We start from the raw sequence: 224,606 nt of genomic DNA, 5'->3' as shown, positions 1-224,606 counted from the left end.
CGCGGCGTCGACGTCGTCGGGCGAGCTGGCCCGCGTGTACGGCGTCGACGACCTCGACGGCTCGCGGCCCGACGCGTGGCGCTACATCGTCGAGGTGCAGGACGCGGGCAGGCCGGCGGACGTCACGGGGTACCGGTGAGCCGCCTCAGAGCAGGGGCACGAACGAGACGGGCATGATCCGGTCCCCGCTCCCGTCGCGGCGCACGCGCACGAGGTCGCCGTGGCGCCCGTGCCCGACGGGGCAGACGAGCACGCCGTCGTCGGCGAGCTGCTCGAGCAGCGCGGCCGGCACCTCGCCCTCGGCCATCGCGGCCACCGAGATCGCGTCGAAGGGCGCGCGGTCGGGGGCGCCGAGCCGCCCGTCGCCGTGGCGGACCTCGACGTGGTGGCCGGTCGCGGCGAGCACGTCGCGGGCGGACGCGGCCAGCGAGGGGTGGTACTCGACGGTGACGACCTCGCGGGCGAGGCACGAGAGCACCGCGGCCGCGTAGCCGCTGCCCGCGCCGACCTCGAGCACCCGCTCGCTGCCGGTGAGCTCCAGCAGCGCCGCCATCGCGGCCACCATCGCCGGAGCGGAGATCGTCTGACCGCACGCGATCGGCAGCGGGCCCGGGCCGTAGGCCTCGTCGGCGCGGTGGGCGGGGACGAACCGGTGGCGCGGCACCCGGCCCATGGCCGCGAGTACCCGCTCGTCGACGATCCCCTGCTCGCGCAGGTGCGCGACCATCGCGCGGCGGCGGCGGGCGTGGTCGGCCACCGCTAGGCACCGTCCGGACGGAGGCGCTCCAGGTCGGCGGCGAGCTCGTCGGCGGGCACCGGCAGGAGCGTCGGCGGCAGGACGACCGGGCTCCCGAGCCGCCCGGCCTGGGCGCGCCCCACCCGCGCCCGCCCCGGGGTGGTCCGGGCGAGCACCGCCTCGGGGTCGCGGACCCCGATCACGAGCATCCCGCCGCCGCGGGCGGGCAGGACGTCGATCGTCCCGATCTCGGACCAGGGCAGGAAGCCGGCGGCGACGATCGAGCCGCCGTCGTCGACGCCCTCGCGGGTCGCGATCAGCAGCGGCGCGCCGCGCACGAGGCGCAGTGCGGCCCGCACCGCGCCGACCCCGAAGAACAGGACGAGCACGACGCCGAGCACGACACCGGCGGTGCCGCCGGTGAGCAGCAGCCACACGCCGGCCGCGAGGCCGATCACCCCGGTGACCAGGGTGACCACGGGCGCGGTGCGGGGCGCGCGGACCTCGAGACGGTCGGGCTCGCGGGTGACGGCGGGATGCTCGGTGCTCACGGGCACCACCTCTTGTGCTCGGCGCGCAGGTCGCGGTCGGCGACGGCCCGGACGCCGAGCCCGTGCGCGCGGGCGACGACCCGGGCCGTCGTGTCCGCGTCGGCGACCCCGGCGGGCAGCCACACCGCCCCGCCGCCGACCGCGGCGACCTCGTCCACCACCGCGTCCCAGGCACCGGGTGCGCGGAACACGACGACGAGGTCGGGTGTCGGGACGTCGGCGAGCAGCGGGGCGCAGAGCCGCCCGAGCGTCTCCACGACGTGCGGGTTCACGAGATCGACGCTCCACCCCGTCCGGTCGAGCAGGTAGGCGGCGAGGCGGAAGCTGGGCCGGTTGAACCGGTCGGAGACGCCGAGCACCGCGACCCGCCGCACGCCGGTCAGCAGCGCGCCCACGGCGGCGTCGTCCACGAGCCCCGTCTCCACCGGTCCATCTTCGCGCATCTCCCGGGAACCCCCTCCGGGACCATGGGCCCGGAGCTCACCTCGGGGAGAACTTGCGTCCCGCCGGGGCCGCGCACAGAGTCGTCCGGTGGCCACGGTCGATCTGCCCCCACCGCGCACCCGCCCGCTCGCGCCGGAGGAGGCCCTGGAACAGGCGCTCGCCGCCCGGGTCGACGGCGAGGTCCGGTTCGACGCCGGCTCGCGGGCGGCCTACGCGGTCGACGCCTCGAACTACCGCCAGGTCCCGATCGGCGTCGTCGTCCCGCGCTCGATCGATGCCGGCGTCGCGGCGCTCGCGGTCTGTCGCGAGCACGACGTCCCCGTCCTGTCCCGCGGTGGCGGCACGAGCCTCGCCGGGCAGTGCTGCAACGCCGCGGTGGTGATCGACTGGTCGAAGTACTGCACCCGGATCGTCTCGGTCGACGAGGACGCCCGCACCTGCGTCGTCGAGCCCGGCATCAAGCTCGACGACCTCAACGCCGCGCTGCCCGGACGCCTGATCTACGGCCCGAAGCCCGCGACGCACGTCAGCTGCACGCTCGGCGGGATGATCGGCAACAACTCCTGCGGCTCGACCGCACAGGTGTTCGGCAAGGTCGCCGACAACGTCCGGCGCCTCGAGGTGCTCACCTACGACGGGCTGCGGTGCTGGGTCGGGCCCACCACGGAGCAGGAGTACGCGGCGATCCAGGCCGAGGGCGGCCGGCGCGCGGAGATCTACCGCGGGCTGCGCGCCATCGCCGCCGACCACGCGTCGCTCGTCGCCGAGCGCTTCCCCGACATCCCCCGGCGCGTCTCGGGCTACAACCTCGACGACCTGGTGCCGGGATCCGAGTTCCACCTCGCCCGGGCGCTGGTCGGCACGGAGTCGACGCTGGTCACGGTGCTGCACGCCGAGCTCGACCTCGTCGTCGAGGCCCCGGAGACCGCGCTCGTCGTGCTCGGCTTCCCCGACGTGGTCGCCGCCGCGCGCTGCGTCGACGCGATCCTGCCCCACGCCCCGCACTTCCTGGAGTGCATCGACCGCAACATCGTCGAGTTCGAGCGGGTCCGCGGCTTCCACCAGGAGGCGATGGCCGCGATGCCCGAGGGCCACAGCTGGCTGATGGTCCAGATGCGCGACGACGACGCCGGGCGCGCGGTGGCCCGCGCCGAGGCGCTGGCCGCCGACCTCGCCGCGCACGGGCCGTCGATCCTCACCGTCACCGACCGCGCCCAGCAGGCGGAGCTGTTCGCGATCCGCGAGTCGGCGCTGCCGGTGTCCGCCCGCGACCCGCGCACCGGAGTCGACAACTACGAGGGCTGGGAGGACGCGGCGCTCCCGACCGACCGGCTCGGCGACTACCTCGCCGAGTGGGTCGCGCTGCTCGACGAGTACGGCTTCACCGCGAGCACCGCGATCTACGGGCACTTCGGGCACGGCTGCATCCACACGCGCATCCCGTTCGACCTGCGCACGCCGGCCGGGGTCGCGGACTACCGCACGTTCATGGAGCGCTCGGCCGACCTGTGCGTGAAGTACGGCGGGTCGTTGTCCGGCGAGCACGGCGACGGGCAGTCGCGCGGCGAGCTGCTCGAGCGGATGTACGGCCCGGAGCTGGTCGCGGCGTTCGAGTCGGTCAAGGCGCTGTTCGACCCGCGCAACCGGATGAACCCCGGCAAGGTCGTGCACCCCTACCGCCTCGACGAGCACCTGCACGTCGGCGCCGACTACGACCCCGCCGACCCGGCGTCGGCCTTCGCCTACCCGTCGGACGACGGGCGCTTCACGCGCGCGATCGAGCGGTGCATCGGCGTGGGGCGGTGCCGGCGCACCGATGGAGACGTCATGTGTCCCTCGTACCGGGTCACCGGCGAGGAGCAGCACTCCACGCGCGGCCGGGCGCGGCTGCTCTGGGAGATGCTGCGCGGGCACGCCGACTCGCCGATCACCGACGGCTGGCGCTCCACCGAGGTCCGCGACGCCCTCGACCTCTGCCTCGCGTGCAAGGGCTGCCTGTCCGACTGCCCGGTCAACGTCGACATGGCCACCTACAAGGCCGAGTTCCTGCACCACCACTACGCCCGCCGGCCCTGGCGCCGGCCGCGCTCGCACCTGTCGATGGGCTGGCTGCCCGCGCTCGCCCGGGTCGCGGCACCGCTCGCGCCGCTGGTCAACCGGGTGACGTCGGCGCGGGTCGCCGGCCTGCTCAAACGCGCCGGCGGCATCGACGAGCGCCGGTCGCTCCCGGCGTTCGCCACCCCGCGGTTCTCGCACTGGTACCGCGCGCGGGGTCCGCGCGGGTCGGGCGAGCGCGGCGAGGTGCTGCTCTGGCCCGACACGTTCACCGAGTTCCTGCACCCGTGGGCCGGCGCCGACGCGGTGCGCGTGCTGGAGGCGGCGGGGTTCCGGGTCCGCCTCCCCGAGAAGGAGCTCTGTTGCGGGCTGACCTGGGTGACGACGGGCCAGCTCGGCGTCGCCGCGCGCGTGCTGGGGCGCACGCTCGACGCGCTCGCGCCGGCGGTCGGGGCCGGGATGCCGATCGTCGGGCTCGAGCCCAGCTGCACCGCGGTGTTCACCGACGACGCGCCGAACCTGCTGCCCGGGCCGCGCGCCGACGCGGTCGCCGCGGCCACGACGACGCTCGGGCGCCTGCTCGCCGAGCGCGCGCCGGACTGGACGCCGCCGGGCATCACGGGTCGCGAGGTGATCGTCCAGCAGCACTGTCACCAGCACGCGACCGGCGGCTACGGCGCGGAGACCGCGGTGCTGCGCCGCGGGGGCGCCGCGGTGGAGGTGCTCGACTCCGGGTGCTGCGGGCTGGCGGGCAACTTCGGGTTCGAGCAGGGGCACTACGAGGTGTCGGTGGCCTGTGGCGAGCAGGTGCTGCTCCCCCGGGTGCGGGAGGCCTCCCCGGACACGGCCGTCGTCGCCGACGGGTTCTCGTGCCGCACGCAGATCGACCAGCTCACCGAGCGTCGCGGCGACCACCTCGCGACCCTCCTGGCCTCCGGCCTCCCGCCCGAGCCCCTCCCCTGGCCCTCGTGAGCGAAATTCCCGGCTATAGCCGGGAATTTCGCTCACATACTCCAGACGGCCGAGCGGATCCGGGCGAGGGAGTCGGTGAGGACGGGGCGGGACATCGCGAGGTTGAGGCGCATGCCGCCGCGGCCCGCCTCGCCGCACGCGGCGCCGTCGGTCATCACCACGCCCGCCTCGCGGGTGAAGAACGCCGACGGGGGCTCGTCCAGACCGAGACCGCGCGCGTCCAGCCAGGCCAGGTAGGTCCCGTCCGGCACCGTCACGTCGATCCCGGGCAGGTCGGCGCCGGCCAGCAGCGCCCGGTTGCCCTCGAGGTAGGCGAGCACATCGTCGAGCCAGCCGCGCGCGTCCCGGTACGCCGCGGTCGACGCCAGCACCCCGGGGGTCGCCGTGCCGTGCTCGGCGAGGTAGCCGTTCGCCGTCCAGTGCTGTGCGTCGGCGGCGTTCGACAGCAGCACCTGCCCGGCCTTGAGCCCCGGCAGGTTCCAGGCCTTCGACGCCGACGTCGCCGTCACCGTGTGCTCCGGGGCCGCCGCGGACGTGGTGACGTACGGGCGGTGGCGCGCGTCGCCGAAGGTCAGCGGGGCGTGGATCTCGTCGCTGAACACCCGCGCGCCGTGGCGCTCGACGACCTCGGCGACGGCGGCCAGCTCGGCGGCGTCGAACACCCGCCCGGTCGGGTTGTGCGGGGTGGTCAGCACGAGCAGCCCCGCGCCGTCGGCGAACCCGCGGTCGATCGCGTCGAGGTCCAGGACGAAGCGCCCGCCGGAACGCGCCATCGGCACCTGCACCAGCTCGCGGTCGATCATCCCGGGCACGGTCAGGAACGGCATGTAGGCCGGGGTCGGCAGCAGGATCGGGCTCCCGGGGCGGGTGAAGTGCCGCACCGTGGCCGTGAACGCGGTCAGCACGTCGGGCACCGGGCGCACCCACGCCGGGTCGGGCGCCCACCCGAACCGGTCGCCCCAGTACGCCGAGCACGCCGCCGCCATGTCGGCGACCCACCCGTCGGGCAGGTAGCCGAACCGCGACCCGTCGGCCGACGCGCGCACGGCGTCGGCCACGGCCTCGGCGACCGGGTAGTCCATCTCGGCCACGAACGCGCCGATCAGCCCGCGGCCGTGCGACTCCCCCGGCGTCGACCACTTCCAGGACCCGCCCGCGCGCATGTGCTCGGCGGTGAGGGCGTCGAAGCGGTGCGCAGTCACGCCCGGCAAGCTAGCGGGTGTCCTCGCCGATCTTGTGCACGCGCAGCAGGTTGGTCTTGCCGATGGTCCCGGGCGGCGAGCCGGACACGATGACCACGAGCTCGCCCGTGGCGAAGCGCCCGATCTCGAGCAGGCACGCGTCGACCTGGCGGATCATCGCGTCGGTGGTGTCGGCCCAGTCCACGAGGAACGTCTCGACGCCCCAGCTCAGCGAGAGCTGGCTGCGGACCTCGGGGATCGGGGTGAACGCCAGCACGGGCAGTCGGGTGTGCAGCCGCGCCAGGCGCCGGACCGTGTCGCCGGTGCGCGTGAACGCCACCAGCGCGCGGGCGTTGAGGCGCTCGCCGATGTCGCGCGCGGCCGTGGTGACGACGCCCCGCTGGGTGCGCGGCACGTGCTGGATCGGGGGCACCGACGCCGGCCCCACCTCGACCGCGGAGACGATGCGCGCCATCGTCGACACCGTCTCGATGGGGTACGCGCCGACGCTGGTCTCGCCCGAGAGCATCACGGCGTCCGCGCCGTCGAGCACGGCGTTGGCGACGTCCGAGGCCTCGGCGCGGGTCGGCCGGAAGTTGTGGATCATCGATTCGAGCATCTGCGTCGCGACGACCACCGGCTTGGCGTTCTCGCGCGCGATCTGCACCGCCCGCTTCTGCACCAGCGGCACGTCCTCGAGCGCCAGCTCCACCCCCAGGTCGCCGCGCGCCACCATGATCGCGTCGAACGCCAGCACGATCGCCTCGAGCGCGTCGACCGCCTCGGGCTTCTCCAGCTTCGCGATCACCGGCAGGCGCGCGCCCACCTCGTCCATGATCTTGTGAACGAGCTCGGCGTCGGCGGGCGAGCGCACGAACGACAGGGCGATCATGTCGACGCGCAGGCCGAGCGCGAAGCGCAGGTCCGCCTCGTCCTTGTCGCTCATCGCGGGCACGGACACCGCGGTGTTGGGCAGCGAGATGCCCTTGTGGTCGGAGACCCGGCCGCCCTCGATGACGCGCGCGACGATGTCACGGCCCTCGACGGCGGTGACCTCCAGGGCGACGTTGCCGTCGTCGACCAGCAGGGACTCGCCGGGCCGGCAGTCGTCGGCGAGACCGGAGTAGGTGGTGGACACGCGGTCGTGCGTGCCCTCGACGTCCTCGGTGGTGATGCGCACGGTCTCGCCCGTGGCCCACATCTGCGGGCCGTCCGCGAACGCCCCCAGGCGGATCTTCGGGCCCTGCAGGTCGGCGAGGATGCCGACCGCGCGTCCCTCGGAGTCGGCCGCCTCGCGCACGAGGCGGTAGACCCGCTCGTGCTCGGCGTGGGTGCCGTGGCTGAAGTTGAGCCGGGCGACGTCCATCCCGGCGCGGACGAGGTCGCGCACGGCCTCCGGTGAGGACGTCGCCGGCCCCAGCGTGCACACGATCTTGGCTCGTCGGCTCACGCCGCCATGGTAGTCGGTTCTGCACCGATCCAGCAGCCGCAGCGCGACCGCGACCCGCCGTCGGTGCACCCGGACTACGGTGAGCTGATGACCATGCCGTCGCCGCCGCCGGGTCCCGCACGGGATCCCGGCCCGGACGACGGCCCGACCGACGGCACGGCCGACGACCCGGCATTGGGCCCGGCCCCCGGTCCCGGCCCGCCGAAGGACATCGGCGACCTCCCGGGCGCGAGGACCGTCGACCGCGGCCCCGAGGCCGTCGTCCGGCCCGCGCGGCGGTGGGAGGTCCCGGTCGCGCTCGAGATCGCCAGCGGTCTCGCGTGGCGGGTGCTGCTGCTCGCCGCGGCGGGCTACGCGATCCTCTACGTGATGGGGCTGCTCTCGGCGGTCCTCATCCCGGTCGTGCTCGCGGTCATCGCCGCCTCGCTGCTCGCGCCCGAGGCCCACGCCCTGTCACGGCGCTGGCGCCACGTGCCGCACGCGCTGGCCACCGCCCTGGTCCTCCTCGCCGGCATCGCGATCGTCTCCGCCGTCTTCTACGGCGTGGTGCTCGCGTTCATCTCGGGCCTGCCGGACCTGACCACGCAGCTCACCGCCAGCCTCACCGGCATCCAGGACTGGCTGCGCACCGGGCCGCTCGGGCTGAACAACGAGCAGTTCACCGCCATCGGCAACCAGGCCATCGCCTACCTGCAGTCCAGCCAGGCCACGCTCGCGACCAGCGCGCTCGGCGCCGTCGGCACCGTCGGCACGCTCTTCACCGAGCTGCTGCTGACGCTGTTCACGCTGATCTTCCTCGTCTACGACGGCGGCCTGGTCTGGCGCTTCGTGCTCTCCGGGGTCCCGAAGGCGGCGCGCAACCGGGCCGACATCGCCGGGCGGCGGGCGTTCGCCTCGCTGGTCGGCTACACGCGGGCGACGGTCCTGGTCGCCGCGGCGGACGCGGTCACCGCGGGCGTCGGGCTGTGGCTCATCGGGGTGCCGCTGGCCGTCCCGCTGGCCGCGCTGATCTTCTTCGGCGCCTTCGTGCCCACGCTCGGCGCCGTGGTCACCGGCGTCGTCGCGGTGCTCGTCGCCCTGGTCAGCGGCGGGCTCACCGACGCCCTGCTCGTGGTCCTGCTCCTCATCGCCGTGCAGAACATCGAGGGCTACATCCTCCAGCCCCTGCTGCTCGGCCGGTCGATCAAGCTGCACCCGCTGGCCGTCGTGCTGCCGATCGCTTGCGGCCTGGTCATCTTCGGCATCCCGGGGGCGCTGCTCGCCGTCCCGCTGGTGACGGTGCTCGACGCCGGCATCCGCTCGCTCGTGCGCCCGTCGGACGGCGAGGGGCTCGACCCGGCGACGGTCAACCCGCTCGACCCCCGCTCCGGGCGTCCGGAGTGGTTCGACGCCGACCCGTCCCGCACGACCGTGCGGGGGCTGCTCCGGCGCCGGCGGCGGGTCAGCTCGCCGAGGTGACCCGGTAGACGTCGTAGACGCCCTCGACGTTGCGGACCGCCTTGAGCACGTGCCCGAGGTGCTTCGGGTCGCCCATCTCGAAGGAGAACCGGCTGACCGCCACGCGGTCGCGGGACGTGGTGACCGACGCCGACAGGATGTTGACCTTCTCGTCGGCGAGCACCTTGGTGATGTCGGAGAGCAGGCGGTGGCGGTCGAGCGCCTCGGCCTGGATCGCGACGAGGAACAGCGCGCTCGACGACGACGCCCAGTGGACGTTGACCAGGCGCTCCGGCTCGCTGCGCAGCTCGTCGGCGTTCGTGCAGTCGGTGCGGTGCACGCTGACCCCGCCGCCGCGCGTGATGAAGCCGAGGATGCCGTCGCCCGGCACCGGGGTGCAGCAGCGGGCGAGCTTGATCCACACGTCGGTGGAGTCGCCGCCGTCGCCGTCCATGTCGTCGATGACGACGCCGACGTCGCCCGTGCCCCGGCGCCGCTGCACGGTGGAGGGCGTCGCGCGGTCGGCGAGGTCCTCCTCGTTCTGCTCGACGCCGCCGAGCAGGGCGACGAGGCGCTGCACGACGTGGCGGGCGGACACGTGGTGCTCGCCGACCGCGGCGTAGAGCGCGGACACGTCCTGGTAGCGCAGCTCGTGGGCCAGCGCGGTCATCGAGTCGGCGGAGACGAGGCGCTGCAGCGGCAGGCCGGTGCGCCGCGCCTCGCGGGTGATCGCCTCCTTGCCGGCCTCGATCGCCTCCTCGCGGCGCTCCTTGGCGAACCACTGCTTGATCTTCTGCTTGGCCCGCGGCGAGGCGACGAACGACAGCCAGTCGCGCGAGGGCCCCGCGCCCTCGGCCTTCGAGGTGAAGATCTCGACGACCTCGCCGTTCTCGAGCTCGCGCTCGAGCGCCACGAGGCGGCCGTTGACGCGGCTGCCGATGCACTTGTTGCCGACCTCGGTGTGCACGGCGTAGGCGAGGTCGACCGGCGTCGACCCGCTGGGCAGCGTGATGACGTCGCCCTTCGGCGTGAACACGAAGATCTCGCGGGTGGCGAGGTCGTAGCGCAGCGACTCGAGGAACTCGCCGGGGTCCGCGGCCTCGCGCTGCCAGTCGAGCAGCTGGCGCATCCACGCCATCTCGTCGAGCTCGAGGGTGCCGTCGCCGGCGGAGCCGTTCTTGTGGGCGCCCTTCGTCTCCTTGTACCGCCAGTGCGCCGCGATGCCGTACTCGGCGGTGCGGTGCATCTCGTGGGTGCGGATCTGCACCTCGAGCGGCTGCCCGTCCGGCCCGATGACCGTGGTGTGCAGCGACTGGTACACCCCGAAGCGCGGCTGGGCGATGTAGTCCTTGAACCGGCCCGGCATCGGCTGCCACAGCGCGTGGACCATGCCCATCGCGGCGTAGCAGTCGCGGACGTCCTCGACGAGCACCCGGACGCCCACCAGGTCGTGGATGTCGTCGAAGTCCTTCCCCTTGACGATCATCTTCTGGTAGATCGAGTAGTAGTGCTTCGGGCGGCCGAGCACCTCGGCCTTCACCCGCGCCTCGGTGAGCTGGCCGGACACCTCGTCGATCACCGTGCGCAGGTAGGTGTCGCGGCTCGGCGCGCGGTCGGCGACGAGGCGGACGATCTCGTCGTAGCGCTTGGGGTGCAGGATCGCGAACGCGAGGTCCTCGAGCTCCCACTTGACCGTCGACATCCCGAGGCGGTGGGCCAGCGGCGCGAGCACCTCGAGCGTCTCGCGGGCCTTCTTGGCCTGCTTCTCGGGCTTGAGGAAGCGCATCGTGCGCATGTTGTGCAGCCGGTCGGCCAGCTTGATGACGAGCACGCGCGGGTCGCGCGCCATCGCCACGACCATCTTGCGGATCGTCTCGGCCTCGGCGGCCGCCCCGAGCTGGACCTTGTCGAGCTTGGTGACGCCGTCGACGAGGTGGGCGACCTCGGCGCCGAAGTCGGCCGAGAGCTTGTCCAGCGAGTAGGCCGTGTCCTCGACGGTGTCGTGCAGCAGGGCCGCGACCAGCGTCGTCGTGTCCATCCCGAGCTCGCCGAGGATGGTGGCCACGGCCAGCGGGTGGGTGATGTAGGGGTCGCCGCTCTTGCGCATCTGACCGTCGTGGAAGCGCTCGGCGGTGTCGTACGCCCGCTGCAGCGTGCCCATGTCCGCCGACGGGTGGAGCTCGCGGTGGACGGCGGCCAGCGGCTCGAGCACCGGCTTGACCGCGCCGGAGCGCTGCGCGGTGATGCGCCGGGCGATCCGGGCCCGCACCCGGCGGGTCGCCGAGGGCGGCCGGGTGGCGCTGACGGGCGGCGTCGGCGAGAGGCCGGCGGCGTCGAGGACCGCGTCCTCGTGCGGCGTGGCCGGGGCCGTGCCCTGGTCAGGGGCGATCGGCGTGCCCGCGGCGTCGACGTCCTGGCACACGCGTCGTCCCCTTCCCACCGGGCGGGCGACCGGCCCCCGTCGTCACGGGGTGTCCGTCCTGGGGGCCGTCGTGCCCGGAATCCATCCAGGATACGTCCGAGGTGGCGGTGTGTCCGGACGGTCACGCGCCGATCGGGTCATCGGTCGTCCACGATCGGTACGCGTGGATGATCGCCGCTCGGCGCGCCCGGCGGGGCGACGCCGTTGCGACGGACGGTCCGTCGGCGTGCGCTCAGCGGGCGAGCAGGGTGTGCACCCGGTGCCCGTCGAGACGTTCGCGGCCGCCCAGGGCCGGCAGCTCGAGCACCATCGACACCGCCGCCACCGTGGCCCCCGCGCCCTCGACCAGCGCGGCGGCCGCGGCCGCGGTGCCCCCGGTGGCCAGGACGTCGTCGACGAGCAGCGCCCGCGCGCCGGGGCGCAGCACGTCGGCGGGCAGTTCGAGCGTCGCCGACCCGTACTCGAGGTCGTACGACTCACTCGCCGCCACGATCGGCAGCTTGCCCTTCTTGCGGACCGCGACCACCCCGAGGCCCAGCGAGTGCGCCACCGCCGCGCCGAGCAGGAAGCCCCGCGCCTCGATGCCGACCACGATCTCGGGCGCCGGCCCGCCGGGCGCCGCGAGCAGGCGCGTCGTGGCCGCCAGGCCCGGACCGTCGGCGAGCAGCGCGCTGAGGTCCCAGAACCGGATCCCGGGGCTCGGGAAGTCGGGGACGTCGCGCAGCAGCCCGGCGACCACGTCGAGGTCCGCGGTCGCGTCCCGCGAGGTCGTCACTTGCGCCGCTTGCCCGAGGGCCGGCCCGCCTTGCCCGCCGGGCGGGCGCCCGGCCGCGGCGCGGTGGACGCGGTCTCCCGACCCGGGCGACCGGCTCCGGCCGCCGCCACCTCGCGGGTGTCGAGGACGTCGGTCGACGGCCCGGCGGTGTCGCCGGACTCGCCGGTGGGGCCCGTCCCGCTCGCGGCCGCCGCCCGGCGGGCCGCCTTCGCCCGCCGCGCCCGGACCTTCTCGGCCTGGGCGATCCAGCGCTTGTCGCGCATGGCGAGGTCCACGACGATCGGCGTCGCGAGCAGCACCGACGAGGCGGCGCCGACGATGGTGCCGACCAGCTGGACGAGCGCCAGGTCGCCGAGCACGCCGACGCCGAGCAGCACCACGCCCACCACGAAGAGCCCGATCAGCGGCAGCGCCGCGATCAGCGAGGTGTTCAGCGAGCGCATCAGGGTCTGGTTGACCGCGAGGTTCGCCGCCTCGGCGTAGGTCCGGCGCGTGAGCCCGAGCAGGCCGCGGGTGTTCTCGCGGACCTTGTCGAACACGACCACCGTGTCGTAGAGCGAGAACCCGAGGATCGTCAGCAGACCGATCACGGTGGCCGGCGAGACCTCGAAACCGACCAGCGAGTACACGCCGGCGGTGATGATGATGTCGTTGGCCAGCGCGATCAGCGCCGCGAGGGCCATGCGTCTCTCGAAGTAGAACGAGAGGTACACGGTGACGAGCACGAGGAAGACCGCGAGGGCGATGAGCGCCTGCTGCGTGATCTCGCCGCCCCAGCTCGCGCTGACGGCGCTGTCGGAGATCGCGGCGGGGTCCGGGGTGCCGCTGGTGCCCAGCGGCTGGAACCGGTCGAACAGCGCCTGGCGCAGCGTGATGACCTGCCCGATGTCCAGGCTCTCGGAGCGGATGATGATCGTCGCCGTGGCACCCTGGCCCGCGCTCTGCACCGACGTCGCCGGGAAGCCCAGCGCCTCGGCGTAGACCTGCTCGACCTGGGCGGTCTGCGCCACGCCACTGGCGCCGTCGGCCGGCATCTGGACGCTCGTGCCGCCCTCGAAGTCGATGCCGAAGTTGAAGCCCCGGATGACCATCGAGAGGATGCAGACCACCAGCGCGGCGCCGAAGACCGCGTACCAGGTCTTCCCGCGCCCGACGATGTCCAGCCCGCCGTTGCCGCGGTAGAGCATGTCGAGGCGGCTGGGCTTCTTGCCCGGGCGCGGGCGCGCCTCCCCCGACTCCGCGGCCTCGTCCTCGTCCGCGGCGACGTCGTCGAGCTCGTCGTCACGCTCGTCGTCACGCTCGTCGTCACGCTCGTCGTCACGGCCCTCGAGCCGGTCGTCGGCCATCTCGCCGGTCAGTTGCTCGACGCGGCGGCGACCGCCGGGCTGCCCGGTGGAGCGGGTCATCGGTCACCTCCGCGTCCCGCGCGGGTGCGCGACGCGCCGGATCCGTTGCGGGCGCCGGGCCGGGTGGTGCCCTCGCGGGCCCCGTCACGTGCTGCGGGACGGGACGTCCCGCGCGCGCCGGGCCGCGGGCCGGAGCCCCCGGACCGGGGTGCGTTGTGCACCACCTGGCCGAGCCCGGACCACGCGGGGCTGGCGAACAGCTTCGAGTTCGAGGCGAGCGCGAGCAGCGGATGCGTCACAAGGAAGACCACGATGAGGTCGAGGACGGTGGACATGCCCAGGGTGAAGGCGAAGCCCTTGACCTGGCCGACGGCGAGCACGTAGAGCACCACGGCCGCGAGGAAGCTCACGGCGTCGCCGGAGAGGATCGTGCGTCTGGCGCGGACCCACCCGCGGGGGACCGCCGAGCGGAAGCTCCGCCCGTCGCGCACCTCGTCCTTGATCCTCTCGAAGAAGATCACGAACGAGTCGGCGGTGATGCCGATGGCCACGATGAACCCGGCGACGCCGGCGAGGTCGAGCGTGAAGCCGATGGTGCGCCCGAGCAGCACGAGCACCGCGTAGACGACGGCCCCGGACAGGACCAGCGACAGGATCGTCAGCACGCCGAGCGCGCGGTAGTAGAACAGCGAGTAGAGGAACACCAGGGCCAGCCCGACGAGCCCCGCGATCAGCCCGGCCTGCAGGGACGCGTAGCCCAGCGTCGCCGACACGGTCTGCGCCTCGGAGGTGTCGAACGACAGCGGCAGCGAGCCGTAGCGCAGGACGTTCGCGAAGTCGGTGGCCGAGCCCTGGTTGAACTGCCCCGAGATCATCGCGTTGCCGTCGAGCAGCGGCTGCTGGATGCGCAGCGCCGAGACGACCTGGGTGTCGAGCACGACCGCGTTCGAGTTGTTGACGTTCGCGCTCGTGTAGTCGGCCCACGTCGTGGCGGGCTGGCCGCCCTTGAAGGCGAGGTTGATGACCCAGCCGACGCCCTGCGGGTTCGGGTTCGGCGTCGCGCTCGCGACGTCGGTGCCCGAGAGGATGGCCGGCCCGAGCAGGTACTTCTCGGTGCCCTCGCGGTTGCAGGCGATCAGCGGCTTGGTCGGGTCGTCGTAGCCGCGCAGGGGGTCCTCGACCGCGCAGTCCAGCGCCAGGGCCGCCTGCTCCTGGACCGCCGGGTCCTCGCTCTGCCGTGTCGCCTTGGCCTCGGCGATGGCCTGGGCCTGGCGCGGGTCCTGCGACGTGTCACCCCCGGCACCGCCACCGGGCGGCGGGGGCACCGGCGGCGCGGGCTGGGCCGGGGCGGCGATCGGCGCGCTCTGGCCGGCCGGGGCCTGACCGGGGGTCCCGGCGCCCGTCGCCCCGCCCTGGTCCGGCGGCGCGCCCGGCTGGCCGGGCTGCCCCGGCTGGCCGGGTTGCGGGCCGGCCGGGATCGGGCCGCCGAGCACCGGGCGGAAGTACAACCGCGCCGTCTGCCCGAGCGAGCGCGCCTGGTCGCCCTCCTGGCCGGGCACCGTGATGACCAGGTTGCTGCCGTCCTGGACCACCTCGGCGCCGCTCACCCCGAGCCCGTTGACGCGCTGCTCGATGATCGTGCGCGCGAGGTTGAGCTGGTCGGGCGTCGGCGCCGCGCCGGTCTCGGTGCGGGCCGTCAGCGTCACCCGCGTGCCGCCCTGCAGGTCGATGCCGAGCTTCGGCGTCGGCGACCCGTCCCCCGTGAAGAACACCAGCCCGTAGAGCGCGGCCACGATCACCAGGAAGGCGGCGAGGTAGCGCCCGGGCCGGAAGCGGACGGTCGGAGGGGCCACGCTGTGTTGCTCCAGTTGCGTCGGGTGGGGTCAGCCGGGGAGGGGCTCGTCGCGAGGGTAGGCGGCGGGCCCGGCGCTCCCCGCGCCGCCCCGCCCGGTCCTCCGCGGCGGGAGGGTCAGGAGGAGCGCGGCGAGGACACGTTGTCCGTCGTGTCCGTCTTGCTGGTCGAGGCGCTGTCCGCGGCGTCCTTCGTGTCCGTCGTCGGCGTGGCGTCGGCGGATCCGACGACCGGCGTCGTCTCGGTCGGCACCGACGACTCGGGGAGCGCGTCCTCCTCGACGACGTCGTCGGCGACGGCCTCCTCGGCCACCAGCTTCTCGCGCACCGCGGCGCGCAGCCAGGTGGTGACGACGTCGGGCGCGATCTCGAGGTCGATGGTGCGCTCGTCGTCGACGTCGACCACGGTGCCGCTGATGCCCGAGGTCATGACGACCACGTCGCCGACGGCGATGCTGTTCTGCAGGTCCTTCTGCTTGTTCTCCTGCTTCTTGCGCTGACGGCTGGACATGAACACCAGACCGATCATGAACAGGATGAGCAGGGGGAAGATCAGGTCCATCGTTCTCCGTTCACCGGGCGGGCGCGTCGGTCTCCGCACCCCGCGCTGTCCGATTCGAGTCTGCCAGCTCAGGTGAAGAGGATCCCCTGGCCCCGGTCCTCGTCAGGCCGGTCGGCGGGGGGCTCCTGCCCCAGATGGCGCCACGCCAGGGGTGTGGCGACGCGTCCGCGTGGCGTACGGGCCAGCATCCCGGCCCTGACCAGGTACGGCTCGCACACCTCCTCGACCGTGCCGGGCTCCTCGCCGACGGCCACCGCCAGCGTGGAGACCCCCACCGGCCCGCCGCCGAACGAGCGCACGAGGGCGGCGAGCACGGCCCGGTCGAGACGGTCGAGGCCGAGCTCGTCGACGTCGTAGACCGCCAGCGCGGCCCGGGCGACCTCCAGGGTGACCGCGCCGTCGGCCCGCACCTCCGCGTAGTCGCGCACGCGGCGCAGCAGGCGGTTGGCGATGCGCGGCGTGCCCCGCGAGCGCCCGGCGATCTCGCGGCCGCCGTCGGGGCGCAGGTCCACGTCGAGGATCCGGGCGCTGCGGGCCACGACGTGCTCGAGGTCGGAGGGCTCGTAGAACTCCATGTGGCCGGTGAAGCCGAAGCGGTCGCGCAGCGGGCCGGTGAGCGAGCCCGCCCGCGTCGTGGCCCCCACCAGCGTGAACGGCGCGACGTCGAGCGGGATCGAGGTCGCCCCGGGGCCCTTGCCGACCACGACGTCGACCCGGAAGTCCTCCATCGCGAGGTAGAGCATCTCCTCGGCGGGCCGGGCCATGCGGTGGATCTCGTCGATGAACAGCACGTCGCCCTCGAGGAGGTTCGACAGCATCGCCGCGAGGTCGCCCGCCCGCTCCAGCGCGGGGCCGGAGGTGATGCGCACGGCGCTGCCGAGCTCGGTGCCGATGATCATCGCGAGGCTCGTCTTGCCCAGGCCGGGCGGGCCCGAGAGCAGCACGTGGTCGGGCGGGCGGCCGCGGCGCAGCGCGCCCTGGAGCACGAGGTCGAGCTGCTCGCGCACGCGGGGCTGGCCGATGAACTCGGACAGGCGCGCGGGGCGCAGCCGGTTCTCGAGGTCGGACTCACCGTCCTCGGGCGTGGCGTCGAGGGCGCGCTGGAGGCTCTCCTCGAGGCCGTGGTCGGGTTCCATCAGCGCGACGGCCCGAGCCGCGTCAGCGCCGCCCGCAGGACGCCGGAGGAGTCGGACGGCCCGCCCGCGCCCAGCACGTCGTCGACGGCCTTCTCGGCGGGCTTGGCCGCGAAGCCGAGGCCGACGAGCGCCTCGACGACCTGGTCGCGCAGCGTGCCGGCGGCCACCGGGGAGGCGGGCGCGTCCTCGTCGGTGCTGCCGGCGGGGCTCGGCGGGGCGACCTTGTCGCGCAGCTCGATGATCAGCCGCTCGGCGCCCTTGCGCCCGATGCCCGGCACGCTCGTCAGCGTCGTGATGTTGCCGTCGGCGAGCGCGTGGCTCAGCGCCGCCGGGTCGAGCACGGCGAGGGCGGCCAGCGCGAGCCGCGGCCCCACCCCCGACACGGTCTGCAGCAGCAGGAACAGCTCGCGCTCGGCGGCGCCGGCGAACCCGAAGAGGGTCAGCGAGTCCTCGCGCACCACCAACGCGGTGTCGAGCCGCGCGGGCTGGCCGCGGCGCAGGCGCGCGAGCGTCGACGGCGTGGCCTGCACGGCCAGCCCGACCCCGCCGACCTCGACCACCGCGTGGTCCAGCCCGACCGCGAGGACCTCCCCGCGCACCGACGAGATCACGGCACGATCCTCCTCACCGCGGCGAACATGCGTTCGAAGGCTACCGGCCGCCCCCGACGGCCCCGTGGACCGGCGCGCCCGCTCATCCGGTCAGGAAGTCCGCGAGCACCGGGGCGAGCACCGCCGGGGTGACGATGTGGACCTGGCCGGGCAGCGTGCGGTGCACGGCGCCGGGGACCGAGGCCGCCAGCGCCGCCACCGCCCGGCGCACCCACGCCGGGCTGCGCTCCCCGTCGAGCGCCAGCAGCGGCACGTCCAGCGCCGCCAGGCGGTCGGTCGGCACGGGATCGCCCACCACCAGCGCGACGTCGTGCGGCAGCGACGGCGCCAGCGCGACCGTGCCCGCCCAGAAGGGGGTCCTGCGCAGGCGCTCGACCGGCGCGGGCGCGGCCGCCGGGAACCCGCCGAGGAACGCGGCCGCGGCGTCGTCGGGGTCGTCGGCGCGCAGGGCGGCCAGGGTGGCGGCGCCGAGGTCGCGGCGGGGGGCGGCGTCGTCGCCGTCGACGGGCCACGGAGGCTCGTGGGCGACGACCCGGGTCGCCGGCAGCCCCCGGAGCACGGCCTCGAGCACGAGCACCGCGCCGGCGGAGTGCGCGTAGTGGCCGGGTGCGCCGCCGGTCGCCGCGACCACGGCCTCCAGGTCGGCGATCTCGGCGGCCACCATCGCCGCGCCGTCCGCTCCGAGCGGGTCCCGGGCGGGGTCGGGCACGCCCCCGCTGTCGCCGCGGCCCCGGCGGTCCCAGAGGTGCACGGTGAAGCGGTCGGCGAGGGCCTCGGCGAGCAGGCGGACGCTCGCCCGGCCCTGGAGCGCGCCGGTGGTGAGCACGAGCGGCGGGCCCTCGCCCACCGTCTCGACCGCGATCGCCGTGCCGTCGGACGAGGTGACGGTCGTCGTGGTGCTCAGCGGCCGGCCTTCGGTGTCGCGGTCGTCGGGGCAGCGGCCTTCTGCGCCGCCTTGAGACGCGCCCGGTGCCGCTTCGTGGCCTCGGCGGCGCGGGCCTCCGCCTCGGCCATGCGCGCCATCATCGGGGCGCGCCAGCAGTGGCAGACCGCGAGCGCGAGGGCGTCGGCGGCGTCGGCGGGACGCGGTGCGGTGTCGAGCGCGAGGACCCGCGTCACCATGGCCGTGACCTGGTCCTTGTCCGCGCGCCCGGACCCCGTGACGGCGGCCTTGACCTCGCTGGGCGTGTGGAACGCGACCGGCAGGCCGGCGCGCCCGGCGACGAGGGCGACGACCCCGCCGACCTGCGCCGTGCCCATCACCGTGCGCACGTTGTGCTGGGCGAACACCCGCTCGACGGCCACCACGTCCGGCCGGTGCTCGGCGATCCAGGCCTCGACGGCGTCGGCGACCGCGCCGAGCCGGGCGGCCACCGCGGCCTCGGGCGGGGTGCGGACGACGTCGACGGCGACCGCGCGCACGGCACGCCCGCCGCCGCCCTCGACCACGCCGAGGCCGCAGCGCGTCAGCCCGGGGTCGACGCCCAGCACCCGCATGGCCGGGACGCTACGCGGCGGCGGGTGCCCGGCCGGCGTTCGTCCCCGGCTCCGGTGTGTCGCCGGTGATCAGGGGCGCGTGGTCCACCCGCCGACGTCCGGAGACGGCGATGGGGTGCCCGTGATCTCCGGGCGAGGCATGCTGGGCCGCCACAGCACGCCCGTCGCCGCTCCGCAGGAGGAGGACCACCGTGAGCAGCCCGACCGAGGAGCCCCGCCCGCCGTTCCCGCCGTTCGACGAGGAGTCGGCGCGGGCGAAGGTGCTCGCCGCGGAGAACGTGTGGAACACGCGTGACCCGGAGAAGGTCGCGCTCGCCTACACGCTGGACACGGTGTGGCGGAACCGCGACGAGTGGGTCACCGGCCGCGACCAGGTCGTCGAGTTCCTGACCCGCAAGTGGGAGCGCGAGCGCGACTACGTGCTGCGCAAGTCGCTCTGGACGTGTGGCGGGCACCGGATCGCCGTGCGCTTCCAGTACGAGTGCCGCGACGCCGCCGGGCAGTGGTGGCGCAGCTACGGCAACGAGAACTGGGAGTTCGCCGACAACGGGCTCATGGCGCGCCGCGAGGCGAGCATCAACGACGTGCGCATCGCCGAGGAGGAGCGCCGGCTAGAGGGCCCGCGCGCCGACGGGGACACGAGCGAGATCCCGATTTGAGGGTCACGCGCATCGCCCTGTACGCCGTCGAACTGCCCTACGCGGGCGGGGTCCACCACCTCTCCGGGGGCCGGACCTACACGGCGTTCGACGCCGCGATCGTGCGCCTGACCTGCGACGACGGCACCGAGGGCTGGGGCGAGAGCACGCCGTTCGGGGCGACCTACGTCGCCGCGCACCCGGCGGGGACACGCGCGGGCATCGCGCTGCTCGCCCCCGCCCTGCTCGGCCTCGACCCCCGGCGCACCGAGCGCGTCGGCGACGTCATGGACCGCACCCTGACCGGTCACCTCGACGCGCGGACCGCGCTCGACGTGGCGTGCTGGGACGCGTTCGGGCGGTCGGTAGGGCTGCCGGTGTGCGACCTGCTCGGCGGCTCCACCGACGTCCCCATGGCGCCGACGTCGTCGATCGGGGCGGGCGACCCGGATGCGATGCGGGCGAGCGTCGCCGACCACCGGGCCCGCGGCTACCGCGCGCACTCGATCAAGATCGGCGCGCTCGACGCCGAGGGCGGCCCGGCCCTCGACGCCGAGCGGATCACCGCGAGCCTCGCCGACCGCCGCCCCGGCGAGACCTTCCTCGTGGACGCCAACGGCGGGCTGCTCACCGAGCACGCCCTGCGCATGATCACGCTCCTGCCGCCCGGGCTCGACTTCGCGCTCGAGGCCCCGTGCGCGTCCTGGCGCGAGACCGCCTCGCTGCGGCGGCGGTGCCCGTACCCGATCGTCGTCGACGAGCTGGGCCAGCTCGACGCGGACATCGCCCACGTCGCGGCGGGCGACGTCGCCGACGGGATCAACCTGAAGATCTCGAAGGCCGGCGGGCTCACCCCGGGGCGACGGCACCGCGACCTCGCCCGGGCCGCCGGGCTGACGGTCAGCGTGCAGGACACCGTCGGCTCCTCGCTGTCCTACGCGGCGATCCTGCACCTCGGCGCCACGGTGCCCCCGCGGATGCTGCGCGGGGTGCTCAACAGCGAGGACATGGTGACGCGCAAGGTCGCTGCCCTCGACACGGTCGTCACTGCGGACGGCGTGCTGCCCGGGCGCTCGCCGGGGCTCGGCGCGACGGTGGACGAGGACGCGCTCGGCGAGCCCACGATGGTCTGGGGCGACTAGGGACGAGGGCCGGGGTCGTCGTGCCGGAACGTGACGCTGACGCGCGGGCCGGCGCCGGGCCACTTGGGCACCGTGTGCTGCCACTCGTGCTGACAGCGCCCGCCCATGACCAGCAGGTCGCCCCCCGCGACCGTCAGCCGCGTCGACGGGCGCCTCCCCGATGGTCGAGCTCCGGGTCCGCCTCCGTCTCCCCCGCCCAGGGGCCGCAGCCCGAAGCGCCGCGGCGCGCCCAGCGACACGATCGCGACGATCGGCGCCTCGTGGGTGAAGCGCACGCGGTCGCCGTGCCAGGCCACCGAGTCGTCGCCGTGGCGGTAGTAGTTGCACGCCACGCGGTCGAACCGCACGCCGTAGCGCTCGGTGAGCACGGCGGCGACCGCGGGCGCGGGGTCCGGGGCCTCCTCGACCCGCCACCCGCAGGTCAGCCGCGGCTCCATGACCTCCTGGTCGTACATGCGGCGCCGCCGCTGGTCCCACGGCGCCTCCGCGACGATCGCGTCGAACCACGCGTCCGCGCCCGTGATCCACGCGGGGGCCAGGTCGACCCACGAGCGCTCGTCGAGGACGATGCGGCGCGGGACGACGGCCGGATCCACCCCGGGGTCCTCGGCGCTCTCGCCCCCACCGAAGAGCGAGGGCGTCCAGGCTGTCGTCATCGGGATCGAGTAGAACACATGTTCGAACGGAGTGCGAGCGTGCAGAGCAAGCACATCGTCGTCCACGGGCGCGTGCAGGGCGTCTTCTTCCGGGCGAGCGCCGAGGAGGCCGCCGAGCGCCTCGGCGTCGGCGGCTGGGTGCGCAACCGCGACGACGGGACCGTCGAGATGCTGGTCGAGGGCGCGGACGACGCCGTCGAGCAGATGGTCGCGTGGGCCCGCGAGGGCTCGTCGCAGGCGCAGGTCAGCAGCATCGACGTCACCGACACCGAGCCGCAGGGCCACCGCTCCTTCGACCAGACGTGACCACCACCGCCGAGCAGGTCCGGCGCTTCCGCCTGCGCCGCCAGTGGGTCGCGGACCGCGACGGCACGGAGCCCGTCGCCGTGGCCCGCCGCCTGCTCGGCGTCCAGGCCCAGGTGCCGTCGGCCGCGGCGCAGGCGGTCGCCGTCCGGACCCCGGCGGGCACGGCCGACGACGGCACCGTCGACGCCGCGCTGGGCGCCGGCACGCTGGTGCGCACGTGGGCGGCGCGCGGCACGCTCCACCTGCTCGCCGCCGACCAGGCGCCGTCGCTGCTCGCGCTGCTGGCCGCCGCCCGCTCGTGGGACAAGGGCTCGTGGCAGCGGGAGTTCGCCACCGCCGAGCAGATGACCGCCCTCGAGACCGCGGTCGTCGACGTCCTCGCCGACGGCGCCGTCCTCACCCGCGAGGAGCTCACCGCCGCGCTCGTCGCGCACAGCGGCGACGAGGGCCTCGCCGAGGCCCTCCGCTCGGGATGGGGCACCGTGCTCAAGCCGCTGGCCTGGCAGGGCCTGATCTGCCACGGGCCGCCGGCCGGCACGCGCGTGACCTTCACCCGCCCCGGCTGGCCGGGCCTGCCCGACGCCGACGAGGCCGCACGCACGATCGTCCCCGCGTTCCTCGCCGCCCACGGACCCGCGACGCCCACCGCCTTCGACGCCTGGCTCCTGCGCGGCACCACCCCGAAGTCGCGGCTGCGGCGCTGGTTCGCCGACCTGGTCGCCGACGGGACGCTGAGCGAGGTCACGGTCGAGGGCGAGGCGCGGTACGCCCGCACCGAGGACCTCGACGAGCTGGCGACGGCCGCGCCGGTCGGGGTCCGCCTCCTCGGCCCCTTCGACCCCTACGTGCTCGGCGCCGGCACCGCGGACCCCGACCTCGTGCCCGCGGCGCACCGCCGCGACGTCAGCCGCGCCGCCGGGTGGATCGCGCCGGTGGTGGTCGACGAGGGGCGGGTGGTGGGCACGTGGAGCGCCGAGGACGACCGCCTCGTCGTGAGCCCGTTCGACGGCGCCGTGGACCCTCACGAGCTCGGCGGCGAACGCGACGTCTGGTCCCGCGTCCTGGGGCGCCCGCTCACGCTCCCGGGCTGACCCGCGCGCGCTCGTCGTGGACGAGCAGCCGCACCACGACGCCCGCGTGGTCGGTGCCGGGGATGACGCGGGTGGTCAGGTCCACCGGCGCGATCGGCCCGGACACGAGCACGTGGTCGATCGCCGCGAACGGCGGCAGCGTCGCGTCGGTCGGCCAGGTGCCCTCCAGGCCCGCGCCGACCGCGGCGGCCGCGTCGCTCCACGCGCTGGAGAGGAGCTCCCGCAGGGGACGGTGGTCCAGCGTCGCGTTGAGGTCGCCGAGCACGAGGCGCGGCGGGCCGTCGAGCGGCGCGGGCCGCGGCAGGTTCGTGATCTCCCGCGCCCAGCCGGCGGCGTCGTCGCGGGAGACCGGCGCGGCGGGGTGGGCGACGACGACGTCGACGGGCCCGCTGGGCGCCAGCACCCTGGCCGTGACCTGCGAGAACACCCCCTCGCGCAGGACGAGGCCCGACGGGGCGAGCGGGTGGCGCGCGAGCAGGGCGGTGCCGCCGGCACCGTCACGGGCCCGGGAGACCAGGAACGGCAGCTCGCCGCGCAGCCCCGACGCGGCGAGCGCCACCTCGGCCTCCGGGGTGATCTCCTGCAGACCCAGGACGTCCACCTGCTGCTCGCGGACCAGGCCCACCACCGCCTCGGGGCGCGCCAGCCCGAACTTCATGTTGACCGTGGCGACCGTGACCGGCGCGCTGTCCGGGCCGGGCGTGACGGTCGGGTCGCCGTCGTCGGTGGCCCGCGGCACGACCACGGCCAGGAGCGCGATGGCCGCCACCAGGGCCACGACGCCGGCGGCCGGGCGGCGCGCCAGGAAGCCGACCGCCGCGACGACGACGGCCAGCACGGCGACGACCGGGGTCAGCGCCAGCAGCCCGAAGGCGAGCGGCGGGCCGACCGGCGCCCACCACCAGAACGGCACCCAGGAGGCGACGACCACCGCGGCGGCCGTCAGCAGGACGCCGACGACGCGGGAGGACCGGGAGCTCACGCGACGCATCGGGGGGCGAGGCGCTCGAGCCGCAGCAGCTCGACGCCCGCGCTGTCGACGAGCCGCCCGGTCTCCTCGTAGCCCGCGCGCCGGTAGAGCCGCAGGTTCTCCTCGCTGCGGGCGCCGGTGACGAGCCAGCTGACGTCGCCCGCCGCGAGCTCGGCGTGCGCGCGCTCCATCAGCGCCCGGCCCACGCCGTGGCCCTGGGCGTCGGGGGCGACCGAGTAGCGCGCGAGCTCGACGCAGCCCGAGCCGGTGCCGATCCCCTCCCCGCGCAGGCGCACCGACCCGACCAGCCGCTGCCCCGCCCACGCGCCGAAACCGCGCACGTCGGGGCGCCCGAGATCGGCCGCGAGCCCCGCGACCGTCTCGCGCAGCGGCGGGATCTCGGTGGTGCCGTAGCGACGCGCCTCGGCGAGGTAGGCCGCGTACTGCACGGTGAGGGCCTCGCCCGCGTCCGCCGCCCCGAGCTCGGCGACGACGCAGGGGGCGAGGTCCACCACCTCAGCCGACCTCGGCCATGACCTCGTCGGAGGCGTCGAAGTTCGAGTAGACGTTCTGCACGTCGTCGGAGTCCTCGAGCGCGTCGATGATCCGCAGCACCTTGCGGGCGCCGTCGGCGTCGACCTCGACGTTCATCGACGGCACGAACGACACCTCGGAGGAGTCGTAGTCGACGTCGGCCTCCTGCAGCGCGGTGCGGACCGCGACGAGGTCCGAGGGATCGGTGAGCACCTCGAAGTTCTCGCCGTAGTCGTTGACCTCCTCGGCGCCGGCCTCGAGCACGGCGAGCAGCAGGTCGTCCTCGGCGAGCTCGCCGCCGGCCTGCTCCTTGGGGACGATGATGACGCCCTTGCGGGTGAACAGGTAGGCCACCGAGCCCGGGTCGGCCATCGCGCCGCCGTTGCGGTTCATGGCGGTGCGGACCTCGCCCGCGGCGCGGTTCTTGTTGTCGGTGAGGCACTCGACGAGCACGGCGACACCGCCCGGGGCGTAGCCCTCGTAGGTGATGGCCTGGTAGTCGGCCCCGCCCGCCTCGGCGCCCGACCCGCGCTTGACCGCGCGGTCGATGTTGTCGTTGGGGACCGAGGTCTTCTTCGCCTTCTGGATGGCGTCGTAGAGCGTCGGGTTGGCCGCCGGGTCGCCGCCGCCGGTCCGTGCCGCGACCTCGATGTTCTTGATCAGCTTCGCGAACATCTTGCCGCGCTTGGCGTCGATCGCGGCCTTCTTGTGCTTCGTGGTCGCCCACTTGGAGTGGCCGCTCATCGTCTCCCCTTACGTCTCGCGCGTGCCTCGCGGGACATCCCGCGGCGCCGCTCCCGGAGGGTCCGGCCGGCACAGACGGCGGCTGGCGCCGCGCACACTTCCGGCGATCCAGTCTACCGAGGTCCTCACGGCGGCGGAGGGACGGTACGGTGCCGACACGCCTGAGTCCCGATACGATACTCAGCACCCCGGCGAACAGGAGCCCGATGGACGTCACGACGCGCGAGCGCACCCACACCTGGTCCGACCCCCGGACGCTCGCCGCCGCGGCGAGCGGGCGCGACGGGCTGGCGTTCCTGCAGGCCATGGCCGACGGGACGCTCCCGCCACCGCCGATCATGACGCTCGTGGGTGCCGGGGTGGAGTCGGTCGAGCCCGGCCGGGTCGTCTTCACCGTCGAGCCCGCCGAGTACCACTACAACCCCATCGGCTCGGTCCACGGCGGCATCTACGCGACGCTGCTCGACTCGGCGGCCGGCTGCGCCGTGCACAGCACCCTGCCCGCCGGCGTCGGCTACACGAGCCTCGACCTCTCGGTGAAGTTCCTGCGCCGCCTCACCGCCGACTCGGGCACCGCCCGCGCCACCGGCCACGTCGTGCACTCCGGGCGCAGCACCGCGCTCGCGCGCGCCGAGCTCGTCGACGGCCGCGGCCGCCTGGTCGCCGAGGCCACGTCGAGCTGTTTGATCCTCCGCGACTAGGCCGACCCCCCGCGCGACGCCACCGGGCGTGTGGTGGGCTCGACCCGGGTCGGGCCGTCGAGGACGAGGGGTTCGTGCATGGTCGGCAGACGGGTCGCGGCGGCCACCGCACTCCTCGCACTCCTCGCACTCCTCGCGCTGGTCGCCGCGTGCGGCGCGCCCGACCCCGCCCCGCCCGCGGGCCCGCCCGACCCGGCCCGCACGGCGTCGGCCGGCCCGATCGGCGAGCAGGAGCCCGCTCCCGCCGGCGCGGCCACCCAGGCGCTGGTCGCGACCCCCGTGGCGGTCCCGCCCGGGCTCGGCGCCGAGCCGTTCGACACCGCGCGCCGGGCGCTCGTGCCCGCGGGCTGGTCGCTGTCGGTCTGGGCCCGCGTGGACGGCGCCCGCATGGCGGCGTTCGCGCCCGACGGCGCCCTGCTCGTCTCGCGCCCCGGCGCGGGCGAGGTGGTGCGCCTCGTCGCCGGTGCCGGCGGCCCCACGACGACGTCGCTGGTCAGCGGCCTGACACAGCCGCACGGGCTGTGGTTCTCCGGCTCGACGCTCTACGTCGCCGAGAGCGACGCCGTGCGCTCCTACCCCTACGCGGAGGGGCGGCTGGGCTCGCCCACCACGGTGGTCGACGACCTGCCCGACGCGCGCAGCCCCGACCTGCGCGGGGCGTACGCCCACGCGCTCAAGAGCGTCGCCGTCGGCCCGGACGGCGCGGTCTACATCTCGGTCGGCTCGACCGCCAACGTGTCCCCGCAGGACCGGGAGTCGACCCCGCAGCGTGCCGCGATCCTGCGCGTCCCGCCGGGCGGCGGGCCCGCCGAGCCCTACGCGCGCGGCGTCCGCAACGGCACCGGCCTCGCGATCGCCCCGGACGGCGCGGTGTGGACCGCGGTGAACAACCGCGACGACATCCCCTTCCCCTACGACCGGCCCTACGGCGAGAACGACGGCTCCGCCCGCGGGCAGGTCGTCCCCGACTACGTCGACGACCACCCGCCCGAGGAGCTCGCCCGCCTCTACCCCGGGCGCGACGTGGGCTGGCCGTACTGCAACCCCGACCCCGACGTGCAGCCCGGCGTCCCCGGCAGCGCCCTCGACCCGTCCGACGTCCCGTTCGTCGCCGACGCCGAGACCAACCCCGACGGCCGCGCCCTGGACTGCGCGTCGCTGACCCCGGTCGAGCAGACGATGGGCGCCCACTCCGCCCCACTGGGCCTCGCCTTCGGCGCGCTGCCGGCGCCGTACGGGCCGGGCGCGCTGGTCGGGGTGCACGGGTCGTGGAACCGGCAGACACCCCGCGCGCCCGAGGTGTCGTTCTACCCCTGGCGCAACGGGGGGCTCGACGGCCAGCGCACCCTCGTCGGCGGCTTCCAGGCCCCGGACGGCTCGCGCTGGGGCCGCCCGGTGGCCGCGGTGCCCGGCCCCGACGGCGCGGTCTACGTCACCGACGACGGGGCGAACGCGGTGTACCGCCTGGCGCCGCCCGGGCGCTGAGCCCGTCGTCGGTCGTGCCCAACCGTTTGGTCGGCGAGCGCGACGGGCACGACACCACCATGAGTGACCAGATCACCGTGACCCGCACCGTCGACGCCAAGCCCGACCAGCTGTTCGCACTGCTGGCCTCGCCCGGGCGGCACCACGAGTTCGACGGCGCGGGCATGCTGCAGGGCGTCGACGGCAGCGCGACGGTCAGCGGCGTCGGCGACCAGTTCGTCATGAACATGCGCAACGACGCGCTGGGCGACTACCAGATGCTCAACACCGTCACGTCCTTCGAGCAGGACCGCGAGATCGCCTGGGCGCCCCAGCTGCACCCGCTCGACGGCTACACCGACAAGCTCGGCGACGTCACCGCCAAGGGCCACGTCTGGACCTGGAAGCTCGAGCCCTCGGGCCACGGCACCGCGGTCACGCAGGTCTACGACTGGAGCGGCGTGCAGGACGACCAGTTCAAGGGCTTCTTCCCGATGATCACCGAGGACCAGATGACCCGGACGATCGACAAGGTCGCCGACGCCGCGCAGTAGGTCAGTCCGGAGGCGCGGCGCGCCGGGTCCCCGGACCCGGCGTGCTGCGCATCCCGTCGTCGGCGCCGAGGCGGTGGCCGGCGGCGCACTCCGCCACCAGCGCCACGGGCTCCCCGCAGCCCTCGTGGCGCACCACCACGGGCGGCCCGTCGGCGCGGTGGCGGTCGCCGTAGGCCATGAGCGCGAGCAGCACGGGCCGGAGATCCTGACCGGCCTCGGTGAGCCGGTACTCGCGGCGGGTGCGCCGCCCGGGCTCGCGGTACTCGGCGGTCTCCACCAGCCCCGCCTCGGCCAGCACCGCGAGCCGCCGGGTGAGCACGGTCCGCGCGATCCCGAGGTGCGCGACGAGGTCGTCGAACCGGCGCACGCCGTGGAGCAGGTCCCGCACCACGAGCACCGTCCACGGCTCGCCGAGCACGGCCATCGTGCGCGCGATCGAGCAGGCGCCGCTGTCGATGTCGCGCCAGCGCAGGGACGTGGTCATGTCGACACCTTCCTAGAGGGTCCGGCTCCCCTGTCGGCGTGCTCCCCTGAGTGCTCCGTGTCCCGCACGAGCTCGATGCCGCGCGCCAACGTCGCGAGCCGCTCCTGCAGGTCGGCGCCCGCCGGGTAGAGCCGCACGGTCGTGACGCCGGCGTCGCGCCACACCGCCAGCCGCTCGCGCACGCCGTCGTCGGTGCCGATCAGCGTGGTCGCGGCGACCATCGCGCGGGGCACCGCGGCCGCGGCGTCGTCGCGGCGTCCGGCGAGCCACAGCGCCCGGACCTCGGCGGCGACGTCGGCGAAGCCCTGGCGGGCGTAGGCGTCGTGGTAGAAGTTCCGGGTCGCCGACCCCATGCCACCGAGGCTGAACGCGAGGCCCGCGCGCCGCTCGTCGAGCATCGTCGCGAGCTCGTCCTCGTCCCGCGCGAAGGCGATCTCGGCTCCCTGGCACAGGTCGAGGTCGGCGAGCGTGCGCCCGGCGGCCGCGGCGCCCTCGGCGAGCGGGTCGAGCGACGTCGCGGCGCCCTCGGGGACGAAGCTCGTGCCGAGCCAGCCGTCGGCGACCTCGCCGGTCAGGCGCAGCATCTTCGGCGACAGGGTGGCGAGGTAGATCGGGACCGGCCGCTCGGCGGTGACCGACACCCGCATCGGGCGCGCCTCCCCGCCGGGCAGCGGCAGGGTGACGTGCCGGCCGTCGTGGGTGACCTTCTCCCCCGCCATCACGCGGCGGACGACCGCGACAGTCTCGCGCATCCGGCCCAGCGGGTGGGCGAACGGCACCCCGTGCAGCCCCTCGAGCACCTGCGGCCCGGAGCTGCCGAGCCCGAGCAGGAAGCGGCCCTGCGACATCATCTGCAGGGTCAGGGCGGTCTGCGCGACGAGGGCGGGCGAGCGCGTGCCCACCTGCACGACCCCGGAGCCGAGCAGCATCCGCTCGGTGCGCGCGGCGAGGTAGCCCAGCGGCGACGGCGCGTCGGAGCCCCACGCCTCGGCGACCCAGCAGGCGTCGAGCCCGAGCCGTTCGGCCTCGACGACGAAGTCGACGGTCTCGGCCCACGACGCCCCGGAGGCCTCGATCGTGGTGGCGGTGCGCATCAGGCCTCGGCGCGTTCCTTGATCCCGGCGAGGGTGCGCTCGATGCTCGCCCGCCACTCGCGCAGGCGGCCGGCGACGATCCGCTCCTCCTTGTCGGGCATGCGCTCGATGACCGCGGTCAGGTTGGACGGACCGGGCCCCATCTGCGCCCACTGGCGCAGCTCGGTGCCGCCCTCGACCGGGGTGAGCGTGAAGCGCCAGACCGCGGTCGGGTTCTCGGTGTCCATCACCGCCCAGGCGAAGCGGCGCGCCTCGTCGCACTCGACGACGGTCGAGACGGTCTCCCACTCGCCGGCCTGCGGGTGGGCGTTGCGGCCGCGGAAGCGGTGCCCGACCGCCGGCGCGTCGCCCTCCCCCGGCCCGTCGGGTGCGGGGAGCCAGTGCGCCTCCTGCAGCTCCTCGGAGGTGTCGGCGACGACGCCGATGTCCCGCACGAACGGCCACACCCGGGCGAGCGGCGCCGCGATGTGGACTTCGGCCTCGACGGTCGGGCGGTCCGCGTAGCGCATCGGCCGAGCCTAGCGCCGCTGAGTACGTGCCCGATATCCAGCGTTTCCCCGTGAGCGCTTTCCGGGGCTATGGCCCCCGAAAGCGCTCACGGAGGGAGGCCAGGGCCTCCACGGTCTCGGTGGTACGGGCGGGGTCGGCGGTGGTCTGCACCATGAGCGCGAGGCGCCGCAGGCCCGTCGCCGCGGCGGTCCGCTCCATGTGCTCGGCGACGTCCTCGACCGTGCCGACGGGGTGCAGCCCGCACAGCAGGTCGGTGTAGGCGACGGGATCGCGCAGGGTCCGCGGGGCGCCGTCGGCGCGCACGTGGCCCGCGAGCCCCGGGCCGAGCCAGGTCGGCAGGGCCTCGCGCACCGCCCGCCGCGCCTGCGCCCGGGTGTCCGCGACGTGCGCGATCCCCACGCCGACGTGCTCGCCGGCGCGCCCCGCCCGCGCGTCCCAGCGGCGCACCATGGCGCCCCGCTCGGCGTCGTCGGCGTGCATCCCGAGCAGCAGGGGCAGGTCGCGGTCGGCGGCGAGGTCGACGGTGGCCCCCGAGGTCGCCGCCACCCGCACCGGCGGCCCCCCGGGCGTCGCCGGGCGCGGCACGACCGCCACCTCGGGGAACGCCAGCACGGGCCCCGCACCCGCGACCGTCGGCGCCCGCCACGCCCCGAGCAGCGCGTCCAGCTCCTCGGCCAGGCCCCGCTCGAAGCGCGCCGTCCCCCCGCCCTGCACCACGAGCTCGCGCCACGGACCGCCCCGCCCGACGCCGAGCGTGAAGCGGCCCGGCGCCAACTGGTCGAGCATCGCGGCCTGCTCGGCGAGCGCCACCGGGTGCGCGACCGGCAGGACGCTCACCGCCGTCCCCACGCCGATCCGGGGCGTCGCCGCGAGCAGGTGCCCCGCGAGCGTCGTCGCCGAGGGGCAGACGCCGTAGGAGACGAAGTGGTGCTCGGCGAGCCAGACGTCGTCGAGGCCCAGGCGGTCGGCGAGCACGGCGAGCCGAACGGTCTCCGCGAGCGCCTCGCCGTGGCCGCGGCCGGGCCACTGGGGGGAGATCAGGAAGAGCCCGAGACGGACGGTGCCTGCACATGCATCGCCACGCATGACTTAGAGTAACCACTCGTTCGGCGCAGCGTCACGAGAGGGGTCGCGGGTGAAGGTCGCGTTCGTCGGCAAGGGCGGGAGCGGGAAGACCACCTGCGCCTCGCTGTTCGCGCTCCGGGCGGCCGCCGCCGGCGCCCCGGTGCTGGCGCTGGACGCCGACATCAACCAGAACCTCGCCGTGGCCCTGGGCGCGTCCGAGGAGGACGCGGCCGGCCTCCCGACCCTGCCCGGGCACCTGGGCCTGATCAAGGAGTGGCTGCGCGGCGACAACCCGCGCATCCCGTCGGCCGACCAGATGATCAAGACGACGCCGCCCGGGCGCGGCTCGCGGCTGCTGCGCGTCGTCGAGGACAACCCGGTCTACGACGCCGCCGTCCGCGAGGTCGTGCCCTGTGTGCGGCTCGGCCTGGCCGGGGCGTTCGACGAGGCCGACCTGGGCGTCGCCTGCTTCCACGCCAAGACCGGCGCCGTGGAGCTGCTGCTGGGCCACCTGGTCGACGGCCCGGGCGAGTACGTCGTCGTCGACATGACCGCCGGCGCCGACGCCTTCGCCTCCGGCCTGTTCACCCGCTTCGACCTGACGTTCCTGGTCTGCGAGCCGACCCTGCGCTCGGTCGGCGTGTACCGCCAGTACGCCGGCTACGCCCGCGACTTCGGCGTGCGCCTGGCCGTCGTCGGCAACAAGGTGGCCGACGACGCCGACGCCGCGTTCCTGCGCGACGAGGTCGGCGACGACCTCCTCGGCCTGCTGGGCCGGTCCGCCCACGTCCGCGCCGGCGACCGCGGCGCCCCGCGCGACGTCGCGGGCCTCGAGGAGGCGAACGCCACGGTGCTCGACGATCTGCGCGCCGCGGTCGACGCCGTGCCCAAGGACTGGGAGCGCTACCAGGCCGACGCCGTCGCCATGCACCTGCGCAACGCGCGGGCCTGGGCCGGCTCCGCGCTCGCCGAGCAGATCGACCCGGACTTCGTCCCGGCTCCCGTCCCGCTGTGAACCCGTCACGACCTGGAGGTCAGACCATGTCCCTGGACGTCTCCCCCGAGCTGCTCGACAGCGCCGCGCGCGGCGAGGTGACCGACGCCGCGTTCGTCGACTGCGTGCGCACCTCGCTGCCCTACGCGTGGACGGTCATCTCCTCGACCGTCGCCGACCTCGAGCTCTCCGACGGCGAGCTCGCCGACCACGAGGTCCCGCCGCCGAGCGAGGCCGAGCGCGGCCAGCTGCTCCGCGCGCTCGCCTCCGACGCGATCCGCGGCGGCCTCGAACGGCACTTCGGCGTCACGCTCGCCTTCCAGAACTGCCACCGCGTCGCGGCGTTCCGCCCGGAGGCGGTGGACGGCGCGACCTACCGCGAGTTCACCTCGCCGCGCGGGCAGCTGCTCAACCAGTCGCCGGAGCTGCGGGACTGCTGATGCCGACGTGCGGGATCTCCCGAGCGACAGCTCGGGAGATCACGCAGGGGCGACGTCACGCACCTGGCGCAGGAACAGGTCGTGCAGGCGGGCGTCGCCGGTCTGCTCGGGGTGGAACGCGGTGGCGATCACCGGCCCCTGGCGGACGGCGACGACCTTGCCCGACGCCGGCCCGGGCACCGAGCCCGGGACGCGGGCCAGCACCTCGACGCCGCGTCCCGTCGACTCGACCCACGGCGCGCGGATGAACACCGCCCGCACCGGGCCGCCCGCGACGCCGGTGACCGCGAGGTCGGTCTCGAACGACTGCACCTGGCGGCCGAACGCGTTGCGGCGCACCGTGATGTCGAGCGCGCCGAGCTGGTGCTGGTCGGGCCGGGCGTCGACGGCCTCGCGCGCCAGCAGGATCATCCCGGCGCACGAGCCGAACGCCGGCATCCCGGCCCGCAGGCGCTCGCGCAGCGGCTCCAGCAGCTCGAACGCCTCGAGGAGCTTCGAGAGCGTCGTCGACTCCCCGCCCGGGAGCACCAGCCCGGCGACCTCGGCGAGCTCCGCGGGACGGCGCACCGGCCGTGCGTCCGCCCCGCACGCCCGCAGGGCGTCGAGGTGCTCGGGGACGTTGCCCTGCAGGGCCAGGACGCCGACGGGTGCGCTCACGGCTCCAGTCTAGGAACGGTTCAGCGCGGCATGACGAGTCGCAGCACACGCTGGGTGGCCGACGTGGCCGCGTGGCTCCAGGCGCTGATCGGCGCGGTCACCACGGACTTCGCGCCCCGGCTCCACGCGTCGATGGGGGCCTCGGCGATCGAGGTCGCGGCCCGCGTCCAGGCCGTGATCGGGGACAGCGCCACCGCGGTGACGCCCTCGTTCCAGGCCTTCACCGGCGTCTCGACGTAGATCCGCACGGCCCGGGCCCAGACCTCGATCGGTGTCAGGGGTCGGTTGCTCATGGCCCCGACGCTACGGACCGAGCAGCCCCGGCCGGGCCCGGCGGACCCCCGGGTCGCGACCGGCGCACGGCCCTGCGTCATCCGGCGGCCACCAGCCGGGTGACCGCCCCGGCCCCGTGGCCCGCGGCGAGCAGCGGCTCCCGCACGTCGTGCTCGAGGTCGGGCCGGTGGCCGGCGAGCAGGTCGGCGGGCCCGTCGACGGCGACGCCGCCGAGCGCCGCCGGGAGCAGGACCGACCGCCCGCGGCCCAGGCTCTCGGCGTGGTCGCCGACCCGCAGGCACACCGGCGCGCCGACGTTGGTCAGCACGGTGGCCGAGGTGACCCCGATCGTCGCGCGGCGGGCGATGCGCCAGCGGTCGAGCGCGAAGTACGGGCCGGCGGTGAGCACCACCCGCGAGACGCCGTCGTCGACGTCCACGGCGAGCCCCGGGCGGAACTCGGGGCGGGGCTCGGGGTCCCACTGCGCGAGCAGCGCCTCGATGTTCGCCCGCTGCTGCGCGGGCGGCACCGGCGAGCCGTCCTCCATGTGCCACGGCATCGCGTGCTGCACGACGTCGGAGGTCTGCTCGATCTCGTGCACGAGCGTGTCGGGACCGAAGGAGTGCAGCGTCCCGCCCGGCACGTAGATCGTCTCGCCGGCGCGCACCGGGAGCCGGCGCAGGACCGCGTCGTGGTCGCCGTCGAGCAGCGCCGCGCGCAGCTCGTCGACGTCGACGCCGGGCCGGGTGCCGCACAGGGCGGTGGCCCCGGGGGCGGCCTCGAGGACGTGCCACGCCTCGGTCTTGCCCGTCGGGGTGCCCTCGAGCCGCTGCGCGGTGGCGTCGTCGGCGTGCAGGTGCACCGGCAGGGTGCGGTGCGCGTCGATGGTCTTGGTCAGGAACGGGAACACGTCGTCACGCCGGCCGGGCCCCAGCACCTCGTCGGGCCACGTCCGCACCACGTCGCGCAGCGACCGCCCCGTCAGGGGCCCGGCGACGACCACCGAGGCCATCCCGTCGACGTCGCTGGCCTCCCACGCCTCGGCCACGCGCCCCGGCGGCAGGTCGTCGCGCCCGAGGCGCTCGACGATCGCCCGGCCCCCGAACACGTGCGACGCGACGGGTGTGGTCAGGTGCAGCGGGAGCCAGCCGGTCACGGGATCGGTGTCCCGCCGGTTGACATCAGGTGCTCGTGGCCGGGGTGCTCCTGGTGGTGGCCGCGCACGGCGACTCCTCCCGCTCGGGGACTGCCGTCACCGGCAGGGGTCACCGATCGGGGCGCCGCGCATGCGGCGGGGTGGCGTCAGCCCGTGCCGGGGTCGCCGAAGCGGGCGCGGTACTCGTCGACGTGCTGCGAGGCGCACATCCGCTCCTCGTGCTGGCCCTGGGCCTGCGCCATGCACTCGTCGAGCGTGAGGCCCTCGCCGAAGGTGCCGATGCCGAGCAGGCCGGGCACGACGATCCACGCGCCGACGACGAACCCGACCAGGGCGAGCACGAAGCCGCCGAGCGACATCGCCCCGCTGCGCCGGGGGTCGTGGAAGGCGCGCCGCGAGCCGATGAACCCGACGACCAGGCCGAGCAGCCCCAGCCCGACGCCGGGCCAGCCCAGCCAGCACGTGCCGACCGCGAGCAGGCCCAGGGCCAGCGCGGCGGTCCCGAGGCCGCCGTCGCGCTCACGGTCGTCGCGGCGGCCCTGCTGGGCGGGGGGCTGCGGGGCGGACGTCATGGCGCGATCGTGCCAGGCGCTCACTCGGCGGCGTTCGGGTACCGCTCGTTGAACTCGGCGAGGTGCTGCGACTTGCACATGTGCATCTCGCGGGCCGACGTGGACTGCGCCATGCACTGGTCGAGGGTCAGCCCGTCGCCGAACCCGCCGGAGCCGAACAGCGTCGGCCACACGATGATCGCGCCGGCGATCAGCCCGACGAGCCCGGTGACGAGACCGCCGAGCGAGGCGGCGCCGTCGGTCGCGAGGTCGTGGAACGCGCGGCGCGCGCCCAGGTAGCCCGCGACGACGGCGGGCAGGCCGAGGACCACGCCCGCCCAGCCCGTCCAGCACGTCGCGGCGGCGAGCAGGCCCAGCACCAGGGCCGGGGTGCCCATGCCGTTGCGCGTGGCCGGCTCCTCGACCGGCTCCTGCTCGGCGGGCCGGCGGCGGGCCGCCTGGGGCGGGGCCTGGGCCGGCGGAGGGGCCTGGTGTGCGTGGGGGGTCTCGGGCCCGACGGCGCGCATCGTCTCGGTCCGCGCCTCGGGATCGACCGGGGAGCCGTGCGACGTGGTCATCGCCCGCATCGTGCCACGCACGCGGGCGGGGCTCACCAGCCGCGCGTCGCGAGCCGCTCGTGCTCGGGCATGTCGGACGTCGTGCGCCCGACCATCGCCTCGCCCAGGCCCGCCGACACCTTGGCGATGACGTCGGGGTCGTCGTGGAACGTGGTCGCCCGCACGATCGCCTCGGCGCGCCGGGCCGGGTCGCCGGACTTGAAGATGCCCGAGCCGACGAAGACGCCCTCGGCGCCCAGCTGCATCATCATCGCCGCGTCGGCCGGGGTGGCGATGCCGCCGGCGGTGAACAGGACGACGGGCAGGCGCCCGGCCTCGGCCACCTCCTGGACGAGCGTCACCGGCGCCCGCAGCTCCTTGGCCGCGGCGTAGAGCTCCTGGGGGTCCATCCGCGTCAGCGCGCGGATCTCCGAGCGGATCGCCCGCATGTGCCGCGTCGCCTCGACGACGTTGCCGGTGCCGGCCTCGCCCTTCGAGCGGATCATCGCCGCGCCCTCGGCCAGGCGCCGCAAGGCCTCGCCGAGGTTGGTCGCACCGCAGACGAACGGCACGGTGAACGCCCACTTGTCGATGTGGTGGGCCTCGTCGGCCGGGGTGAGCACCTCGGACTCGTCGACGTAGTCGACGCCCAGGGACTGGAGCACCTGGGCCTCGACGAAGTGCCCGATCCGCGCCTTGGCCATCACGGGGATGGAGACGGCCTCGACGATGCCGGAGATCATGTCGGGGTCGGACATGCGGGCCACGCCGCCGTCGGCGCGGATGTCGGCCGGGACGCGCTCGAGCGCCATGACGGCGACGGCGCCGGCGTCCTCGGCGATCTTCGCCTGCTCCGGCGTGACGACGTCCATGATCACGCCGCCCTTGAGCATGTCGGCGAGGCCGCGCTTGACCCCTCCGGTGCCGGTGGCGGGGGCGGTGTCGGGCCTGGTCACGGTGGTCCTCCGGTGGTGCACTTCTCGACGGCTGTGTCGGTCGCGACGTCCTGCCCGATCGTACGTCCGTCAGGCGGGCGTGAGGCGTGACGCGGTGCACCCTTCAGCGCAGTGCCTCCATCATCGCCAGGAGCTCGGCCCAGACCCGGTCCAGGGCGTCGGGCTCGTCGGTGACCGCGAGCCACAGCGCGGCCTCGTTCATCGCCCCGCCCAGCAGGTGGGCCAGCGGCTCGACCGGGCGCGGCGCGAGCACGCCGCGGGCCACGAGCGTCTCGAGGGCCTCGACGAGGTGGCGCCCCGAGGTGGCCTCGTCCACCGCGCGCCACTCGGACCACCCCAGCACGGCCGGCCCGTCGACGAGCGCGATCCGGGCCACCGCCGGGTCGGTGCTCGCCACCAGGAAGGCCCGGCTCCCGGCCGTGAACTGCGCCCACGGGTCGTCCCCCTGCTCCCGCGCGGCCGCGACCACCGCCGCGGCGACCCCGTCCGCGACGTCGGCGAGCACCGCGCGGAACAGGTCGGTCTTGCCGTCGAACTGGTGGTAGAGCGCGCCCTTGGTGACGCCCGCCGCGGCGACGATCTCGGCGAGGCCGACGTCGCCGTAGCCCCGCGTGGCGAACAGCGCCCGCGCCTGCTCGACGAGGGCCCGGCGCGTGCGCTCCCGCTGCTCGACCCGGACCCCGGCCACGGCACTGCCTCCCACCACGTGCTCCCACCACTTGACGTACCGATGGTACGTCAGCATCCTTCACGTACCAACGGTACGCGAAAGGACCCGCCACCATGGAACCGACCGGCTTCTACCCCGTCCTCGCCGTCGCCGACGTCGCCGCCTGCCGGGCCTTCTGGGTCGAGCACTTCGGGTTCGCGGTGGTCTTCGAGGTCGACTGGTACGCCAGCCTGCGGCGTGGGGCGCACGAGCTCGCGTTCGTCGCGGCCGACCACCCGACGGTGCCCGCCGGTTTCCGCACCGCGGCGCGCGGCCTGCTGCTCAACGTCGAGGTGCCCGACGTCGACGCGGAGTACGAGCGCCTCGTCGTGCGCGGGGGCCTGCGGCCCGAGCTCGAGCTGCGCTCCGAGGAGTTCGGCCAGCGCCACTTCATCGTCGCCGACCCCGCCGGCGTGCTCGTCGACGTCATCACCGAGATCCCCGTGGGGAGCGAGTACGCGGACGCCGTGGTGGGTCGGTGGTGACCTAGTGGATCGCCAGCGGGACCGGGCCCGGCTCGAGCGTGCGCGGGTCGGCGAGCAGGTCCGGGAGCTGGTGGGGGTGGACCACGTCGAGCGTCACCGCCAGCTCGGCGGGGGTCCACCAGCGGTGGCCCGTGACGGTGCGCGACTCGTGCTCGGTGAACGTGCTGGAGTCGACCTGGCCGTTCGGCACGTGCACGGCGTGGAAGAGCTCGCGGCCGGCGTAGGTCGTACCGTCGGCCTCGAACACCACCTCGCGGACCCACAGCGGCCCGCGCACCTGCTCGGCGCGCACCACCAGACCCGCCTCCTCCCCCACCGTGCGCACGACGGCGGCCACGGGGTCCTCCCCCGCGGCGACGCCGCCACCGGGCGCGAACCAGAACGACTCGGCGGGCCGCGCCGGGTCGACGCCCTCGAACAGCAGGACCCGCCCGTCGCCGTCGATGACCACCGTCCGCACCGCGTCCTGCGCGGCGCGGACCGCGGGCTCGAGCGGCAGGCCGTCGGGGCCCGGCTCGGCGATCTCGAAGTAGCGCGGCACCGGCGCCGTGCCGGCGAGGCGCAGCCAGCGCACCATCCGGCGCCCGCGCAGGGCGCGCGTGTCGCGGACGGCGTCGTTGTGGATGCGGCGCGCCACCGACACCCGGGCGTGCGCGTCGGCGAGCTCGGCGGCGAGGTCGGCCGGGAGCGCGGCGGTGTCGAGGGACGCGAGGGCGCGGGTCAGGTCGTTCTCGGCCGCCTCGCGCTCGGCGTCGAGACCGCCCTCGCCCGCCGCGCGGGTCGCCGTGGCCGCGCGGGCGGCGGCGCGCAGGGCGCGTCGGTCGGCGTCGGCGAGCGCGACGGGGCCGGCCGTCGCCGCGATGGCGCGCACGACCGCGGCCCGCCGGTCGAGCACCGCCGCCAGGCCCGCCGCGGCGGCGTCGGTGCGCACGTGCAGGCGGTCCAGGCGCCGGGCCCGGGCGACCAGCACCGCCCCGGTGACGATCACCAGCAGGAGCACCGCGGTGGCGACGATGACCACCAGCACGCCGGTGGGGCCGAGGAGGGTCACGACGACGACGGTAGGTCGTGCTCCCGGCGGCGCTGCTCGCGGGATCCCGTCGTCACCGGGGCCGAGAGCCGCCCGGTCGCGCCGACCCGGCGGGGATCGGCCGCCACGGCGACCTCGTACACCCGCAGGACGGCGGCGGCCACCACCGACCAGTCGAACGCGGCCACGCGCCGGCGCCCGGCGGCCCGCAGCGCGTCCCGGCGGGCGGGGTCGTCGAGGAGCGCCGCGACCGCCGCGCTCCAGGCGGCCGCGTCGCCGCTCGGCACGGCCACGCCGGCCGGCGGCTCGCCGAGCACGCGGCGGAACGCGTCGATGTCGCTCGCGACCACGGGCGCCCCGGCGGCCATGCCCTCGGCGAGCACGACGCCGAAGCTCTCGCCGCCGCTGTTCGGGGTGGCGAGCAGGTCGACCGAGGCGAGCATCGAGGCCTTGGTGGGCTCGTCGACGGCGCCGAGCAGCTCGATCCGCCCCGCGAGCTCCGGGCCCGCCTGCTCGCGCAGCTCGTCCTCGTCGCCCCGGCCGACCACGACCAGGCGCAGGTCGGGGCGCTGGGCGGCGAGCGGGCGCAGGGCCTCGAGCAGCAGCGGCATGCCCTTGCGCGGCTCGGTGTAGCGCCCGACGAACCCGACCGTCGCGCCGTCACCGTGGTGCGCGTGCCCCGGCAGCGGGTCGGCGCCCGCGAACGCGCCGACGTCCACGCCGTTCGGGATCTCCACGGCGTCCCCGCCGAGGTGCTCGACGTAGACCTGGCGCGCCAGCGGCGACACCGCGATCCGCGCCGTGACCCGCTCGAGCAGCGGACGCAGCACGGGCTCGAAGAACGTCATCGTGCGCGAGCGCGGCGTCGAGGTGTGGAACGTCGCCACCACGGGGCCCTCGGCCACGACGAGGGCGAGGAACGACAGGCTCGGCGCGGTCGGCTCGTGGACGTGCAGGACGTCGAAGTCGCCGTCCCGCAGCCAGCGCCGCACCCGCGCGAGCGACACCGGCCCGAACGTCAGGCGCGCGACCGAGCCGTTGTACGGGATGCCCAGCGAGCGCCCGGCGCGCGTGACCCCGGCGGGCACGGGGGTGTCCTCGCCCGCCGGCGCGAGCACGTCGACGTGGTGCCCCAGTCCGGTCAGGGCGTGCGCGAGGTCGAGGACGTGGGCCTGGACCCCACCGGCCACGTCCAGCGAGTACGGACACACGATCCCGATGCGCATGGCGGACGCCAGCCTATCGGCGCCGCGTCACGACCCCGTGACGACCTCGGCGCGGGGCACGGCGCGCCGGCGCGCCGTGCCCCGCGGGGCCGGTTACGCCACCATCTCCTCGAGCTCCTTGCCCTTGGTCTCCTGCACGTAGCGACTGACGAACAGGAAGGACAGGAGGGCGAAGAGTGCGTAGAGGCCGTACGCCAGCGTCAGGCCGATGTCGGCGAGGGCCTGGAAGCTGACGGTGATGAGGAAGTTCGCGATCCACTGCGCGGCCGCGGCGACCGACAGGGCGGCGGCACGCAGCCAGTTCGGGAACATCTCGCCGAGCAGCACCCAGACGACCGGGCCCCACGAGACCGCGAAGGCGACCACGTAGAGGTTCGCCGCGATGAGCGCGATCGGACCCCACGGGCCGGGCAGGTTCGGCGTCTCCTCGCCGTCGACCACCGTGATGACGGCCTGCGAGAACGCGATCGCCATGATCGTCAGCGTGACCACCATGCCGGCCGACCCGCCGAGCAGCATCGGCTTGCGGCCCACCTTGTCGACGATGAGGATCGCCACGACGGTGGCCAGCACGTTGACCAGCGAGTTGATGACCGACGCGAGGAACGAGTCGCTCTCGGAGAACCCGACGGCCTGCCACAGCGTCGTCGAGTAGTAGAAGATCACGTTGATGCCGACGAACTGCTGGAAGACCGACAGCAGGATCCCGACCCAGACGATCGGGCGCAGGCCGGCCGCGCTCCCGCGCAGGTCGCGCAGGCTCGGCTTGTCCTCGCGGCGCAGGGTGTCGGCGATCTCGCCGACCTTATGCTGCACCGCGTCGACCGACGTGCCCAGGACCTGCGCCAGGACCCGCCCGGCCTCCTCCATCCGTCCCTTGGCCACGAGGTAGCGGGGCGACTCGGGGATCCGCAGGGCGAGGACCGCGTAGATGATCGACGGGATGAGGCCGACGAGGAACATCCAGCGCCAGGCCTCGAGACCCAGCCAGAACGTGTTCGCCGCGCCGCCGGCGACGCCCGCGAGCAGGGCGTCGGAGAGCAGGGCGACGAAGATGCCGAGCACGATGGCCATCTGCTGCAGCGACGCCAGCCGGCCACGGATGTGCGCGGGCGCGATCTCCGCGATGTAGGCGGGGGCGATCACCGAGGCGATGCCGATGCCGACGCCGGCGAGGAAGCGCCAGATGATCAGGTCCCAGACCGCGAACGCGAGACCGGATCCGATCGAGCTGACGGCGAAGAGCGCGGCCGCGATGAGCATGACGCGCACGCGGCCGTACCGGTCCGCGAACGGCCCCGCGAACCAGGCGCCCACCGCCGACCCCAGCAGGGCCACGGCCACCGCGAAGCCGGACAGCAGCGGGCTGTCCTGGAGCCCGAACTGATCGTTCAGCGCATCGACGGCGCCGTTGATGACGCTGGAGTCGAAGCCGAACAGGAAGCCGCCCACGGCGGCCACGATCGAGATGAGGATCGCCTTCGCGGTCGTCTTCTGCCTCGAGCCGGGTGTGCCCGGCGCTGGATCGGTCATTGGTCACTCCCCGGAACGGCACTGTCGTCACTGGTCCGGGCGAGGTCGGCGGCCCCGACCATGCCCGATTCCCACCCCAACTCCGCGAGCCGCACCTCGGCGACCGGCCGGTGACCGCGTCCCGTGAGATTCGCTCGGAAGGTCTCCTCGACCCGGCCCCGCAGGACCTCGCCGGCCGCGGACACGCCGCCACCGATGACGAACAGGGTCGGGTCGAGCACGGCCGCCAGCTGGGCGAGACCGAGGCCGATCCAGCGGCCGATCTCGTCGAAGCAGTGCAGCGCGCCCACGTCGCCCTGCTGGGCGGCCGCGGTCACCATCTCCCCGGTGATCGCCTCCGGATCGCCGCCGGCGGCCGCGAGCAGGCCCGCCGCGAACGCCGGCGAGTGCCGCGCGATCTCGCGGGCCTCCCCCACCAGCGCGCGCCCGGAGCCGTACTGCTCCCAGCAGCCCTGCAGCCCGCAGCCGCACCGGCGCCCGTACGGGACCATCGTGATGTGGCCGATCTCGGCGGCCACGCCGAACCCGCCGCGCAGCAGGCGCCCGTTGGTGACGATGCCGCCGCCGACGCCCGTGCCGATCGTGATCGCGACGAGGTCGTCGTGGTCGCGGCCCGCCCCGAACCGGGACTCCGCCCAGGCCACGGCGTTGGCGTCGTTCTCGACCACGACCGGGAGGTCGAGCGCCACCGACAGCTCGCCGCGCAGGTCCTCGTCGCGCCACGCGAGGTTGGGCGCGAACATCACCTTGGCGCGGGCCGCGTCGACGAACCCCGCCGCGCCGATGCCCACCCCGGCGATCTCGTGGCCGGTGCGCAGCTCGCGCACGCCGTCGGCGATGGCCTCCAGGACCATGTGCGTGTCGGTCGCCGGTGTCTCGCGGCGGGTGGAGGCGATGAGCTTGCCGGTCTCGTCGACGACCCCCGCGGCGATCTTGGTGCCGCCGACGTCCACGCCGACGGTCAGCCCGCTCACGACTTCCTCACCAGCTCGCCGCGGGCCAGCGCGGACAGGTCGATCGTGCCCATGTCGGTGACGACCAGGTCGGCGCCCTCGGCGGCCAGCGCGTCGACGTCGTCGGCCCGGGACACCCCGAGCGCGCCGAAGCCGCCGGCCTTCGCGGCCTGGATGCCGTTGACCGCGTCCTCGGCGACGAACGCGTCCCCCGGGTCGACGCCGAGCTCGGAGGCGGCCGTCAGGAAGATCTCCGGGTTGGGCTTGCCCTGGGCGAAGTCGCGGCCGGAGACGTCGACGTCGAAGTAGCCGTGCAGGTTGCCCTCGGCGCCGAAGCGGGACAGGTCGACGCGCTCGAGGAAGAGCTTGGCGTTCTTCGACGAGGACGCCGCGGCGATCGGGATGCCGGACTGCTTGACGTTCACGACGAACTGGACGGCGTCGTCGTAGGCCGAGAAGCGGCCCTCCGAGATCAACCGGATGATCATCTCCTGCTTGTACTCGCCGTACTCCTGCACGCGGCGCTCGATGTCGGGGACGCCGAAGTACTCGAGGGCCGCGGTCGCCCCGGCCGTGCGCGGCTTGCCCGACATCCGCTCGTGGTAGAGCGCGGGCGTGAACCTCTCGGGCGTGTAGCTCGTCTGCGCGACGATGTCCGACCAGGGGCCCTCCATGAGCTCGCGGAGCGACTCGCGCCAGGCCTCCTCGTGCGGGGAGTCGACGAGGACGCCGTCCACGTCGAAGATCGCTCCGCCGAATCCGGACCGTTCCGTGCCGCTCATGCGCCGTTCCCTTCGTGGTCGTGGCCGCCGGTGGCGGTGGTCGCCGAGGTCGCCGAGGTCGCCGTGCTCGCCGGGGTCGCCGTGGTCGCGGCACCGACCGACGCCGTCGCGCGCGGGTGGATCCGGCCGTCGCCGTCGAGATCGACGGTCCACTCCTGGCCGGCCCCGAGCTCGCGGACCTCGTCGCCGAGCCCGATCCGCACGGGGTGGCTGAAGCCCTCCGACTGCACGGCGACGGTGAGCGCGCCGCCGGCGACCGAGACGCGCAGCGTCGTGCCCTGGAACACCAGCGAGAGGGCGAGCCCGTCGAGGCGCAGGGTGACCCGGGGCGAGAAGGTCAGCACGCCGTCGCGGGCGCCGGCGCCGAGGTAGGCCCGCTGGAGCAGGTCGAGGGTCCCCGACATGACCCCCATGTGGATGCCCTCCTTGGTGGTGCCGCCCTGCACGTCGCCGATGTCGGACTCGACGGCGACGAGGAAGCGCTCCCAGGAGCTCTCGGGATCGATGCCGGCCAGCACCGCGGCGTGCGCGACGAGCGAGAGCGTCGAGCCGTGCGAGGTGCGCCGGTCGTAGTACGCGATGGTGCGGCGGGCGAGGTCGTCGTCGTCGGCGATCGCGTCGTACCCGAGCCGGGAGAAGATCTCGCGCAGCTCGTCGTCGCCGAACAGGAAGAACAGCATCACCGCGTCGGCCTGCTTGGCCAGCTTGTAGCGGTCGGGGTCGTCACCCTCGGCCTTGAGGATGCGGTCCATCCGCTGGATGTTGCGGTGCCGGGCCCGGTAGCCCTCCCAGTCGAGCTCGCCGAGCGCCTCGTAGCCCTCGAACTGCGTGATCACCGGGTGACCGTCGTCGTCGTGGTGGGTCGGCACCGTCATCGAGGTGCACATCTCCGACCAGCGGGTGATCTCGTCGTCGGTGATGCCCAGCCGGCTGCGCAGCGCGCGGCGCCGGCTCTTGGGCAGCAGCGCGAGCACCTTTGGGGCGGTCGCGCAGATCCACGCGACCATGACGTTGGTGTAGGCGTTGTTGCGCAGCCCGCCGTCCTCGGACCCCGGGTAGCGCTCGTGGAACTCGTCGGGCCCCATCACGCCGTGGATCTCGTAGCGGCCGGTGTTGGGGTTGCGGTGCGCGATCGACGCCCAGAACCGGGCGATCTCGAGCATGAGCTCGGCGCCGTAGTCGCGCAGGAACTCCAGGTCGTCGGTGGCCTGGTAGTACTGCCAGACGTTGTAGAAGATCGCGGCGTTGACGTGGCGCTGGTTGTGCGAGTGGTCGGGGTCCCACTGGCCGGACAGCGGGTTGAGGTGGACGACCTGCGTCTCCTCGGTGCCGTCGCTGCCCGACTGCCACGGGAACATCGCCCCGCGGTAGCCCGCCTCGGCCGCCGCCGCGCGGGCCTCGGCGAGGCGGCGGTAGCGGTACATCAGCAGCCCGCGGGTGATCTCCGGGAGCCGGTAGTTGAGGAACGGGTACACGTAGAGCTCGTCCCAGAACACGTGCCCGCGGTAGGCCTCGCCGTTGAGCCCGCGGGCGGGGACGCCGGCGTCGTGGCGCGCCGTGTGCCGCGAGCAGACCTGCAGCACGTGGGCCATGTGGAAGCGCAGCAGCAGCTGGACGCGCGGGACGCCCGGCACCTCGAGGTCGCAGACGTCCCAGTACTCGTCCCAGGCGTCGACGTGCTCGGCGAGGCAGCCCGCGAAGTCCGGGTAGCGCTCGACGTGGCGCCCGGCGGCGGTCAGCGTCTCGGTGATCGCGTTGTCGTGGCTGGTGAAGAACGAGACGATCTTCTCGACGCGCACGGTCTCGCCCTCGGTGAGGTCGAGGTCGAGCACCTGCTGCACGTAGTCGTTCATCTGGTGGAGCGTGCGGACCGGCTCCACCTTCTCCCAGCCGCGCCCGCGGCCGCGGTAGACCCGGGTGCGGGCGGCCTCGGAGACGTAGAGGTTCGACTGCCGCGTCCGGACCTTCAGCGCGATGATCTCCGGCCCGAAGGTGCGCGGCGTGACGGGGTCGAGGTGGCGACCCTCGAGGTCGCGGTAGCGGGCGACCATCGTGTTGTCGACGCGGCCGTCGATCGCCGAGACGACGCCGATGCGGCCCGACCAGTTCTCGGCGGTGACCGTCCACTCCATGGCGGCCTGGTGGCTGTGCGCCATCGAGACGAAGCGGCGGCTGCGCAGCGTGGTCTCGCGCCCGGCGCGGTCGCGGAAGCGGAACTCGCGGGTGACCATCGCCGTGCGGATGTCGTAGGAGTGGCGGTAGTCCAGCACCTCGACGTTGTCGAGGCGGATGGCCTCCTCGCCCTCGATGCGCAGCTTGAGGACCAGCCAGTTCGGCAGGTTGACGAGATCCTCGTTGAGCACCGGGCGCCCGCCCAGGATCGTCGTCTCGCGGTTGTAGGCGCCGTGGGCATAGGTGCCCGCGTAGTGCTTCGGCGCGTCGGTGTCCTCCCACTCGGCGGCGCCGCGGGTGCAGAAGTAGCCGTTGCCGGTGCTGGTCAGGGCCTCGCGCAGGCCCTCGTCGTCGGGCTCGAGACCGGTCCAGGTCAGGGTGAAGTCGTCGGCCACGGCGCCGCCGGGCAGGACGTCACCCGTGTCGGTCGCGGGCTGCTGGTCGGTCGTGCTCGTCACGGACGTCTCCGTACTCGTAGGACGGGCGGCGGGAGGGTCGGGCTCACCTGGCTCACGGGCTCACCGGGCCAGGCCGTCGAGGAAGCGGCCGACCTCGTCGACCGTGGCCAGCACGGCCGTCGCGGCGGTCTCCCGGTCGGCGGCGTCGGCCGGGTCGATCACGAGGATGCCCAGACCGGGCGTCCCGTGGTCACCGCGCCCGGCGAGCGCGCGGAAGGCGTCCTCGTCGGTGATGTCGTCGCCGAGGTAGATCGGCACGATGTCGGGGTGGTCGAGGTCGAGGACCCCGATGAGGTGCTCGACGGCCTTGCCCTTGTTCCAGTCGATCTTCGGCTGGATCTCGTGGACGAACTTGCCCGGCGTGACACGCAGCTCGCCGGGGTGCTCGGCGAGCACCTCCTCGACGAGGGCGGCCACGCGCGGGCGCTCCCCGGGGGCGACGTGGCGGTCGTGCACGGCCACCGAGGCGTGCTTGGGCTCGACCTGGGCGCCCTCGATCCCCGCGGCCGCCGCCCGGACCCGCTCGGTGACCTCGGCGACGAGCCCCTCCCAGCCGCGGGAGGCCTCGTGCTCGATGACGCCGCGCTGCGGGTCGTGGATGTCGAAGCCGTGGCTGCCGGCGACCACGAGGTCGGTGACCCCGCTGAGCTGCTCGACCACGGCGCGGTCGCGCCCCGAGACGATGCAGACCGGGCAGCGGGCGGCCAGCGAGCGCAGGATCCCCCGCATCTCGTCGGTCATGATCGCGTCCTCGGGGCGCGGCACGATCGGCGTGAGGACGCCGTCGTAGTCGAGGAACACGGCGGGACGCCGGCCGTCGAGGCGCTGCGCCACCTCGGGGGCGTCGAGCGCGTGCGGCAGCTCGGCCGCCGTCGTGGTCGCGGAGTCGTCGGCGGACACGGTCACCAGGGGCCTCCGCATCTCGGCGCGCCGTTGTCGTGTGATGCGAACCACAGGCTAGGGCGGGCCCGGGGACGTCGTCAATTGATGAACACAGCGGCCGTGATCTTCGTCCTTCGTGGCGCGGCGCGCCAGCCGGGTGACCGGGCGGGGCAGCGATCGGGCGGGGCAGCGATCAGGCGGCGCAGCGGTCGAGGGCGAGCGCGAGGGCCCCCAGGACGGGGGCGTGCTCGGCCAGTTCGGCGACGACGACCTCCGCGGTCCGCGTGGTGCCGGGGAGCGCGGCGGCCGCGAGGGCGGCGTGCAGGGGCGCGAGGAGCAGGTCGCCGGCCTGGGCGAGCTCGCCGCCGACGACGATGCGACGCGGGGTGAGCACCGTGCACAGCCCGGCGAGCGCGACCCCGACGTGGTGCCCGGTGTCGGCGAGGATGCGCGACGCCGGCGCGTAGCCGTCGCGGGCGCGGGCGACCACCTCGGCGACCGTGGGCGGCGCGCCGAGCAGCGGGGCGAGCATCGCCGTCACCGTGCGGGTCGACACCACCGTCTCGAGGCAGCCCCGGTGCCCGCAGCGGCACACCGCGGCGAACCGGTCGCCCGGGTCGACCACCACGTGCCCGATCTCGCCGGCGGTCCCGTCGGGCCCGCGGTAGAGCCGGCCGCCGAGGACGAGCCCGGCCCCCACGCCGTCGGAGAGCTTGAGGAAGATGCCGTCGTCGACGCCGCTCAGCGCGCCCCAGCGCTGCTCGGCCAGGGTGCCGAGGGTGGCGTCGTTGTCGACCGAGCTCGGCACCCCGAGGTGCTCCGACACCCGCCCGGCCAGCGGTACGCCCACCCAGCCGGGCAGCACGCCGGAGGCGCCGACCGCCCCGGTCGCGAGGTCGAGCGGCGCCGGGAGCCCGACCACGGCCCCGCGCAGGGCGGCCCGGTCGATGCCGGCGCGGCCGAGGGCGTCGTCGAGCAGGGCGGCGGCGGCGTCGAGGCCGTCGGCGACGCCGTGGCCGTCGGCGAGGTCGGCGCGCAACTCCGTGCGCTGCGGCGGCGCCGGGTGCCCGGCCGCCGCCGTGGGTTCGGCGAGGTCGGCGAGGGCGACCCGCACGTGGCGGTGGCCGAAGTCGATGCCGGCGACGATCCCGGCACCGCGGACGAGACGGACGGCGCGGACACGGCGTCCCCCGCGCACCTCGTCGCCCGCGGTCAGCACGCCCGCGGCACCGAGGTCGCGCACGATGTTCGACACCGTGGCGGGCGCGAGACCGGTGACCAGGGCGATCTCGGCCTGGGTCGGCGCACCGCCGCTGCGCACGGCGTCGAGGACCCGCCGCCGGTTCGCGTCGCGCAGGCCGGCCGGCGAACCGGGGCGCGACACCGTGTTCATGCGATGAACGATAGCGCGTCCCTGTGTGCTCCACGTCACGTCTACCCCGAACGGACGCACCACTCACGCGACGACGGCCTGGCCTTGACGCAACTGCTCGGTTGCCATATTTTCGCAACCGTCCAGTTGCTACTCGTCGAGGAGGCGCCGTGGGATTCCCCGACCGCATCGAACGCACGGTGGAGCTCGCCCACCGCCCCGAGGTCGTCTGGCGCGCCCTGACCACCGCCGAGGGTCTGCGGTCCTGGTTGGGCGACCGGGCCGCGATCGACCTGCGGCCCGGCGGGCGCGCCGAGGTCGTCTGGACCGGCGGGGAGGCATCCGGGGACACATCCGGGGACACATCCAGGGACGCATCCGGGGACACATCCGGGGACGCATCCGGGGACACCACCGCCGAGATCCGCGTCGAGCGCGTCGAGGAGGCCCGCGTCCTCGGCTTCACCTGGCGCGTCGACGGCGTCGCGCGCGAGGACCCGCGGCGCACGTACGTCGACTTCACCCTCGAGCCGACGCCGACGGGGACCCGGCTCCACCTCGTCGAGTCCGGCTTCGCCCAGCTCTCCGACGACGACCACCGTGCCGGCTACGCGTCGCACAGCGACGGCTGGACCCACGAGCTCGGCGAGCTCGTCGCGTACCTCGATGCCGCCTGACCCGGCCCCCGGGCCCGACCCCGAGGCGGTCGCCGAGCAGGTGTTCGTCGCGCTCGCGGACCCGACGCGGCGGGCCGTCCTCGCCGCGCTCGCCGCGGACGGGCCCGCCACCGCCACCGACCTCGCGGCGCGCCTGCCGATCTCCCGGCAGGCGATCGCCAAGCACCTGACCCTGCTCGCCGACGCGGGCCTGGTCACCGCCGAACCGGGCGAGCGGCGCCGCGTGCGCTTCCGGCTGCGGTCCGCGCCGATGCGCGTGGCCCAGCAGTTCCTCGCCGCCCTCGCCCGCGACTGGGACGACCGCCTCGACGCGCTCGTCGCCCACCTCGACAGCACCGACACACCGGAGAACGACCCAGGAGGTCACCATGACCGTTGACGCCGTGATCGACACCGAGGGCACGGCCCTGCCGCCCGTCGTGGACCGCGCCACGTGGCAGGAGGCGCGCGACGCGCTGCTCGCCCGGGAGAAGGCGCACACCCGCGCGGGCGACGCGATCGCCGCGGCCCGCCGGCGCCTGCCGATGGTGGAGGTGGACGCCGCCCGGCCGCTAACCGGCGCGGACGGGCCGACGACGCTGCTGGCCGCGTTCGAGGGCCGCGCCCGCCTCGTCGCCTACTGCCACATGTGGCACGCCGGGCACTCGGCCGCCGAGCAGTGCCCGGGGTGCACCTACTTCAACAGCCAGGTGCGCGAGCTCGCCTACCTGCACGCCCGCGGGGTCACGTACGCGACGATCGCCCAGGGGCCCTACGCGGACAGCGTGCGCTACCGCGACTTCCTCGGCCTGGAGGCGCCCTGGTACGCGATCGACGCGGCCGGGCAGGAGGCGCTGGAGCTGGACGGCGGGTTCGCGCTGCTGGCCTTCCTGCGCGTGGGGGACCGTGTGTACGAGACGTACCGGACCCGCGGGCGCGGCGTGGAGGTCATGGCCCCCACCACCGGCCTGCTCGACATGACGGTCTACGGGCGCGGCGAGCCGTGGGAGGACTCCCCCGCCGGCTGGCCGCAGCCGGTCGTCGTCGACGGCAGCGACTTCTGTCTCGACGGGCGTCCGGCCGCGCAGTGGTCGCGGATCGCGGCCGGGCGCACCCCCGCGCCCTGAGCACTCACGGCAGGTCGCGCCACACGCGCTGGAGCATGTGCCAGTCCTCGGGGTGTTCGGCGATGTCGCCGGCGAAGGCGTCGGCGACGCGCTGGGTGGCGACGGAGACGGCGGCGCGGTCGGGGACACCGACCGGCGGGTGGATGCGGAAGTGCCAGCCCTCCTCCCCCGTCATCGGGTCCTCGGTGAACCACAGGCCCACCGGCAGGAGCGCGGCGCCGGTGCTCGCGGCGAGCGAGGCCGGGCCGGGCGGCAGGGAGGCCGGCCCGCCGAAGAAGGTCACGGGGACGCCGGAGGCGGAGAGGTCGCGGTCGGCGACCAGGCACACGACCTTCCCGGCGCGCAGCGACCGCACGAGCCCGCGCACCGGGGCCTCGCCGCCGGTCATCGGCAGGATCTCGAAGCCCAGCGACTCGCGGTACGCGACGAAGCGCTCGTACAGCGACTCGGGCTTGAGCCGCTCGACGACCGTGGTGAACGGGCCGGAGTGCGCGACCAGCCAGAGCCCCGCCATGTCCCAGTTGCCCGAGTGGGGCAGCGCGACGACCACCCCGCGCCCGGCGGCGAGGGCCTCGTCGAGGTGCTCCTGACCCTCGACCACCGGCCGGCGCGCGAGGGCCGCGTGGTCCATCGCGGGCAGGCGGAAGGCCTCGCGCCAATAGCGGGCGTAGGAGCGCAGGCCGGCGGCGGTGAGGGCGTCGAGACCGTCGGCGTCGAGGTCGGGGCGCACGCGCCCGAGGTTGGCGCGCAGCCGCTGCGTGCCCCGCCCGCCCCGGCGGGCGGCGAGGTCGGCGGCCGCCCGGAACGCCCACCGCGCCGCCGGCTCGGGCACCGCGCGGACCAGCCGCCAGCCCGCCGCGTAGCCGAGGTCGCTGGCCCGCTCGCCGAGCGAGAGCGCGGCCGGGGCGTCCGCCGTGGTCGTCACGCGACTGTGCCGTTGTCGGGGGTGGCCGGCCGCCCCGGTGCGGGGCCGTCGGTCGGGTGCGTGTGCCCGGTCGCCGCGCCGTACTGGTCGCGGGCGCTGCGCCACACGGCCACCACGCGCTGCCCGATCGTGATCACCGATCCCACCGCCAGCAGCCAGAGCGCGACGTCGAGGGCGTAGGGCACGCCGAGCCCGACCAGCCCGACTCCGGCGAGCCCGAGGATGAGGCGCTCGGCGCGCTCCACGAGCCCGCCGTCGGCGCGCAGCCCGGCGGCCTCGGCGCGCGCCTTGATGTAGGAGATCAGCTGGCCGGTGATCAGGCAGGCGAGCGCGAGCCCCGCGAGCAGCGGGCGGTCGACGCCGAACGCCCACCACGTGATGCCGGCGAACACCGCGCCGTCGACGAGCCGGTCGCCGACCGAGTCGAGCACGCCGCCGAACGGGCTCGCCACACCCCGCGCCCGGGCCATCGCCCCGTCGAGCACGTCGAGCATCGCGAACGCGCACACCACCAGCGACGCCGCGAACAGGTGCCCGGTGGGGATGAGCCACAGCGCCGACGCGGTCGAGGCGACCGTGCCGACCACCGTCACGACGTCCGGGTGCACCCCGCGGCGGACCAGCCACGCCGCGGTCGGCTCGACGCCGCCCTTCATCGCGGCGCGCGCCCACTGATTGATCATCGGGGCTCGGTCCGACGGGTCGGGCTCCGCTGCGCTCCGTCTCCGGCCCAGGCCGCCGCCAGCCGGCTCCGCGTCTCCGCCAGCAGCTGCGGGATCACCTTGGTCTGCCCGACCACGGTGATGAAGTTGGCGTCGCCGCCCCAGCGCGGCACGACGTGCTGGTGCAGGTGGTCGGCGAGCGAGCCGCCGGCGACGTGGCCGAGGTTGATGCCGACGTTGAACCCGTGCGGCGCGGCGACCGCGCGCAGCGCCCGCACCGCCTGCTGGGTGACGCCGACCAGCTCGGCGGACTCCTCCGGGTCGAGCTCGTCGAGCCCGGCGACGTGGCGGTAGGGCACGACCATGAGGTGGCCCGGGTTGTACGGGTGCAGGTTGAGCACCGCGTACACGCGCTCGCCGCGGTGCAGGACCAGGCCGTCCTCGTCGGTGAGCGTCGGGATGCGGCACAGCGGGCAGCCGCCGCCCTCGACCTGCCCGGTGCCGGTCTCCCCCGCGATGTAGGCCATGCGGTGGGGCGCCCACAGGCGCCGGAAGCCGTCGGGGGTCCCGGCTCCCCACAGCTCGTCGAGGTCGGTGCTCTCCCCGGTCACATCACCGGTCATCAGCGTGCGAACTTCTCCGCGTCGGGTGAGGCGTTCTCGCGGCGGCGCACCCAGTCGACGACCGCCGCCACGGCGTCGTCGACGGGCACCGCGTTGCGCTGCGAGCCGTCGCGGAACCGGAACGACACCGCGCCGGCGTCGACGTCCTTGCCTCCGGCGAGCAGCAGGAACGGCACCTTCTGCAGGGTGTGCGTCCGGATCTTCTTCTGCATCCGGTCGTCGGAGGCGTCGACCTCGACGCGCAGGCCCTCGGCCCGCAGCCGGTCGAGGACCTCGGTGACGTAGGACGTCTGGTCGCCCGAGACGGGGATGCCGACGACCTGCACCGGCGCGAGCCAGGCCGGGAAGGCGCCCGCGTAGTGCTCGGTGAGCACGCCGAAGAAGCGCTCGATCGACCCGAACAGCGCGCGGTGGATCATCACCGGCCGCTGCCGCGAGCCGTCGGGCGCCGTGTACTCGAGCTCGAAGCGGTCGGGGAGCATGAGGTCGACCTGGATCGTCGACATCTGCCAGGTGCGCCCGATCGCGTCCTTGGCCTGCACCGAGATCTTCGGGGCGTAGAACGCGGCGCCGCCGGGGTCGAGCACGAGGTCGAGCCCCGCGCCCTCGGCGACCTCGCGCAGCACGTCGGTCGCCTCGTCCCACGCCTCGTCCGAGCCGATCGACTTCTCGGGGTTGCGGGTGGAGAGCTCGAGGTAGAAGTCGTCGAGCCCGTAGTCGCGCAGCAGGTCGAGCACGAACGCCAGCAGCGAGCGGATCTCGTCGCGCATCTGCTCGCGCGTGCAGTAGATGTGCGCGTCGTCCTGGGTGAAGCCGCGGGCGCGGGTCAGTCCGTGCACCACGCCGGACTTCTCGTAGCGGTACACCGTCCCGAACTCGAACAACCGCAGCGGCAGCTCGCGGTAGGACCGTCCGCGCGCCCGGTAGATCAGGTTGTGCATCGGGCAGTTCATCGGCTTGAGGTAGTAGTCGATGCCCTGCCGCTTGAGCTCGCCGTCGTCGCCGTACTCGGCGTCGAGGTGCATCGCGGGGAACATGCCCTCGCGGTACCAGTCGAGGTGGCCCGAGACTTCGAACAGCTCGCCCTTGGTGGCGTGCGGGGTGTTGACGAACTCGTAGCCGGCCTCGGCGTGGCGCCGGCGGCTGTAGTCCTCGAGCTCCTTGCGGACGATCCCGCCCTTGGGGTGGAAGACCGGCAGGCCCGAGCCGATCTCGTCGGGGAAGCTGAACAGGTCGAGCTCGGCGCCCAGGCGGCGGTGGTCGCGGCGCTCGGCCTCGGCGATCCGCTCCAGGTAGGCGTCCTGGGCCTCCGGCGACTCCCACGCCGTCCCGTAGATCCGCTGCAGCTGCGCGTTGCGCTGGTCGCCGCGCCAGTAGGCGGCGGCGCTGCGCGTGATCTTGAACGCCGGGATGAAGCCCGTGGTCGGGATGTGCGGGCCGCGGCAGAGGTCGCCCCAGACGCGCTCGCCGGTGTGGGCGTGCACGTTGTCGTAGGCGGTGAGGTTCCCCTCCCCCACCTCCATGACCTCGCTGGTGTCGACCGACCCCTTGAGGTCGACCAGCTCCAGCTTGAACGGCTCGCCGGCCAGCTCCTCGCGCGCGTCCTCGAGCGAGGCGTACTCGCGGCGCACGAACCGCTGCTTCGCCTTGATGATCTTGCGCATCGCCTTCTCGAGGGCCTCGAGGTCCTCGGGCGTGAAGGGACGGTCGACGGCGAAGTCGTAGTAGAAGCCGTCGGTGACCGGGGGGCCGATGCCGAGCTTCGCCTCGGGGAAGAGCTGCTGGACCGCCTGCGCGAGCACGTGCGCCGCCGAGTGGCGGATGACCGCGCGGCCGTCCTCGGTGTCGGCGGGCACGGGCGTGACGTCGACGGCCTCCGCCGGGCTCCAGGCGAGGTCCCTGAGCGCCCCGTCGGGGTCGCGGACCACCACCACCGTCTGCGGCCCGCTGGTCGGCAGGCCCGCCTCGCGGACCGCCTGCCCCGCGGTGGTGCCCGCCGTCACCCGCACGCTGTCGGCGACGAGGGGCTGGGGCGGGGCGAGCGAGGACACGACGGACCCTCCTCCGATTCCGAACGGTTGTCCCCCCGAGCCTATCGATCGCCCGGGCCGCGGACCGTGGGGTGGCCCCGTCCGACCACCGTCTCCAGGAACGCCGCGACGGCCCGGACCGCGGCCAGGGTGCGGGGGGTCGGCACGAGGTCGAAGCCGTGCTGGGCGTGGGCCAGCTCGGCGTGCACCACCGGGGCGCGCGACACCGCCCGCAGCCGCGCCACGAAGGCGCGGCTCTGGGCCGGGACGACGATCGCGTCGCCGGTGCCGTGCAGCACCATGAACGGCGGCGCCCCCGCGTGCACGCGCGCCGACGGGGACGCGGCCACGTACGGGTGGGCGTCCTCGTCGAGGACCGTGGGCATCATCGTCTCGGCGAGCAGCTCGTCGAGGGTGCCGCTGCCGTCGTCGCTGGTCAGGTCGTAGATGCCGTAGAGGCACACGGCCGCGGCGACCGAGGTGTCCGCGTCGGCGAACCCGGGTTGCCAGGCGCCGGGGGTCAGCGCGGCGAGGGCGGCGAGGTGGGCGCCGGACGACCCGCCGGTGATCGCGATGCGGTCGGGGTCGCCGCCGTGCTCGGCGATGTGGGCGCGGGTCCAGGCCAGGGCCCGCTTGATGTCGACGATCTGCGCGGGCCAGCGCTCCGCGGGCCCGAGGCGGTAGTCGACGCTGACGCACACCCAGCCCCGCCCGACCATGTGCGCCATCAGGGGGTTGGCGTCGGCGGCCTTGCTGCCCGACGACCACGCGCCCCCGTGGATCTGCACGAGCACCGGGGCGCGGGCGTCGGGCGCGAGCAGCGGGTCGCGCCAGATGTCGAGCAGGTTCGCGACCGGGTCGGGGCCGTAGGCGACGTCGCGGGCCGTGGCGTAGCGGCTGCGGCCGAGGATCGAGCGCAACAACGTGCCGCGCGCCGGGAGCTCGACGGGCCCGAGCTCGGCGGAGAGGGCCTCGGCGAGGTTCTCGGCGTCGGCGCGCGCGCCCTGGTCCAGCGCGAGCAGCACGCCGACCGCGCTGCCCGCCACGGCGAGACCGACCCGGCCCGCCGGGTTGCCCGCCGCCCCCCGCCGCAGCGCCACCCCGGCGCCCGCGCCGACGAGCAGCGCCGTCGCCCGCGGGGTCTCGGTGGCCGTCGAGGACAGCAGGCTCCCCACCACCGCGGCCGGCCAGCGGCGCGTCAGCGGCCGCAGCCCCGACGCGGCGACGAGCGCCGCCACGCCCCCGACCAGCAGCGACGTCCGCGCGCCGGGGGCGCGGAGCTCGTCGGCGAGCCGCATCCGGAGGTCGGCGAGCAGAGCACGCACACGGCGGTCCGCCACTCGTCGCAACGGACCACGCACCGGACCATCGTGGACCGTGGCCCCGAGCACCGCCCGCGCGAGTCACGTGCGCCACGTCGCGGCCGCTGCCGTGCGCGGATTCCTGACGTCTCCCCGCGATCCTGCGACACTGGGCTCGTGAGCGACGGTGTGTGCGCGGTGACGGACGCATCGCGACGGCATCCGTGGGCCGACGTCCCCGCGACGGCGGGCGACCGGCTGCGCCCCGTGGTGCTCGGGACCGGCGACGAGATCATCGCGACGGTGCGGGCGGAGATCGCCGAGTACGCGCTGTCGATGGACGGCGAGTTCGGGCGAAGAATCCGCCTCGGCGTCTCCGTGGCGCTCGACCAGTTCCTCGACCTGCTCGGCACCGACGACGCGCTGCCGGACACCACCGTCTACTTCGAGCTCGGCCGCGTGGAGCACCGCCACGGCCGCACGATGGACGCCCTGCAGAGCGCCTACCGGATCGGCTCGCGCGTGCTGTGGCGCCGCATCGCCGCCGCCAGCGAGGGCAGCGACGGCAGCGACGGCAGCGACGGCAGCGGCCGCAACGGGACGGGCGGCGCCCACGCCCCGGACGACCTGGGGCTCGGCGCGGACGACATCTTCCGGCTCGCGGAGGCCCTGTTCGCCTACATCGAGCAGCTCGCCGCCGCCTCGGTCTCGGGCTACGCCTACGAGCAGTCCCTGGCGGCCGGGTCACGCCAGGCGCGGCAGCACGCGCTGGTCGAGCGGCTGTGCCGCACGCCGGCCCCGGAGCCGTCGGAGCTGGAGTCCCTCGCCCGGGAGGCGGGGTGGACGCCGCCGAAGACCCTCGGCGCGCTGGTGCTGGCCGAGGAGTCGCTGGCCGTCGCGTGCCGGCGCCTCCCGGCCGAGATCGCCGCGTCCGCGGTGGACGGGGTGGGCGTCGTGTTCGTCCCCGACCCGGACGGGCCGGGCCGCGTCGACGCCCTCGCCGACGCCCTGCGCGGGACGCCGGCGGTGCTCGGGCCGACGGTCACGCCCGACCAGGTGCCCCGCACCGTCACGCGCGCCCGCGCCGCCTGGGCGCTGCAGCAGGACGGCAGCCTGCCCGGCGAGGGGCTCGTGCGCAGCGAGGACCACCTGCTCGTGCTGCTCCTGCACGCCGACGTCACCCTCACCGCCGACCTCGTGGCCCAGCGCCTCGAGCCGCTGCGGCGCATGACCTCGGCGGCACGCGACCGGGCCGTCACCACGCTGACCGCGTGGCTCGACGCGCACGGCGACGTGGGCGAGGCGGCCACGCGCCTGCACGTGCACCCGCAGACGGTGCGCTACCGGCTCGCCCGGCTCAAGGAGGCGTTCGCGGGCGTCCTCGACGACCCCGTCGGGCGCCTCGAGGTCGCCCTGGCGCTGCGCGCCGGCGGCCCGGGCCTCGCCGAGGGCTGACCGCTCCCCCGTCGGACCCGGCCGCCGGGTCGGGCGACGATCAGGCCGCGGCGGGGGCGGCCGTGCGGTCGAGGGACTCGGCGCGCCGGCGGCCGAAGGGCAGGGCCCGCAGGCGCCGCTTGGCGAGGCCCCGGTGACCACCGGGGAAGGACAGGCGCGCGATCTTCGCGAGCACGCCGCCGTACTGCTTCCACATCGGCCCCGAGTGGTAGGGCAGGCCGTAGCGGCGGCAGAGGTCGCGGATCTCGGGCGCGATCGTGCGGTAGCGCCGCGAGGGCATGTCCGGGAAGAGGTGGTGCTCGATCTGGTGCGAGAGGTTCCCGGTCATGACGTGCAGCAGGACCGAGCCGTCGATGTTGGCGGAGCCGAGCATCTGGCGGACGTACCACTCGGCCTGCGACTCGTTCTCCAGCCGCTCCTCGTCGAAGGTCTCCACCTCGACGGGGAAGTGCCCGCAGAAGATCACCGCGTGCGACCAGACGTTGCGGATGATGTTGGCCAGCACGCTGCCGACGAGGGCGGGGACGAACGAGGGGCCGGACAGCGCCGGGAACACCACGAAGTCCTTGAGCGCCTGCTTGCCGGCCTTACGGCCCATCTTCTTGAGCTCGGGGAGCTTGTCCTTCCAGGTCTTCTCGCCGCGCTGGATCTCGTCCAGCTCGAGGTCGAAGGCCGCGATGCCCCACTCGAAGATCATGGCCAGACCGGCGTTCGTGAAGGTCTGGAACAGGTAGATCGGGTGCCACTCCTGCTCCGGGTCGACCCGGAGCACGTTGTAGCCGATGTCGCGGTCCTTGCCGTGCACGTTGGTGTACGTGTGGTGCAGGTAGTTGTGGGTCTGCTGCCAGCTCTTGGCCGTGGAGACGTGGTCCCACTCCCACGTCGTGGAGTTGATCTCCGGGTCGCGCATCCAGTCCCACTGGCCGTGCAGGACGTTGTGGCCGATCTCCATGTTCTCGAGGATCTTGGCAAGGGCGAGCGACGCGGTGCCCGCGAGGAACGCCGGCGGGAAGAGTGCGCCGAGCAGCAGGATGCGTCCCGCCGCCTCGAAGCCGCGCTGCGAGCGGATGACCCGGCGGATGTAGCGCGCGTCGTCGTCGCCCAGCGAGGACATCACGCGGTCGCGGATGGCCTCCAGCTCGGCGCCGAGGCGCTCGATGTCGTCGGTCGTGAGGTGCTCGGTGGACGGCGTGATGTGCGCCGTGCTGGCACCGGGCCGGCCCGGGCCGGTCGGGGTCTTGGCGTCGTTGATCCGGGTGACGTGCTCGGGGATGGTCTCGAGTGCGGTCACGGGTCCTCCTGCGGGATCCGGGGGGAGCGGGGCGGCGACATCGGTGCGTCGCCCGCGCGGGCCCGCTGGTCGATCACACTTCCGACGGTAAGGACCGCCTGCCCCGCGCTCTACGCGCACAGCGAGGACTCCGGCCGAAAACCTGTTGCACAACCCAAAATCCGGGCGAACGCTCAGCATCTGCCCAGCAGGGCGACCAGTTCCTGCGCCGACATCGGGTGCCGGGGGGCGTTGCGGCTGACCGGGTCGGCCATGGCCGTCCGGGCCAGCGGCTCGTGCAGGTCGGGGCCCGCGTGCAGGTCGGCGACGGAGACCCGGGTCCCGGTGGCGTCGAGCACCCCGGCGAGCGCGTCGGGCAGCGCGGACGCCGCGGGGAGCCCGGCCGCCTCGGCCGCGCGCCCCCATCCGGCCGGGTCGGCCTCGAGCGACCAGCCCACGACCTCGGGCAGGACGGCAGCCAGCGCCAGGCCGTGGACGGCGCCGGTGTGCAGGCTGAGCGCGTGCGCCAGCCCGTGCACGAGGCCCAGGCCGCTGCGGGTGAGCGCCTGGCCGGCGAGGTGGGCCGCGACGAGCATCTCGGCGCGCGCCCGGCGGCCCGTCTCGTCGGGTCGAGCTCCGCTCCGCTGCGTCTCCCCCGCGTCGGCGACCGCGACGGGCAGCCAGGTCCAGGCGCGCCGCACGGCCTCGGCGGCGAACGCCTCGCTCATCGGGTCGCGGCCCCGCGAGGCGAGCGACTCGAGGCCGTGCACGAGCGCGTCGACCCCGGTCGCGGCGGTGGCGGGCGCGGGCAGCCCGTAGGTGAGCTCGGGGTCGAGCACGGCGACCCGGGGCACCACGCCGGCGTCGCCGCAGTAGACCTTCTGCCGGGTCGCCGCGTCCTCGAGGACGCCGAATCCGTTGGTCTCCGCGCCGGTGCCCGCGGTGGTCGGGACCGCCACCACCGGCAGGCCCGCCGCGGGCATCGCGCCGCTGCCGTCGGCCCGGGCGCCCGGGCTCGGCGCCAGCAGGGCGATCCCCTTCGCCGCGTCGAGGCTCGACCCGCCACCGAGGGCCAGGACGAGGTCGAGGCCCAGGTCCCGCGCGTGGTCGGCGCCCCGCTCGACGACCTCGACCGAGGGGTTGCCGCGCACGGCGTCGTACACCTCGACCGCGACCCCGGCCGCGGCGAGGGGGCCGGTCACCGCGTCGACGACCCCGGCGGCCCGGAGCCCGGCGTCGGTGACCACCAGCACCCGCCGGGCCCCCTGGGCGGCCAGGTGGTCGGGGATTCGGGCCACCGCGCCGGGCCCGAAGTCGACGACCGGCCCGGAGCCGGACAGGAACGCGGTGCCGGCGGCGACGCCGGCGCACGGGGAGGTGGTCAGGGGGCCGGTCACGCGGCTCCTCCTCGACGATCGGGGGATCTCACGACAGCACGGCGCCCAGGCCGGGCGCGTCGGGCACGACCAGCATGCCGTCGGCGTCCGGGCGCAGCGGCTCGGCGAGCACGAAGTCGCGGCGCTCGGGGGTCCAGCCGCCGGCCGGGTCGTCGGGGAACTCCAGGTACGGCCCGGCGCCGACCCCGGCCGCGACGTGCAGGTTCGCCAGCAGGCCGAGCCCGTTGGTCCACGTGTGCGGGGTGAAGCGGCGGTGCCGGGCCCGGGCGGCCTCGGCGAGCTGGCGGGCGCGCGTCATGCCGAGCGCGAGCACGACGTCGGCCTGGTAGACGTCGAGCGCGTCGGCCTCGAGCAGCGCGAGCGTCTGCGGCAGCGAGTCGAGCATCTCGCCCGCCGCGATCCGCAGGCCCGGGTTGTCGGCGCGCAGCATCCGGTGGCCGTCGGCGTCGGCGTAGGGCAGCGGTTCCTCGACCCACGCGACGTCGTGCTCGGCGAGGCGGCGCACCACGCGGCGGACCTCGGCGAGCTCGAGGGGCTCGGTGACGTCGCCGGCCATCCGCCAGGCCTGGTTGAGGTCGACCATGATGTCGAGCCGGTCGCCGACGGCCTCGCGGACCGCGGCGACGGCGGCGACGCCCTGCCGCAGCCGGCGGGGATGCGCCCGGATCTTGACCGCGCGGACGCCCTGCTCGACGAGCCGGTGCGCGTCCTCGGCCCGGCGGCCGGGCGCCTGCTCGGAGCACCACGACGCGTAGACCGGCAGGCGGTCGGTGACCCCGCCGAACAGCGTGGCCACCGGCAGCCCGGCGACCTGGCCGACGATGTCCCAGATCGCGGCCTCGAGCGGCCAGAAGCGCCCGGCGTGGAAGCCGACCGACTCGATGCGCCGGACCTGGACCTCGGTGGCGAGCGGGTCGGTGCCGAGGAACAGCTCGCGGTGGTCGTCGAAGCCCGCCATCGTGTCGCCCGAGCCGACGCCGACGACACCCTCGTCGGTCTCGACGCGGACGATCGTGGCGGCGAAGCGCGTGCGGGGCTCGGGGTCCCAGGCGGCGTGGCAGGGCGGGTCGAGCACGGTCTCGCGGTGCTCGAGGCGGATGTCGGTGATCTTCACGGTGCGTCTCTCCCGGGGCGGTCGCCGCCAGTACAGGCGCCGCCGCGAACCCTCGGCAACAATCCGTGCGGTGAGCGCAAATGACCTGGCCGGGACCCTGCTGCTCGGCGCCCACACCGCCGCCGTGTGGTTCTGCACGGGCCTGGTCTGGATCATCCAGCTGCTGGTCTACCCGGGCTTCGCGGCCATGGAGCGCTCCGGCTGGGTCGCGTTGCACCAGCGCCACACCCGCCTGATGGGCCAGATCATCGGTGGACCGTGGCTGGTGCAGGGCCTGACCTGCGCGGTCCTGCTGGTCTGGCGGCCGCCCGGGGTCCCCCTCGTCGCCGCCCTCGCCGCCGGGGTCTGCGGCGCCGCGACGGTGGCCGTCACCCTGGCGATCTCAATGCCCTGCCACGAGCGGCTGGCGCGGGGCTACGACCCCGACGTCCTCGCCCGGCTCACCCGCACCAACTGGTGGCGCACCGCCGCGTGGACGCTCGGCGGGGTGGTCGCGCTCGTCATGCTGGTGCTGGCGTGACCGGCCCGACGATGTCCGCGGGCCTGCGCCGCGACACGGAGCTGCTCGACGCGCTGGCCTCGCCCGAGGCCCTCGCCGGCGGGCTCGGGGTGGTGCGCCTGGCCGAGCTGACCAGGCGCGGGCCCAGCCAGGTGTCGCGGGCCCTGGCCGCGCTCGAGGCCGAGGGGCTCGTCGAGCGCGACACCGCGAGCCGGCGCTACGGGCTGGGCTGGCGGCTCTACGCCCTCGCGGCCCGCACCACCGAGGCCCGCTTGGTGCACGTCGCCGGGCCCGCGCTGGTGTCGCTGGCCGCGCGGACCGGAGAGAACGCGTCGCTGTGCCGGCTGCACGGCACCCGGGTCGCGACGGTGCTGACCGCCGAGGCCGGCGGCGGACCGGCGCGGCCCCGCTTCGACGTCGACGACATCCCGGTGGCCACGACCTCCACCGGGCGGGTCCTGCTCAGCGAGCGCGACGCGGCCGCCGCCCGCGCCGTCGGGGCCGAGCCGGCGGTGCTCGAGCGGGTGCGCGCGGCGGGGTACGCGGTGGTCGACGGGGAGTTCGACCCCGGTCTGGCGGGCGCCGCCGCCCCGGTGCGCGGGTTCCACGGCGGCGTCGTCGCGGCGCTCACCGTGTCCGGGCCCGCCGAGCGCCTGCGCCCGTCCCTCGCCGCGCACGCCGCCGCGACCGCCGCCGCCGCGACCGATCTCTCCGCGCGCCTGGCCGCCCGCCCCCCGTGAGCACCCTCCGGGCCGACAGCCCCGGAGCGTGCTCACGTCCGGGGCAGGAACCAGACGGCAACGCCGAGCAGGGCGATCGCCCCGCCGAGCACGCAGACCCCGAGCCAGCCGCCGACCGGGTAGATCAGCGCCGTCGCCGCCGAGGCCAGCGTGCCGCCGGCGAACGCCGAGACCATGAACGCCGTCGTCACGCGGCTGCGCGCCTCCGGGGCGAGCGCGTAGATCACGCTCTGGTGGCTGATCTGCAGCGCCTGCTGGCAGAGGTCCAGCACGACCACCCCGGCGATCAGCGCGACCAGCGACACCCCGCCGAGCCCGAGCAGCCCCCAGCTGGCGGCCAGCACGATCAGTCCGAGGGTGACGACGAGCCGCTGGTGCCCCCGGTCCGCGAGCTTCCCGGCCAGCACCGCCATCGCCGCGCCGGCGAGGCCCGCGAGCCCGAACAGGCCCACGACGGCGGGCCCGTAGCCGTACGGCGGCGCCGACAGCAGGAAGTCGATCGAGGTCCACAGGATCGTGAAGCAGCCCATGCCGACCGCGCCGAGCGCCATGCGCCGGCGCAGCTCGGGCTGGTCGCGCACGAGCTCGAGCACGGTGCGCAGCAGGCGCGGGTAGGTCGCGGACTCGGTGGGCGGCACCACCGGCAGCCCGAGGCGCACGACCGCCGCGAGCAGCACCATGACGCCCGCCGCCGCCCCGAACACCCAGCGCCACCCGCCGGCCTCCGCCACGAACCCGGCGACGGTGCGGGCGCCCAGGATGCCGATGAGCAGCCCGCTCATGACGGTGCCGACGACCTGGCCGCGCTCGTGGTCGCCGGCCAGCGACGCCGCGAGCGGCACGGCGATCTGCGCCACCGCCGACGTCACGCCGACCAGCGCGATCGCGGCGGCGAGCAGCCCGAACGCGGGCGCGGCGGCGGCGAGCGCGAGCACCACGGCACACGCCGCGAGCAGCACGGTCACCAGGCGCCGGCGCTCCAGCAGGTCACCGAGCGGGACGAGCAGCGCCAGCGCGGCGGCGTACCCGACCTGCGAGGCGGTGACGAGCAGCCCGGCCGTGCCGTCGCCGACCCCGAACGCCTCGCCGATCGTGTGCAGCAGCGGCTGCGCGTAGTAGATGTTGGCGACGGCGGCGCCGCACAGCACCGCCAGGAGCAGCGTGCGGGCCCGGCCGATGGTCGGGGGCGACGTCGCGGTCGCCGTCCCGGTCGCTGGTCCGGTCCCGGCTCCGATCTCCGCGCTCACCGCATGGCCGTGCCCGCCCGGCACCCCGACGACGCGCGGACGAGACGGATCCCACGCCGGCCTCACGCCCGGGCGCGCCGCCGGTGGGGCAGGCCCGCCCGCGCGGGATCCGGGTCGCCGAGGCCGTCGGTGACCGTCATGGTCGCCGGGCCGGCGCGCAGCGTCCCGGACGACAGGGCCGCGCAGCGGACGCCGGCGCGCCCGCGCAGCGCCGCGTGGGCGCCGGGGGCCAGGACCACGTCCATCCAGGCGCACGGCGCCGCCGGACGCCCGCCGCCGAGCCGCACGGGCCCGCCGCCGGCCTCGATCGCGAACTCGCGCCCGCGCAGCGCCTCGACCTCCAGGCCGCGCGTGACGATCGTGCGCCGCGCCGCGACCGGGTCGAACGGCGGCACCCCGAGCTCCGTGGCCACCGCCTCGAGCGCCTCGATCGCGAGCAGCGTCACCGCCGCGTCCCGGTGCGCCGCCCGCCCCGCGTACCGGTCGCCCTCCACCCGTGGCCGGCGCGGATCGTGATCACGTCGGGGGTCGTCGTCGGCACCGGCCGCGGCCCGTCCCCGGGACGTCCCTCGTACGCGTGCGCGGGCGAGACGACGAAGCCCACGATCTCGATGGCGGTCACCGCGCCCCAGGGTAGGACTGGGGGCGTGCGGCTCGGTGTCTCGGGAGCGGTGGTCGACGGTGCCTGGTGCCCGGGCGACGTCGAGGTCGCCGACGGCCGGGTGGCCGCGGTCGGGCTCCCGGCGGCGCGCGGCGGGACGATCGCGGTCCCCGGCCTGGTCGACCTGCTCTGCCACGGGTACGCCGGGGTCGACCTCGCGAGCGCGGCGGTCGAGGACGTGGCGACGGTGCGCGCGGCCGCCGCCCGCGACGGCACGACCGCCCTGTGCCCCGCCCTGCTCACCGACGACCCGGCGCGGACGGCGGCGGCCCTCGCGCGGCTCGACGCCGCCCGGGCGAGCGCGACCCCCGGCGCCCGCCTCCTCGGGGCCCACCTCGAGGGCCCGTTCCTCGCCGCCGCCCGGCTCGGCACCCACCCGCCCGAGCACCGCCGCGACCCCGACCCCGACCTGCTCGCCCGCCTGCTGGACGCCGGGCGCGTCGACGTCGTCACCCTGGCCCCCGAGCTCCCGGGCGCCGGGGCGCTCGTCGACCTGCTCCGCGCGCGCGGCGTCCTCGTCGCCGCCGGGCACAGCGACGCCGACGCCGCCGCCGCGCACGCGGCGGTCGACCGCGGCGTGCGGGCCGTGACGCACCTCTACAACGCCATGAGCGGGCTCGGGCACCGCGCGCCCGGCCTCGCGGCGGTCGCGCTCACGCGCCCCGAGGTCACCCCGACCCTCATCGCCGACGGCCACCACGTCGCCCCCGAGATGCTGCGCCTGGCCGCGGCCGCCGCGCCCGGGCGCTGGGCGCTGGTCACCGACGCGACCGCGGCGACGGGGATGCCCGACGGCCCGTTCCGGCTCGCCGGGCTCCCGGTCACGCTGGCGGACGGGGCGGTGCGCAACGCCGCGGGCGGGCTCGCCGGTGCCGCGGCACCCCTGGTCCGCGGGGTCCGCACGGCCGTCGCGGCCGGGGTCGGGCTCGTCGAGGCGGTCGGCGCCGCGACGACCGTGCCCGCGCGCCTCCTCGGGCGCCGCCACGTGGGGCGCCTCGCGCCGGGTGTCGCCGCGGATCTCGTCCTCCTGGACGACGCACTCAGCGTCACACGGGTGCTCGTCGAAGGCCGCGGGATGGACCAGCGAGACACCACGGAGTGAGACCGCGGTGTCACTCGGAACACCCGATTTCTCACGATGGTGTAACGAAATCCCGCCTGTGTACGGTATGTCCGACACGAGGGCCCACCGATCGGGTGATGACCGTTCGGGGACCGACCGACGACGCAGGTGAGGTGACGTGGCGAGCAGCCAGGCTGTGCGGACGGGGCGAGCGGACGGATCAGCGCCCCACGTCGCCGTCCCCATCGGCACCCGCCACCGCCCGGCCCGGCGCTCGAGCGACCCCGACGCGCCGACGATCCAGCTCCGGACGGCGATCGCGGCGCCCGCCCCCGCCCCGGCCCCCGCCCCGGCCACGCGCACGCCGATCAAGGCCCCCGCGAAGAAGCCGGTCGAGGAGCGCGCCGCGCGCACGAAGACCACGACCGTCGCGGTCCTGGTGCCGGCGCACGACGAGGAGGAGGGCATCGCGGCGACCGTCGAGGGTCTCCTCGCCCAGGACGTCCCCGAGTGGCTGCGGATCGCCGAGGTCGTCGTCGTCGCCAACAACTGCACCGACCGCACCGCCGAGATCGCGCGGCGCTACCCGGTGACCGTGCTGGAGATGCCGCACAACCCGGACAAGAAGGCCGGCGCGCTCAACCACGGCTGGCGCGAGACCGCCCGCGACGCCGACCTCGTCCTGACCATGGACGCCGACACCGTCCTGCTGCCCGACACCGTCGCGGAGATGGCGGGCGAGCTGCGCGCCAACGCCGTGCTCGGCGCCGTCTGCGCGCGCTACTGGGCGTCGCCGGGGAAGGGCCTGGTCTGGCGGCTGCAGCGCCTCGAGTACACGCGCTACGACGACCTGCGCGACCTGAGGCGCTGGCGGGTCTCGGTCGCGAGCGGCGCCGCGGCGATGTACCGGAACGCGGCGCTCGAGGCCGTCGCCGCCGCCCGCGAGGCCGGCGAGCCGTGGGACGGCTCCTCGCTGATCGAGGACTACGCGCTCACCCTCGAGCTCAAGGCCCGCGGCTACCGCGTCGCCGCCGCCCGCAAGGCGCACGTCTACACCACCCCGCCCGGGTCGTTCCGCGAGCTGTGGGTGCAGCGTCTGCGCTGGGGCCGCGGCGGGATGGACGAGTGCCTCAAGCGCGGCTGGTCGACCGCGACGCGGCAGGACTGCCTGTCCTACGTGCTGTTCGGCTTCAGCGTGTTCTTCCGCGTGCTGTTCCTGACCATGCTCACGCTGATGATCGTCTACGCGGTGCCGTTCCGGTACGCGCTGATCGGGCTCATCCCGCTGGGGGTGATGTGGCTGGAGCGGGTGACGTCGATGTGGCGCCTGCCGGGGCGGAGCGCCACCGACGTCGCGCTCGTCGCGGTCCTCGTCGTCGAGGACTTCTACGGGTTCTTCCTGGAGCTGTGCGCGGTGGTGGCGGCCTGGCGCTGCCTCAACGCGCGGCGCCAGGCCTGGTAGCGGAATCGATCAGGGATCGATCGGATCGGAAGGGGACGGAGCGCGGGGATGTACGGCGAGCACTCGATGTACCTCACGAGCGGGGTCGGCGGTGGCACCACCGGCCTCGCCCTGGCCGCGGCCACCGGGATCAACGCCATGGCGGCCGTGCTCATGGCGGTGACCGTGCTGTTCACGACGATGTTGCTCGTCCGGATCGTGCGCCGCGGCGCCCGCCTCCGCCGCTGAGCGCGTGTCCTTCGACGACCGGCGCCGCAACGTCCGATCGCTCCTGTTCTTCCTCGTCGCGCTGCTCGCGACGGTGGTGATCTCGTTCGGCGCCGACTTCGCCGGCGCGGCCGACCGCGGCGAGCTCGCGAGCGGCCCGCGCTACACCCCGACGGCCGCGGACCGGGCGCTCCCGCCGGCCCCGGACGACAGGGCCGGCCCCCGCGTCGCCCTGACCTTCGACGACGGCCCGTCGCCGCAGCTCACCCCGTACATCCTCGACGTGCTGGCCGCCAAGCGCGTGCGCGCGACGTTCTTCCTGCAGGGCGACCACTCGCAGGCCCACCCCGAGCTGGTGCGCCGCGTGCAGGCCGAGGGCCACGTCGTGGCCAACCACGCGTGGCAGCACCCGTGGTTCCCGGACCTGGGCGCCGAGGACGCCGAGCAGGAGATCCGGCGGACCAACGAGCTGCTGACCAGCATCACCGGGCAGCGCCCGACCCTGTTCCGCTACCCGTTCGGCCAGTCCTCCCCCGAGGGCGACGCCGCGCTGGCCCGGCTGGGGCTCACCGGCGGCGTCCACTGGAAGTGGACAACGAACCGCAAGGGCGACTTCCAGTGCGGCGGGGCCGACGCGGTGACCGACTACGTGGTGACCGAGGCCACCGACCAGGCGATGATCCTGCTCCACGACGCGGGCGACGTGGTCGGCTGCCCGCCCTCGCAGCTCGAGTACCTGCCGCGCGCGATCGACCAGCTCCGCGCCCGCGGCTTCACCTTCGGCGTCGTCGCGCCCTCGCCGGTCCGCTCGGCGGTCAACCAGGGCTCGCCCGCCGTGGTGGTCCCGTGATCCGGGCCCTGGTCCTCGTGCTCGCCATCGGCCTGCTCGCCGCCGGCTGCGCCACGGCCCCCGCCGACGAGCCGGACCCCGGCACCGGAGCACCGCCCCTGCCGACCGCCTTCGCCCAGCGCCTCCTCGACGACGCCGTGCCCGACCCGCTCGGCGCCGACGTGCCGGCCGCGCTCTCCGGTGCGCGCGCCTGGACGAGCTCCATCCAGGCGCCCAACCGCCAGACCGACCGCGACGTCGGTGCGGCGGGCGTCGCGCACGGGTTCCTCGCGCTGGCCGCCGCGACGCCCGATCCCGCGGCGCGCGAGCGCTGGCTCGGCGGGGCGCGCGCCGCCGGGGACTTCCTGCTCGGCGCCTCGCGCGGCGGGCGCGTGCCCGACTACGTCAACCCGGGCGGGCCCGCCGACCGCGCCTACACGTCGTTCGACGACGGCGCGGCGGGCATCGCCGAGGTGCTGTGGCGCGTCGGCGAGGCCACCGGCGAGGAGCGCTTCCGCGCGGGCGCCCGGGCGTCGCTGCAGTGGGTGCTCGACCGCGCCGAGGGCGTCGACGGCCTGCCCTGCCCCGAGCGGTGCCGCTGGTCGTGGGCCGACGTCGAGGGCGGTGGCGCGCCGTCATACCGCCACGGGATGGGCGAGGGGCAGTCCGGCATCGTCTACGCGCTCTCGGTGATGGGCGAGCGCCTGCGCGACCCGGAGCTCACCGCCCACGCGGCCGGCGGCGCGGCGTACCTGTCGAGCCGCCTCGACGACGACGGCGGCCTGCCCGAGCGCGACGACGAGCCGCGGCGCAACACCGGCTTCCTGTCGGGCACCGCGGGCGCCGCCTTCGTCTTCCTGCGGATGTACCAGGCGACCGGCGACGAGCGCTGGCGCCGCGACGCGGAGTCCGCGCTGGGTTTCCTCGACCGCACCGCGCAGCCCGCCGGGCGAGGGGTGACCTGGCCGATACTGCTCGGCGCCGGGCCGCAGGCCCTCGTCCCCGACAACCCCCGCCGCGCCACCGGCATGGAGGAGGGCGCGGCGGGGATCGGCTGGGTGTCGCTGCAGGCCCACGCGATCCTCGGCGACGCCCGCCACCTCGAGCGCGCCCGCGCCGCCGGGCGCTGGCTCGTCGACGTCTCGCTGACCGAGCCGGTCGGGCGCGCGTGGGCGGAGTACGAGGGCAGCCCGATCGTGCACACGGCCACCAACAGCGGCGCGGCGGGCACGGGCTGGTTCCTCGACTCGCTCGGGCGCGTCACGGGCGAGGACGAGTTCGCCGGCGCGGCCCGCGCGGCCCGCAACTGGCTGCTCGCCGTCGCGACGCCCGAGCACCGGTGGGGCGCGACCCGCGAGGCCGGGCGGTGGACGCTCGGCGGGGAGCCGTCCTGGCACTGGGGCTCGGCGGGGGTGATCGGCTTCCTGACCCGGATGGCCGGCGGCCCCGTCGACAGCCCCGGCATGCAGGAGGTGCTGGTGCCCCTCGAGGGCCCCGGCGCCGTCGTTTCCGGGAATTAGTTCCCGATCGTCCGCCGCCCGCACCGTCACGGCGGGCGTTGACTCGATGTCACCCGGTCCCGTGTGACCGGACACGGGAGCGAGTCGGGGGATCGGGAGGTGCCGTGACGATCGTCGACCTGCTGGTGCTCGCGGTGGTCGTGATCGCCGCGCTGCGCGGGTGGCGCCGGGGTGGCACCGGGCTCGTGCTGAAGGCCGCGGGCGCCGTGGCCGGCGTGCTGCTGGCCGGGGCGCTCGCCCGCTGGCTGGTGCCGATGCTCGTCACCACGGACGACGGCATCTCCCGGTACGCCCTGGTGCTCGGTGCTGCGCTGGTCGGCGCGCTGATCGGCTGGGGGCTGGGCCGGCGGCTCGGCGACGGCCTCGCCCGGCGCACCGGCGGCGGGTGGCGCCGTCCCGCCCTGCCCGACCGCGTCCTCGGCGTCGCCGCGCACAGCGCGCTGACCCTCATGGTGCTCGTGCTGCTCACCGGCGTCGTGACCGCGTTCGGCCCGGCGGGCCTCGGCGACGCCGCGCGGGACAGCGCCGTGCTGGGCGCCGCCGCCGAGCGGCTGCCGAACCCGCTGGTGCTGCTGCCGGTCGAGGCGCCCACCCTGGCCGACGGGGGCGCGCGATGACGACCCCCGCGACCCTCCCCCGCCTCGTCGGCGGCGGTGCGTTCGTGCTGCTGCTCCTGACCTGGTGGGGCTCCGGCTCCTTCCTCCTGGCGCTGCTGGTCCTCGTCCTCGTCGGCGCCACCGCGCTCGGTGCCTGGCTGTTCGTGTCCTGGAGCGGACGGGCGGCGCGCGGGCAGGCCGGCGGGTCCGCGGTCGCGGACGCGCTGCCCACCGCCGACCTCGGCCCGACCTCGGCCGGCGACCGCGTGCGCCGGACCCTGCGCGGCATGCTCGGGCGGCCGTGGGTGCACGGTGACGGGCTGGTCCGCGCCGCCGCGCGGCGGCTCGCCTCCGAGGAGGCGCTCGTGTGGACCCCGCGCGGGCAGCGCGTCACGGCGCCGCACCTGTGGGTGGAGCTGCACCCCGACGACCTCGCCGACGTCGCCGCCCGCTGGCCCCTCGAGGTGCTCGCCGACGAGCTGCTCAGCGGCTACCTCGAGCACGCCCGCGCCGGCGAGGCGCGCCGGCTGGCCGAGCGCACGTTCCTGCACCTGCTCGCGGGCCCCGACGTCCCCGTCGGCCGCGTGATCGTCACTGCCGCGTTCTCGCGACCCGCGGCGACGCCCGCGGCGACCACGTCCGCGACCGACCCGACCCCCACGTCGCTGTCGGCGCCTCCCGTCCCGGCGGGTCCCCCCTCCCCGCCGGGACCGCCCGGCCCGGCCGTGCCGGGGGCAGCCGGCCGGCCGGGCCCGGCGCTGCCCGCGGCGCGGGTGGCGTCACCACCTCGGCCGGCCCCGGCGCGGGGGCCGGCGGGGGTTTCCCGGGACTCCGTCGGGGGGTTCCGGGGAGACGGAGCGCAGCGGAGCTCGACCATCGGCCGGGGAGATTGTGGTGATCCGCGTGGTCCGCGTGGTCCGCGTGGTCGGGGCGGCCTGGCGACGACGGTCGCCCACGGTCGTCAGGACGCCACGATGACCGCACCCACCGCACCTGCCCGTGCCGGGACGCAGGTCGTCGAGCGCCCGACCCTGGTCGAGCGTGTCGTGGCGACGGCGCGGGGCGCCGGACGACCCGGAGTATCGTGGCGGCGACCGGCGGATCCCCGCCGCAGCGGGGGCGAGTGAGGCTCACCCGCTCTCCGGCCGACCGGGAGGTGGCGTGACGCGACCCGCCGCACGCCCGGTCCGGTCCGGTCCCCCGCAGGCGCCGTCCCCGCGCCTGCCCGTCGGCGGGCTCGCGGTGCTCGACGTGCGCACCGAGCACACGCAGTCGGTGCCGTGGGGCGAGCGGATCACGATCGGGCGCGGCGACGCCACCGGCCGCGGCGTCCAGGGCGGCCCGCGCCACGTCCCGGTCCCCGACGACCGGGTCTCGCGCCTGGCCGCCGAGATCGAGGTCCGCGACGACGCCTACCTGATCATCAACCGGCAGCGCCACGGCGCGCTGCTGACGCTGTTCGTGCCCGGCGTGCCGGGCAAGGACCGGATCCGCGCCGGCAACGGCCTGCTCGTCCGCGACGACCGGTCCTCGCTGGGCCTGTGGTTCCCCGACGGCCAGGAGCTGACCCTGGCCCTGCTGCGCTTCGCCCCCACCGCCGGCGCGGGGCCGACCACCAGCGGCGGGTTCGCGGGCGGGCGCACCATCGACACCTCGCTGCCGACCGCCGAGACGTGGTGGTCGGTGCTCGTGGCCGCCTGCGGGCCCACGATCATCGCGGCGGCGCTCGCCGGCCCGGGCAGCGTGCCGCGCGACGTGCACGGCGACGCCGAGCAGATCGCCGACTGGCACCGCGCCGAGGGCCGCCCCGCACCGAGCCCGAAGACCCAGAGCGAGGCCTTCCGGCACGCCCAGCGCTGGCTGCGCGGCCTGCGGCTCAACGACAAGACCCGGGGCTGGCGGATCGCGGTGGTCGAGCAGGTCATCCACCTGCGGCTGGTCACCCTCGACGACGTGCGTCTGCTCTTCCCGAGCCAGGTGCCGCGGATCGGCGGCCGGTGAGACCCGCCCGCCGCCCCGTCTCACCACGATGACTACCCGTCGGTGAGGTCCTGCTCCGGCAGCGGTCCCAGGGTCGCGAAGGCGTCGAGGTAGGGCTCCACGTCGCCGCGGACGGTCCACGAGCGCAGCTGGGCCGCGGAGCGGCGGGTCATCAGCGCGCGGGCGAGGTCGAAGTCGGAGGCGCGCAGCTCCACCGCCGCGTCCCCGGGCGCCCCCGCCGAGCACCACGACCACTGCTCGCCGACCAGCGCGATCGGCGGGAGCCCGGCGTCGAGCCGCGGCGCGAACCGCCCGACGAAGCGGTCGCGCAGCGCCGCCATCGCCGGGGTGTCGCGACCGCCCGGGACCTCCAGCGCGCCGCGCAGGTCCTGCTCGTGGATCGTGACGTCCCCGAGCGGGCGGGTCCCGTGCTCGGCCATCCAGGCGCGCAGCGGCTCGGCGACGACCTCCCACTCCGCCACGAGGGCGCCCACGTCACGCCCGCGGCGGGCGTCGACCTGCCGCGCGGTCCACTCCTCGTTGTGGTCGTCGGGCTCGTCGCCGGCGAGGACGTCGGCCCCGAGGCCGACCATGTGCGAGAGCAGATCCCGCACCGTCCAGTCCGGACAGGCGGGCACCCGCGTCCCGGCGCGCTCCGCCGTCAGCCCGTCGACCAGCGCGATCACCCGCTGTTGCGCCCGACTCCACTCCGCGATCTCGTCCACGGAACGACTTTCCCATCGTGTCCGGACGTTCGCTCACTGTACGAACAACCGACCGAACGCCCCGGTGGGCGCGTCACACGACCGCTTGTCAGTCTCGTGACCGCCGGTAATGCGTTGTGTGTCACTGAGTTGTGTCACAGTGGACGAATGTCACGCGAGGGGGACGCGACGAGTTCGGAGGGTGGCCCGGCCACTCCAGCCGTCATACGCCAAGCACCCGGTTACCTGGCCCGACGCCTGCACCAGGCCTACATCGCCGCCTGGGCACGGCGCGTCGACCCGGTGCTCACGGGGCCGCAGTACGCCGTCCTGGTGACGGTGGACGCCCATCCGCGGCTCGACCAGGGCTCGCTGGCGCACACGGTCGCGCTCGATCGCTCCACGATGGCCGACGTCTGCCGCCGCCTCGAGGACCGCGGGCTCATCGAACGCACCCAGGCCCCGGCCGACGGACGTCGCAAGCTCATCGGGCTCACCGAGGAGGGGCGCGCCGCGCTCCAGCGCCTGCAGGACCGGGTCCTCGCCCTCGAGAGCGAGCTGATGGCCGACCACGCGTCCGGCGTCGGCGAGCTCCTCGAGCGTCTCGACGCGCTGTCCCGCCGCTGGGAGACCGTCGCGACGGGGACGGCGACCTGACGCTCGCGGGTCAGCGCCGCTGGGTGCGCATGAGCGCCAGCGCGACGCCCACCACGAGGGTGGCGGCCAGCGCGAGGGTGAAGATCGTCCACGGCAGCAGCGACCCGCTCGCGAGGGCGAACGCCCCGAAGTAGAGGGTCACCAGCGCGTAGACCACGACCTGCACCCGGCACAGGAAGCGGTTGCGGTCGGTGTCGCGCGGCGGCCACGTGAAGCCCGGCATGGCGGCACCGTAGCCGGTGCCGCCACGTCGTCCGGGGCTCGGGCCACCGCTCACACCGCGGCGGGCTCGCCGGCCTCCCGCCGCGGCGGCGGCGCCTCGACGCCGGCGTCCTCGTCGGGCGCGGCCGTCACGGGCACGTGGCGGAAGGCGACGGTGGCGACCACCGCGAGACCGGTGAAGATCACCGCGCCGACCGTGGCGGCCACACCGAGCCCGGTCGTGAACGCCGCCTCGACGGCGCTCGCGACCGCGGGCGTCGGCCCGGCCGCGGCCACCTCGGTGAGCCCCGTGCGGGCCGCGTCGGCGAGCGCGGCGGGCGTACCGGGCGGGAGCACGAGGACGTCCCGGTAGACGGCCGTCGCGAGGCTCCCGAGCGTCGCCACACCGAGCGCGATGCCCAGCTCGCCACTGGTCTCCGACAGCGCGCCGGCCGAGCCCGCCTTCTCCTCGGGCACGGAGCCGACGAGCAGGTCGGTGCCGAGGGCGGTGGGCAGCGCGATGCCGACCGAGGCGAGCAGGAAGCCCGCGAGCAGCACCACGGTGCCGCCGCCCGCGCCCGCACCGAGCAGGCCCACGACCGCGAGCCCCACCCCGCCGATCACCAGCCCGGCCGCCGTCACCCGGGCCGGCCGGATCGAGCGCGCGAGCCGCGGGGCGAGCAGCGAGGCCACCACCATGGCGGCCTGCAGCGGCGCGAGCACCAGGCCCACGGTCAGCACCGACAGGCCGGCCACGAGTTGGAGCCACAGCGTGAGCAGCAGGAACGTGCCGGCCATGACGACCCCGCCGCCGAGGTTGATGCCCAGCGCGCCGGCCGGCGCGCGGTGGCGGAACAGCCGCAGGTCGAGCAGGGGGTCGTCGAGGCGGAGCTGGCGGCGGACGAACACCGCACCGAGCCCGGTCCCGACCGCGAGCGCCACGAGGGCGCCGGGCTCCGGACCGTCGGCGGCCAGCGACTTGAGCCCGTGCACCACCGGCAGGACCGCCCCCAGCGACAGCGCGACGCTCGCGAGGTCGAGGCGGCCGGCGGCGGCGTCGCGCGACTCGGGCAGCAGGATCGGGCCGAGCACCAGCAGCAGCACCATCACGGGTACACCCATGAGGAAGGCCGCGCCCCACCAGAACGCCTCGAGCAGCACGCCACCGATCAGCGGGCCCACGGTCATGCCGCCCATGAAGCAGCTCATCCAGATCGCGATGGCGGTGCCCCGGGCGCGGGGGTCGGGGAACATCGTGCGGATCAGGCCAAGCGTCGAGGGCATCAGCGTCGCCCCCGCGATCCCGAGCAGCGCGCGGGTCGCGATCAGCATCGCCGGCCCGGTCGAGAACGCCGCGGCCACCGACGCGACCCCGAACGCCGCCGCTCCGATGAGCAGGAGCCGGCGGCGCCCGATGCGGTCGCCCAGCGTGCCCATCGTGACGAGGAAGCCCGCGATCATGAAGCCGTAGACGTCCATCGCCCACAGCTGCGCGGTCGGCCCGAGACCCAGCTCCGCGGACAGGGCCGGGAGCGCCAGGTAGAGCACGCTCATGTCGAGCGAGAGCAGCAGTGTCGGAAGCGCCAGGACGGCGAGCCCGGTCCATGCGCGGCGTCCCGTGGTCGCGGTGGTCATGGGACGACGCTAACAGCTTGCAGTTCTTTGGAACAACTGTCTAGTTGTTTTCTCGTACTGTTGCTGGTCGGTAGGGTCGGCGCCCGTGCCGCCCGCTCCCGCCGTCGACCACCTCGTCGTCGCCGCCGAGGACCTCACCCACGGCGTCCCCGCCCTCGAGGAGCAGCTCGGGGTCCGGCTCGCCGGTGGCGGTCGGCACGCGGCCTTCGGCACGCACAACGCCCTGCTGGCAATCGGCGGCGCCACCTATCTCGAGCTGATCGCGATCGACCCCGACGCCCCCGCGCCGGGCCGCCCGCGGTGGTTCGGCCTCGACACCGCGGCCGTCCGGTCCCGCCTCACCGAGGGACCGCAGCTGCTGCACTGGGTCGCCCGCCCCGCGGTGCTGCCGCCGGGTCCCGACGACCACGGCGAGCGCCTCCACCTCTCCCGCGACGCGCTGTCGTGGACGGTGACCGTGCCTGCCGACGGATCGCTGCCCGGCGACGGCAGCGGGCTCGTCCCGTCGCTGATCGCCTGGGACGCGCCCGACGGCGCCCACCCCACCGACGCGCTCGAGGACGCCGGCGTCCGCCTGGAGCGCCTCCTCGTGTCGTCGCCCGGTGCGCCGGACCTGCGTCGACGCCTCGCCGCGCTCGGACTCTCGGGATGCGTCACCGTCGCGGACGGTCCCCCGGACCTGCGGGCGGAGCTCCGGACGCCCTCCGGGCCCGTCGTCATCGGCGGACCCTGAGGCTCAACGCTCGGGGCGGAGCAGCTCGCTGGTCGTGACCTCGGGACCGTGTCCGTCGGTGCGGGCGCCGTCCAGCCGGGCGCCGTCGGTGCGGGCGCCGTCGGTCGGTGCGCGCCGCGTCCGGCGTCGGCCGACCTCCCCCACGAGCCACCGCGCGACGTCGACCAGCTTGAGGTTCGTGCTCTGGGACGACTCGACGAGCATCTGGAACGCCTCGGTCTCGTCCACGCCGAAACGCTCCATGAGCACGCCCTTGGCCTGGCCGATGATGTCGCGGCTGTCGACGGCCCGGCCGAGGTGGACGGCTTGCTCGCTGCCGTGGAGCAGCATGGCCGCCTGCACCCCGAAGAGCCCCGCGGTGAGGCGCGCCTCGAGGTCGAAGACGTGGGGCTCGGCGGCGTAGAGGTTGAGCGACGCCCGCATCGGGCCGGCCGTGGCGAGCTGGGCCGACAGCATCGACCGGTAGCCCGCCGCCACGGCGGTCGGCGCGAACCGCGGCCATCGCTCCCGGTCGACCCCGCCCAGGTCCTGGGCGATGACGACGCCGTCCTCGGTCGGGCTCTCGATCGCGGTGATGCTCGGCCCCTCGTGCAGCTCGCCCTGGAGCCGGTCGAGCTCGGAGATCCCCCGACTGGTCGGGTTGCGGGTGTCGACGATCCCGTCCTCGCTGACCGAGATGCCCCCCGCCGTCGCGCCCGGGATCGTCTCGACCGCGGCGGCGACGATGTCCGACAGCGTCTGTTGGAGATCCCGGATGCTCCGTCGCTCGAGCAGGGTCTGGGCTGCCTTGCGCAGAGCGACGACGAGCTGCTCGGCCTGGCCCGGGTGCACGCGGTTCCCCCACCTTCACGGTCGCTACGAGACTCGGGGCAGCACAGGGAGTCGTGCTGCAGGTCCCCCGGGCGCGCCACCGACGCCCCCACCCCGGACATGGGTGCGAGCGATCACGCACGACGAAGGGACCTGGCGAGCGCACGACGACGCGCCGGCGCCCCGATCCACGAAGCGGCCGTCTGTTCGACCGCGGCCGGGAAATTCTAATCAGACCCGGACGCGCCGGTGCCGCGGGACACGAGGACGTGCGCGCCTGAAGCATCGCCCGGTCAGAGGGGGACGCGGGGTCGTCCGCCGCGTCGTGGTCGTCGTTCGGTGTCGATGAAGCCGGGTGGGGTGAACCAGGGCCGCCCGTCGATCATCTGGATGGTCCAGTGCCCGTGGTGGATCAGCTGGTGGTGGTAGCGGCAGAGCAGGCACATGGTGTGCACCGCGGTGACGCCGCAGTCGAGCCAGCTCTGCACGTGGTGGGCCTGGCAGCGCCGGGGTGTGCGGTCGCAGCCGGGGAACGCGCAGCCCCCGTCCCTGGTGTTGAGGGCGCGGCGGATGGCGTCGGGGGCGGTGCGCTGAGCGCGGCCCACGTCGAGGGGCTCGGAGCGGCCGCCCAGGATCATGGGGACGATGTCGGCGTCGCAGGCCCAGCGGCGCACCGTGGCCGCGTCCACGGTGTGGCCGGAGTCCAGGGTGCCGTAGCCGTCCCGCCCGGCCAGCGCCGCGCACAGCCAGCGGTGATCGATGGTGACCGTCAACAGAGCGCGGCCGGGCCGCTCGGTCCACCCGCGCGTGGTGGTGGGGCTGTCGGGACGGCGGGGCTCGGGGATCAGCGCCAACGGCGTCTGACCGGCGGCCTCGTCCGCCTCAGTGGCGTCGCCGGGCTCGTGGTTCGCGGTGGCATCGGCCGGCTGGTCCGCGCCGACGGCCTCGTCGTCGGCCTCGTCGTCGGCCGTCTCGGTCGGCTCCTCGCCCGCCCCGTCCTCTGCGGTGACGGGGCCGTCCTCCTCCCGGCGGGCGGCGGTAGCGAGCCCGCAGGGACCGCGGGCGTCCTGCAGGAGGTCCTTGAACGCATCGGCGTTGCGCTTGACCAACCCGCGCTCGTCGTCCGCCCCGGCCGGGGCGGCCAGCACCCCGAAGACCTCGATGGCCATCTCGGCGTCCATCGGATCGCCCAGGCGACCCTTGAACACCAGCGAGCCGTCCTGGCGTCGGTGCAGCCGCAACTCGTCGTGCCCGTCCGCGCCATCGGACGGGGCGGCGCCGTCGGGGTCGTAGTGATCGATCAACCTCTTCGCGAGTCGACGCAGCAACCGCGGCGGCAACAGCCGCGCCTGCTCGGCGAGCGAGCGCTCGATCCCGACCAGCTCCTCCAGCGACGGCGGGCTCGCCAGCCGTACCAGGTGCCGCACCGTCCCCCGGATGACCCTCACGTGCGCCGGGTCGATCTCCCCCGCCGACAGCCCCTCCGCCGTGGCCGGCAAGCGGGCGGGTAGCAACTCGCTGTGCATCGACACGCGGGCGCACAGGTCCTCGGCCTCGTCCACCAGCCGCTTGGCCTCGGCGTGGTCGAGGTTGTCCCGGTCGGCCAGCAGCGCCTCGGTCGACCGATAGCCCGTGCTCACCGCCGTGCCGAGCTCGTGCAACACGGCGATGTCCTCGAGGCGCTGGAAATAGGCACAGCGCTGCGCGATCAGGTGCGTCCGAGCACGGTCGAGCGCCTCACGCTCCGGCACCCCGACCACCCGTTCGCTCATGTGTTCGAATCTAGCCGACACCCCCGACAACCCCGACCCGCGAAAGCGAGACCGCTCAGCAACCCTCCGGGCTCCCGGGCATCGACCGTCGCGCGCGGTCCCGGCGGCGTCGTCACGGTCTCCCCCGGACCCGAGACGAACCGGAGCGTCGCGCGGCCGTCGACCGCAGGACGGCCCTTGTGGTCGCCACCGGACCCGGTGCGGAACCGGACGGCGACACAGCGCCACGGTCACCCCGAGAATTGCCATGAACAATGCTCGGAATTCGTCCCATCGCGCTACGTTCCTTTCTCCGATCCCCGATCGAGGAGGGCCGCCATGAGCACGACCACGTCCGGGATCCGCAACGAGGAGGCGCTCGCGACCGCGATCGATCGCTGGAACGCGGGTGATCTCGATGGCTATCTCGATCTCTACACCGACGATGTGCTGCTGCACGGATTCGCGCCGGAACCCCTCGACAAGACCGCCGCGCGCGCGTTCTACGAGGGAATCTTCGCGGCGTTCCCGGGCAATCGGATCGAACGACACGAGACGTTCGCCGACGGCGACCGCCTCACGAGCCGGTTCACGCTCACCGGCCGGCACGACGGCGACTTCATGGGCGTCCCCGCCACCGGCCGGGAGATCGCCATGCCGGGCATCACGATCCTGCACTTCCGCGACGGCCGCTGCGCCGAGCGCTGGACGTGCTCGGACATGCTGGGCCTGCTCGTCCAGGTCGGCGCGGTGCCGCCGCCGGCCTAGCGACCTGCGCGGGACTCCCGGGGCTCGCCCGTGAACCGCGTCGTCCACGCCTGCTTGTCGAACAGTACTGATCAGGTATCGTAGACTCCTGTTTTCGTACTGATCAGGACGAGGAGGTCGCGCCATGACGTCACTGCCCCTGCCCGACTCCGCCCTGCCGCCCGTGGTGTCGCGCGAGGAGTGGGCGAAGGCCCACGCGGAGCTGCTGGTCAAGGAGAAGGAGGCCACCCGCGCCCGCGACGCCCTCGCCGCCGCACGCCGGCGGATGCCGATGACGCGCGTCGACACCGACCACCGCTTCGTGGGCCCGGAGGGCGAGGTCGGGCTGCTCGACCTCTTCGGCGGCCGGCGCCAGCTCCTCGTCTACCGCTTCTTCTTCGACCCGGACGTCGACGGCTGGCCGGAGAAGGGCTGCGCGGGCTGCTCCTACCTCGCCGACAACGTCCCGCACCTCGCCCACCTCCACGCGTGGGACACCAGCTTCGTCATGGTCTCCGAGGCCGGGCAGGACCAGATCGCGGCGCTCGCGCGGCACATGGGCTGGGAGGGCACGCCCTGGTACACGCTCGTCGGCGACGCCTTCAGCCGGGAGTTCGACGTCCCGACGATGTTCGGGCTCAACGTCTTCCTGCGCGACGACCACGACCGCGTCTACCGGACCTACTTCGTCAACGGCCGCGGCGTGGAGCCGCTGCTGCCGACGCTGTCGATGCTCGACCTCACCGCGCTCGGCCGCCAGGAGACGTGGGAGGACACCCCCGAGGGCCGCCCCCAGCTCCCGCCGTACCGCGCGGAGCGCCACGACGAGTACGTCTGACCCGGTCAGGACGACGTAGGCTCGCCGCACTCAGGCTGCTGCGGAACGACTGGCGGAGTCGACGTGAGGAACCTTCCGGGTCGATCAGCCGGTTCGCGGCGCGCTCCGCGGGGACGACGCGGGGGTGCCGCACGCGCGGTGGTCGCCGCCGTCCTGATCGCACCGCTGACGCTGAGCGCCTGCTCGGGCGGCGGCGGAACACCGGCGTCGCCGGGCGGGGAGTCGGTCCCCGCACCCACCGGCGACCGGAGCCTGGCGGAGCGTCTCGCGTCGACGGTGACCGGGTCCGAGGCCTTCGTGCACCTGCAGGCTCTCCAGGCGGTCGCCGACCGCAACGGCGGCAACCGGGCCATGGGGACCCCCGGGTACGAGCAGAGCGTCGACTACGTCGCCGACACCCTGCGCCGCGCGGGCTTCGCCGTGCAGACGCCGACGATGGCCCTCGCCCCGGAAGAGGGCGGGGACGGCGGCGAGGAAGAGAGCGAGGGATCCACCACGGCGGGCAGCACCCGGATGGTGATCGCGCAGACGACGAGCGGTCGGGTCGACGAGGTGGTGCTCAGTGGCGCCCACCTCGACAGCGTCCCCGAGGGGCCGGGGATCGACGACGACGGCAGCGGCGTGGCCGCACAACTGCAGATCGCGCTGGAGCTCGGCGCCGACGCGCCCGTCACGAACGCCGTGCGCTTCGTCTGGTTCGGCGCCGAGGAGCAGGGGCTGCTGGGTTCCCAGGCCTACGTCGGCGGGCTGTCGCCGGATCAGCGCCGGGACATCGCGCTCATGCTCAACTCCGACGTGATCGCCGCCCCGAACGGCGGCTACTTCGTCTACGACGGCGACGGCTCGGACGGGCGCAACACCGAGGTGGCGGCCCCCGGCTCCCCGGCGATCGAGCGCGTCCTCGCCGATCGGCTCGCCTCCCAGGGGGTCGAGCCGCGCGGGACCCCGTTCATCGACGACTCCGACTACGGGCCGTTCGTCGCCGCCGGGATCGCCACCGGGGGCGTCTTCTCCGGGGACTCGGGCACCAAGACCCCCGAGCAGGCCCGGTTGTGGGGCGGTCGGGCGGGCGCCCCGTTCGATCCGTGCTACCACCAGGCCTGCGACGACCTCGAGAACATCGACCGGGCCCGGTTCGACCGCATGGTCACCACCCTGGCCTACGGGATCGGCGCGTTCGCGCTGGACCTCGACGGCGTCCCGTCCCGCGGCGAGCGCGTCGCGCGATGACGCCGCCCGCCACGGCAGGTCGCGCGGGGCGGTTCAGCGCCGCGACGCCCGGATGACGGCGGAGCTGACGGTGGGCGCGACCTCGTGGGTCAGGCTGATGTGGACGTCGGTCAGGCCGGCGTCGTCGAGCTGCTCGTGGTAGCTGCTCGCGGTGAGGACTCCGTTGATCGCCCCGACCGTGACGGCGGCCCGGGCCTGCTGCTCGGCCTCGGCATCGTCCTGGCCGACGAGGTCGGCCACGCCCAGGCGCCCGCCGGGCCGCAGCACGCGGGCGATCTCGGCGAACACGGCCGCCTTGTCCGTCGACAGGTTGATCACGCAGTTGGAGATGACCACGTCGACGGACGCGTCCGGCAGCGGGATCGCCTCGATGTGCCCACGGAGCAACGCGACGTTCGGGACGCCGGCCTCGGCGGCGTGCCGGCGGGCGAGGTCGAGCATCTCGTCGGTCATGTCCAGGCCGTACGCGAACCCGTCGGGACCGACCCGGCGGGCGGAGAGCAACACGTCCAGCCCGGCGCCGGAGCCGAGGTCGAGCACGGTCTCCCCGGGCGCGAGGTCGGCCACCGCGAGCGGGTTGCCGCACCCGAGACTCGCCGCTCCGGCGGCGCCGGCGTCGTCGAGCTGCGTGGGGTCGTAGGCGTCGCCGCACATGCCGGCGGGGTCGGCCTCGGAGAAGCTCGGGGTCCGGCCGGCGCGGACCTGGGCGGCCGCGGTGGCGTAGCGGTCACGGACCCGCTCGCGCACCGCGGCCGCCCGGTCCGGCGTCTGGTCGGAGGTCACGCGACACACCCGCAGCCCGTGGCGGTCCGGGGCTCGGTGGCGGTGACCCCGCAGCACGTCGTCTGCCCCGTCGCCTCCTCGGCGTCGTCGGGCATGGTGCTGATGATCCCGTTGGTGCCGAAGTCCTGGGAGTCCTCCGTGACGGTGTAGACCTCCCACGGCTCGCGTCCCGGCCCCTGGACCCACACCTTGTCCTGGCGGGCGTAGCAGCAGGTGGTGTCGTTCTCGACCTGGGTGAACAGGCCCAGCTCGGACAGGCGGGCGGTGGCGTCGTCGACCTCGTCGGTGGACCCGACCTCGACCCCGAGGTGGTCCATCACCGTCGGGCGGTCGGCCTCGCCTTCGAGCAGCACGAGCTTCAGCGGCGGCTCGGTGACCGCGAAGTTGGCGTAGCCGGGACGGCGCTTGGCCGGCTCCACCCCGAAGAGCTGGCTGTAGAAGCGGATCGAGCCCTCCAGGTCGGAGACCCGCAGGGCGAGCTGCACTCGGGACATCGTGGCCCCTCCTCTTGCTTCGACGACGGTCTAAGCAGAGGTTGCGCGCTGTTTTGACGGATGTCAAGGTAGATGCATGTCGAAGCAGGATCCGCTTGCCGCGATCGTCGGGTGCTGCGAGCCGCTGGCCCGCGAGCCGCTGTCCGCCGAGCAGGCGATGGAGCTCTCCCGGGTGTTCAAGGCGATGGGCGATCCGGTGCGCCTGCGCCTGCTCTCCCTGATCGCCTCCCACGCCGGTGGCGAGGCCTGCGTGTGCGACCTCACCGACGTGTTCGACCTGTCCGGGCCGACCATCTCGCACCACCTCAAGGTGCTCCGGGAGGCCGGGCTGATCACCGGCGAGCGCCGCGGCACGTGGGTCTACTACCGCGTGCGCCCGGACCTGCTCGCCCAGGTCTCCGCGGTCCTGGTGCCGGCCGCCCCCGAGAGCCCTGCCGGCATGCCACCCGACCGCGAGGCCCTGCCGGTGGTGGAGGCGTGAGCGGCCCGGACGCGACCGACACCGCGACCGACCCGACCGAGGCCGGGGTCGTCGCGAAGCTCTCCACCCTCGACCGGTTCCTGCCGGTCTGGATTCTCGCCGCCATGGCGCTCGGCCTGCTGGCCGGCCGACTGATCCCCGGCCTCGGTGAAGCCCTCGGCGCCGTCGCCATTGACGGGGTCTCGCTGCCGATCGCGCTCGGCCTGCTGATCATGATGTACCCGGTGCTGGCGAAGGTTCGCTACGACCGCCTCGATACGGTCACCGGCGACCGCCGGCTGCTGGTGTCCTCGCTGGTGCTGAACTGGCTGCTCGGGCCGGCGTTGATGTTCGCGCTGGCCTGGCTGCTGCTCCCGGACCTCCCGGAGTACCGCACCGGGCTGATCGTCGTCGGGCTCGCCCGCTGCATCGCCATGGTCATCATCTGGAACGACCTCGCCTGTGGCGACCGCGAAGCCGCCGCCGTGCTCGTCGCCCTCAACTCGGTGTTCCAGGTGATCGCCTTCGGCGCCCTGGGCTGGTTCTACCTCGCCGTCCTGCCCGGCTGGCTCGGCCTGCCCACCACCGGCCTCGACGTCTCCCCCTGGGCGATCGTCCGCTCGGTGCTGATCTTCCTGGGCATCCCGCTGCTCGCCGGCTACCTCACCCGCCGCATCGGCGAACGCGCCCGCGGCCGCGAGTGGTACGAGGCCGAGTTCCTGCCCCGCATCGGGCCGTTCGCGCTCTACGGGCTGCTGGTCACCATCGTCATCCTCTTCGCCCTCCAAGGCGACGCCATCACCTCCCAGCCCCTCGACGTCGCCCGGATCGCGCTCCCGCTGCTGATCTACTTCGCGGTGATGTGGGCCGGCTCCTACGCCCTCGGCCGCGCCGTCGGCCTGGGCTACGGACGCACCACCACGCTCGCGTTCACCGCCGCGGGCAACAACTTCGAGCTCGCCATCGCCGTGGCCATCGCCACCTGGGGCGCCACCAGCGGCCAAGCCCTCGCCGGGGTCGTCGGACCCCTCATCGAGGTCCCCGTCCTGGTCGCCCTGGTGTACGTCTCCCTGTGGCTGCGCCGCCGGCTCTTCACGTCCCGCACCGAGGACGTGCAGCACTCACGGACAGGGACCCGCCGATGAGCAACGACGCCGTCCACCCCACCTCCCGCAGCACCGGTGCACCGCGCAGCCCGTCCGGGGTCCCCGAGGTCCTGTTCGTCTGCGTCCACAACGCCGGCCGCTCCCAGATGGCCGCCGCCCTGCTCGACCACCACGCCCGGGGAGCGGTCCATGTCCGCTCCGCCGGCTCCACCCCCGCCAGCGAGATCAACCCCGCCGTCCGGGAGGTCATGGGCGAACTCGGCCTCGACCTCTCCGGGGAATTCCCCAAGCCACTGACCAGCGACGTCGTCGAAGCCGCCGACGTCGTGATCACCATGGGCTGCGGCGACGCCTGCCCCGTCTTCCCCGGCAAGCGCTACCTCGACTGGGAACTGACCGACCCGGCCGGCAGGGGCCCCGACGAGGTCCGCGCGATCCGCGACGACATCGACCAGCGCGTGCGGGCGTTGCTCGCCGAGCTCGTCCCCGCTGCCCGCTGACTCAGGGCCTTCGCGCCGGGCGCGGCCTCTGGAGGAAACCGCTCAGACGCCGTGGAGCTGTATCTGGCCGAACGCGACGGCGTGCGGGACGCCGAGGGCCGGTCCGGCCATCGCCGTCATACCACGCACGAACTCCTCGGGATCGAACTCGCGGCCCAGCCCGCGCAGGTACGCCTCGTGGGCGCGCAGGGACGCGATCCCGGGCTCGAGGACGTCGGTGACGTCGACGCCGTGGGTGGCCGTGCTCGCGCCCATCACGTAGACGTGGCGCACGCCGTCCCACGGCGCGTAGCCCTCGTCGAGCAGCTCCGGGAAGATCCACCGGTTGCCGGCGTCGCGGGCGGCGTCGAGGACCGCGACACCGACGGCCCGGTGGTCGGCCTGGTTCAGGATCCGCTGCCCGGGGCCCATCCCGTAGGTCAGCTCGAAGGTCGCGGTGACCAGCACGTGCGGCCGGAACCGGCGAATCTCCCGGGCGATGTCGCGGCGCAGGTCCAGGCCACCCTCGACGACGCCGTCGCGGTGCCCGAGGAAGGTCACGTCGTCGACCCCGACGAGCGCGGCGCTCGCGACCTGCTCCTTCTGCCGCACCGGGCCCGCCTCGGTGGGGTCGAGACCGTCGATCCCGGCCTCGCCGTCGGTGACCATGACGTAGGCGACCGACCGGCCGGCCCGGGTCCAGCGCGCGATCGCGCTGGCCGCGCCGTACTCCAGGTCGTCGGGGTGGGCGACGACGGCCATCGCCCGACTCCAGTCCTCCGGCATGACCTGCAGCTGTTCGTTCATCGCGGCACCTCCGAACGTCCTGTGACGCCGGGACTGACGACGACGCCCGGCGAAGGACGCAGCTGCGTCCTTCGCCCGGTCCTGCCGTCAGTAGCGGGTGACACCACGGCGACGGGGCCCGACGGGGGCGACCCGGCCGGGTGCCGGAGATCAGGGAGACCGACCATGACCACCACCCGCGTCCAGCTCGCGCTCAACGTCACCGACATCGAGGCCGCGACGGCCTTCTACACCGCCATGTTCGGCGTGCCGCCCCACAAGCAGCGCGAGGGCTACGCGAACTTCGCCGTCGAGGACCCGCCCCTGAAGCTGGTGCTGATCGAGAAGCCGGGAAACGGCGAGCACCTCAACCACCTCGGGGTCGAGGCCCAGACCTCCGAGGAGGTCACGGCGGCTCTGACCCGGTTCCGCGGCGCCGGTCTCGAGGCGACGCTGGCCGAGCACGACGTGTGCTGCCACGCCGCACAGGACAAGGTGTTCGTCACCGCTCCGGACACGCCCACCGGCTGGTGGGAGTACTACGCCGTCATCGACGACTCGGCGGCCAATCCCGACGGGGAGTCGACATCGGTGTGTGCGGTCGCGTGCGAGGCGCAGGCCGCCGCGGCCGGCGGCACGTGCTGCACCTGACGGCGCCGGGTCGGGGTCCCGCCGCCGGCGGGGCCCCCGATCCGGGGCTCAGTCACACCGACAGTCGGTCGGCCGGGTGTAGTCCATCGGCGTGCCGTGCGCATCGAGGGTCAGCTCGCAGCACTTGCCGAGCAGCTCCGCCAGCCGGCGCCGGCCGCGCTGCACCCTCGACTTCATCCCCGACACCGACACGCCCTCGCGCCCCGCGGCGTCGACCTGGGTGAGCCCCTCCAGATCGGTCAGCTCCACGGCCCGGCGCTGCTCGGGCGGCAACCCCTCGAGCAGCGGCCGCAGGCACGCCGCCAGCTCCCGCAGCACCGTCGGCTCGTCCTCGGGCCCGACCTCGCCGACGAGCTCGGCGACGTCCTCGGGCAGGGCGCGCTCCCGGGCACGCTCCCGCTCGGCCCGCCGGTACTCGTCGACGATCGCATTGCGGGTGATCCGGTAGACCCACCGCGTCAGGTGCTCGTCGTCCTCGACACGGCCGAGATTGCGGTGGATGCGCAGCACGATCTCGCCGAGGACGTCCTCCGCGCGCTGCGGATCGGCGACCCGCCGGTGCACGAACGCGCGCAGCTGCGCCCCGAACTCCCGCCAGACGTCCTCGCTGGTCCGGCTGCCCGGAGCGGCCGCCGGCTCGTGGGTTGATGCTGTCACGCCGACCCCCGTGGATGGGTGCGGGATGGAGATGGACAGTCCCACAGACGGCGGTCCGGTCGAAAGGACGCAGTACCGCTCCGGAGCTCCGCACCAACCGACGAGCCCGTCCGCCGCCCGGACGCTGCCCCGATCTTGCCCGGACACGAGAAAACCCCTGGCCGATGGCTCTGGTGAGCCTGTGACCAGGGGCTTTGCTGGTGGGCGATACTGGGATCGAACCAGTGACCTCTTCGGTGTGAAGGTCCCCCGGGTTGCCCCCCGCGCGTCACGCAGTGCCCCGGAAGTGCCCTGGAGCTGCGGCTTCGTGCCGAGCCGGCTCGGCATCGTCTGGACCCGTCTACGGGCTGTGTTCGTCGCGTGTTCGTCGTCGGCCCGTCCGCTCGACGGTGCCGGCGTAGGTCTGTCCGCTCGCTCTGGCCTGTCTCATGGCGGCGCCTGACCGGTCGTCCCGAGCCGCGCAGGAACCCGAGGTGTCTCGTCACCTCCGACGGTCGCGCGCGCCTCGGGACGCTCACGTCCATCCGTACGTCGGGACGCCGGCTGCGCGGCTCATCGCCTCGAGCGACTGCGGCCCGGTCAAGCCGCCGAAGGTCAGGCAGACGTCGGCACCCGCCTCGAGCATGCGCCAGTGGCGGCCCGGCACGATGGTCCCCGCCGCCTGGTCCCAGTCGAATTCCCACCGCTCGACCTGCCCGCCCCAGCTCCGCCGCTGCAGGGCCGCGAGCTCCTCGGCGCCCTCCGGGCACGCGCCAGTCACGAGCACGCCGTCGGGCTCATACACCAGCGCCAGCGCTTCCGTCAGCGTCTGCTCGTCGGTCCAAAACCTCGAGCCGGCTACGAGGACTCGCATCCCGGCCACCTCCAACGACGCCCTTGAGATGGGCGGGGCGGCGGTGCGCGCCCCGGGTGGGGTCCGTTCCGGCCCCACCGCGCCTGCGGGCCCTTCGGCCGTCGGAGGCTCGTCAGCAAGGGAGGAAGCAAACGATCTTCAGCGGCCCCTCGTCCTGATCCGCGGCCTGCGTCGTCGGTCTGCCGGTGAAGATGGTTGGCGGCCCTTGCTGGTGAGGGACGGCCGTACAAGCTCGCGTGCCGCCGCCCCGCCCCGCCGTAGGCGGTTCCTCCGGGGTCTTGGCCGCGCGGCCTTGAGCAGCCCTCCGGCCGGTGCGTCGGGCGCGCGAGCTCTCCCCCACGTTCCCCGACGCGGGCTGCTCCTCGTGCTTCTCGCCGTGGTCGTGGTCGCCGCTGCCGTCGCCCCGCCCGGCCCGCGGGCCGGGCGCGCGCCGCGGGTCGAAGACAGGAGCGGAAGCGTGCCCGGCCCGGAAGGGCCGGGCACCGGCGCGCCAGCGCCGGCCCCCACCCCTGGCGGTGATGCACGGTGAGCGCACCGCGCCTTGGGAATGAGGGGTTTAGCTCCCCCACACCCGACACCACCGCCGGGCCCGCTCTGGCCGCGGTGCCGCCCCCGGACGACGCCGACGTGCGGTGGGCGGTGCACCGGGCGATGTGGACCGTGTCCCCGCTGCGCAAGGTCCGCACCTGTCGCCGGTTCCGGTTCGACGCCCAGGCCGAGGAGCTGCCGCTGCGCGGGTTGGAGACCGACGACCGCGGCTCCCTCGACGTGGGCGTCGGCGGCCTCCAGACCTGCGCGACCTGGCACTCGTGCCTGTGCTGCGGCGCGAAGATCGCCGTCGGCCGCGCCCGCGACCTCGCGCACGCGTTCTCGGTGTGGGAAGCGCTCGGCGGCACCGTCGTGCTCGCGACGTTCTCCGCGCGCCACCACCTCGGGCACTCGCTACGCACCCTCGTGCAGGCGCAGCGCACCGCCTGGAAGCACGTGACCAGTGACCGGCCGTGGCGCCGGCTCAAGGAACGGCTCGGGGTGCGGTTCGTGCTGCGCGCCTTCGAGTGCACCGTCGGCGACGAGGCCGGCTGGCACCCACACATGCACGTGTTCCTGCTCTGCGACCCCCGCGAATGGACCACCAGAAAGGTCCCGTGGGGCACCGAAGGCCGCACCCGCACCGCGCTCGACCAGCCCATCGGCGACCCGATCGGCATCACCGCGCCCTACGCGGAAACCGTGCTCGCCGAGAGCTGGCAGCGCTGGTGCGAGGGCCTGGCCGAACACGGCCTCGACGCCATCAGCTACATCCTCCGCAGCGGACAGCAGGAATCCGCCGGGTTCGACGTCAAGGTCATGGACACCGGCCCCGAGACCAGCAACACCGACATGGCCCGCTACCCGTTCAAGATGGCTCTCGAAGCCGTCGGGTCGGTGTTCAAGCACGGCCGCGACGAACCCGGCCGCCGCCACCGCACCCCCGTCGAGGTCATGGAGACCTGCGCCGTCGCCATAGCTGAAGGCGACCACCAAGCCGCCGACGCCGACGCCCGCCTGATCAGCGAATGGTCGCGCACGGCGACCGAGATGCGGTTCCGGCAGTGCCAATGGCCACCGCTGATGCGCGGCTGGTTCGCCGAGAAAGCCCGCGAGCTCGGGATCCCCGGCCCGCTGCTCGAGGACGAAGCGACCGAACAGGAACTCGCCGACGCCGACGACCTCGGCACCGAGACCATCGCCTACATCTCCGCGGCCGACTACGGCAACGTCGTGGCCTACGAGCTCGACACCCTCAAGGCCGCCGGCCGCGTCGGTGGGATGCCCGCCATCGTCGCCTGGTTCGACCACCGCGGCCTGGCCATCGACCTCACCGACCACGGCACCCGGCTGCACCACAAGCGCGCGGGCGCCGACCCACCATCACCGCCCGTCCCCCACCCGCTCGCGGCCTGAAGGAGGACCTGACCCATGCCTCGAAGCCTCGACCCCAGCCGCACCCTCGCAGCCCGATTCCCGGCCCTCGCCGCTCAATGGCACCCGGACCGGAACGGCGCAGGGCCAGGGCGGTGCACCCCGGACACGATCCCGGCCACCTCGCCGGCCACCGTGTGGTGGCGCTGCGCCGAGGGCCACGAGTGGCAAGACAAGGTCGCCACCCGCACCGGAATGCCCAAGTGGAAGAACAGCGACGTCGCCGCCTGCCCCGAGTGCGTGCACTCCCCCACGCGGCTCGTCGCCCACACCTACATCGGCTGCGGTCACACCCGGACCGTCCAACGGAAGAACGCCGAGAAGAACCAGCAGAACTGCTGGGACTGCGGCAGCGACCCCCACCCCGCCAAGGATGCCGCCCGCCGCGAACGGAAGAGAGCCTCCGCCCTCGCGAGCTACTACCGTCGCAAGGAACGCGGCAGGCCCCTCACCGAGGAGGAACGCGCTGCACAGCGTGCCCTCGTCGGCTTCCTGAACGGAGCGGCCATCGTGGTATCCGACGGAGGCGTCACGTGGTGGCGGAACGAAGTTGGCACCGCCGCCTTCGCGGCCACGACCACCGAGACCTTATCGACCTGGCTCACAACGCTCCGCGTGCAGCACTCGATTGCGCTTCGAAAGGATTCTCGAGGTCCACGCGCCATGTGTACTGGTGTACACATCGATATCTCCAGCCTCGGCGATCTCAAACGGTGGACCCCCGCTTTTCTATCCGGTCACAGCCATCACCTTCGCGAACGTAAGACCGCGATCCACGATGGGTCGAACGAACGCACCACCGGCTGCGGACCGCACAAAGGGGCGGACGGATTTGACCATCGTCAAGACTCGTGCTAGCGACAGCGAGCTTTCGGATGATTATACCGAAGGTGGTCGGGAACCCCACGGGACAGGAGCGCAAGACCGTGAAGAGGTGCGCTGTATCGATGCTACGGGCTATCGCGAGCTCCACGCACAAAGGCTTAAAAATTAGGTCGCGTCACGCACCGATGAATCGAGGGATCGCGTAGACGGGTGTCCGGAATCACCGACGCCGCCGTGGCCCGTAGACGCGGCACCGGGTCCCGGGATGTTGACGATTTCCGCACCTTCGCATCCACGTCTGGCACCGATGGGTTTCTCCCTTTGAAGACGCCGTACTGGTTATCGTCCCATCGCCTCCGCACCAATGCGGTGCGCTGTCTATTAGCGAAACGTCGAGATCGTTACCTGCGACGACGGGCGCAGGCGACCACCAACCTAGCGCGTTTCACGCGTCAACAGGCCGCAGCCTGCCCAGAGTCGGGGGGCGCAGCAGACGGCATCAGAGGGGTCTCGCATCTAACTGCCAATCTCTCCGCCAAACTCTAGACTCTGGGCGCAGAGCGTCGAGAGCCGCGTGGGCCGCATCACTTACACGCTTGCCGACGTCTATCACATACCAACTTCCACGCGCGTCATCACGCGCGAGTGACCGAAGGAATGGGACGCACTCAATCAGCCTGAGATTCTTCACTGCAAGACATGCATAATACCGAACGGCTGGGCTGTCATCTTGGAGACCGCGCACGAGAATTGATGGCCTTATGTGGGTGCGCCAGGTTGCCCCGATCCGTGACTCATCGTACAGCCACAATGCCATCAGCACAGTAAGGCGAACCTTATCCGATTCGTGGGAGGAAAGTCCTCGAAGGATTGGCAGCGACCTTGGTCCGCCTCTTGCCAACGCGTGAGCGACTGAGTCCGGTCGGTACCTTTCAAGCGCGGCAACCACTTGATCGGCGGATAGGAGCTTCTGCTTGACCCGCTGTCGGTCAGGCCTCTCAGCGGGCATACCGCCACCTGAAATTCGCCGAAGGCCCTCGACGAGCCACGCACAACTATAGCGTTTCATTTCCAGGGGCTTCGCTCGAATAAGAGAGGCGAACGGAGCCAGCAGCTCATCACCGCCAATCCGAGCGTGATCCAAACCTTCCAAAATAAGGGAGAGCCTGCGCGCAGAATCGATGGTTACCGGATGCCCGTTGACATCCGCGATCGTTTCGATGTTCGCAGCAAGGTAGATGGACAGTTCCACAGACGCAGCTGCAGCGACACCAAGCTGGGCAGCGCGAGTCATCGCTGGCTGAGTTCCCCACAATGCTGCCATCAAGTACGGATACGCCTGTGCTTCACGACAGGCCCCAAGACCGCGGACAGCGGCGGCTGCTACCTGAACTGAACGACCCGATGTACGTGGAATGAGGGCTTGTACAACACCCTTGCCACCAATCTCGCCAAGCGCGAAACATGCGAGCTCTTCCGATCGCTCATCCTCAGCCTTCTCAAGCATCTCGATCAAGACTGGCCGCGCTGACGAGAGTCCCAGGCCGCCCACCATGTACAACGCTGCGCGTCGAATATCACGATCCGCTGCCGATAAGGCTGAAATGATCACAGAGCTGCCTAGCGACGCTATGGCTTCCGCCGCCTCGAATCGTTGATTGTCCGGACGCGAAGCGATGAAACGAAGGAGGGACCACGAGATGCGCATTTGGGCGGGCTGAGGAAGTCTCCGAATTGCCTCGACCCAGACTCCATGAGGCCGAGAATACCGCACACAGCTCAAAAGGAGCAGCGTTCCGACGTCTTCGTCAACCTTAATATTCTGGGCATGCTTCTCATACCTTTCAAGCCGATCGATACCCAGCCGCAGCGAATCGAACGTAGTCCAAGCACGCAAATCGGCAGAGATAAGCTCCTGCGCTTCTCGGCGACTAATTTCAGCGGGCGACATCCACAGCCAAATCTCATGCGTCAAGTACTCGTGCGCCAACTCGTAGCGTACGCCGGACCGGCTCGAGACTGGACGCAGTAGCCTGGCGTTGGTCGTAAGATAGCCAGCCAGCTTCTCCGATAACGTGTATGGCAACGCTGACCGTTCTGAGAGTTCCTCCAAGCTCAGGACGTCCTTCGTACCTTCTGACGTGACCAAGGACTTGAGAAGTTCGACTACAGCCGCACGGTCCGTGCCCAATTTCTCGAGCTCATTATTGAGAAAATCTCGAAGGATACCCTTAGTCTCGCCAAGTCGCCGATAGTCCTCAACCCCAACTGAATCGGATTCCCGCGAGGAGAATAGCCTGTGGCAGACGATCTGAAGCTGTGGTGAGGCGACGCGGACCGTCCCGATATCAGCCGCGATCTTGGCTTCGAGGTCAGCATCTAGATGAACCCCAAACGCCTCAAATGGCCTCCGGATAGCCTCGAGCGCTTGCTCCTTCGCAAGCGCGCCGACGTAGAATGAGTTCTGCAGGATTCCTGGCAGCTGCCTCGCAAAGTCGGCCAAGTTTGCCAGATAGTCTTCCCGGATTCCAACCACGAAACGTACTCGGCTTCGCGGAAAGGCGATCGCTTCAATCATTAGGGCGAAGAGATCATCTCGCATCGTATTTTCGAAGCGAGTGAAAAGCTCCTCGGCTTGATCGAACACGACAACAGGTAGGGAATCCGTGCCGTCAACGACGCTCCACATCTCGCGTCTCTGCAGCGTGTTCGATGGCCGTTGACAAGTGATACCCAACTCACGCTCAAATGCGTCCAGCAACTCTGCAATTGGATCTTCCACGAGTCGAACATATAGACCCCGATAGGGGTGAAGGTGATTGATATGGGCGATCAGTCCAGCGTTAAGGAGGGACGTCTTCCCAGCACCCGAAGGCCCGGTCACAATCACCAGCCTGTTCGATGTAACCATCCGTACGAGAGAACGGGTCTCCTCGCCTCGTGCGTAGAAAATGGAGGCATCCTCGATATCGTAATAGTCCAGAAGCTTGAAGGGTTGGGCGGCAATTTGGTCAGTCACATCCGGCATCCACTCGCGGACCGAGTGCGATCGGACATTGAGCTCCTCAGTGCATGTTCGGAGGAACGCCTCGTCCGTCATACTTATGATAGTAAGCCCGAGATCCTGCCACTGATGAGCTACTTCTTCTCCGACACGGTCTGCAACAATCCAGCCCGAAGGTTTAAAATAGCGATGTGGACGTAGTCTCGCGACGAGATCCTGTAACGCGCCCGAACCAGGGTCGACACCAAGAAGGAGCAGAGGGAAACGAGCGGCATAGCTGCTCATAGTCTCCCAGAGAACAGGCTGTTGCTCTTCCACACGGAGCCACGCGTCCTCCCAGGTAGGAGTATCGCCGGCCTCTCCGGCCGAGAGGACATATTTCGTGTTTGCAGGTTCCCTCGTGTAGAAGCCGCCCGCCAAACGCCAGGCGGGGTCCGATGCAGCCAGTGCCGAGTGCAACGCCTTCGGGTGGCGGTAGGCAATCACTGCTGGCAAGTCGCTTGACAAGAGAAGGCGAACAAATGCGTGTCGGCGCGACACAGCGTGCCCACCGGACTCACCGTCCAATGAGGAATCAACCAGTGGTAGAAGCCTGCCGTCGGCGAGCCGATCCTGCAGCGCTTTATCAATCAAGGTATTCCCGCGCAAAGTTCCTCCACTCTTCGTTCGAGATATCAAGATCGGCATCGCGTTGCTCGTGGTCACCCCACGCTTGCACGTCTGCATCGAAGCGAGGCAATTCAGGAACTTGAGACTCGATGTCGTCTGTCGTGTGAGCTGCCAGCGACTGGAGCTCGAGATCATCGAGATAACCTATAAGCTCCTCGACATCTTCGAGAAGCCGACTATTTAGATCCACACCGAGCCATTCCTCGATCTCCTCGAGTTCGTCCTCGGTCGGCTCACTTCTCCAGGCGCTCGCAGTATTGTTTGACGGAAGAATATCCCAGCCGGATAGAATGACTTCGTTTAGACGGTAAGTGAGTGTAGGCCCGAAGTTAAACTCTTCAATCGCGCGTTCCACGCTGAATCTCATATTCGGCGGCATTTCGCGAAATTCGGGAAGCTTTACGGACCAGCTGAGCGCGCCCGCAAATAGCCTAGCGCCAGCGAGGTCACGGCTGAGCCAACGATCGATGTAGTGGCGCCCGCCCGATAGGCTCGCTAACCTAGCCAGAATGAAACGGCCTAGGCTGTTCAACGAAGGTAGCTGGCGTTGGTCGCTGTCGAGCAGGTTGCCAAGCAGCGCCCCGCAAATCGCGATGGCCTGGCTGGGATGAGCGGTCGCGACCGCGTCTTGGACGAAGACCGCCTCTCGATCCGTGAGCAATCGGTCGCCGGTCATCGGGCGCCGGCCTTTGCTTGCTAATGCACGAAGGGCAGGACCGAAGATGGTCGGGTTGCGCGGCCCCAGGCCGTCGGCGAGAAACTCGGAAACCACCCGGATCGCGTCAGCACGTCGGATGTCTATCGAGAACTTGCTGACGAAGCAGGCAATACAGTCTGATGCTGCGTCCGCCGACAGAATCTGACGGTCTATATGCTCAAGAATAAGACGCAGTCCTAGTCGCCGAGAAGGAACTTTTGGGCTCGACGACTGAGCAGCGTAGCGAGCGAGTAAGAGAAGGGAGTCAGGGAGCGCAGAATCTGCAAGGCTTCGGAGCGCTATTCCTCCGCTCGCGACCCGCTCCAAAATTGAGGTCTGATGTTCTGTCGTAAGCCTTAAAAAGCGAAGAAGCCTGACGAGTATCTGGGCATCACCGGTCTGGATCGCTTCGCTGATTAGTGCAAGTTGGGTATCTGGAAGATCGCTAGCGTCATACTCCGGGAGTGCTTCGCTCACAGCGGAACGCAGCACAGCCTCGAACTGATGCGGATCGGACGCTACAGGACGGACCCAGAGCGATTCGACCTGCTGTCGTTCTGATAGTTGAGCTATTCGGTCCAGGATCGCGGTGGGAATCGAACCGGTTACGCAGAACGAACTAGCCACCAGGCTGAGTGCGTCTTCGCCCATGTCGAGTTCGTCCAGCACGGCCTCAATAAGAGAAAGACGATCGGTAGAAATTACGTGACTGGGATCGCGTCTCGCGAGAACAACATCTTGATCGATGATATCTTGTACGATTCTCAAGTTGTGGTCAGATGCATCAAGCCACTCTAGGACGGCGGAGACAAGTGACTCGTGCGCTAGCTCATAGCGAACCTGGTCGAGTTGCACTTCGCGGACCAAGCGGAACTCATGAATAAGCTCTAGAAGAGCTATCGAAACAGACTCGAGCGGTAGGCCACTTCTCCCGGCGATTTGCTCATCCGTTAGGAGAAATTTCGTGTCGCGGCTGGTTACCATTGCGGCGAGGACGCTTCTGATTTGTGAGATACTCGAGCCTGAGAGGCCCTCCAATGCGTGGTCGACATGGTTTCGGAGGATTGTCGAGGCGCGCCCCAAGCGGTGATACGTAGAGGCGTCGAACTTTGCGAGATGCGTCGATTCCTGCTGGATTCTATGGCAGACAATTTGAAGGTGGACAGGCAGGATTCTGTCAGGCGAGAGGTCTTCCAGCATCGCTCTTAGAAATCCTGGCTCGCACTCCCAACCCATTGCGGTTGCTGTCTGCCTAACAACGGCAGAGGCGTCTGCGTGGTCAAAGTCGGCCAACCGATAGACGGAGGCTAATGTCGACTTGCTGCTTGTGCGGTCGCCTGCGAGTTCATGAAGAAAGTCCTCGCGCGCGACAAAGAGGAACCGAGCTGGTAAACAGTTCAGTGCAAGTAGATCGTCGATCGCTGCGAGAAATCTCCTGGTTTCTTCCTTCCCGCCCTTGACAAAGGCCTCTTCGAGTTGGTCTATGATGAACAGAATAGGGCTGGAGAGCCCAGCGAGTCGGTTCTTAAGCCGCTCGAAGGACGGGTCCGCGCTAATTGAGTAGCCCGATCCGAGGTCCAGCATCTCTATTAGGGCGCGTTCCAGCATTTGCAGAGGATCGGCTGTGCTACGGAGGTACTTGACGCGCATGTGTGTTTGACTGTGCAATAGAGGCTGCAAGCCTGCTAAGACCAGGGAGGTCTTTCCGGCCCCAGACCGACCGCAAAGCACTGATATCTTGCTCGGGGATGAGAGAACGACCTGGAGCAAAGCCTCGCAGTCCTGCTCACGGGCGAAGAAGACGCTTCGATCGTCCTCGGTAAAGTGATCAAGGTATCGAAAGCCGGTGTGCTTCGGAAATGTGTCAACCCACGTGCGCAGCCGTAGGGGACGCCGGCCCGCGATTGCCTCTTGTAGCCCGAGTAGCAGTTCCTCAGGCGAAGCATCAATTACAGTAAATTCGCCGGGTAACACCGGCGAGCAGTCAGAAGGGTTGGAGGCAACAAATATCTTGCCGTCAAGCGGCGTCCGATGCCTAAGAATGTCATGAAGGAGTCGCCGGATAGTCCAGTCCGTCGCCAGTTTGCAACCGAGTAAGAGAATCGGGGCCATGGCTAGGCGCACCCGAAATCCTTGGTTAAGTCGGTTGTAACGTTCACGGAGATCATCCCGGTCGTCCTGGTTTAGGATGAGCCCCTTCCCAAAGAGTACGCTACCGCCGAAGAGATATAGGTCTCGCTTTCCGACGCCTAGCTCGGACTGGCGTAGATCATCACCTAGCGTTACGGCTCGATATGAATAGAGTGCCTGCTCCAGTTGTGCATCCGGGTGTAGGCTTACTACGGTAGTAAAGGGAAGCTTGGGAATGGTTTCATATGATTTGCTGGAAGGCCTCGATTCGGATCGCAGGTAGTTGAGAAGCGCGATGCGTTTCAACTCGCGGTCTGGAATTCGCGATAGATGTTGGTGTACATACCTGTCAACGGCAGTTCGCCCCAAGTTTGTTGCCGAATCTAGAACGTCGCCGACTATAAGGATAGCGTCTCCAGCGAGGACCTCCCTGGCAAGCAGGTCAATCTTTTCGTTTGTGGACGTGTGGCCGTTGCCCCCATGAGGCTCAGACGTGTTGTGTCTCCAGCCCAGTTCGCGCACGCTCGGCAAGACCTCAAGTACGCTTGCAACCGGGACGGCCCAGCCAACAGTATCGAGTTGATCTCTTCCGGTAGAAGTTACTATGCCGCACACGCCATTCCTGTCCAGATTGAATAGCGGTGCACCGCTAAAGTCTTCGGTAGACTTTTCTCCGTGGAACGTCAGCAGGAGGGTACCGCCGAATTCGGTTGGGCCTTCAATCGTCGCCCTGAAGTGCTTCCCTTTAGGATGGCCGCCTGGGAATCCGAAGGCGAGCGTCCGATCGCCGATAGCTGGAGATCGATCGAACCTGAGCCAGTGTTGCGACGGCTCGCTTGCTTCGAGGACGGCGACGTCAAGTTCTTTCGGGACGAAGGTCACACGCGCCGGGAACTCTCGCCCGCCGAGGGATACTTTGTATGGGGCACCGACGGTCGAGTCGGTCAGCGAATGCTTTGTCGTCAGAATGGTTGATGGCGCGATAAGGAATCCTGTACGATGTTGCTCCCCGCCCTCGCGGGATAGACCGACGACGCACCGTTGGAGCTCTTCGGGGGAGGTTATCCGAATCGCTTCACCTCTGCGAACCGATCCTGTGCCGCTGCCTGTGTCCAGTAACGGCGCACATGGGCCAGCCATGATCGACTGTGCGATCTTGGATACCGGCACCGCTTGGTTCGTCCCAGTGGTTGAGTAGTGATGGACCGCGACCAGTCGACCGACAGCGTCGATGACGGGCGAACCCGATGAACCGAGCAACGTATTGGCTCGGTATCTGATCCGGGTCCCGTTGTCATTGCACTGTGGCGCCTGCCGGATATAGGAGATCGCCTGGAACTCGCCCAACGGATGTTGCACAATGAACAGCAACGGGGCCTGGTCAAACGCGTAAGGTTCGGGACGCAGGGTGTAGTGCCCGCGAGGCAAGGGGTCTTCGGGCGCGTCCGGCACGCGACTCGCTAGCCGGAGCAGCGCGAAGTCGAGACGGTTGCTTGGGGCTTCCCAGTCCAAGACATCCCCGTTCGCCTCGGACTCGGTTGGCAGACTTCCGCATAGAAACTCGCTGACGCTGACCCGTGTGCCGGTTTCCGCTGGACTGCGTCCGGACCTCGAGAGATAGTCGAATACGGCGACGACTTCGATTGGCTCGGACGGCGGCCAGTGCCTGGAGTCAAGTACATGCGCCGCAGTGAGAAGTAGGTCTGGCCCGACGAGTATGCCGGTACCGCGTGGTCGGCCGTGTACCTCGATCATAGCGATACGCCGAGTCGCGCTCATAATCGCTTGCGCATAGGCCTTGGGATCACCTAGGCCGGACGGCGGCGAGGTGATCGCTTCGAGGCTGCCTACCGGTGTGGCGGGCAGTACGGGTGCGGCCGCGCGGATGTGATCTCCGAAGCTATCTTGGTTTTCCGACAACGAATCCAGCCCGTGGCGAAGCGCACGCTTGGCGTCTACAATAGAGGAGCTGTCACCGAGCAGGCCGTAGATGGAAGAGTGGAACGTTCTGCTCTTGGGATGATTGAGAATCTCCGCGATGAGGTCGGGAATCCGCCTTGCGTCGGCAGTCCGCTGGAGCACCCATAGCCATGCGTCCCGAATCGGCGCGGTCCCGTCTGGCGCAGCACTCCAGTCCAAACTGACTGCTCGCGCGAATACCTCAATGTCGGTACGGTGTCCGAGTGCCGCTGTCAAAAGGTCCAACATCCGGCCGTGCCGACCGTGCGTCCAATTCGCGGCCTCGTCCTCCCACCAGGGAGTTACCGCGCTAGCCGCGCTTACCTGACGCTCGGCACTGTTGGGATCACGCTGGTGGCGCCCTTTAGGTGCCATGATCATCTACGATCTGGGACAGAACAGGAGCCTGTACGGCGTTATTGCCCTCGCCCTCAATGCCGCCGAAATGGAGCGCCGCTGCCTTTCCCGTGCTCAGTTCAAGAAGGACCGACCCGGAGTTGCCGCCAAGGGTGGTCGCGTCGTGGTACGCAAGGCCGTCCCTGGTGATTGCTGTCAGCCGACCGGGCGCCAATCGCTTCACATTATAGATGCCATCGAAGATGCGCTGTTGGTCACCGAGGTCGTTGCGGCTGTCCTGCGCTGGGTAGCCGATGATGGCGACCCAGGCGCCCACCCCGACGAGCCGCAGCTCATCCTCGCTCATCAGGCTGATGGGCGGCGGCGGCAACTCGTCGTCCTCTCCCCGATCAGCAATCCGCAGGAGTGCCACGTCGAAAGAGGTATCGGGCTCGATCCAGAGCACCTCTTTGACACGGAACCGCGACACCGCCGACCGGAGGTACTCCCGCCGCCAGTCAATGACGGCTTGAACGACGCTGCCGTTGACGCTCCTCCGGAAGAGAAAGAGGTTCTGGTGAGCCCGCGCAAACTCCTCAGCGACGTGGCGATTCGTCACAGCGATAGTTGGGCCGACCATCCAGGCCGTGCCTAGCCAGCTCAGCCGGTGATTCCGCACGTCGATGCGGCCCGTGCTGGGTATGGCCGCCTCGATCAGCGTTCGTGAGGCATGGAGTCGGCGTGCGACTTCGACGCTGTTTGGTATGCTATCCGGAACAGCTGTGAATGTCGATTCTCGGATTAGGTAGACGGGACGGGTGAATCGCTTAATTATCGCTTCCAGCCCGCTGTCACGGGACCTCCATGTCCCCTCGGACATGCTCGCCGCCGCCTCGGCGGCCTGCTCCCTTGTTGGCCCGCCGTCAAGAGCCTCGAGGCCGCTGCGCTCCGTCGATATGCTCGACGCCAGCTCCTCAAACCGGTCCAGGAACTCATTGAGTAGGCCCGGCTCCGAGAACAGCTGCCGATAGTCCATGGCGGAACCGTAGCTGCTCTGCCGGGAGGGGTCAGCCCTTCGGCGTGACTGGTCTGGCAGCCCGATCGCGACTCGGGGCGACCAGCCATGACTTTCCAGATCATCATCGCCCGCGTCAACGCCATGGTTCTCAGCCCACGCGGGATCGCGAAGACCCACTGTCGACAGAGCGCAAGATCGTCGCAGCCCCGACGCCCACCATGCCGGCCGACTGCTGGTCGAGCTCGTCAAGCCGGTCCGGGTCCTGATGCTGAGGTCGACGGGGTCACCGTCCTCCAGCGACCCCCACCCCACCAGGACGCCACCCGCCGCGAACGCGAAGGAGCCTCATCTGAATGCAAGTGAGACCATCGCGCGTCTGCGCGATAACACGAGCTACCACCACCGCAAGGAACGCGGCAGGCTCCTCCCCGAGGAGGAACGTGCCGCACAGCGTGCCCTCGTCGGCTTCCTCAAGGGGCCGCCGTCGAGGTATCTCCGAGTCCGTCGGCCCCGCCCAGGGTGCACGGGCTGCGTGCACCGGGGTGCATCTGAACAGGGTCCACCTCGGGCGGCTCGAGCGGTGGGCACCGAACACCGTAAGCCGAGGGATGCACATTTTGGCGACCGAGCAACACCGATTGAACCCTTCCTAAAGACCTCCTACAAACCAAACTGCGAAGGGGACTAGTAGAGCGCCAGGCACGACGAACAAGCTGTAGGCCCAGCCGAGAGAAGGCTGCTTCCCTTTCTCCATGCGTGCATGGTCCCCATCTGTGTGGTTCTCCGATGACTCGATGAGGTTGTAATACTCGCGTTGAAGCCTTTTGAATTCGGCGCTCCGCTGAGGCTCCGCCAGGAATCCGTGGCGGAGATTCTCTGCCTCCACGGACAACCTCTGGAGCTGCTTATAGGTGGTTTCCATCGCTTTGGCCCTTGTTCCATAGCTAGAACTCGCAACGACCAAGGAGGCGACGAGAGACAGGATCGCTAGCGCAACCATAAGCGCATCTCCCCCCGATCCGTACATATTCCGATCCGCCAACATTCCCACAGACCCGATCGTCGTGGATGTCGAGAACGCGACTAGCAAGTTATTCGTGAACTGATTGAGCCAGTGTAGGCGGCCGTAGGCGAATAGCCGATGCTTGTAGGTCTTGAACGATCGATCTTCAAGCTTCTTTATGAGAATCTCGACCGGCTCTTGGCCGGAACTTTCACCTAGTTGTTCTGCGTCAATCGCTACCACTGAAGCGCCCCCGTTGAAACTCAGATTGACTGATTAAGACCCAATTGCAAGTGGCACGGACTCGGACCTACGGACGCCATCGTTCCACTAAGACCTCTAGTCTCTCGTCTCGTAACCGAGCCAAGTTCTTGCGTAGAGCTCGGAGCGTTTTCGGAGCCAGTTCCGCCAGATCATTTGGCGCAACTCGACCGAGGATGTCGAGGAGTGGAATCGAACGAGGCAGAACAGTGAATCGCTGTGGCGCTAGCTGGAGCCTAGCGCGAGTCAGCTTGAGAGCTGAGAGGATAGCTTCCTTTTCTCCACCCTCTAGACTTCTCAGATACTCGGCAGTGAGCGTCGTCTCCCAGTCGAGACCGGGCCGCACCGCAATCCACTCCGTAATGGGCACGACTCCTTGCGCCGCAACTAGAGGAAGAGCGTGCGCCCTAATCGGAGACACAGAGCTAAGATCGGCCGGGAGCGCGTCAATCAACGCCTGTCTTGAGTCCCAATCGGAGAACTTCCACGATGCAATCAGCCAAGCGGCAGCCATCCTTTCCGAACTGAGATCGCCTGGACTCAACGAGGCGAGACGACTGAACTCGTCACGGCAGAGGCGAGACACCTCCGCCCAAAGGTCCTCGTCGTAAGCATTTGGACAGGTCGCTATAACCTCCGCTGCGAGAATACTGATATCTGCATACAGCATTCCGTAACGTTTACTGAGCTCTAAGAGATCGTAAAGAGTGTTGATTGTCAACGGCCAAGACCGCACAAATTCCAGAATTTTGGGCGCCGTACCCGGGTCATTCTCTATGTCTTCGAACCAGTAGCACCACCAGTCGTCCATACCAATCTCACGATGCACGGTGTAGAAGCGCCCTGTGACTCGACTCCAACGACGTGGTCTCGGGTCCATAAGCCGATGGCGGTCTGAGCTGGATCGGACGCTCTCCCACTGCTCTTCGGTCGTCCACTTGTTGTACGGTGCTCGACGCGGTGTCTGCTTCTCGAGATCACTGCTAATTCGGTCGATCTCCGCCTGCGAGTCAACCATGAACTCGTGGAGATACTGATCTTTGGTTAGAATCTGCGTCTTGGATGGGTTCGGGTAGAGCCCGATAGTCTCGAGAGAGCGCTGTAACCGAGCGATAGCGACTTGACCGTCGGACACCGTGGGTACGGTCATGAGAATATCGTCCATATACCTCATGTACCGGCCCATTTCCCCCTCGGGGCGGAACTCGGCGTCGACATGCGCGAGTAGGCTATGGGCGATTGGTTGCGATGAGTCCAGCTGCTCTTGAGGTAACCCCATGAGCGAGCTTTCCGAATAGTCATTTCTGGGCATGACGCCATCTATCAACTGCACGCAAAGACGAACCACTTCTTTCTCGAGCCCGGCCCTTGCGTGCAGGTGTTCACGTATCGCGTCCAGCCTAATGGAAGCGTAGAAGTTGGCGACATCGGACTCAACGAAGTATTCAACGGTGTCGTCATCGACCATCTCAAGGAGGCTCCCTTGCCGTGCGAGCCAGAAGCGAAACCAATCAAAACTGTCGCCGTTATCGTCAACTAAGGGGCTATCCGCGTCGCCTTCTTTCGAATTGTGAAAGCCGACCCACTTTTCAGCGTCTGAGGTTAGGCCCGTGCGTGCGCTCCAAGTGATTGCTTTATACACGAGAGCGTCGCGCGTTGATAGGAAGCACAGAGGCCGAGAGAGGCCCTTGTTCTTCGCTCCTCGAACCAGCTCAGCGCGTTGTGGGGTGTATTGCCCGAGCTTCAGGTCACGGGCGAGCCCGTTCACGAGAGTCTCTAGACCCCAGTCGTACGCGGCATAATGCAATGGATCGGGGCAGAGGTTGAAGTTGTTGAGCGTCATTGACTGAAGTCCAGGACGAACTTCTCCGTGCCACAAGAACTTTAGAAGCTTGACATCAGCGATGTCCGCGATCGAAGTCGGCACCGCGGCACCGTACCCGATCAAGGCCGGGTTGCTTCGACTCGGGTTCGATTCCGGTCTAGGCAGGAAGCCTCGCCAATGACCAGCCTCCAAACAGGTGATGTGCTTGAGCTTGCCCCGTCACACGAGTCGAGTAGCGCCCTGCGGCTTTGTAGGTGGGCGGCCTGGTCAAGCTGCCCCTGGTCCAGGCCCTGAGCGAAGATCGCTGGAAGTAGCGGCACGCCGCGAGAGGACGTTCTTGAGAGAGATCTCGTGGCCCGCTGACCGTCTGGAGTGGACCTTTAACCGCGCCGTTAAACCGTTACACGTTGGCGCGGTCCAGCCGGCGATGGAGCATTGAGGCCAAAGTGAGTACGTCGACTGCTTCGTCTTCGTCAGTCGCCCACAACACTTTCGGAGCGTGCGCTGTCGGGTTTCGATAGGCAGAGAAGAGGCCCTTCATCAACAGACCCAGACCCGCCTGTTCCGACCTTTCCGTTTCGGTCTCGAAATTATTGAATCGCAATATCGGGCCCGACGAAGCCGAACACGTCGCGTCGACCAGCGCGGCGCCATCGCTCGTCGCGCCCGTCCGTTGCCTCAATTTCTCCGCGACGCTTTTTGAAGCCTCCAGCACCGCGTGGAAATAGTTGTTCTGCAATAGCTCAGGGCGACAGAAGTGGAGGACATCTTGATGGACCCCTCGCCCCCGAAGCTGTGCTGCAACTCGGTTGGCGCGCTGCTGCGCGTCAGCCAGCGTGCTAGACGCACCGACCCGGCCGACTTTCCCGTCGTTCCTTACTTCTAGCGCGGAGAGGAGCAGACGCTCGTTCACCGAGCCTCTCACGGACTCGAACTCAGCAACCGAAGCGAAACGGACCGGCGCCATGATCTCTGTGACTAGACGAACGAGAGGACGTCCATCGCCTTGCCGATTCTGAGCACTTACGACCGCGTTGTTGAGCCGCTTCCATTTGGTGCCGCCGGGCACATCTGGCACGTCAAGTCGACCCAGTGGTGCTATGAGATTCGGAATCTGCGGACCCGTAACTCCGTCAGCGAGGGCGCGACAGACCATCTCAATGGCGCCAGCCGAAAAAGCGGGAACACTCGAAGACACTATTGGCCGCCTCTGACACAGTCCCTCGTACGCGGAGCTAGCGGTGCTGCTTCCTTCCATGGTCGACGACCACGTCCAGGACTTCCGTGAGACTTGTGACGCGGAAGTCGGGTACTACACCGGTCGTCGCCTCGTCGAGGATCATGCCCCAAGGCCCGCGTTGAATCAAGGCGGTGTGCAGGCCTGCGCTCTGAGCGGGTGCAATATCGTTGTCCAACCGATCACCGACGTAGAGGATGCTAGTTGCCCCGTGCCCGGACACGGCGATTAACTTCTCGAAGAACGCCGTTTCCGGCTTCGAAACTCCCCAGTCGTCGGACGTGGCAATTATGTCAGCGGACAGGTTTAGCTCTCTGATAAATCTTCCAGCCCTTTCGGTTTGATTTCCCGCAATTCCGACGAAGTATCCCGCCTCACGCAGGGATTCCAAGCTCGGCCGGACGTCGTTGTACAGATCGTGAGCATTGAGATACTCCCCGAGCCCTGAGTCGATCCGCTCCTGGCGTGCCTTCTGAAGGTCGAAGCCAGGTCGGAAGTGCTGGAAGACCTCGCGGTAGTCACCGCCCCGTGCAATCACAGCCCCGAAGACAGCCGAGAAGGTATGCCGTGGGACGCCGAGCCAATCCGCCCACGTGCCGTACTCGCGAGTCTCGTCGATGAGGGCTTCGCCGACGTCGAACCAGACGGCGCGGATGGTCACTCCTAGGCCTCCTCGAGTTGCAGACTGCCCAGTCGCTCGGAGAACACCCGCACGGCGCGCGTCGAGCTGTGCGGGGAGACGAGGTCGTGGAACTCCCGCAGGCGGCCAACACCCGTGGCGTAGCCGGCGCGCTGGAGCTCGTCCGCCGCGTTCACGGCAACCGAGCAGGCCTGCTCGAGGTCGCCCGCGTGGTAGTGCACCGTCGCGAGATCGGCCAGGAAGACCGAGCGCTGCTTGATGGCCGACAGGGGTAGGTCCAGCGCCTCGGTGAGCTCGGAGGCCGCAGCGTCGTAGCAGCCGGCTTGCAGGTTGGCGTAGCCGGCGAAGCCAGCGAGGCGATTCACGTCGTAGTAGTCGAACCACCGGAGGTCGGCGTTAATGGACGACCGCGAATAGGCGATCTTCGCCGCGTCGATCGCACGGAGCGCTGACGAGTGGTCTCCGGCGTGTGAGTGGAATTCCGACTCGATCGCGTAAGCCCAGGACTTCAGCGGTCCGTGAGGATCGAGGTCAATCTGCTGTCGCGCACCTTCGAGGTATTGCAGCGCAGACGTCATGCTGTGCTCAGCCGCGGGGATGAAGGCCATGTGCCCCAGGGCGGCCGCCGCCTGGTGCTTGTCGCCGGCTTCGGAAGCGGCTTCGACAGACAGGTTGTAGTAGCCCCGCGCGGACATGGCGTCGTCGAAGTCGAAGAACGACAGCCGGCCGGCCAGGAGTGCAACACGCGCACGGTTCGCCAAGAGCTTGGTGCGTGCGAGGTGGTCCTTCGTCCCTCGTAGGGCATCCGAGACCGCGTCCAGGTGCGCAAGCACCGGCCGGATGAGGGCGCTCGGGCTGGCCGAGTGGTAGAGGGCCTGGTAGCGGTCCGCGAGGTCGTCCAAGTCACGGACCGAGCCCCTGACCCCCGGCGAACCGGGCCCAGCCAGCCGCGACACGGCCGGCGCGACAGGGGCCAGGCCCAGGAGCTTGACCAGGGTTCGGCGGCGCATCAGCTCGTCCCTCCACACGTCCGCCATGCGGCTCTCGAGGATCGTTGCTGCTGGCCCGAGCTGCTCGAGGAGGGCATCGGTCTCACTGATGACTCCTGCGAGGTCGGCGTCGGGCTCGTCGGAGGCGACCATAGAGGAGGCAGCCGGAGCCGGCGCAGCGATGGAGAGGCCGAGTGCCGTGGCGTCGGTCTCGAACAGCACGCACAATAGGTCACGGTAATACGCGCTGACGCCTTTCTCGCCGCGTTCCCACTTCGACACCATGTCGGCGTTCACGGCCGCGGACCTGTCGCGGTACTTGTGGTGAGCCAAAACCTGGAGCTGTTCGGCAACGAAGCGCTGTGTCCAATGACGACGGCGACGAGCGTCCCTCAGTACGCACTGGGCGTTAGTTGCAGACATTCCGCCATCACCGCCGCGTCGGATCGCTGTTGCGCGGTACTATTCTAGACGACGCACTCCGCGGATGGGGACTAGTTTCGGGACTAGTTCGGGACTGGCGTATCGGACTACGGGGTCGTGTCGATTCGGGCCAACCCTGAAGACATGTTCGAGTTCAACGCACCCATCGACACCAACCAGCTGCAGGCCATCGCCACCGGCCACGCACAGACCATGGAGCGCTGGGAGGACACGCCGCAGGGCCGGCGCTCCTCGGGCCAGCCCCTCATCGACGAGGCCACCGGCGCGCCGGTGCGCATCTACGACGTCATGCTCCCGACCGGCCGCGACGGTCGCCACGAGCTCCACGGCGTCCGCATCACGTCGCACGAGGCCCCCGAGCTCACGCCGTACTCGCCGGTGGAGCTGCCCGGCCTGCGGGCGAAGGTTCGCCAGGCGCGCAACGGCGCCAAGGGCGTCGACGTCTCGTTCTCGGCCGACGGCATCGCGCCGGCCGCCGGCTCGGTCCCGCGCCCGTCACGACGCCAGGCCGAATCTGAGGCGGCCTGAGATGGGCTGGCAGCAGCACGCGGCGTGCCGAGACACCGTCCCTGACCTGTTCTTCCCGGCCACGGACGACTTCACCTCGCCGGAGGCAGCGCGTCAGCTCCTCGCGGCCGGCGGGGTCTGCAACCGCTGCCCGGTCCGCCGGGAGTGCCTCACCTATGCCGTGGAGTCCGGCGAAGCGCACGGCATCTGGGCCGGGCACACACCGGCCGACCTGCGCGCGATCCGCCGCCAGCGCGCGGCCGGCGTCCCGGACCCCGTGGTCGACGCCGACCCGATGTGTCCGGGGTGCTCGCTGCTGTTCGCCCTGCCCGCCATCGACGGTCAGCTGTGCCCGGCGTGCGCTGAGCGCCAGGAGAAGGGGGCCTGAGTCATGTCCGAGCTCCATCACCTCCGACCGGTCCGGCCCTCCAACCACCGCACCGCCGGCGGCCCTGGCTTCCTCGGCCGGCATCGCGCACGGCGCGCGCAGCGCGAGTACGAGGCCTCGATCCTGACTTTCGCGTCGGCAGTAAAGGGTGAGTTCCGCGCCGCGTGCGAGGGCCTGCACATCTGCCACTACGTCTCGGTCGCGGCCGGGCTCACCGTCCGCACGCCCCGGGTGGGCGAGGTCCGACCCGGACCACCCCTGTCGTTCACGGTCGAGCTGCTGCCCGGCCAGGAGCCCGGCGATTTCACCGCCAGGGAGAACGGCCCCCGTCTGGCGCACTCGCTCGGCGGGCACGGACTACGCGTCGAGCCCGTCGCCGGCCGATGGGTGCGACTCGTGGTCCTCGCTCACGACCCGCTGGCGGACGGATTCGGACTTCCCTCCCTCACGGTCGCGGCCGGCGCGGAGTCGGTCATCCTCGGTCGGACCGAAGGCGGGATCACGCTCGGCCACGCCATCGCCGATCCCGCCCACCTCGCCGTGCAGGGGCAGAACGGCTCGGGCAAGTCTGCGTTCTGCTACGGCCTGCTGTCCCAGCTCGTTGCGGCGCCCGACGTGCTGATCGCCGGCTCCGACATCACCGGTCTCCTGCTCGGCCGCGCCTTCGACGACACCGCACACCGTCCTCACCAAGTCGTCGGCACGAGCGATCTCGCCGCTCATGCCGTCCTGCTCGAGGACCTCGTCGCGGAGATGGATCGCCGCCTCGAGCACATCCCGCCGCGCCAGGACAAGATCGAGCCAACACCGGCCACGCCCACCGTCCTCGTCGTGCTCGAGGAGGTGCCGGGCCTGCTCCGGGCCGCGGACGGCCTGCCCAAGCCCAAGCGTGGCGACGGCATCCCGGTCGGCGACCGCATCCGTACTGCGATCCTGCGGCTCCTGAGCGAGGGACGGAAGGCCGCGTTCCGAGCGCTCATGCTGGCCCAGCGCTTCGAGGCCACGGCCGTCGGCGGCGGCTACGCCCGCGATCAGTTCGCGCTGCGGCTCTCGTTCCGCGTCCCCGCGGACTCGCTCGCGATGCTCCACGGCGACGACGCCCGGCGCCTCGGCCAGGAGCACGCCATCGCCGACCCCGGCATCGCGTACCTCTCCGGGCTCGGGCGCGACTGCGAGCGCATCCGCGTGCCCTACCTCGGTGACTACGGCGAGTACGTCGACCGCGTCCAGAGCTTCGGACGGCGGGTGCCTCGATGAACCTCCTCGCCATCGTCGTCATCGTCGCGCTCGTCACCGCGCTGCTGATCAAGAGTCGCCGCGCCGCGCCGGCGCTCGTGTCCGGGGTCGTGACCCTTGTCCTGCTCTTCGCCGCGTTCCCCACGCTCGGCCCGGCGGTGTCGAGCTCAGCCGGGGAGTTCGCCCGCCAGCTCGGCGCCGCCACCGATCGCGCCGCCGACGTCCCTGCCGCCGCGGAGACGGGAGGCGAACAGCCGTGAGTGCCGAGACCATGCGCCGCCGCCTCGACGACGCCTCCGAGGGCGTCCGTGCCGCCAACCACGTCCGCCTCGACGAGACCACGACCGCCGGTCACGCCTACGACGTCGTCGGCACCCTCGACGAGCTCGTGCACCGCATCCCTCACGTCGTGGAGCACCTCGCCGGCGCTCTGCGTCGCACCGACGCCGCCGGCTACCGCGACGACCGCGGCCACGACCCGATCGGCGCTGTTCGCGCTCCAGGACGAACTCCGCGACACCCGTGCCGCTCTCGACGTGGCGGGCCGCCACCTGGCCACCGCCCACAACCACCTCGGTCACCTCGGCCGAGTGATCAGGGAGGACTGAGTCATGAACGGGCACGAGCTGTTGACGAAGCTGCGCGATCGGGAGGACCCGACCTCGCTGCGCGACATCCCGGCACCGCAGGTCTACACAGTGGCCCAGGTCGCCGGGCTTCTCGGTGTGGGTCGCGGTACGGCCTACGAGCTGATCCGCGCCGGGAAGATTCCGGCCAAGCAGATCGGGCGGCGCTGGATCGTCCCCTGCGAGGCCTTCCACACGTGGCTCACTGACCTGGAGGCCTCGGCGTGAGCGTGCACAAGACACCGCGGGGCCGGTGGGAGGCCAAGTGGCGTGATCCCTCGGGACGCCAGCGGTCCAAGAACTTCCCGACCAAGCGCGAGGCCAAGGACTTCCTCGCCGAGATGGCGACGACCCTGCGTCGTGGCAACTACGTCGACCCGCACGCCGGCCGTCAGCGCTTCGAGACTCATGCGAGGGCGTGGCTCGCGAGCCGCAACGACGAGGCGTCCACGAAGGCCCGTGACGCGTCGATCATGCACAACCACGTGATCCCGCAGTGGGGGACGTGGCAGCTCGGCAAGATCGATCATCTGTCGGTGCAGGGATGGGTGACCGAGCTCGGGACCCGCCGCTCCCCCGCCACGACCGCCGAAGCGTTCCGCCTCACCTCGGCCGTGTTGCGCTCAGCGGTCCGCAACCGGCTGATCGCCTTTAACCCCTGCGAGGACGTCCGGCTCCCGAAGCGACGCAAGCACGACCACGACGACCGTGTCATCTCGCGAGAGGACCTGAGCCGGCTGCTGCTCCCGGCCCTCCCCGAGCGCTACCGCGCCTTCGTCGCCACCACGGCCTGGGCCGGTCTCCGGTGGGGTGAGGTCGCCGGACTCCGCGCCGACGCGCTCGACCTCGAGGCCGGTCGGCTCCGGGTGATCCGCGTGGTCGTGGAGGTCAGTGGCAACACGGCGTTCAAGCCCTTCCCGAAGTCCGCCGCCGGTCGCCGGACCGTTCCGCTGCCCCCGTGGCTCGTCACGATGATCGGCGAGCACACCGACCGGTACGGCCTGGGAGACCACGGGCTCGTCTTCCCGAACGCCGTGGGCAAGCCGCTGCGCCGCACCCTCTTCCGGTCCCGGGTGTGGCGGCCGGCGCTCGTGCGGGCGGGGCTGCTCGGGGAGGTCGCCGAGATCGACGGCCACAAGTTCGAGGCCCGGTGGACCGACGAGGACGGAGGCGAGGACTCGGCCATCTGCGGGTCATACGAGGAAGCCGTCAAGGCGGTAGCCCTGGAGGCCGGCGCCGGGCTGCGCTTCCACGACCTGCGCCACTCCTACGCGACGTGGCTGGTCGACGACGGCGTCCCGCCCAACATGGTCCAGCGGGTGATGGGCCACGAGAACGTGACCACGACGCTGCAGCTCTACACGCGGCGCACCGAGCATCACGACCGCATCCTCGACGCCCTCGGCGATCTGCCCACGCCGGCTGCCGACGACCCTGCGCCGACGGGCTCGGACGGCGACGACGACCCCGACGAGGAGGACCCAGGAGTGGTGACGCCGTGAGCCATGTTCGTCAGATGTTCGTTATCGGGGCCCCGGACACGAGAAAACCCCTGGCCGATGGCTCTGGTGAGCCTGTGACCAGGGGCTTTGCTGGTGGGCGATACTGGGATCGAACCAGTGACCTCTTCGGTGTGAACGAAGCGCTCTCCCCCTGAGCTAATCGCCCGCAGCGGTGTCGAGCCTAGACCATCAGGCGAAGGGGCTCTGCAGCCAGGTCCAGTGTCCGAGGCCGACGAGCTTCGCCACGAGGTAGGGCGCGCCGAGCAGCCAGAGGGTCGCGAGCACGATCGCGCAGGTGAGCAGCCCCAGCAGGCACTTGACGACGACGTGCTGGCGGCCGACCCAGGCCATCCAGCGGTCGTAGTGGCGCCGGGCGAAGTGCAGGAGACGCCCGGCCCACGTGAACTCGGTGGCCAGGATGCCCAGGCCCGCGAAGACGATCAGCCAGCCGGGACCCGGGTACGGGATGGCGATCACGCCGAGGACCAGCACGATCGTGCCGAGGATCCCGATGCCGATGCGCCAGGCCTTGTTCGTCTTCGGCTTGGCGCGCACCCGGGCGCGGAACAGCCGCAGCCGGGCGCGCATCGTGCGGTGCCGCGGCGGCGGGGTCAGGGTCGAGCTCTGCGGCGGCGACTGCGGCGCGGTCGCTGTCGACTGCTCGCCCGATTCGCTCAACGTCCCACCTGCCCACTCGCGACGACCCTGGTCGGCGAGGCGGGCGCCGTGCGGCCGGGCTCGAGTGACACCGCGAACCCGGCGTACGGCACCGCCTCGGGAGTCGAGGGTACGGAACGGACGTCCGGGCCCTGCCCCCCGACGTCGAACGTCCCGAGCGGCTGTGGGGTTCCGTCGACGAGGCCCCAGAGGACATAGGTCTCGGTGAGGGTGTCGTTGGGCCCGAGGCCCGTGGTCAGCACGCGCTGCCCGGTGCCGTCGTCGATCACGAGCCCGACGATCCCGCCCTGCGTCCCGGCGAGGACCGCGTGCGACACCCCGGGCGAGCCGGCGTCCCGCAGGACGTCGGCGACGGCCGCCTCGCGCTCGGCCTGGGCCGCGGCCGCGGCCTGGGCGCTGTCGCGCTCGGCGCGCAGCGACTGGTTGGCGGCGGTCAGCCCGCCGATCGCGGCGACGACCAGGACGACGGCCGCCGCGGCGAGCCACCGCGTGGCGCGACGGCGCGGCGCCAGGGGCACGACGGCGCCGTCGCGGCGCGGCTCCGGGCCGGTGCCCGTGTCCGTGTCCGTGTCCGTGGCGGGACGCGTGCCGTCCCCCGCGGGGCCGACCTCCGGGGTGTCGACCCCGGTGCCGGACCCCGGCGCGGGCTCCGCGTCCACCGCGTCGAGCAGCTGCCGGCGCAGGCGCGGCGGCGGGTCGACGGGGACGACGGCGCCGGCGAGATCGCCGAGGATCGCGGTGGTGTCGTCGACCGTCTGCCGGCAGGTCGGGCAGGTCGCGAGGTGCGCCTCGAACGCGGCCGCCTCGTCGGGGTCGAGGGTGTGCAGGGCCCAGCCGACGGCGAGGGCGTCGTGCTCGCCGGTGTGGGTGTCGGGGGCGCGGTGGGTCATGACTTCTCCCCCTCCACGTCGACGTGCGGGGCCAGGATCGCCCGGAGCTTCTGCGTCCCGGAGAACATCCGTGACTTGACGGTGCCCAGCGGGACGCCGACGAGGCTCGCGACCTCCCGCTGCGTGTAGCCGCCGAAGTAGGCGAGGGCCAGGGCCTCGCGCTGATCGGCCGGCAGCTCGGCGAGCGCGTCGCGCACCTTCCCCGCCACGACCGCGCCGAGCGCCGCCTGGTCGGCGCCGGGGCCGGGTGGGATGTTCCAGTCGTCGCCGTCGGGGCTCGGCGGGGCGGTGCGCTTGCGGCGGGTGGCCTCGCGTCGCACGGCGTCGACGGCGCGGTGATGGACGAGCGTGAGGAACCAGCTCGCGACCGTGCCCCGCGCCGGGTCGAAGCGGCCCGGATCGCGCCACACCACGAGGAAGGCCTCCTGCACGACGTCCTCCGCCAACGACTCGTCCACGCAGATACGACGGGCGAGCGAGTACGCGGGACGTCCGAAGCGGTCGTAGAGCTGCGCGAGGGCTTCCGCGCTCCGCTCGCTGATCCGTTCGACCAATGTGGCATCGGTCACACCAGTGTCACGGCTATCGTCACTCTCCGGAGTCACCTCGGGGACTCCGCGCGACGCGTCCGTCACTGGTCGACACTCTCTTCCGGTGTGCGTGGCCGGGCAGGACGTGCGTCAGGCTAGTGCTCCCGGGGCAGGGGTGGACGCCCGGCCGGGGAGGGTGGTTCGTTACGGAACCGAACCGGGTAAGCGCTCATCCGAGTGCCCGTCCGGTGTGATGCGTGCGTGAGCCGGGTGAACCGGCGTCACAGGGTCGTCCGCCAGTCGTTTCCCCCGACGACAGCAGCGTGCGAAAGGCAGCCTCATGCTCAACGATCACACGACGATCCGCTCCACGGCGGTCTTCGACCTCGTCGGCCCGCCGAACCCGCCCGTGCCCGTCCAGGTCGAGATGCGGTACGACACGCGCGACCCGTACGCCGTGCAGGCGGCGTTCCGCACCGGTCGCGCCGGATGGGTCGAGTGGGTCTTCTCCCGCGACCTCCTCACCGACGGGCTCCTCGGTGCGGCCGGCGCCGGCGACGTCCGCATCCGTCCCGCCGACGGCGACGCCGAGTCGGTCGAGATCGAGCTCAGCTCCCCCTCGGGACACGCCACCTTCCGCGCCGCGAGCCGCGAGGTGTCGGAGTTCCTGACCCGCACGCACGAGATCGTCGCGCCCGGCTGCGAGGACGACTGGCTGGACCTGGAGCACGCGCTCGGCCTGCTGCTGTCGAGCGACCCGAGCTGACACGCCCCCCCGGGGAACGCGGGGGGCGCACGATGCAGTACTGTTCTCTTCGTCGGCAACGGCGGGATCGGGACGAGCAGGACCTCCGAAACCCGCCGGCCACACGCGGACGTAGCGCAGTTGGTAGCGCATCACCTTGCCAAGGTGAGGGTCGCGGGTTCGAGTCCCGTCGTCCGCTCGGGAGGCCGTTCGCCTACTTCTCCACGGTGAGCCGGAAGACCTCCGGAAGCGTGGCGCAGTGGCCGAGTGGCTTAGGCAAGGGCCTGCAAAGCCCTGTACGCGGGTTCGATTCCCGCCTGCGCCTCGGGCGATTAGCTCAGTGGGAGAGCACTACCTTGACACGGTAGGGGTCACTGGTTCAATCCCAGTATCGCCCACCCAGGAAGCCCTGGTCGACACCCGGAGACGGGTCGAGACCAGGGCTTTCGTCGTTCTCAGCGCGGCACGACGTCGGCCGGCGGCCGATCTCCGTGGCGGTGCACGATGCGCCACTGCCCGTCCTCGCGCCGGTACACGTGCGTGACCCGGAGCGTGTAGGTCGATTCCTCCCCGTCGGCGACGAGCGTCTTGTGCTCGAACCCGACCGTGTAGGCGAGGTCGCCGCTCGCGCCGGCGGCCACGAGCTCGAAGTCGTACGCGCGCAGTTCGGTGAGCCGACCGGCGAGCCAGCGGAAGACCGCGCTCACCTCGCCCCAGCCCCGGCGGAGCAGCACCGCGCCGCCGAAGAGCGTCACCGGGTCGCGCTGCGACCACGTCAGCGCGCGCGGACCGTCGTCACCCCCGCAGAGCGCGTGCTCGGCCGCGAGCTGGCGCGGCAGCATCTCGTCCAGGAACTCCTCCACCTCGGTCATCCCGACCTCCGGTACAGTGCGACTGTTTTCAATACGGAGAGGGTGTATCCGAATGTCCGACGGCGTCAAGAGGCGCTACGACTCCACCCGTCGCACCCAGCAGGCCCGGGAGAACCGGCGCCGGATCCTCGAGGCCGCACTCGAGCTGTTCGTGACGCAGGGGTACGGCGCGACGACCGTCGCCGAGGTCGCGGCGGCGGCCGGAGTGGCCCCGGAGACGGTCTATGCCGCCTTCCGCACGAAGCTCACGCTCCTGCGGCGCGCGTGGGACCTCGCCGTGGGTGGGGACGACCTCGACGTCCACCTGCTCGAGCGCCCCGAGCTGCGCGCGGTGTTCGACGAGCCCGACCTCCGTGCCCGGCTCATCCGCTTCGCGCGCGTCAACACCGCGATCATGCGCCGCACGGCCGGGTTGCGCCTCGCCGTCGAGCACGCGGCCGGCGGCGACCCGGCGGCGGGCGAGTTCCTCGCCGAGATCGACGGGGTCCGCCTGGAGTCGATGGGCGCGCACGCCCGCGCCGCCGCGGCCACCGGGGAGCTGGCGGTGCCGGAGGCGACGTGCCGCGACGTCCTCCACGCCACCACGGACGGCGCGCTGTGGCGCTCCCTCGTCGCGGGCCGGGGCTGGTCGGACGAGGACTACGCCGACTGGCTCGCGCGCCTCTGGATCGCGACGCTCGTGGACACCCCGGGCAGCAACCACTGACGACCCCGACCGCTCCGGGGGACGATGGGCCGATGACGTCTCCCGACCGGTCCTCCGCGGAGCTCCCCGACGACGCCGGTGGCGATGCAGCGTGCTGGATGCACCGGGTCTGCGACGACTGCGGGCGCCTCGCTGACGAAGACCCGCCGACGCGTTGCCCGTCGTGCGGCAAGCTCCTGGAGGCCTCCTGACGGAGCGACGTCTCAGACCATCCTCAGAGGAAAGCCGTTCCCTGCGGGCCGAGCGGCTCCTGAGGATCACGTCTCGTGACGATCGACCTGCCGCTGCCTCGATCGGGCGAACGCCACGCGCCGGCGCCCGCTGCGCCGGGCACGCTGCGTGCCCTGCGGGTGCTCGCCGCGCAACCGGAGGGCGTCGACCTCGCCGCCCTCGGCGCCCAGCTCGGGCGCACGAGCGCGGAGGTCCTGCCCGTCGTGACCGGGCTCCTGCACTCCGGGCACGCCGAGCGCACCGACGCGGGGGCGTACCGGCTGCGTCCCGGCCCCACATGGGGCGGCACCGAGCGCCCGGCGCTGCGCTGGGCGCTGCCCGAGGTCCTCTCGGAGGCGGTCAGCGAGCTCTACCGACGCACCCGCGCGTGGGCGTACCTCGTCGAGTGGGCCGACGACGACCACCTCGACGTCGTCGACCTGCGCGGGCACCAGGGCCTCGGGCTCGTCCCCGAGCTGCCCGCGCGCATCCCGCCGTCGATGGCGCACGCCCTCGCGGTCAGCAAGGTGCTGGTCGCCTTCGCGCCCGACCGCCGCGCGCGGCTGGCGCCCGGCTGGACCGCCTACACGCCCGAGACGATCACGACCCCGGCGGACTACGACGCCGAGCTCGCGCGGGTCCGCCGCGACGGCTACGCGCTCGACCGCGAGGAGTACGCGCCGGGCTTCGGCTGCGTCTGCGCGCCGATCGCGGACCCCGGCGGTCGGGTGAGTGCCGCGATCGCGGTCTCGCTGCCCGCCGCCCGCTTCCGCGCCGAGCTCGACGGCCTGGTCGCCGACGTCACCGACGTCGCGCGCCGGGCCCACCGCCGCTGGTTCCGTTAGCTCTCGTCGTACTTGTCGGCCGCCTCGGTGCGCTGCCGGGCGATCTCCAGCGCGTGCTCGGCGGTCTCCTCGTCCGGATAGGGACCGAGACGGTCGGCGGAGCGGCAGCCGTCCCAGGGCTCCACCCGATGGTGCTTGAGGCAGTAGTACCACTCGTTCTCGTGGGCCACGGTCCCATGCTGGCACGGCCATGGGTCCCGCCGCTGACACCTCGCCGTCGGTGACGCCGCAACCGGCAGGCCCGCGTCAGGGAGAGCGTCGGCACACGATCAGGCCGGCCGCGGGCGGGTCGCGGCGAGCACGAGGTCGGCGACGAGGGCGGGGTCGTCACCCATGGGCACGTGCCCGCAGCCCGGCAGCACGTAGACCGCGGCGTCGGGCAGGGCGCGGCGCAGGCGCTTGGACTGCCCGCGGGGCAGCAGGAGGTCGCGGGCGCCCCAGCCGACGGTCGTGGGCACCGTGGCACGGGCCGGGATCGTCCACGTGTCGAGGTGGGCGAGCATCGTGCGGAACGACGAGCGCGGGTGGCTCAGCCCCTGCAGGTCGGCGGTGATCTGGTCGGGATCCATCCGTGAGGGGTGCGCGAGCAGCAGCCCGAGCAGCGCGGTGCGCAGGACCGGGGTGGCGAGCAGCTGCCGCAGCCGCGCCGACGGGATCGGCGCGAGCAGCGCGTGCGCGCCGCCGAGCACCCCGCGGGCCCAGAGGCGCCCGGTGCGCGACCAGAACCCCGCGGGCGAGAGCGCCGTCGCCGAGCGCACCGTCCCGCGCGCGGCGAGCTCGAGGGCGACGAGCCCGCCGAGCGAGTTGCCGACCACGTGCGGGCGCTCGAGGCCCTGGGCGCGGCAGAACGCCTCGACGGCATCGGCGAGGGGGCCGATGTCGCCGGTGTACCCGGGCGGGAGGTCGGGCGACTCGCCGTGGTCGGGCAGGTCGACGGCCCACACCTCGCGCTCCCGCGCGAGCAGCGGCGCGACGAGGTCCCAGCCCTGGCGGCGGTGGGTGATCCCGTGCAGGAGCAGGACCGGCTCGCCCGCCCCGGTGCGCGTGTGCGCGAGGTCCACTCAGTGCTCCCCGGGGTGGATGACGACCTTGCCAGTGACGCGCCGCTCGGCCAGCTCGGCGATCGCCGCCCCGGCCTGCGCGAGCGGGTAGGTCGCGCTGATCGGCGGGGCGAGCCGCCCGCTCGCGACGTCGTCGCGGATCGCGTCCCACTGGCGGCGCATGAAGCCCGGGCGCTTCGAGGCGTAGGCGCCCCAGCCCGCGCCGACGACCGAGGTGTTGTTGAGCAGCAGGCGGTTGACCTTGACCGTGGGGATCTCGCCCGCGGTGAAGCCGACGACCGCGAGCCGGCCGTCGTCGCCGAGGCTGCGCAGCGAGTCGGTGAAGCGGTCGCCGCCGACCGGGTCGACCACGACGTCGACGCCCCGCCCGCCGGTCAGCTCCTTGGCGGCGTCCTTGAACCCCTCGACGGGCAGCCAGTGGTCCGCGCCCGCGGCCGTGGCCACCTCGCCCTTGGCCTCCGAGGACACCACGGCGATCACCGTCGCCCCGCGGGCCTTCGCGAACTGGATGCAGGCGACGCCGACGCCGCCGGCCGCGCCGTGCACCAGCACGGTCTCCCCCGCCGCCAGGTGCGCGCGGGTCTCGAGCACGAAGTGCGCGGTGAGGTAGTTCATCGGCAGGCACGCCCCGACGTCCGCCGACACCCCGTCGGGCAGCGGGAACACGGTCTCGGTCGACGCCGCGACCGTGGTCGCGAAGCCGCCGAGCACCGGCAGCGCGGCCACCCGGTCGCCCGCGGCGAAGCCCGAGCCGTCGGGGGCCTCGCGCACGGTGCCCGCGACCTCGCTGCCCAGCAGGAACGGCAGCTCGGGGCGCATCTGGTACTGGCCGCGCGTGAGCAGCAGATCGGGGAAGACGACGCCGGCCGCCTCGACGTCGATGAGGACCTGGTCGGGCCCGGCCGCCGGCTCCTCCACCTCGTTGACCTCGACCGCCTCCGGCCCGTCCAGCCGGACGACCTGCACCGCGCGCACCGCGCCTCCCGACCTCGCCTGGTAACCGTCAGAGGTGACGGTTCTATCAGTCGGAGCAGTGTCAGGTGAACCGGTAGACCGTGGTGGTGGTCGTCGCCCCGCCCTCGAGGTCGGCGGTGCCGGTGACCTCGTAGCTCCCGAGGGCCGTGACGCGGCGGCGCGGCAGGTACTCGCGGCCGGGATCGCCGACGACGACGTCGACGCCGGCCGCGCTCGCCTCGTCGCAGAACCGTTCCACGTGCCGGGCCATCGGCTGCTCGTAGAACACGTCGCCGGCGAGCACGACGTCGACGTCGAGCTCCTCGTCGGCGTCGAGGACGTCGCCGACCACCGCGATCTCGACGTCGTTGTCCGCGGCGTTGAGCGAGATCGCGGCGCGGGAGCGCGCGTCGGTGTCCGACGCGATCACCGCGGCGGCGCCGGCCCGGGCGGCGGCGATGGCGACCAGCCCCGAGCCGGACGCGAGGTCGAGCACGCGCCGGCCGCGCACCAGCTCGGGGTGGTCGAGGACGTGCCGGGCGAGCGCCTGCCCGCCGACCCACGCGAACGCCCAGAACGGCGGGGCCTCCTCGTCGAGGGCCGACCAGGTGCGGTGGATGTCGTCGGCCAGCAGGAGCGTGATCTCGGGGACGAGCGGCGCGGTGCCGGGCGCGGTCCAGTCGCGCACGCCGTGGCTGCCGTCCTCACTGCCACCGTCACTGCCACCGTCACTGCCACCGTCACTGCCACCGTCACCGATCGTCACCGCTTGCCTCCGAAGAGATGCAGCGCCGGAGCGGGTCGATCCCTACGCTGGTCCCGACGTACCGTCCGTCCACCGGCGAGCGATCCGAGGAGGCCGCCATGACCGACGAGGACGCCGTCCTGCTCTACGTGGGCGGGCCGCTCGACGGGCGGGTCGAGGTCCGCGAGGCGCGTCACGGCGCGCCCCTCCCGGTGGTCACCCACACCCACCTCCACGACGGCCCGAAGGTCGTGCACGTCTACGACCTGCACCCGCTCACCCCGGGGGCCGGTGTCTACCACCTGCGCGCCGCCGAGGTGACGGCCGATCAGTCGCCGGCCGCGAGGTAGCTCAGACCGCAGAGCGTGCCCCACGCCGCGGCGACGCCGGCCGCCTTCGCGCGGTACGACCGGTCCGGCAGCGAGGTCCCCAGCACCGCGAGGTCGGCGACGTCGGCGCCGACCCGCACGGCGATCGCGGTCCGCAGCGCCTTCCCGGCGGGCGCGAGGGCCATCGCGAGCCCGGAGGCCAGGTCCCGCCCGCCCAGCGCCCGCACCCCGATCGCCGTCGCCGTCGGCAGCGGCGCCCCGTCGGCCTGCAAGCCGGTCGGCCGGGCGAAGAGCGAGGGATCGGCGATGATCGCCACGCTGTAGCCGGCGGTGGCGACGCCGAGCAGGCGGGGGATCCAGGTCAGGGGGCGCGAGCGCTTCGTGGACACGGCCGGGCAGTACCCCGGATTCCTCCCCGCGCCACCGATGAGTTCCGCCGCGCCCGGCCGTCCCACCGGTGACACCCCACGACCGGAGGCTCCCGTGACCGTCCCCGCCACCCCCGTCACCGACGTGCTCGCCGTGCCCGGTGCCCGCCTGCACCACGAGGTCCGCGGCGCCGGCCCGCTGGTCGTCCTGCTCGGCACGCCGATGGCCGCCGACGCGTTCGCCGGCCTGGCCGACCTGCTCGCCGCCGACCACACCGTGCTCACCACCGACCCCCGCGGCATCGGCCGCAGCCCGGTGGACGACCCGGACGCGTCGCCGACGCTGTCGACGCGCGCCGACGACGTCGCCCGCCTGATCCGCCACGTCGACCACGACGGGCCGGTCACCCTGCTCGGGTCCAGCGGCGGCGCGGTCACCGCGCTCGCGGTCGCCCAGGAGCACCCCGGCCTCGTCGACACGGTCGTCGCCCACGAGCCGCCCCTGGTCGAGCTGCTGCCCGACCGCGACGAGCGCCACGCCGGCGGCGAGGTGGTGATCGAGCGGTGGTTCGCCGGCGACCACGTCGGCTCGTGGCGTGCCTTCCTCGACAACGCGGACATCCCCATGCCCGAGGAGGTGTTCCAGATGGTGTTCGGGAGCGCGCCGGACGCGGCGGCCCGGGCGGACGGTGACTACCAGAACGCGCACCTCCTGCGCCCGACGACGCACTTCCGCCCGGACGTCGCGCTCCTGCGCGCCGGCCGCCCGCGGATCGTGGTCGGCATCGGGGAGGACTCGGCGGGGCAGCTGTGCGACCGGACCTCGCGGGCGCTGGCCGTCGCGCTGGGCCTCGAACCGACGCTCTTCCCCGGCGACCACGTCGGCTTCGCCGGCGACCCGGCGGCCTTCCTGCCGGCGCTGCGCGCGGTGCTGCCGGGCTAGGTCGCCGACCGGTCGGGCAGGCGCAGCAGGAGCTTGAGCACCCGGCTGTAGAGGTCGGTCGGCACGGCCTCCTCGCCGAGCACGCGCCGCAGCCGGATCAGCCCGTGGAAGAACGCGGCCGCGGCGATGACGAACTCGTCGTCGCGGACCGCGGCGCGCACGGCGGGGTCCATGGCGTCCCAGTCGTGGGAGAGCTGCTCGTTCGCGAAGCGGGCCAAGCGGACCTCGTGCTCGGCGAGGCGGTCGGCGAACTCGGGATGGCGCACCGCGTAGAGCCAGATCTCGGCGTCGAGCAGCGCCTCCTCGCGGGAGTCGGCGATGTCGCCGACCAGGCGGTCCAGCGCCGCGAAGGTCTCGTCGGGGTCGTCGTGCACGACCGCGGCCATGGCCGAGACGTCCGCGGAGGTCTGGGCCTCGACGAGGGCGGTGAACAGGGCTTCCTTGCTGGCGAAGTGCACGTACACCGAGCCGACGGAGACCCCGGCGGTGCGGGCGATCTCCTCGACGGAGGCCGGCCCGTACCCGCGCTCGGCGAAGACGCGGCGCGCGGCGTCGAGCAGGGCCTCGCGGGTCCGGGCCTTCGTCGCGGCGCGTCGACCGAGCGGCGCGCGCGCCGTCCTCGTCGCTTCGTCACCCTGGGTCACACGTCATCCTTCCCGAAGCCGACCGGCCCAACGACGGCAGGCGCGTGTAGTGACGCATCGTAAACCCGCCGGGCTCCCCGGGGGCGGCGCGCGATCCCGGACAATGGCGGTGTGACCACCTCGACCGCGCTCCTGCCCGCCGCCGGCGCGGACCCCGACGAGATCTACGAGGGGTTCGCCGAGTGGGCCGCCGAGCGGGGCCTCGAGCTCTACCCCGCCCAGTCCGAGGCGCTCATCGAGCTCGTCTCGGGGTCGAACGTGATCCTCTCGACGCCCACGGGCTCGGGGAAGTCGCTGGTCGCGCTCGGTGCGCACGTCACCGCGATGTCGCGGGGCGAGCGCTCGGTCTACACCGCGCCGATCAAGGCGCTGGTCTCGGAGAAGTTCTTCGCCCTCGGCGCGCAGCTCGGCTACGCCTCGGTCGGCATGCTCACCGGCGACGCCGCCGTGAACCCCGAGGCGCCGGTCATCTGCTGCACCGCCGAGGTGCTGGCCAACTGGGCCCTGCGCGAGGGTCGCGACGCCCAGGTCGGCCAGGTCGTCATCGACGAGTTCCACTACTACGCCGACCCCGAGCGCGGCTGGGCCTGGCAGGTGCCGCTGCTCGAGCTGCCGCAGGCCCAGTTCCTGCTGATGTCGGCGACGCTCGGTGACGTCGCGTTCTTCGAGCGCGACCTCACCCGGCGCACCGGCCGCGAGACCGCGGTGGTCGCGCACACCGAGCGCCCGGTGCCGCTCTCGTTCCGCTACGCCACGACGCCCCTGCACGAGACGATCACCGAGCTGCTCTCCGGCCAGCAGGCGCCGGTCTACATCGTGCACACGACGCAGGCCGCGGCGATCGAGCAGGCCCAGGCGCTGATGAGCCTCAACGTCTCGTCGAAGGCCGAGAAGGAGCAGATCGCCGAGCTGATCGGCTCGTTCCGGTTCACCGCGGGCTTCGGCCGGACGCTCTCGCGGCTGGTGCGCCACGGCATCGGCGTGCACCACGCCGGCATGCTGCCCAAGTACCGGCGCCTCGTGGAGACCCTCGCCCAGGCCGGGCTGCTCAAGCTCATCTGCGGCACCGACACCCTCGGCGTCGGCATCAACGTCCCCATCCGCACGGTGCTGTTCACCGCACTGACGAAGTTCGACGGCCAGCGCGTGCGCCACCTGCGCGCCCGCGAGTTCCACCAGGTCGCGGGTCGCGCCGGGCGCGCCGGTCACGACGTCGCGGGCTACGTCGTCGCCCAGGCCCCCGAGCACGAGGTCGAGAACGCCAAGCGCCTCGCCAAGGCCGGCGACGACGTCAAGAAGCAGCGGCGCGTGGTGCGGGTCAAGCCGCCCGAGGGCTTCGTGTCGTGGTCGCAGAAGACCCTCGAGCGGCTCATCGAGGCCCAGCCCGAGGCGCTGACCAGCCAGTTCCGGGTGTCGACGGCGATGCTGCTGCAGGTCGCCCAGCGCAAGCAGCCGTTCTTCGCCGCGATGCGCCACCTGCTCGAGGACAACCACGCCGACCGCCCGACGCAGCGCAGGCTCATCCTGCGGGCCATCGCGCTCTACCGGGGCCTCATCGACGCCCAGGTGCTGGAGCGGATCGACACCCCCGACGGCCCCGACGTGCGGCTCGTCGACGACCTGCAGGTCGACTTCGCGCTCAACCAGCCACTCTCGCCCTTCGCGCTCGCGGCCTTCGACCTGCTCGACAAGGAGTCGCCGACCTACGCCCTCGACATGGTCTCGGTGGTCGAGTCGACGCTCGACGACCCGAAGCAGATCCTCCGCGCCCAGGAGAACCAGGCGCGCGGCGAGGCCGTGCAGGCGATGAAGGCCGAGGGCATCGAGTACGACGAGCGCATGGAGCTGCTCGAGGACGTCACCTGGCCGAAGCCGCTCGCCGAGCTGCTCGGGGCCGCCTACGAGTCCTACCGCTCGGGGCACCCGTGGGTCGCCGACCACGAGCTCTCGCCGAAGGCGGTCGTCCGCGACCTCTACGAGCGCGCCATGACGTTCACCGAGTACGTCTCGTACTACAAGATCGCGCGCTCCGAGGGCCTCGTCCTGCGCTACCTCACCGACGCCTTCCGCGCGCTGCGCCAGACGATCCCGGAGGCGGCGCGCACCGAGGACCTCGACGACCTCGTCGCCTGGCTGGGCGAGCTCGTGCGCCAGACCGACTCGTCGCTGCTCGACGAGTGGGAGAACCTGGCCGGGGCGGGCGGGGACGGCACAGCGCTGGACGCGGCCGGCGACGACGCCCGCCCGGTCGACCAGGGTCCGCCGCCGGTCACGCGCAACGAGCGCGCGTTCCGGGTGCTGGTGCGCAACGAGATGTTCCGCCGGGTCGAGCTGTTCGCCCGCCGCTCCCCCGCCGAGCTGGCCGACCTCTCCGAGCACGGCCCCGACGCCGCGTTCTGGACCGAGGCGATCGAGGGCTACTTCGCCGAGTACGACGAGCTCGGCGCCGGCCCCGACGCCCGCGGACCGGCCTTCTACCGCGTGACCGTCGACGGCCGGACCTGGCACGTCCGCCAGGTCCTCGACGACCCCGAGGGCGACCACGACTGGTCCATCACCGCCGACGTCGACCTCGACGCCTCCGACGAGCTCGGCGCGGCGGTCGTGCACGTGACGGCCGCCGGGCCGATGAGCACCACCTGAGCGCTGCGGTCGGCGGCGGAGCCGCGGACGGCGCGGGCGGATCGGAGAAGCCGACCCGGGTCCTCAGGACTCGGCTCACGCCCCGAGCAGCACCTCCTCGGCGGGCGGGCGCGCGCGGACCGAGCCGGGCGGGGTCCCGACGACGCGGCGGAAGGCGCGGCTGAAGGCCGCCTCCGAGCGGTAGCCCATCGCCGCGGCGACGGCCGCGACCGTCGTGTCCCCGGCGCGCAGGCGGTCGTGAGCGACGAGCATCCGCCAGCGCGTCACGTAGGCCATGACCGGCTCGCCGACGAGCGCGGTGAAGCGCGCGGCGAACGTCGAGCGGGACAGCGCGAGTTCGCGGGCGAGGCCGGCGACCGTCCACTCGTGCGCGGGGTCGGCGTGGACGAGGGCGAGCGCGCGGCCGATGTCGGGGTCGGTGAGCGCGCCGAGCCACCCCGAGCGCGCCGCCGGGTCGTGCGAGAGCCACCCCCGCAGCATCTGCACGACGAGCACGTCGGCGAGGCGGGTGATCACCGCTTCGCCGCCGGGGCGGGTCTCCTCCACCTCGAGCGCGATCAGCCGCAGGGTGTCGTGCAGCCGCGCGGTCAGCGGCGAGACCGGGACGTGGACGATGTCGGGCATCAGCTCCACGAGCCGCTCGGCCATGGGGTGCTCGAGGCGGACCGCTCCGCAGATCATGGTGGTCGTGGCACCGTCGCCGCCGTAGCTGATCGTGGCGTAGCGGTCGCCGTACCAGGTGTGGGGCAGCGTCAGCACGTTCGGCACGTGCGTGCCGGGCTCGCCCGAGCGCATCACGTGGCCCATGCCGCGCGGCAGGAGCACGACGTCGGACGGCGAGAGCGTCACCACCTCGTCGCCGACGACGATCGTCGCGGTCCCCGAGGTCACGACGTGGAACCACAGGCAGCCCGGCGTCTCGGGCAGCCGCAGCCCCCACGGCGCCCGCAGCTCGGACGAGCAGTAGAAGGTCCCGCTCATCCGCAGGACGTGCAGCGCGGCGCCGACGGCGTCGGACGGCGTCCAGGGCGGCTGGGTCGGTGCGCTCACGCCGCCCAGCGTTCGGCACGACTCACCCGCGCGTCCACGCCTGCCGGACGATCGAGCACGAGAACCGGCGTCGCGGCGATGGTTCGTCCTGCTCGACCGCAGCAGTCTCGGACGCAGCACAGCACGGACCACCAGCGAGGAGACACCATCATGATCACCGTCCTGGGAGCGAGCGGGAACACCGGCGGCCGGGTCGTGCGCCGCCTGCGCGAGGCCGGCGTGCCGGTGCGCGCCGTCGGCCGCGACGCCGCCCGGCTGGCCGACGCCGTGTCGCACGGCGCCGACCCGACCGTCGGCGACATCGCCGACCCCACGTTCCTCACCGACGCGATGCAGGGCGCCGAGGCCGCCTACGTCCTCATGCCCCTCGACCTCGCCGCACCCGGCTACCGGACCCAGCAGGAGCAGGTCGGCAGCGCGATCGCCGCGGCGCTCGCGGCGGCCCGGGTCCCGCGGGTCGTGGCGCTGAGCTCGCTGGGCGCCGACGTCGCGCGCGGCACCGGCTTCCTCGAGACCCTCCACGACCAGGAGCAGCGTCTCGCCGCCCTCGACGCGCGGGTGACGTTCGTGCGCCCCGGCCTGTTCTTCGAGTCGTTCCTGCCGTCGCTGGCGCCGATGCAGGCGACCGGCGTGCACCACGACACGATCGACCCGGACGTCGTCCTGCCCATGGTCGCGACCGCCGACGTCGGCGACGTCGCGGCGGTCGCGCTGCTCGACCCGACGCCGGCCGGCGGGGTGCGCGAGGTGCTCGGCGCCGAGGACGTCACGATCCCCGACGCCGTGGCCCGGCTCGGCGCGGTGCTCGGCACGCCGCTGCGCTACGAGCGCGCGCCCGACGAGGTCATGCGCGCGGTGTTGGTCGGGGCGGGGCTGCCCGCCGACGTCGCCGAGGAGCACCTCGCGATGAACGCCGCCTTCAACCGCGGCGCCGTGGGCAGCCTCGCGGGCCGGACCCCGGCGACGACGACCCCGACCACGATCGAGCGGTGGGCCGCGACGCTGGTGAGTACCGCGGGCCGGTGACGGGAACGCGATCACGTGCCGACCGTCTGCCTGTTCACCCGGGACCTGCGGGTCCACGACCAGCCCGTCCTGCACGCGGCCGCCGAGCAGGGCGGGGGCGAGGTCGTCCCGCTGTTCGTCGTCGACGCGGCGATCGAGGGCTTCCGGGTGCCGAACCGGGCCCGGTTCCTCGCCGAGTCGCTGGCCGACCTCGACGCGGGCCTCCGCGACGCGGGGGCCCGCCTCGTGGTCCGGTCGGGCGACGTGGCGGAGGAGGTCCGGGCGCTCGCCGACCAGGTCGACGCGACCGCGGTGCACATGGCCGGCGACGTCAGCGCCTACGCGGGCCGGCGGCGCCGGGCGCTCGAGGAGGCGCTCGGCGACCGGGAGCTCGTCGTGCACGACGCCGTCGTCACCGTCGTCTCCCCCGGCACGATCACCCCGGCGAGCGGCGACCACTTCAAGGTCTTCACGCCGTACCACCGCAAGTGGGCCGACCTGGAGACCCGCGAGCCGCTGGGCCCGCCGAAGAAGCTCTCCCTCCCCACGGGCCTGGAGGCCGGCCGGGTCCCGAGCGCGAACGACCTCGCCGACGGCGACACCGCGCCGGGCCTCCTCCCGGGCGGGGAGCCCGCCGCCCGCGAGCGGCTCGACGACTGGCTCGACCGGATCGACGAGTACGCCGACGGCCAGGACCTCCCGGCGCGCGACGGCACGTCCCGCCTGTCGCCGTACCTGCACTTCGGGTGCCTCTCCCCGACCGAGATCGCCCGGCGGGCGGGGACGGCGAGGGAGGCCGCCGCCCCGTTCGTCCGCCAGCTCGCGTGGCGCGACTTCCACCACCAGACGCTGGCCGCCGTCCCGCGCGCCGCGACCCACGACTACCGCGACCGGGGTGACCGCTGGCGTCGCGACGACGACGAGTTCGCCGCGTGGGCGCAGGCGCGCACCGGGGTGCCGATCGTCGACGCCGGCATGCGCCAGCTGCACCACGAGGGCTGGATGCACAACCGGCTGCGGCTGCTCACCGGGAGCTTCCTGACCAAGTCGCTCTACCTCGACTGGCGCCTGGGCGCCCGGCACTTCCTCGACCACCTCGTGGACGGCGATGTCGCCAACAACCAGATGAACTGGCAGTGGGTGGCGGGCACCGGCACGGACACGCGCCCGAACCGCGTGCTCAACCCGATCACGCAGGCGAAGCGCTACGACCCCGACGGGGAGTTCGTGCGCCGCTGGGTGCCCGAGCTCGCCGAGCTGGAGGGCACGCGCATCCACGAGCCCTGGAAGCACCGCGGCTCGCACGACCTCGACTACCCGGAGCCCGTGGTCGACCTCGACGAGGCCGGGTCGGCCTTCCGGTCCGCGCGGGGCGCCTGAGTCAGGACCTCCGGCGCGAGCCGCCCTTCTTGGCGCCCAGCGAGGGCGGCGGCACGACGGGCCCGATGTCGCCGTCGGGCGCCTCGTCGAGATCGAGGATCACGGGCGCGTGGTCGGAGGGACCGGTGCCCTTGCGGGCCTGGCGGTCGACCCAGAGCGCCGCGCGCCGCGCCGCCACCGGCGCGCCCGCGAGCACGAGGTCGATGCGCATGCCGCGGTCCTGGTGGAAGGCGCCGCCGCGGTAGTCCCAGTAGGTGAACACCCGCTCGTCGGGCCAGCGCTCGCGCGTGACGTCGTGCAGCCCGGTCTTGAGCAGGGCCGCGAGGGCCTCGCGCTCGGGCGGCGTGACGTGGGTGGACTCGGCGAACGCCTCGACGGAGTAGACGTCGGGGTCGGCGGGGGCGATGTTGAAGTCGCCGGCGACGACGGTGCGCTCCGCCCCGGAGGCCTCGACGCGGTCGCGCAGCGCGGCGAGCCACTCGAGCTTGTAGGCGTAGTGGGGATCGCCGGGGTCGCGACCGTTCGGCACGTACACCGAGGTGACGCGCAGGCCGCCGCACGTCGCGGTGACCGCGCGGGCCTCCTGGTGGGGGTAGCCGGGCCCGCCGGGCAGGCCCTCCTCCACGTCCTCGAGGCCGACGCGCGAGAGCAGCGCGACGCCGTTCCACCGGCCCTCGCCGTGGTGGGCGACCGCGTAGCCCCGCTCGGCGAGCGGGGCCGCGAACGACTCGGCGAAGGCCTCGTCGGAGAGCTTGGTCTCCTGCAGGCAGACCACGTCGGGCGCGCGCTCGTCGAGCCAACCGAGCAGCCGCGGCTCGCGCGCCTTGGCCGAGTTCACGTTCCACGTCGCCAGTCGCACGCCCGCCACGCTAGCCGGGCCCACCGACGGCCCCGCCCACCGGCGCCGTCACCCCGATGCGCCCTTCGTTTCCGGGCCACGTGCGTTTCGCCCCGTCGGTCCGCCGTACTAGCGTTCGGCCCCATGACAGCGTCGAGTCCCGTCACGGATGAGGACCGGTTGCGGCGCATCGAACAGATCACCGACACGACGCTGGCGCACCTCGACACGGGCGACCTCCTCACCGAGCTCCTCGACCGCGTGCGCGCCCTGCTCCAGGCGGACACGGCGGCCGTCCTGCTGATCGACGCGGCGGGCAACCACCTGGTCGCCACCGCCGCCCGCGGCATCGAGGAGGAGGTGCGCCAGGGGGTGCGCATCCCGGTGGGCCAGGGGTTCGCGGGGCGCATCGCCGCCGAGCGCCGACCGGTCGTCATCGACGAGGTCGACCACTCGAACGTCCTGAACCCGATCCTTCGTGACAAGGACATCCGCTCCCTGCTGGGTGTGCCCCTCATCGCCGAGGGCGACGTCCTCGGCGTCCTGCACGTCGGCACCCTGCGCCCACGGCTGTTCACCTCCGACGACGCGGCGCTGCTGCAGACGGCGGCCGACCGGATCGCGCTGGTCACGCGCACCCACCTCACGGGCCTCGACCGGGCGGCGGCCTCGGTCCTGCAGCGCAGCCTCATGCCCGGCGCGCTGCCGAAGGTCACCGGCATCGACTTCGCGGCGCGCTACATCCCCGGCGAGGCGGGCGGGCTCGGCGGCGACTGGTACGACGTGTTCCCCCTGCCGTCGGGACGCCTCGGCGTCGTCATCGGCGACGTGGTGGGCCGGGGGTTGCAGTCCGCGGTCGTCATGGGACGGCTGCGCAGCGCGCTGCGGGCCTTCGCCCTCGAGGAGGAGGACCCCGCCGAGGTGCTCGAACGGCTGGACGCCAACGTCCAGCACTTCGAGGACAACGTCATGGCGACCGTCCTCTACGCGATCGTCGAGCCGTCGCTGGAGTCGCTGACGCTCTCGACCGCGGGCCACCTGCCGCCGGTCATGGCGCGGTCCGGCCACGCGGCGGCGCTCGTCAACGTGCCCGTGGACCTGCCGGTGGGGGTGTCGGTCGGCCCGCCGCGGCGGACGACGACGATCGAGCTCCCGCCGCAGTCGCTGCTCTTCCTCTACACCGACGGCCTCGTCGAGCGCCGCGGCCGGACGTTGGACGTCGGCCTCGACGCGCTGTGCGACGTGGTCGAGGCCGACAGCGACGCCGACGCCCTGTGCGCCACGGTGCTGCACCGCCTGGTCGGGGCGGACCCGGTGCACGACGACGTCGCCATGCTCGTGATCCGCCGGGGCGTGACGCCGGCGATCGTGCCGCTGAACATCGTGGTCCCGGCCGTCCCGCGCGTGCTCGCCGACATCCGGGCCGCGGTGCGGCGCTGGCTCGGCGCCGCCGGCGCGACCGGCGAGGACATGGCCGACATCCTCGTCGCCGCCGGCGAGGCCGCCTCCAACGTCGTCGAGCACGCCTACGGCCCGGGCGGCGGCACGCTGACGCTGCAGATGGAGCGTGAGGGCGGGTCGGTGGTGACCACCGTGCGGGACAACGGCCGGTGGCGGTCGGCCCGCGGGCACAACCGCGGGCGCGGGACCACCCTCATCCGGCAGTGCAGCGACGAGATGGACGTGATCGCCGGGGCCGGCGGCACGACCGTGACCTTCCGACGCCGCATCAGGGAGGACGCGCCATGACCGACGCCACCGTCGTCGCCCGGCCCGACGGCGAGGACGTGCGCATCCGCATCGGCGGCGAGGTCGATCTCGACAACGCCACCGCCGTCGAGGAACAGCTCGCCGCCGCGATCCCGAACGAGACGAACGCGGTGACGCTCGAGCTCGCCGAGCTCGAGTACCTCGACAGCGCCGGGCTGCGGGTGCTGTTCGCGCTGGCCGCGCGGCTCGAGGTGCTGCAGATCGAGCTGCGGGTGGACGTGCCGCCGGGCTCGCACGCGCGGCGGGTGCTGCAGCTCTCCGGGTTCGAGAGCCTCGCGTCGCTGGAGGCCTGACCCCCGGGTCGGGCTCGGCTCAGCCCTGCTCGGCGCGCCGCCGGATCGCGTCGAGGGTCTCCTCCATGCCGCGCCGGTTGGCCGCGGGCACGTCCCACGCCCGCGCCCGGCCGACGACGTTGGCGAGCGGGCTGCGCTTGTCCTGCCAGTACTGCTCGATGCGCGTCCGGCCGCCCTCGGGGATGAGGCGGAAGCCCCACCGCGCGACGGACTGGCCCATGAGGTCGACGTCCCAGCTGATCTCCCGCTGCGGGGTGTACTCGACGACGGTGCCGACGGTCGACCAGCGCAGCAGGCCCTTGCGGTTGTGGCCCTTGAACCGGGCGCCCGGTGCCGGACCGGTGGCGTCGCCGAGCCAGTCGACGCGGTGGCACTCCGGGGAGATGGCCCCGATCCGGGCCGGGTCGCCGACCAGGTCCCAGACACTCTCGGCGGGGGCGTCGACGGTGCGGGTGACGACGATGTCGTCGGCCATGGTTCCTCCGGACGGCGGGCAGCGGGACCGCCGCACCGTAGCCCGGACGGCGGCGCGTCGCTCAGCGCTGTCCGGAGAACGCGCGCACCGCCATCACGGCCCGTCCCCGCACGAGCCGGAGCGGGCCGGTGACGCGCACCGCGGCACCGGCACCCGACGCCCGCAGGGCGACGAGCCGGCGGTGGGCGTCGCGCTCGTCGGCGGTCAGCGAGCGCCGACGACGCCGTCGCAGGTCCCACAGCACGTGGTGACCGGGCGCGATCCGGAGCAGGCGCAGCGGCGCGGCCAGGTCCGGCGAGACCAGGTGCGGGTCGCCGGGGTCCCCGCCGAGGTCACCCGCCAGGGTCACCTCGACGCCGCGCAGGACGTAGCTGGCGTTCGCCCACCGCGCGAGCTGGTCGGGCCACCCGGCGAGGTCGGGCAGCCCGCGGTGCGCGAGGACGACCTGCGCGGTCTGGTCGGTGTGGTCCGGGACCGGCTCGACGTGCGCGACGCCGGCGAGGTGCTGCAGCGCGGAGTAGGCGCCGCCCCAGCACGGACCGAGGCCGTACGGGCACTGGGCCGTGAGCCCGACCGTCACCACGGTGCCGGACGGGCGGGCCGGGCGCCCCGCCGTGCGCTCCGGGGCCGCCGGCACCCCCGGGGCCGCCGGGGCGGGTGGCGGGGCGGTCACGGCGACGCGGAGGAGGTGGGCCACCGAGGGCACCCCGTCGTCGGTGAGGACGAAGAGCATCGCCGGACCGGGCGGCCAGTCGGTGGAGCTCGGGGGTGCGGTGACGGCGAGCGTCCGGGGATCGGCCGCGTCGGAGGTGGTCGCGAGCCGGAGGAAGCGCTGGTCGGTGTTGAGCGTGTGCGTCACCGAGGACAGGCGCACGAGGGTCACGGCGGCGACGGGCTCGTCGGTGGTCACGGTGAACGTCTCCCCCGGCGTGATCACGGCCGGGGCCGCCGTGATCGTCGGTCGCGGCCCGCGGAAGAGGTACGGCGGGTGGAGGACCTGCGCGTCGCGATGGGTGTCGGCCGGGGCGTTGGGGGCCGCGCCGACGACGAACTCCCCGCCGCCCCCGGACAGGACGGTCCCGTCGGGCAGCAGGACGGCGGTGGCGTGGTAGCACCGGTCGACGCTCTCGGCCGCCAGTGTCGTCCAGGTGTCGGTCGCGGGATCCCAGAGCTCGGCGGCGTGCACCGGCGATCCGGGCGTGAGGTCGTTGAAGTCCGGCCCGCTCGTCCCGCCGGTGACCAGCACGGTGCCGTCGGGCAGCAGGGTGGCGTTGTGCTGGCGGCGCCGGAAGGCCATCGGCGCGGCGGGCGTCCAGACCGGGTCCGGCACGGTGAGGTCGATCGTCTCGCACCGGTCCGTGGGGCGGTGGTCGCCGGCGTCGTTCCCGCCGCCCAGGTAGACCACCTTGCCGGGCTCGTACATCACCGCCGGCCCGTACTGTCGCTCGCCCTGCGCGCGCGGGATCGCCGGGCCCGGCGGCGGGGTCCAGTCCCCCGCCCCGGCCGGGTCGAGCAGCTTCGTCTCCGGGTTCGGGCCGACCATCGCGACCCGGCCGTCCGGCAGCTGGTGGACCCGCGGGTAGAGCGGCAGGCCGACGAAGTCGCGCGTCGGCGACCACGTGGCACCGTCCCAGATCTCGGGAACGGGCTCCACGGGCTGGTCCGGGCCGTCCTGGTGACTGCCGGAGATCACGAGCACGCGCCCGTCGGCGAGCGTGAGGGCGCTGGGGTACCACCGCCCGCTGCGGACATCGGGCAGCGGCGTCCAGGTGCCCTGGTCGGCGTCGTAGACGCAGGCCTGGGCGAGGCCGTCGCCGTCGGCGACGTGTCCCCCCGCGACGAGCAGCCGCCCGTCGGCGAGGACGGCGTGCCCCGCGCAGAAGAGGTTGACCGGCGTGCCGTCGGCGCGGCGGGGCTCGTCGGTCGGCATGGTGGCGCCGGTGGCCGGGTCCCAGAGGAACGGGGCGCAGCCCTGCTGGTCCAGGCTCCCGTGCGGGTCGCGCCGCCGCCCCCACGCGAGCACCTGTCCCGTCGGCAGGACGGCGACGTGGATCGGGACGTCGGGCAGGCCGACCACCGGGTCCCAGCGGCCGTGGTGTGCCGGGTCGTCGGGCACGTCCGGTCTCCCCCCCTCGTCGTCGGTCGCGCTCGGCGCGACCCCTCCTCAGAGCACCGCGTCCTCGGGGCGCTCGAGCGCCACGTAGGCCGGGAAGCCGACCGACTCGTGGGTGTCGTCCCGGGGATCGAGCGGGTCCGCAGCGGTGTACGCGGAGAGGTCGTAGCCGGTCGCGTCGGCCAGGTCGCGCACCGCGATCTGGAACGTCCGGTACGCCCCGAGCACGAAGCCCTCGTTGGACTCGGTGCGGCGGCGCTTCTCCAGGAGGTCGCGGATCATCTGTCCCTGGCTCAGCAGGTAGGCCGTCGCGTGGAGGCGGCGACGATCCGCGTCGACCATGGCCACGACCTTCCAGAACTCCAACGGCGTCGGGAGTCCCGGCACGATCTCGGGATCGTCGTCGCGGAGGACGGGTCCCGTGAACACGCACGCCATGAAGCCGTGGGTCCGGGCACTGTCCAGGACGAGGTCCTCCAGACCGAGCCAGAGCGTCGTGCCCTGGTTCAGCTCCGAGTGCTGCAGGGCGGCGTTGGTGTAGTGGAAGGTGTCGGCGTTCGCCTGCTCCGCGACCTCCTCGTCCCAGTTCGGGTCCTGGCGGCGCACCATGTGGCCGCGGTCGATCCGGGGATCGCGGTAGTCGTCCTGGTCGAGCTGCAGGTCCCGGTCGATGCGCCCGTCGTGGAACCAGCGGTCGTTGCTCCGCTTGATCGGCACGAGGCGTGAACCGTCGATGTTCACCGCGGTCATCCGCGGCTGGCGACGGGATGCCGAGTACCGCACCCCGAAGTGCACGTACCGCAGCTCGCCGGGCTGGTCCTCCGTCTCGTCGCTCGGGCGGGCGAGGTCGGCGAGCACGCTCTCCGGGAGCCCCGGCCACGGTGTCGCGAAGCGGCGGCCGAGGAAGACGGGGTCGTAGCCGGAGCGGCCGGCGAGGTCGGCGGCCGAGTGCTTCCCGTCCCTCGGGGCCTCGGTCTCGGGACGCACCGCCTCGATGGGTCCCGTGCCCCGCGGCCGGAAGTCGGACTCGACGAGCCGGCGCAGGGTGTCGACACCGACCGCGGAGTTCTCCTTCCCGAAGACCCCGGCGAAGTGCAGGCCGACCACGCCTGCGTGGTCGAGGCTGATGACGGGCGAGCCCGAGTTCCCGCCGAGGGTGGTGCAGTCGTGGCGCAGCGTCGTGCGGCTCGTCAACGGCTGCATCACCCGCCCCGGAGCGAAGCGCTTCACCTCGAACAGGTCGCGGAAGTAGCGCGCCTGGGCGTCGATGTCGTTGCGGTCGTCGAAGGCGGGATAGCCCACCACGGCGACGAGCTCGCCCTCCACCGCCGGAGTCGCGGCGAGGGGCACGGGCTCGGGCGGGTGGTCCCCGACGATGCGGAGCACCGCGACGTCGGGTGCGGCGTCGTCGGCCAGGTAGACGATGTCGGCGACCTCGAAGGGACGCGCGTCCTGCGGGCGCGACCCCACCTCCTCGTGGAAGTCCAGGTCGGCACCCATGAGCGAGCCGGAGATCGTCGACCTGAGGAAGACCCCGCGACCGTCCGCGACCCGCCGGGCGACGATCCGGGCGACGTGCCGATTGGTCGCCACGAGCGCCGCGTCGCCGTCCTTCGCGATCACCCACCCGGTGCCGCCCCACGGCATCCGGGCGTTGACGAACTCCACCCGCCCGATCGAGGGGATGAAGCGCTCGGCCGACTCGATCTTCTTCGGGGTCCCCCTCGGCAGGTCCGGGAGGGGCTCCATCACGACGGCGTCGTCGCGGATCAGGAGCGGAGGGCGGCCGACCCGCTGCACGATGGCCTCCAGCGGGCCGAGCGCCACGAGGCGCTCGAGGCGGTCCGCGTCGCGCTCGACCTGGGTGACGGCCTGATCCGTCAGCTCGGCGGTGACGGCCGGGACGCGGTGCGTCGAGATCGCCTCGCGGACGGCCGCCTCGAGCGCCGGGGAGTTCTTGAGGCGCGCCGAGACGTCGCTGAGCCGCTGCGCCTCTCGCTCGCCGGGCACGTCACGCCCCGTCGCCGATCGCCGACGCCACCCGCAGGTCGGCGAGGTACTCGGCGATCGAGTGCGCCGCGGTGAGCGGGTTGTCGGTCCGGACGTCCTCGACGCCGCGGCCCCAGGTCGGGGCGAGCGGGCACCCGATGGCCACCGCATCGGCGAGGCACCAGGCGTTGACCCACCGCTGCACGTCCGGCTGCCGCGGCCCGCCGGCCAGGAGCCGCTTGTTCACGGAGTCGAGGCCGAGCGGGCTGCCGGCGGTGACGAGCAGTCGCACGTCCACGCCCGCCGGGACCCGGGTCAGCAGGTCGAGGGCGACCACGGTGCCGAGGCTGTGGGACACGAGCGTCACCGGGCCGGTCGTCGGGAAGGTCTCGAGGACCGTGTCCAGGACGGCGCTCCGGACCTGGTCGTCGTCCAGGTACAGCGCGACGTCGCGGAACCGCAGGGCGATGAACAGGTCGTCGAGCCGGCTCCTGTTGGCGAGGTGGGTGAGCGCGGACTGGACGGTGCCGAGCAGGTCACCGAACCCTTCCCTCGCGTCGGGACGGAACCCGGCGCGCGAGGCGGCGTCCTCGATCAGCGCGGCGTAGGTGTCCCGCGCCGACCCGCCCGCCGGCGCCGCCCGCACCGCCGCCGGCGCCTCCTCGTCACCCGTCACCGTGGTCTCCACGGCGGACGGGCCGGCCAGGGCGGCGAGGCTGTCCCCGTAGTACGGGAACCAGACGCGGGTGGCGTCGAGCGGAGGGCGCTGGACGAGGCCGAGCCCCCGGGCCAGGCCGCCGGCCCAGACGGACCGCAGCTCGACGGGGTCCCGGCCCTGCTGCGCGCGGCCGTGCAGGAACACGACGTGCGGCGGGGTCTCCGGCACGGCGCGCAGGCCCCGCCGGCCGGTGCTCTCGCGCCTGGTGGGGGTCACGACGTGCGCCGGCGCCGCCGGCACGGTGCCGACGAGCGCCTCGGCGCCGAGCTCGTCGAGCAGCGCCGTCCGCCCGACCGCCTGCGCGAGCTCGCCGAGGCGCGCGAGGACCACCGAGATGCGCGCGCCCTCGTTCGCCACCCAGGCGATCGCCGCCTCGCCCATCGACGCGTCCCACACGGTCCCGTCGGCGGTGAGCAGGTCACCGTCGGCGTTGGTGCTCGGCACCCCGGAGTGGTGCAGCGCCACGACCTCCCACTGGTCGTTGAACACCGGCGAACCGGAGTTGCCCGGCTCGGTGTCGGCCTCGTAGTGGAGGAAGACGTCGAGCTGGTCGAGCAGTCGGTTGTTGCGGACCGCGATCTCCTTGCGGCGTCCCGAGGGGTGGCCGATGACGTTGGCGGCCTCGCCGATGACGATCTTGCCCTGCTGCTGGCGGAGCCGGTTCCACCCGTACCTGTCCCCGGCCACGACCCCGTTCGCCGGTGCGACCGCGACGAGGCTCGCGTCGACCTCCTCGTCGGTGAGGTAGAGCGTGTCCGGGTCGAGGGCGAACGCGGAGGGCGTCTCCGGCCGGCCGTCGGGCCCGAGCTCGAAGTCGAACTCGACCAGGGCGCTCGCCGCGGTCGACGCGTCGGGCAGGACGTGGTTGTTGGTCAGCAGGAGCCGCCGGCCGACGAGGAAGCCGGTGCCCGCGCCGCCGCCCGGGAGCGTCACCCGGCCCACCGACTCGGCGATCGCGGTCCCACGGCCGAGGAAGAGGCTCGGCTGCAGGTCGTTCTCCGCGATGATCCGTTCGAGCGCGCCGGTCCGCGCGGCCTGGCGCACCGCGCGGCTCCCGACGGCGTCGCCGATGAGCCGCTCGGCCCGGGCCTCGATCTGCGCGGGGTCGTCGACGACGAGCGTGCCCGTCGCCTCCTGCCGGCGCTGCGTCTCCGCCCGCTCGGGTGCGCGGTCCCTGTACCGCGCGGCGGCCCGTCCCTGCTGCTCCTCCAGCGTGCTCATGCCGGCAACCCGGCGAAACGGATGAACTCGGCGACTCCGGGCGCCTGGTCGACGACGGCGTGGCTGCCGTGTCGCCGCCGGGCGATGACACGACGTGGTCCGGTGCTCTCGCTCATGGGCTCCTCCTGGGACCGTGCCGGTGACGGCGGCGGGCGCCGCGTCGAGGGGTCTCGGGGAGCAGCGCGTCGTCGCCCTGGCTCGACCTGGACAGCACCCGTGACGGGCACGGCGTCCCCCGAACTGTCCGCTGTCGACGATTCCTCTCCGTGCACGAAGTCGGCAGTGGGGAGAACTCCCGCGACGCCGGTCCCGCCGTCGCGGGGAGTGCGCGGACGGGTACGCAACGGGGTCCCGGTCCTCGCCATCGGTGACCGCGCGATCGCGTTTGGTCGTCCCGTCCTTCGGACGGCGTAGAAAGCCGTTCCGGACCCCGGGGAAATCCCCCGCCTCCGACCCGAAAGGCGGCACGACCGCCGACGGAACCGGCGGCATCCTGTGTCCCATCGACCACGCACGCCCCGGTGTCACCACCACGGGGGGACACGATGACCGCCACGGGCACGCGGCCGGCGCCGACCTTCGTGGGGCGGTCGGCCGAGATCGAGGACCTGAGCGCGCTCGTCGCGGGCCGTCGTCCCGAGCGGGTGGGGCTCGTGCGCGGCGAGCCCGGGATCGGCAAGACCGAGCTCCTGCACCGCGTGTGCGAGCGCTCGCCCGCGCGCGCCGTGCGCGTCGCCGGCAGCGAGGCGGAGGCCCACCTGCCGTTCGCGGTCCTCGCCGATCTCGTCCTGCCGCTGCGGCGCTCGCTCGCGGCGCTGCCGGACGTCCAGCGCGAGGCGCTCGAGGTCAGCGCCGCGCTGCGGGCGGGGCGCGCCGGGGGCTCGCTGGCGGTCTGCGCCGCGGCGCTCGGCCTGCTGGAGGCCGCGGGCGACGCCGAGCCGCTGCTGGTGGTCGTCGACGACCTGCAGTGGGTCGACACCCCGTCGGAGGAGGTCCTGCTGTTCGTGGCCCGGCGGCTGCGCTCGCCGCGGGTCGCGCTGCTGCTCGCGACGCGCGACCGGGGCCGCACGGTCCCCTCCGCCCGCGTCGTCGACCTCGACGGGCTCGGCGCCGAGGAGAGCCGCCTGCTCCTCGGCCCGCTCGCGGACCGGCTCCCGCCCGTGGCGCTCGACCGCCTCGTCGAGGACCTCGCCGGGCACCCGCTGGCCCTCGTCGAGAACGCCCGCCACCGGACGGGGGGACGGGCCCCGCGCCCGGGCCCGGCCCTGGCGGCGCTGTGGACGCATGCGCTCGAGGGGCTCCCGGACGCGGCGCGCACCGCCGTGGCCGTGGTGGCGGGCGCGGGGTCGGCCGACGCCGGCGTCGTGGACCGGGTGCTCGCCGACCTCGGGGTGTCCGCCCGCGACCAGCGGCTCGCCGAGCAGGCGGGCCTGATCCACACTCGGGGCGACCGGCACGTCCTGCGCCATCCCCTGCTGCGCCCGGTCGTCCTCGGCGCCGACGCGACGACGACGCGCCGGGTCCACACCGCCCTCGCGGCGCGGACGACGGGGGCACGCCGCGCCTGGCACCTCGCCGCCACCGCGGACGGCGCCGACGACGCCGTGGCCGCGCAGCTCGCCGCGGCGGCCTGCTCGGCGACCCAGCTCGGCGGGCACCGCAGCGCCGGCGAGGCGTGGGCGCGGGCCGCGCAGCTCACCACCGACCGCCGTCACCGCGCCGAGCGCTTCCTCGCCGCGGCCCGCGAGTTCCTCCTCGCCGGGGCCCTCGACCTCGCCGCCGGCCACGCCGAGGCGGCGGCCGCGCTGGACGACGACGTGCGGTTCGCCGCCCGCGTCGAGGTCGTCCGGAGCCGCGCGACCGCCTGGCTCGGCGACCCCCGCCGCGCGCACGCCGACCTCGTCCGCGCGGCCGAGCGCGTGGCGCCGGTGGACGCCGCCACCGCGGCCGGGCTCTACGCCGAGGCGACGATGCCGGCCGGGATGGCGGGCCGGGTCCACGCGATGCTCGACCTCGCCCGCCGCGCCACGGCCCTCGCGCCCGGGTCGGCGGGCCCGGCGCGGGTGTGCGCGCTCGTGCTCGGCGGGCGGACCCGCGAGGCGCTCGCGCTGCTCGACGGGCTCGACGCCGACGCGGTCTCCGGCGACCTGCAGGTCGCCGCGCAGCTCGCCCAGGTCGCCGTCCACACCGAGCGCTACGAGGACGCCGACCGGCGCATCGACGCCCTGCTGACCACGGGCCGGCGCCACGGCGTGGCGTCGGTCCTGGCGTACGCGCACGCGATCCGCGCCGAGCTCGACTGCTGGCGGGGGCGGTGGCCCGCGGCGCGCGCCGACGCCGTCGAGGCCCGGCAGTGGGCCGAGGAGCTGGGCGAGGCGGGCACCGCCGCGCTCGCCACGATGATCCTGGCCCGCCTCGACGCGGCGACCGGCGCCGTCGAGGACAGCCGCGCGAGCACCCGGCGCGTCCTGGCCGCGGTCGGCTCGCACGGCATCGACTGCCTGCAGACCTACGCCCCGGCGGTGGAGGGCCTCGCCGCCCTCGTCGTCGGCGAGACCGACGACGCCGTCGACCACCTCGAGGTGGCCCACCGCCGCGCCCGCGCCGACGGCCTCGAGGCGAGCAACGTCGTGGCCTACGGCCCCGACCTCGCCGAGGCGCTCGTCCGCAGCGGGCGGGGCGACCGGGCCCGCGAGGTGCTCGCCTGGTGGGAGACGAAGACCGACCTCGCCTTCCCGGTCGCGACGGCGCACCGGTGCCGCGGGCTCCTGGCCGAGGACCCCGACGAGGCCGCCGCGTGCTTCGCGCGGGCCCGGGAGGCCCACGCGCGGTGCGACCAGCCGTTCGAGCGCGCCCGGACGCTGCTCGCCGAGGCCGAGTGCCTGCGCCGCCTGCGCCGTCCCACCGCGGCGCGCCCGGTCGCCCGTGACGCGCACGCCGTGTTCGTCGCGCTCGGCGCGCGGCCGTGGGCGGCCCGCGCCGAGTCCGAGCTCGCGGCGGCGGGCGTGTCCTCCCCGCGGCGCGCGCCCGCGCAGGCCGCGTGGGCGGCCCTGACGCCCCAGGAGTTCCAGGTGGCGCGGGTCGTCGCCGAGGGCCGGTCGAACGACGAGGCCGCGGCGGCGCTGTTCGTCTCCCGCAAGACGGTCGAGAACCACCTGACGCGCGTCTACCGCAAGCTCGGGCTGCGATCACGCAGCGAGCTCGTCCGGCGGTTCCCGGACGGCGCCGCAGCGACGACGGAGGCCGGCGACCCTCGGTTATCGTGAACGATACAGAGCCGGTAGCGCCGCCGGTCCCGCCACGACGACCTAGCCACCGTGACGACCTGGGAGCCTCCCGTGACGCTCGACCTCGACGACCTGCGCGTGCGTTCGCTCGGCGCGTGCTGCTACGACTCCCCGTTCGCCGAGATGCTCGCGACGAAGCGGACCTCACCGCACTACGTGCACGAGGACGACCGCGTGCTCGTCGACGACACGGTCTCGGTGCTGCTCGCGCGCGGCGTGCCCATCGAGCGGCTGCCCAGCCTCGAGGCCGCCGGGCCCCGCCGGAAGGTCTACTTCGACCCGGCGGCCACCAGCGTCGGCATCGTGACCTGCGGCGGCCTGTGCCCGGGGCTCAACGACGTCATCCGGGGCATCGTGCAGGAGCTCACCGAGCACTACGACGTCGCGCACATCTACGGCTTCCGCAACGGCTACGCCGGGCTGACGCAGCGCCACCGCGAGCGCGTCGTGGAGCTGGACCTGCACGCGGTCCGGGACATCAACAACGACGGCGGCACGATCCTGGGCAGCTCGCGCGGCGACCAGGACCCCGAGGAGATGGTCGACACCCTCGTCGGTCTCGGCATCGACGTCCTGTTCGTCATCGGCGGCGACGGCAGCATGCGCGGCGCCATGAGGATCACGCAGGAGATCGACGCCCGCGGGCTCGACATCGCGGTCGTCGGCATCCCGAAGACGATCGACAACGACCTGCCCTACACCGACCAGAGCTTCGGGTTCCAGACGGCGTTCGCCCAGGCCACCGAGTTCATCGCGTCGGTGTTCATCGAGTCGCAGGCCGCCGAGAACGGCGTCGGCATCGTCAAGCTCATGGGCCGGCACTCCGGGTTCATCGCGTGCTACGCCGCGCTGTCCAACAACGACGCCGACTTCGTCCTCATCCCCGAGGTGCCCTTCGTCCTCGACGGCCCGAACGGCGTGCTGCGCCGGGTCGAGGACCACGTGCGGCGGCACGGCCAGGTGGTCATCGTGGTCGCCGAGGGCGCCGGCCAGGAGCTCCTCGAGCAGGAGGGCCACACCACCGACGCGTCGGGCAACACCAAGCTCGGCGACATCGGGCTCTTCCTCAAGCAGAAGATCACCGAGCACCTCACCGCGGTCGACCTGCCGCCGACGGTGCGCTACCTCGACCCCAGCTACGCCATCCGCAGCGTCGCCGCGAACGCCTACGACAGCGTCTACTGCGTGCGGCTCGCCCACGCCGCGGTGCACGCCGGCATGGCCGGGCGCACGGACACCGTCGTCGTGCGCTGGCGGCGCCGGTTCGTGCACATCCCGATGCGCCTGATCACGTCGCACCGCAACCAGGTCGACCCCGACGGTGACCTGTGGATGTCGGTGCTCGAGGCGACGGGCCAGCCGGCCTCGTTCGGCGCGTAGCCCGTTCGACTACCGAAGGTCAACGCACTGGTCCGTCCGGGCGATGTCTTCATTGCCCCGGCACCGGTCACGGTCGCACACTGTGGTGATGAGCGTCACGGCCCGGCTGGCCGGGCCGTTGCGCGTCGAGCGCGGATCCCCACCCGAGGCGCTGCGCATCGGCAGCCCCGAGGAGCGGCGGCTGCTGGCCCTGCTGGCGGCCCGGCGCCCGGCGGTGCTCACCGGGGAGCAGCTCGCGGCCGAGCTCTGGGGCAGCAACGGCCGGACGCCCCGCAGCCCCGCCGCCGGCGTCGCGACGCTGGTCAGCCGGCTGCGCAGCCGCCTCGAGCCGGACATCCTGCTCGGCGACCGCGGCGGGTACCGGCTCGGCGCCCCGCCGACCGTCGTCGTCGACCTCGACGCCGCGGCGCGCCTGCTCGACGAGTCCGACCGGCGTCTCGCCGCCGCGGCCCCGGGACTCGCGGCGAGCGCCGCGGCCCGGGCGCTCGCGCTGCTCGGGACGGGTGAACCGCTGCCCGAGGAGGCGGACGAACCCTGGGTGGCCGCGGCCCGCGACGAGTGGTGGGAACTGCTGCGCCGGGCCCGCCACGCGGACGCCCGCGCGGCGCTGGCCACCGGGGACGCGGGGCGCGCGCGGCGCACCGCCGCCGACGCGGCGGCCGCCGACCGTTTCGACGAGACCGCCCACCGCCTGCTCATGGGCGCGCACCGGCGGGCCGGCGACCCGTCGCGGGCGATCGAGCTCTACCACCGGCTGCGGACCACGCTCGCCGACGAGCTCGGCGTCGCACCGGCCCCCGCACGCGCGACGACTACGTCGCCCTCCTCCATGAGCGCCCGCAGGACGACCCCGCCGCCGAGCCCTGCCCCCGGTCGCCGACGACGTCGCACTGCGTCGGGCGCGACGCGGAGATCGCCCGCCTCACCGCGCGCTGGGAGGCGGCGACCCGCGGCGCGGCCGCGCTCGTGCTGCTCGCCGGCGAGGCGGGCATCGGGAAGACCCGGCTCGCCGGGGAGGTCGCCGCGCTCGCCGCGGCCACCGGGGGGCGGGTCGCCTCGGCGCGCTGCCACGCTGCCGAGCGCTCGCTCTTCCTGCAACCCGTCGTCGACGCGCTGGGGCCCGTGCTCGCCACCCCGGTCCCGCCGGCCCTCGCCGGGCTGTTCCCGGAGCTCGTCGACGCACCGGGGGACGACCGCCCCGACCCGCGCCGGGTGTTCGCGGCCCTCGCGGGCCTGCTCGCCGAGCTGACCGCCACCGCTCCCCTGCTGCTGCTGATCGACGACCTCCAGAACGCCGGGCTCGCCACCGTCGAGCTGCTGCACTTCCTCGCCCTGCGTCCCGCCGGCGCACGGGTGCTCGTGCTGACGACCGTGCGTGCCGAGGAGGGCGCGGACGCGCTCGCCCAGCTCGAGGCCGTGGGCGAGCGCCTCGACCTCGGCCCGCTCGACGCCGCCGCGGTCACCGCGCTCGCCGACCGGGAGGGCCGCGGCGACCTCGGGGTGACGATCCATCGCCGCACGCGGGGCCATCCGCTGTTCGTCGTCGAGACCCTGCGCGGGCTGGCCGCGGGCGGGTCGGGCGTGCCCGAGTCGCTGCAGGCCGCCGTGCTGGCCCGTGTCCGGCGCCTCGGCGACGAGGTCGAGGAGCTCCTGTGCGCCGGGGCCGTCCTCGGTGCCGCCGTCGACCCCGAGGTGGCCGCGGGCCTGCTCGAGCTGCCGGTCCCCGAGATCGTCCGACGGTGCGAGCGGGCCGCCTCCGCGCGCCTGCTCGTCCCCACCGGCGCGACCTACGAGTTCGCCAACGACCTCGTCCACGAGGTCCTCTACGCCACCACCCCGGCCCCGGTGCGCCGCCTGCACCACCGCCGCGCCGCCGACCTGCTCGCCGGCACCCCGGAGTCCGCCGGCACCCACGCCGCGGCCGCGCGGGACTGGCCCCGCGCCGCGCGGGCCCTGCTGCTCGCCGGCGAGACCGCGGCGCGCCGGGGCGCGATGGGCGACGCGGAGTCGCTGCACTCCCGGGCGCTCGCCGCCGCCGAGCTGGTCGCCGACCCCGAGATCACCGGCCGCGTGCTGGTGGCCCGCGCCCGCGCCCGGGAGGGCCTCGAGCGCCACGAGGCCGCGTGGAGCGACCTGCGCGCCGCCGCCGCCGCGGCCCGCGAGGCCGGCGACCGCCGCCTGGAGATGGCGGTCCTGCGCCAGCTCGGCGGCGACGTGCCGATCGCGCTCGGCGTGCCGCCCGCCGAGTGCGTCACCCACCTGCGCACGGGCCTGCGCCGCGCCGCCGGCCTCGGTGACCGCGGCGCCGAGGCCGACCTGCGCGGCCGCCTCGCCATCCTCGCGACCAACGACCTGCGCTTCGGCGAGGCCATCGAGCAGGGCCGCCGGGCCGTCGCGGCCGGGCGCGCGGCCGGCGACCGCGCCCTGCTCGTCGGCCTCGACGGGCTCAAGGCGGCCTACGCCTACACCGGCATGGTCGACGAGCTCGCCGAGGTCGTCGACGAGCTCGAGCCCCTCGCCCGGCGCCTCCCGGACCGCGCGGTCCTGCAGTGGACGGTGTTCGGGGGCGCCATCCCCGCGATCGCCGCCGGCCGGTGGGACGAGGCCCGCGCGCGCATCGCCGAGGCGACCGCCGTGACCCAGCACTCGGGCTACGGCGGGCACGACGCCTGGTTCCTCGCCCACCTGGGATGGGTCGCGCGCCAGCAGGGACACCTCGACGAGGCCGTCGACGCCGGGCGCCGGGCGATGCGGCGCAACGGCGACGCCGGGCACCGGTGGTGGACGCCGACCGCCTGCGCGTTGCTCGCGACGACCCTCCTCGCCCGCGGCGACGTCGCCGAGGCGCGGGTGCTGGCCGGGCGCGGTCTCGTGCTCGCCGGCCCCGACGCGGTCGCGGCGTGCCGCGTGCGGTGCCTCGCCGTGCTGGCGGAGGCCGGCGACGGTGACGGGGCCACCCCGCTGCCGGCGGACACCGCCCTGCTCGAGGCCGACCGCCTGCTCTCCGGCGTCGCCGCGCCACCGGCGACCGCCTGGCTGCTCGGCGCCGACGCCTACGTGTCGGTGGCGCGCGCCTGGCTCGCCCGCGGCCGCCCGGCCCGGGCCCGCGCGACCCTCGCCCCGCTGCTCGCCGCCGCCCGGGCGCACGGGTGGCGCCCGCTGGCCGAGCAGCTCGCCCGGGTCGTGGCGTGACGCGCGCGCAATGCCCGCGCTACGGTCGCCGCCACCGTGGCACCGGCCGGGGACGGCCCCCGGACGAGCCGACGGAGGAGGGCGGCGCGATGGCCGTCGACATGGACAGGGTGACGGCGTTCGCCGACCTGCTCGCGCGCCCGACACGACCCGTGTCCGTCGGCGCCGACGGGGCCCGGCGGGCCGCCGCGCTGCTCGCGTACGCCGAGTTCGGCTACCGGGTCACCGCGGACGCGCTCATCCCGCGGCTGGCCGCGGACGGGCTGGCGCGGCCCGCGGTGACCGACGCCTCTAGTTGACCTTGACCAGGTCCACGACGAAGACGAGGTGGGCGTTCGGCGGGATGACACCGCCGGCGCCCTGCGGGCCGTAGCCCTGGTGCGGCGGCACGACGAGCACGCGCCGGCCGCCCTCGCGCATGCCCGAGATGCCCAGCTTGAAGCCGTCGATGACCTGGCCGAGCGGGAACTCGACCGGCGTGCCGCCGCGGCCCCACGAGGAGTCGAACTCGGTGGAGTTCGAGACCAGCCGGCCCTCGTACTGGACCTGCACGGTGTCGCGGGGGCCGGCCTCGGTGCCGCCGCCGACGACGAGGTCGGTGATGTCGAGGTCGTTCGGCAGGGTGTCGGGGGTGACCGACGCGCCGGGCGCGCGGGTCAGGTCGTCGGTGTTGTCCACGGTGACCGCCATGGCCGCGACCCTACGGGCGGGCGGCGCCGGTCCCCGACCCCGCACCCGCGGCGGCCGCGAGCTCCTCGTCCTCGCGGGGGTCGTGGTCGCGTCCCAGCGCGAGCCCGACCGCCGAGAGCACGCAGGCCAGCGCGACGTAACCCGCCGCGGCGGCCCAGCCCAGCCCGGCCTGCAGCGAGGTCAGCAGCAGCGGGGCGAGCGCCCCGCCGACCACCCCGGCGACCGTGTAGCCGAGCGAGGAGCCGGTGGAGCGCAGGCGCGGGCTGAACTGCTCGGTGATGAACGCGGCCTGCGGGCCGTAGGCGGCGGCGTGCAGGGCGAGGCCGACGACGACTCCGAGCACGAGCAGGCCGAACGAGCCCGCCCCGATCAGCGGGAACAGCACGAACACCCACACGCCGATGCCGATCACCGCGCCGAGCGAGACCAGCCGGCGGTTCCACCGGTCGGACAGCGCACCGAACGCCGGCACCAGCCCGAGCTGCAGCGCCGAGCCCACGAGCACCGCGGAGAGCACGGCGGCGCGCTCGAAGCCGGCGGTGCGAGTGGCGTAGGTGAGCACGTAGACGGTGAGCAGCGAGTACGCCACGTCGGGCCCGAGGCGCGAGAGGATCGCCGCGGCCAGCCCGCGGGGCTGGGTGCGCAGGACCTCGCGGATCGGGCTGGCCGAGGTCTCCCCCGACTCCTGCAGCGCGCGGAACACCGGGGTGTCCTCGAGCGTGAGGCGGATCCACAGGCCGAAGGCGACGAGCAGGGCCGAGAGCAGGAACGCGAGGCGCCAGCCCCACGACAGCAGCTGGTCGCCGGTGAGCGTCGCGGCGAGGACCGCGAACACGCCGTTGGCCAGCAGGTTGCCCGCGGGCGGGCCGATCTGCGCGGCCGACGACCAGAACCCGCGCCGCCGGGGGTCGCCGAACTCCCCGGAGAGCAGCACCGCGCTCCCCCACTCGCCCCCGACGCCGACGCCCTGAGCGAAGCGCAGGAGCACCAGCACGATGGGCGCCGTCACGCCGATCGTCTCGTAGGTCGGCAGCAGGCCGATGAGCACGGTGGCGACGCCGATGAGCAGCAGCGTCGTCACCAGCACGCGCTTGCGTCCCAGCGTGTCGCCGAGCCGGCCGAACACGAACCCGCCGACCGGCCGCGAGATGTACCCGACCGCGAAGGTCGTGAACGCCAGCAGGACGCCGGTCAGCGGGTCCGAGCCCGGGAAGAACAGCTGCGGGAACACGAGCGCCGACGCCGTGCCGTACACGGCGAAGTCGTAGTACTCGAGCGACGTCCCCGACAGCGACGCCACGAACGCCTTCCCCCTGGCCGCCATGTCGGTTCGTGTGCCCTGTTCGAGGTCTGATCACTCCTGGCACTCGGCGCCTGCCCCGCCGCTCACATGTCGAGCGGCGGGAGCGGGCGCAGCGGCCGGTCGAGCGGCGCGGGCGGGGTGCCGTCGGGACCGAAGGGCGAGCCGCCGAGGTCGCCGCGCCGGTGCGGCTCGAGCCATGCCGCGGCCTCGGGTCCCAGCGGCACGATCTGCGTGGGGTTGATGCTCGTGTGCACCTGGTAGTAGTGCCGCTTGATGTGGTCGAAGTCGACCGTGTCGCCGAACCCGGGCGTCTGGTACAGGTCGCGGGCGTAGGGCCAGAGGTTCTCGAACTCGGCGAGCTTCTGCCGGTTGCACTTGAAGTGGCCGTGGTAGACGGCGTCGAAGCGCACCAGCGTGGTGAACAGGCGGATGTCGGCCTCGGTGATGTGGTCGCCGACGAGGTAGCGCTGGTCCGCGAGGCGCTCGTCGAGCTCGTCGAGGCGGGCGAACAGCGCGGTGTAGGCCTCCTCGTAGCGGCTCTGTCTCGTTGCGAACCCGGCCTTGTAGACGCCGTTGTTGACGTCGTGGAAGACGCCCTCGTTGACGGCGTCTATCTCCGCGCGGAGCTCCTCGGGGTAGAGGGTCGGCGCGCCGGGACGCTGGTACTTCGCCCACTCGATCCCGAGGTCGATGGTGATGTGCGGGAAGTCGTTGGTGACGAGCCGCCCGGTCGCCTCCTCGACGAGCGCCGGGACGCTGACGCCGTTGTCGGTGCCGTGCTCCGGGTCGCGCGCCAGGTAGGCCTCCTCGAGGTGGCGCTGGCCCAGCACGGGGTCGACGCCGTCCTCGTCGAGCGAGAACCGCCAGGACCGGTCGTCCTGCAACGGGTCGACGATCGCCAGCGAGATCGCGTCCTCGAGCCCCATGAGGCGGCGCACGATCAGCGAGCGGTGCGCCCAGGGGCAGGCCAGCGACACGACGAGGCGGTAGCGCCCCGCCTCGACCGGCCACTGGGCTTCCCCCGACGGCCCCTCCCCGGCGGGCTCGGCCACGATCCGGTCGGTGAACTGCGGGCCCTGGCGTCGGTACGAGCCGCTGCTGTCGGCGGACGGGCTGTTGCCCACCGCGCTGTCCGTGGGAGTGCTCACGCCGGTACGGATGCCCCCTGACCGCTCCCGGGCAACGTGACCCGGCGCCGCACCGGTGGACGATCCGGCACGGGAGTCGTCCCGATCCTGCTCGCGCGTCCGGGGCTCGGGACCCCGCGACGAAGGTCGCCGGCGCCGACCGACGTCGGGGTGATCCGAGAGACCGAGCACCCTGGGAGCACCCCGATGCACCGCACCGTCAGCGCCAACATCACCCTGTCCCTCGACGGCTTCGCCGCCGGGCCCGACGGGGACATGTCCTGGCTGATCGAGACCGCCGTCCACGAGCGCTGCGCGGCGGGCTTCGCCGGCTACTACCGCGGCGTCGACACCGTGCTGCTCGGCCGCACGAACTACGAGGGCTTCCACGGCTGGTGGCCCGCCGTGGCCGACGACCCGGCCGCCGACCCGCGCAGCCGCGACCTCTCGGGCTGGTTCGACGCGGTGGAGAAGGTCGTCTTCTCCCGCACGCTCACCGAGGCAACCTGGTCGAACGCCCGCGTGGCGCGCGACCTCGAGGCCACGGTCGAGGAGCTGCGCCGGGCGCCGGGCCGCACGATCTCGGTGTTCTCGAGCGTCAGCATCATCCGCGCGCTGCTCGCCGCCGAGCTGCTCGACGAACTGCGGATCACCCGGATCCCGACGGTGCTGGGCGCGGGCCGGCCGTTCTGGGACGGTGCGCTCCCCCGCTCGACCTGGACCACCGAGGAGCTGCAGACCGTCCCGACCGGCGCCGTGGTCAGCCTGCTGCGCCGCCGCTGACACCGACACCTCGACGAGGAGGAGCCATGAGCAAGATCGTTCTGTGCATGTGGATGTCCCTCGACGGCTTCATCGCGGGCCCCGAGGACGGCCCCGGGCAGGGACTCGGGATCGGGGGCGAGCGCCTGCACGACTTCGTCACCTTCGACGGTCCCGACCACCCGGCCGCGGCCCACTCCGACGACGAGGTCGGCGCGGCGGTCATGGCCGAGCTGATGACGTCCGGCGCGGTGCTCACCGGCCGGCGCACCTACGATCTCGCCGGCGGGTGGGGCGGCGACCACCACGACGGCGTGCCGATCATCGTGCTGACGAGGTCGCCGGGCCCCGCGTCCGGGCTCGTGCGCCCCGTCGCCGACGTGCGGGAGGCGGCCGCCCGGGCCCGGGAGGCGGCGGGCGATAAGGACGTCCTGCTCCACGGGGCCTCTGCGGCCCGCGCGTTCCTGCTGGCCGGGGAGATCGACGAGATGGCCCTGCAGATCGTCCCCGTCCTGCTGGGGCGGGGCCGCCGCCTGTTCGGTGACGCGCCGGGGGAGCTGCCGCCCGAGCAGGTCGAGCTCGAGCTGGTGCACAGCGCGGTCGGGCCGGGCATGGTGCACCTGCGCTACCGCGTGCTGCGGGAGGGCGGCGCCGCTGTCGATTCCCGCGACGGGTGAGGGTCAGTCCGTCACCGCGAACCGCAGGTGCGCCCCGCCCGCGGGGAACACCTCGCCGGCGATCTGGCGCAGTCGCAGCGGGCGCCCGGGGGTGACCAGCGGCGTCCCGCCGCCCAGGGCGATGGGGGCGACGAACAGGTCGAGCTCGTCGACCTGGCCCGCGTCGATCAGCGTGCGCATGAGGGCCAGCGAGCCCCAGACCAGCACGATCCCGCCGGAGCCCGCGCGCAGTGCCCGCACGCGCTCGACGGCGTCGGGCACGACCTCGGCGGGCGCGTGGTCGCCCCACGGGGCCGCGCGCAGCGTGGTCGAGGCGACGAGCTTGGGCACGGCGTTCACCAGCGGCGCGACCGGCACCTCGCGGCTCGCGTCGGTGGGCCAGAACGTCACGAACCCCTCGTAGGTGCGCCGGCCGAGCAGGACGACCTCGACGTCGGCCAGCAGCTCGGCGTTGAGCTCCATGCTGCGGCGGTCGCTCTCCTCCGGGACGCCGGCGAAGATGTCCGTCTCGTCGGTGGGGCCCGCCGCGAAGCCGTCGACCGAGATCCATTGCTGGGCGACGACGCGGGTCATCGGGCCTCCTCGAGGACGCGGTGCCGGGCGTCGCGCCGGCGAACCGTCGCGGGCGCCGGGCGTCGGGTGCGAGCATCGGACGATGACCAAGGCGGTCCAGGACATGATGGTCGCGGTCGAGCGCACCGTCGACGCGTTCGCCGGCGCCGTCCGCGCCGGCGACCTCGACGCGGCGCTGGCCCGGGTCACCGACGACGTGGTGCTGACCCGGCTGCCGACCGGTCTCGGCGCGTGCGGCGTGGAGGCGCTGCGCCGCCACCTCGCCGACGACGTGCTGCCGCACCGCCCCGCCGACCTCACCACCACCCGCGTCTCGCGCACCGGCGACCGCTGGCGGGTCGTCGACGAGCAGCGCCTGGCGTTCACCCACGACCGCGAGCTCCCCTGGCTCCTGCCCGGGGTCGCGGCGACGGGCCGGCGGGTCGAGGTGCTGGCGATCTCTGTGGTCGCCGTGCGCCGCGAGAGGATCACCGAGCACCGCACGCTCTGGGACCACCACGGCCTGCTCGACCAGCTCGGGCTCCTCCCGGCCGCGGTCACCACCGGATAGGGGTGTCGCGGACGCCGATCGGGGGCACAATCCCGTGGCGTCCCCACCGTCGCGGACCCCACCCGCTCGAATCCCCCGCGGGCAGGCCGACCAGGAGGGCGTCCCATGAGCGAGAACGACCGGCCCGCGCGGGCCGACCGCGTGCCCAGCGAGGGCAGCGTCGCCTCGGAGTCCGAGCACTCGGCGCTGCGGGCCGACATCCGCCGGCTCTCGACGCTGCTCGGGCGCACGGTGGCCGCCCAGCACGGCGACGACATGCTGGAGCTGGTGGAGAAGGTGCGCCGGCTGGTGCGCGAGGTCCCGGAACGGGGCGACACGGCCATCCGCGACGTGCTCGCCGAGCTCGACCCGGGCACGGCCGCGGTGCTCGGCCGCGCGTTCGCCACCTACTTCCACCTCGCCAACCTCGCCGAGCAGCTGCACCGCAGCCAGGAGCGCGCCGCCGTGCACGCCGAGGGGTCCGGGCCGCTGCACACGCTCGTCGACCGGCTCGTCAGCGACGCCGACCCCGACGAGCTCGCCACCGCCCTGTCGCGCCTCGAACTGGAGCCGGTGTTCACCGCGCACCCCACCGAGGCCCAGCGGCAGTCGGTGCTGGGCAAGCTGCGCTCGATCGCGACCGTGCTCGCGCAGGATCTGCCCGAGGAGATCGCGGAGACACGCCTGCACCGGCTCGTCGACCTCATCTGGCAGACCGACGAGATCCGCCCCGAGCGCCCGACGGTGCTCGACGAGGCGCGCTCGGTCGCCTACTACCTCGAGCAGCTCGGGCGCCGCACGGTCCCCGAGGTCCTCACCGCGCTCGACGAGGAGCTCGACCGCGTGGGGCTGCACCTGCCCGAGCACTCCCGGCCGCTGGTGCTCGGCTGCTGGGTCGGCGGCGACCGCGACGGCAACCCGAATGTCACCGCCGACCTGACGCTCGAGACGATGCGGATCTACGGCGAGCGGGGCGTGCGCATCCAGAGCGAGCTGCTCGAGGAGCTCGTGCAGGAGCTGTCGCTCTCGACCCGCCTGGTCGGGGTCAGCGAGGACCTGCGCCGCAGCCTCGCCCGTGCACGCCGGGCCCTGCCCGAGGTCTACGACCGGTTCGTGCGCCTCAACGCCGAGGAGCCCTACCGGCTCAAGTGCTCCTACATCCACGCGCGCCTGGAGAACACCCGCCGCCGGTACGCCGAGGACACCCCCCACCGGCCCGGCCGCGACTACCTCGGCGCCGACGAGTACCTGCGCGACCTCGAGGTCATGGACGTCTCGCTGCGCTCCCACCAGGGCGAGCGGATCGCCGACGGCGGGCTGCGCGACGTCATGCGCAGCGCGAACGCCGTCGGGCTGCACCTCGCGAGCGTCGACGTCCGCGAGCACTCGAGCTACCACCACGCGGCGCTGGCGGCGCTGTTCGACCGGCTGGGCGAGCTCGACACCCCCTACCGCGAGCTGGACCACGGCGGGCGCCGCGAGGTGCTGTCCGCGGAGCTGGCCGGCCGGCGGACGCTGACCCCGCGGCGCGATCGGCAGTTCGACGACTCGGTGACCGAGACCCTCGAGGTCTTCGACTGCATCCGCACCGTGCAGGAGACCTACGGGCAGGAGGCGCTGCACACCTACGTCATCTCGATGGCCCAGAACGTCGACGACATCCTCGCCGTCGCGGTGCTGGCCCGCGAGGCCGGTCTGGTCGAGCTGTCGGCCGAGGGCGCCGTCTCCTCGCTGGACATCGTGCCGCTGTTCGAGACCGCGACCGAGCTGCGGATCTCCGGCGACCTGCTCGACGGCATGCTCTCCGACCCGTCGTACCGCGCGCTCGTGGCCGCCCGCGGCGACGTGCAGGAGATGATGCTGGGCTACTCGGACTCCAACAAGGGCGCCGGGCTGACCACGTCGCAGTGGTCGATCCACCGCGCCCAGCGCCAGTTGCGCGACGTCGCCGCCAAGCACGGCGTGCGGCTGCGCCTCTTCCACGGGCGCGGCGGGTCGGTCGGGCGCGGCGGCGGGCCCGCGGGCGAGGCGATCGCCGCCCAGCCGCACGGCGTCGTCGACGCGGTGATGAAGGTGACCGAGCAGGGCGAGGTCATCTCCGACAAGTACTCGCTGCCGGCGCTGGCGCGGGACAACCTCGAGATCATGCTCTCGGCGGTGCTCGAGGCGACGCTGCTGCACCAGACCTCGCGGGTGGAGGCGGCGACGCTCAAGCGCTGGGACGAGGCGATGGACGTCATCTCCGACGCCGCCCAGGAGGCCTACGAGCAGCTGATCTCCCACGAGTCGCTGCCGGACTTCTTCACCCAGGCCACGCCCGTCGACGAGCTCTCGATGCTCAACGTCGGGTCGCGGCCGGGCAAGCGGCCCGGTGCCGGCGGGCAGACGTCGCTGTCCGACCTGCGCGCCATCCCGTGGGTGTTCGGCTGGACCCAGACGCGGATGATCGTGCCGGGCTGGTTCGGTCTGGGCACCGGGCTGAAGGCCGCCCACGACGCCGGCTACTCCGAGGTCGTCGACGAGATGCGCGACTGGGCGTTCTTCGCCAACCTCCTGTCCAACGTCGAGATGACGCTGGCGAAGACCGACATGCGCATCGCCGGCTTCTACGTCTCCGAGCTCGTCGACCCCGAGCTCCAGGAGGTCTTCGAGATCATCAAGGCGGAGCACCGGGTCACCGAGCGCGAGGTCCTCAAGCTCACCCCGAGCGGCGCGCTGCTCGGCGGCAACCCCCTGCTGCGCCGCACGCTCGACATCCGCGAGGGCTACCTCGAACCGCTGCACCACCTGCAGATCCACACGCTCGCCGAGCGGCGGAAGGTCTCCGAGCCCGACCCCGACCTGCAGCGCGCGCTGCTCCTCACGGTCAACGGCATCTCGGCGGGGATGCGCAACACGGGCTGAGCCGCGCCGCGGTCCCGGCCGGACCGACGAGCCGGCACCGCCGGACGGGTCACCCGCACCCGTCGTGCGACAGACGGCACCACCGGACGGGCGACACACGAGCGGGCGGACCACCCGTCGCGGAATCGGTTCAGCTCGGCGCGGACCGCCGCGTGGCGCTCGTCGGTGGGTCGCCCGGACGGCTTCACTGGGGGCGTCGGCCCGACCCGGGTGACCGCGTCCGCGGCACCGGAGGACCGGCGGGAGGAGAACCGGTGACCTACGACGCGGTCAGTGCCTACACGGTGCTGTTCGGTGACGGCGAGGCCCCGGCCACCGTCACCGTGCACGGCTCGGCCGAGGACGCCTGGGGTGCTCTCGACGTCCTCGTGCGCGGGCGCTCGCGCCGCTGGCGGGCCCGGGCGACGTCGGTGGACCAGGACCTGGTCACCGAGCTCGCCGAGCGCTGGCGCCTCGCCGACCCGGAGCGCCGCTACTGGCAGGTCGCCCCGCACCGCCTGCGCGTGACGGTGCCGGCGATCGCCGGCCACCGCCAGTCGCGCCCCGCGTAGGAGGCCCCATGTCCCGGTCCCCCTCTGACGACAGCGGGGGCGGGCCCTACCCGGTCGTGGTGCCCGCCCACCCGACAGGGTGTGACGCGTCGACCAGGCTCGTGACCAGGGCACACGCCGGGTGACGGACCCGGCCCCCGATCGGCGGAGGTGGGTCGTGGTCACGTCGTCGGTGCGCCGCCACCTCCGCGAGGTGCGCTCGGCCCTGCGGGTCGTGGCCGCCGTGCTCGCCACGCTCGTCCTCGCCGTCCTGCACCGCGGACGGGTGCGGACCCCGGAGCCCACGACCCAGGTCGGCGACGCGCGCTCGCTCGTCGTCCTGGTGCACGGCTTCGGGGCCGGCCCGGACTGCTGGGGCGACGTGGCCCGCGCGCTGGGCGGGCCGGGCGTCGCCGTCGTCGTCCACCGCTACACGTGGACCACCGGGGTCGAGGAGCTCGGCGCGCGCCTGGCCGACGAGGTCGCGGACCTCGCCCGCCGCAGCGGCGCCCGCTCGGTGACCCTCGTCGGGCACAGCCTGGGTGGCGTCATCGTGGCCGCGAGCCTGGCCGACGGGCGCCTCGCCGGCGTCGTCACCCGCGTCGTCACCGTCGCCGCCCCGCTGCGCGGCACCCGCTGGGCCCACCTGTTCCCGGTCGGCGCGGTCCGCGACCTGCGCGCCGGCTCCCCGGTCCTGCGCGCGCTCGCGACCGTCCCCGCGACCGCCGGCACCCCCTGGACCGCCCTGGCCTCCCGCGCCGACGTCGTCGTCGCGACCGAGGCCGCGGCGCTCACTGGCACCGAGCCGGTCGTCGTCGACGGCGTCGGGCACTGCGGCCTGCTGCGCGACGCCGGCGTCGTCACCCGCATCGCCGGCCTCGCCCGCCCGGCGACCCCGCGGCGCACGCGGCGGGCGGCATCCGCCCTATCCGCCCTCCCGGTCCGCCCCGCGGCGGCGCGCCCGGCCCTCGCGCTCGTCGCCTGAGCGCTCCGCCGCCGAAACGGACCGGTACGCCCGCCCGCGCGGTCGTTCGTCCGGTGGAGCCGCGTCAGGCCAGCGCGCGGTCGGTCGGGTTGATCGGGCGCGGGAGGACGTCGCGGCCGGTGAGGAACGCGTCGACGCCGGCGGCGGCCGAGCGGCCCTCGGCGATCGCCCAGACGATCAGCGACTGCCCGCGCCCGGCGTCGCCGGCGGCGAAGACGCCGGGCACCGAGCTCTGGTAGTCGTCGCCGCGCCTCACGTTGCCGCGGTCGTCGTACTCGACGCCGAGGCTGTCGAGCAGGCCCTCCTTCTGCGGGCCGAGGAAGCCCATCGCGAGGAAGACGAAGTCGGCCGGGATCTCCCGCTCGCTGCCTTCCACCGGCACGAACTTCCCGTCGACGCGCTCGACGTCGACCAGGCGCAGCGCGCGCAGCCGGCCGTGCTCGTCGCCGAGGAACTCGTCGGTGTTGACCGAGAACAGCCGCTCGCCGCCCTCCTCGTGGGCCGAGGAGATGCGGAAGATCATCGGATAGGTCGGCCAGGGGTTGGTGCCCGGGCGCTCCGCCGGCGGGATCGGCATGATCTCGAGCTGGGTCACCGACTTCGCACCCTGCCGGTGGGCGGTCCCGACGCAGTCGGCGCCGGTGTCGCCGCCGCCGATCACGACGACGTCCTTGCCCTCGACGTCGATGACGGAGCGCTCGTAGTCGCCCTGCTGCACCTTGTTCGACGGCGGCAGGTACTCCATCGCCTGGTGGATGCCCTCCAGCTCGCGGCCGGTGATCGGGAGGTCGCGCCAGGCCGTGGCGCCGACCGCGAGGACGACGGCGTCGTGCTCGGCGCGCAGCTTCTCGATCGAGAGGTCGGTGTCGGCCGGGCCGCCGACCTCGACGCCCGCGAAGAAGCGGGTCCCCTCGGCCACCATCTGCTCGAGACGGCGGTCGAGGCGCTTCTTCTCCATCTTGAACTCGGGGATGCCGTAGCGCAGGAGCCCGCCGATGCGGTCGGCGCGCTCGTACACGGTGACGTCGTGCCCGGCGCGCGTGAGCTGCTGGGCGGCCGCGAGGCCCGCGGGCCCGGAGCCGACGACCGCGACCGACCTGCCGGTCTTCGACTCGGGGAGCTCGGGTCGCACGAAGCCCTCGTCCCAGGCGCGGTCGATGATCTCGATCTCGACCTGCTTGATCGTCACCGGGTCCGAGTTGATCCCGAGCACGCAGGCGGCCTCGCAGGGCGCCGGGCACAGCGTCCCGGTGAACTCCGGGAAGTTGTTGGTCGCGTGCAGGCGCTCGATGGCCTCGGCCCAGTCGTCGCGCCAGACCAGGTCGTTCCACTCGGGGATCATGTTCCCGAGCGGGCAGCCCTGGTGGCAGAACGGGATGCCGCAGTCCATGCAGCGCCCGGCCTGCTTGCGCAGCGTGGCCGGGTTGAACTCCTCGTAGACCTCGTGCCAGTCACGGATGCGGATGTCGACGGGCCGGCGCCGCGGGAGCTCCCGGCCGGTGGTCATGAATCCACGGGGGTCAGCCACGAGCGGCCTCCATGATCGCTTCGTTGACGTCGCGGCCGTTGCGCTCGGCGTCGGCGGTCGCCTGCAGCACCCGCTTGAAGTCGGTGGGCATCACCTTGGTGAACCGCGGCAGGGCGGACTCCCAGTCGGTGAGCAGGTCGTGCGCCACGGCCGAGTCGGTGGCCGCGTAGTGGAGCTCGACGAAGGAGCGCAGCTCCTCGACGTCGTCGGGGCCGACGACCTCGAGCTCGACCATCTGGTGGTTGACCCGGCTCTCCTGCAGGTCGAGCACGTAGGCCACCCCGCCGGACATGCCCGCGGCGAAGTTGCGGCCGGTCGGGCCGAGGATCACCGCGCGGCCGCCGGTCATGTACTCGCAGCCGTGGTCGCCGACGCCCTCGACGACCGCCAGCGCGCCGGAGTTGCGGACGCAGAAGCGCTCGCCGACCTTGCCGCGCAGGAACACCTCGCCGGCGGTCGCGCCGTAGAGGATGACGTTGCCGGCCACGATGTTCTGCTCGGCGACGAACGGGGCCTGCGGGTGCGGGCGCACCGAGAGCCGCCCGCCCGAGAGGCCCTTGCCGAAGTAGTCGTTGGTGTCGCCGATGAGCCGCATGGTCACGCCGTGCGGCAGGAAGGCGCCGAACGACTGGCCGCCGGAGCCGGTGAACGTGATGTCGATGGTGTCGTCGGGCAGGCCCTTGCCGCCCCAGCGCCGCGTCACCTCGGAGCCCAGCATCGTGCCGACGGTGCGGTTGACGTTGCGCACCGGCAGCTCGAGGCGCACCGGGGTGCCGTCGGCGATGGCGCCCTCGGCGAGCTGGATCAGCGTGTGGTCCAGGGCCTTCTCCAGGCCGTGGTCCTGCGGCTTCGTCTGGTGCAGCGCCTGGCCGGCGAAGTTCTCCGGCGGGTCGGGGCGGTGCAGGACCGGGGAGAGGTCGAGGCCCTCGGCCTTCCAGTGCGACTCGGCGGCGCGGGTGTCGAGGACCTCGGTGTGCCCGATGGCCTCCTCGATCGACCGGAAGCCCAGCGCCGCGAGGTGCTCGCGCACCTCCTGGGCGACGAACTCCATGAACGCGACGACGTACTCGGCCTTGCCGTCGAACTTCTGGCGCAGCACGGGGTTCTGGGTGGCGACGCCGACCGGACAGGTGTCGAGGTGACAGACGCGCATCATGATGCAGCCGCTGACGACCAGCGGCGCGGTCGCGAAGCCGAACTCCTCGGCGCCCAGCAGGGCGGCGATGACGACGTCGCGGCCGGTCTTGAGCTGGCCGTCGGTCTGCACGACGATCCGGTCGCGCAGGCCGTTGGCCAGCAGCGTCTGCTGGGTCTCGGCGAGGCCGAGCTCCCAGGGGCCGCCGGCGTGCTTGATCGAGCTCAGCGGCGAGGCACCGGTGCCGCCGTCGTGCCCGGAGATCAGGACGACGTCGGCGTGCGCCTTCGCCACGCCCGCCGCGACCGTGCCCACCCCGACCTGCGACACGAGCTTGACGTGCACGCGCGCCCGCGGGTTGGCGTTCTTGAGGTCGTGGATGAGCTGGGCGATGTCCTCGATCGAGTAGATGTCGTGGTGCGGCGGCGGCGAGATGAGGCCGACCCCGGGCGTGGAGTACCGCGTCTTCGCGATCCACGGGTAGACCTTGTGACCGGGCAGCTGCCCGCCCTCGCCGGGCTTGGCGCCCTGCGCGATCTTGATCTGGATGTCGTCGGAGTTGACGAGGTACTCGCTGGTCACCCCGAAGCGCCCGGACGCGACCTGCTTGACCGCCGAGCGCCGCGAGTCGCCCCCGGCGTCACGGGTGAAGCGGTCGGGGTCCTCGCCGCCCTCGCCGGTGTTGGAGCGCCCGCCGAGGCGGTTCATGGCGATGGCCAGCACCTCGTGCATCTCCTGCGAGATCGACCCGTAGGAGATGGCGCCGGTGTTGAACCGCTTGACGATCTCGGAGACCGGCTCGACCTCGTCGATCGGGACCGGGGTGCGCTCGGAGTCCTTGAACCCGAACAGGCCGCGCAGCGTCAGCAGCGCCGAGCTCTGCTCGTCGACCGCCCGCGTGTACTCCTTGAACGTGTCGTAGTTCTGGGTGCGGGTGGAGTGCTGCAGCTTGAACACCGTGTGCGGGTTGAAGACGTGCAGCTCGCCCTCGCGGCGCCACTGGTACTCGCCGCCGACCGCGAGCTCGCGGTGGTCGGGCTTCACGCCGTCGGCCGGCCAGGCCTGGCGGTGGCGCAGGCCGACCTCCTCGGCGAGGACGTCGTAGCCCACGCCGCCGAGCCGCGAGGTGGTGCCGGCGAAGCACTCGTCGACGACCTCGGTGCCCAGGCCGATGGCCTCGAACACCTGGGCGCCCATGTAGGACGCGACCGTCGAGATGCCCATCTTGCTCATGACCTTGCGGACGCCCTTGGCCAGCGCCTCGACGACGTTGCGCGTCGCGGTGCCCGCGGTGACGCCGGTGATGACGCCGCGGTCGATGAGGTCGTCGACGGTGTCGAGCGCGAGGTACGGGTTCACCGCGCTCGCGCCGTAGCCCAGCAGCAGCGAGACGTGGTGGGTCTCGCGGACGTCGCCGGCCTCGACGACGAGGTCGACGCGGGTACGGGTCTTCTCGCGCACGAGGTGGTGGTGCACCGCGCCGGTGAGCAGCAGCGACGGGATCGGCGCGTGCTCGGCGTCGGAGTCGCGATCGGACAGGATGATGATGCGGGCGCCGTCGGCGACGGCCGTCGAGACCTCGTCGCGGATCTCCGCGAGCCGGCTGCTCAGCGCCTCGCCGCCCCCGGCGTGGTGGTACAGCCCCGAGATCACGTAGGGCGCGAAGCCGGGCATGTCGCCGTCGTCGTTGATCCCGACGAGCTGGGCGAGCTCGTCGTCGTCGAGCACCGGCAGCGGGAGCACGACGCGGCGGCACGAGGCCGGCGAGGCGTCGAGCAGATTGGTCTCCGAGCCCAGGTGCACCTGCAGCGAGGTGACGAGCTCCTCGCGGTAGGCGTCCAGCGGCGGGTTGGTGACCTGCGCGAACAGCTGCACGAAGTAGTCGAACAGCACACGGCTGCGCGAGGAGAACGGCGCGAGCGGCGCGTCGTTGCCCATCGACCCGGTGGCCTCAGCGCCGGTCGTCGCCATCGGGCGCAGCAGCAGCGAGACCTCCTCGCCGGTGTAGCCGAAGGTCTGCTGGCGGCGCACCAGCGTCTCGTGCTTGAACGGGATGCGCTCGCGCACCGGCAGGTCGGCGAGCTCGACCATCCCGGCGTGCAGCCACTCGTCGTAGGGGTGCTCGGCGGCCAGCTCGCCCTTGATCTCGTCGTCGTCGACGATGCGCCGCCCGACGGTGTCGACCAGGAACATGCGGCCGGGCTCGAGGCGGCCCTTGCGCACGATCGTGGTGGGGTCGATGTCGAGGACGCCGACCTCGGAGCCGAGCACGACCAGGCCGTCCTCGGTGACCCAGTAGCGGGCGGGGCGCAGGCCGTTGCGGTCGAGCACCGCACCGATCACCGAGCCGTCGGTGAACGCCGCGAGCGCCGGGCCGTCCCAGGCCTCCATCAGCGTGGAGTGGTACCGGTAGAAGGCCCGGCGGGCCGGGTCCATCTCGGTGTGGTTCTCCCACGCCTCCGGGATCATCATCAGCACCGCGTGCGGCAGCGTGCGCCCGCCGAGGTGCAGCAGCTCGAGCACCTCGTCGAACGTCGCCGAGTCGCTGGCGTCGGGGGTGACGATCGGGAACAGCCGGTCGAGCTCGGCTCGAGTGTTGCTGCCGAACGCTTCAGTGGCGAGCATCGACTCGCGCGCGGCCATCCAGTTCCGGTTGCCGCGCAACGTGTTGATCTCGCCGTTGTGGGCGAGGTAGCGGTACGGGTGCGCGAGGCTCCACGCCGGGAACGTGTTGGTGGAGAAGCGGCTGTGCACCAGCGCGATCGAGCTGGTGGTGCGCTCGTCGGAGAGGTCGGCGAAGAAGGGCTCGACCTGCTCCTCGGCGAGCATCCCCTTGTAGACGACGGTGCGCCCGGACAGGGACGGGAAGTAGGTCTCGACGCCCGCCGCGCGCGTCTCGTGCTCGATCCGCTTGCGCGCCGCGAAGGCACGGCGCTCGAGGGTCATGACGACGCCCGCGTCGTCGTCCCCCGCGTTCGGCGTGTCGACGACGTGGTCGACCTCCGGCGGCAGCCCCAGGAAGAGCTGGCGGAAGCGCGGCATGACCGCGCGGGCGGTGTGGCCGATGCCGGCGCCGTCGGGGTCGACGGGCAGCTCGCGCCAGGCCAGGACCTCGAGGCCCTCCTCCGCGGCGACGCGCGCGACGATCTCCTCGACCGCGGCCGGGTCGGTGTCCACGGGCAGGAAGCCGTTGCCGACGGCGTAGCGGCCGGCCTCGGGCAGCTCGACCCCGGCCTCGGCCAGGAGCGGCCGGTAGAGGCCGTCCGGGACCTGCAGGAGGATGCCGGCGCCGTCGCCGGTCTCCGGCTCGGCACCGCGGGCGCCGCGGTGCTCGAGGTTGAGCAGCGCGGTCAGGCCGCGGCTCACGGTGCGGTGGTCACGGCGCCCGGCGATGTCGGCGACGAACGCGACGCCGCAGGCGTCGTGCTCGTACGCAGGGTCGTAGAGGCCTTCGCCCTTCCGGCGGTTCTCCACGTGCGCCTCCGATCGTCGCTTCCGTGCAGGTGGTGGTGCCGGTGGTGGTGCCGGTGGTGGTGCCGGGGTCCGGCGTGGTGGTCGTGGGAGGTCCTCCGGAGCGCTCGGTGCGACGGCGCTCGTCTCGGACAGGCCCCGGCGCACCGGTCGGGTGTCCGTGGTGGACGACCGGAGGGGCAACCTGACGTTAACCTCCGCAGCCGTCGCAGCGCACCGGGCCGACGCCTCCGAAAGAGTGCTCATCGCCATAGGGCGACAGCCGCACCGGGGGCGCGCGACGTCGGGGAGGTGTCCCTCGTCGTTGAGGGGGTAACCGCGTCAGTATCTCGAACGTCTGTTCGAGGAACCCGTTGGATCACCGTACGGATCGCGGCCGGGGAGCCCGGCCGCGGCGACGTCGCCCGACGAGCGAGGAGTGCTCATGACCGATCCCGACACGCCGAACAGTCTGACCGACGACACACGGTCGGGCCAAGAGCCCGCTACCGCAGGGTACGGCGACGCCGGGGGTGCGGCGCCCGACCCGCACGCCGTCAAGACCCCCGGCGACGACGCCCCCGCGGCGAAGGACAACTCGGCCTGGGTCACCGGCGACGAGCCGATGACCGGACCCCAGGCCAGCTACCTCGAGACCCTCGCCCACCAGGCCGGGGAGACGCCACCGACCGGTCTGACCAAGGCGCAGGCGTCGGACGAGATCGAGCGCCTGCAGGGCTCCGTGACCCCGGACGGCGGGAGCGGGGACGCGGGCTCCGGCGACGGTCCGGACCTCTCGCGCCAGGAACGTCCGACCACCGAATGGGTGACGGGCGACGAGCCGATGACCGGGCCGCAGGCGAGCTATCTCGAGACCCTCGCGCAACAGGCCGGTGAGGAGCCGCCGACCGGGCTGACCAAGTCCCAGGCCTCGCGGGCGATCGACGAGCTCCGCCAGCGGGCCTCGTCGACGCAGGCCCGTTCTTGAGGCAGGTCTGGCCACCGGGGTCGCTCGGCGCCGAGCTCGACCGCGACGCCCTCGCCGCGCTGTACGCCTACCCCGACGGCCCCTGGGTGCGCGTCAACTTCGTCGCCAGCGTGGACGGGGCCGTCGCGGTCGGCGGGCTCTCGACCGGCCTGCACGCCCCGGGGGACTCCGAGGTCTTCGGCGTGCTGCGCGAGCTCGCCGACGTCGTGCTCGTCGGGGCGGGCACGGCGCGCGCCGAGCGCTACCGGGGGGCGCGCACCACCGCGGAGCGCCGGGACCGGCGGCGCGCCCGGGGCCAGGCGCCCGTCCCCCCGATCGCCGTGGTCAGCACCCGCGGCGACCTCGAGCCCGGGTCGGGGCTGTTCACCGACACCGCCGTGCCGCCGCTGGTCCTCGTCGCCGCGGCGCACGCGGACGATGCCTCCGCCCGGCTCGCGGGGCTCGCCGAGGTGGTCGCCGTGAGCGCGGACGACCCCGGCGCCACCGACCCCGGCGCCGTGCTCGCCGCCCTCGACGCCCGTGGCCTGCGCCGGGTGCTCTGCGAAGGCGGCCCGGCGCTGTTCGGCTCGCTGCTCGCCGCCGGCCGCGTCGACGAGCTGTGCCTGAGCGTCGCGCCCCAGCTGGCCGGCGGCGGGATCGACCGGATCGTCGCCGGCCCCGCCCTCGACGGCCCGCGGCCGGTGCGCCTCGCCGGCGTGCTCGCCCACGAGGACGGGCTGCTCCTGCGGTACCGCACGCGTGATCCCGGTCACGCGGATGGTCCTTTCGGGTGACACCGCATGACGATCCGGCGCGGCCGGTGTCCCACGGGTACCGGATCGGCAACCGGCCCGCGCCGGACCGATCCAGGACCTCATCAGCGAAGCGCAGAGGGAGCGCCACACCATGACGCAGAGCCCCAGCACCGCCACCGGCTCCGAGGCCGCAGCCGTGTCGAGCGGAGGACGGACCGGGAGCGCCACCCCGGCCCGCCTCGCCGACGACACGGGGCAGGGCAAGACCACCATCGCCTCGGGCGTCGTCCAGAAGATCGCCGGCATCGCCGCCCGTGACATCTCGGGCGTGTACTCGATGGGCGGCGGCGTCTCGCGCGCCTTCGGCGCCATCCGCGAGCGCATCCCCGGCGGCAGCGGCACCTCGCAGGCCGCCGGCGTCCAGGTCGAGGTCGGCGAGAAGCAGGCCGCGATCGACCTCGACATCGTCGTCGAGTACGGCGCCGGGATCGTCGAGCTCGCCCGCGCCGTGCGCCGCAACGTCATCGCCGCGGTCGAGCAGATGACCGGCCTCGAGGTCATCGAGGTCAACATCGCCGTCAACGACATCCACATGCCGGGCGACGACGACGACAGCGGCGAGGCGGCGCCGAGCCAGCCCTCGACGCGCGTCGAGTGAGCACGCCCCACCCCGCTGCGGGGACCCGGCCTCCCGGTGCCGCCGTGGCCCCGGGGGCGCCGGAGGCCCCGGGGCTCGGCCCGCTGCCCGAACGGATCGCCGAGGCGCTGCTCGCCCACCCCGCGGTGGCGGCACTGTCGGGCGGCCCGTTCGGCACGGTGGCGAGCTACCTGCCCGGGCGCCGGCTGCCCGGCATCGTGCTCGGTGCCGCCGAGGAGCCCGACCACATCGCCGTGGTGCTGCGCTTCGGCGCCCCGGTCGAGGCGACGGCCGCCGAGCTGCGGCGGATCGTCGCCGCCGCGTCGGGGAACCGGCGCGTCGACGTCACCGTGACCGACCTGGAGATGCCCGGGACCCCCGAGCAGGACCGAGAGCGCGGGGACGCATGAGCGGTGACGCACGGGCGACGCTGCGCGCGTTCGTCCGTGGGCACCACCCCGACGTCGGCGGCGACCCGGTCGCCTTCCGGGAGGGGCTGGCGGCCCTGCGGGCCGCCGTCCGCGCCGACGAGTCCGGCGCGGCCGGGTGGCCCGCGGCCGACGACCCGCGGCTCGACGCGCCGATCGTGGTCGTCCCGGGCAGCGGTCTCGCCCGGCTCGGGCGGTTCGGGCGGCGCCTGGCCCGCCGGTACGACCCGCGCCGCAGCACCGCCCGCGTGATCTAGAACTCCGGTCCCGCCGACCCGTGCGGGGCCTGCACACCGTGGAGGTAGTGGTCATGAGCGCCACCCGTGCCGGCATGTTCGTCGGCCTCATCCTGGGCGTGGCGGCCGCCGCCGGCGGTCTCCAGGGCTTCTTCGTCGCCCTGGTCCTCGGCGTCCTGGGCTTCGTCGTCGGGCGCGTGCTCGACGGCGAGCTCGACGTGAACCAGTTCGTCGGGCGCGGCCGCGACAAATGAGCTCCCCGACCGACGTCACCGCGCCGACGGGCGTCCCCGCCGTCGACCCCGCCGGCGGCCCCGCCGGCGGCCAGCCGCCCGTCCCGGGCGCCGACGAGGCCGCCGAGCGGGGCCGCCTGGACGTGGCGCTCTCCGTGGTCCGCAAGATCGCGGAGTACGCCGCGGACCACACGCCGGGCACCGTGCGCAGCCAGCGCCGGCTCGCCGGGCTCGACCTCGGCGAGTCCGGGACCAGCGCCAAGGTCTCGGGCTACGGCGAGCAGGTCGACCTGCGCCTCGAGGTCCCGCTGGCCTACCCGGCGCGGATCGCCGACAGCGCCGCCGCCGTGCGCGACGCCGTCCGCGAGCGCGTGCAGGAGCTGACGCCCTACCGCGTGCGCTCGCTCGACATCGGCGTCTCGGCGCTGACCGACCCCGCTCTCCGGGAGTCCTCCTCCCGGTCCCCCGCCTCCCGGACGGAGTGAGAAGTGCGCCTCCTCCTGCGCGTGCTCGCGCCGCTGATCGCCCTCCTGCTGGCCGTCGCAGGCCTCGCCCTGGTGGTCGAGACGGTGACGGCCTGGGTCGCGCCCTCCTCGAGCCCGCTGGTCGTGCCGTGGCCGGCGTGGCGCACGGCGATCGAGGGCCTGACCTGGCAGTCGGGCTCGGTGCGCGCCGTCGCGATCGTCGTCGGCGTCGTCGGGCTGTTCTTGCTGATCACGGGGCTGGTCTCGCGCCGCCACGACGTGTACCTGGCCGACCCGGTCCCCGAGGTCACCGTCACCACCTCGCCGCGGTCGCTGGCCCGCGCCGTCGGCCACGAGGTCCGCTCGCACGACGACGTCGTCTCGGCGTCGGTCGTCGCCTCGTCCTCGAAGATCACCGTCAAGGCCGCCACCCTCGACCCCGCCGAGGAGGTGCGCGCCGCGCTGCGCGACCGGGTGACCGAGATGCTCGTCCGGCTGCCGCTGGCCCGGCGCCCCCGCGTCGCGGTGTCCGTCACCACCACGAAGGGGGTCAAGTGAGCCGCCGCTCCCGCGCCGCCGTCGCCCGCTCCGCCGGGCGCGACCGCACGCTGACCACGCTGCTGGGCCTCGTCCTCGTCGCCGCCTCGGTGCTCGCGCTGCTCGTCGGCTACGGGGTCTTCGGCGCCTACCGCGCGACCCGTCCGCTGATCGACCCGATCGCCGTGAGCTGGGTGTCGACCCACGTCAGCGCCACCCGCTGGATCCTGATCGGCGTCGGGGTCCTGCTCTTCCTCGTCGGGCTCTGGTGGCTGCTGCGGACCCTGCGCCCCGAGCCGCGTCCCGACGTCTCGCTCTCCGAGCTGCCGGGCGAGCGGCTGACCGTCGAGCACGCGGCGATCTGCGACGCCGTGCGCCACGACGCCGAGGCCATCGACGGGGTGAGCCGGGCCCGCGTCCGGCTCGTCGGCACCCCGCAGAAGCCGGCGCTGCGCATCGCGCTGACCCTGGTCGAGGGCACCGACGTCCGCGACGTCTGGGCCGACCTGGACGGGCGGGTGCTCGCCCGCGCCCGCGAGGCGTTCGCCGTGTCCGCCCTGCCCACCGCCGTGCGCCTGGAGCTGGATGCGACGTCGGCGCCCACGCCGGCGCGGGTGGAGTAGCGCTCAGCGCGCGGTGAGCACCTCGGCCAGGTCGAAGCGCACCGGCCGGTCGAGCTGCTCGAAGGTGCACGACGCCGGGTCGCGATCCGGGCGCCAGCGCTTGAACTGGGCGGTGTGCCGGAAGCGCACGCCCTCCATGTGGTCGTACTTGACCTCGACGACGCGCTCCGGGCGCAGCGGCACGAACGACAGGTCCTTCTGCGCGTTCCACCGGCTGTGCTCGGCCTCCCGCGGGGTGCGGGTGCCCTCCTCCTGCGCCGCCCAGGCCCAGGGGTGGCCCTCGAACGAGGTGACCAGCGGCTGGAGCTCGGCGAACAGCTCCTTGCGCTTCGCCATCGGGAACGCGCCGATCACACCGATGCTCTGCAGCGAGCCGTCCTCGGTGTAGAGCCCGAGCAGCAGCGAGCCCAGCGCGTCGGGACCGGACTTGTGGACCCGGTAGCCCGCGACCACGCAGTCGGCGGTGCGCTCATGCTTGATCTTGCTCATGACGCGCTTGTCGGGCTGGTAGGTCAGATCCGCCTTCTTGGCGATGAGCCCGTCGAGCCCCGCGCCCTCGAAGCGGTCGAACCAGTCCCGGGCGGTGTCGAGGTCCTCGGTCATCGGGGTCAGGTGGAGGTCGGGGCGGTCGAGGCCGCCGACGACCTCGGCCAGCCGCGCGCGGCGCTCGCTGAAGGGCAGCCTCGTGAGGTCGTCGTCGCCGAAGGCCAGGAGGTCGAACGCGACGAAGTGGGCCGGGGTCTCGACCGACAGCTTCTTCACCCGCGAGGCGGCGGGGTGCACGCGCTGCAGGAGCGCCTCGAAGTCCAGCCCGGTGCCCTCGCCGTCCACGACGACGATCTCCCCGTCGATCACGCACCGTTCCGGCAGCGCGGCCCGCACGGCCTCGACGAGCTCGGGGAAGTAGCGGGTCATCGGCTTCTCGTTGCGGCTGCCGATCTCGACCTCGTCGCCGTCGCGGAACACCACCGAGCGGAACCCGTCCCACTTGGGCTCGTAGTGTTGCCCGGCGGGGATCTCCGGGACGGCCTTGGCCAGCATCGGCGCGACGGGTGGCATCACGGGCAGGTCCACGCGTGCATCTTGCCGCCCCCTCACCGTGACGCCACCCGTGGCCGTCAGACTCCCGGGGGTAGGCGATCACCGGATTTCCCCCGACCTGGAGCACTGCGTGTCCCGACCCGTCCGAGCGGCCCTGGTGCTCCTGCTGGGCGCCGTCCTGCTCGGCGCCTGCGCGGTGGGGCCCTCGCAGCGGCCGCCGGTGGCCACGGTGGTCGACGAGCCGCCGACCGCGGAGCCCGCACCGGAGGACGCCGCGCCGGGGCCGGCGCCCTCGCTGCTCCCGCCGCTGGTCCCGGCGCCGGGGGCGGGCGCGGGGTTCACCGACTGCACCGCCCGGGTGCGGGGCACGATCGACCCCGCCGAGCTCGGCGGACGGGACCTGCGCTTCGGCTGCCAGAGCGTCCCGGTGGGCGGGGGCGGGTCGTCGCGGGCCGAGGTCGGGGTGCTGCAGGTCAGCGTCGGCCCGCTGCCGCCCGGCGGCCCGGTCCCGATCGCCGTGGTGGGCGAGGCGGGCGGCCCGACCGGCAGCGACCGCGCGATCCGGCTCGCCGCCACCGCCCCCGAGCCGCTGCTCGCGGGCACCGCGCTCTACGGCGTCGACCTGCGCGGCACCGGCAACTCCGAGCCGGTCGACTGCATCACGCCCTCGGTGCGCGAGGCGCTGGTCGACGCCGACCCGCTCGCCGCCGACCCGGTGGCGCTGACCGGGCTGCGCGACGCCGCGTCGGCCGCGGCCCGCACCTGCACCCAGGTGCTCGAGACCGCGCTCACCGACTTCCGGACCGCCGTCGACGCCGAGGACCTCGAGGAGGTCCGCGCGACGCTCGGGGTCGAGCGGATGCACGTGGTGGGGGTCGGCGAGGGCGCCGGGGTCGTCGCGACGTGGGTCCGGCGCCACCCGGGCGCCGTGGGACGCACGGTGCTCGACGGGGCGCCCGACGCGACGACGTCGTTCGCCCAGCGCGCCCGGGAGCGCGCGGCCGCGGCCCGCGACGCGCTCTCCGCGTTCGCGGCCGACTGCACCGCCCGCACGGACTGCCCGCTCGGCCCCGACCCGGCCGGCGCAGTGACCGGCATCCTCACCAACCTGCGCGCGGCGCCGCTGTCGGGGCCTGCGGGGCGGAGCGTCACCGACGGCACCGCCACCCGGGCGCTGATCACCGGGCTCGGCGAGCCCGCGCAGTGGCCCGCGCTCGCCACCGCGATCGCCGGCGCCGGGCAGGGCGACCCGCAGGGCGTGCTCGACCTGCTCGCCCCGTCCGAGGCCGACGGCGGCGGGTTCGACGCGAGCATCCTGCTGACCTGCAACGACACCCTCGAGCGCCCCACCCCCGACCAGGTCGCCCGGGACGCGGGCCAGGCCCGGGCCGCCGACCCGCTGTTCGGGGCGTACTTCGCGCACGACGCGCTGCTGTGCAGCTCGTGGCCGGTGCCGACCGACACACCGCCGCCGGGGCCCGCCACGGGCCCGCCCTCGCTGGTGCTCGGCACGCGCGGCGACCCGTTCACCCCGCTGCCCGGCAGCGAGCGGGCCGCGGGCCAGCTGGGGACCGCGAGCCTCGTGACCTGGCTCGGCGCGGGCCACGGCGCCTTCCCCGGCACCCCGTGCATCCGCACCGCCGTCGCCGGCTACCTGCGCGACGGGACCCTGCCGCAGCAGGGCACGGTGTGCCCGCCGTGATCCCCGCCGTGATCCCCGCCGTGATCCCCGCCGTGATCCCCGCCGCCATCAGTGTCCGGTGCGTCCGGAGAGCCCGCAGCGGCGGTCCTGCGTAGCCTGCGCCCGTGCAGCTTCCCCGCCTGGTCGACGCCGCGCTCGACCGTCTGGTCGTTCCCGGTTACTCCCGATTGGGGTACGCCGCGCGGCGTGCCGGCTGGGACACGCTGCGGGCCGGGAGCCTGGACGGCCGCACGGTCCTCGTGACCGGTGCGTCCGGCGGGCTCGGCGCGGCCACCGCGCGGGGGCTCGCAGCGCTCGGCGCGCGGGTCGAGCTCGTCGTGCGCGACCGCGGCCGGGGCGAGCAGGCGGCCGCCGCCCTGCGCGCCGAGCACCCGGACGCGACCGTCGACGTCGCCGAGTGCGACGTGTCCTCGCTGGCCGACGTCCGCCGCTACGCCGCGGAGGTCCGCGCCCGGGAGGCGGCGGTGCACGGCCTCGTGCACAACGCCGGAGTCATGCCGCCCGAGCGCACGGAGACCGCCGAGGGCCACGAGCTGGCGCTGGCCACGCACGTGCTCGGGCCGTTCCTGCTGACCCGCGAGCTGCGCCCGGTGCTGCGGGCCGGCGCCTCGCCGACCTCCCCGTCGCGGGTCGTGTTCGTCTCGTCGGGCGGCATGTACACCGCGTCGCTGCCCACCGAGGACCCCGAGTTCCGCACCGGGACGTACTCCGGCGGCGCGGCCTACGCGCGGACCAAGCGCATGCAGGTGGTGCTCGCCGAGCTGCTCGCCGACGACCTCGCGGGCGACGGCATCGTCGTCCACAGCATGCACCCCGGCTGGGCCGACACCCCCGGCGTCGCGAGCTCGATGCCGGCGTTCCGCCGCGTCACCGCTCCCCTGCTGCGCACCGACGAGCAGGGCGCCGACACCGCCGTGTGGCTGCAGGCCGCCGCCGAGGCCGGCCACAGCACCGGGGTGTTCTGGCACGACCGCGCCCCCCGACCCACCCACTGGCTGCCCCGGGGCGCCGAGACGGCCCCGGCGCGCGCCGCGCTCTGGACGCTGTGCGTGGACGCGACCGGAGGCCCGGCGTGACCGACACCTGGAAGCGCCGCGGGCTGGGCGAGGTCACCACCGCCGCCCCGGTCGACGCGCTGGCCCTGACCCCCGAGCGCCGGGCCCTGCAGGAGACCGCGCGGGCCTTCGCGATGGAGGAGGTCCTGCCGGTCGCCGACGAGCTCGACCCGCGCCGCGAGGACATCCCCGCCCCGCTGCTCGACCGGCTCGGCGACCTGGGCTTCTTCGGGCTGCTCGTCGACGCCGAGCACGGCGGGCAGGGGCTCGGGGTGTTCGAGTACTGCCTCGTCTCCGAGGAGCTCGCCCGCGCCTGGATGAGCGTCGGCAGCATCATCGCCCGCGGCAACGGCACCGGCTGCGCCTCGCCGGACCCCGCACGGCGCGCGGAGCTGCTCCGGGCGAGCGCCGCGGGCCGGTGGATCGGGGCGATCGCGTTCTCCGAGCCGCACGCCGGGTCCGACCTCGCGGGCGTCGAGTGCACGGCGCGCCGTTCCGAGGACGGCGGCTGGGTCGTGGAGGGGACCAAGCGCTGGGTCGGCCACGCGCTCTCCGCGGACTTCCTGCACCTCCTGGCCCGCACCCGCCCGCCGGGCGAGGGCGAGAGCCGCTCCGACGGCCTCGAGCTCTTCGGGGTCACCAAGGAGCGCGGGACCTTCCCGGACGGCGTCACCGGCACGCCCATCGACAAGATCGGCTACTTCGGCCTGACGACCTGGGAGCTGACGCTCGAGGGCCTGCACCTGCCCGCCGACGCGCTGCAGGACACCGGGCAGGCCGAGGGCCAGGGTTTCAAGGACAGCCTGCGCTGGCTGGGCACCGCGCGGGTCCAGACCGCCGCGCGCGCCGTCGGGCTGGCCCGCGGGGCGCTCGAGGACGCGGTGGCCTACAGCCGCCGGCGCGAGCAGTTCGGTCACCCGATCGCCGACCAGCAGGCCCTGCGCCACAAGCTCGCCGACATGGCCGCCGCCGTCGACGCCGCCCGCGCGCTGTGGTGGCACGCGGCGTGGCTGCTCGACGAGGGCGCGCCCGGCGGCGACGTCGCGGCGTCGTCGGCCAAGCTGTTCGCCTCGGAGACCGCGGAGCGGGTCACGAGCGACGCGCTGCAGATCTTCGGCGGCAACGGCTACACCACCGAGCACTCGGTCGAGCGCTACTGGCGCGACGCCCGCCTCACGACCATCTTCGAGGGCACCTCGGAGATCCAGCGGAAGATCATCTCCGACGCGCTCCTGACCTGAGGACCGTCCGGGGCAGATCTGGTTCACCCGGATGCCACGCCTGTCGTTCACCCGCTCGGACGGGGTCCGCGCGGGGTCACCAACCGTTCACCCGCCGATCGCGCGGGACGAACCGTTCGCGTCGTTGGTGGTCGACCTCTCCGGTGCCGGACGCGCACGGTGGGCATGCGGTGCCGGGCCGTGACCGGCCGGTGGCCGGAGGGCCGCACGACGGGACGACCAGCACGCGAGGAACCGGGGCGGGGGACGGGGAAGAGATGACGGACGCAGTGGAGTTCGCCCGGGCGGTGCACCCCGCCCGGGCCGACGAGGCCCAGAGGATGCGACACGAGGCGAGGAGCTGGCTCGCCGGGCTCGACATCGACCAGGAGGCCCGCGAGCGCGTGCTGACCGCGGTCTCCGAGGCCGTCGAGAACGCCTGCGAGCACGCCTACCCCGACGACCACACCGAGGGCACCGTGGAGCTCACGCTCTGGTGCGAGAAGGACGCCGTGAACGTGCGGGTCACCGACCACGGGCGGTGGTCCGAGGGCTCGACGCCGGCCGCGCCGGGCTCGCACGCGCGTCGCGGGCGCGGCTTCGTGCTCATGCACCGCAGCGTGGACAGCGTCGCGATCCGGCACACCGCGGGCGGTACCACCGTGGCACTGCGCCAGCACCGGGAGCCCGCACCCTAGGTCCGGGTCATCCCCGTGAGCACCTGGTCGAAGAAGCCGAGCAGCTCCGCGCGCAGCGCCGGGTGCTGCTCGGGCGGCGCCTGGCCGAGCAGCTGGCCCGCGCTGGACAGCATGCCGAGCACGAGCGTCGGGTAGGACGCGCCGGGCGCGCGGACGAGGCTGCCCTCGCGTGCCAGCCCGTCGAGCACCCGGGCGATGAACGCGTAGGCGTAGTCGCGCTCGCACTCCCGCCAGCGCTCCCACCCGAGCGCCAGGGGCCCGTCGCGGAAGACGATCCGCCCGTAGCGCGGCTCGCTGCAGGCCTCGAGGAAGGTCGCCAGGGCCGTGCGGGCGCCGGTGAGGAGGTCCGGGGCGTCCTCGAGCGCCTGGGTCAGCCGCTCGTGCACCTCGGTCTCGCGCGCGTCGAAGACGGCCTCGAACAGGGCCGCCTTGCCGGCGAAGTGGTGGTAGACCGCGCCCTTGGTCATCCCGGCGACGGCGGCGACGTCGTCGATGGAGGTCTCGGCGAACCCCCGCTCGGCGAAGAGCGCGGTCGCCGCCTCCACCAGCCCGGCCCGGGTCGCGGCCGTGGCCTCGGCGCGGGGGGACGTCACGCGGGGCACGGCCGAAGGGTACGGCGCGGCCTACGGTGGGCGCGTGTCCGACTCTTCTCCCGTGCTGCGCGTGCTGGGGCACGTGTCCTCGCCGCTGGTCGACCGCTCCGCGGCGCCGCGCCAGGGCGACGAGGGCGGCCCCGACGCGGTGGTGCACCTCGACCCCGACCTCGCCCCGGCGCTGGGCGACCTGGCCGTCGGCGACGAGGTGCTCCTGATCACCTGGCTGGACCGGGCGGACCGCGCGGTGCTGCGCGTGCACCCGCGCGACGACCCCACGCTCCCCGAGACCGGCGTGTTCTCGACCCGCTCCCCCGACCGCCCCAACCCGCTCGGACTGCACCAGGTCCGCGTGCTGGGGGTCGACGGCACCGCGCTGCGGGTGTCGGACCTCGAGGCCGTCGACGGCACGCCGGTGGTCGACATCAAGCCGGTGCTGGGTCCGATCGGGTCGCGGTGCCACAACCCGCGAGCAACCCCGACGTCGTGAGCGCGGACGCGCGTGTCCGGGGTGCGAGCGATGCGGCGTCGCTGGCGTGTGACGCCAGGATCGCCACATCCTCGGTGGCGCGACACGCCGGCCTCGCGCCGGTCCTGACCTGCGGTCGGTGATCGTCCGGGCGACACCCCGGCCGGCACCGCGCTGCCCCCCCGACCCCGACCCGCCACCCTTCTGACCGACCAGGGGCACCGCCGCCGTGACCACGCCGAGCCCGAGCGGGCCGCGGAGGACGTGGGCACCGCGCGAGAAGGCGGCCGCAGCGACCGCCGCCGTCCCCATGGTCGAGTGCCACGCCCGGGCCAGCGCCCACCTACGGGCATGTCTCCCGAGGTCCCCCGCTCCGGCGCCCTACGCGGCAGAGCAGGGCCGCGACGCCGCCGCGCTCGGCACGGCGTCCTCCGGCGCGGGGCGGCCGGCCTCGGTGAGCCGCAGCCCTCTCGCGCGCCGCCGCCCGCCCGGGCCTAGTCGAGCATGAGAGGGCCCTGTCCACACGAGGACTACAGCAGCACGTCGTCGACGTGGACGAGGACCGCCACCGGCTCGAGCCCGGTCGAGGCGCGGATCCCGTCGGCGACGGTGGCCCGGATGCGGTCGCCCAGCGCGACCAGGTCCTCCCCCAGGTCGGCGGCCAGCGTGATCGAGACGACGGTGGACGAGCCCGCCACGCCCGCCGTGACCTCCGGCCCGCCGACGAGGCTCGTCTCGGGTCCGCCGCCGGCGGCCACGAGCCTGCTCAGCGCCGCCCGCACGCCCGGGACCCCCGACGCCAGGTGCCGGGCCAGCGACTCGACCGCGTGGGCGCTGATCCGCGTCCGGCCCCGGACGTCGGAGATCGTACCGAACTCCGGGTCGGCGGCCACCCCGCGGATCCGGCGCAGCGCCTCGTCGAGCAGGCCCTCGGGGGCCCGGGGCCGGTGGTCCGCCACGGCGCGCACCGGCGCCCAGAGCCGGTCGAACTCGGCGAGCGCCGCCTGGCAGTAGGGGCACTCGCGCTGGTGGGCGTCCCGGGGCTCCGCCGAGCCGTCGGCGACCTGCGCGACGAGCGCGTCGGTGTCGCGACCGCAGGGCAGGCGCCCCTCGGTGCGCGCGTCGTGGGTGCGCTCGTCGGTCATGTCCAGTCCTTCATCTCGGACATCAGGGTGGCCCGGGCCCGGGCCAGGCGCCCGCGGACGGTGGCCTCGTTGGTCTTGGTCACCGTCGCCGCCTCGCGGTACGACAGACCTTCGAGCTGCACCAGCACGAGCGACACCCGTTGATCCTCGGGCAGCCTGCTGATCGCTCGCAGCCCGGCCTGCAGCTCCTCCCCCGCGAGCACGCGGCTCTCCGGGCCGGCCACCGGCGGGTGATCGACGTCGGCGAGCTGGTCGTGGGATCGCTGGCCGCGGCGGTGGTTCAGGCAGCGGTTGACGACGATCCGGTACAGCCAGGTGGTGAACGCCGAGGTCCCCGCGAAGCCCGACATCGCCGTCCACAGCTGGATGACGACCTCCTGGGCGACGTCGTCGGCGTCGGCGGGGCTGCCCAGCATGCGCAGCGCGATCCGGTAGATGCGGTCGCGGTGGCGGCGTACCAGCTCCTCGTAGGCGCCCCGGTCGCCGCCCCGGGCCCGGCCCACCAGCCAGCGATCGGCCTCCTCGTCGAGGCCTGGCTCCCGGCCCGGCGCGCTCACGGTCGAGAGCTTCCCACGGTCGGCCGTGGGCAACCGATCAAGTGCCCGCGTGGGGGAACGGCGGGCACGCGCGCGAGCGACCTAGGCGGGGGTCGCGAGCACGTCGTCGCGGCGGAAGCCCTGCGCCTGGCGGGCCCAGAAGCCGCGAGCGGTGTCGACGTGGGCCCGGTAGCGCAGGTAGCCGTCCGCGTAGGCCACGCGGGCCCGGGGTCCGGGCTCCACGGTGCGCGACGGGGCCGCCCACGCGCTCGGGTCGAGGTCGTCGCCCAGCGCCCGCGCCGCCGTGACGGCCGCGCCGCGCGTCCCGAGGCCCGGGTCGTCGGGCACGGTGAGGGGCCGGTCGAGCACGTCGGCGAAGATCTGCGCCCACGGGCCCGACCGCGCCCCGCCGCCGCAGGCCACGAGCCGGCCCTCGACACCGGCCGAGGACGAGGCCCGCTCGAAGCAGTGCCGCGCGGTGTAGGCGATGCCCTCGCAGACGGCGCGCACCACGTCGCCCCGGCCGGTGGAGAGCGTGACGCCCTCGATCTGGCCGCGGGCCCGGGTGTCGACGAACGGGGCACGCTCCCCCGAGGCCGCCAGGAACGGCAATGCCGACACGCCGCCGGCGCCGGGGCTGGTGCCGTCGAGCAGGTCGCCGAGGGCGTCGATGCCGACGCCCAGGAAGTCGAGCAGCCAGTCGAGGCCCGCGGTGCCGACCATCGCCGGCATCGCCCGCAGCCACTGGTCCGGCTGGGGGGTGCACAGCCACATGCCCGCCGGCTCGGGCAGCTCGTCGACCTCGACGCTGTCGGTGAAGACCTCGCAGGCCAGCGTGGTGCCGACGATCAGCAGCCCGTCGCCGGGCGCCGAGAGACCGGCGCCCACCGCGCAGGCGGGCAGGTCGAACGGCCCGCCGGTGACGGGCGTGCCCACCGGCAGCCCGGTGATCTCGGCGCCGCGACGGTCGAGGGCGAACACCGATCCCGCGGGTGCGGGCTCGGCGAGCAGGTGGCGACGGTCGGAGACCCCGCACGCCGCGATCGCCGCGTCGTCGTACTGCCGGGTCGCGACGTCGAGGAACGGCAGCGAGGCGTCGGACGCGTCGACGGTGACGACGCCGGTGAGGCGCTGCACGAGCGCGTCGACGCAGTAGCCGGCGACGGCGGCCCGATCGAGCGACTCCGGCTCGTCGCGCCCGAGGGCCACGAGCAGCGGGGCGTGGCAGCCCGGGAACAGCCCGACCCCGGTGCGCCGGTAGACCTCGTCGACGGTGCCGTCGTCCTGCCAGCCGCGCACGATGTCGGCGCCCCGGTCGTCGAGCCACGAGATCGGGGGGCGCACCGCGAAGCCGTCGGCGTCACGCAGCCACAGCCCGTCGCCCTGCCCGGTCAGGGCCAGCGCCCGGACCGGCCGGCCGGCCTCGGCGACGACCCGGCGGACGACGTCGGCGACCGACGCGACGACGTCCTCGAGGTCCTGCTCGACGCGCCCGTCCGGGTACTGCTCGAGCCGCGACGCGCGCTCGGCGCTCGCGAGCTTCCCGCCGTGCTCGTCGTAGGCGTCGGCCTTGGTCATCGACGTCCCGACGTCCACTCCGACGATCATGAGACGACCTCCTCGGTGAGGCGGCGGGCGGCCGCGTTGGCGGGGTGCGCGAGCGGCTCGCCGCGCAGGTAGCGACCGGCCTCCCCGGCCGCGATCGCGGCGGCACGGTGGGCGGTCTGGCGGGTGGCGCCGGCCAGGTGGGGGGTGGCGACGACGTTGGGCAGGCCGCGCAGCGGCCAGTCGTCGGGCGGCGGTTCGACGTCGAAGACGTCGAGCGCGAGCGCCCCGAGGCGCCCGGAGCGCAGGGCCTCGGGCAGCGGACCGTGGTCGATCAGCCCGCCGCGCGCGGTGTTGACGAGCACGGCACCCGAGGGCAGGAGATCGAGCTCGCGCGCCCCGATCAGCCCGCTCGTCTCGTCGGTCAGCCGGGCGTGCAGGCTGACCACGGAGCTGGCGCGCAGCAGCTCGTCGAGCGCGACGAGCCGGACGCCGTCGGTCTCGGCGGTGGCCGGGTCGGTGTAGGGGTCGGCGACGAGCACCTCGGCGCCGAACGCGCGCAGCACCCGGGCCACGATCCGCCCGATGGCGCCGTAGCCGACGAGCCCGGCGGTGGCGCCGGCGAGCTCCAGACCGGCGCGGTCGTAAGCGTAGAGGTCGCCGCGCCAGCGCCCGTCGCGCAGCTCCGCGTCGGCGTACGGGACGTGGCGGGCCGCGGCGAGGATCATCGCGACCGCGTACTCGGCGGCCGCGGCGGCGTTGCGGCCGGGCGCCTGGGCCACGACCACCCCGGCGCGGTCGGCCGCGTCGAGGTCGACGTTGACCGGCCCGCCACGGCAGACCGCCACCATCTCGAGCTCCGGGCGGGCCTCGAAGACCCGCGCGGTGAACGGCGCCATCTGGGTCAGGCAGACCCGGGCGCCCTCGAGCGCGGCGATGACCTCGTCCTCGGTGCCCGAGGCCTCGTCGACCACGGAGTCGCCCGTGCCGACGGGACCGAAGGGCTCGGTGGGCCACCCCGAGGTGAGGTGGACGACCTCGAGGTCGCCGGGGAGGTCCGGCTCGTCGCGCAGCGCGGACTCGAACAGGTCGGGGGCGACGAAGTGGTCGCCCGCGGCGAGGATGCGCATCAGGCGGCACCGCCCTGTTCGAAGTCGGTGATGTGGGCGACCTTCTCGGCACTGGCCGACGAGGGGTCGAAGGAGTAGCCCAGCCACTCCGCCACGATCTTCTTCGCCAGCTCGGGCCCGATGACGCGACCGCCCAGGCACAGCACCTGGCAGTCGTTGGACCGCACCGAGCGCTCGGCCGAGTAGCTGTCGTGGGCGACGGTGGCCCGGATGCCCTCGACCTTGTTGGCCGAGATCGCCATGCCGATGCCGGTGCCGCAGACGAGCACCGCGCGGTCGGCCTCCCCGTCCGCGACGGCCTGCGCCGCGGCGAGGCCGAGCACCGGATAGGCGCGGTCGTCGGACTCGTCGGGCACGCCGAAGTCGACGACCTCGGCGACGCGCTCGTCGTCGCGCAGCTGGTCGGCCAGCGCGTTCTTCAGCGCCACGCCCGCGTTGTCGGCGGCCACGGCGATCCGCATGGCGGTCATCGCTCCTCCTCGCAGCGCTCGCTGATCACGGTGGCGGCGGCGTCGAGCATCAGGGCCAGCGACGTCGCGCCGGGGTCGGGACTCCCGCGGCCACGGTCGCCGAGGCGCGCGGCGCGGCCCACCGACGGCGTGAGATCGGCGGTGCCCCGCGCGGCCTCACCGGCGGCGTCGGCGGCCTCGCGCCAGGCGGCCGCCACGCCGGCCGACCGGTCGGCGGCCGCGCGCAGGGCACCGGTGGCGGCGTCGAGGGCGTCGACCATGGTCTTGTCGCCCGGCCGGGCCCCGCCGAGCTCGGTGACCGCGTCCTGCGCGGCCGCGAAAGCCGCGGCGAGGGCGCCGGTGTCGATCTCGGGCACCTCGCGCAGCCGGCGCCCGGTCTCGGTGAGCAGCAGGCCGAACAGCGCCCCGGACGCGCCGCCGGCGGCGTCGGCGAGGGCCGTGCCGGCCGCGAGCAGCGCGGTGCCGACCTCGGTGGTCCCGCTGCTGCGCGCCGCGGCCACCGCCGCCCGCATGCCGCGCACGATGCCCTGGCCGTGGTCGCCGTCGGCGGCCACGGCGTCCAGCCGGCCCAGCTCGTCCTCGGCGTCGGTGACGGCCTCGAGCGCGGCGGTCAGCGCCGCCGCGGCGACGCCCCCGGCGCCCGGGTCGGTGTCGGCGAGGTCCGGCGCCACCGAGGGGCTGCGCCGCTCGGCCTCGGGGACCGTGTCGGGGGCGCTGCCCAGGAGCGTGCCGCCCGCGGACAGCCGGAACGCCGGCGTCTCGCACGGGGCGTCGTAGAGCTCGGCCAGCGGGTCGTCGAGCGGCACGAGGGTCAGCGAGAGCCCGGCCATGTCCATCGACGTCACGAGCTCGCCCACCTCGGGCCGGTGCGGCTGCAGACCCGCGTCGAGCAGGCGCGCGTGCACGCGGGAGTAGGTGACGAAGAGGTCCTCGTAGGCGGTCGAGCCCAGGCCGTTGAGGATCACCGCGACCCGCCCGTCGCCGCCGTCGGGCAGCTCGGGCAGCAGCTGGTCGACGAGCACGTCGGCGAGCTCGTGGGCGTCCATCGCCTCCGCGCTGCGCATCCCGGGCTCGCCGTGGATGCCCAGGCCCAGCTCCACCGCGCCGCGGTCGACGGTGAACAGCGGCTCGGTCTGGCCGGGCAGCGTGCAGCCGTCGAAGGCGACGCCGAAGGTGCGGGTGCGCGCGTTGGCGTGCTCGGCGAGCTCGGCCACGGTCGCCAGGTCGTCGCCCCGGTCGGCGGCCGCGCCGGCGACCTTGAACACCACGAAGTCGCCCGCCACCCCGCGCCGGTCGGCCACCCGGGTGGCGCTCGCGACGTCGTCGGTGACGATGACGGTGCGCGAGTCGATGCCCTCGGCGGCCAGCCGGCTCGCGGCGAGCCCGAAGTGCATGACGTCGCCGGCGTAGTTGCCGTAGCTGAACAGCACGCCGGCACCGCCGTCGACGGCCGCGGCGGTGCGGTAGACCTGCTCGGCGCTGGGGCTCGTGAACACGTCGCCCACGACGGCGGCGTCGGCGAACCCGGGACCGACCAGGCCCGCGAAGGCCGGGTAGTGGCCGCAGCCGCCGCCGATGACGACCGCGACCTTGCCCGCGGTCGGGGCGTGGCGGGCGATGACGCCGTGGGCGTCGGGGGCGCGACGGACCGTGCGCCCGTACGCGGCGACGAGGCCGTCCACCCAGCGGGTCTTGAACGTCGCCGGGTCGCAGAGCGTCCTCGGCTCGCCCGGGCGGGAGGTGGGGATCGTGGTCATCGGGTGGCTCCCGGGGCCGTGGCGGAGGCGCGCGACGGGGAGTCGTGGCCGTCGACCCGGTCGTCGGGCTCGCCGTCGAGCAGCGCCAGGACCGCGGCCCGCGCGCCCGCGACGCCGTCGACGACCGTGGTGGCCAGCGCGAGGGCGTCGCTCTTCGGCGGGTAGGTGGGGTTGGGCAGCGCGACGACGGTCAGTCCCGCGGCGTGCGCGGCCCGCAGGCCGTTGCTGGAGTCCTCGACCCCGACGCAGTGCGCCGGGTCGACCCCGAGCCGGGAGGCGGCCTCCCGGTAGACGTCGGGGCTCGGCTTGCCGCGGGCGACCTCGGCGCTCGACACCGTCGCGGTGAACGAGGACGTCAGGCCGTGGCGGTCGAGGACGGCGTCGACGAGACGACGCGGCGCCGACGTCGCGAGCGCCACCGGCGCCCGGTCCGCGGCGTCGCGGACCATGGCGACGGCGCCCTCGTAGGGCTCCATCCGGCCGGCCTCGAGCGCGGCGACCATGTCGTCGACGACGGCCCGCTCGCAGGCCTCCGCGCTCTCGCCGCCGCCGGCGCGCTCGGCGAGGTACGCCGACCACTCGGGTGCGCTCATGCCCTGCACGTGGGTGGTGTCCTCCGGCGTCCAGCTCGCCGAGAACCGCTCGGCGTACCGGACCCACATCTCCTCCCAGAGGTGCTCGCTCTCGAGCAGCACGCCGTCCAGGTCGAACACGACCGCCCGCGACCGCGCGGGTGAGGGCGGGGGTGCCGCATCGGCGTCCATCAGCCATCTCCTCCCATCGGCCGTGGGAAGTTAACATTCGAGATGTGATCGAGTGAAGGGCCTCACAGCTGATCATCTCCCGGCCGAGGCGATCCGCCGGGCGCGTCGCCCCCGGCACGTCCCGCCCGGCGGGATGCTGGGGGCGTGAGCGAGCAGGAGCGTCGTATGGGCGGACGGTCGCGGTCCACGCGGCAGCAGCGCATCGTCGAGCACGTCCTCGCCCAGGGGTCGGCGAGCTCCGCCGAGCTGGTCGAGCTCACCGGGGTCAGCCTCATGACCGTCCACCGCGACGTCGACGAGCTCGCCCGCCGGGGCCTCGTGCGCAAGTACCGGGGCGGGGTGTCGGCGCAGCCGACGTCGGTGTTCGAGTCGCACTCCGACTACCGCCGCTCGGTGCGCCGCGCGGAGAAGGAGGCGATCGCCCGGGCCGCCCTGGACTTCGTGGAGCCCGGATCGTCGATCATGCTCGACGACTCGACCAGCGCACTCGCGCTGGCCCACCTGCTCGACGACGTGGGACCGCTGACCGTCGTCACGAACTACCTGCCGGCGGTCGACGTGCTCAAGGGGCTGCCCGAGGTGCGCCTCATCGCGCTCGGCGGCGACTACTCGCGCACCCACGACTCGTTCAACGGCATCGCCTGCACCGAGTCGATCGCGGCGATGGCGGTGGACCTCGCGGTGGTCTCGACGTCGTCGATGACGGGCTCGATGACCTACCACCAGGAGCAGGAGGTCGTCGTGGTCAAGCGGGCGATGCTCGACGCGGCGGCCCGGTCGGTGCTGCTCATGGACTCGAGCAAGAGCCCCCGGCGGGCGCTGCACCGGCTCCGCCCGGTGGACGCCTTCGACGCCGTCGTCGTGGACGCGGGCACGGACCCGGCCGTGCTCTCCGAGATGCGCGAGCACACGGCGGTGACCGTCGCCCCTGCTCCCGGCGGCTGACTCTCACGAACCTTGTGAAGTTAACATCGATTCTGTTACATGTGGTCGGCCACACAGCCCGTGGGAGGACCAATGGACGCGACGAGCGACGACGCGACGACCAGGGACCGGCCGACCGGTGTCGAGCGGTGGGGCATCCCCCACCCGCTGCGCTGGGGCTTCGTCGGCGTCCTGATCTTCATGATCGGCGACGGTGTCGAGGTCAGCTACCTGACCGACTACCTCCAGCAGCCCGACGGCGGCGGGCTCTCCGGCGCCCAGGCGTCCTTCTACACGGTCACGCTCTACGGGGTGGCCGTGCTGATCGCGTCCTGGTTCTCGGGGACGCTCTCGGCGATCTGGGGACCGCGGCGGGTCATGTGGCTCGGGGCCGCCATCTGGATCGTCTTCGAGATCCTCTTCCTGGCCGTCGCGCTCCCCTCCCAGAGCCTCGGGCTGATCGCGACGATCTACGCGATCCGCGGCCTCGCCTACCCGCTGTTCGCGTTCGCGTTCCTCGTCTGGATCCAGACCCTCGCGGCCCCGCGGATGCGCGGGTCGGCGGCCGGCTGGTTCTGGTTCGCGTTCACCGGCGGGCTGCCCACCCTCGGCGCGGCCGTCGCGGCGATCGCCGTCGGGCCGCTGGGGATGAGCCCCTACGGCACGCTCGTGCTCTCCCTCGTCCTCGTGACGATCGGCTCGGTGATCGGCTGCTTCGCGGTCACCCACCCGTCGGGACTCGCGCCCATCGCCGACGAGACCGTCGCGAACCCGCGAAGCCCCAAGCGCCTGCTCGAAGGCATCGACATCCTCTGGCGCGACAAGCGCACGATCTCCGGCTTCTTCGTGCGCCTGGTCAACACCGCGCCGCAGTACGGCTTCTTCGCGATGTTCCCGTTCACGTTCGGGCCGGCGGCACCCGGCGGCGGCTTCCTCACCACCGAGCAGGTCGCGATCGTCCAGACCGTCGCCTACGCCGCGAACATCGGCGCCAACCTGTTCTTCGGCGTCTTCGGCGACCACTTCGGCTGGCGGCGGACCGTCACCGTCTTCGGCTGCCTCGGCTGCGCCGTGGCCACGCCGCTCTGGTACTTCGGCAGCGTCGCGGCCGGGAGCCTGCTGGTGACGGCGATCCTGGGCGCGGTCTACGGCGTCGTCCTCGCGGGCTTCGTGCCGCTGTCGGCGCTCATGCCCTCGATGGTCGCGCCGAAGGACAAGGGCGCCGCGCTGGCGATCCTCAACACCGGCGCCGGCGGCGCCGCGCTGCTCGGCCCGCTGACCGTCACCGCCCTGTTCCCGCTGTTCGGGGGCGGCGGGGTCGCGATCGCCTACTGCGTGATGTACCTGCTGGTCGCCGGGCTCGCGCTGACCATCCGCTCCGACATCGACCCCGGCGAGGTGCGGCGCGCGGCGGACGCCTCTCGACCGGCGGGCGCGGCACGGGCAGCGTGACGAGGGTGCGCCACCGTCTCTGGATCGGGGTCGACCTCGGCACCTCGGGGGTCCGCGGCCTGGCCGCCGACGACACCGGCACCGTCCGGGCCTCCGCCGAGCGTGCGCTGCGCAGCACCCGGGGCCACGGTCGCGGCGTGCGCCACGAGCAGGACCCGCGGTCCTGGGTCGAGGCGTCGCTCGGGGTCGTCGCCGAGATCGCCTCCGGCGTCGACCCCCGGACCGTCGCCGGGCTCTCCGTGGACGCGACCTCGGGCACCGTGGTGCTCACCGACGGACCCGGTCCGGAGGCCGCGTTCCTCGGCCCCGGCGTGATGTACGACGACGACCGGGGCGCCGCCCACGCCGAGCGCGCCCAGGAGGCCGGGGCGGCGACCTGGGAGCGGCTCGGCCACCGCATCGGCGCGACTTGGGCCCTGCCGACGGCCCTGGCGCTGCTCGCCGAGCACCCCGGGGGCCACCTGCGCCACCAGGTCGACGTCGTCACCGGGGCGCTCGTCGGGCGGGCGGTCCCCACCGACGCCGCCAACGCGCTGAAGACCGGCTATGACGTCGTCGACGGACGCTGGCCCACCGAGGTCCTCGCGGAGCTGGGGCTGCACCCCGACCGGCTGCCCCCGGTGGTCGCGCCGGGCACCCCGCTCGGCGGTCTCGGCCCGCGCGCGGCGGTGGAGACCGGGCTGTGCACCGGGACGCCGGTCGTCGCGGGCACGACCGACGGGTGCGCCGCCCAGTTCGGGGCGGGCGCGGTGGAGCCCGGCGCGTGGAACGCCGTGGTCGGCACGACCCTGGTGCTCAAGGGCGTCAGCGAGGTGCTCCTGCGTGACCCGAGCGGCGCCGTCTACTGCCACCGCGGCCCGCAGGCAGGGTGGTGGCTGCCGGGCGGCGCGTCCAGCACCGGGGCCGGGGTGCTCGGCGAGCTCGTCGACCCGGAGCACTTCGACGACCTCACCGCCTCGCTGCAGGACGACCCGCCCGACGACCTCCCGGTCGTCTACCCCCTGTCCGGGCGGGGCGAGCGCTTCCCGTTCGCCGTGCCCGAGGCCGAGGGGTTCTGGCTGGACGGCGACCACGCCCGCCCGCTGGGCGAGCTGGTCGCCGCCCGCGGCGAGCGGGCCGCCTTCGCCGCGCTGGCCGAGGGCATCGCGTTCGTCGAGCGCCTGTGCTTCGAGCACGTCGCCGGGCTGGGAGCCGACGTGTCCGGCCCGCGCACGATCACCGGCGGCGCCACCCGCAACCCGTGGTGGAACCAGCGGCGGGCCGACGTCCTCGGGGTCGCCCTGCGGCGCCCGCGCCACGACCACCCCGCCCTCGGCGCCGCCCTGCTCGCCCGCGCCGGGGTGGACGCCGGGGGCGGCGAGCCCGACCTGGTCGCCGCGGCGGCCGCCATGGTGCACGCCGCCGAGGAGATCGCCCCCCGCCCGGACGAGGCGCTCGAGCGGCGGTACGCCCGCTTCCGCAACGCGCTCGTCGATCGGGGATGGTGGGCACCGTGACCGAGCTCGTCCTGGCGCGCCACGGCGAGACGCGCTGGCACGCCGAGAACCGCTACGCCGGGCGCTCCGACGTCGAGCTCGCCCCGGGCGGGTACCGGCAGGCCGAGGCACTCGCCCGCTGGGCCGCCGGCGCCGGCCTCGACGCCGTCGTCACCTCGCCGCTGCAGCGCGCCGTCCACACCGCCACGCCCGCGGCCCGGGCCGCCGGGCTGCCGCTGCACACCGACCCCCGGCTCGTCGAGGTCGACTTCGGGGAGGGCGACGGCCACACCCGCGAGGAGATGGAGACGCTGTTCCCGGACGCGCTCGCGGCGTTCCTCGCCAAGCCGGCGAGCTCGCCGCTGCCCGGCGGCGAGACGGGACCCGACGCCGTCGAGCGGGCGCTGCCGGTGGTCGACGAGGTGCGGGCGGCCCACCCCGACGGCCGCGTCCTGGTCGTCGCGCACCAGACCCTGCTGCGGCTGCTGCTGTGCCAGCTGCTCGGCATCCCGCTCGACCACTACCGCGCGGTCTTCCCCCGCCTCGAGGGCGCCGCGCGCACGGTCGTCCGCCCGGCACCGCAGGGGCCCGCCGCGCTCGTCGCGCTCAACGTGCCCAGCCCTGCGGAACCGGACGGGCGCGCCTAGCGTCGGCGACCGTGGCCGCACCCCGCCGGATCCCCGCCACCGTCCCCGGACCGCCGCCGCCCGACCCGGCGAGCGCCGCGTGAGGCCGGCGGACGTCGAGGCCCGGGCGGCGTGGATCGACGACGCGCACCGCGCGGGCCGGCTTCTCGACGCGCCCGACGACCTCGACGTGGACACCGCCTACGCCGTGCAGCGGGCGCTGACGGCCCGGCGCGAGGCCCGCGGGGCGCGGCGGATCGGGTGGAAGCTCGGCTACACGTCGGCGGTGATGCGCGCGCAGATGGGCGTCGAGTCCCCCAACCTCGGCCCGCTGCTCGACACGATGGTCGTCCCGCCGGGCGGCGTGGTGCCGGCCTCGCTCGTCCAGCCGCGCGTGGAGCCCGAGATCGGGATCGTGGTCGACGCCGACGGCAGGCCCACCGGGGCGCGGGCGGTCCTCGAGGTCGTCGACTCCGTCTGGCGCGACTACCGCTTCACGCTCGCGGCCAACACCGCCGACGGGTCCTCGGCCGCCGGGGTCGTCGTCGGCGAGGAGCTCGACGGGGACCTCGCCGCCCTCACCGTGGAGCTCCGGCGCGACGGCGTGCCCGCGGCCACCGGCTCCGGCGACGCCGCGATGGGCCACCCGCACCGTGCCCTGGACTGGCTGCGCGGCGAGCTGGCCCGCCGCGGCGAGACCCTGCGCACGGGCGACCTGGTGATCACCGGCGGGCTCACCCGCGCGATCGGGCTCCCGCCGGGGAGCACCGTCGAGGCCCGCTTCCCGGCCACGACGATCGACGTGCGCCCATGAGCGGCATCCCCGGCCCCGCCGTCCCCGTCGGCCACGTCGCGCCGTGCCCGCGCCGGGTGCGCGCCCGGCTCGGCGGGCGGGTCGTCGTCGACACCACCGACGCCCGCTACCTGTGGGAGCACCCCTGGTACCCGCGCTGGCTGGTCCCGGCGGGCGACGTCGACCCCGCCGCCCTGGCCGCCGACCCCGGGCACCGGCGGCGCGACGACGGGTACCTCGCGCTCACCTGGAGCGCGTTCGACGCCTGGTTCGAGGAGGACGAGGAGGTCCACGTCCACCCGCGCAGCCCCTACGTCCGCGTCGACGCGCTGCGCTCGCGGCGCCGGGTGCGGGTCGAGCTCGACGGGGTCGTGCTCGCCGAGTCCGACGCCCCGGTGCTGCTCTTCGAGACCGGCCTGCCGACCCGCGCCTACCTCGACCCGACGGCCGTCGACCCCGCCCGGCTCGAGCCCTCCGACACCCGCACCGCCTGCCCGTACAAGGGCGTGACCAGCCGCTACTGGACGGTGCGCACGCCGGCCGGGCGTCACGACGACCTCGCGTGGTCCTACGACCACCCCGCCCCCGCGGTGGCCCGCATCGCCGGGCTGATCGCGTTCTACGACGAGCGCGTCGACGTGGTGGTCGACGGCGTGCGCCGGGAGCGCCCGCACACGCACCTCACGTGACCCGCCCCCGGAGCCAGGCGGCGATCTCCTCCCCCGCCGCGAGCCCCGTCCCCGCGGTCACCGCCACGTGCCCGGCGCGCCAGCCCGACGCGTGGAGGCGCCCGTCGACCGGCTGGACGCCCGCGTCGGCGGCGGCGAGCAGGTCGGCGTCGAGCGGGGAGTCGCCGGCGGCCAGGAGCCGCGCCGCGCCGGTGCGGCGCCGGACCTCGGCGACCGCCGCGCTCTTGGTCACCGCGACCGGCAGGACGTGGACCTTCTCGCGGTCGACGTCGACCCGCCAGCCGCGCGCCGCGCACCACGCCGCGAGCCCGTCGAGCTCCACGTCGGCCGACCGCGCCACCAGGAAGCACCCGTCCGCGTCCCGCACTGCCCCGAGGCGCCGGGCGACCTCGGCGAGGGGTGCCGCGGTCGCCACGCGCCGCCGGACCTCGGCCGCCCAGGCGGGATCGGGCTCCCCGTCCACCAGCAGCACGCCGCCGTTGGCGCAGACCGCGAAGCGCGGCGCGACGCCGAGCCCGCGGGCCAGGTCGAGGCGGCGGTACTCCGCGACCGTGCGGGTGGTGGCCGGCACCCAGCACGCACGCCGGTCGAGGGCCACGAGGTCGGCGGCCGCGCGCGGGGTCAGCATCGCGGTCACCACGTCGCCGCGGCGCTCGAGACACACGACGGACCCGGGGACGACGGGGCCCGCTGCCCGCGCGGAGTGCACGAGCGTCCGGTCGAGGTCCGTGGCCGCGACGATCATCGCGCGCGGAGCACGCCGACGCAGCGGTAGGGCGAGGCGATCCCGCCCGCGCGGGGCGGGAGCGGGCCGGTGGGCACGCCCCGCTCGGTACACAGGTGGCGCACGGGATCGAGGTCCGGCCCGGCGTCGCGCGCGAGCAGCACGGCCGCGGGGTCGCGGCGCAGCAGCGCCGGCAGGGTCTCGCCGACGCCGCCGCGCAGGCGCCGGTCGCCCCCGCCCAGGTCGGCCCGTTCGGCGGCCAGCGCGGCGAGGTAGCGCGGCCCGCGCCCGTCGGGGGCGGACGCGGGCGGTCCGGGCGGCGCGACCTCGGCGAACCGGTCGCTGACGACGTCGAGGAACGCGGCGGTCCGGTCGCCGGCGGCGAGCCCCGCGTAGAAGCGGGCGCCGTCGTAGGCGCCGGGGCCGAGCAGGTCGGCGCGGGCCACGGTGCGGGACACCAGCCCGGAGACGGTCGCGTTGAGGCAGGCCTGCGGCACGAGGAGGTCGTCGCGGGTGCCGTGGAGCGGGGTGCGGTGGGCGGGGTCGGCGAGCACGGCGACGGTCGGGTCGACCAGGGCGCCGGTCTCGCCGGCGTAGCGGGCGAGGTCGGCGCGGATCTCGTCGAGGATGCCGCCCGCGCCCGTCCACCCGTCCACGAGGACGAGCGCGGCGGGGTCGTGGGCGGCGACGAGGGCGTGCAGCGCGGCGCGGTCGAGGCCCCGGCCGCGGACAACGCTCATCGCGTAGTGCGGCAGCGCGATCCCCCGCACCCGCGCCGCCCACCGCCGCACCAGCACCCCCACCGGCGTGCCCGCCCGCGCGAGCGAGACCAGCACGGCGCCCGGCCCGCGGCGGGCGAGCACCCGGTCGGCGAGCACCCCCACCGCGGCGGCCACCGGCTCGGCCGAGCGCTCGAGCGCGCGGGCCACCACCCGCGCGTACCGCGGGCTCGGCGCCCGCTCGACGGGCAGCGTCGCGGCGTAGGACGTCCCGGCGGCGATCGCGGCCTCCCGCGCGGCCGTCGGCGTCTCCAGCGCGTGGCCCGCGAGGTCGCTGAGCAGCCAGCCCACCTCGTCGGGGGCGAACGTCCCGAACCGGGGTCCGCGGCGCGTCGCGACGACCGGGCCGGCCGCCGGGCGTGGTGGGCGGCAGGGCACCACCGCCTCGACGACGCGCCCGGCGACCGCGCCGAGGCGCGCGAGCAGGCCGTCGGGCCCGTGCAGGGCCGGGGTCCGTGCCGCGGCGTCGACGACCACGACGACGGTGTCGTAGTGCCCGTCCCCGACGCCGTAGACGTAGCGCTCCGGCGCGTGGCCCAGGGCGTGGTCGTGCGCCGCGTAGGCGAGCGCGGACCGCACGGGGTAGCCCGGCACGTCGCGCGCGACCAGCGGCGAGCGGCTCGTCGCCCCGATCTCGACGGGGAGCCCGCGCCCGGCGAGGGCCTCGGCGAGGCGGACCGGCAGGTAGTGCAGCTCCTCGCAGCCGAGGACGAGCACGCGCCCGGGGCGGGGCCCGAGGGCGTCGGCGAGCGTGGCCGCGGCGCCCGGCACCGCGGCGTCCAGCGCGGCCCGCCCGGCGCGGTCGAGCCCGTGCCGGGCGCCCTCGGCGGCGCCGCCGAGGGGCAGGGGGACGGGGACGGCGCCGGCCCCGGACGTCGGCCGCGCGGTCGTGTCCGCTTCGCTCGCGAGGACGCGGGCGGCGCGGTCGAGGACGTCGTCGGGGACGGTCAGGGCGGCGCGGGCGACGGCGACGACGTCCACGCGGACCCCGAGCTCGCGGGCGACGCGCGGGATCGCGTCGTCGCCGGCTCCCCGCAGGTCGGCCAGGGTCGCGACGACGTAGTGGCAGCGTGGCAGGCGGCGGTGCAGCCGGCGCACGGTGGCCGCGACGGTCCGGCCGGTGGAGAGCTCGTCGTCGACGAGGACCAGCGGGCGGTCCGGTGTCCAGCCGCCCGGGTCGTCGGGCGCCAGCACGTGGCGCGGGGCGTGGCTGTGCGCCTCGTCGAACGCGGCGAGGACCGAGGCGCCGGCGACGACCCGGCGGGTGGTGTGCACGACGTGCTCGGCGTCGAGGGTGTCCGCGACGAGGTGGGCGAGCGCCGTGGCGTTCTCGGCGAAGCCGACGACGACCGGCGCGACCCCGCGGCCGGTGGGCACGCGGCGCGCGAGCGCCTCGGCCGCCGCCCGGACGCGCGCCGGCGCCACCGGGAGGTGCTTGCCGAGCAGGCGGGCGACGGGGAGGTGCGCCCGGCGCGGGTTGCGGCGCAGCGCCAGGCCGACGACCTCGCGCACCGGCACCGCCTCCTCGTCGGGACCGAGCACGAGACCGAGGGCGTCGTGGACGACCTCGCCGGGCCAGCTCGCGTCACCCACGGGGGTCCTTGATGCCAGATCCGGGCACCCTTGTCGATCCACTCGGCACCACCGTCCGCCGGGAGGGGGACCAGGATGGGTGTGGTGGTCCCCGATCCCGCCGACCCGCTGCGGCACTGGCCGCTCGCCGGTCTGGTGCTGCGCACCCCGCGCCTGGAGCTGCGCCCCGACGACGACGTCGGCCTCGCGGCGCTGGCCGACCGCGCGCTCGAGGGCGTCCACCCCGTCGAGGAGATGCCCTTCCTCGAGCCGTGGACCGACGGCGCCGGCGACCCGGGCTTCGCGCGCGGGGTCATGCAGTACGCCTGGGGCTGCCGCGCCGAGCTCGGGCCGACGCGGTGGACGGTGAACTTCCTGGTCCGCGAGGGCGGCCGCGTGCTCGGGTTGCAGACGCTGTCCGCGACCGACTTCGCCGTGCTCGGCGAGGTGAGCAGCGGGTCGTGGCTGACCCGCTCGGCGCAGGGTCGCGGGCTCGGCACCGAGATGCGCCACGCGGTCATCGCCCTCGCCGTCGACCACCTCGGCGCCCGCGCGGCCCGCACCAGCGCGTTCGCCGACAACACCGCCTCGCGGCGGGTCTCCGAGCGGCTCGGCTACACCCCCGACGGCATCGAGCGCCACGTCCGCCGGGGGCGCCCGGCGCTGCTGCTGCGCAGCCGCCTCACCCCCGACGACTGGCAGCGGCCGGGCTGGGTGCCGGACGTCGCGGGGCTGGATCCGTGCCGCGACCTGCTGGGCCCGCCGGTGTGACCGTGCGCAGCCCGCGCAGCCCGCGCAGCCCGCGCAGCCCGCGCAGCCCGCGGAGCTCGTCGGCGCTCGCCTGATCGGGCCCGTGACGCGGCCACGTCCAGGCGACACGCCGGACACCTTCGGGGATTACCGACACTCGGGGGATTCGCGAGCGGCCCCGGAGGGGGTAGACCACGATCAACAGGGTCGTCTCCGGGGGGAACCGATGTCGTACGCCGCGCCGCTCGACACGTCGCCGGGCGCTGCCCGAAGCGTGCGGCGTGCGGCTCGCGCGCTCGTGTCCGTGGTCGTCACGGGGCTGTTCGCCGGCGTCCTCCTGGTCCTGTTCGAGACCTCGGTCGCCGAGCCGGACCCGCGGCGCACGGTCGGCGAGCTCCTCCTCCCGGGCGAGGCGGAGCCGACCCCGGTCCTGCCGCTGCCCTACGGCGGAGCGCTGCAGCGGCCCACCTCGCCCGACGACCTCCTCGGGCCCGGCGGGATGCTCGGCCTCGGGCTGCTGGTCCTCGGGCTGGCCAACGGGCTGGTCTTCCTCACCACGGCGACGTGGGACGGCATGGCCGCGCCGTCGCCCGCCGAGACCCGGCGGCGGCTGAGCAGCCGTTCGGATCCCGGGATGGTGCCCGGCGGTCGGCGCGAGGTCCGCCGCACGGTGCCGCTGCGGGCCACCGCCCCGGCCGCGTCGGACGGGCCCGCCCTCCAGGACGCCAGCGCCCTGCGCAGCGTGCCGGGCCGCCCGGTGCCCGGCACCACCTACGCCCCCTTCCCACGCCCCGGCACCGCGTGGCGCGAGCACGTCGCGCCACCGGCCGCGCCACCGACCGCGCCACCGGTCCCCGAGCCGGCGCCCGCACCGCTGCTGGAGGAGGAGCCCGCGCCCGCCGCGGAGCCCGACCCCGAGCCCCTCCCGGAGGCCCCCGTGCCGCTCGACCCCGTCACCGAGCTGGACCCCGTCGTCCCGGAGGCGCCCGCCCAGCCGGCCCAGCCCGTCGCCCCGCGGCGCCCCTCCCCCGTCCCGCGCGACGGCGGCGACGGCCCGAAGCGCGCGACGCGCCGGGGCAGCGGCCCCTGGGGCTGGCGCCCGGCGCGTCCCGACCCGGTGCCGTGGCGCAACCCGGTCCCCGCGCTGGCGCACTGACCCGGCTGCTCAGCCCGCGAGCGCGTCCTCGACGGTGCGCGTGAAGGCCCCGAAGACCGACCCCGTCGGCGGGAGCACCTGGGTGACGAGCACGGCGGCGAGGTCGTGCGCCGGCCACGAGTACCAGAGCGTCCCCAGCCCGCCCGCCCAGCCGTAGCGGGGTCCGACCGCGGTCGCGCCGACGCCGACGCCGAGGCCCCACCCGCCGCCGTCGAGGAACGGCGCCGCCCCGGGCGCGGCGCGCTGCGCGGGGGTGAGCCGGTCGGTGGTCATCGCGGTGACGGCCGCGGGGTCGAGCAGCCCGCCGCCGCCGTCGAGGAGCATCCCGGCGAAGCGCAGCAGGTCCTCGGCGGTGCCGGCCAGACCGCCGCGGGCGTCGGGGAACGCCGGCGGGGCGAGCCAGCGGCTGTCGGCGACGCCGTCGAACAGGTCCAGGCCGTCCTCGCCGCGCACGAACGCGGGGACGAGCCGCCCCGGGTCGGCGACGAAGCCGGTGGCGTCCATGCCGAGCGGGCCGAGGATGCGGGCGGTCAGCACCTCCCCGAGCCCGCAGCCCGCGGCGCGCGCGAGCACCGCGCCGAGCACGGCGAACGAGAGCTCGTAGCGCCACGCGGCACCGGGCTGGTCGAGGAGCGGGAGCTGCGCGCAGCGCGCGAGCCACTCGTCGGGGCCGGGCAGGCCGTGCGGGTCGGGCGGCCCGAACCCGAGACCGAGCGCGACCGCGCGGTCGAACGTCGGGCACGGGCCCTCGTCGACGACGTAGCCGAAGCCCATCCGCATCGTGAGCAGGTCCTCGACGGTGATCGGGCGCGCGGCGGGCACGGTCTCCGGGTCGACGGCAGGGCCGTCCAGCCGCACGAGCACCCGCCGGTCGGCGAGCTCGGGCACCAGGCGGTCGATCGGCTCGTCGAGGGCGAGCAGACCGTCGGCCACGAGGCAGAGCGCCAGGGCGGCGACCAGGGGCTTGGTGTTCGAGCTGAGCCGGACCACGGCGTCGGGCCCCAGCGCGAGGTCCCCGCCGGGCGTGGTCATGCCGGTCGTCGCGAGGGTGGTGACGCCGCGGTGCCGGACCCCGACGATCGCACCGGGCACCTCGCCGGCCTCGACCAGCGGGGCGACCCCGGCCAGTACCTCGTCGGCGTGCACGGGCGCCTCCGGACTCGGACCTCGGGCGACACCGGCGGTCCTCCGGTCGTCGCCCAGCGGATCCGCACCGTAGCCGAGGACCTGCGGGCGCCCGGAGGGCGATCAGCCGGTGCCGCCGCCTGCGGGGCCGACCGGGCTCGGCTCGGGGCGCACGCCGCCCCCGCCGCCGGAGCCGTCCTGGCCGTCGTCGGGGTCGGGCCCGGTGGCCGTGCGGGCCGCGCCGCCCTGGATCCAGATGCCGACCTCGGCGCCGCGCTCGCGCTGCTCGCCGGCGGCGGGCTCCTGGTCCTCCACGTGCCCGCGGCCGGCGCCGGTGTGGACCGCGTTGCGGCCGACGGCGAGCACCCCGGCGTCCAGGGCGCGGTCGTGCGCATCGGCGGCCGGCAGGCCCACGAGCTCGGGCACGGTGGTCATCCCCTCGGGCAGGTCCCCCGTCTGCGCGGCCTGCTCGGCCGTGTCCTGGGCCATGTCCTCGGTCGTTCCCTTCGTCGTGCTCGTCCCGGTGTCCATCGTCGCCTCCTCCGGCGTACCGCTCATGACGGATCCCTACCCATCCTGCCCGGGGCCCGAAGCGGCATCGGCCATCACCCGGGGTGCCGGACCGTCACGACCGGTCACCGACCGGCCCCGTCCTGGGGTTCCGGCGCCGGACGACAGGCGTGTGGTCCTCGTCTCACGGGACGTCCGGGGCGGCGCCGGCGGACTCCGCGACGCCCTGCAGCCAGCACCGCACGAGCTCGCACGCCCCGTCCACGTCGCCCGCGACACCGACCGGGCGGGTCGGGCCGGCGAGGTCGTCGGACGCGGTCAGCCGCACGCGCAGCGCCCCGTCGTCGACCCACGCGGACAGGAGCAGCACCGCGCCCGGGGGCCCGCCCGTCACGAGAGCACCGCGACGACGAGGTCGCCGTCGACGCCGGTGACGACGGCCGCCAGCAGGAGCGCGGGGGCGAGGGTGACGCCACGGCGCACCCGGAGCGGGACCCGGCGGCGCAGGAAGCCGGACGTGATCACCCCCTCGGGGTCCTCGGGCGCCGCCACGTCCGGGCGGAAGAACACCCTGTTGGTCGCGACGTTGCCCGGGTCGACGTACGCGGTGGCCGCGACGACGGCCGGGCCGAGCAGGGGGAGCAGACGGCGGACGCGCCCGGGGCGTCGGTGACGCGACGCCGGGGGCCCGGTGTCGAACGCGGAGGGTGGGGCGACGGTCATCGACTCTCCGGTCGGGGCGGAGGAGGGACGCGGGAGGGACGCGGGCCGCCGGGCCGGCCGGACCAGGAGGTCGGCCGGCCCGGCGACGGGTGCGGCGCCGGCGTCAGCCGGTCGGGCCGTACTGCCCGGGCGGGGTGGCGTTCTCCATCTCCGCGGTGGCCTGGACGAGCTCCATGAGGTCGGCGTCGAGGCCGGGGCCGAACTCCTCGGGACGCTCGACCGCGATCTCCATCGGCGCGCCCTCGGGTGCCTGCTCCGTGGTGAGGTCGGTGCCGTCCTTCGACGGCGACGGGCCGTTGTAGACCTTCGCCGCCTCGTTCTGCTGATCGATGTTGAACGTGTACTGCTTGCTCTGCAGCCCCTGCTCGAGCAGCGTCGCCACCTCGGGGAAGCGCTCGGCGTTCGTCTTCGGGATCGGCAGCAGCTTGTTCCACTCGACGCCGACCTTCTCCAGCGCCTTCGCGTAGGCGTTCTCGTGCGCCTGGTCGCGCACGATCAGGTACGCGATCGTCGAGCGCGCGGTCTTGTTGTCGGTCATCTCGTAGAGCCGGCACTTCTGCAGGCGGCCGGTCGACTCGAGCATGAGGTTGTAGAGCAGGTTCAGCGGGAGGTTGCCGCTGTCGTAGACGTACTTGCCGGTCCACGGGTCACCCTGCGCGTCCACCGGCAGCGCGCCCTGGGCGCCGACGAGCCAGTGGTGGATGTTGCCGCCGGACAGGGCCACCGACAGCGGCGTCGCGCCGCCCTCGGCGGGCTCGTCGAGGTGCGTCGGGTTGCCCTGGTAGCGCGGCGAGCCGTCGACCAGACGCGAGATCGTCGTCGCGATGAGCTCGACGTGGCCGATCTCCTCGGTCCCGATGCCGTAGAGCAGGTCGCGGAACGGCTTGCCCGTCGGGCCGCGGAAATTGAAGCTCTGGAACAGGTACTGCATCATCGTGCGCATCTCGCCGAACTGACCGCCCAGGCCCTCCTGCAGGGCGTTCGCGGCCGCCGGGTCCGGCTCGTCCGGGACGATCTCGTTGATCAGGCGCTGCACGTGGAAGAACACGGTGTCCTCTCGGGGGTTCGACGGCGGGGGACGACGTCGGCTCGACATCCGGCTCGAGGACCGGGTCCGCCCAGCGTGCGAGGGGGCCGTCCCCGCGCCGTCCCCGCCGCCGTCACCCCCGCCGTCACCCCCGCCGTCACCCCCGCCGTCACCCCTGCCGTCACCCCTGCCGTCACCCCGCCGTCACCACTGCCATCCCCCCGGCGTCGCGCTGTCGTCCCCGTCGCGTCTCGATCGCGTCCCCGGTGGGCACCCCTGCCACGTCCGCCGCTCGCACCGGCGGATCCGCGCGTTGAAACCGACAGGCGCGCCGCTCCGGACCGGTCCCCGTGCGGACCGTCCTCCTGTACCTCAAGCCCGGCCGCGCCCGTCGCGGTCCCGGCGGGAACGGCGGCGATGACCGACCTGACGGCGTCCGCTTCGGCGGCACAGCTCTTCCTCGTGGGCCGCTTCGCGTGTCGCGTCGGTGACGAGGACGTCCGGTTGACGCCGACGGCCGAGCGGGTCCTCGCGTTCCTGGCGCTCGCGCGGCGCCCGGTCCGTCGCCACCAGCTCGCCGGGACCCTGTGGCCCGAGGTCACCGACCGCCAGGCGCTGACCCGCCTGCGCTCCACCCTGTGGAAGGTCCCGGCCGCGCACCGCGGGGCCCTGGTCGAGGCCGACGCGACGACGGTCGCGCTGCACCGCGACGCCGGCGTCGACCTCTACGCCCTCGACGGGGACGGGGACGGGGACGGGGACGGGGACGGGGACGGGGACGGGGACGGGGACACCGACGGCGACGCCGCGCGGACCGACGCCGACCCGCCGATGCCCCGCGGCGAGCTCCTGCCGGGCTGGTGCGACGCGTGGGTGCTCGTCGAGCGGGAGCGCCACCGTCAGCTGTGGCTGCATGCGCTCGAGGACCGGTGCGCCCGGGCCTGCGCCCGCGGGCGCTACGCCGACGCGCTGCGCGCCGGGCTCGAGGCGGTGGCCCAGGAGCCGCTGCGCGAGAGCGCCCACCGCCGCGTCGTCGAGGTGCACCTCGCCGAGGGCAACAGCGCCGAGGCCCTGACCCAGTACGAGAGCTTCCGGACGCTCCTGCGCGCCGAGCTGGGCCTGGCGCCCTCCCCCGCCATCCGCGCCCTGGTGCGCCCGCTGCTCGGCCGTCCCGCCGACTGAGGCCCGCGGGTCCTTGACCCCGTCGCGCGGACCGCGGTTCACTCCTGCTTGGTAGGACAACCAACCAGGGAGGTGGACGTGGCCGACCGACGCGCCGAGATCGTGGAGGCCGCGCTCGCCCTCATCCGCGAGGCGGGTCTGGCGTCGTTCACCCAGCCGCGCGTCGCCGCCCGGCTCGGCCTGCGCCAGAGCCACCTGACCTACTACTTCCCGACGCGCGACGACCTGTTCACCGCGGTGGCCCGGGAGGCGGTCCGGCAGCGCCTCGCCGCGCTCGAGCCGCTCCGCGACGCCGCCGCGGCCGACAAGGTCGCCGTGCTCGCCGGCGTCCTCGTCGCCCCCGAGCAGACCCGCGTGCTGCTCGCCCTGACCCAGAGCGCCGACCACGACGCCGCGGTCGCCGCGTGCATGGTCGAGCTGGGCGCCGGCATCGCCCCGCTGGCCGCGTCCCTGCTCGCCGCCTTCGGTGCCGAGCCCACGCCGACCGCGCTGGACGCCGTGCAGGCGGCGTCCACCGGCCTCGCGGTGCTGGCCCTCGCCCAGGGCGGCGAGGCGTTCCGGCCGCGCGCGCAGGCCGTCCTGACCGCCCTGCTCACCGGCCTCGCCGCCCACCCCTCCCCCGCCCGGGGGACGGCCCCGTGACGCCGTCGAGGTGCAGGCGCAGCGGCAGCGAGGCGAAGGCCCGCATGGTGTTGTTGTGGTGCCGGACGGGCGCCGCGGCGGGCTCGAGGCGTTCCACGCGCCGGGCGAGCGCGGTCAGCAGCGCCGCCCCCTCCAGGCGCGCGACGTGCTGGCCGACGCACTGGTGCAGGCCCATGCCGTAGCCCACGTGGCCCGAGGGGTCGCGGTCGAGGTCGAAGCGGTCGGGGTCGGCCCAGTGCCGCGGGTCGCGGTTCGCCGCACCCAGGAACATCAGGATCTTGCGGTCGGCGGGCACCACCGTGCCGCCGATCGGGACGTCGACGTCGGCGGTGCGGAAGAACGTCTGCACCGGCGACTGCCAGCGCACGGCCTCGTCGAACGCGACGCGCGCCCGCTCGGGGCGGGCGCGCAGCGTCGCCCAGGCCTCGGGGTGGGTGGCGAGCCCGTGCAGGACGGCGCCGAGCCCGTGGACGGTCGTGTCGACCCCGGCGGTGAGCAGCGAGCGCACGATCAGCGGGGCCTGCGCCGGGGTGATGTCGCCGCGGTCCGACGCCGCCCAGATCGCCGCGCCGAACCCGTCGTCGGTGAGGACCTCGCGGGCGCACTGCGAGGCCACCCACGCCGAGAGCTCGCCGACGCGCGGCGCGCCCTTCGCGACGAGGTCGTTGGAGGGACCGAAGGCGTTGAACGCGTGGTCGCCGTAGGGCAGCAGGTGCTCGCGCCCCTCGGGCGGCAGGCCGACGGCGTCGGGGAAGACGCGCAGCGGGAACGCCTCGGCCAGCGCGGTCATCCCGTCCAGCTCGACCGTCGCGCCGGCGCCGTCGAGCAGCCCGGCGACGAGGTCCTCGGCGTCGGCGAACCACCGGTCGGTCAGCCGGCGCAGCGCCCGCGGGCCGAGGATCGCCGACAGCACGGCGCGCGGCGCGTCGTGGTGGGGCGGGTCGGCCTCGAGCAGCAGGCTCGGCGGGCGCCACGGCTCCTCGTGGCGGAAGTTCGACATCCCGACCCCGGCGCTCGACGGGAACCGCTGCCAGTCGACGAGCGCCGCGCGGACCTCCGCGTAGCGGGCCACGGCGAAGAGGTCGTAGCGCGGGAGGTGCACGACCGGGCCCGCCTCGCGCAGGGCCTCCTGCATCGGCAGCGGGTCCTCGAGGGTCTCGTGCGAGAACGGGTCGACGTCGAGGGCCGGGACGGTGGCCGGAGGGGTGGCCGGAGGGGTGGCCGGAGGGGTGGTGGTGGCGGTCACGGTGCTCCCTAGAGGTCCAGCACGAGGCGGTCGGTGCACGAGCGCGAGACGCACGGGAACAGGCAGTCCCCGGCGGCGCGCTCGTGGTCGGCGAGGATCGAGTCGCGGTGGTCGGGCACGCCGGCGAGCACCGGCGTCTCGCACGTGCCGCACGTGCCCTGCTCGCACGACGACAGCGCCGTGGCGCCCGCCCGCCGTGCCGCCTCGAGCACCGAGAGCTCCGGACCGACGGTGACGGTGGCGCCGGTGCGGGCGAGCTCGAGGACGAAGGGCTCGTCGCGCACCGGGGCGCCGAGCTCGGCGGCGACGAAGCGCTCGGTGCGCAGCAGGTGGGGCGGCCGGTGTGCCGTGGCGTCCTCGATCGCGGCGAGCAGGGGCGCCGGGCCGCAGCAGTAGACGACGGTGTCGTCGCCGGCGCCGGCGAGGAACGACGCGAGCGGCAGCAGCCCGCCCTCGTCCTGCGGGTGCACGGTGACGCGGTCGCCGTGGCGGGCGAGCTCGTCGGCGAAGGCCATCGTCGCCCGCGAGCGTCCGCCGTAGAGCAGCGCCCAGTCCGCGCCGACGAGGTCGGCCTGGTGGACCATCGGCAGCAGCGGGGTGATCCCGATGCCGCCCGCGACGAACAGGTAGCGCGTCGAGGGCACCAGCGCGAAGTGGTTGCGCGGCCCGCCGAAGCCGACGGTGTCGCCGACCGCCAGCTCGTCGTGGACGAACGCCGAGCCACCGCGGCCGTCGAGCTCGCGCAGCACCGCGACCCGGTAGCGGTGGGCGTCCCACCGGTCACCGCACAGCGAGTACTGGCGGGTGGCGCCGCTGGCGAGGGTCAGGTCGACGTGCGCGCCCGGCGCCCAGTCGGGCAGGCGCCCGCCGCCCGGGCGCGCGAGCGTCAGCGCGACGACGCCCTCCGCCGCGCCCGTCTTCTCCTGCACCACGAGCCGGTCCACGCTCTCCATGCCGGCGAGGATGCGGACTCACGACCGACGCCGGGAACGGCGTTCCCGTTCAATGGGTGAGCAGCCGCTGCTCGATCCTGCGGGCGGCCGACGCGAGCGGCGCGACGCGGTCCCGCGCCCTGTCGTCGTTGGGGACGATCACCGAGACCGCCGCGGCGACCTGCCGGCCCTCGTCGCGGACGGGCACCGCGATGCCCGTCGCCTCGGGGTGCAGGAACCCGCCGCACACGACGAAGCCGTCGCGCCGGACGTCGGCGAGACGGCGGCGCAGCTCGCCGGGGTCGGTGATGGTGAACGGGGTGAAGCGCGCCAGCGGGCCCGCGAGCACCCGTTCCTGCAGGTCCGCGGGCGCGTGCGCGAGCAGCACCAGGCCCGACGACGAGGCGTGCAGCGGCAGCCGTGCGGCGATGCGGGTGTAGTTGATGACCGCCTGGTCCGCCGAGAGACGCTCGACGAACAGCACCTGCTCACCGTCGAGCACCCCGAGCTGGACGTGGTGGCCGACGTGGCCGTGCAGCTCCTCGAGCACCGGCATCGCGAGCTCGCGCAGCGAGAGCGTCGGCGAGGCCCGGGACGCCAGCTCCCAGAGCCGGGTACCGACCCGCACGCGCCGGTCGGCGTCCCGGGCGAGCAGACCGTGGGTGACCATGTCGGCGACCATCCGCGAGCCGGTCGCCGGCGGCAGCCCCGCGCGCCGCGACAGCTCCCCGACCGTCAGCGCCCGGTCGGACGGGGTGAACGCCTCGAGGATGCGCACCACCCGCTCGAGGACCGACTCCCCCGACGACGACCGCGCCACCCCCGCGAGTGTGCCGATCTGGGACACACGACGTCCACGACGGATATGGCGGAGATCACAGGACAGTGCCAGGCTCCACGCGGGACCGACTGATCGAACCGAGGGGGCGCGGATGGCGGACTCCGGAGCGACGGCGTGGCACCAGCGCGCGGTCGCGGAGATCACCCGGTGGCCGTGGCTGCAGCGGCTGAACGACCAGGCGAGCGCCGCGGTCGACCCGCTCTACGACCGCTTCCGCGCCAACCCCGTCGTCGAGCTGATGCACGGGGGACGCTGGCTAGGGCACTCGCTGCACCCCGCGCTGTCCGACCTCCCGATCGGGTTCTGGTCGGCGACGGTGCTGCTCGACGTGGTCGGTCAGGACGTGCCCGCCGACGGCGCCCGCCTCGACCCGTCGTCGACGCTCAGCGCGGCCGGGCTCGCGGCGGCGGCCGCCACCGCCGCCACCGGGGTCGCCGACTGGAGCGTCAGCGACAACGAGGACCGCCGGGTCGGGCTCTTCCACGGCCTGCTCAACGGGGCGGGCACCGTCCTCCAGGGCGTCTCGCTCGCCGCCCGGCTCTCCGGGCACCGCCGGACCGGGCGCGCGCTCGGCGCCGCGAGCCTCACCGTCACCGTCGCCGCGGCCTACATCGGTGGGCACCTCGTCCAGGGCCGCGCGGTGATGGTCAACCGGGTCGCGACCAACACCGGGCCCCAGCGCTGGGTCCGGGCGGTCGCCGACGAGGACCTGGCCGACGGCGCGGTCGCCGGCGTCGAGGTCGAGGGCCGCCACGTGCTGCTGCACCGCAGCGACGGCGAGGTGCACGCCATCGACGACGTGTGCAGCCACGCCGGCGCCCTGCTGCACCGCGGCGAGGTCGAGGGCTGCACGGTCGCCTGCCCGCTGCACTACTCGGTGTTCGACCTGCGCGACGGCCGCATCCTGCGCGGCCCGGCGCACCACCCCCAGCCCGTCCTGCCCGCGCGCGTGCGCAACGGCTGGATCGAGGTCCGCGGCTCCGCGCCCGCACCCCGGTCCCGCCGCTCGTCGAGCTAGATCGCCCACCGAGAGGACACCACCACCATGGCCTGGGAAGCCGTTGCCGACGTCGACCAGCTCGAGGAGGGCGACATGATGCTCTGCCACATGGGTGGCGAGCCGATCTGTGTCGTCCGGCTCTACGAGGACGAGGCGGTCGCGGTGCACAACACCTGCACCCACCAGCAGCAGCCGCTCAACGAGGGCTACCTCCAGGAGGACGACTCCCTCATCTGCCCGGCCCACAACTCACGGTTCGACCTGCACACCGGCGTCCCCACGGGCGTCCCGGCCGTCGACCCGATCCCGACGTACGCCTGCAAGATCGAGGACGGCGCCATCTGGGTCGACTTCGAGCAGCAGACCAACGACGCCGCGATCCCGCACAAGCCCTACCACTGATCCCGGCGCGCACTCACCCGTGGCGGGTGAGTCCCCGCGCTCCCCGGGAGGCGCATCGTCGCCACCACGCCGACGAGGGATGCGTGGTCGCGTGGACGAGGCCCGGACCGGACTGTGGGAGAGCGAGGCCCGCTGGACGATGGGCCGGGTCGTGCCGCGGGAGCTGCTGAGCGACATCGGCGCCTACCTGCGGCGTGAGGCCCCCGAACAGCGCGCGTTCGTGCTGGCGGTGATCCGGCGGCGCGCCGAGGAGATCCGGGAACAGGACGCCGACCTGCCCGTCGACGCCCCGTCGGAGGCGATGCTCGCGCTGTCGGCGACGGTGCTCGCGGCCCACGAGACGATCCTCGAGGTCTTCGACGGCGACCGGCGCCGCACCCTCCTGTTCCTGCGCCGCACCCTCGGCGCGGTCCTGCACCGGCCGCTGCGGGTGCCGTCCGGCGCGGCGGGCCGGCGGACCGACCCCCTCGGCGCGATCGAGACCGCGTGCCGCGCCGAGACCGACCACCACGGCGAGTACGTCGACGTCCGCCTCGAGCGCCCGGCCGCGGACGCGTTCGAGATGCGGGTCGAGCGCTGCTTCTTCCACGACTTCTTCGCCCGCCGCGACGCCCGCGAGGTGACGACCGTGATGTGCGCGTGGGACGCGCAGTGGCTGCGCGCGCTCGACCCGGCGGTCTGCGGCCTGCGCGCCGAGCGGACCTCGGTGCAGGCTCTCGGGGACGACGCGTGCCGGTTCCGCGTCGTGCGCACCGACGACCCGGGGGCCCGGTACACCGACGTGCTCACCTGACGTCGTCCCCGAGGCCTGCCCGGTCCCTAGCCGACGACCGTGTCGATGGCCTCGTGGTGCTTCTCGAACTTCACGTAGTCGTCCTCCATGATCGCCCGCGGGTTGAACAGGGGGTCGGCGAGGATGCCGTGGACGCGGCGGCGCTGCATGCCCATGTTGCCGCCGTCGTAGATCGGCAGGACCGCGGCCTCCCGCAGGATCTTGCCGAAGCCGTTCTTCGTCTCGAGGCTGTTGACGCCGACGATCTGCATGCACTTGTACACGCACTCGAACATCATCTCGGTGACCTGGATCTTGTTCATCGCGCCGACGAGCTCCGCGTGCTGGTCGTGCTTGTCCAGGTAGTCCGCGGCGCGCCAGGAGAAGTAGCGGCCCATCTCGATCTTCGCCGCGACGTCGCCGAGCACGTAGCCGACGTTCTGGAAGCCGATGATCGGGCGCAGCGCGCCGGCGGTGTTGCCGCGGGCGAACTCGAGGGCCATCTCGTAGGCCGCGCGCGCCATGCCGACCGCCGCGATCGCGGCGACCGGGCCGGACCACGCGAAGTTCCGGTTGATGACGAGGTCGCCGTTGCCGACCGCGCCCGGCAGGAGGTTCGCCGCCGGGATGCGGGCCTCGTCGAAGACGATCTCGGCGTTCGACGCGAGACGGTGCCCGACCTTGTCGAGGTGCCGGTAGGTCACGCCCGGGGTGTCGCGCTCGAGGACGAGCGCCGAGAGCCCCTCGGTCCCGCCCTTCTCCGAGTCGGTGCGCACGATCAGGGTCCCGGCGTCGACGCCCCGCTCGTCCCAGCCCGCCGACGAGGGCCAGTACTTGCGGCCGTTGACGACGTAGTCGTCGCCGTCGCGGACCGCGGTGAGGCCGACGCCGGCGGGGCGCGGCAGCGGGATGTCGAAGTTCGCCGTCCCCGACGGGTTGCCGGGCGGTTCGCTCGCGGTCCACCCGCCGAGGTACTCGCCGGCCGGGTCGGACGTCGCGGCGCGCAGGAAGCGGTCCTTCTGCTCGTCGGAGCCGTACCAGGCCACCGGCATGAGCCCGAGCCCGTTGCACAGCACCGTGCAGGCGAAGCCCGGGTCGACGACGCAGATCTCCTCGGCCGCGATGACCAGGTCGACACACGACACGCCGCCCCCGCCGTACTCGGCGGGCAGCATGCACATCGCGATCCCGGCCTTGTAGGCCTCGATGTAGGCGGGCTTCGTCCTCCGGAAGCCCTCGAGCGGGTCCGGCTCCGCGTCGGCCTCGGCCACGACGGGCTTGAGCACGTTCTCGGCGAACGCGCGGACCTCGTGCTGCAGCTTCTTCTGCTCGTCCGACATCGTGAAGTTGACGGTCACGGCGCACTCCTTCTCTCCGGCGACGAGCCCGGAGGGTGGGGCCGTCCGCGAGCCGGGCGGAAGCGCTGCGGCACGAGCGGCACGACATCGGGCACGAGCGGCGGGCGGGGCCGCGGGCAGCTTCCCGACCCACCGGTAGCGAACTAGCATCTGCGATACCGATTTGCGGCGAGAGAAGCTCCCGATGAGCCCGGTCCGAGCGAGACGAGCAGGTCATGAGGCACACGAGCCACGCCGACTTCGCACTGCGGGTCCTGCTCTACCTGCGGGTGGCGCCGGGACGGCAGGCCTCGGTGGCCGACATCGCCGAGGCCCACGCGGTGTCGCGGCACCACCTCGTGAAGGTCGTGCAGGGTCTGGCCGGCGCCGGGATCGTCGAGACGTCGCGGGGCCGGGGCGGCGGGGTCCGGCTCACCCGCGACCCGGCGACGATCACCGTCGGCGCCGTGATGCGCGCGATGGAGAAGGACTTCGCCGTCGTCGAGTGCCTGGGGGCCGCCCGGTTCTGCCGGGTCGCCGGTGTCTGCGGCGCGCGCAGCGTGTTCTCGCGCGCGCTGGACGCGTACTTCGCGGTCCTCGACGAGGCCTCGCTCGAGGACATCGCGGCGAACGATCTCGGGCTCAGGGGTGCGCTCGGGCTGACGACCGCTGGGTAGCCGGCCGGGAGGACGCACCGTGGCCATCGACTTCGAGCTGACCGCCGACCAGAAGAAGATCAAGGACCAGGCGCGGGAGTTCGCGCAGGAGGTCCTGCGCCCCGTGGCCGACCGCGCCGACGCGCTGCCCGACCCGCAGGAGGCCTTCCGCGCGACGAAGCCGGTCTACGAGCAGGCAGCCGCACTCGGCTACCCCGCGATGTTCCTGCCCGCCGAGTACGGCGGCGGCGGGGCCTCGACCGTCGACTTCCTCGTGGCGATCGAGGAGCTCTGCGCGGTCGACCCCGGGTTCCCCACGACCCTGCTCGTCAACGGCCTCGCGCTGATGCCGGTGCTGCACTGGGGCACCGAGGCCCAGCGCGAGCGCTGGATCGGCGCCGCCGCCGCCGACGTGCGCGGCGACTTCCTCGCCGGGTGGGTCGTCAGCGAGCGCGGCGGCACCGCGAACTTCGACCACCCCAGCCCGCAGGCCGGCATCCAGCTCGTCGCCGACCACGACCGGGCGCGCGGCGAGTACGTCCTGCACGGCGAGAAGCACTGGCCGTGCAACGCCGGCGGGTGGGACCTCGGGGGCGCCGACGTCAACCTGTGCGTCGTCCGCACCGACCGGCGCGCGGGCGGCCGGGAGGCGCTGTCGGCGGTGCTCGTCGAGCGCGGCACGCCGGGCGTGCGCTACGAGGTCATCGACAAGATGGCCCACCGGACCTGCCAGAACGTCACGATGACCTTCCGCGGCGCCCGGGTGCCCGAGGAGAACCTGCTCGCGCCCGGCGACGGCGACCTGCTGGTCAACCGGAACTTCACGTGGTCGGCGCCGATCGCGAGCATGGCGGCGGTGGCCGTGGCCCGGGGCGCCTACGACTTCGCACTCAAGTGGGCCCGGACCTACACCGGCGGCGGCAGCGGGCCGATCATCGAGCACCAGGCCGTCGGGCACCTGCTCACCGAGATCGCCGCGAGGATCGAGGCCGGCCGCTACCTGTGCTGGAAGGCCGCCCACTACCTCGACGCCACCGACGGCGAGGCCCACGCGCTGGCGGGGATGAACAAGACGTTCTGCGGCGACCTCATGCAGAGCGTGGTGGTCGACTGCATGCGGATCGTCGGCGTCAACGCCCTGGACCGCAAGTTCCCGATGGCGCGCTACTACCGCGAGGCGATGGTCTTCCCCCTCTACGACGCCGGGAACCTGGCGATGCAGCGGCGCCGCGCGTGGGGCGTCATGGCCGACGCGGCGTTCACCCCGGACACCTTCGTCGACGGCGAGCGGATCCCGTTCACGAAGGCGATGGAGGGGTACGGCGTCACCTCGGAGACCGGATGATCCCGGTCCGGGGCGCCTCGTCCTCGCGCTCGTCCTTCGACCGCGCCTTCGCGCGGACCCACGCGGCGTGGGAGCGGTTCGCCGCCGGCGCGGAGCATCCCGGCGAGGTCCCGCTCGCGATCGCGATGTCCTGGCACCGGTGCCGCGACGTGTACCGGATCGACCCCACGCGCGCGTGCCCCGCGCCGGTCGAGGACCCCGACGACGCCGACGACCCCGAGGACCCCTCGACCCGGCAGGTGCACGGCGGGCTGCTCGCCCGGCTCGGCGCGGTCGGGGCCGCCCTCGCGGCGACCGCCGGCAACCGCGTCGCGACGGTGACCGACGGCCGCGGGACCGTGCTCGCCGTGTGGGGCGACGGGCCCGCGCGCCGCCGGGCCCCGGACGCCGGCCTCGACCCCGCGCTCGCGTGGTCCGAGCCCGTCACCGGGACCAACGGCGTCGGCACGTCGATCGTCCAGCGCCGGGTCTGCTCGGTCCGCGGCCCGGAGCACTGGAGCGCGGCGCTGCACCAGTGGAGCTGCACCGGCGTGGCCTTCTGCGACCCCGTCACCGCGTCGCCGCTCGCGACCCTCACGCTCTCGAGCTGGCGCGAGATGGTGCCGATACGGCCGATCGACCTGCTCGTGGCGACCGAATCGGTGGCCGCGGTGCTGCAGGGCACCGCGGCGCGGCACGGCCGGCGGATCGCGGAGGCGTTCGCCGACCTGGAGCGGCGCACCTCGGGGGCGCTCGTGGCCCTCGACCTCGGCGGGCGCATCGTCGCGGCCAACCCGGCCGCCCGCCGCCGCGGCGCGGTCCCCGGCGAGTACGCGACCGACGACCCGGCCGGTCCCCGTCGCGGTATCCGGAGCCTGGGCCGCGTCGTCCCGGACGTGCGCGAGCGGGCCCGCGACGACCCGGGCTGGCGCGGCACGGTGTCGCTCTGGTCGGCCGTCACCGACGACGACGAGACCTACCGGGTCATCCCGGTCGTCGCCGGGTCGCACCCCATCGCCTTCCTGGCCTGCACCGACGCCCGCGCGGGGTCCGGCGAGCCCCTCGAGGACCGCCCGCCCCGCACGCGCCGCGCGCCCTGCCGTGTCCCCGCCGTGGGCGCGGGCGGGCAGATCGTCGTCCTGCGGCCCCAGGAGATCCGGTCCGCGCGCGCCGACGGGCACGCGGTGTGGTTCGCGACCGACCACGGGCCGCGGCGGGCCACGCGGCGCGGCATCGACCGGGTCGAGCGCGACCTCGCCGACGCGGGCTTCCTGCGGGTGCACCGCAGCCACCTCGTCAACCTCGCCCGGGTCCGCGACGTCGCCCGCGACAGGGACCGCCTGGTGATCAGCACCGGCCCCGGCGACGACGACCGCGTCCCCGTCGCGCGCCGCTTCGTGCCCGCCGTGCGGCGCGCGCTCGGGCTGGCGTGATCCGTACCGCCCGGCCGCCGGGAGTGAGAAGATCGTCGGGACGCACGGCGGCGGCGGGGGGGGGGGGAACGGCGTGACGAGCGGGGACTGGCGGGAGTCCGAGCGGGCGCTGGAGGCGGGCGTCGACTACGAGCGGGCCAACGCCGCCCGCATCTACGACTACCTGCTGGGCGGGGCCTGCAACTTCGCCGTCGACCGCGAGCAGGCGTCCACGATCCTCGCCCAGAACCCGGACATGGCCTCCGTGTGCCGCGCGAACCGCGACTACCTGCGCCGCGCCGTGGAGTGGTGCCTCGCACAGGGCATCACCCAGTTCCTCGACCTCGGGTCCGGGGTGCCGACGGCCGGCAACGTGCACGAGATCGCGCTGGCCCACCGGCCCGACGCGCGCGTCGCGTACGTCGACTTCGAGCCGGTCGCCGTCGCGCACGCGCACGAGGTGATCGGCGGGCTCGGGAACGTCAGCATCACGCGCGCCGACATGCGCGACACCGAGGGCGTGCTCGCCGCGCCGGGTGTGCGCGACCTGCTCGACCCCGACCGGCCGATCGCGCTGCTCACGGTCGCGGTCCTGCACTTCGTGCCCGACCCCGAGCTCCCCGCGATCCTGGCCCGCTACCGCTCCACCATGACGGCGGGCAGCGTGCACGTGATGAGCCACGGCAGCGCCGACCACGACGACCCCGAGCTCGCCGCCCGGACGCGCGCCATCCAGGACGGCTACCGCGGCAGCGCGACCGAGGTCGTGCTGCGCTCGCGACCGGAGATCCGCGAGCTGCTCGGCGGCCACGAGCTCGTCGCGCCCGGCCTCGTCGACATCGTCGACTGGCCCGTGGCCAGCCCCGGCGAGCGCCCCACCGGGGGATATGCGGCGATCGCCCGGATTCCCTGACCGACCTCGCGCCGTTCACCGCACCGATGACCTGTTCCCTGCCCGGCGACGACGCCGCTCCGCATACTCGCCGCATGACGCCCGGCTGGTTCGATCTGCCGGTGTCCCGGTGGTCGGACCAGGCCGTCACCGCACCCCTCCAGGCGCGGGCGCGCGCCACCCGCCGCGAGCTGCTCCTCGCCGCCGCCCGCCGCTTCGCCGCCCAGGGCTACCACCCGACCTCGCTGTCCCAGGTGGTCGCCGACGGCGGGCGCACGAAGGGCGCGCTGTTCTTCCACTTCGAGAACAAGTCGGCGCTGGGCTGGGCCGTCGTCGAGGAGCTGCACGCCTCCTGGCACGACATCACCGGACGCATCACCGCCCGGGGCCTCGACCCGCTGTGCGGGCTGCTCCTGGTCTACGACGCGCAGATCGCCCGCCTCATGCACGACCCGATCGTCGTGGGCGGGCTGCGCGTGATGCGCGAGGACCGGGGATGCAGGCCGACCGGAACAAGTGGGTCGAGAGCTGGCGCGTCGACACCGAGGTCCTGCTGACCCGGGCCTGCGCGGGCGGGCTCGGCCGGGGCGACGCCGACCCGGCCGCGGTGAGCTCGACGCTCCTCTCGACGGTCGTGGGGCACCACTACCTCGCCGAGGTCGCGCCCGAGGGCCCCACGCTGTGGGAGCGCATGTCCGACACCTGGCTCGCGCTGCTCCCGACCCTGGCCGCGCCCGCCTGGCTCGAGGAGTGGTCGGCGTCCGGGTGGGCGCGGCGACCCGCGCCGGACGCGGCGGCCTACGAGCGGGCGCGCCGCGAGGGCACCCACTCCCCCGTCCCGGCCTGAGCGCCCTCTCTCAGCGGGGCTCGAGCACGAACACCGGGATCTCGCGGTCGGTCTTCGTCGCGTACTCCGCGTAGTCCGGGAAGGCGGCCACGGCCCGGTCCCACCACTGCGCGCGCTCCTCGCCGGTCACGATGCGGGCGGTGTAGGGCCGGGTCTCGGTGCCGTCCTGCAGCGAGATGTCCGGGTGCGCCCGGAGGTTCTCGAACCACACCGGGTTCTCCGGCGCGCCGCCCTTCGAGGCGACGACGGCGTAGCGGCCGTCGTGCTCCACGCGCATCACCGGGGTGTAGCGGAGCTTGCCGGTGCGCGCCCCGCGCAGCGTCAGGAGCACGACCGGCGCGCCGCGCACCTCGACGCCCTCCGTGGTGCCCGTCTCCAGGATCGTCTGCGTCTGGCTCCGCACCCAGTCCGTGGGGCTGAGCTCGACCGCGTCATCGCTCACGCCCGGGGAACCCGGGGCGCCCGCGGCTTGTTCCGGCCCGCGCCGCGGCGACGGGGCACGATGGAGCCGTGACAGCGGCGCGGTGGACGCGGACCGTCCTGTCCCTGCCCAGCCTCGGCCCCGAGCCGCTGGCGGTGGACGAGGCCCGCGACGCGGTCGTCGGCTACGCCCGCGGGACGCGCTGGCTGCGGTTCCGCTCCCCCGGCGTGCCGGAGGGCCGGTGGGCGCAGGTGCCCGCCTACGGGTGGTCGCGGTTCGACGCCTGCCCGCCGGCGGAGAACCTCGACGCCGACGTCCTGCTCGGCGAGGGCCTGCACGGGCGCCTCGACCCGACCGGCTGGCACGCGGTGCACGACGCGCTGGGCGCGCTCGCCCCGCTGGAGCGCGAGCTGGCGGCCCGCGCCGACGGCCACGCCTTCTGGGACCTGCCCGACGACGAGCTCTCGGTGCTCGGCGAGCCCGGCACGGTCGGGGCGCTGCTGCGCCGGGCCGGTCACGACGCGGGGCCGCACGCCGGGCACGTCCTCGCCGCGCTGCACCACCGCCGGCCCGCCCTCGTCCCGCACCTGACCCGGACCACCCGGCGCGCGCTGCTCCCCCACCTCGAGGAGGGCGACAGCGGCGTCGAGGCCGTCGTGCGCCGCGAGCTGCGCGCCAACGCGGCCGCGTTCGGCGAGCTGGAGGCGGCGGTCCGCGCCGAGGTCGGCGACGCCCGCCCCACCCGGCTGCGCCTGCACGACGTCCTGCTGTGGCTGGCGACGACGCTGCGCTTCGCCCACGCGCGGGCGGAGGGCCGCCGGGTCAGGGCGGGCTGATCTCCGGGAACCGTGTCCGGTAGCGGTCGGCGAGCACGAGCAGGGCCAGCTCCACCACGACGGCGACCACGACGAGCTCGGCGTCGAGGTAGCCCAGCGCGACGTTGACCCCGGCGAGCGCCACCAGCAGCCCGATCCGGCAGAGCCGCACGCCCACCCGGTCGCGCCCCAGCAGCAGCGCGCCCGCGGCGACGAGCAGCAGCACCCCCACGACCGCCTCCCCGGCCGAGGCGACCACCAGCGCCGGCGGCCTGCTGCCCGGCGGGAGGGTCCGGTCGTCGAGGACGATCTGCACGTCCGGGTCGCTGCTCCACAGCGCGAGCAGCACCACGAGGCCGACCAGCGAGACGAGCCCGAGCAGCACCGACCCCGCGACCAGCACCAGCCGGTGCACCCAGCGGGGCACGAGCACGGCCTCGGCGCGCAGGAGCCCGGCGATCAGCGGGCGGGTCCGGCCCTGGATCCGGCTCAGTGGCTCCTCGACCGGGGCGGCCTCCACGACCGGGCGCAGCGCCGTGGCCCAGGCGACGAGGTCGGGACGCGAGGGTTGCGTCGCCAGCGCGTCGAGGCCGCGCAGCAGCGCGGCGCGGTCGGCAGGCCGCAGCGGGCCGTCGGCGAGCTCCGTCGACCGGACCGCGACCGAGTACGCGAGCACCCGCGGCCGGTCCCGGCGCGCGCGGCGCGCCAGCAGCGCGAGGCCGAGCACGCCCAGGAAGACCGCGTAGATGATCGGCGCGGCCAGCGGGGTGAAGTAGTCGTTGCGGGCGGTGATGAACTTGCCGACCTCGTCGACGAACAGCCCCGACCCGGCGCCCACGCACACCGCGGTCGCCGTCGACACCCAACGGTTGCTCCAGGCCAGCGCGGTCAGCCCGCCCACGAGCAGCAGCAGCCCGCCCCAGAGCGCGTGCGCGAGGTGGTACTCCCCGCCGCCGATCTGCGGGTAGTCGGTCAGGGCGAGGTAGAGCCGCGTGACCACCACCGTGACGCCGAACGCCACGGCCACCAGCCGGACGCTGTGCGCGGCGTCCTCGCGGGGCACCGGGCTCCGGCGGGCAGGGCCGCCCACGGGCAGCCCCCCGTCAGCGACCGGCGAGGCCGGCATGGCCCGGGTCAGACCGTGTCGGCGCCGATCGCGTTGCGCATGGTCGCGAAGACCTTGCTCTGCTCGGCGGTGAGATGGCTCGGCGCGGCCGGGTGGATCTGGCCGTTGGCCGTGTGCAGCGGGATGTCCGCGTGGCCGGCCGCCGAGACCTGGGCCATGGACCACTTGCCGAACGCGCGGTGCTCGACGGTCCCGGAGTCCAGGACCGCCAGGCGTTCGTGCCGGGGATCGGCGCTGATCCGCCCGTAGAGCTCCTCCACGTTGCTCTGCGGCCCCTCGAGGACCTGGGCGAAGTAGTGATCGGTGATCAGCAGCGCGCCGGTGATGTCCGCGCCCTTGTTGTTCGCGCGGGCCTGGCTGAAGATCTCACCGAGGACCGTCGGGCGGTCGGTCTTCGGGATGCGGCTGTGGCTCTGGTAGATCAACCGGAAGACCGGCGGCCCGCTCTCGTCCGCGTCGGCCATGGGTGTCCCCCTCGGGGTGGAGTGTGATCGGCATCTCATTATGCTGGGCTGTCCCCAGCTGTCCAGACTCGGAGAGGGGACCCGCGATGGCGACGGCGGTGGAGACGACCTTCCACGGTGTCTCGATGGCGGTGTACGACGACCTGCTCGGGCGCCTCGACTTCCGGCCGGGCGGCCCCTCGGAGCCGGGCTGCCTGTTCCACTTCGCGACGCCCACCGAGGACGGGTTCCGCGGGGTGGACGTCTGGGAGTCCGCCGAGGCGTTCCGGCGCTTCGTGGACGACCGGCTCGGACCGGTCCTCGGCCGGCTCGACATCGCCCCGCCCGAGGTGCGCGTGCTCGAGGTCCACAACTACCTCATCGCCCCGCCGGAGCGGCGCGGGTAGCCACGCGCTGCGGGGGCCGGCGAGGGGGCCGCCGGGCGCGCCGGACCGCGCGGCCGGTTGTGCGCGACCTGCTTGCTTCTGATCAACAGGTGCGGGAGCGTTTCCGGGCGAAGTGTGACGCGCCTGACATCCACGGCGAGGAGGCCGTTCCCCGATGAAGCTCGCTCTCTACCTGCCGAACTTCCGCACCGAGGTGACGATCAAGGAGCTCGAGGACCTCACCGACCTCGCGGAGGAGCTCGACTTCGACTCCGTCTGGACGCTCGACCGGATCGTCGTGCCGGAGGCCTCCGACCGCGAGGAGCTCCAGCACACCTTCGGCATGATGGACGGCCTGCCGCACGCCCTGCCGGTGCAGGCGCGCGGCCAGTGGTTCCAGGGCTACCCCCTGCTGCCCTGGCTCGCCGCGCGGACCTCGAAGGTCCGCATCGGGCAGAGCATCATCGACACGCCGTTCCGCGCCCCGGGCGTCCTCGCCGCGGAGCTGGCGACGATCGACCACCTCTCCGGGGGCCGGCTCAACGTCGGCCTCGGCGCCGGGTGGATGCCCGAGGAGTTCGCGGCCGCGAGCGCCGCGCACATCTTCCCGAAGCGGCACAAGCACGTCCGTGAGACGATCGAGGTCCTGCAGGGCGTCTGGGGCAACGACCTCTTCGAGTACCACGGCGAGTTCGCCGACTTCGAGCGCTGCGGGTTCGGCGCGAAGCCGCTGCAGCAGCCGCGCCCGCCGATCTTCATGAGCGGCCTCAAGGACCCGCTGCGCTCGGCGAAGCGGATCACGAAGTACGACCTCGACGGCTGGATCGGCATCCAGGACTCGCCCGACGGCCTCGGCAAGTGGCTCACCGCCATCGACCAGCAGTTCGAGGAGATCGGCAGCCCGAAGCGGTCCAAGGACCTCGAGATCTGCTCCATGATCTGGACGGTCATCACCGACACGGAGATGGACCAGAGCGACAACGGCGTCCCGTCGAACCTGCTGGTGGGCACCGAGAAGCAGCTCACCGACCGGCTCAAGGCCTACAAGGAGGCCGGCCTGACGATGCCGCTGATCTGGCCGCCGTTCACCGACGTGCCGGTGTCGAAGACGCTCGACGACCTCAAGCGGATCAAGAACGACATCATGCCGAAGGTCGAGGCGGCGTAGTCGCGACCGGGACCCGGCGGGCCGCCTCCCGGGCGGTTCGCCGGCTCCCCGCAGCGCGAGGTCAGGTGACCGTCTTGCCCGTGGTGTCGGCGCGGCTCCGGCTGGGCTGCACACGCTTGGGCTCGCCGGGCATCTTGGGGTACTCGGGCGGGTAGGGCAGGTCGCCGAGGTCGTGGTCGCGCTGGTCGCGCTCCACCCACTCGAGCACGGTCTCGAGGCTGCCCGGGTCGTCGTGCAGGCCCGCCAGGGCGTCGCCGCGCTCGGCCAGGACGCCGGCGGCGGTGAGGACGTCGAAGTCGTCGGGGTCGACGTCGGCGAGGTCGTCCCAGCGCAGCGGCATCGAGACCGTGGCGCGCGGGGTGCCGCGCACCGACCACGCCGAGGCGATCGTCCGGTCGCGGGCGGCCTGGTTGTAGTCGAGGAACACGCGCTCGCCGCGCTCCTCCTTCCACCAGTCCACGGTGGCCTGCGACGGGATGCGCCGGCAGACCTCGCGGGCCAGCGCGATCACCGCGCGCCGGACGCCGACGAAGTCCCACTCGGGGCGCACCGGCACGAGCACGTGGATGCCGCGCCCGCCCGAGGTCTTCGGCCGCCCGTGCAGGCCCGCGTCGTCGAGGACCTCGCGCAGCACGCCGGCGACGCGCACCGCGTCGGCGAAGTCGGTGCCGGGCTGCGGGTCGAGGTCGATGCGCAGCTCGTCGGGCTGGTCGACCCGGCCGCGGCGCACCGGCCAGGGGTGGAAGTCGAACGTGCCGAGGTTGGCCGCCCACGGCAGCACCGCGGTCCGGGTCGGGCAGATCTCCGTCGCCGGGCGGCCGCTGGGGAACCGGACCTCGACGGTGTCGACCCACTCGGGAGCGCCCTTGGGCACGCGCTTCTGGTAGAAGAACTCGCCGGTCACCCCGTCGACGAACCGCTTGAGGTGTGTCGGGCGCTCGTAGAGCACGGCGAGCAGCGGCTCGCGGACCGCGACGTAGTGCTCGACGACCTGCCGCTTGGTGATCCCGCGGTCCGGGAAGTAGACCTTGTCGGGATTGGTGACGCGGACGGTCAGACCGTCGACGTCGAGCTCCTCCGCCGGGGACTTCGCCACGGCGGCGGTCTACTCGTCCCCGCCGGTGACGCCGGTCTCGTCGGCGGTGCGCAGCCGGTCGGCGAGCGCCTGGAGCTCGCCGCGCAGACGGTCGATGTCGTCGGTGTCCATGCCCGTCTCGGCCGCCACGCGGCGCTGGATCTCCAGCACCGGCTCGCGCAGGGCGTCGCCGTCGGGGGTGCAGGTGACCTCGACGGTGCGCTCGTCCTCGGGACGGCGGCGCCGGGCGACGCGGCCGCGCTCCTCGAGGCGCTGCAGCAGCGGCGAGAGGGTGCCGCTGTCGAGGTGCAGCTCGCGGCAGAGCCGGCCCATGGTGGTCGGCCCGTTCTCCCACAGGACCAGCAGCACGACGTACTGGCTGTACGTCAGGCCGAGGGGGGCGAGCCCGCGGCGGAAGGACGCCGCGATCGCGCGGGAGGCGTCGTGCAGCGCGAAGCAGAGCTGTGCGTCGAGCTTCGTGGGCGCCGAGGTCTCCGTGCTCATGCGACCAGGGTAGGCCCGACGGGAAGTGGTGCGGGTACCGTGGGGCGATGAGTGCGTCGAAAGGCCCAGGTGGGGGCGTTTCCGGGACATCGGGGACGGGGCCGGGCGAGCCCGCGGGCCCGCCCGGGCGGTTCGCCGACGATCTCGTCGGTCTGGACCCGGATGATCCCGAGGCGCGCGCCTTCGCCGCCCATCTCGACCGGATGGAGCACGTCGGACCGGCGGCGTTCACCGTGGAGGGGCAGCTCGCCGGGGTCCGGGACTTCGCCGACTCGGCCAACCGCGCGGACGGCACCCGTCGTCTCGCGGCGATCGTCCTCGTCGCGCTGGTGCTCCTCGGCACCGGTTTCGTGATCTTCGAAGTGCTCGAGGTGGTCTTCGGCACGGCCCTCTAGAGGCGTGCCTGCCGTATTAGCCTGGATGCATGAGCAGTGACGCCTCGATCGGCACCCCGAAGGTCAGCAAGTCCGACGCGGAGTGGCGCGAGCAGCTCACGCCCGAGGAGTACCAGGTGCTGCGCCGGGCGGGGACCGAGCGCCCCTTCACCGGCGAGTACGACGAGGTCTTCACCGAGGGCGTGTACTCCTGCCGTGCCTGCGGCGCCGAGCTCTTCCGTTCCGAGACCAAGTTCGCCTCGCACTGCGGGTGGCCGTCGTTCTACGCGCCGTCCGCCGACGACAACGTGATCCTGCGCGAGGACAGCTCGATGGGCATGACGCGCGTCGAGGTCCTGTGCGCGACCTGCCACTCGCACCTCGGCCACGTCTTCAGCGGCGAGGGCTACGGCACGCCCACCGACCAGCGCTACTGCATGAACTCGGTGAGCCTGCGCCTGGAGCCCACGGCCTGACCCGTCCTCCCCCGGGGGCCGTTCGTCCACCGGCGGATCGTTACGCTGCCCGGCCGATGACTGCCGCGCTCACGTCCCGCGACCGTCCCCGCCGGGTGATGCGGGCCCTCGCCCGCCACCTCGCCCCGGTCCAGCCCCGCCGGCTGCTCGTGGCGGCGGGCCGGAAGCTCTCGCCCCGCCAGCTGACGGGGCTGCGCACCGCGCTCGGCGCCCTGGAGCAGGGCAGCTGGATCGGCGGCCTGGAGGCGCACGTCCCCAACCGCGGCGACCGGTTCGCGGTGTTCGGCGAGATCGTGGAGCGCCTGCGCTCGCCGCGGCCGCTCTACCTCGAGTTCGGGGTGCACGAGGGCCGGACCCTGCGCTGGTGGAGCGAGCACCTCGCCGCGCCCGGCGCCCGCATGATCGGCTTCGACAGCTTCGACGGCCTGCCCGACGACTGGCACGCCGACGCCCCGGCCGGCAGCTTCGCGACCGGGCGGGTGCCGCGGATCGACGACCCGCGGGTCGAGATCGTGGCCGGGTGGTTCTCCGACACGCTGCCGGGGCGCGAGCTGCCGCCGCACGACGAGCTGGTCGTCAACGTCGACTGCGACCTCTACTCGAGCACCCGCGAGGTCCTCGACTGGCTCGAGGGCCACCTGCGGCCCGGCACCCTGGTCTACTTCGACGACCTGTTCGACCACGACGCCGAGCTGCGGGCGGTCTGGGAGTGGGTCGACGCGCACCCCGAGACGGTGCGGCCGCTGTCGATGGCGCGCTGGGGCCAGCACCTCCTGCTCGAGTACCGCCGCCCCTGACCTTGCTCCGAACGGCCCAGTCGACGGGCCCGCGGCGAGGTTTTCGGCACCGACACCGGTGTCCGACGCCACCGAGGGCGGGCACGGACGGGCAGGATCACTACCGTCGGGAGACGGCCACCCCGCCTCGCGGCCCGCCCCGCAGGTTGCAGAGAGGACGATGCCGTCGATGGGCCACCCGCTCCGACCCGGAAACACCCAGGACCACCACCCACGCCGCCCGCACCCGCTCTCGGCCCGGCTGCCGCGCTTCGACGAGACGGTCCAGTACGACGTCATCCGCGACTGCCTCATGCCCGAGGAGCAGATCGACGGCGTCTACTCCAGCGAGAGCGCCGGCATCGCGCTGTGCGGCATCACCAACCGGCGCGTGATCCTGCTCGACACCGCGTTCCCCGGCGGCCGCGCCGCGCTGATCACCGCGCCCTACAGCCGGATCACGACGGTCTCGTACGTCTCCTCGGAGGACGAGCCGATCTTCTCCCGCACCGTGGCGATCCAGGTCGGGCGGACGTTCTACGAGGTCACGTGCCGCGGCGAGGAACAGGCCGCGGAGATCCACGACCTCATCACCTGGCACCTCATCGACTGAGCCCCACCGGCTGGGCCTCACCGGCTGAGGGCGAGCACCCCACCGGCCGGGGCGACGAGCTCCTCGACGCCCAGGGCCGCGATGCCCCGCTCGCGCGCGACGCGCACGACGAGGTCGGTCAGGTACGGCCAGGTGCACACGACGGCGTCGACGTCGCGGCCCACGAGCTCGCCCACCCGGGCGGCCACGCGGGTGGCGATGTCGGGACCGGGGCGCAGGAGCGTGCGGTCGACCAGGTGGACGTCGACGACGCCCGGCGCGTGGTCGGCGAGCAGGCGACGCGCCTCCCGGACGTGCTCGGCCGCCACGTGCAGGAAGCCGACGGTCGCCACACACGGAATATGTCACGTCGCGTTGCGTGAGGCGACAACTTGATCGATGTACGGCTCGTCCGGTACGCCGGACGGCACCTGTTCCGGTCGGCGTTACGGCAACGAGGTGACGAGCTGCTCCGGGGAGACGCGCGGGCCGGTGAAGAAGGGCACCTCCTCGCGCACGTGCCGCCGGGCCTCGGTGGCCCGCAGGTCGCGCATGAGGTCGACGATGCGGTCGAGCTGGTCGGACTCGAAGGCGAGGATCCACTCGTAGTCGCCGAGTGCGAAGGCCGGCACGGTGTTGGCGCGCACGTCGGCGTAGCCGCGGGCCGCCTTGCCGTGGTCGGCGAGCATGGTGCGCCGCTCCTCGTCGGGCAGCAGGTACCAGTCCAGCGAGCGGACGAACGGGTAGAGGCACAGGTAGCCCTTGGGCTCCTCCCCCGCGATGAACGCCGGCAGGTGGCTCTTGTTGAACTCGGCGGGCCGGTGCAGCGCCGTCGACGACCACACCGGGGTGGACGCGCGCCCCAGCGCGGTGCGCCGCAGCGCGGTGTAGGTGGCCTGCAGCGACTCGATGTCCGGCGCGTGGGTCCAGACCATCCAGTCGGCGTCGGCGCGCATGCCGGCGAGGTCGTAGAGCCCGCGGGTGACCACACCCTTGCCCTCGGCCTGGTCGAGCACGCCCGCGACCTCCTCGCCGAGGGCCGCGCGGTCCTCGGGCAGGCGCGCCGGGTCGGTGCGGAACACCGACCACATGGCGTAGCGGATCGTCGAGTTCAGCTCGTCGTAGTTCAGCCTGGCCACGTGTCCCATCCTGCCAGCGGCGGGAGACGAAGCGGAGCGAGAGCTCGACCCGTCGACTAGAGCGATTCCTCCGTGCTCGAGACGCCCGGCACACGGTCGGCGCGGAAGGCCTCGACGAAGCGGCGGTGGTCGTCGCGCACCACGCCGGCGTAGCCCCGGCCGAAGGCGACGAGGTCCTCGACGAACGCGTCCTCCCGGTCGCCGACCACGGCCAGGATCGCGTCCTCGACCTGCGCCGTGACCAGGCCCTGATCGGCGTCGGCGTCGGAGACGCAGTGCGCCCGCGCGGTGGCCCGCCCGAGGTGGTGCAGGACGTCGCGCAGCTCCCGGGGCTCGGTGAGGTCGTCCCAGTCGAGGTCGTTCTCGTACGGCGAGAGCTCGCTGACGACGTAGCCCACGCCGCGCATCTCGGTCCAGCCGAGCAACCGGTCGGCGTGCGCCTGCAGCGCCCGGCGCGACAGGGCGGTGCGGTGCCCGTGGTGGTGGAACGAGGCCGCGATCTCGGGGTCGTCGACCACGCGGCTCGGCGCGGCGCGCACGGCCTGCTTCATCGACAGGACGATGTCGTTGTCGAGCGCCTCGGTCGGCCCCTCGATGAGCACGTTGTAGGCGGGCAGGCCCGCGCTGCCGATGCCGAAGCCGCTGCGCCCGACGACGTCGTGCACGGCGTACGCCGGCCCGGGCCAGCGCTTCGCGGGCGGGATCGTGTCGAGATAGGCCTCGTAGGCGGCGACGACCTCGGCGCACTCGTCGTCGTCGAGGCGGCGCACGCCCGGCCCGGCGCGGAACACCCGGTCCTCGCCCTCGATCTCGGTCAGCCCGTCGAGCAGGGCCCGCCGGCTGCTCTCCCGCGAGCGCTGCAGGGCGTGGTGGATCGGGCCGTCGGTGGTGCGGCGGGTCAGCGCGAACTCCTGCTCGCCCGAGCCGCCGGAGAACGAGCGCACGGCGCCGAGGTAGGCCCGCAGGTAGGCGGCGTTCAGCGCGTCGATGTCCGCGTCGGAGAACGCCTTCGACCAGCCGAGCAGGGCGACGCTCGCGACCAGGCGCCGCAGGTCCCACGTCCACGGCGCCACGTAGGCCTCGTCGAAGTCGTTGACGTCGAAGACGAGCACGCCGTCGCCGTCGAGGTAGGTGCCGAAGTTCTCGGCGTGCAGGTCGCCCTGGATCCAGACCCGCCGCGTGCGCTCGTCGACCCACGGGTCGTCGAGGCGGGCGACGTCGGCGTAGTACAGCGGCGCGCTGCCGCGATAGAACGCGAACGGCTCGGCGGCCATCTTGCGGAACTTGTTGCGGAACGCCGCGGGCGCCGACGTCATCAGGTCGGCGAACGCCTCCGCGAGCGTGTCGACGACGACGCGGGTGCGTTCCTCGTCGTCGTGGGCCCCGAGCGCGGTGACGAGGTCGGGGGCGAGGTCGGTCATGGGCGCAGTGTGCCCTGGTCACGCCGGGCCTCCGCTCAGGGCCGGTGCGCCGCCGCCGCGAGGTGGTCGGCGACGCGGCGGGCCGCGGCGTCGGCGGTGGCCAGGCAGGCCGGGATGCCGACCCCGTGCAGCGTCGCCCCGGCGACCGCGAGCCCGGGCAGGGCGGCCACCCCGCCCTCGAGGGCGGCGACGCGGTCGAGATGCCCGACGCCGTACTGGGGCAGCCCGCCGGGCCAGCGCACGACCGCGCTCTCGACGGGGACCTCCTCGATACCGGTGAGCGCGGCGAGGTCGCTGCGGGCCGCGCTGACCAGGTCGTCGTCGTCACGGCGCAGCGCGGCGAGCGAGCCCGCGTCGCCGTGGCGGCCGATCGAGAGCCGGAGCACCGCGGTGGCGTCTGGGTCTCGACGGGACGCGGGGCCGGGCGCGAGGTGGGGCCACTTCTCGGAGCTGAAGGTGGCCGCCTTGATCGTCCAGGGCAGGCCGTCGGGGCGCCGCTCCCCCGCCCCGACGAGCACGCCGGAGCGTCCGGCGAGCGGGGCCGCCGCGGCGGCGGGCAGGGCGAGGACGACGAGCGCGGTGGACGCCAGCTCGATCTCCCCGGCGGCCCGGGCGGCGCCGGGCGCGTGGTCGGCGAGCAGGCGGCGCAGGCCCGGGGCGGGCACGGCGAGCACCACCGCGTCGGCGTCGATCGGGGCGGCATCGGCGATGGTGGCGCGCCAGCCCGTGGGGGTGCGCTCGAGGCCGGTGACCGTGCGGCCCAGGCGCAGGTCGGCGCGGGCGGCGAGCGCGAGGGTGGCGGGCAGGTCGGCGAGACCGCCGCGCAGGGTCCCGAACACCGGGCTCGGCGCCGCCCCCTCGACCGGCGCGGCGGGCAGGCAGGAGCGGGCGGCGGCGAGCAGCGAGCGCGGGTCGGCGTCGAGCGCGGCGGCCAGCGCGGGCACGGTGGCGCGCAGGCCCAGCCCGTCGGCGCGCCCGGCGTAGACGCCGCCGAGCAGGGGGTCGACGAGCCGGTCGGCGACCTCGTCGCCCAGCCGTTCCCGCACCAGTGCGCCCACCGCGACGTCCCCGCCCGGTTCCCAGGCCCCCGGGCGGTCCTCGCGCAGCGCGGCGAGCCCGGCCGGCGACAGCGCGGGCGCGGCGACGTCGGGGTCGCCGGGCACCCCCATCACCGTGCGCGGGGGCAGCGCCACCCCGCGCCCGCCGACCTGCAGCGACGACGCCGCCCGGCCGGGGTGCACGAGATCGCCGCCCAGGCCGAGCTCGGCGATGCGCCCGACGGCCTCGGGGCGCCGCGCCAGGAACGCCTCGGCGCCGACGTCGACCCGGCGGCCGCCGATCTCGAGGGCGGAGAGCTTGCCGCCGAGCGCGCGGGCGGCCTCCACGACGACGACGTCCGCGTCGGGCCCGAGCAGCGTGCGCAGGCGGTGGGCCGCGGCGAGCCCGGACACCCCGCCGCCGACGACGAGGACGCGGGTCACGCCGGGTCGACCCCGTGCACGAGGTCGACCACCCGCGCCAGCGCGTCGGGATCGGTCTCGGGCAGGACGCCGTGGCCGAGGTTGAACACGTGGCCCGGGGCGGCCGCTCCCTCGGCGAGGATCCGCCGGACCTCGCGCTCGACGACGTCCGGGCCGGCGAAGAGCAGCGCGGGGTCGAGGTTGCCCTGCAGGGCCGTACCGGGCGGGACCCGCCCGGCGGCGACGTCGAGCGGCACCCGCCAGTCGACCCCGACGACGTCGGCGCCCGCCTCGCCCATCGCGCCGAGCAGCTCGCCGGTGCCGACCCCGAAGTGGATGCGCGGCACGCCGGCGTCGGCGAGGCCGGCCAGCACCCGCGCCGAGTGCGGCATGACCAGCTCGCGGTAGTCGCGCTCGGAGAGCGCCCCGGCCCAGGAGTCGAAGAGCTGCACGGCGTCGACGCCGGCGGCGATCTGGGCGCGCAGGAAGGTCAGCGTGGTGTCGGCCAGCGCGGAGCACAGCGCGTGCCAGGTGTCGGGCTCGGCGTGCATCAGCGCCTTGGTGCGCTCGTGGTTGCGGCTCGGGCCCCCCTCGACGAGGTACGAGGCGAGCGTGAAGGGCGCGCCGGCGAACCCGATGAGCGGGGTGTCGCCGAGCTCGCGGACGAGCAGGCGGACCGCCTCGGCGACCGGGGCGACACCGTCGGCGTCGAGCGCCGGCAGGGCCGCGACGTCGGCGGCCGAGCGCACCGGGCGCTCCACGACGGGCCCGGTACCGGTGACGATGTCGACCCCGACCCCGGCGGCCTTCAGCGGCACCACGATGTCCGAGAAGAGGATCGCCGCGTCGACCCCGTAGCGCCGCACCGGCTGCAGCGTGATCTCGCAGGCGAGGTCCGGGGTCAGGCAGGCCTCGAGCATCGCGGTGCCCTGGCGGACCTTCCGGTACTCGGGCAGCGAGCGCCCGGCCTGGCGCATGAACCAGACGGGGTGGCGCGCGGGCCGCTCGCCCCGCGCGGCGGCCAGGAAGGGCGACCTGGGGAGGTCACGACGGTGCTGATCGATGCCCACGGTCCCTGCCCTGCTCATGATGGGTCCATCCTCCCACGGCCCCCGCGGCGGCGCCGTGATCGGAGCGAGGGACGCCCCGGATGCGTGGTGACCGGAGCGAGGGACCCCTTGAGTGCGTGGGACGCAGCGAGGGACGCCCTCGCCCGCACCGGCCCCCGCACCCCGCCCCCGCGCCCGCGCCCGACCGGGGTGCCCCGGCGTGGGAGGTACACGTCGGAACCCGTTCGGCCTACTGTCATCGAGGTGACGGCGCCCACCACCCACCCCGAGACGTTCCGGCGCGCGGTGGACTCCCTCGGCGAGCTGCAGACGCGCGCGGAGATCGAGCTGCGCACGATGCGCCCGCCGCAGCGCCTGGCGCCGTACTCGGCGGCGTGGAGCGCCGAGGTGCTGGCGACGCCCCTGCCGCCCGGCACGGGCGAGGTCGACGACGCCGAGGTCGTGGTCACGGGGCGCCTGGTGCTCCTGCACGACCCGGACGGCCAGGACGCCTGGGACGGCACGTTGCGCGTGGTGTCGTTCGTACGCGCCGAGCTCGACCCGGAGCACGCGGGCGACCCGATGCTGCCCGAGGTCGCGTGGTCGTGGCTCACCGGCGCGCTCGACGACTCGGGCGCGGCGTGGACGGCGCTGGGCGGCACGGTGACCCAGACGGCCTCGGTCCGCTTCGGCGACATCAGCGGGCCGACCCACGCGAACGACCTCGAGCTGCGCGCGTCGTGGACACCCACCGAAGAGATCCTGACGGCTCACGGTGACGCGTTCGCGGCCGTCCTGGCCATCGCGGCGGGACTTCCGCCGGAGGGCGTCACGACGCTCGGTGCTCGTCGCGCCGGCCGTTCCGGCTGACATTCTCCCGGTACCACCGGTATCGCTGTCGGAATTACTTTCGCACTTTCGCAGGTCATCCCTCGCTCTCAGGGGGATGCACAGGGTCACGTCCGATCAGCCCGCTGCCACTGCGACCGTCACGCGGAGGCGTTGGGGCGTTGGTTGCAGCGACCCTGGAGCGGTCGGCGCTACTCGGCACTCTCCGTAGCCGCAGTTACACCGAGTGTCACTGCGAGACGATTTCGAGGAGTCTGTCCACTCCAAAGGGTGACCGCGACCGCGTAACGCAGGAAACTCCACCGAGCGAAGTTGGCCCTGATGCTCTCGTTAACTCGCCCGGGGGGATATCTTCTCTCGCACGCACTTCCTCGTCCGATCGGCGGCGCGGTCGATGGTTCGGGGGCCCGGTGCGTGAATGTCGGGGGGCAAGACCGACTTCTAGGAGGTACTCGACGTGGCAACCGTGGGCCCAGGCATGGCCCTTCGCGGCGTCGCGAGCGGACTGCTGCCGCCGGCCATGGTCCCGCATCCGCGGGAAGAGATGTTCAGCGTGCTGGTGGTCGACGACCACCCGCTGTTGCGTGAAGCGATCGCGCAGCGGCTCTCCTCGATGGGCGCGGGCACCGTCCACGAGGCGGCCTCGATCTCCGAGGCCCGGACGCGAGCCCTGGCCTCCGGGCCGTGCGATCTCGCGATCCTCGACCTCGGACTGCCGGACGGCAGCGGCCTGGACCTGATCGCGGAGCTCCGCGCCCAGGGCTGGAACCGCGTCGTCGTGCTGGCGGCCTCCGACGACCCGTCGGCGGTCCGTGCGGCGTTCCAGGCGGGCGCCCAGGCGTACCTGCTCAAGTCGGCGTCGCCCGGTGTGGTCACCGACGGCGTGCGCCGGGTCCTCGAGGGCGGCCTCTACGCCGACCCGTCCGTCGCTCCCCTGCTCGCGGCGGGTACGCGCGTGCCGGCGACCGACAACACCCCGCGGGAGCTCTCGGCCCGCGAGGTCGAGGTGCTGCAGCTGGTCGCCGACGGGCGCTCCAACAAGGAGATCGGCGACGCGCTGAGCCTCTCGGCGCTGACGGTGAAGAGCCACCTCTCGCGGATCGGGCGCAAGCTCGGCACGGGCGACCGTGCGCAGATGGTCGCGCTGGCCATGCGGGCCGGCGTCATCCGCTGAGCGGGAGGGCACGCAGGTCGACCACCGCCGCTGCGGGGCGGTCGGCCTCGGTCGTGCGGTCCACGGACCCCGCCGGTGACGCCGGTGGGGTCCGTGACCCGACCACGGACCGTGGATCGGTGCGCGACACGCCCGCGAGTTCGCCCGGATCTCGCGCGGAGGCGGGCGACGCGCGGCAGACTGCCTCCTTCGTGACGGCAGACACGGACCCCGCGCGGCGCGGGCAGGACGACACGCCGGGCGACCCCGCCGACGACCCCGCCGACGACGCCGCCGTCGTCGACCTGCTCGAGCCGGCGGAGGGCGTACCGCCACTCGTCGCGGACCGCGCCGCGCTCTCGGACGCCGCCGCTGCGCTGGACTCGGGTCACGGTCCGGTCGCGGTCGACGCCGAGCGGGCGTCGGGGTACCGCTACTCCGCCCGCGCCTACCTGGTGCAGCTGCGCCGCGAGGGCGCGGGCACCTTCCTCGTCGACCCCATCGCCTGCGGCGGCGACCTCGGCGTGCTCGACGAGGCCCTGCGCGGCGTCGAGTGGGTGCTGCACGCCGCCTCCCAGGACCTGGCGTGCCTCGCCGAGGTCGGCATGCGCCCGGACTCCCTGTTCGACACCGAGCTCGCCGGGCGCCTCGTCGGCTACCCACGCGTCGGGCTCGGCCCGCTCACCGAGCACCTGCTGGGCGTGCGGCTGCAGAAGGGCCACGGCGCCGCCGACTGGTCGCGCCGTCCCCTGCCCGACGACTGGCTGACCTACGCCGCCCTCGACGTCGAGCTGCTCGTGCCGCTGCGCGAGGCGGTGGCCGCCGACCTCGAGCGCCAGGGCAAGACCACCTGGGCGCAGCAGGAGTTCGAGGCCGTGCGCCTCGCCCCTCCCCCGCCGCCGCGCGCCGAGCCGTGGCGGCGCACCTCCGGCGTGCACAAGATCCGTCGACCCGCCGCGCTGGCGGTGGTGCGCGAGCTGTGGGGGTCGCGCGACGAGCTCGCCGCCACCCGCGACGTCGCCCCGGGCCGGCTCCTGCCCGACGCCGCGATCGTCGACGCCGCCCTGCGCGAGCCCGCCCGCCGCGACGACCTCGTCGCGATGCCGGTGTTCCGGGGCCGCGCGCAGCGCCGCCTCGCGGACCGCTGGTGGTCGGCGATCGAGCGCGCCCGCGCGCTGCCCCGCACGGGGTGGCCGGCCAGCGCCCCGCCGCCCGACGGCCCGCCGCCCGCCCACCGGTGGGGCGACAAGGACCCCGCGGCCGCCGCGCGCCTCGCCGCCGCCCGCGCCGCCCTCGCCGGGCTCTCGGAGCGCACCGGCACCCCGGTGGAGAACCTCGTGACCCCCGACCTCGTGCGCCGCCTCTGCTGGGCGCCGCCGCCGGACGCCGACGCCGACGCCGACGGCGTCGCGGCGGCGCTGGCCGAGCTGGGCGCGCGTCCCTGGCAGGCGGAGCTCGCCGCCCCGCTGCTGGCCGAGGCGTTGCGGGTGCCGGCCCCGGAGGCCGACCCGGACAGCGGGGACCACGGCGGAGACCCTCAGGACTCCTGAGGCGGCAGCAGCACACTGACCCGGAGGCCCCCGCCCTCCACGGGCTCGGCCAGCGCGCGCCCGCCGTGCGCCTGGGCCACGGCCCGCACGATCGACAGGCCCAGCCCGGTGCCGCTGCCGGTGCGCCCGGCGCCGCGGCGGAACGGCTCGAAGAGCTCGGCGACCATCGCGGGCGCGACCACGGGCCCCGACGAGGCCACCGAGAGCACCGCGTGCCCGTTCTCGACGCCGGTGCGCACCGCGAGCCAGCCGCCCTCGACGTTGTGGCGCACGGCGTTCTCGAGCAGGTTGCCGGCCACGCGCCCGAGCAGGGCGGGGTCGCCGGCGACGGCGGCGGCGGCGAGGTCGGTGCGCACGGACAGGCCGCGGTCGCGGGCCTCGGCGCGGACGGCGTCGAGCGCGCCGGGCACGGTGTCGGCGAGGTCGACGGGCTCGGCGGCGACCGACTCGGCGGCCTCGGTGCGGGCGAGCAGCAGCAGGCCCGCGACGAGGTCCTCGGCGCGGCGGGTGGCGTCGCGGATCACCTCGCCCATGCGCCGCAGCTCGGTGACGTCCGCGTCGGGGTCGGCGAGCGTCACGTCGACC

General features: G+C 73.9%; 226 protein-coding genes, 4 tRNA genes and 1 pseudogene (2 of these 231 only partly in view). 111 read left to right on the top strand and 120 right to left on the bottom strand.

Going from position 1 to position 224,606, the window contains the following annotated elements:
- Positions 1–139, top strand: the final stretch of a protein-coding gene (locus PHK61_RS01450; RefSeq protein ID WP_274279181.1) for an SDR family oxidoreductase. 773 nt of this gene lie to the left of the window's left edge; 139 of the gene's 912 nt are visible here — the last part of the coding sequence; its start codon lies beyond the left edge, outside the window; its stop codon occupies positions 137–139.
- 6 nt (positions 140–145) lie between these two features.
- Here PHK61_RS01450 and PHK61_RS01445 read toward each other — a convergent pair whose 3' ends face one another.
- Genes PHK61_RS01445 through PHK61_RS01435 form a run of 3 tightly spaced genes read right to left on the bottom strand, consistent with a single transcriptional unit; the run spans position 146 to position 1,712 of the window.
- Complete coding sequence (locus tag PHK61_RS01445) at positions 146–757, bottom strand: protein-L-isoaspartate(D-aspartate) O-methyltransferase (protein WP_274279180.1); 612 nt, start codon at positions 755–757, stop codon at positions 146–148.
- A 2-nt stretch (positions 758–759) separates the two neighbouring features.
- A complete protein-coding gene (locus PHK61_RS01440) occupies positions 760–1,287 on the bottom strand; it encodes an STM3941 family protein (protein ID WP_274279179.1) in 528 nt (175 codons plus the stop codon).
- Positions 1,284–1,712, bottom strand: a complete 429-nt coding sequence (locus PHK61_RS01435) for a CoA-binding protein (RefSeq protein WP_274279178.1) — start codon at positions 1,710–1,712, stop codon at positions 1,284–1,286. The genes PHK61_RS01440 and PHK61_RS01435 overlap by 4 nt, the downstream gene beginning before the upstream one ends.
- A 106-nt stretch (positions 1,713–1,818) precedes the next feature.
- Between PHK61_RS01435 and PHK61_RS01430 the strand changes: the two genes are divergently transcribed.
- Positions 1,819–4,758 carry an FAD-binding and (Fe-S)-binding domain-containing protein gene (locus tag PHK61_RS01430; RefSeq protein ID WP_274279177.1) on the top strand — a complete coding sequence of 980 codons (2,940 nt, stop codon included), beginning with the start codon at positions 1,819–1,821 and terminating at the stop codon, positions 4,756–4,758.
- A gap of 32 nt (positions 4,759–4,790) precedes the next feature.
- On the opposite strand, the gene PHK61_RS01425 is transcribed toward PHK61_RS01430, so the two are convergent.
- Positions 4,791–5,960, bottom strand: coding sequence for a MalY/PatB family protein (locus PHK61_RS01425; protein ID WP_274279176.1), 1,170 nt, complete (start codon positions 5,958–5,960; stop codon positions 4,791–4,793).
- Between the two features lie 10 nt (positions 5,961–5,970).
- Positions 5,971–7,389, bottom strand: coding sequence for a pyruvate kinase (gene pyk / locus PHK61_RS01420; RefSeq protein ID WP_274279175.1), 1,419 nt, complete (start codon positions 7,387–7,389; stop codon positions 5,971–5,973).
- A gap of 87 nt (positions 7,390–7,476) precedes the next feature.
- Between pyk and PHK61_RS01415 the strand changes: the two genes are divergently transcribed.
- Entirely contained in the window at positions 7,477–8,847 is a 1,371-nt protein-coding gene (locus PHK61_RS01415) for an AI-2E family transporter (protein ID WP_274279174.1), read from the top strand.
- On the opposite strand, the gene PHK61_RS01410 is transcribed toward PHK61_RS01415, so the two are convergent.
- From PHK61_RS01410 to PHK61_RS01370, 9 genes are all read right to left on the bottom strand, one after another.
- The gene (locus tag PHK61_RS01410; RefSeq protein ID WP_274279173.1) at positions 8,831–11,248 is read right to left on the bottom strand and encodes a RelA/SpoT family protein; all 2,418 of its coding nucleotides are present in this window, start codon (positions 11,246–11,248) and stop codon (positions 8,831–8,833) included. The two genes, PHK61_RS01415 and PHK61_RS01410, sit on opposite strands and share 17 nt — an antisense overlap.
- 232 nt (positions 11,249–11,480) lie before the next feature.
- A complete protein-coding gene (locus PHK61_RS01405; RefSeq protein ID WP_274279172.1) occupies positions 11,481–12,023 on the bottom strand; it encodes an adenine phosphoribosyltransferase in 543 nt (180 codons plus the stop codon).
- Positions 12,020–13,429 (bottom strand): protein translocase subunit SecF, encoded by a 1,410-nt coding sequence (gene secF / locus PHK61_RS01400; protein ID WP_420791330.1) that lies wholly within the window; start codon positions 13,427–13,429, stop codon positions 12,020–12,022. Before secF ends, PHK61_RS01405 begins: the two co-directional genes overlap by 4 nt.
- Positions 13,426–15,222, bottom strand: a complete 1,797-nt coding sequence (secD, locus tag PHK61_RS01395) for a protein translocase subunit SecD (protein WP_274279171.1) — start codon at positions 15,220–15,222, stop codon at positions 13,426–13,428. Before secD ends, secF begins: the two co-directional genes overlap by 4 nt.
- Positions 15,223–15,338: 116 nt before the next feature.
- Positions 15,339–15,782, bottom strand: coding sequence for a preprotein translocase subunit YajC (gene yajC, locus PHK61_RS01390; protein WP_274279170.1), 444 nt, complete (start codon positions 15,780–15,782; stop codon positions 15,339–15,341).
- A gap of 68 nt (positions 15,783–15,850) precedes the next feature.
- The gene (gene ruvB, locus PHK61_RS01385; protein ID WP_274279169.1) at positions 15,851–16,918 is read right to left on the bottom strand and encodes a Holliday junction branch migration DNA helicase RuvB; all 1,068 of its coding nucleotides are present in this window, start codon (positions 16,916–16,918) and stop codon (positions 15,851–15,853) included.
- Positions 16,918–17,529 carry a Holliday junction branch migration protein RuvA gene (gene ruvA, locus PHK61_RS01380; protein WP_274279168.1) on the bottom strand — a complete coding sequence of 204 codons (612 nt, stop codon included), beginning with the start codon at positions 17,527–17,529 and terminating at the stop codon, positions 16,918–16,920. The genes ruvB and ruvA overlap by 1 nt, the downstream gene beginning before the upstream one ends.
- Positions 17,530–17,611: 82 nt before the next feature.
- Complete coding sequence (locus PHK61_RS01375; protein ID WP_274279167.1) at positions 17,612–18,376, bottom strand: alpha/beta fold hydrolase; 765 nt, start codon at positions 18,374–18,376, stop codon at positions 17,612–17,614.
- Between the two features lie 53 nt (positions 18,377–18,429).
- Positions 18,430–19,026, bottom strand: coding sequence for a crossover junction endodeoxyribonuclease RuvC (locus PHK61_RS01370; protein WP_274279166.1), 597 nt, complete (start codon positions 19,024–19,026; stop codon positions 18,430–18,432).
- 191 nt (positions 19,027–19,217) lie between these two features.
- Here PHK61_RS01370 and PHK61_RS01365 point away from each other — a divergent pair, with 191 nt between their 5' ends.
- Both PHK61_RS01365 and PHK61_RS01360 read left to right on the top strand, forming a co-directional pair.
- Positions 19,218–19,685 carry a nuclear transport factor 2 family protein gene (locus tag PHK61_RS01365; RefSeq protein WP_274279165.1) on the top strand — a complete coding sequence of 156 codons (468 nt, stop codon included), beginning with the start codon at positions 19,218–19,220 and terminating at the stop codon, positions 19,683–19,685.
- Positions 19,682–20,806, top strand: coding sequence for a mandelate racemase/muconate lactonizing enzyme family protein (locus PHK61_RS01360; RefSeq protein WP_274279164.1), 1,125 nt, complete (start codon positions 19,682–19,684; stop codon positions 20,804–20,806). Before PHK61_RS01365 ends, PHK61_RS01360 begins: the two co-directional genes overlap by 4 nt.
- Here the strand turns inward: PHK61_RS01360 and PHK61_RS01355 are convergent.
- Positions 20,803–21,462, bottom strand: a complete 660-nt coding sequence (locus PHK61_RS01355) for an alpha-ketoglutarate-dependent dioxygenase AlkB (RefSeq protein WP_274279163.1) — start codon at positions 21,460–21,462, stop codon at positions 20,803–20,805. The two genes, PHK61_RS01360 and PHK61_RS01355, sit on opposite strands and share 4 nt — an antisense overlap.
- 39 nt (positions 21,463–21,501) lie before the next feature.
- On the opposite strand from PHK61_RS01355, the gene PHK61_RS01350 reads away from it, so the two are divergent.
- Together PHK61_RS01350 and PHK61_RS01345 are read left to right on the top strand one after the other, a co-directional pair.
- Entirely contained in the window at positions 21,502–21,768 is a 267-nt protein-coding gene (locus tag PHK61_RS01350) for an acylphosphatase (protein WP_274279162.1), read from the top strand.
- Positions 21,765–22,859 (top strand): winged helix DNA-binding domain-containing protein, encoded by a 1,095-nt coding sequence (locus PHK61_RS01345; RefSeq protein ID WP_274279161.1) that lies wholly within the window; start codon positions 21,765–21,767, stop codon positions 22,857–22,859. Before PHK61_RS01350 ends, PHK61_RS01345 begins: the two co-directional genes overlap by 4 nt.
- Here the strand turns inward: PHK61_RS01345 and PHK61_RS01340 are convergent.
- From PHK61_RS01340 to PHK61_RS01330, 3 genes are read right to left on the bottom strand one after another with little or no spacing between them, the layout of a single operon-like run.
- Entirely contained in the window at positions 22,843–23,841 is a 999-nt protein-coding gene (locus PHK61_RS01340; RefSeq protein ID WP_274279160.1) for an endonuclease/exonuclease/phosphatase family protein, read from the bottom strand. The genes PHK61_RS01345 and PHK61_RS01340 overlap by 17 nt on opposite strands.
- A complete protein-coding gene (locus PHK61_RS01335) occupies positions 23,838–24,344 on the bottom strand; it encodes a GNAT family N-acetyltransferase (RefSeq protein WP_274279159.1) in 507 nt (168 codons plus the stop codon). Before PHK61_RS01335 ends, PHK61_RS01340 begins: the two co-directional genes overlap by 4 nt.
- Position 24,345: 1 nt before the next feature.
- On the bottom strand, positions 24,346–25,107 hold the full coding sequence (locus PHK61_RS01330; RefSeq protein ID WP_274279158.1) for a YebC/PmpR family DNA-binding transcriptional regulator: 762 nt from the start codon (positions 25,105–25,107) through the stop codon (positions 24,346–24,348).
- Between the two features lie 206 nt (positions 25,108–25,313).
- Here PHK61_RS01330 and PHK61_RS01325 point away from each other — a divergent pair, with 206 nt between their 5' ends.
- The 3 genes from PHK61_RS01325 to PHK61_RS01315 all read left to right on the top strand — a co-directional run bounded on the left by PHK61_RS01325 (position 25,314) and on the right by PHK61_RS01315 (position 27,826).
- Complete coding sequence (locus PHK61_RS01325; RefSeq protein WP_274279157.1) at positions 25,314–25,808, top strand: PaaI family thioesterase; 495 nt, start codon at positions 25,314–25,316, stop codon at positions 25,806–25,808.
- Between the two features lie 78 nt (positions 25,809–25,886).
- Entirely contained in the window at positions 25,887–27,293 is a 1,407-nt protein-coding gene (locus PHK61_RS01320) for a PQQ-dependent sugar dehydrogenase (protein ID WP_274279156.1), read from the top strand.
- A gap of 59 nt (positions 27,294–27,352) precedes the next feature.
- Positions 27,353–27,826, top strand: coding sequence for an SRPBCC family protein (locus tag PHK61_RS01315; protein WP_274279155.1), 474 nt, complete (start codon positions 27,353–27,355; stop codon positions 27,824–27,826).
- Position 27,827: 1 nt separating this feature from the next.
- Here the strand turns inward: PHK61_RS01315 and PHK61_RS01310 are convergent, their stop codons facing one another.
- The 4 genes from PHK61_RS01310 to PHK61_RS01295 all read right to left on the bottom strand — a co-directional run bounded on the left by PHK61_RS01310 (position 27,828) and on the right by PHK61_RS01295 (position 31,000).
- Positions 27,828–28,310 carry a winged helix-turn-helix transcriptional regulator gene (locus PHK61_RS01310; protein ID WP_274279154.1) on the bottom strand — a complete coding sequence of 161 codons (483 nt, stop codon included), beginning with the start codon at positions 28,308–28,310 and terminating at the stop codon, positions 27,828–27,830.
- A complete protein-coding gene (locus PHK61_RS01305; protein WP_274279153.1) occupies positions 28,307–29,404 on the bottom strand; it encodes an LLM class flavin-dependent oxidoreductase in 1,098 nt (365 codons plus the stop codon). Before PHK61_RS01305 ends, PHK61_RS01310 begins: the two co-directional genes overlap by 4 nt.
- A complete protein-coding gene (locus PHK61_RS01300; RefSeq protein WP_274279152.1) occupies positions 29,404–29,913 on the bottom strand; it encodes an SRPBCC family protein in 510 nt (169 codons plus the stop codon). Before PHK61_RS01300 ends, PHK61_RS01305 begins: the two co-directional genes overlap by 1 nt.
- A gap of 67 nt (positions 29,914–29,980) precedes the next feature.
- Positions 29,981–31,000, bottom strand: coding sequence for an LLM class flavin-dependent oxidoreductase (locus tag PHK61_RS01295; RefSeq protein WP_274279151.1), 1,020 nt, complete (start codon positions 30,998–31,000; stop codon positions 29,981–29,983).
- 49 nt (positions 31,001–31,049) lie between these two features.
- Here PHK61_RS01295 and PHK61_RS01290 point away from each other — a divergent pair, with 49 nt between their 5' ends.
- Both PHK61_RS01290 and PHK61_RS01285 read left to right on the top strand, forming a co-directional pair.
- Entirely contained in the window at positions 31,050–31,994 is a 945-nt protein-coding gene (locus tag PHK61_RS01290; protein WP_274279150.1) for an ATP-binding protein, read from the top strand.
- A gap of 26 nt (positions 31,995–32,020) precedes the next feature.
- The gene (locus PHK61_RS01285) at positions 32,021–32,413 is read left to right on the top strand and encodes an SCO5389 family protein (protein ID WP_274279149.1); all 393 of its coding nucleotides are present in this window, start codon (positions 32,021–32,023) and stop codon (positions 32,411–32,413) included.
- Between the two features lie 39 nt (positions 32,414–32,452).
- Here PHK61_RS01285 and pdxT read toward each other — a convergent pair whose 3' ends face one another.
- The 7 genes from pdxT to PHK61_RS01250 all read right to left on the bottom strand — a co-directional run bounded on the left by pdxT (position 32,453) and on the right by PHK61_RS01250 (position 37,308).
- Positions 32,453–33,070: a pyridoxal 5'-phosphate synthase glutaminase subunit PdxT gene (pdxT, locus tag PHK61_RS01280; RefSeq protein ID WP_274279148.1), complete on the bottom strand. Its 618-nt coding sequence runs from the start codon at positions 33,068–33,070 to the stop codon at positions 32,453–32,455.
- A 20-nt stretch (positions 33,071–33,090) separates the two neighbouring features.
- Entirely contained in the window at positions 33,091–33,363 is a 273-nt protein-coding gene (locus PHK61_RS01275; protein WP_274279147.1) for a hypothetical protein, read from the bottom strand.
- 77 nt (positions 33,364–33,440) lie between these two features.
- Positions 33,441–34,499, bottom strand: a complete 1,059-nt coding sequence (locus tag PHK61_RS01270) for a class I mannose-6-phosphate isomerase (protein ID WP_274279146.1) — start codon at positions 34,497–34,499, stop codon at positions 33,441–33,443.
- A gap of 146 nt (positions 34,500–34,645) precedes the next feature.
- Positions 34,646–35,071, bottom strand: a complete 426-nt coding sequence (locus PHK61_RS01265; RefSeq protein ID WP_274279145.1) for a hypothetical protein — start codon at positions 35,069–35,071, stop codon at positions 34,646–34,648.
- A 20-nt stretch (positions 35,072–35,091) separates the two neighbouring features.
- Positions 35,092–35,628 (bottom strand): hypothetical protein, encoded by a 537-nt coding sequence (locus PHK61_RS01260; RefSeq protein ID WP_274279144.1) that lies wholly within the window; start codon positions 35,626–35,628, stop codon positions 35,092–35,094.
- 32 nt (positions 35,629–35,660) lie between these two features.
- Complete coding sequence (gene pdxS, locus PHK61_RS01255) at positions 35,661–36,563, bottom strand: pyridoxal 5'-phosphate synthase lyase subunit PdxS (protein WP_274279143.1); 903 nt, start codon at positions 36,561–36,563, stop codon at positions 35,661–35,663.
- Positions 36,564–36,666: 103 nt separating this feature from the next.
- A complete protein-coding gene (locus tag PHK61_RS01250; RefSeq protein ID WP_274279142.1) occupies positions 36,667–37,308 on the bottom strand; it encodes a TetR/AcrR family transcriptional regulator in 642 nt (213 codons plus the stop codon).
- A 38-nt stretch (positions 37,309–37,346) separates the two neighbouring features.
- Between PHK61_RS01250 and PHK61_RS01245 the strand changes: the two genes are divergently transcribed.
- Positions 37,347–37,757, top strand: coding sequence for a VOC family protein (locus PHK61_RS01245; protein WP_274279141.1), 411 nt, complete (start codon positions 37,347–37,349; stop codon positions 37,755–37,757).
- A gap of 1 nt (position 37,758) precedes the next feature.
- On the opposite strand, the gene PHK61_RS01240 is transcribed toward PHK61_RS01245, so the two are convergent.
- From PHK61_RS01240 to PHK61_RS01205, 8 genes are all read right to left on the bottom strand, one after another.
- On the bottom strand, positions 37,759–38,808 hold the full coding sequence (locus PHK61_RS01240; protein ID WP_274279140.1) for an NUDIX hydrolase: 1,050 nt from the start codon (positions 38,806–38,808) through the stop codon (positions 37,759–37,761).
- The gene (locus PHK61_RS01235; protein ID WP_274279139.1) at positions 38,805–40,013 is read right to left on the bottom strand and encodes a glycosyltransferase family 4 protein; all 1,209 of its coding nucleotides are present in this window, start codon (positions 40,011–40,013) and stop codon (positions 38,805–38,807) included. Before PHK61_RS01235 ends, PHK61_RS01240 begins: the two co-directional genes overlap by 4 nt.
- A 93-nt stretch (positions 40,014–40,106) precedes the next feature.
- The gene (locus PHK61_RS01230; RefSeq protein WP_274279138.1) at positions 40,107–41,546 is read right to left on the bottom strand and encodes a sugar porter family MFS transporter; all 1,440 of its coding nucleotides are present in this window, start codon (positions 41,544–41,546) and stop codon (positions 40,107–40,109) included.
- Entirely contained in the window at positions 41,543–42,520 is a 978-nt protein-coding gene (locus tag PHK61_RS01225) for an ROK family glucokinase (protein ID WP_274279137.1), read from the bottom strand. The genes PHK61_RS01230 and PHK61_RS01225 overlap by 4 nt, the downstream gene beginning before the upstream one ends.
- Positions 42,517–43,281 carry an HAD family hydrolase gene (locus PHK61_RS01220; RefSeq protein ID WP_274279136.1) on the bottom strand — a complete coding sequence of 255 codons (765 nt, stop codon included), beginning with the start codon at positions 43,279–43,281 and terminating at the stop codon, positions 42,517–42,519. Before PHK61_RS01220 ends, PHK61_RS01225 begins: the two co-directional genes overlap by 4 nt.
- Positions 43,278–45,911: a glycoside hydrolase family 65 protein gene (locus PHK61_RS01215; RefSeq protein WP_274279135.1), complete on the bottom strand. Its 2,634-nt coding sequence runs from the start codon at positions 45,909–45,911 to the stop codon at positions 43,278–43,280. The genes PHK61_RS01220 and PHK61_RS01215 overlap by 4 nt, the downstream gene beginning before the upstream one ends.
- Before the next feature lie 60 nt (positions 45,912–45,971).
- A complete protein-coding gene (gene otsB, locus PHK61_RS01210) occupies positions 45,972–46,817 on the bottom strand; it encodes a trehalose-phosphatase (RefSeq protein WP_274279134.1) in 846 nt (281 codons plus the stop codon).
- Between the two features lie 169 nt (positions 46,818–46,986).
- Positions 46,987–48,186 (bottom strand): ROK family transcriptional regulator, encoded by a 1,200-nt coding sequence (locus PHK61_RS01205; protein ID WP_274279133.1) that lies wholly within the window; start codon positions 48,184–48,186, stop codon positions 46,987–46,989.
- A gap of 149 nt (positions 48,187–48,335) precedes the next feature.
- Between PHK61_RS01205 and PHK61_RS01200 the strand changes: the two genes are divergently transcribed.
- The 3 genes from PHK61_RS01200 to PHK61_RS01190 are packed head-to-tail and all read left to right on the top strand — an operon-like array spanning position 48,336 to position 49,948.
- Positions 48,336–48,842 (top strand): SRPBCC domain-containing protein, encoded by a 507-nt coding sequence (locus tag PHK61_RS01200; protein ID WP_274279132.1) that lies wholly within the window; start codon positions 48,336–48,338, stop codon positions 48,840–48,842.
- Complete coding sequence (locus tag PHK61_RS01195) at positions 48,832–49,221, top strand: ArsR/SmtB family transcription factor (protein ID WP_274279131.1); 390 nt, start codon at positions 48,832–48,834, stop codon at positions 49,219–49,221. The genes PHK61_RS01200 and PHK61_RS01195 overlap by 11 nt, the downstream gene beginning before the upstream one ends.
- Positions 49,211–49,948, top strand: a complete 738-nt coding sequence (locus PHK61_RS01190; RefSeq protein WP_274279130.1) for a DUF899 family protein — start codon at positions 49,211–49,213, stop codon at positions 49,946–49,948. Before PHK61_RS01195 ends, PHK61_RS01190 begins: the two co-directional genes overlap by 11 nt.
- 4 nt (positions 49,949–49,952) lie before the next feature.
- Here the strand turns inward: PHK61_RS01190 and PHK61_RS01185 are convergent, their stop codons facing one another.
- Genes PHK61_RS01185 through PHK61_RS01165 form a run of 5 tightly spaced genes read right to left on the bottom strand, consistent with a single transcriptional unit; the run spans position 49,953 to position 55,513 of the window.
- Positions 49,953–50,873: a phosphatidylinositol mannoside acyltransferase gene (locus PHK61_RS01185; protein ID WP_274279129.1), complete on the bottom strand. Its 921-nt coding sequence runs from the start codon at positions 50,871–50,873 to the stop codon at positions 49,953–49,955.
- Entirely contained in the window at positions 50,870–51,556 is a 687-nt protein-coding gene (gene pgsA / locus PHK61_RS01180; RefSeq protein WP_274279128.1) for a phosphatidylinositol phosphate synthase, read from the bottom strand. Before pgsA ends, PHK61_RS01185 begins: the two co-directional genes overlap by 4 nt.
- Positions 51,553–52,158, bottom strand: a complete 606-nt coding sequence (locus PHK61_RS01175; protein WP_274279127.1) for an HIT family protein — start codon at positions 52,156–52,158, stop codon at positions 51,553–51,555. Before PHK61_RS01175 ends, pgsA begins: the two co-directional genes overlap by 4 nt.
- Entirely contained in the window at positions 52,158–54,209 is a 2,052-nt protein-coding gene (thrS, locus tag PHK61_RS01170; RefSeq protein ID WP_274279126.1) for a threonine--tRNA ligase, read from the bottom strand. The genes PHK61_RS01175 and thrS overlap by 1 nt, the downstream gene beginning before the upstream one ends.
- 41 nt (positions 54,210–54,250) lie before the next feature.
- Positions 54,251–55,513, bottom strand: coding sequence for an alpha/beta hydrolase (locus tag PHK61_RS01165; protein WP_274279125.1), 1,263 nt, complete (start codon positions 55,511–55,513; stop codon positions 54,251–54,253).
- A gap of 153 nt (positions 55,514–55,666) precedes the next feature.
- Between PHK61_RS01165 and PHK61_RS01160 the strand changes: the two genes are divergently transcribed.
- Positions 55,667–56,944 carry a PucR family transcriptional regulator gene (locus PHK61_RS01160; protein ID WP_274279124.1) on the top strand — a complete coding sequence of 426 codons (1,278 nt, stop codon included), beginning with the start codon at positions 55,667–55,669 and terminating at the stop codon, positions 56,942–56,944.
- A gap of 40 nt (positions 56,945–56,984) precedes the next feature.
- Here the strand turns inward: PHK61_RS01160 and PHK61_RS01155 are convergent, their stop codons facing one another.
- From PHK61_RS01155 to PHK61_RS01145, 3 genes are all read right to left on the bottom strand, one after another.
- Positions 56,985–58,235: an acyl-CoA desaturase gene (locus tag PHK61_RS01155; RefSeq protein ID WP_337993902.1), complete on the bottom strand. Its 1,251-nt coding sequence runs from the start codon at positions 58,233–58,235 to the stop codon at positions 56,985–56,987.
- 173 nt (positions 58,236–58,408) lie between these two features.
- On the bottom strand, positions 58,409–59,611 hold the full coding sequence (locus PHK61_RS01150; protein ID WP_274279123.1) for an iron-containing alcohol dehydrogenase family protein: 1,203 nt from the start codon (positions 59,609–59,611) through the stop codon (positions 58,409–58,411).
- Positions 59,612–59,639: 28 nt separating this feature from the next.
- On the bottom strand, positions 59,640–60,725 hold the full coding sequence (locus PHK61_RS01145) for a mandelate racemase/muconate lactonizing enzyme family protein (protein WP_274279122.1): 1,086 nt from the start codon (positions 60,723–60,725) through the stop codon (positions 59,640–59,642).
- Positions 60,726–60,795: 70 nt separating this feature from the next.
- On the opposite strand from PHK61_RS01145, the gene PHK61_RS01140 reads away from it, so the two are divergent.
- Complete coding sequence (locus PHK61_RS01140) at positions 60,796–61,245, top strand: hypothetical protein (protein ID WP_274279121.1); 450 nt, start codon at positions 60,796–60,798, stop codon at positions 61,243–61,245.
- Complete coding sequence (locus tag PHK61_RS01135; protein ID WP_274279120.1) at positions 61,242–61,964, top strand: IclR family transcriptional regulator; 723 nt, start codon at positions 61,242–61,244, stop codon at positions 61,962–61,964. Before PHK61_RS01140 ends, PHK61_RS01135 begins: the two co-directional genes overlap by 4 nt.
- 32 nt (positions 61,965–61,996) lie before the next feature.
- Here PHK61_RS01135 and PHK61_RS01130 read toward each other — a convergent pair whose 3' ends face one another.
- From PHK61_RS01130 to PHK61_RS01120, 3 genes are all read right to left on the bottom strand, one after another.
- Positions 61,997–63,211 (bottom strand): MFS transporter, encoded by a 1,215-nt coding sequence (locus tag PHK61_RS01130; RefSeq protein ID WP_274279119.1) that lies wholly within the window; start codon positions 63,209–63,211, stop codon positions 61,997–61,999.
- Positions 63,212–63,273: 62 nt separating this feature from the next.
- Positions 63,274–63,657: an MOSC domain-containing protein gene (locus tag PHK61_RS01125; RefSeq protein ID WP_274279118.1), complete on the bottom strand. Its 384-nt coding sequence runs from the start codon at positions 63,655–63,657 to the stop codon at positions 63,274–63,276.
- Positions 63,654–63,833 (bottom strand): hypothetical protein, encoded by a 180-nt coding sequence (locus PHK61_RS01120; protein ID WP_274279117.1) that lies wholly within the window; start codon positions 63,831–63,833, stop codon positions 63,654–63,656. The genes PHK61_RS01125 and PHK61_RS01120 overlap by 4 nt, the downstream gene beginning before the upstream one ends.
- Positions 63,834–63,858: 25 nt before the next feature.
- Between PHK61_RS01120 and PHK61_RS01115 the strand changes: the two genes are divergently transcribed.
- From PHK61_RS01115 to PHK61_RS01080, 8 genes are all read left to right on the top strand, one after another.
- A complete protein-coding gene (locus PHK61_RS01115) occupies positions 63,859–64,974 on the top strand; it encodes an N-acetylglucosamine-6-phosphate deacetylase (protein WP_274279116.1) in 1,116 nt (371 codons plus the stop codon).
- A 139-nt stretch (positions 64,975–65,113) separates the two neighbouring features.
- Positions 65,114–66,397: a glycosyltransferase family 2 protein gene (locus PHK61_RS01110; protein ID WP_274279115.1), complete on the top strand. Its 1,284-nt coding sequence runs from the start codon at positions 65,114–65,116 to the stop codon at positions 66,395–66,397.
- A 48-nt stretch (positions 66,398–66,445) separates the two neighbouring features.
- On the top strand, positions 66,446–66,625 hold the full coding sequence (locus PHK61_RS01105; protein WP_133829715.1) for a hypothetical protein: 180 nt from the start codon (positions 66,446–66,448) through the stop codon (positions 66,623–66,625).
- A 4-nt stretch (positions 66,626–66,629) separates the two neighbouring features.
- On the top strand, positions 66,630–67,454 hold the full coding sequence (locus PHK61_RS01100; protein ID WP_274279114.1) for a polysaccharide deacetylase family protein: 825 nt from the start codon (positions 66,630–66,632) through the stop codon (positions 67,452–67,454).
- Positions 67,451–68,953: a lanthionine synthetase LanC family protein gene (locus PHK61_RS01095; protein ID WP_274279113.1), complete on the top strand. Its 1,503-nt coding sequence runs from the start codon at positions 67,451–67,453 to the stop codon at positions 68,951–68,953. The genes PHK61_RS01100 and PHK61_RS01095 overlap by 4 nt, the downstream gene beginning before the upstream one ends.
- A gap of 104 nt (positions 68,954–69,057) precedes the next feature.
- Positions 69,058–69,570, top strand: coding sequence for a CvpA family protein (locus tag PHK61_RS01090; RefSeq protein WP_274279112.1), 513 nt, complete (start codon positions 69,058–69,060; stop codon positions 69,568–69,570).
- Positions 69,567–70,676: a hypothetical protein gene (locus PHK61_RS01085; RefSeq protein ID WP_274279111.1), complete on the top strand. Its 1,110-nt coding sequence runs from the start codon at positions 69,567–69,569 to the stop codon at positions 70,674–70,676. Before PHK61_RS01090 ends, PHK61_RS01085 begins: the two co-directional genes overlap by 4 nt.
- 34 nt (positions 70,677–70,710) lie before the next feature.
- Positions 70,711–71,550, top strand: a complete 840-nt coding sequence (locus PHK61_RS01080) for an FHA domain-containing protein (protein ID WP_274279110.1) — start codon at positions 70,711–70,713, stop codon at positions 71,548–71,550.
- Positions 71,551–71,582: 32 nt separating this feature from the next.
- Here the strand turns inward: PHK61_RS01080 and PHK61_RS01075 are convergent, their stop codons facing one another.
- Positions 71,583–72,254, bottom strand: coding sequence for a maleylpyruvate isomerase family mycothiol-dependent enzyme (locus tag PHK61_RS01075; protein ID WP_274279109.1), 672 nt, complete (start codon positions 72,252–72,254; stop codon positions 71,583–71,585).
- Positions 72,255–72,401: 147 nt separating this feature from the next.
- Between PHK61_RS01075 and PHK61_RS01070 the strand changes: the two genes are divergently transcribed.
- The gene (locus PHK61_RS01070; protein WP_274279108.1) at positions 72,402–72,890 is read left to right on the top strand and encodes a MarR family winged helix-turn-helix transcriptional regulator; all 489 of its coding nucleotides are present in this window, start codon (positions 72,402–72,404) and stop codon (positions 72,888–72,890) included.
- Positions 72,891–72,900: 10 nt separating this feature from the next.
- On the opposite strand, the gene PHK61_RS01065 is transcribed toward PHK61_RS01070, so the two are convergent.
- On the bottom strand, positions 72,901–73,113 hold the full coding sequence (locus tag PHK61_RS01065) for a hypothetical protein (RefSeq protein ID WP_274279107.1): 213 nt from the start codon (positions 73,111–73,113) through the stop codon (positions 72,901–72,903).
- A gap of 50 nt (positions 73,114–73,163) precedes the next feature.
- Entirely contained in the window at positions 73,164–74,726 is a 1,563-nt protein-coding gene (locus PHK61_RS01060) for an MFS transporter (RefSeq protein ID WP_274279106.1), read from the bottom strand.
- A gap of 85 nt (positions 74,727–74,811) precedes the next feature.
- On the opposite strand from PHK61_RS01060, the gene PHK61_RS01055 reads away from it, so the two are divergent.
- The gene (locus tag PHK61_RS01055) at positions 74,812–75,459 is read left to right on the top strand and encodes a VOC family protein (protein ID WP_274279105.1); all 648 of its coding nucleotides are present in this window, start codon (positions 74,812–74,814) and stop codon (positions 75,457–75,459) included.
- 3 nt (positions 75,460–75,462) lie between these two features.
- Here PHK61_RS01055 and PHK61_RS01050 read toward each other — a convergent pair whose 3' ends face one another.
- Positions 75,463–76,290 carry a GAF and ANTAR domain-containing protein gene (locus tag PHK61_RS01050; protein ID WP_274279104.1) on the bottom strand — a complete coding sequence of 276 codons (828 nt, stop codon included), beginning with the start codon at positions 76,288–76,290 and terminating at the stop codon, positions 75,463–75,465.
- A gap of 272 nt (positions 76,291–76,562) precedes the next feature.
- A complete protein-coding gene (locus tag PHK61_RS01045; RefSeq protein WP_274279103.1) occupies positions 76,563–78,041 on the bottom strand; it encodes an HNH endonuclease signature motif containing protein in 1,479 nt (492 codons plus the stop codon).
- Between the two features lie 318 nt (positions 78,042–78,359).
- On the opposite strand from PHK61_RS01045, the gene PHK61_RS01040 reads away from it, so the two are divergent.
- From PHK61_RS01040 to PHK61_RS01030, 3 genes are all read left to right on the top strand, one after another.
- Positions 78,360–78,788, top strand: a complete 429-nt coding sequence (locus tag PHK61_RS01040; protein WP_274279102.1) for an ester cyclase — start codon at positions 78,360–78,362, stop codon at positions 78,786–78,788.
- A gap of 124 nt (positions 78,789–78,912) precedes the next feature.
- Positions 78,913–79,605 (top strand): DUF899 family protein, encoded by a 693-nt coding sequence (locus tag PHK61_RS01035; protein ID WP_274279101.1) that lies wholly within the window; start codon positions 78,913–78,915, stop codon positions 79,603–79,605.
- A 138-nt stretch (positions 79,606–79,743) separates the two neighbouring features.
- Positions 79,744–80,835 carry a M28 family peptidase gene (locus tag PHK61_RS01030; RefSeq protein WP_274279100.1) on the top strand — a complete coding sequence of 364 codons (1,092 nt, stop codon included), beginning with the start codon at positions 79,744–79,746 and terminating at the stop codon, positions 80,833–80,835.
- A 33-nt stretch (positions 80,836–80,868) separates the two neighbouring features.
- Here the strand turns inward: PHK61_RS01030 and PHK61_RS01025 are convergent, their stop codons facing one another.
- Positions 80,869–81,618: a methyltransferase domain-containing protein gene (locus PHK61_RS01025; RefSeq protein ID WP_274279099.1), complete on the bottom strand. Its 750-nt coding sequence runs from the start codon at positions 81,616–81,618 to the stop codon at positions 80,869–80,871.
- Positions 81,615–82,112: an ArsI/CadI family heavy metal resistance metalloenzyme gene (locus PHK61_RS01020; RefSeq protein ID WP_274279098.1), complete on the bottom strand. Its 498-nt coding sequence runs from the start codon at positions 82,110–82,112 to the stop codon at positions 81,615–81,617. The genes PHK61_RS01025 and PHK61_RS01020 overlap by 4 nt, the downstream gene beginning before the upstream one ends.
- Positions 82,113–82,188: 76 nt before the next feature.
- On the opposite strand from PHK61_RS01020, the gene PHK61_RS01015 reads away from it, so the two are divergent.
- The 3 genes from PHK61_RS01015 to PHK61_RS01005 are packed head-to-tail and all read left to right on the top strand — an operon-like array spanning position 82,189 to position 84,178.
- Entirely contained in the window at positions 82,189–82,593 is a 405-nt protein-coding gene (locus PHK61_RS01015) for an ArsR/SmtB family transcription factor (RefSeq protein ID WP_274279097.1), read from the top strand.
- Positions 82,590–83,717 carry an ACR3 family arsenite efflux transporter gene (gene arsB / locus PHK61_RS01010; RefSeq protein WP_274279096.1) on the top strand — a complete coding sequence of 376 codons (1,128 nt, stop codon included), beginning with the start codon at positions 82,590–82,592 and terminating at the stop codon, positions 83,715–83,717. Before PHK61_RS01015 ends, arsB begins: the two co-directional genes overlap by 4 nt.
- On the top strand, positions 83,714–84,178 hold the full coding sequence (locus PHK61_RS01005; RefSeq protein ID WP_274279095.1) for an arsenate reductase ArsC: 465 nt from the start codon (positions 83,714–83,716) through the stop codon (positions 84,176–84,178). Before arsB ends, PHK61_RS01005 begins: the two co-directional genes overlap by 4 nt.
- A 42-nt stretch (positions 84,179–84,220) precedes the next feature.
- Here the strand turns inward: PHK61_RS01005 and PHK61_RS01000 are convergent, their stop codons facing one another.
- Entirely contained in the window at positions 84,221–84,964 is a 744-nt protein-coding gene (locus tag PHK61_RS01000) for a PIG-L deacetylase family protein (RefSeq protein WP_274279094.1), read from the bottom strand.
- A 165-nt stretch (positions 84,965–85,129) separates the two neighbouring features.
- Between PHK61_RS01000 and PHK61_RS00995 the strand changes: the two genes are divergently transcribed.
- Positions 85,130–85,594: an ArsI/CadI family heavy metal resistance metalloenzyme gene (locus PHK61_RS00995; protein ID WP_274279093.1), complete on the top strand. Its 465-nt coding sequence runs from the start codon at positions 85,130–85,132 to the stop codon at positions 85,592–85,594.
- A gap of 48 nt (positions 85,595–85,642) precedes the next feature.
- On the opposite strand, the gene PHK61_RS00990 is transcribed toward PHK61_RS00995, so the two are convergent.
- Both PHK61_RS00990 and PHK61_RS00985 read right to left on the bottom strand, forming a co-directional pair.
- Positions 85,643–86,251, bottom strand: a complete 609-nt coding sequence (locus PHK61_RS00990) for a sigma-70 family RNA polymerase sigma factor (RefSeq protein WP_274279092.1) — start codon at positions 86,249–86,251, stop codon at positions 85,643–85,645.
- A 514-nt stretch (positions 86,252–86,765) separates the two neighbouring features.
- Entirely contained in the window at positions 86,766–87,104 is a 339-nt protein-coding gene (locus PHK61_RS00985; protein ID WP_274279091.1) for an SLOG family protein, read from the bottom strand.
- A 603-nt stretch (positions 87,105–87,707) separates the two neighbouring features.
- Here PHK61_RS00985 and PHK61_RS00980 point away from each other — a divergent pair.
- Both PHK61_RS00980 and PHK61_RS00975 read left to right on the top strand, forming a co-directional pair.
- Entirely contained in the window at positions 87,708–89,048 is a 1,341-nt protein-coding gene (locus PHK61_RS00980; protein ID WP_274279090.1) for a hypothetical protein, read from the top strand.
- A 15-nt stretch (positions 89,049–89,063) separates the two neighbouring features.
- Positions 89,064–89,924: a zinc-ribbon domain-containing protein gene (locus PHK61_RS00975; protein ID WP_274279089.1), complete on the top strand. Its 861-nt coding sequence runs from the start codon at positions 89,064–89,066 to the stop codon at positions 89,922–89,924.
- A gap of 466 nt (positions 89,925–90,390) precedes the next feature.
- Here the strand turns inward: PHK61_RS00975 and PHK61_RS00970 are convergent, their stop codons facing one another.
- The 8 genes from PHK61_RS00970 to PHK61_RS00935 all read right to left on the bottom strand — a co-directional run bounded on the left by PHK61_RS00970 (position 90,391) and on the right by PHK61_RS00935 (position 105,956).
- Positions 90,391–93,381 (bottom strand): nSTAND1 domain-containing NTPase, encoded by a 2,991-nt coding sequence (locus PHK61_RS00970; protein WP_274279088.1) that lies wholly within the window; start codon positions 93,379–93,381, stop codon positions 90,391–90,393.
- 139 nt (positions 93,382–93,520) lie between these two features.
- Positions 93,521–98,473, bottom strand: a complete 4,953-nt coding sequence (locus PHK61_RS00965; protein WP_274279087.1) for an nSTAND1 domain-containing NTPase — start codon at positions 98,471–98,473, stop codon at positions 93,521–93,523.
- A 241-nt stretch (positions 98,474–98,714) separates the two neighbouring features.
- Positions 98,715–99,722, bottom strand: a complete 1,008-nt coding sequence (locus PHK61_RS00960) for a trypsin-like serine peptidase (protein ID WP_274279086.1) — start codon at positions 99,720–99,722, stop codon at positions 98,715–98,717.
- Between the two features lie 631 nt (positions 99,723–100,353).
- Positions 100,354–100,950, bottom strand: a complete 597-nt coding sequence (locus PHK61_RS00955) for an SLATT domain-containing protein (RefSeq protein WP_274279085.1) — start codon at positions 100,948–100,950, stop codon at positions 100,354–100,356.
- Positions 100,951–101,017: 67 nt separating this feature from the next.
- The gene (locus PHK61_RS00950) at positions 101,018–102,895 is read right to left on the bottom strand and encodes an RNA-directed DNA polymerase (RefSeq protein ID WP_274279084.1); all 1,878 of its coding nucleotides are present in this window, start codon (positions 102,893–102,895) and stop codon (positions 101,018–101,020) included.
- Between the two features lie 298 nt (positions 102,896–103,193).
- A complete protein-coding gene (locus PHK61_RS00945; protein WP_274279083.1) occupies positions 103,194–103,706 on the bottom strand; it encodes a TIGR02391 family protein in 513 nt (170 codons plus the stop codon).
- Positions 103,707–104,028: 322 nt separating this feature from the next.
- A complete protein-coding gene (locus PHK61_RS00940) occupies positions 104,029–104,691 on the bottom strand; it encodes an HAD family hydrolase (RefSeq protein WP_274279082.1) in 663 nt (220 codons plus the stop codon).
- Positions 104,692–104,693: 2 nt separating this feature from the next.
- Entirely contained in the window at positions 104,694–105,956 is a 1,263-nt protein-coding gene (locus PHK61_RS00935) for an NsdA family TPR-like regulatory protein (protein WP_274279081.1), read from the bottom strand.
- Positions 105,957–106,226: 270 nt separating this feature from the next.
- Between PHK61_RS00935 and PHK61_RS00930 the strand changes: the two genes are divergently transcribed.
- The 6 genes from PHK61_RS00930 (at position 106,227) to PHK61_RS00905 (ending at position 110,362) form a co-directional block, all read left to right on the top strand.
- A complete protein-coding gene (locus tag PHK61_RS00930; RefSeq protein ID WP_274279080.1) occupies positions 106,227–106,631 on the top strand; it encodes a hypothetical protein in 405 nt (134 codons plus the stop codon).
- Position 106,632: 1 nt separating this feature from the next.
- The gene (locus PHK61_RS00925; RefSeq protein ID WP_274279079.1) at positions 106,633–106,998 is read left to right on the top strand and encodes a WhiB family transcriptional regulator; all 366 of its coding nucleotides are present in this window, start codon (positions 106,633–106,635) and stop codon (positions 106,996–106,998) included.
- A gap of 3 nt (positions 106,999–107,001) precedes the next feature.
- A complete protein-coding gene (locus tag PHK61_RS00920; protein ID WP_274279078.1) occupies positions 107,002–108,255 on the top strand; it encodes a hypothetical protein in 1,254 nt (417 codons plus the stop codon).
- Complete coding sequence (locus tag PHK61_RS00915; RefSeq protein WP_274279077.1) at positions 108,252–108,494, top strand: hypothetical protein; 243 nt, start codon at positions 108,252–108,254, stop codon at positions 108,492–108,494. The genes PHK61_RS00920 and PHK61_RS00915 overlap by 4 nt, the downstream gene beginning before the upstream one ends.
- 351 nt (positions 108,495–108,845) lie before the next feature.
- The gene (locus tag PHK61_RS00910) at positions 108,846–109,088 is read left to right on the top strand and encodes a helix-turn-helix domain-containing protein (protein ID WP_274279076.1); all 243 of its coding nucleotides are present in this window, start codon (positions 108,846–108,848) and stop codon (positions 109,086–109,088) included.
- The gene (locus PHK61_RS00905) at positions 109,085–110,362 is read left to right on the top strand and encodes a tyrosine-type recombinase/integrase (protein ID WP_274279075.1); all 1,278 of its coding nucleotides are present in this window, start codon (positions 109,085–109,087) and stop codon (positions 110,360–110,362) included. The genes PHK61_RS00910 and PHK61_RS00905 overlap by 4 nt, the downstream gene beginning before the upstream one ends.
- 91 nt (positions 110,363–110,453) lie before the next feature.
- On the opposite strand, the gene PHK61_RS00900 is transcribed toward PHK61_RS00905, so the two are convergent.
- The 4 genes from PHK61_RS00900 to PHK61_RS00885 all read right to left on the bottom strand — a co-directional run bounded on the left by PHK61_RS00900 (position 110,454) and on the right by PHK61_RS00885 (position 112,499).
- Positions 110,454–110,528 (bottom strand) — tRNA-Val (locus PHK61_RS00900).
- Between the two features lie 23 nt (positions 110,529–110,551).
- A complete protein-coding gene (locus PHK61_RS00895) occupies positions 110,552–111,040 on the bottom strand; it encodes a TIGR02611 family protein (protein WP_274279074.1) in 489 nt (162 codons plus the stop codon).
- On the bottom strand, positions 111,037–111,930 hold the full coding sequence (locus PHK61_RS00890; protein WP_274279073.1) for an anti-sigma factor domain-containing protein: 894 nt from the start codon (positions 111,928–111,930) through the stop codon (positions 111,037–111,039). The genes PHK61_RS00895 and PHK61_RS00890 overlap by 4 nt, the downstream gene beginning before the upstream one ends.
- Entirely contained in the window at positions 111,927–112,499 is a 573-nt protein-coding gene (locus PHK61_RS00885; RefSeq protein ID WP_274279072.1) for an RNA polymerase sigma factor, read from the bottom strand. The genes PHK61_RS00890 and PHK61_RS00885 overlap by 4 nt, the downstream gene beginning before the upstream one ends.
- A gap of 301 nt (positions 112,500–112,800) precedes the next feature.
- Between PHK61_RS00885 and PHK61_RS00880 the strand changes: the two genes are divergently transcribed.
- The 4 genes from PHK61_RS00880 (at position 112,801) to PHK61_RS00865 (ending at position 113,603) form a co-directional block, all read left to right on the top strand.
- A complete protein-coding gene (locus tag PHK61_RS00880) occupies positions 112,801–113,226 on the top strand; it encodes an SsgA family sporulation/cell division regulator (RefSeq protein ID WP_274279071.1) in 426 nt (141 codons plus the stop codon).
- Positions 113,227–113,331: 105 nt separating this feature from the next.
- Positions 113,332–113,404 (top strand) — tRNA-Gly (locus tag PHK61_RS00875).
- A gap of 54 nt (positions 113,405–113,458) precedes the next feature.
- Positions 113,459–113,530 (top strand) — tRNA-Cys (locus PHK61_RS00870).
- 1 nt (position 113,531) lies between these two features.
- Positions 113,532–113,603 (top strand) — tRNA-Val (locus PHK61_RS00865).
- A 57-nt stretch (positions 113,604–113,660) separates the two neighbouring features.
- On the opposite strand, the gene PHK61_RS00860 is transcribed toward PHK61_RS00865, so the two are convergent.
- Positions 113,661–114,077: a nuclear transport factor 2 family protein gene (locus PHK61_RS00860; protein ID WP_274279070.1), complete on the bottom strand. Its 417-nt coding sequence runs from the start codon at positions 114,075–114,077 to the stop codon at positions 113,661–113,663.
- A gap of 52 nt (positions 114,078–114,129) precedes the next feature.
- On the opposite strand from PHK61_RS00860, the gene PHK61_RS00855 reads away from it, so the two are divergent.
- Positions 114,130–114,783: a TetR family transcriptional regulator gene (locus tag PHK61_RS00855; protein ID WP_274279069.1), complete on the top strand. Its 654-nt coding sequence runs from the start codon at positions 114,130–114,132 to the stop codon at positions 114,781–114,783.
- A 266-nt stretch (positions 114,784–115,049) separates the two neighbouring features.
- Positions 115,050–115,838 (top strand): IclR family transcriptional regulator, encoded by a 789-nt coding sequence (locus PHK61_RS00850; RefSeq protein WP_274279068.1) that lies wholly within the window; start codon positions 115,050–115,052, stop codon positions 115,836–115,838.
- Here the strand turns inward: PHK61_RS00850 and PHK61_RS00845 are convergent.
- The 4 genes from PHK61_RS00845 to PHK61_RS00830 form a co-directional block, all read right to left on the bottom strand.
- A complete protein-coding gene (locus PHK61_RS00845) occupies positions 115,835–116,008 on the bottom strand; it encodes a hypothetical protein (RefSeq protein ID WP_274279067.1) in 174 nt (57 codons plus the stop codon). The genes PHK61_RS00850 and PHK61_RS00845 overlap by 4 nt on opposite strands.
- Before the next feature lie 99 nt (positions 116,009–116,107).
- Positions 116,108–116,899 (bottom strand): alpha/beta fold hydrolase, encoded by a 792-nt coding sequence (locus PHK61_RS00840; protein ID WP_274279066.1) that lies wholly within the window; start codon positions 116,897–116,899, stop codon positions 116,108–116,110.
- The gene (locus PHK61_RS00835) at positions 116,900–117,874 is read right to left on the bottom strand and encodes an NADPH:quinone oxidoreductase family protein (RefSeq protein WP_274279065.1); all 975 of its coding nucleotides are present in this window, start codon (positions 117,872–117,874) and stop codon (positions 116,900–116,902) included.
- A 61-nt stretch (positions 117,875–117,935) separates the two neighbouring features.
- Entirely contained in the window at positions 117,936–118,541 is a 606-nt protein-coding gene (locus PHK61_RS00830) for a class I SAM-dependent methyltransferase (RefSeq protein WP_274279064.1), read from the bottom strand.
- Between the two features lie 176 nt (positions 118,542–118,717).
- Here PHK61_RS00830 and PHK61_RS00825 point away from each other — a divergent pair, with 176 nt between their 5' ends.
- Positions 118,718–118,948, top strand: a complete 231-nt coding sequence (locus tag PHK61_RS00825) for a hypothetical protein (RefSeq protein WP_274279063.1) — start codon at positions 118,718–118,720, stop codon at positions 118,946–118,948.
- On the opposite strand, the gene PHK61_RS00820 is transcribed toward PHK61_RS00825, so the two are convergent.
- On the bottom strand, positions 118,927–119,316 hold the full coding sequence (locus PHK61_RS00820; RefSeq protein WP_274279062.1) for a hypothetical protein: 390 nt from the start codon (positions 119,314–119,316) through the stop codon (positions 118,927–118,929). The genes PHK61_RS00825 and PHK61_RS00820 overlap by 22 nt on opposite strands.
- Positions 119,317–119,410: 94 nt before the next feature.
- Between PHK61_RS00820 and PHK61_RS00815 the strand changes: the two genes are divergently transcribed.
- Positions 119,411–120,238 carry an alpha/beta fold hydrolase gene (locus PHK61_RS00815; RefSeq protein ID WP_274279061.1) on the top strand — a complete coding sequence of 276 codons (828 nt, stop codon included), beginning with the start codon at positions 119,411–119,413 and terminating at the stop codon, positions 120,236–120,238.
- On the opposite strand, the gene PHK61_RS00810 is transcribed toward PHK61_RS00815, so the two are convergent.
- Positions 120,235–120,882: a TetR/AcrR family transcriptional regulator gene (locus tag PHK61_RS00810; protein WP_274279060.1), complete on the bottom strand. Its 648-nt coding sequence runs from the start codon at positions 120,880–120,882 to the stop codon at positions 120,235–120,237. The two genes, PHK61_RS00815 and PHK61_RS00810, sit on opposite strands and share 4 nt — an antisense overlap.
- Before the next feature lie 111 nt (positions 120,883–120,993).
- Between PHK61_RS00810 and PHK61_RS00805 the strand changes: the two genes are divergently transcribed.
- Complete coding sequence (locus PHK61_RS00805) at positions 120,994–123,525, top strand: DEAD/DEAH box helicase (RefSeq protein WP_274279059.1); 2,532 nt, start codon at positions 120,994–120,996, stop codon at positions 123,523–123,525.
- A 75-nt stretch (positions 123,526–123,600) separates the two neighbouring features.
- On the opposite strand, the gene PHK61_RS00800 is transcribed toward PHK61_RS00805, so the two are convergent.
- The gene (locus PHK61_RS00800) at positions 123,601–124,575 is read right to left on the bottom strand and encodes an AraC family transcriptional regulator (protein WP_274279058.1); all 975 of its coding nucleotides are present in this window, start codon (positions 124,573–124,575) and stop codon (positions 123,601–123,603) included.
- 150 nt (positions 124,576–124,725) lie between these two features.
- On the opposite strand from PHK61_RS00800, the gene PHK61_RS00795 reads away from it, so the two are divergent.
- The gene (locus PHK61_RS00795) at positions 124,726–125,601 is read left to right on the top strand and encodes an NmrA family NAD(P)-binding protein (protein WP_274279057.1); all 876 of its coding nucleotides are present in this window, start codon (positions 124,726–124,728) and stop codon (positions 125,599–125,601) included.
- Positions 125,602–125,616: 15 nt separating this feature from the next.
- Positions 125,617–126,960, top strand: coding sequence for a cryptochrome/photolyase family protein (locus PHK61_RS00790; RefSeq protein WP_274279056.1), 1,344 nt, complete (start codon positions 125,617–125,619; stop codon positions 126,958–126,960).
- 1 nt (position 126,961) lies between these two features.
- On the opposite strand, the gene PHK61_RS00785 is transcribed toward PHK61_RS00790, so the two are convergent.
- A complete protein-coding gene (locus tag PHK61_RS00785; protein WP_274279055.1) occupies positions 126,962–127,828 on the bottom strand; it encodes an exodeoxyribonuclease III in 867 nt (288 codons plus the stop codon).
- 114 nt (positions 127,829–127,942) lie between these two features.
- On the opposite strand from PHK61_RS00785, the gene PHK61_RS00780 reads away from it, so the two are divergent.
- A complete protein-coding gene (locus PHK61_RS00780; RefSeq protein WP_274279054.1) occupies positions 127,943–129,547 on the top strand; it encodes an ATP-binding SpoIIE family protein phosphatase in 1,605 nt (534 codons plus the stop codon).
- On the top strand, positions 129,544–129,861 hold the full coding sequence (locus PHK61_RS00775) for an STAS domain-containing protein (protein WP_274279053.1): 318 nt from the start codon (positions 129,544–129,546) through the stop codon (positions 129,859–129,861). Before PHK61_RS00780 ends, PHK61_RS00775 begins: the two co-directional genes overlap by 4 nt.
- 19 nt (positions 129,862–129,880) lie before the next feature.
- Here PHK61_RS00775 and PHK61_RS00770 read toward each other — a convergent pair whose 3' ends face one another.
- From PHK61_RS00770 to PHK61_RS00755, 4 genes are all read right to left on the bottom strand, one after another.
- Positions 129,881–130,336, bottom strand: a complete 456-nt coding sequence (locus PHK61_RS00770) for an SRPBCC family protein (protein ID WP_274279052.1) — start codon at positions 130,334–130,336, stop codon at positions 129,881–129,883.
- A 61-nt stretch (positions 130,337–130,397) separates the two neighbouring features.
- Complete coding sequence (locus PHK61_RS00765; protein WP_274279051.1) at positions 130,398–132,452, bottom strand: galactose oxidase-like domain-containing protein; 2,055 nt, start codon at positions 132,450–132,452, stop codon at positions 130,398–130,400.
- Between the two features lie 48 nt (positions 132,453–132,500).
- A complete protein-coding gene (locus PHK61_RS00760; RefSeq protein WP_274279050.1) occupies positions 132,501–134,459 on the bottom strand; it encodes a DNA/RNA non-specific endonuclease in 1,959 nt (652 codons plus the stop codon).
- A 1-nt stretch (position 134,460) separates the two neighbouring features.
- The gene (locus PHK61_RS00755) at positions 134,461–136,377 is read right to left on the bottom strand and encodes a trypsin-like serine peptidase (RefSeq protein WP_274279049.1); all 1,917 of its coding nucleotides are present in this window, start codon (positions 136,375–136,377) and stop codon (positions 134,461–134,463) included.
- Positions 136,378–136,922: 545 nt separating this feature from the next.
- Here PHK61_RS00755 and PHK61_RS00750 point away from each other — a divergent pair.
- The 5 genes and pseudogenes from PHK61_RS00750 to PHK61_RS00730 all read left to right on the top strand — a co-directional run bounded on the left by PHK61_RS00750 (position 136,923) and on the right by PHK61_RS00730 (position 144,535).
- Positions 136,923–139,643 (top strand): helix-turn-helix transcriptional regulator, encoded by a 2,721-nt coding sequence (locus PHK61_RS00750; protein ID WP_274279048.1) that lies wholly within the window; start codon positions 136,923–136,925, stop codon positions 139,641–139,643.
- A 72-nt stretch (positions 139,644–139,715) separates the two neighbouring features.
- Complete coding sequence (locus tag PHK61_RS00745) at positions 139,716–141,044, top strand: ATP-dependent 6-phosphofructokinase (protein ID WP_274279047.1); 1,329 nt, start codon at positions 139,716–139,718, stop codon at positions 141,042–141,044.
- A gap of 43 nt (positions 141,045–141,087) precedes the next feature.
- Positions 141,088–141,834 (top strand): annotated as a pseudogene (locus PHK61_RS00740) (AfsR/SARP family transcriptional regulator); the annotation flags it as partial.
- Between the two features lie 122 nt (positions 141,835–141,956).
- Positions 141,957–144,236 carry an ATP-binding protein gene (locus PHK61_RS00735; RefSeq protein WP_274279396.1) on the top strand — a complete coding sequence of 760 codons (2,280 nt, stop codon included), beginning with the start codon at positions 141,957–141,959 and terminating at the stop codon, positions 144,234–144,236.
- A gap of 89 nt (positions 144,237–144,325) precedes the next feature.
- Complete coding sequence (locus PHK61_RS00730; RefSeq protein ID WP_274279046.1) at positions 144,326–144,535, top strand: hypothetical protein; 210 nt, start codon at positions 144,326–144,328, stop codon at positions 144,533–144,535.
- Here PHK61_RS00730 and PHK61_RS00725 read toward each other — a convergent pair.
- The 3 genes from PHK61_RS00725 to PHK61_RS00715 form a co-directional block, all read right to left on the bottom strand.
- Positions 144,528–144,926: an FKBP-type peptidyl-prolyl cis-trans isomerase gene (locus PHK61_RS00725; protein ID WP_274279045.1), complete on the bottom strand. Its 399-nt coding sequence runs from the start codon at positions 144,924–144,926 to the stop codon at positions 144,528–144,530. The genes PHK61_RS00730 and PHK61_RS00725 overlap by 8 nt on opposite strands.
- Positions 144,927–144,936: 10 nt before the next feature.
- Positions 144,937–146,250, bottom strand: coding sequence for an MFS transporter (locus PHK61_RS00720; protein WP_274279044.1), 1,314 nt, complete (start codon positions 146,248–146,250; stop codon positions 144,937–144,939).
- 62 nt (positions 146,251–146,312) lie between these two features.
- A complete protein-coding gene (locus PHK61_RS00715; RefSeq protein ID WP_420791335.1) occupies positions 146,313–147,353 on the bottom strand; it encodes a glutathione S-transferase family protein in 1,041 nt (346 codons plus the stop codon).
- Positions 147,354–147,563: 210 nt separating this feature from the next.
- On the opposite strand from PHK61_RS00715, the gene PHK61_RS00710 reads away from it, so the two are divergent.
- The gene (locus PHK61_RS00710) at positions 147,564–148,139 is read left to right on the top strand and encodes a dihydrofolate reductase family protein (protein WP_274279043.1); all 576 of its coding nucleotides are present in this window, start codon (positions 147,564–147,566) and stop codon (positions 148,137–148,139) included.
- A gap of 26 nt (positions 148,140–148,165) precedes the next feature.
- A complete protein-coding gene (locus PHK61_RS00705) occupies positions 148,166–148,795 on the top strand; it encodes a dihydrofolate reductase family protein (RefSeq protein ID WP_274279042.1) in 630 nt (209 codons plus the stop codon).
- A 3-nt stretch (positions 148,796–148,798) separates the two neighbouring features.
- Here the strand turns inward: PHK61_RS00705 and PHK61_RS00700 are convergent, their stop codons facing one another.
- A complete protein-coding gene (locus PHK61_RS00700; protein WP_274279041.1) occupies positions 148,799–149,368 on the bottom strand; it encodes a dihydrofolate reductase family protein in 570 nt (189 codons plus the stop codon).
- 82 nt (positions 149,369–149,450) lie between these two features.
- On the opposite strand from PHK61_RS00700, the gene PHK61_RS00695 reads away from it, so the two are divergent.
- The 4 genes from PHK61_RS00695 to PHK61_RS00680 all read left to right on the top strand — a co-directional run bounded on the left by PHK61_RS00695 (position 149,451) and on the right by PHK61_RS00680 (position 154,316).
- Positions 149,451–149,918, top strand: coding sequence for an ester cyclase (locus tag PHK61_RS00695; protein WP_274279040.1), 468 nt, complete (start codon positions 149,451–149,453; stop codon positions 149,916–149,918).
- 105 nt (positions 149,919–150,023) lie between these two features.
- The gene (gene ppc / locus PHK61_RS00690; RefSeq protein ID WP_274279039.1) at positions 150,024–152,801 is read left to right on the top strand and encodes a phosphoenolpyruvate carboxylase; all 2,778 of its coding nucleotides are present in this window, start codon (positions 150,024–150,026) and stop codon (positions 152,799–152,801) included.
- A gap of 254 nt (positions 152,802–153,055) precedes the next feature.
- The gene (locus PHK61_RS00685; protein ID WP_274279038.1) at positions 153,056–153,352 is read left to right on the top strand and encodes a hypothetical protein; all 297 of its coding nucleotides are present in this window, start codon (positions 153,056–153,058) and stop codon (positions 153,350–153,352) included.
- Between the two features lie 157 nt (positions 153,353–153,509).
- Positions 153,510–154,316: an alpha/beta hydrolase gene (locus tag PHK61_RS00680; protein ID WP_274279037.1), complete on the top strand. Its 807-nt coding sequence runs from the start codon at positions 153,510–153,512 to the stop codon at positions 154,314–154,316.
- A 64-nt stretch (positions 154,317–154,380) separates the two neighbouring features.
- On the opposite strand, the gene PHK61_RS00675 is transcribed toward PHK61_RS00680, so the two are convergent.
- Together PHK61_RS00675 and gltB are read right to left on the bottom strand one after the other, a co-directional pair.
- Entirely contained in the window at positions 154,381–155,844 is a 1,464-nt protein-coding gene (locus PHK61_RS00675; protein WP_274279036.1) for a glutamate synthase subunit beta, read from the bottom strand.
- The gene (gltB, locus tag PHK61_RS00670) at positions 155,837–160,453 is read right to left on the bottom strand and encodes a glutamate synthase large subunit (protein ID WP_274279035.1); all 4,617 of its coding nucleotides are present in this window, start codon (positions 160,451–160,453) and stop codon (positions 155,837–155,839) included. Before gltB ends, PHK61_RS00675 begins: the two co-directional genes overlap by 8 nt.
- A gap of 421 nt (positions 160,454–160,874) precedes the next feature.
- On the opposite strand from gltB, the gene PHK61_RS31995 reads away from it, so the two are divergent.
- The 9 genes from PHK61_RS31995 to amaP all read left to right on the top strand — a co-directional run bounded on the left by PHK61_RS31995 (position 160,875) and on the right by amaP (position 165,309).
- On the top strand, positions 160,875–161,417 hold the full coding sequence (locus PHK61_RS31995) for a DUF3072 domain-containing protein (protein WP_420791328.1): 543 nt from the start codon (positions 160,875–160,877) through the stop codon (positions 161,415–161,417).
- Positions 161,414–162,190 carry a pyrimidine reductase family protein gene (locus PHK61_RS00655; protein ID WP_274279034.1) on the top strand — a complete coding sequence of 259 codons (777 nt, stop codon included), beginning with the start codon at positions 161,414–161,416 and terminating at the stop codon, positions 162,188–162,190. The genes PHK61_RS31995 and PHK61_RS00655 overlap by 4 nt, the downstream gene beginning before the upstream one ends.
- A 112-nt stretch (positions 162,191–162,302) precedes the next feature.
- The gene (locus tag PHK61_RS00650) at positions 162,303–162,809 is read left to right on the top strand and encodes an Asp23/Gls24 family envelope stress response protein (protein WP_274279033.1); all 507 of its coding nucleotides are present in this window, start codon (positions 162,303–162,305) and stop codon (positions 162,807–162,809) included.
- Between the two features lie 44 nt (positions 162,810–162,853).
- On the top strand, positions 162,854–163,198 hold the full coding sequence (locus PHK61_RS00645) for a hypothetical protein (protein ID WP_274279032.1): 345 nt from the start codon (positions 162,854–162,856) through the stop codon (positions 163,196–163,198).
- Positions 163,195–163,473 carry a hypothetical protein gene (locus PHK61_RS00640; RefSeq protein ID WP_274279031.1) on the top strand — a complete coding sequence of 93 codons (279 nt, stop codon included), beginning with the start codon at positions 163,195–163,197 and terminating at the stop codon, positions 163,471–163,473. Before PHK61_RS00645 ends, PHK61_RS00640 begins: the two co-directional genes overlap by 4 nt.
- Before the next feature lie 53 nt (positions 163,474–163,526).
- Entirely contained in the window at positions 163,527–163,706 is a 180-nt protein-coding gene (locus PHK61_RS00635) for a hypothetical protein (protein WP_274279030.1), read from the top strand.
- Positions 163,703–164,170 carry an Asp23/Gls24 family envelope stress response protein gene (locus tag PHK61_RS00630; RefSeq protein WP_274279029.1) on the top strand — a complete coding sequence of 156 codons (468 nt, stop codon included), beginning with the start codon at positions 163,703–163,705 and terminating at the stop codon, positions 164,168–164,170. The genes PHK61_RS00635 and PHK61_RS00630 overlap by 4 nt, the downstream gene beginning before the upstream one ends.
- A 3-nt stretch (positions 164,171–164,173) precedes the next feature.
- Positions 164,174–164,707, top strand: a complete 534-nt coding sequence (locus tag PHK61_RS00625; protein ID WP_274279028.1) for a DUF6286 domain-containing protein — start codon at positions 164,174–164,176, stop codon at positions 164,705–164,707.
- The gene (gene amaP, locus PHK61_RS00620) at positions 164,704–165,309 is read left to right on the top strand and encodes an alkaline shock response membrane anchor protein AmaP (RefSeq protein ID WP_274279027.1); all 606 of its coding nucleotides are present in this window, start codon (positions 164,704–164,706) and stop codon (positions 165,307–165,309) included. Before PHK61_RS00625 ends, amaP begins: the two co-directional genes overlap by 4 nt.
- 3 nt (positions 165,310–165,312) lie before the next feature.
- Here amaP and PHK61_RS00615 read toward each other — a convergent pair whose 3' ends face one another.
- Positions 165,313–166,383 carry an ATP-dependent DNA ligase gene (locus PHK61_RS00615; protein ID WP_274279026.1) on the bottom strand — a complete coding sequence of 357 codons (1,071 nt, stop codon included), beginning with the start codon at positions 166,381–166,383 and terminating at the stop codon, positions 165,313–165,315.
- Positions 166,384–166,480: 97 nt separating this feature from the next.
- Here PHK61_RS00615 and PHK61_RS00610 point away from each other — a divergent pair, with 97 nt between their 5' ends.
- From PHK61_RS00610 to PHK61_RS00595, 4 genes are all read left to right on the top strand, one after another.
- A complete protein-coding gene (locus tag PHK61_RS00610) occupies positions 166,481–168,052 on the top strand; it encodes an alpha/beta hydrolase (protein WP_274279025.1) in 1,572 nt (523 codons plus the stop codon).
- 104 nt (positions 168,053–168,156) lie between these two features.
- Complete coding sequence (locus PHK61_RS00605) at positions 168,157–169,128, top strand: SDR family NAD(P)-dependent oxidoreductase (RefSeq protein WP_274279024.1); 972 nt, start codon at positions 168,157–168,159, stop codon at positions 169,126–169,128.
- Entirely contained in the window at positions 169,125–170,348 is a 1,224-nt protein-coding gene (locus PHK61_RS00600) for an acyl-CoA dehydrogenase family protein (RefSeq protein WP_274279023.1), read from the top strand. Before PHK61_RS00605 ends, PHK61_RS00600 begins: the two co-directional genes overlap by 4 nt.
- 257 nt (positions 170,349–170,605) lie before the next feature.
- Positions 170,606–171,025 (top strand): ATP-binding protein, encoded by a 420-nt coding sequence (locus tag PHK61_RS00595; RefSeq protein WP_274279022.1) that lies wholly within the window; start codon positions 170,606–170,608, stop codon positions 171,023–171,025.
- On the opposite strand, the gene PHK61_RS00590 is transcribed toward PHK61_RS00595, so the two are convergent.
- Positions 171,022–171,627: a TetR/AcrR family transcriptional regulator gene (locus PHK61_RS00590; protein ID WP_274279021.1), complete on the bottom strand. Its 606-nt coding sequence runs from the start codon at positions 171,625–171,627 to the stop codon at positions 171,022–171,024. The genes PHK61_RS00595 and PHK61_RS00590 overlap by 4 nt on opposite strands.
- 34 nt (positions 171,628–171,661) lie before the next feature.
- On the opposite strand from PHK61_RS00590, the gene tsaA reads away from it, so the two are divergent.
- Entirely contained in the window at positions 171,662–172,108 is a 447-nt protein-coding gene (gene tsaA, locus PHK61_RS00585; RefSeq protein WP_274279020.1) for a tRNA (N6-threonylcarbamoyladenosine(37)-N6)-methyltransferase TrmO, read from the top strand.
- 509 nt (positions 172,109–172,617) lie between these two features.
- On the opposite strand, the gene PHK61_RS00580 is transcribed toward tsaA, so the two are convergent.
- The 7 genes from PHK61_RS00580 to PHK61_RS00550 all read right to left on the bottom strand — a co-directional run bounded on the left by PHK61_RS00580 (position 172,618) and on the right by PHK61_RS00550 (position 179,434).
- On the bottom strand, positions 172,618–173,232 hold the full coding sequence (locus PHK61_RS00580; RefSeq protein ID WP_274279019.1) for an Asp23/Gls24 family envelope stress response protein: 615 nt from the start codon (positions 173,230–173,232) through the stop codon (positions 172,618–172,620).
- Positions 173,229–173,789: an RNA polymerase sigma factor gene (locus PHK61_RS00575; protein WP_274279018.1), complete on the bottom strand. Its 561-nt coding sequence runs from the start codon at positions 173,787–173,789 to the stop codon at positions 173,229–173,231. The genes PHK61_RS00580 and PHK61_RS00575 overlap by 4 nt, the downstream gene beginning before the upstream one ends.
- 81 nt (positions 173,790–173,870) lie before the next feature.
- Positions 173,871–175,376 (bottom strand): FGGY-family carbohydrate kinase, encoded by a 1,506-nt coding sequence (locus PHK61_RS00570; RefSeq protein ID WP_274279017.1) that lies wholly within the window; start codon positions 175,374–175,376, stop codon positions 173,871–173,873.
- Positions 175,373–176,443, bottom strand: coding sequence for a 2-hydroxyacid dehydrogenase (locus PHK61_RS00565; RefSeq protein WP_274279016.1), 1,071 nt, complete (start codon positions 176,441–176,443; stop codon positions 175,373–175,375). The genes PHK61_RS00570 and PHK61_RS00565 overlap by 4 nt, the downstream gene beginning before the upstream one ends.
- Entirely contained in the window at positions 176,443–176,904 is a 462-nt protein-coding gene (locus PHK61_RS00560) for a ribose-5-phosphate isomerase (RefSeq protein ID WP_274279394.1), read from the bottom strand. Before PHK61_RS00560 ends, PHK61_RS00565 begins: the two co-directional genes overlap by 1 nt.
- A 5-nt stretch (positions 176,905–176,909) precedes the next feature.
- Positions 176,910–178,670 carry a dihydroxyacetone kinase family protein gene (locus PHK61_RS00555; RefSeq protein ID WP_274279015.1) on the bottom strand — a complete coding sequence of 587 codons (1,761 nt, stop codon included), beginning with the start codon at positions 178,668–178,670 and terminating at the stop codon, positions 176,910–176,912.
- Entirely contained in the window at positions 178,667–179,434 is a 768-nt protein-coding gene (locus tag PHK61_RS00550; protein ID WP_274279014.1) for an HAD family hydrolase, read from the bottom strand. Before PHK61_RS00550 ends, PHK61_RS00555 begins: the two co-directional genes overlap by 4 nt.
- Positions 179,435–179,599: 165 nt before the next feature.
- Here PHK61_RS00550 and PHK61_RS00545 point away from each other — a divergent pair, with 165 nt between their 5' ends.
- The 6 genes from PHK61_RS00545 (at position 179,600) to PHK61_RS00520 (ending at position 185,393) form a co-directional block, all read left to right on the top strand.
- Complete coding sequence (locus PHK61_RS00545; protein ID WP_274279393.1) at positions 179,600–180,379, top strand: DeoR/GlpR family DNA-binding transcription regulator; 780 nt, start codon at positions 179,600–179,602, stop codon at positions 180,377–180,379.
- A 72-nt stretch (positions 180,380–180,451) separates the two neighbouring features.
- The gene (locus PHK61_RS00540) at positions 180,452–181,810 is read left to right on the top strand and encodes an MFS transporter (protein WP_274279013.1); all 1,359 of its coding nucleotides are present in this window, start codon (positions 180,452–180,454) and stop codon (positions 181,808–181,810) included.
- Positions 181,811–181,815: 5 nt separating this feature from the next.
- Positions 181,816–183,306 carry an FGGY-family carbohydrate kinase gene (locus PHK61_RS00535; protein ID WP_274279012.1) on the top strand — a complete coding sequence of 497 codons (1,491 nt, stop codon included), beginning with the start codon at positions 181,816–181,818 and terminating at the stop codon, positions 183,304–183,306.
- Positions 183,303–183,932, top strand: a complete 630-nt coding sequence (locus PHK61_RS00530; RefSeq protein ID WP_274279011.1) for a histidine phosphatase family protein — start codon at positions 183,303–183,305, stop codon at positions 183,930–183,932. The genes PHK61_RS00535 and PHK61_RS00530 overlap by 4 nt, the downstream gene beginning before the upstream one ends.
- Before the next feature lie 79 nt (positions 183,933–184,011).
- Complete coding sequence (locus PHK61_RS00525) at positions 184,012–184,725, top strand: 2-keto-4-pentenoate hydratase (RefSeq protein WP_274279010.1); 714 nt, start codon at positions 184,012–184,014, stop codon at positions 184,723–184,725.
- On the top strand, positions 184,722–185,393 hold the full coding sequence (locus tag PHK61_RS00520) for a DUF427 domain-containing protein (protein ID WP_274279009.1): 672 nt from the start codon (positions 184,722–184,724) through the stop codon (positions 185,391–185,393). The genes PHK61_RS00525 and PHK61_RS00520 overlap by 4 nt, the downstream gene beginning before the upstream one ends.
- On the opposite strand, the gene PHK61_RS00515 is transcribed toward PHK61_RS00520, so the two are convergent.
- Together PHK61_RS00515 and PHK61_RS00510 are read right to left on the bottom strand one after the other, a co-directional pair.
- Positions 185,386–186,138 carry an HAD family hydrolase gene (locus PHK61_RS00515; RefSeq protein ID WP_274279008.1) on the bottom strand — a complete coding sequence of 251 codons (753 nt, stop codon included), beginning with the start codon at positions 186,136–186,138 and terminating at the stop codon, positions 185,386–185,388. The two genes, PHK61_RS00520 and PHK61_RS00515, sit on opposite strands and share 8 nt — an antisense overlap.
- Complete coding sequence (locus PHK61_RS00510; protein ID WP_274279007.1) at positions 186,135–188,489, bottom strand: phosphoribosyltransferase domain-containing protein; 2,355 nt, start codon at positions 188,487–188,489, stop codon at positions 186,135–186,137. The genes PHK61_RS00515 and PHK61_RS00510 overlap by 4 nt, the downstream gene beginning before the upstream one ends.
- Positions 188,490–188,573: 84 nt before the next feature.
- Between PHK61_RS00510 and PHK61_RS00505 the strand changes: the two genes are divergently transcribed.
- Together PHK61_RS00505 and PHK61_RS00500 are read left to right on the top strand one after the other, a co-directional pair.
- Positions 188,574–189,239, top strand: a complete 666-nt coding sequence (locus PHK61_RS00505) for a GNAT family N-acetyltransferase (protein WP_274279006.1) — start codon at positions 188,574–188,576, stop codon at positions 189,237–189,239.
- A 283-nt stretch (positions 189,240–189,522) separates the two neighbouring features.
- Positions 189,523–190,374: a hypothetical protein gene (locus tag PHK61_RS00500; protein WP_274279005.1), complete on the top strand. Its 852-nt coding sequence runs from the start codon at positions 189,523–189,525 to the stop codon at positions 190,372–190,374.
- Between the two features lie 9 nt (positions 190,375–190,383).
- Here PHK61_RS00500 and PHK61_RS00495 read toward each other — a convergent pair whose 3' ends face one another.
- The 5 genes from PHK61_RS00495 to PHK61_RS00475 all read right to left on the bottom strand — a co-directional run bounded on the left by PHK61_RS00495 (position 190,384) and on the right by PHK61_RS00475 (position 193,780).
- Positions 190,384–191,520 carry a serine hydrolase domain-containing protein gene (locus PHK61_RS00495; protein ID WP_274279004.1) on the bottom strand — a complete coding sequence of 379 codons (1,137 nt, stop codon included), beginning with the start codon at positions 191,518–191,520 and terminating at the stop codon, positions 190,384–190,386.
- 102 nt (positions 191,521–191,622) lie between these two features.
- Positions 191,623–192,057: a PASTA domain-containing protein gene (locus PHK61_RS00490; RefSeq protein WP_274279003.1), complete on the bottom strand. Its 435-nt coding sequence runs from the start codon at positions 192,055–192,057 to the stop codon at positions 191,623–191,625.
- A 136-nt stretch (positions 192,058–192,193) separates the two neighbouring features.
- Entirely contained in the window at positions 192,194–192,403 is a 210-nt protein-coding gene (locus tag PHK61_RS00485; protein WP_274279002.1) for a hypothetical protein, read from the bottom strand.
- Positions 192,400–192,732, bottom strand: a complete 333-nt coding sequence (locus tag PHK61_RS00480; RefSeq protein ID WP_274279001.1) for a hypothetical protein — start codon at positions 192,730–192,732, stop codon at positions 192,400–192,402. The genes PHK61_RS00485 and PHK61_RS00480 overlap by 4 nt, the downstream gene beginning before the upstream one ends.
- A 103-nt stretch (positions 192,733–192,835) precedes the next feature.
- Positions 192,836–193,780, bottom strand: coding sequence for a manganese catalase family protein (locus PHK61_RS00475; protein WP_274279000.1), 945 nt, complete (start codon positions 193,778–193,780; stop codon positions 192,836–192,838).
- A 396-nt stretch (positions 193,781–194,176) separates the two neighbouring features.
- Between PHK61_RS00475 and PHK61_RS00470 the strand changes: the two genes are divergently transcribed.
- Entirely contained in the window at positions 194,177–194,941 is a 765-nt protein-coding gene (locus tag PHK61_RS00470; RefSeq protein WP_274278999.1) for an AfsR/SARP family transcriptional regulator, read from the top strand.
- Positions 194,942–195,019: 78 nt separating this feature from the next.
- On the top strand, positions 195,020–195,583 hold the full coding sequence (locus PHK61_RS00465; RefSeq protein WP_274278998.1) for a TetR/AcrR family transcriptional regulator: 564 nt from the start codon (positions 195,020–195,022) through the stop codon (positions 195,581–195,583).
- Here PHK61_RS00465 and PHK61_RS00460 read toward each other — a convergent pair.
- From PHK61_RS00460 to PHK61_RS00450, 3 genes are read right to left on the bottom strand one after another with little or no spacing between them, the layout of a single operon-like run.
- Complete coding sequence (locus PHK61_RS00460) at positions 195,534–196,829, bottom strand: cytochrome P450 (RefSeq protein ID WP_274278997.1); 1,296 nt, start codon at positions 196,827–196,829, stop codon at positions 195,534–195,536. The two genes, PHK61_RS00465 and PHK61_RS00460, sit on opposite strands and share 50 nt — an antisense overlap.
- A gap of 8 nt (positions 196,830–196,837) precedes the next feature.
- On the bottom strand, positions 196,838–197,782 hold the full coding sequence (locus PHK61_RS00455; protein ID WP_274278996.1) for a PDR/VanB family oxidoreductase: 945 nt from the start codon (positions 197,780–197,782) through the stop codon (positions 196,838–196,840).
- A 49-nt stretch (positions 197,783–197,831) separates the two neighbouring features.
- A complete protein-coding gene (locus PHK61_RS00450) occupies positions 197,832–198,581 on the bottom strand; it encodes an IclR family transcriptional regulator (RefSeq protein ID WP_274278995.1) in 750 nt (249 codons plus the stop codon).
- A 112-nt stretch (positions 198,582–198,693) separates the two neighbouring features.
- Here PHK61_RS00450 and PHK61_RS00445 point away from each other — a divergent pair, with 112 nt between their 5' ends.
- From PHK61_RS00445 to PHK61_RS00435, 3 genes are all read left to right on the top strand, one after another.
- Positions 198,694–199,620 (top strand): Rieske (2Fe-2S) protein, encoded by a 927-nt coding sequence (locus PHK61_RS00445; protein ID WP_274278994.1) that lies wholly within the window; start codon positions 198,694–198,696, stop codon positions 199,618–199,620.
- Between the two features lie 27 nt (positions 199,621–199,647).
- Positions 199,648–200,004, top strand: coding sequence for a Rieske (2Fe-2S) protein (locus PHK61_RS00440; RefSeq protein WP_274278993.1), 357 nt, complete (start codon positions 199,648–199,650; stop codon positions 200,002–200,004).
- A 91-nt stretch (positions 200,005–200,095) separates the two neighbouring features.
- Positions 200,096–200,797 (top strand): L-2-amino-thiazoline-4-carboxylic acid hydrolase, encoded by a 702-nt coding sequence (locus tag PHK61_RS00435; protein WP_274278992.1) that lies wholly within the window; start codon positions 200,096–200,098, stop codon positions 200,795–200,797.
- Positions 200,798–200,823: 26 nt separating this feature from the next.
- On the opposite strand, the gene PHK61_RS00430 is transcribed toward PHK61_RS00435, so the two are convergent.
- A complete protein-coding gene (locus tag PHK61_RS00430; protein WP_274278991.1) occupies positions 200,824–202,134 on the bottom strand; it encodes an acyl-CoA dehydrogenase family protein in 1,311 nt (436 codons plus the stop codon).
- Between the two features lie 215 nt (positions 202,135–202,349).
- Between PHK61_RS00430 and PHK61_RS00425 the strand changes: the two genes are divergently transcribed.
- The 6 genes from PHK61_RS00425 (at position 202,350) to PHK61_RS00400 (ending at position 207,244) form a co-directional block, all read left to right on the top strand.
- Positions 202,350–202,790, top strand: coding sequence for an RrF2 family transcriptional regulator (locus PHK61_RS00425; protein WP_274278990.1), 441 nt, complete (start codon positions 202,350–202,352; stop codon positions 202,788–202,790).
- Between the two features lie 19 nt (positions 202,791–202,809).
- Complete coding sequence (locus PHK61_RS00420; RefSeq protein ID WP_274278989.1) at positions 202,810–204,114, top strand: acyl-CoA dehydrogenase family protein; 1,305 nt, start codon at positions 202,810–202,812, stop codon at positions 204,112–204,114.
- Positions 204,111–205,526, top strand: a complete 1,416-nt coding sequence (locus tag PHK61_RS00415; RefSeq protein WP_274278988.1) for a DNA-binding protein — start codon at positions 204,111–204,113, stop codon at positions 205,524–205,526. Before PHK61_RS00420 ends, PHK61_RS00415 begins: the two co-directional genes overlap by 4 nt.
- A gap of 73 nt (positions 205,527–205,599) precedes the next feature.
- A complete protein-coding gene (locus PHK61_RS00410) occupies positions 205,600–206,418 on the top strand; it encodes an SAM-dependent methyltransferase (RefSeq protein ID WP_274278987.1) in 819 nt (272 codons plus the stop codon).
- A 74-nt stretch (positions 206,419–206,492) separates the two neighbouring features.
- Entirely contained in the window at positions 206,493–206,954 is a 462-nt protein-coding gene (locus tag PHK61_RS00405) for a TetR/AcrR family transcriptional regulator (RefSeq protein WP_274278986.1), read from the top strand.
- A complete protein-coding gene (locus PHK61_RS00400) occupies positions 206,894–207,244 on the top strand; it encodes a hypothetical protein (protein WP_274278985.1) in 351 nt (116 codons plus the stop codon). Before PHK61_RS00405 ends, PHK61_RS00400 begins: the two co-directional genes overlap by 61 nt.
- 10 nt (positions 207,245–207,254) lie before the next feature.
- On the opposite strand, the gene PHK61_RS00395 is transcribed toward PHK61_RS00400, so the two are convergent.
- Complete coding sequence (locus PHK61_RS00395; RefSeq protein ID WP_274278984.1) at positions 207,255–207,686, bottom strand: nitroreductase family deazaflavin-dependent oxidoreductase; 432 nt, start codon at positions 207,684–207,686, stop codon at positions 207,255–207,257.
- Between the two features lie 68 nt (positions 207,687–207,754).
- Between PHK61_RS00395 and PHK61_RS00390 the strand changes: the two genes are divergently transcribed.
- On the top strand, positions 207,755–208,501 hold the full coding sequence (locus tag PHK61_RS00390; RefSeq protein WP_274278983.1) for a hypothetical protein: 747 nt from the start codon (positions 207,755–207,757) through the stop codon (positions 208,499–208,501).
- Here the strand turns inward: PHK61_RS00390 and PHK61_RS00385 are convergent.
- Both PHK61_RS00385 and PHK61_RS00380 read right to left on the bottom strand, forming a co-directional pair.
- Positions 208,488–209,570 carry a hypothetical protein gene (locus tag PHK61_RS00385; RefSeq protein ID WP_274278982.1) on the bottom strand — a complete coding sequence of 361 codons (1,083 nt, stop codon included), beginning with the start codon at positions 209,568–209,570 and terminating at the stop codon, positions 208,488–208,490. The two genes, PHK61_RS00390 and PHK61_RS00385, sit on opposite strands and share 14 nt — an antisense overlap.
- A gap of 44 nt (positions 209,571–209,614) precedes the next feature.
- Positions 209,615–210,070, bottom strand: coding sequence for a BLUF domain-containing protein (locus tag PHK61_RS00380; protein ID WP_274278981.1), 456 nt, complete (start codon positions 210,068–210,070; stop codon positions 209,615–209,617).
- 86 nt (positions 210,071–210,156) lie between these two features.
- Between PHK61_RS00380 and PHK61_RS00375 the strand changes: the two genes are divergently transcribed.
- Positions 210,157–210,456, top strand: coding sequence for a hypothetical protein (locus tag PHK61_RS00375; RefSeq protein ID WP_274278980.1), 300 nt, complete (start codon positions 210,157–210,159; stop codon positions 210,454–210,456).
- Between the two features lie 154 nt (positions 210,457–210,610).
- Positions 210,611–211,603, top strand: a complete 993-nt coding sequence (locus tag PHK61_RS00370; RefSeq protein WP_274278979.1) for an LLM class flavin-dependent oxidoreductase — start codon at positions 210,611–210,613, stop codon at positions 211,601–211,603.
- Positions 211,604–211,664: 61 nt separating this feature from the next.
- Here the strand turns inward: PHK61_RS00370 and ligD are convergent, their stop codons facing one another.
- Both ligD and PHK61_RS00360 read right to left on the bottom strand, forming a co-directional pair.
- Positions 211,665–212,699 (bottom strand): non-homologous end-joining DNA ligase, encoded by a 1,035-nt coding sequence (gene ligD / locus PHK61_RS00365; protein ID WP_274278978.1) that lies wholly within the window; start codon positions 212,697–212,699, stop codon positions 211,665–211,667.
- A gap of 9 nt (positions 212,700–212,708) precedes the next feature.
- Positions 212,709–213,182: a MarR family winged helix-turn-helix transcriptional regulator gene (locus PHK61_RS00360; protein ID WP_274278977.1), complete on the bottom strand. Its 474-nt coding sequence runs from the start codon at positions 213,180–213,182 to the stop codon at positions 212,709–212,711.
- 47 nt (positions 213,183–213,229) lie between these two features.
- Between PHK61_RS00360 and PHK61_RS00355 the strand changes: the two genes are divergently transcribed.
- The 4 genes from PHK61_RS00355 (at position 213,230) to PHK61_RS00340 (ending at position 215,421) form a co-directional block, all read left to right on the top strand.
- Positions 213,230–213,577 carry a hypothetical protein gene (locus PHK61_RS00355; RefSeq protein WP_274278976.1) on the top strand — a complete coding sequence of 116 codons (348 nt, stop codon included), beginning with the start codon at positions 213,230–213,232 and terminating at the stop codon, positions 213,575–213,577.
- A 29-nt stretch (positions 213,578–213,606) separates the two neighbouring features.
- A complete protein-coding gene (gene msrB, locus PHK61_RS00350) occupies positions 213,607–214,032 on the top strand; it encodes a peptide-methionine (R)-S-oxide reductase MsrB (RefSeq protein WP_274278975.1) in 426 nt (141 codons plus the stop codon).
- A gap of 56 nt (positions 214,033–214,088) precedes the next feature.
- Positions 214,089–214,829 carry a class I SAM-dependent methyltransferase gene (locus tag PHK61_RS00345; RefSeq protein WP_274278974.1) on the top strand — a complete coding sequence of 247 codons (741 nt, stop codon included), beginning with the start codon at positions 214,089–214,091 and terminating at the stop codon, positions 214,827–214,829.
- Positions 214,830–214,998: 169 nt separating this feature from the next.
- Positions 214,999–215,421: a PH domain-containing protein gene (locus PHK61_RS00340; RefSeq protein WP_274278973.1), complete on the top strand. Its 423-nt coding sequence runs from the start codon at positions 214,999–215,001 to the stop codon at positions 215,419–215,421.
- Between the two features lie 17 nt (positions 215,422–215,438).
- Here PHK61_RS00340 and PHK61_RS00335 read toward each other — a convergent pair whose 3' ends face one another.
- The 5 genes from PHK61_RS00335 to hemE form a co-directional block, all read right to left on the bottom strand.
- A complete protein-coding gene (locus tag PHK61_RS00335) occupies positions 215,439–215,753 on the bottom strand; it encodes a hypothetical protein (protein ID WP_274278972.1) in 315 nt (104 codons plus the stop codon).
- A gap of 93 nt (positions 215,754–215,846) precedes the next feature.
- Positions 215,847–216,539 carry a hydrogen peroxide-dependent heme synthase gene (gene hemQ, locus PHK61_RS00330; protein ID WP_274278971.1) on the bottom strand — a complete coding sequence of 231 codons (693 nt, stop codon included), beginning with the start codon at positions 216,537–216,539 and terminating at the stop codon, positions 215,847–215,849.
- Between the two features lie 56 nt (positions 216,540–216,595).
- Positions 216,596–217,960, bottom strand: coding sequence for a DUF2252 domain-containing protein (locus PHK61_RS00325; RefSeq protein WP_274278970.1), 1,365 nt, complete (start codon positions 217,958–217,960; stop codon positions 216,596–216,598).
- Between the two features lie 35 nt (positions 217,961–217,995).
- The gene (gene hemG / locus PHK61_RS00320; RefSeq protein WP_274278969.1) at positions 217,996–219,441 is read right to left on the bottom strand and encodes a protoporphyrinogen oxidase; all 1,446 of its coding nucleotides are present in this window, start codon (positions 219,439–219,441) and stop codon (positions 217,996–217,998) included.
- Positions 219,438–220,508 carry a uroporphyrinogen decarboxylase gene (gene hemE / locus PHK61_RS00315; RefSeq protein ID WP_274278968.1) on the bottom strand — a complete coding sequence of 357 codons (1,071 nt, stop codon included), beginning with the start codon at positions 220,506–220,508 and terminating at the stop codon, positions 219,438–219,440. Before hemE ends, hemG begins: the two co-directional genes overlap by 4 nt.
- A gap of 225 nt (positions 220,509–220,733) precedes the next feature.
- On the opposite strand from hemE, the gene PHK61_RS00310 reads away from it, so the two are divergent.
- The 3 genes from PHK61_RS00310 to PHK61_RS00300 all read left to right on the top strand — a co-directional run bounded on the left by PHK61_RS00310 (position 220,734) and on the right by PHK61_RS00300 (position 224,021).
- Positions 220,734–221,339, top strand: coding sequence for a DUF3000 domain-containing protein (locus PHK61_RS00310; protein WP_274278967.1), 606 nt, complete (start codon positions 220,734–220,736; stop codon positions 221,337–221,339).
- 436 nt (positions 221,340–221,775) lie between these two features.
- Entirely contained in the window at positions 221,776–222,492 is a 717-nt protein-coding gene (locus PHK61_RS00305; protein WP_378014962.1) for a response regulator, read from the top strand.
- Between the two features lie 191 nt (positions 222,493–222,683).
- A complete protein-coding gene (locus tag PHK61_RS00300) occupies positions 222,684–224,021 on the top strand; it encodes an HRDC domain-containing protein (protein WP_420791327.1) in 1,338 nt (445 codons plus the stop codon).
- Here the strand turns inward: PHK61_RS00300 and PHK61_RS00295 are convergent.
- A protein-coding gene (locus tag PHK61_RS00295; RefSeq protein ID WP_274278966.1) for a sensor histidine kinase crosses the window boundary here: on the bottom strand, positions 224,009–224,606 show its 3' portion. It continues 539 nt past the right edge of the window; 598 of the gene's 1,137 nt are visible here — the last part of the coding sequence; its start codon lies beyond the right edge, outside the window; the stop codon is at positions 224,009–224,011. The two genes, PHK61_RS00300 and PHK61_RS00295, sit on opposite strands and share 13 nt — an antisense overlap.

This window comes from Actinomycetospora lutea, from assembly GCF_028737205.1.
In the GTDB taxonomy this organism is placed as follows: domain Bacteria; phylum Actinomycetota; class Actinomycetes; order Mycobacteriales; family Pseudonocardiaceae; genus Actinomycetospora; species Actinomycetospora lutea.
Note: the sequence above shows the minus strand (reverse complement) of the source record. Positions and strands in the feature narration are given on the sequence as shown.

What these genes read in the sequence shown, in the direction of transcription:
- PHK61_RS00325 (WP_274278970.1), bottom strand. Translation starts at nt 217,960, where the DNA reads ATGACCGACCTCGCCCCCGACCTCGTCACCGCGCTCGGGGCCCACGAC.
- PHK61_RS00400 (WP_274278985.1), top strand. Translation starts at nt 206,894, where the DNA reads ATGCAGGCCGACCGGAACAAGTGGGTCGAGAGCTGGCGCGTCGACACC.
- PHK61_RS00925 (WP_274279079.1), top strand. Translation starts at nt 106,633, where the DNA reads ATGGGCTGGCAGCAGCACGCGGCGTGCCGAGACACCGTCCCTGACCTG.
- secF (WP_420791330.1), bottom strand. Translation starts at nt 13,429, where the DNA reads ATGACCCGCTCCACCGGGCAGCCCGGCGGTCGCCGCCGCGTCGAGCAA.
- PHK61_RS00640 (WP_274279031.1), top strand. Translation starts at nt 163,195, where the DNA reads ATGAGCGGTGACGCACGGGCGACGCTGCGCGCGTTCGTCCGTGGGCAC.
- msrB (WP_274278975.1), top strand. Translation starts at nt 213,607, where the DNA reads ATGAGCAGTGACGCCTCGATCGGCACCCCGAAGGTCAGCAAGTCCGAC.
- PHK61_RS01320 (WP_274279156.1), top strand. Translation starts at nt 25,887, where the DNA reads ATGGTCGGCAGACGGGTCGCGGCGGCCACCGCACTCCTCGCACTCCTC.
- PHK61_RS00520 (WP_274279009.1), top strand. Translation starts at nt 184,722, where the DNA reads ATGAGCGGCATCCCCGGCCCCGCCGTCCCCGTCGGCCACGTCGCGCCG.
- PHK61_RS01370 (WP_274279166.1), bottom strand. Translation starts at nt 19,026, where the DNA reads ATGCGGGTGCTGGGCGTCGACCCCGGGCTGACGCGCTGCGGCCTCGGC.
- PHK61_RS01415 (WP_274279174.1), top strand. Translation starts at nt 7,477, where the DNA reads ATGACCATGCCGTCGCCGCCGCCGGGTCCCGCACGGGATCCCGGCCCG.
- PHK61_RS00570 (WP_274279017.1), bottom strand. Translation starts at nt 175,376, where the DNA reads ATGATCGTCGGAGTGGACGTCGGGACGTCGATGACCAAGGCCGACGCC.
- PHK61_RS00425 (WP_274278990.1), top strand. Translation starts at nt 202,350, where the DNA reads ATGAGGCACACGAGCCACGCCGACTTCGCACTGCGGGTCCTGCTCTAC.
- PHK61_RS00440 (WP_274278993.1), top strand. Translation starts at nt 199,648, where the DNA reads ATGGCCTGGGAAGCCGTTGCCGACGTCGACCAGCTCGAGGAGGGCGAC.
- PHK61_RS01000 (WP_274279094.1), bottom strand. Translation starts at nt 84,964, where the DNA reads ATGAACGAACAGCTGCAGGTCATGCCGGAGGACTGGAGTCGGGCGATG.
- PHK61_RS00370 (WP_274278979.1), top strand. Translation starts at nt 210,611, where the DNA reads ATGAAGCTCGCTCTCTACCTGCCGAACTTCCGCACCGAGGTGACGATC.
- PHK61_RS00455 (WP_274278996.1), bottom strand. Translation starts at nt 197,782, where the DNA reads ATGGAGAGCGTGGACCGGCTCGTGGTGCAGGAGAAGACGGGCGCGGCG.
- PHK61_RS00580 (WP_274279019.1), bottom strand. Translation starts at nt 173,232, where the DNA reads ATGACCGACGAGCGCACCCACGACGCGCGCACCGAGGGGCGCCTGCCC.
- PHK61_RS01230 (WP_274279138.1), bottom strand. Translation starts at nt 41,546, where the DNA reads ATGACCGATCCAGCGCCGGGCACACCCGGCTCGAGGCAGAAGACGACC.
- PHK61_RS00380 (WP_274278981.1), bottom strand. Translation starts at nt 210,070, where the DNA reads ATGGCCGACGCGGACGAGAGCGGGCCGCCGGTCTTCCGGTTGATCTAC.
- PHK61_RS00910 (WP_274279076.1), top strand. Translation starts at nt 108,846, where the DNA reads ATGAACGGGCACGAGCTGTTGACGAAGCTGCGCGATCGGGAGGACCCG.
- PHK61_RS00480 (WP_274279001.1), bottom strand. Translation starts at nt 192,732, where the DNA reads ATGACCGTCGCCCCACCCTCCGCGTTCGACACCGGGCCCCCGGCGTCG.
- PHK61_RS01330 (WP_274279158.1), bottom strand. Translation starts at nt 25,107, where the DNA reads ATGAGCGGCCACTCCAAGTGGGCGACCACGAAGCACAAGAAGGCCGCG.
- PHK61_RS00635 (WP_274279030.1), top strand. Translation starts at nt 163,527, where the DNA reads ATGAGCGCCACCCGTGCCGGCATGTTCGTCGGCCTCATCCTGGGCGTG.
- PHK61_RS00855 (WP_274279069.1), top strand. Translation starts at nt 114,130, where the DNA reads ATGTCCGACGGCGTCAAGAGGCGCTACGACTCCACCCGTCGCACCCAG.
- PHK61_RS01285 (WP_274279149.1), top strand. Translation starts at nt 32,021, where the DNA reads ATGTCCCTGGACGTCTCCCCCGAGCTGCTCGACAGCGCCGCGCGCGGC.
- PHK61_RS00375 (WP_274278980.1), top strand. Translation starts at nt 210,157, where the DNA reads ATGGCGACGGCGGTGGAGACGACCTTCCACGGTGTCTCGATGGCGGTG.
- PHK61_RS00515 (WP_274279008.1), bottom strand. Translation starts at nt 186,138, where the DNA reads ATGATCGTCGCGGCCACGGACCTCGACCGGACGCTCGTGCACTCCGCG.
- PHK61_RS01245 (WP_274279141.1), top strand. Translation starts at nt 37,347, where the DNA reads ATGGAACCGACCGGCTTCTACCCCGTCCTCGCCGTCGCCGACGTCGCC.
- PHK61_RS00560 (WP_274279394.1), bottom strand. Translation starts at nt 176,904, where the DNA reads ATGCGGATCGCCGTGGCCGCCGACAACGCGGGCGTGGCGCTGAAGAAC.
- PHK61_RS00630 (WP_274279029.1), top strand. Translation starts at nt 163,703, where the DNA reads ATGAGCTCCCCGACCGACGTCACCGCGCCGACGGGCGTCCCCGCCGTC.
- ppc (WP_274279039.1), top strand. Translation starts at nt 150,024, where the DNA reads ATGAGCGAGAACGACCGGCCCGCGCGGGCCGACCGCGTGCCCAGCGAG.
- PHK61_RS00490 (WP_274279003.1), bottom strand. Translation starts at nt 192,057, where the DNA reads ATGAGCGGTACGCCGGAGGAGGCGACGATGGACACCGGGACGAGCACG.
- PHK61_RS01065 (WP_274279107.1), bottom strand. Translation starts at nt 73,113, where the DNA reads ATGCCGGGCTTCACGTGGCCGCCGCGCGACACCGACCGCAACCGCTTC.
- PHK61_RS00550 (WP_274279014.1), bottom strand. Translation starts at nt 179,434, where the DNA reads ATGGACGCCGATGCGGCACCCCCGCCCTCACCCGCGCGGTCGCGGGCG.
- PHK61_RS00985 (WP_274279091.1), bottom strand. Translation starts at nt 87,104, where the DNA reads ATGCGAGTCCTCGTAGCCGGCTCGAGGTTTTGGACCGACGAGCAGACG.
- PHK61_RS01085 (WP_274279111.1), top strand. Translation starts at nt 69,567, where the DNA reads ATGACGACCCCCGCGACCCTCCCCCGCCTCGTCGGCGGCGGTGCGTTC.
- PHK61_RS01265 (WP_274279145.1), bottom strand. Translation starts at nt 35,071, where the DNA reads ATGACGTCCGCCCCGCAGCCCCCCGCCCAGCAGGGCCGCCGCGACGAC.
- PHK61_RS01275 (WP_274279147.1), bottom strand. Translation starts at nt 33,363, where the DNA reads ATGAGCAACCGACCCCTGACACCGATCGAGGTCTGGGCCCGGGCCGTG.
- PHK61_RS01020 (WP_274279098.1), bottom strand. Translation starts at nt 82,112, where the DNA reads ATGTCCCGAGTGCAGCTCGCCCTGCGGGTCTCCGACCTGGAGGGCTCG.
- PHK61_RS00975 (WP_274279089.1), top strand. Translation starts at nt 89,064, where the DNA reads ATGCCTCGAAGCCTCGACCCCAGCCGCACCCTCGCAGCCCGATTCCCG.
- PHK61_RS01005 (WP_274279095.1), top strand. Translation starts at nt 83,714, where the DNA reads ATGAGCAACGACGCCGTCCACCCCACCTCCCGCAGCACCGGTGCACCG.
- PHK61_RS01250 (WP_274279142.1), bottom strand. Translation starts at nt 37,308, where the DNA reads ATGCTGACGTACCATCGGTACGTCAAGTGGTGGGAGCACGTGGTGGGA.
- PHK61_RS01070 (WP_274279108.1), top strand. Translation starts at nt 72,402, where the DNA reads ATGTCACGCGAGGGGGACGCGACGAGTTCGGAGGGTGGCCCGGCCACT.
- PHK61_RS00705 (WP_274279042.1), top strand. Translation starts at nt 148,166, where the DNA reads ATGAGCAAGATCGTTCTGTGCATGTGGATGTCCCTCGACGGCTTCATC.
- PHK61_RS00695 (WP_274279040.1), top strand. Translation starts at nt 149,451, where the DNA reads ATGACCAAGGCGGTCCAGGACATGATGGTCGCGGTCGAGCGCACCGTC.
- PHK61_RS00595 (WP_274279022.1), top strand. Translation starts at nt 170,606, where the DNA reads ATGACGGACGCAGTGGAGTTCGCCCGGGCGGTGCACCCCGCCCGGGCC.
- PHK61_RS00915 (WP_274279077.1), top strand. Translation starts at nt 108,252, where the DNA reads ATGAACCTCCTCGCCATCGTCGTCATCGTCGCGCTCGTCACCGCGCTG.
- PHK61_RS01175 (WP_274279127.1), bottom strand. Translation starts at nt 52,158, where the DNA reads ATGACCGGTGATGTGACCGGGGAGAGCACCGACCTCGACGAGCTGTGG.
- PHK61_RS01190 (WP_274279130.1), top strand. Translation starts at nt 49,211, where the DNA reads ATGACCGTTGACGCCGTGATCGACACCGAGGGCACGGCCCTGCCGCCC.
- PHK61_RS00930 (WP_274279080.1), top strand. Translation starts at nt 106,227, where the DNA reads ATGTTCGAGTTCAACGCACCCATCGACACCAACCAGCTGCAGGCCATC.
- PHK61_RS00730 (WP_274279046.1), top strand. Translation starts at nt 144,326, where the DNA reads ATGGCCGTCGACATGGACAGGGTGACGGCGTTCGCCGACCTGCTCGCG.
- PHK61_RS01315 (WP_274279155.1), top strand. Translation starts at nt 27,353, where the DNA reads ATGAGTGACCAGATCACCGTGACCCGCACCGTCGACGCCAAGCCCGAC.
- PHK61_RS00340 (WP_274278973.1), top strand. Translation starts at nt 214,999, where the DNA reads ATGGGCCACCCGCTCCGACCCGGAAACACCCAGGACCACCACCCACGC.
- PHK61_RS00860 (WP_274279070.1), bottom strand. Translation starts at nt 114,077, where the DNA reads ATGACCGAGGTGGAGGAGTTCCTGGACGAGATGCTGCCGCGCCAGCTC.
- PHK61_RS01355 (WP_274279163.1), bottom strand. Translation starts at nt 21,462, where the DNA reads ATGACGACAGCCTGGACGCCCTCGCTCTTCGGTGGGGGCGAGAGCGCC.
- PHK61_RS00565 (WP_274279016.1), bottom strand. Translation starts at nt 176,443, where the DNA reads ATGCGCATCCTCGCCGCGGGCGACCACTTCGTCGCCCCCGACCTGTTC.
- hemE (WP_274278968.1), bottom strand. Translation starts at nt 220,508, where the DNA reads ATGAGCAGGGCAGGGACCGTGGGCATCGATCAGCACCGTCGTGACCTC.
- PHK61_RS00780 (WP_274279054.1), top strand. Translation starts at nt 127,943, where the DNA reads ATGACAGCGTCGAGTCCCGTCACGGATGAGGACCGGTTGCGGCGCATC.
- PHK61_RS01300 (WP_274279152.1), bottom strand. Translation starts at nt 29,913, where the DNA reads ATGCGCTACGCGGACCGCCCGACCGTCGAGGCCGAAGTCCACATCGCG.
- PHK61_RS00775 (WP_274279053.1), top strand. Translation starts at nt 129,544, where the DNA reads ATGACCGACGCCACCGTCGTCGCCCGGCCCGACGGCGAGGACGTGCGC.
- PHK61_RS00890 (WP_274279073.1), bottom strand. Translation starts at nt 111,930, where the DNA reads ATGACCCACCGCGCCCCCGACACCCACACCGGCGAGCACGACGCCCTC.
- PHK61_RS01195 (WP_274279131.1), top strand. Translation starts at nt 48,832, where the DNA reads ATGCCGCCTGACCCGGCCCCCGGGCCCGACCCCGAGGCGGTCGCCGAG.
- PHK61_RS00995 (WP_274279093.1), top strand. Translation starts at nt 85,130, where the DNA reads ATGACCACCACCCGCGTCCAGCTCGCGCTCAACGTCACCGACATCGAG.
- PHK61_RS00795 (WP_274279057.1), top strand. Translation starts at nt 124,726, where the DNA reads ATGATCACCGTCCTGGGAGCGAGCGGGAACACCGGCGGCCGGGTCGTG.
- PHK61_RS00920 (WP_274279078.1), top strand. Translation starts at nt 107,002, where the DNA reads ATGTCCGAGCTCCATCACCTCCGACCGGTCCGGCCCTCCAACCACCGC.
- PHK61_RS00700 (WP_274279041.1), bottom strand. Translation starts at nt 149,368, where the DNA reads ATGACCCGCGTCGTCGCCCAGCAATGGATCTCGGTCGACGGCTTCGCG.
- PHK61_RS00360 (WP_274278977.1), bottom strand. Translation starts at nt 213,182, where the DNA reads ATGAGCACGGAGACCTCGGCGCCCACGAAGCTCGACGCACAGCTCTGC.
- PHK61_RS00755 (WP_274279049.1), bottom strand. Translation starts at nt 136,377, where the DNA reads ATGAGCACGCTGGAGGAGCAGCAGGGACGGGCCGCCGCGCGGTACAGG.
- PHK61_RS00710 (WP_274279043.1), top strand. Translation starts at nt 147,564, where the DNA reads ATGCACCGCACCGTCAGCGCCAACATCACCCTGTCCCTCGACGGCTTC.
- PHK61_RS00545 (WP_274279393.1), top strand. Translation starts at nt 179,600, where the DNA reads ATGGGCGGACGGTCGCGGTCCACGCGGCAGCAGCGCATCGTCGAGCAC.
- PHK61_RS01040 (WP_274279102.1), top strand. Translation starts at nt 78,360, where the DNA reads ATGAGCACGACCACGTCCGGGATCCGCAACGAGGAGGCGCTCGCGACC.
- PHK61_RS00770 (WP_274279052.1), bottom strand. Translation starts at nt 130,336, where the DNA reads ATGGCCGACGACATCGTCGTCACCCGCACCGTCGACGCCCCCGCCGAG.
- PHK61_RS00555 (WP_274279015.1), bottom strand. Translation starts at nt 178,670, where the DNA reads ATGACCACGATCCCCACCTCCCGCCCGGGCGAGCCGAGGACGCTCTGC.
- PHK61_RS01205 (WP_274279133.1), bottom strand. Translation starts at nt 48,186, where the DNA reads ATGAACACGGTGTCGCGCCCCGGTTCGCCGGCCGGCCTGCGCGACGCG.
- PHK61_RS01305 (WP_274279153.1), bottom strand. Translation starts at nt 29,404, where the DNA reads ATGCGCACCGCCACCACGATCGAGGCCTCCGGGGCGTCGTGGGCCGAG.
- PHK61_RS00725 (WP_274279045.1), bottom strand. Translation starts at nt 144,926, where the DNA reads ATGGCGGTCACCGTGGACAACACCGACGACCTGACCCGCGCGCCCGGC.
- PHK61_RS31995 (WP_420791328.1), top strand. Translation starts at nt 160,875, where the DNA reads ATGACCGATCCCGACACGCCGAACAGTCTGACCGACGACACACGGTCG.
- PHK61_RS01220 (WP_274279136.1), bottom strand. Translation starts at nt 43,281, where the DNA reads ATGAGCGGCACGGAACGGTCCGGATTCGGCGGAGCGATCTTCGACGTG.
- PHK61_RS01060 (WP_274279106.1), bottom strand. Translation starts at nt 74,726, where the DNA reads ATGACCACCGCGACCACGGGACGCCGCGCATGGACCGGGCTCGCCGTC.
- PHK61_RS00960 (WP_274279086.1), bottom strand. Translation starts at nt 99,722, where the DNA reads ATGGACTATCGGCAGCTGTTCTCGGAGCCGGGCCTACTCAATGAGTTC.
- PHK61_RS00345 (WP_274278974.1), top strand. Translation starts at nt 214,089, where the DNA reads ATGACTGCCGCGCTCACGTCCCGCGACCGTCCCCGCCGGGTGATGCGG.
- yajC (WP_274279170.1), bottom strand. Translation starts at nt 15,782, where the DNA reads ATGGACCTGATCTTCCCCCTGCTCATCCTGTTCATGATCGGTCTGGTG.
- PHK61_RS01325 (WP_274279157.1), top strand. Translation starts at nt 25,314, where the DNA reads ATGGACGTCACGACGCGCGAGCGCACCCACACCTGGTCCGACCCCCGG.
- PHK61_RS00650 (WP_274279033.1), top strand. Translation starts at nt 162,303, where the DNA reads ATGACGCAGAGCCCCAGCACCGCCACCGGCTCCGAGGCCGCAGCCGTG.
- PHK61_RS00415 (WP_274278988.1), top strand. Translation starts at nt 204,111, where the DNA reads ATGATCCCGGTCCGGGGCGCCTCGTCCTCGCGCTCGTCCTTCGACCGC.
- pgsA (WP_274279128.1), bottom strand. Translation starts at nt 51,556, where the DNA reads ATGATCAATCAGTGGGCGCGCGCCGCGATGAAGGGCGGCGTCGAGCCG.
- PHK61_RS00880 (WP_274279071.1), top strand. Translation starts at nt 112,801, where the DNA reads ATGCTCAACGATCACACGACGATCCGCTCCACGGCGGTCTTCGACCTC.
- ruvB (WP_274279169.1), bottom strand. Translation starts at nt 16,918, where the DNA reads ATGGAACCCGACCACGGCCTCGAGGAGAGCCTCCAGCGCGCCCTCGAC.
- PHK61_RS00750 (WP_274279048.1), top strand. Translation starts at nt 136,923, where the DNA reads ATGACCGCCACGGGCACGCGGCCGGCGCCGACCTTCGTGGGGCGGTCG.
- PHK61_RS01045 (WP_274279103.1), bottom strand. Translation starts at nt 78,041, where the DNA reads ATGAGCGAACGGGTGGTCGGGGTGCCGGAGCGTGAGGCGCTCGACCGT.
- PHK61_RS00540 (WP_274279013.1), top strand. Translation starts at nt 180,452, where the DNA reads ATGGACGCGACGAGCGACGACGCGACGACCAGGGACCGGCCGACCGGT.
- PHK61_RS00355 (WP_274278976.1), top strand. Translation starts at nt 213,230, where the DNA reads ATGAGTGCGTCGAAAGGCCCAGGTGGGGGCGTTTCCGGGACATCGGGG.
- PHK61_RS00445 (WP_274278994.1), top strand. Translation starts at nt 198,694, where the DNA reads ATGGCGGACTCCGGAGCGACGGCGTGGCACCAGCGCGCGGTCGCGGAG.
- PHK61_RS00825 (WP_274279063.1), top strand. Translation starts at nt 118,718, where the DNA reads ATGACCGACGAGGACGCCGTCCTGCTCTACGTGGGCGGGCCGCTCGAC.
- PHK61_RS01105 (WP_133829715.1), top strand. Translation starts at nt 66,446, where the DNA reads ATGTACGGCGAGCACTCGATGTACCTCACGAGCGGGGTCGGCGGTGGC.
- PHK61_RS01015 (WP_274279097.1), top strand. Translation starts at nt 82,189, where the DNA reads ATGTCGAAGCAGGATCCGCTTGCCGCGATCGTCGGGTGCTGCGAGCCG.
- PHK61_RS01035 (WP_274279101.1), top strand. Translation starts at nt 78,913, where the DNA reads ATGACGTCACTGCCCCTGCCCGACTCCGCCCTGCCGCCCGTGGTGTCG.
- PHK61_RS00470 (WP_274278999.1), top strand. Translation starts at nt 194,177, where the DNA reads ATGACCGACCTGACGGCGTCCGCTTCGGCGGCACAGCTCTTCCTCGTG.
- PHK61_RS01295 (WP_274279151.1), bottom strand. Translation starts at nt 31,000, where the DNA reads ATGCGTGGCGATGCATGTGCAGGCACCGTCCGTCTCGGGCTCTTCCTG.
- PHK61_RS00405 (WP_274278986.1), top strand. Translation starts at nt 206,493, where the DNA reads ATGACGCCCGGCTGGTTCGATCTGCCGGTGTCCCGGTGGTCGGACCAG.
- PHK61_RS01310 (WP_274279154.1), bottom strand. Translation starts at nt 28,310, where the DNA reads ATGACCACGTCCCTGCGCTGGCGCGACATCGACAGCGGCGCCTGCTCG.
- PHK61_RS01235 (WP_274279139.1), bottom strand. Translation starts at nt 40,013, where the DNA reads ATGCGCATCGGGATCGTGTGTCCGTACTCGCTGGACGTGGCCGGTGGG.
- PHK61_RS01260 (WP_274279144.1), bottom strand. Translation starts at nt 35,628, where the DNA reads ATGACCACGTCGCACGGCTCCCCGGTCGATCCCGAGGCGCGGACCGAG.
- PHK61_RS00720 (WP_274279044.1), bottom strand. Translation starts at nt 146,250, where the DNA reads ATGGCGGCCAGGGGGAAGGCGTTCGTGGCGTCGCTGTCGGGGACGTCG.